The sequence below is a fragment of the Ruminococcoides sp. genome (assembly GCF_057037865.1).
Genome location: NZ_DBLZMS010000002.1, coordinates 57,672 through 288,357 on the forward strand (window position 1 = coordinate 57,672; position 230,686 = coordinate 288,357).

The 230,686-nt window shown below is 42.7% G+C and carries 212 protein-coding genes, 1 tRNA gene and 1 other annotated feature (1 of these 214 running past the window's edge); of the genes, 68 read left to right on the forward strand and 145 right to left on the reverse strand.

Translation table 11 applies throughout. From position 1 onward, the window contains the following. Window positions 1–184 precede the first annotated feature (184 nt). Complete coding sequence (locus tag AC2HW8_RS02015) at window positions 185–1,147, forward strand: cohesin domain-containing protein (RefSeq protein ID WP_021883480.1); 963 nt, start codon at window positions 185–187, stop codon at window positions 1,145–1,147. Window positions 1,148–1,388: 241 nt separating this feature from the next. On the opposite strand, the gene rplQ is transcribed toward AC2HW8_RS02015, so the two are convergent. The 32 genes from rplQ to rpsJ form a co-directional block, all read right to left on the reverse strand. After that, window positions 1,389–1,730 (reverse strand): 50S ribosomal protein L17, encoded by a 342-nt coding sequence (gene rplQ, locus AC2HW8_RS02020; protein ID WP_015523213.1) that lies wholly within the window; start codon window positions 1,728–1,730, stop codon window positions 1,389–1,391. 72 nt (window positions 1,731–1,802) lie between these two features. Then, window positions 1,803–2,756, reverse strand: a complete 954-nt coding sequence (locus AC2HW8_RS02025) for a DNA-directed RNA polymerase subunit alpha (protein ID WP_015523212.1) — start codon at window positions 2,754–2,756, stop codon at window positions 1,803–1,805. Window positions 2,757–2,830: 74 nt separating this feature from the next. Further along, window positions 2,831–3,433, reverse strand: coding sequence for a 30S ribosomal protein S4 (gene rpsD / locus AC2HW8_RS02030; protein WP_015523211.1), 603 nt, complete (start codon window positions 3,431–3,433; stop codon window positions 2,831–2,833). 26 nt (window positions 3,434–3,459) lie between these two features. After that, window positions 3,460–3,861: a 30S ribosomal protein S11 gene (rpsK, locus tag AC2HW8_RS02035; protein WP_015523210.1), complete on the reverse strand. Its 402-nt coding sequence runs from the start codon at window positions 3,859–3,861 to the stop codon at window positions 3,460–3,462. Between the two features lie 15 nt (window positions 3,862–3,876). Further along, complete coding sequence (gene rpsM / locus AC2HW8_RS02040) at window positions 3,877–4,245, reverse strand: 30S ribosomal protein S13 (protein ID WP_015523209.1); 369 nt, start codon at window positions 4,243–4,245, stop codon at window positions 3,877–3,879. 54 nt (window positions 4,246–4,299) lie between these two features. Beyond that, the gene (gene rpmJ, locus AC2HW8_RS02045; RefSeq protein WP_015523208.1) at window positions 4,300–4,413 is read right to left on the reverse strand and encodes a 50S ribosomal protein L36; all 114 of its coding nucleotides are present in this window, start codon (window positions 4,411–4,413) and stop codon (window positions 4,300–4,302) included. Window positions 4,414–4,454: 41 nt separating this feature from the next. Further along, entirely contained in the window at window positions 4,455–4,673 is a 219-nt protein-coding gene (gene infA / locus AC2HW8_RS02050) for a translation initiation factor IF-1 (protein WP_015523207.1), read from the reverse strand. Window positions 4,674–4,677: 4 nt separating this feature from the next. Beyond that, window positions 4,678–4,923, reverse strand: coding sequence for a KOW domain-containing RNA-binding protein (locus AC2HW8_RS02055; RefSeq protein WP_015523206.1), 246 nt, complete (start codon window positions 4,921–4,923; stop codon window positions 4,678–4,680). 10 nt (window positions 4,924–4,933) lie between these two features. Next, complete coding sequence (map, locus tag AC2HW8_RS02060; RefSeq protein ID WP_015523205.1) at window positions 4,934–5,686, reverse strand: type I methionyl aminopeptidase; 753 nt, start codon at window positions 5,684–5,686, stop codon at window positions 4,934–4,936. Between the two features lie 3 nt (window positions 5,687–5,689). Then, complete coding sequence (locus AC2HW8_RS02065) at window positions 5,690–6,322, reverse strand: adenylate kinase (protein ID WP_015523204.1); 633 nt, start codon at window positions 6,320–6,322, stop codon at window positions 5,690–5,692. Between the two features lie 23 nt (window positions 6,323–6,345). Next, window positions 6,346–7,656, reverse strand: a complete 1,311-nt coding sequence (gene secY, locus AC2HW8_RS02070; protein ID WP_021883483.1) for a preprotein translocase subunit SecY — start codon at window positions 7,654–7,656, stop codon at window positions 6,346–6,348. Beyond that, window positions 7,657–8,100 carry a 50S ribosomal protein L15 gene (gene rplO / locus AC2HW8_RS02075; protein WP_015523203.1) on the reverse strand — a complete coding sequence of 148 codons (444 nt, stop codon included), beginning with the start codon at window positions 8,098–8,100 and terminating at the stop codon, window positions 7,657–7,659. It abuts the gene before it with no gap. A gap of 18 nt (window positions 8,101–8,118) precedes the next feature. Further along, entirely contained in the window at window positions 8,119–8,289 is a 171-nt protein-coding gene (rpmD, locus tag AC2HW8_RS02080) for a 50S ribosomal protein L30 (protein WP_015523202.1), read from the reverse strand. A 17-nt stretch (window positions 8,290–8,306) separates the two neighbouring features. Beyond that, window positions 8,307–8,804, reverse strand: coding sequence for a 30S ribosomal protein S5 (gene rpsE / locus AC2HW8_RS02085; RefSeq protein WP_021883485.1), 498 nt, complete (start codon window positions 8,802–8,804; stop codon window positions 8,307–8,309). 17 nt (window positions 8,805–8,821) lie between these two features. Further along, window positions 8,822–9,181 carry a 50S ribosomal protein L18 gene (rplR, locus tag AC2HW8_RS02090; protein WP_015523201.1) on the reverse strand — a complete coding sequence of 120 codons (360 nt, stop codon included), beginning with the start codon at window positions 9,179–9,181 and terminating at the stop codon, window positions 8,822–8,824. An 18-nt stretch (window positions 9,182–9,199) separates the two neighbouring features. After that, window positions 9,200–9,742, reverse strand: a complete 543-nt coding sequence (rplF, locus tag AC2HW8_RS02095; RefSeq protein ID WP_015523200.1) for a 50S ribosomal protein L6 — start codon at window positions 9,740–9,742, stop codon at window positions 9,200–9,202. A gap of 15 nt (window positions 9,743–9,757) precedes the next feature. After that, window positions 9,758–10,156 (reverse strand): 30S ribosomal protein S8, encoded by a 399-nt coding sequence (gene rpsH / locus AC2HW8_RS02100; RefSeq protein WP_015523199.1) that lies wholly within the window; start codon window positions 10,154–10,156, stop codon window positions 9,758–9,760. A gap of 19 nt (window positions 10,157–10,175) precedes the next feature. Then, entirely contained in the window at window positions 10,176–10,361 is a 186-nt protein-coding gene (locus AC2HW8_RS02105; RefSeq protein ID WP_021883486.1) for a type Z 30S ribosomal protein S14, read from the reverse strand. Between the two features lie 12 nt (window positions 10,362–10,373). Next, complete coding sequence (rplE, locus tag AC2HW8_RS02110) at window positions 10,374–10,913, reverse strand: 50S ribosomal protein L5 (protein ID WP_015523198.1); 540 nt, start codon at window positions 10,911–10,913, stop codon at window positions 10,374–10,376. Window positions 10,914–10,927: 14 nt separating this feature from the next. After that, complete coding sequence (rplX, locus tag AC2HW8_RS02115) at window positions 10,928–11,245, reverse strand: 50S ribosomal protein L24 (protein ID WP_015523197.1); 318 nt, start codon at window positions 11,243–11,245, stop codon at window positions 10,928–10,930. A gap of 14 nt (window positions 11,246–11,259) precedes the next feature. Continuing rightward, a complete protein-coding gene (gene rplN / locus AC2HW8_RS02120; protein ID WP_021883487.1) occupies window positions 11,260–11,628 on the reverse strand; it encodes a 50S ribosomal protein L14 in 369 nt (122 codons plus the stop codon). A gap of 39 nt (window positions 11,629–11,667) precedes the next feature. Continuing rightward, window positions 11,668–11,925 carry a 30S ribosomal protein S17 gene (rpsQ, locus tag AC2HW8_RS02125; RefSeq protein ID WP_021883488.1) on the reverse strand — a complete coding sequence of 86 codons (258 nt, stop codon included), beginning with the start codon at window positions 11,923–11,925 and terminating at the stop codon, window positions 11,668–11,670. A 17-nt stretch (window positions 11,926–11,942) separates the two neighbouring features. Further along, a complete protein-coding gene (rpmC, locus tag AC2HW8_RS02130) occupies window positions 11,943–12,146 on the reverse strand; it encodes a 50S ribosomal protein L29 (protein ID WP_015523196.1) in 204 nt (67 codons plus the stop codon). After that, the gene (gene rplP / locus AC2HW8_RS02135) at window positions 12,146–12,565 is read right to left on the reverse strand and encodes a 50S ribosomal protein L16 (protein WP_015523195.1); all 420 of its coding nucleotides are present in this window, start codon (window positions 12,563–12,565) and stop codon (window positions 12,146–12,148) included. Before rplP ends, rpmC begins: the two co-directional genes overlap by 1 nt. Then, a complete protein-coding gene (gene rpsC / locus AC2HW8_RS02140) occupies window positions 12,565–13,236 on the reverse strand; it encodes a 30S ribosomal protein S3 (protein ID WP_015523194.1) in 672 nt (223 codons plus the stop codon). The genes rplP and rpsC overlap by 1 nt, the downstream gene beginning before the upstream one ends. Window positions 13,237–13,250: 14 nt before the next feature. Continuing rightward, entirely contained in the window at window positions 13,251–13,592 is a 342-nt protein-coding gene (gene rplV, locus AC2HW8_RS02145; RefSeq protein WP_015523193.1) for a 50S ribosomal protein L22, read from the reverse strand. A 20-nt stretch (window positions 13,593–13,612) separates the two neighbouring features. Next, a complete protein-coding gene (rpsS, locus tag AC2HW8_RS02150) occupies window positions 13,613–13,885 on the reverse strand; it encodes a 30S ribosomal protein S19 (RefSeq protein ID WP_015523192.1) in 273 nt (90 codons plus the stop codon). A gap of 19 nt (window positions 13,886–13,904) precedes the next feature. Beyond that, window positions 13,905–14,738 carry a 50S ribosomal protein L2 gene (gene rplB, locus AC2HW8_RS02155; RefSeq protein WP_015523191.1) on the reverse strand — a complete coding sequence of 278 codons (834 nt, stop codon included), beginning with the start codon at window positions 14,736–14,738 and terminating at the stop codon, window positions 13,905–13,907. A gap of 102 nt (window positions 14,739–14,840) precedes the next feature. Next, window positions 14,841–15,134 carry a 50S ribosomal protein L23 gene (gene rplW / locus AC2HW8_RS02160; RefSeq protein WP_015523190.1) on the reverse strand — a complete coding sequence of 98 codons (294 nt, stop codon included), beginning with the start codon at window positions 15,132–15,134 and terminating at the stop codon, window positions 14,841–14,843. Continuing rightward, on the reverse strand, window positions 15,131–15,754 hold the full coding sequence (rplD, locus tag AC2HW8_RS02165) for a 50S ribosomal protein L4 (RefSeq protein ID WP_015523189.1): 624 nt from the start codon (window positions 15,752–15,754) through the stop codon (window positions 15,131–15,133). The genes rplW and rplD overlap by 4 nt, the downstream gene beginning before the upstream one ends. Before the next feature lie 16 nt (window positions 15,755–15,770). Beyond that, entirely contained in the window at window positions 15,771–16,403 is a 633-nt protein-coding gene (gene rplC / locus AC2HW8_RS02170; protein ID WP_015523188.1) for a 50S ribosomal protein L3, read from the reverse strand. Window positions 16,404–16,476: 73 nt separating this feature from the next. Next, on the reverse strand, window positions 16,477–16,788 hold the full coding sequence (gene rpsJ, locus AC2HW8_RS02175) for a 30S ribosomal protein S10 (protein WP_015523187.1): 312 nt from the start codon (window positions 16,786–16,788) through the stop codon (window positions 16,477–16,479). A 510-nt stretch (window positions 16,789–17,298) separates the two neighbouring features. Here rpsJ and AC2HW8_RS02180 point away from each other — a divergent pair. Next, the gene (locus AC2HW8_RS02180; protein WP_015523186.1) at window positions 17,299–17,814 is read left to right on the forward strand and encodes a cob(I)yrinic acid a,c-diamide adenosyltransferase; all 516 of its coding nucleotides are present in this window, start codon (window positions 17,299–17,301) and stop codon (window positions 17,812–17,814) included. Window positions 17,815–18,043: 229 nt separating this feature from the next. Here AC2HW8_RS02180 and AC2HW8_RS02185 read toward each other — a convergent pair whose 3' ends face one another. From AC2HW8_RS02185 to AC2HW8_RS02225, 9 genes are all read right to left on the reverse strand, one after another. Continuing rightward, on the reverse strand, window positions 18,044–19,201 hold the full coding sequence (locus AC2HW8_RS02185) for a DHHW family protein (RefSeq protein WP_484327088.1): 1,158 nt from the start codon (window positions 19,199–19,201) through the stop codon (window positions 18,044–18,046). Between the two features lie 39 nt (window positions 19,202–19,240). Then, on the reverse strand, window positions 19,241–20,635 hold the full coding sequence (locus tag AC2HW8_RS02190) for an MBOAT family O-acyltransferase (protein ID WP_303806648.1): 1,395 nt from the start codon (window positions 20,633–20,635) through the stop codon (window positions 19,241–19,243). A 326-nt stretch (window positions 20,636–20,961) separates the two neighbouring features. After that, a complete protein-coding gene (locus AC2HW8_RS02195; RefSeq protein WP_484327089.1) occupies window positions 20,962–21,951 on the reverse strand; it encodes a M23 family metallopeptidase in 990 nt (329 codons plus the stop codon). Between the two features lie 311 nt (window positions 21,952–22,262). After that, a complete protein-coding gene (locus tag AC2HW8_RS02200; protein WP_046431414.1) occupies window positions 22,263–22,484 on the reverse strand; it encodes an RDAC family protein in 222 nt (73 codons plus the stop codon). Window positions 22,485–22,496: 12 nt separating this feature from the next. Further along, window positions 22,497–23,690 (reverse strand): trans-sulfuration enzyme family protein, encoded by a 1,194-nt coding sequence (locus AC2HW8_RS02205; RefSeq protein ID WP_293642731.1) that lies wholly within the window; start codon window positions 23,688–23,690, stop codon window positions 22,497–22,499. Between the two features lie 366 nt (window positions 23,691–24,056). Then, a complete protein-coding gene (locus AC2HW8_RS02210) occupies window positions 24,057–24,470 on the reverse strand; it encodes a hypothetical protein (RefSeq protein ID WP_015523180.1) in 414 nt (137 codons plus the stop codon). Between the two features lie 11 nt (window positions 24,471–24,481). Then, complete coding sequence (srtB, locus tag AC2HW8_RS02215; RefSeq protein ID WP_324506381.1) at window positions 24,482–26,467, reverse strand: class B sortase; 1,986 nt, start codon at window positions 26,465–26,467, stop codon at window positions 24,482–24,484. Continuing rightward, window positions 26,457–27,638 carry a tRNA uracil 4-sulfurtransferase ThiI gene (thiI, locus tag AC2HW8_RS02220; protein WP_484320217.1) on the reverse strand — a complete coding sequence of 394 codons (1,182 nt, stop codon included), beginning with the start codon at window positions 27,636–27,638 and terminating at the stop codon, window positions 26,457–26,459. The genes srtB and thiI overlap by 11 nt, the downstream gene beginning before the upstream one ends. Window positions 27,639–27,677: 39 nt before the next feature. Next, window positions 27,678–28,805, reverse strand: a complete 1,128-nt coding sequence (locus AC2HW8_RS02225) for a cysteine desulfurase family protein (protein ID WP_118101697.1) — start codon at window positions 28,803–28,805, stop codon at window positions 27,678–27,680. A 149-nt stretch (window positions 28,806–28,954) separates the two neighbouring features. Between AC2HW8_RS02225 and spoVAC the strand changes: the two genes are divergently transcribed. Then, window positions 28,955–29,410 (forward strand): stage V sporulation protein AC, encoded by a 456-nt coding sequence (gene spoVAC, locus AC2HW8_RS02230; protein ID WP_176790006.1) that lies wholly within the window; start codon window positions 28,955–28,957, stop codon window positions 29,408–29,410. A 67-nt stretch (window positions 29,411–29,477) separates the two neighbouring features. Here spoVAC and AC2HW8_RS02235 read toward each other — a convergent pair whose 3' ends face one another. The 9 genes from AC2HW8_RS02235 to AC2HW8_RS02275 form a co-directional block, all read right to left on the reverse strand. Next, entirely contained in the window at window positions 29,478–30,242 is a 765-nt protein-coding gene (locus AC2HW8_RS02235) for a zinc ribbon domain-containing protein (RefSeq protein ID WP_296177141.1), read from the reverse strand. Window positions 30,243–31,043: 801 nt separating this feature from the next. Further along, window positions 31,044–32,246 (reverse strand): elongation factor Tu, encoded by a 1,203-nt coding sequence (gene tuf, locus AC2HW8_RS02240; RefSeq protein WP_015523175.1) that lies wholly within the window; start codon window positions 32,244–32,246, stop codon window positions 31,044–31,046. A gap of 115 nt (window positions 32,247–32,361) precedes the next feature. Then, window positions 32,362–34,461 carry an elongation factor G gene (gene fusA, locus AC2HW8_RS02245; protein ID WP_015523174.1) on the reverse strand — a complete coding sequence of 700 codons (2,100 nt, stop codon included), beginning with the start codon at window positions 34,459–34,461 and terminating at the stop codon, window positions 32,362–32,364. Window positions 34,462–34,492: 31 nt separating this feature from the next. Continuing rightward, the gene (gene rpsG, locus AC2HW8_RS02250) at window positions 34,493–34,963 is read right to left on the reverse strand and encodes a 30S ribosomal protein S7 (protein ID WP_021882688.1); all 471 of its coding nucleotides are present in this window, start codon (window positions 34,961–34,963) and stop codon (window positions 34,493–34,495) included. 157 nt (window positions 34,964–35,120) lie between these two features. Further along, window positions 35,121–35,540 carry a 30S ribosomal protein S12 gene (gene rpsL / locus AC2HW8_RS02255; protein WP_015523173.1) on the reverse strand — a complete coding sequence of 140 codons (420 nt, stop codon included), beginning with the start codon at window positions 35,538–35,540 and terminating at the stop codon, window positions 35,121–35,123. Between the two features lie 838 nt (window positions 35,541–36,378). After that, a complete protein-coding gene (locus AC2HW8_RS02260) occupies window positions 36,379–38,034 on the reverse strand; it encodes an alpha-amylase family glycosyl hydrolase (protein WP_484327090.1) in 1,656 nt (551 codons plus the stop codon). Window positions 38,035–38,104: 70 nt separating this feature from the next. Further along, a complete protein-coding gene (locus AC2HW8_RS02265; RefSeq protein ID WP_046431438.1) occupies window positions 38,105–38,968 on the reverse strand; it encodes a sugar ABC transporter permease in 864 nt (287 codons plus the stop codon). Further along, window positions 38,965–40,464, reverse strand: coding sequence for a carbohydrate ABC transporter permease (locus AC2HW8_RS02270; RefSeq protein ID WP_021882692.1), 1,500 nt, complete (start codon window positions 40,462–40,464; stop codon window positions 38,965–38,967). Before AC2HW8_RS02270 ends, AC2HW8_RS02265 begins: the two co-directional genes overlap by 4 nt. A gap of 250 nt (window positions 40,465–40,714) precedes the next feature. Next, complete coding sequence (locus tag AC2HW8_RS02275; protein WP_021882693.1) at window positions 40,715–42,052, reverse strand: extracellular solute-binding protein; 1,338 nt, start codon at window positions 42,050–42,052, stop codon at window positions 40,715–40,717. A 524-nt stretch (window positions 42,053–42,576) separates the two neighbouring features. On the opposite strand from AC2HW8_RS02275, the gene AC2HW8_RS02280 reads away from it, so the two are divergent. Beyond that, window positions 42,577–44,043 carry a UDP-N-acetylmuramoyl-L-alanyl-D-glutamate--2,6-diaminopimelate ligase gene (locus AC2HW8_RS02280; RefSeq protein ID WP_484327154.1) on the forward strand — a complete coding sequence of 489 codons (1,467 nt, stop codon included), beginning with the start codon at window positions 42,577–42,579 and terminating at the stop codon, window positions 44,041–44,043. Between the two features lie 77 nt (window positions 44,044–44,120). On the opposite strand, the gene ymfI is transcribed toward AC2HW8_RS02280, so the two are convergent. From ymfI to AC2HW8_RS02305, 5 genes are all read right to left on the reverse strand, one after another. Continuing rightward, window positions 44,121–44,858: an elongation factor P 5-aminopentanone reductase gene (gene ymfI / locus AC2HW8_RS02285; protein ID WP_484327155.1), complete on the reverse strand. Its 738-nt coding sequence runs from the start codon at window positions 44,856–44,858 to the stop codon at window positions 44,121–44,123. Window positions 44,859–45,031: 173 nt separating this feature from the next. Beyond that, window positions 45,032–46,723 (reverse strand): glutamine--tRNA ligase/YqeY domain fusion protein, encoded by a 1,692-nt coding sequence (locus tag AC2HW8_RS02290; protein ID WP_303931895.1) that lies wholly within the window; start codon window positions 46,721–46,723, stop codon window positions 45,032–45,034. A gap of 25 nt (window positions 46,724–46,748) precedes the next feature. Then, window positions 46,749–48,203 (reverse strand): glutamate--tRNA ligase, encoded by a 1,455-nt coding sequence (gene gltX / locus AC2HW8_RS02295; protein WP_101070526.1) that lies wholly within the window; start codon window positions 48,201–48,203, stop codon window positions 46,749–46,751. 286 nt (window positions 48,204–48,489) lie between these two features. After that, window positions 48,490–49,839 (reverse strand): serpin family protein, encoded by a 1,350-nt coding sequence (locus AC2HW8_RS02300; protein WP_303786068.1) that lies wholly within the window; start codon window positions 49,837–49,839, stop codon window positions 48,490–48,492. Next, the gene (locus AC2HW8_RS02305; protein WP_117951268.1) at window positions 49,836–50,978 is read right to left on the reverse strand and encodes an MGDG synthase family glycosyltransferase; all 1,143 of its coding nucleotides are present in this window, start codon (window positions 50,976–50,978) and stop codon (window positions 49,836–49,838) included. The genes AC2HW8_RS02300 and AC2HW8_RS02305 overlap by 4 nt, the downstream gene beginning before the upstream one ends. 450 nt (window positions 50,979–51,428) lie before the next feature. Between AC2HW8_RS02305 and AC2HW8_RS02310 the strand changes: the two genes are divergently transcribed. The 3 genes from AC2HW8_RS02310 to AC2HW8_RS02320 all read left to right on the forward strand — a co-directional run bounded on the left by AC2HW8_RS02310 (window position 51,429) and on the right by AC2HW8_RS02320 (window position 54,922). Then, window positions 51,429–53,147, forward strand: coding sequence for a VanW family protein (locus AC2HW8_RS02310; protein WP_303667145.1), 1,719 nt, complete (start codon window positions 51,429–51,431; stop codon window positions 53,145–53,147). Between the two features lie 73 nt (window positions 53,148–53,220). Then, window positions 53,221–54,231 (forward strand): stage V sporulation protein AD, encoded by a 1,011-nt coding sequence (locus AC2HW8_RS02315; protein WP_295240286.1) that lies wholly within the window; start codon window positions 53,221–53,223, stop codon window positions 54,229–54,231. Between the two features lie 142 nt (window positions 54,232–54,373). Next, the gene (locus AC2HW8_RS02320; RefSeq protein ID WP_021882702.1) at window positions 54,374–54,922 is read left to right on the forward strand and encodes a phosphatase PAP2 family protein; all 549 of its coding nucleotides are present in this window, start codon (window positions 54,374–54,376) and stop codon (window positions 54,920–54,922) included. 128 nt (window positions 54,923–55,050) lie between these two features. On the opposite strand, the gene AC2HW8_RS02325 is transcribed toward AC2HW8_RS02320, so the two are convergent. Next, on the reverse strand, window positions 55,051–55,392 hold the full coding sequence (locus AC2HW8_RS02325; protein WP_015523159.1) for a DNA-processing protein DprA: 342 nt from the start codon (window positions 55,390–55,392) through the stop codon (window positions 55,051–55,053). Between the two features lie 107 nt (window positions 55,393–55,499). Between AC2HW8_RS02325 and AC2HW8_RS02330 the strand changes: the two genes are divergently transcribed. Next, the gene (locus AC2HW8_RS02330) at window positions 55,500–55,688 is read left to right on the forward strand and encodes a hypothetical protein (protein WP_117965923.1); all 189 of its coding nucleotides are present in this window, start codon (window positions 55,500–55,502) and stop codon (window positions 55,686–55,688) included. A 375-nt stretch (window positions 55,689–56,063) separates the two neighbouring features. On the opposite strand, the gene AC2HW8_RS02335 is transcribed toward AC2HW8_RS02330, so the two are convergent. From AC2HW8_RS02335 to AC2HW8_RS02360, 6 genes are all read right to left on the reverse strand, one after another. Then, window positions 56,064–57,320: a serine hydroxymethyltransferase gene (locus AC2HW8_RS02335; protein WP_484327091.1), complete on the reverse strand. Its 1,257-nt coding sequence runs from the start codon at window positions 57,318–57,320 to the stop codon at window positions 56,064–56,066. 58 nt (window positions 57,321–57,378) lie between these two features. Next, a complete protein-coding gene (gene dusB, locus AC2HW8_RS02340) occupies window positions 57,379–58,353 on the reverse strand; it encodes a tRNA dihydrouridine synthase DusB (protein ID WP_484327092.1) in 975 nt (324 codons plus the stop codon). 21 nt (window positions 58,354–58,374) lie between these two features. Further along, on the reverse strand, window positions 58,375–58,893 hold the full coding sequence (locus AC2HW8_RS02345) for a hypothetical protein (RefSeq protein WP_484327093.1): 519 nt from the start codon (window positions 58,891–58,893) through the stop codon (window positions 58,375–58,377). Window positions 58,894–59,068: 175 nt separating this feature from the next. Next, window positions 59,069–59,470 (reverse strand): MmcQ/YjbR family DNA-binding protein, encoded by a 402-nt coding sequence (locus tag AC2HW8_RS02350; protein ID WP_484327094.1) that lies wholly within the window; start codon window positions 59,468–59,470, stop codon window positions 59,069–59,071. A gap of 263 nt (window positions 59,471–59,733) precedes the next feature. Then, window positions 59,734–60,810 (reverse strand): 6-phosphofructokinase, encoded by a 1,077-nt coding sequence (locus AC2HW8_RS02355; protein WP_117885741.1) that lies wholly within the window; start codon window positions 60,808–60,810, stop codon window positions 59,734–59,736. After that, a complete protein-coding gene (locus AC2HW8_RS02360; RefSeq protein WP_117965913.1) occupies window positions 60,807–62,987 on the reverse strand; it encodes an RNA degradosome polyphosphate kinase in 2,181 nt (726 codons plus the stop codon). The genes AC2HW8_RS02355 and AC2HW8_RS02360 overlap by 4 nt, the downstream gene beginning before the upstream one ends. A gap of 325 nt (window positions 62,988–63,312) precedes the next feature. Between AC2HW8_RS02360 and AC2HW8_RS02365 the strand changes: the two genes are divergently transcribed. The 3 genes from AC2HW8_RS02365 to AC2HW8_RS02375 all read left to right on the forward strand — a co-directional run bounded on the left by AC2HW8_RS02365 (window position 63,313) and on the right by AC2HW8_RS02375 (window position 67,877). Next, window positions 63,313–64,668 carry a sodium-dependent transporter gene (locus AC2HW8_RS02365; RefSeq protein ID WP_101029701.1) on the forward strand — a complete coding sequence of 452 codons (1,356 nt, stop codon included), beginning with the start codon at window positions 63,313–63,315 and terminating at the stop codon, window positions 64,666–64,668. Between the two features lie 195 nt (window positions 64,669–64,863). After that, window positions 64,864–66,810, forward strand: coding sequence for a methionine--tRNA ligase (gene metG, locus AC2HW8_RS02370; protein WP_117965910.1), 1,947 nt, complete (start codon window positions 64,864–64,866; stop codon window positions 66,808–66,810). Between the two features lie 293 nt (window positions 66,811–67,103). Next, on the forward strand, window positions 67,104–67,877 hold the full coding sequence (locus tag AC2HW8_RS02375; protein WP_101029699.1) for a TatD family hydrolase: 774 nt from the start codon (window positions 67,104–67,106) through the stop codon (window positions 67,875–67,877). Between the two features lie 204 nt (window positions 67,878–68,081). On the opposite strand, the gene AC2HW8_RS02380 is transcribed toward AC2HW8_RS02375, so the two are convergent. The 3 genes from AC2HW8_RS02380 to AC2HW8_RS02390 are packed head-to-tail and all read right to left on the reverse strand — an operon-like array spanning window position 68,082 to window position 70,245. Beyond that, on the reverse strand, window positions 68,082–68,924 hold the full coding sequence (locus AC2HW8_RS02380) for a hypothetical protein (protein WP_484327095.1): 843 nt from the start codon (window positions 68,922–68,924) through the stop codon (window positions 68,082–68,084). After that, window positions 68,924–69,649 (reverse strand): class D sortase, encoded by a 726-nt coding sequence (locus AC2HW8_RS02385; protein WP_101070541.1) that lies wholly within the window; start codon window positions 69,647–69,649, stop codon window positions 68,924–68,926. The genes AC2HW8_RS02380 and AC2HW8_RS02385 overlap by 1 nt, the downstream gene beginning before the upstream one ends. A gap of 5 nt (window positions 69,650–69,654) precedes the next feature. Then, window positions 69,655–70,245 carry a hypothetical protein gene (locus AC2HW8_RS02390; protein ID WP_021882984.1) on the reverse strand — a complete coding sequence of 197 codons (591 nt, stop codon included), beginning with the start codon at window positions 70,243–70,245 and terminating at the stop codon, window positions 69,655–69,657. A gap of 816 nt (window positions 70,246–71,061) precedes the next feature. Between AC2HW8_RS02390 and AC2HW8_RS02395 the strand changes: the two genes are divergently transcribed. Genes AC2HW8_RS02395 through AC2HW8_RS02485 form a run of 19 tightly spaced genes read left to right on the forward strand, consistent with a single transcriptional unit; the run spans window position 71,062 to window position 89,551 of the window. Further along, window positions 71,062–71,784: a YveK family protein gene (locus tag AC2HW8_RS02395; RefSeq protein WP_304021347.1), complete on the forward strand. Its 723-nt coding sequence runs from the start codon at window positions 71,062–71,064 to the stop codon at window positions 71,782–71,784. Window positions 71,785–71,806: 22 nt separating this feature from the next. Continuing rightward, a complete protein-coding gene (locus AC2HW8_RS02400; RefSeq protein ID WP_101070543.1) occupies window positions 71,807–72,520 on the forward strand; it encodes a CpsD/CapB family tyrosine-protein kinase in 714 nt (237 codons plus the stop codon). 58 nt (window positions 72,521–72,578) lie between these two features. Next, a complete protein-coding gene (locus AC2HW8_RS02405; RefSeq protein ID WP_304007029.1) occupies window positions 72,579–73,067 on the forward strand; it encodes a sugar transferase in 489 nt (162 codons plus the stop codon). 12 nt (window positions 73,068–73,079) lie between these two features. After that, window positions 73,080–73,859 (forward strand): glucose-1-phosphate cytidylyltransferase, encoded by a 780-nt coding sequence (gene rfbF / locus AC2HW8_RS02410; RefSeq protein WP_484327096.1) that lies wholly within the window; start codon window positions 73,080–73,082, stop codon window positions 73,857–73,859. Further along, on the forward strand, window positions 73,856–74,902 hold the full coding sequence (rfbG, locus tag AC2HW8_RS02415; RefSeq protein ID WP_295239623.1) for a CDP-glucose 4,6-dehydratase: 1,047 nt from the start codon (window positions 73,856–73,858) through the stop codon (window positions 74,900–74,902). The genes rfbF and rfbG overlap by 4 nt, the downstream gene beginning before the upstream one ends. A gap of 31 nt (window positions 74,903–74,933) precedes the next feature. After that, window positions 74,934–75,854, forward strand: a complete 921-nt coding sequence (locus tag AC2HW8_RS02420) for an NAD-dependent epimerase/dehydratase family protein (protein WP_295239624.1) — start codon at window positions 74,934–74,936, stop codon at window positions 75,852–75,854. A gap of 24 nt (window positions 75,855–75,878) precedes the next feature. Next, window positions 75,879–76,451: a dTDP-4-dehydrorhamnose 3,5-epimerase gene (gene rfbC / locus AC2HW8_RS02425; protein WP_117885725.1), complete on the forward strand. Its 573-nt coding sequence runs from the start codon at window positions 75,879–75,881 to the stop codon at window positions 76,449–76,451. A 29-nt stretch (window positions 76,452–76,480) separates the two neighbouring features. Beyond that, on the forward strand, window positions 76,481–77,470 hold the full coding sequence (locus tag AC2HW8_RS02430) for a glycosyltransferase family 8 protein (protein ID WP_303786093.1): 990 nt from the start codon (window positions 76,481–76,483) through the stop codon (window positions 77,468–77,470). 13 nt (window positions 77,471–77,483) lie between these two features. Beyond that, window positions 77,484–78,617, forward strand: a complete 1,134-nt coding sequence (locus AC2HW8_RS02435) for a glycosyltransferase family 1 protein (protein WP_117969509.1) — start codon at window positions 77,484–77,486, stop codon at window positions 78,615–78,617. A 29-nt stretch (window positions 78,618–78,646) separates the two neighbouring features. Beyond that, window positions 78,647–79,534 (forward strand): glycosyltransferase family 2 protein, encoded by an 888-nt coding sequence (locus tag AC2HW8_RS02440; protein WP_296665882.1) that lies wholly within the window; start codon window positions 78,647–78,649, stop codon window positions 79,532–79,534. Window positions 79,535–79,546: 12 nt separating this feature from the next. Further along, a complete protein-coding gene (locus tag AC2HW8_RS02445; protein WP_117951286.1) occupies window positions 79,547–80,818 on the forward strand; it encodes an O-antigen ligase family protein in 1,272 nt (423 codons plus the stop codon). 18 nt (window positions 80,819–80,836) lie between these two features. After that, window positions 80,837–81,661 carry a polysaccharide pyruvyl transferase family protein gene (locus AC2HW8_RS02450; RefSeq protein ID WP_484327097.1) on the forward strand — a complete coding sequence of 275 codons (825 nt, stop codon included), beginning with the start codon at window positions 80,837–80,839 and terminating at the stop codon, window positions 81,659–81,661. Window positions 81,662–81,684: 23 nt separating this feature from the next. Next, window positions 81,685–83,229 (forward strand): MATE family efflux transporter, encoded by a 1,545-nt coding sequence (locus AC2HW8_RS02455; protein ID WP_484327098.1) that lies wholly within the window; start codon window positions 81,685–81,687, stop codon window positions 83,227–83,229. Between the two features lie 23 nt (window positions 83,230–83,252). Then, window positions 83,253–84,167 (forward strand): glycosyltransferase family 2 protein, encoded by a 915-nt coding sequence (locus tag AC2HW8_RS02460; protein ID WP_484327099.1) that lies wholly within the window; start codon window positions 83,253–83,255, stop codon window positions 84,165–84,167. After that, window positions 84,167–85,246 carry a polysaccharide pyruvyl transferase family protein gene (locus AC2HW8_RS02465; RefSeq protein WP_482605706.1) on the forward strand — a complete coding sequence of 360 codons (1,080 nt, stop codon included), beginning with the start codon at window positions 84,167–84,169 and terminating at the stop codon, window positions 85,244–85,246. The genes AC2HW8_RS02460 and AC2HW8_RS02465 overlap by 1 nt, the downstream gene beginning before the upstream one ends. 1 nt (window position 85,247) lies before the next feature. Then, window positions 85,248–85,406: a hypothetical protein gene (locus AC2HW8_RS02470; RefSeq protein ID WP_482605704.1), complete on the forward strand. Its 159-nt coding sequence runs from the start codon at window positions 85,248–85,250 to the stop codon at window positions 85,404–85,406. Window positions 85,407–85,421: 15 nt separating this feature from the next. Then, a complete protein-coding gene (gene menD / locus AC2HW8_RS02475; RefSeq protein WP_303693587.1) occupies window positions 85,422–87,185 on the forward strand; it encodes a 2-succinyl-5-enolpyruvyl-6-hydroxy-3-cyclohexene-1-carboxylate synthase in 1,764 nt (587 codons plus the stop codon). A gap of 14 nt (window positions 87,186–87,199) precedes the next feature. Beyond that, window positions 87,200–88,384, forward strand: coding sequence for a nucleotide sugar dehydrogenase (locus AC2HW8_RS02480; protein ID WP_303670885.1), 1,185 nt, complete (start codon window positions 87,200–87,202; stop codon window positions 88,382–88,384). A gap of 15 nt (window positions 88,385–88,399) precedes the next feature. Next, complete coding sequence (locus AC2HW8_RS02485; RefSeq protein ID WP_303786102.1) at window positions 88,400–89,551, forward strand: hypothetical protein; 1,152 nt, start codon at window positions 88,400–88,402, stop codon at window positions 89,549–89,551. A 310-nt stretch (window positions 89,552–89,861) separates the two neighbouring features. Here the strand turns inward: AC2HW8_RS02485 and AC2HW8_RS02490 are convergent, their stop codons facing one another. The 6 genes from AC2HW8_RS02490 to AC2HW8_RS02515 all read right to left on the reverse strand — a co-directional run bounded on the left by AC2HW8_RS02490 (window position 89,862) and on the right by AC2HW8_RS02515 (window position 96,810). Beyond that, window positions 89,862–90,080: a hypothetical protein gene (locus AC2HW8_RS02490; RefSeq protein WP_015523125.1), complete on the reverse strand. Its 219-nt coding sequence runs from the start codon at window positions 90,078–90,080 to the stop codon at window positions 89,862–89,864. A gap of 132 nt (window positions 90,081–90,212) precedes the next feature. After that, the gene (locus AC2HW8_RS02495; RefSeq protein ID WP_484327100.1) at window positions 90,213–92,066 is read right to left on the reverse strand and encodes a bifunctional metallophosphatase/5'-nucleotidase; all 1,854 of its coding nucleotides are present in this window, start codon (window positions 92,064–92,066) and stop codon (window positions 90,213–90,215) included. Window positions 92,067–92,415: 349 nt separating this feature from the next. Then, window positions 92,416–93,171 carry a pyruvate formate-lyase-activating protein gene (gene pflA, locus AC2HW8_RS02500; RefSeq protein WP_117951293.1) on the reverse strand — a complete coding sequence of 252 codons (756 nt, stop codon included), beginning with the start codon at window positions 93,169–93,171 and terminating at the stop codon, window positions 92,416–92,418. Then, a complete protein-coding gene (gene pflB, locus AC2HW8_RS02505) occupies window positions 93,171–95,408 on the reverse strand; it encodes a formate C-acetyltransferase (RefSeq protein ID WP_015523122.1) in 2,238 nt (745 codons plus the stop codon). The genes pflA and pflB overlap by 1 nt, the downstream gene beginning before the upstream one ends. A gap of 266 nt (window positions 95,409–95,674) precedes the next feature. Further along, window positions 95,675–96,166, reverse strand: coding sequence for an HD domain-containing protein (locus AC2HW8_RS02510; protein ID WP_046431236.1), 492 nt, complete (start codon window positions 96,164–96,166; stop codon window positions 95,675–95,677). Between the two features lie 119 nt (window positions 96,167–96,285). Next, complete coding sequence (locus tag AC2HW8_RS02515) at window positions 96,286–96,810, reverse strand: DUF5662 family protein (RefSeq protein ID WP_015523120.1); 525 nt, start codon at window positions 96,808–96,810, stop codon at window positions 96,286–96,288. A gap of 176 nt (window positions 96,811–96,986) precedes the next feature. Here AC2HW8_RS02515 and AC2HW8_RS02520 point away from each other — a divergent pair, with 176 nt between their 5' ends. Beyond that, entirely contained in the window at window positions 96,987–98,174 is a 1,188-nt protein-coding gene (locus AC2HW8_RS02520; protein ID WP_484327101.1) for a L,D-transpeptidase family protein, read from the forward strand. A 585-nt stretch (window positions 98,175–98,759) separates the two neighbouring features. On the opposite strand, the gene nifJ is transcribed toward AC2HW8_RS02520, so the two are convergent. The 7 genes from nifJ to mgtE all read right to left on the reverse strand — a co-directional run bounded on the left by nifJ (window position 98,760) and on the right by mgtE (window position 109,449). After that, the gene (gene nifJ / locus AC2HW8_RS02525; RefSeq protein WP_215639217.1) at window positions 98,760–102,320 is read right to left on the reverse strand and encodes a pyruvate:ferredoxin (flavodoxin) oxidoreductase; all 3,561 of its coding nucleotides are present in this window, start codon (window positions 102,318–102,320) and stop codon (window positions 98,760–98,762) included. Between the two features lie 383 nt (window positions 102,321–102,703). Continuing rightward, a complete protein-coding gene (locus tag AC2HW8_RS02530; protein ID WP_484327102.1) occupies window positions 102,704–102,937 on the reverse strand; it encodes an MATE family efflux transporter in 234 nt (77 codons plus the stop codon). Between the two features lie 33 nt (window positions 102,938–102,970). Continuing rightward, window positions 102,971–103,387, reverse strand: a complete 417-nt coding sequence (locus tag AC2HW8_RS02535; RefSeq protein ID WP_015523118.1) for an MJ0042-type zinc finger domain-containing protein — start codon at window positions 103,385–103,387, stop codon at window positions 102,971–102,973. A 109-nt stretch (window positions 103,388–103,496) separates the two neighbouring features. Further along, window positions 103,497–105,911 (reverse strand): homocysteine S-methyltransferase family protein, encoded by a 2,415-nt coding sequence (locus tag AC2HW8_RS02540; RefSeq protein ID WP_117950104.1) that lies wholly within the window; start codon window positions 105,909–105,911, stop codon window positions 103,497–103,499. Further along, window positions 105,889–106,533: a vitamin B12 dependent-methionine synthase activation domain-containing protein gene (locus tag AC2HW8_RS02545; RefSeq protein WP_046431225.1), complete on the reverse strand. Its 645-nt coding sequence runs from the start codon at window positions 106,531–106,533 to the stop codon at window positions 105,889–105,891. Before AC2HW8_RS02545 ends, AC2HW8_RS02540 begins: the two co-directional genes overlap by 23 nt. Next, window positions 106,530–107,390, reverse strand: coding sequence for a methylenetetrahydrofolate reductase [NAD(P)H] (gene metF / locus AC2HW8_RS02550; RefSeq protein WP_021883786.1), 861 nt, complete (start codon window positions 107,388–107,390; stop codon window positions 106,530–106,532). The genes AC2HW8_RS02545 and metF overlap by 4 nt, the downstream gene beginning before the upstream one ends. Window positions 107,391–108,081: 691 nt before the next feature. Then, the gene (mgtE, locus tag AC2HW8_RS02555) at window positions 108,082–109,449 is read right to left on the reverse strand and encodes a magnesium transporter (protein WP_015523115.1); all 1,368 of its coding nucleotides are present in this window, start codon (window positions 109,447–109,449) and stop codon (window positions 108,082–108,084) included. A 423-nt stretch (window positions 109,450–109,872) separates the two neighbouring features. On the opposite strand from mgtE, the gene AC2HW8_RS02560 reads away from it, so the two are divergent. After that, window positions 109,873–110,514: a hypothetical protein gene (locus AC2HW8_RS02560; RefSeq protein ID WP_484327103.1), complete on the forward strand. Its 642-nt coding sequence runs from the start codon at window positions 109,873–109,875 to the stop codon at window positions 110,512–110,514. 300 nt (window positions 110,515–110,814) lie between these two features. Here AC2HW8_RS02560 and AC2HW8_RS02565 read toward each other — a convergent pair whose 3' ends face one another. The 12 genes from AC2HW8_RS02565 to fba form a co-directional block, all read right to left on the reverse strand. Beyond that, a complete protein-coding gene (locus AC2HW8_RS02565; protein ID WP_484327104.1) occupies window positions 110,815–111,723 on the reverse strand; it encodes a dockerin type I repeat-containing protein in 909 nt (302 codons plus the stop codon). Between the two features lie 22 nt (window positions 111,724–111,745). Continuing rightward, window positions 111,746–112,657 carry a dockerin type I repeat-containing protein gene (locus AC2HW8_RS02570; protein WP_484327105.1) on the reverse strand — a complete coding sequence of 304 codons (912 nt, stop codon included), beginning with the start codon at window positions 112,655–112,657 and terminating at the stop codon, window positions 111,746–111,748. Between the two features lie 238 nt (window positions 112,658–112,895). Beyond that, window positions 112,896–113,684 (reverse strand): sortase, encoded by a 789-nt coding sequence (locus AC2HW8_RS02575; protein ID WP_484327106.1) that lies wholly within the window; start codon window positions 113,682–113,684, stop codon window positions 112,896–112,898. Then, entirely contained in the window at window positions 113,677–114,621 is a 945-nt protein-coding gene (locus tag AC2HW8_RS02580) for a class C sortase (protein WP_484327107.1), read from the reverse strand. Before AC2HW8_RS02580 ends, AC2HW8_RS02575 begins: the two co-directional genes overlap by 8 nt. A 411-nt stretch (window positions 114,622–115,032) precedes the next feature. Continuing rightward, window positions 115,033–116,508 carry a SpaH/EbpB family LPXTG-anchored major pilin gene (locus tag AC2HW8_RS02585; RefSeq protein ID WP_484327108.1) on the reverse strand — a complete coding sequence of 492 codons (1,476 nt, stop codon included), beginning with the start codon at window positions 116,506–116,508 and terminating at the stop codon, window positions 115,033–115,035. A gap of 187 nt (window positions 116,509–116,695) precedes the next feature. Then, window positions 116,696–121,159: a DUF7601 domain-containing protein gene (locus AC2HW8_RS02590; RefSeq protein WP_484327109.1), complete on the reverse strand. Its 4,464-nt coding sequence runs from the start codon at window positions 121,157–121,159 to the stop codon at window positions 116,696–116,698. 653 nt (window positions 121,160–121,812) lie between these two features. Continuing rightward, complete coding sequence (secA, locus tag AC2HW8_RS02595) at window positions 121,813–124,680, reverse strand: preprotein translocase subunit SecA (RefSeq protein WP_021883794.1); 2,868 nt, start codon at window positions 124,678–124,680, stop codon at window positions 121,813–121,815. A gap of 67 nt (window positions 124,681–124,747) precedes the next feature. Further along, window positions 124,748–126,145, reverse strand: coding sequence for a penicillin-binding transpeptidase domain-containing protein (locus tag AC2HW8_RS02600; protein ID WP_117882628.1), 1,398 nt, complete (start codon window positions 126,143–126,145; stop codon window positions 124,748–124,750). A gap of 168 nt (window positions 126,146–126,313) precedes the next feature. Beyond that, window positions 126,314–127,993, reverse strand: a complete 1,680-nt coding sequence (locus AC2HW8_RS02605) for an FtsW/RodA/SpoVE family cell cycle protein (protein ID WP_484327110.1) — start codon at window positions 127,991–127,993, stop codon at window positions 126,314–126,316. 758 nt (window positions 127,994–128,751) lie between these two features. Then, a complete protein-coding gene (locus tag AC2HW8_RS02610; RefSeq protein WP_101029100.1) occupies window positions 128,752–129,162 on the reverse strand; it encodes a DUF1284 domain-containing protein in 411 nt (136 codons plus the stop codon). After that, entirely contained in the window at window positions 129,140–129,688 is a 549-nt protein-coding gene (locus tag AC2HW8_RS02615) for a biotin transporter BioY (RefSeq protein WP_337806225.1), read from the reverse strand. Before AC2HW8_RS02615 ends, AC2HW8_RS02610 begins: the two co-directional genes overlap by 23 nt. A gap of 270 nt (window positions 129,689–129,958) precedes the next feature. Next, window positions 129,959–130,825 carry a class II fructose-1,6-bisphosphate aldolase gene (gene fba, locus AC2HW8_RS02620; protein ID WP_101029101.1) on the reverse strand — a complete coding sequence of 289 codons (867 nt, stop codon included), beginning with the start codon at window positions 130,823–130,825 and terminating at the stop codon, window positions 129,959–129,961. 434 nt (window positions 130,826–131,259) lie between these two features. On the opposite strand from fba, the gene AC2HW8_RS02625 reads away from it, so the two are divergent. Then, window positions 131,260–132,999 carry a S1C family serine protease gene (locus AC2HW8_RS02625; protein ID WP_484327111.1) on the forward strand — a complete coding sequence of 580 codons (1,740 nt, stop codon included), beginning with the start codon at window positions 131,260–131,262 and terminating at the stop codon, window positions 132,997–132,999. Between the two features lie 204 nt (window positions 133,000–133,203). On the opposite strand, the gene AC2HW8_RS02630 is transcribed toward AC2HW8_RS02625, so the two are convergent. The 4 genes from AC2HW8_RS02630 to AC2HW8_RS02645 all read right to left on the reverse strand — a co-directional run bounded on the left by AC2HW8_RS02630 (window position 133,204) and on the right by AC2HW8_RS02645 (window position 139,282). Further along, complete coding sequence (locus AC2HW8_RS02630; RefSeq protein WP_021883801.1) at window positions 133,204–134,001, reverse strand: DUF2238 domain-containing protein; 798 nt, start codon at window positions 133,999–134,001, stop codon at window positions 133,204–133,206. A 143-nt stretch (window positions 134,002–134,144) separates the two neighbouring features. Continuing rightward, complete coding sequence (locus tag AC2HW8_RS02635; protein WP_015523104.1) at window positions 134,145–135,470, reverse strand: 2-hydroxyacyl-CoA dehydratase; 1,326 nt, start codon at window positions 135,468–135,470, stop codon at window positions 134,145–134,147. Window positions 135,471–135,487: 17 nt separating this feature from the next. Further along, the gene (locus tag AC2HW8_RS02640) at window positions 135,488–138,391 is read right to left on the reverse strand and encodes an acyl-CoA dehydratase activase (protein ID WP_117951611.1); all 2,904 of its coding nucleotides are present in this window, start codon (window positions 138,389–138,391) and stop codon (window positions 135,488–135,490) included. A gap of 285 nt (window positions 138,392–138,676) precedes the next feature. After that, complete coding sequence (locus AC2HW8_RS02645) at window positions 138,677–139,282, reverse strand: hypothetical protein (protein ID WP_015523103.1); 606 nt, start codon at window positions 139,280–139,282, stop codon at window positions 138,677–138,679. 192 nt (window positions 139,283–139,474) lie between these two features. Between AC2HW8_RS02645 and AC2HW8_RS02650 the strand changes: the two genes are divergently transcribed. Further along, window positions 139,475–140,173: a CpXC domain-containing protein gene (locus AC2HW8_RS02650; protein ID WP_015523102.1), complete on the forward strand. Its 699-nt coding sequence runs from the start codon at window positions 139,475–139,477 to the stop codon at window positions 140,171–140,173. A gap of 285 nt (window positions 140,174–140,458) precedes the next feature. On the opposite strand, the gene AC2HW8_RS02655 is transcribed toward AC2HW8_RS02650, so the two are convergent. From AC2HW8_RS02655 to AC2HW8_RS02680, 6 genes are all read right to left on the reverse strand, one after another. Beyond that, window positions 140,459–141,463 (reverse strand): GGGtGRT protein, encoded by a 1,005-nt coding sequence (locus AC2HW8_RS02655; RefSeq protein ID WP_015523101.1) that lies wholly within the window; start codon window positions 141,461–141,463, stop codon window positions 140,459–140,461. Window positions 141,464–141,484: 21 nt separating this feature from the next. Continuing rightward, window positions 141,485–142,177: an iron-sulfur cluster assembly scaffold protein gene (locus tag AC2HW8_RS02660; protein ID WP_015523100.1), complete on the reverse strand. Its 693-nt coding sequence runs from the start codon at window positions 142,175–142,177 to the stop codon at window positions 141,485–141,487. A gap of 213 nt (window positions 142,178–142,390) precedes the next feature. Continuing rightward, window positions 142,391–142,585: a helix-turn-helix transcriptional regulator gene (locus AC2HW8_RS02665; RefSeq protein ID WP_015523099.1), complete on the reverse strand. Its 195-nt coding sequence runs from the start codon at window positions 142,583–142,585 to the stop codon at window positions 142,391–142,393. Then, entirely contained in the window at window positions 142,582–143,103 is a 522-nt protein-coding gene (locus AC2HW8_RS02670) for a hypothetical protein (protein WP_117965836.1), read from the reverse strand. Before AC2HW8_RS02670 ends, AC2HW8_RS02665 begins: the two co-directional genes overlap by 4 nt. Window positions 143,104–143,398: 295 nt before the next feature. Beyond that, window positions 143,399–143,596, reverse strand: coding sequence for a hypothetical protein (locus AC2HW8_RS02675; RefSeq protein ID WP_021883806.1), 198 nt, complete (start codon window positions 143,594–143,596; stop codon window positions 143,399–143,401). A gap of 718 nt (window positions 143,597–144,314) precedes the next feature. Then, window positions 144,315–144,390, reverse strand: a tRNA-Thr gene (locus AC2HW8_RS02680). Between the two features lie 446 nt (window positions 144,391–144,836). Here AC2HW8_RS02680 and AC2HW8_RS02685 point away from each other — a divergent pair. The 13 genes from AC2HW8_RS02685 to AC2HW8_RS02745 all read left to right on the forward strand — a co-directional run bounded on the left by AC2HW8_RS02685 (window position 144,837) and on the right by AC2HW8_RS02745 (window position 162,288). Beyond that, window positions 144,837–145,316, forward strand: a complete 480-nt coding sequence (locus AC2HW8_RS02685) for a ribosome maturation factor RimP (RefSeq protein ID WP_015523094.1) — start codon at window positions 144,837–144,839, stop codon at window positions 145,314–145,316. A gap of 85 nt (window positions 145,317–145,401) precedes the next feature. After that, the gene (gene nusA, locus AC2HW8_RS02690) at window positions 145,402–146,562 is read left to right on the forward strand and encodes a transcription termination factor NusA (protein ID WP_015523093.1); all 1,161 of its coding nucleotides are present in this window, start codon (window positions 145,402–145,404) and stop codon (window positions 146,560–146,562) included. Between the two features lie 24 nt (window positions 146,563–146,586). Continuing rightward, complete coding sequence (gene rnpM / locus AC2HW8_RS02695; protein WP_021883811.1) at window positions 146,587–146,895, forward strand: RNase P modulator RnpM; 309 nt, start codon at window positions 146,587–146,589, stop codon at window positions 146,893–146,895. Between the two features lie 15 nt (window positions 146,896–146,910). Next, window positions 146,911–147,243: a L7Ae/L30e/S12e/Gadd45 family ribosomal protein gene (locus tag AC2HW8_RS02700; RefSeq protein ID WP_015523091.1), complete on the forward strand. Its 333-nt coding sequence runs from the start codon at window positions 146,911–146,913 to the stop codon at window positions 147,241–147,243. Beyond that, window positions 147,230–149,593: a translation initiation factor IF-2 gene (infB, locus tag AC2HW8_RS02705; RefSeq protein WP_101070817.1), complete on the forward strand. Its 2,364-nt coding sequence runs from the start codon at window positions 147,230–147,232 to the stop codon at window positions 149,591–149,593. Before AC2HW8_RS02700 ends, infB begins: the two co-directional genes overlap by 14 nt. Before the next feature lie 259 nt (window positions 149,594–149,852). Continuing rightward, the gene (rbfA, locus tag AC2HW8_RS02710; protein ID WP_015523089.1) at window positions 149,853–150,230 is read left to right on the forward strand and encodes a 30S ribosome-binding factor RbfA; all 378 of its coding nucleotides are present in this window, start codon (window positions 149,853–149,855) and stop codon (window positions 150,228–150,230) included. Next, complete coding sequence (locus AC2HW8_RS02715) at window positions 150,214–151,155, forward strand: DHH family phosphoesterase (RefSeq protein WP_336300323.1); 942 nt, start codon at window positions 150,214–150,216, stop codon at window positions 151,153–151,155. The genes rbfA and AC2HW8_RS02715 overlap by 17 nt, the downstream gene beginning before the upstream one ends. Then, entirely contained in the window at window positions 151,152–152,066 is a 915-nt protein-coding gene (truB, locus tag AC2HW8_RS02720; RefSeq protein WP_304005247.1) for a tRNA pseudouridine(55) synthase TruB, read from the forward strand. The genes AC2HW8_RS02715 and truB overlap by 4 nt, the downstream gene beginning before the upstream one ends. Window positions 152,067–152,532: 466 nt before the next feature. Then, window positions 152,533–153,204 carry an ABC transporter ATP-binding protein gene (locus tag AC2HW8_RS02725; RefSeq protein WP_484327112.1) on the forward strand — a complete coding sequence of 224 codons (672 nt, stop codon included), beginning with the start codon at window positions 152,533–152,535 and terminating at the stop codon, window positions 153,202–153,204. A 4-nt stretch (window positions 153,205–153,208) separates the two neighbouring features. Next, complete coding sequence (locus AC2HW8_RS02730; protein WP_484327113.1) at window positions 153,209–155,863, forward strand: ABC transporter permease; 2,655 nt, start codon at window positions 153,209–153,211, stop codon at window positions 155,861–155,863. Between the two features lie 170 nt (window positions 155,864–156,033). After that, window positions 156,034–156,681 carry a response regulator transcription factor gene (locus tag AC2HW8_RS02735; RefSeq protein ID WP_101070823.1) on the forward strand — a complete coding sequence of 216 codons (648 nt, stop codon included), beginning with the start codon at window positions 156,034–156,036 and terminating at the stop codon, window positions 156,679–156,681. Continuing rightward, window positions 156,681–157,895, forward strand: coding sequence for a sensor histidine kinase (locus AC2HW8_RS02740; RefSeq protein WP_484327114.1), 1,215 nt, complete (start codon window positions 156,681–156,683; stop codon window positions 157,893–157,895). The genes AC2HW8_RS02735 and AC2HW8_RS02740 overlap by 1 nt, the downstream gene beginning before the upstream one ends. A gap of 304 nt (window positions 157,896–158,199) precedes the next feature. Continuing rightward, a complete protein-coding gene (locus AC2HW8_RS02745; protein WP_484327115.1) occupies window positions 158,200–162,288 on the forward strand; it encodes an alpha-amylase family glycosyl hydrolase in 4,089 nt (1,362 codons plus the stop codon). Window positions 162,289–162,450: 162 nt separating this feature from the next. Here AC2HW8_RS02745 and AC2HW8_RS02750 read toward each other — a convergent pair whose 3' ends face one another. Together AC2HW8_RS02750 and AC2HW8_RS02755 are read right to left on the reverse strand one after the other, a co-directional pair. Then, window positions 162,451–162,960 carry a flavin reductase family protein gene (locus tag AC2HW8_RS02750; protein ID WP_015523082.1) on the reverse strand — a complete coding sequence of 170 codons (510 nt, stop codon included), beginning with the start codon at window positions 162,958–162,960 and terminating at the stop codon, window positions 162,451–162,453. 50 nt (window positions 162,961–163,010) lie between these two features. Then, window positions 163,011–163,376 (reverse strand): type II toxin-antitoxin system HicB family antitoxin, encoded by a 366-nt coding sequence (locus AC2HW8_RS02755; protein WP_484327116.1) that lies wholly within the window; start codon window positions 163,374–163,376, stop codon window positions 163,011–163,013. A 450-nt stretch (window positions 163,377–163,826) separates the two neighbouring features. On the opposite strand from AC2HW8_RS02755, the gene AC2HW8_RS02760 reads away from it, so the two are divergent. From AC2HW8_RS02760 to AC2HW8_RS02800, 9 genes are all read left to right on the forward strand, one after another. Next, window positions 163,827–165,050: an argininosuccinate synthase gene (locus AC2HW8_RS02760; RefSeq protein ID WP_015523080.1), complete on the forward strand. Its 1,224-nt coding sequence runs from the start codon at window positions 163,827–163,829 to the stop codon at window positions 165,048–165,050. Window positions 165,051–165,390: 340 nt separating this feature from the next. Continuing rightward, window positions 165,391–166,767, forward strand: coding sequence for an argininosuccinate lyase (argH, locus tag AC2HW8_RS02765; RefSeq protein WP_015523079.1), 1,377 nt, complete (start codon window positions 165,391–165,393; stop codon window positions 166,765–166,767). Window positions 166,768–167,478: 711 nt separating this feature from the next. After that, window positions 167,479–168,516, forward strand: a complete 1,038-nt coding sequence (argC, locus tag AC2HW8_RS02770) for an N-acetyl-gamma-glutamyl-phosphate reductase (RefSeq protein WP_021883823.1) — start codon at window positions 167,479–167,481, stop codon at window positions 168,514–168,516. Window positions 168,517–168,528: 12 nt separating this feature from the next. Continuing rightward, window positions 168,529–169,755 (forward strand): bifunctional ornithine acetyltransferase/N-acetylglutamate synthase, encoded by a 1,227-nt coding sequence (gene argJ / locus AC2HW8_RS02775; protein WP_484327117.1) that lies wholly within the window; start codon window positions 168,529–168,531, stop codon window positions 169,753–169,755. 52 nt (window positions 169,756–169,807) lie between these two features. Then, entirely contained in the window at window positions 169,808–170,659 is an 852-nt protein-coding gene (gene argB, locus AC2HW8_RS02780; RefSeq protein WP_015523076.1) for an acetylglutamate kinase, read from the forward strand. Window positions 170,660–170,845: 186 nt separating this feature from the next. Further along, complete coding sequence (locus AC2HW8_RS02785) at window positions 170,846–171,268, forward strand: GNAT family N-acetyltransferase (RefSeq protein ID WP_015523075.1); 423 nt, start codon at window positions 170,846–170,848, stop codon at window positions 171,266–171,268. Window positions 171,269–171,283: 15 nt separating this feature from the next. Then, window positions 171,284–172,456, forward strand: coding sequence for an aspartate aminotransferase family protein (locus tag AC2HW8_RS02790; protein WP_242956371.1), 1,173 nt, complete (start codon window positions 171,284–171,286; stop codon window positions 172,454–172,456). Continuing rightward, entirely contained in the window at window positions 172,456–173,385 is a 930-nt protein-coding gene (gene argF, locus AC2HW8_RS02795) for an ornithine carbamoyltransferase (RefSeq protein WP_021883827.1), read from the forward strand. The genes AC2HW8_RS02790 and argF overlap by 1 nt, the downstream gene beginning before the upstream one ends. Window positions 173,386–173,589: 204 nt before the next feature. Beyond that, window positions 173,590–174,294, forward strand: a complete 705-nt coding sequence (locus AC2HW8_RS02800; protein WP_181979546.1) for a YoaK family protein — start codon at window positions 173,590–173,592, stop codon at window positions 174,292–174,294. Window positions 174,295–174,362: 68 nt separating this feature from the next. Here the strand turns inward: AC2HW8_RS02800 and AC2HW8_RS02805 are convergent, their stop codons facing one another. From AC2HW8_RS02805 to AC2HW8_RS02820, 4 genes are read right to left on the reverse strand one after another with little or no spacing between them, the layout of a single operon-like run. Further along, entirely contained in the window at window positions 174,363–175,121 is a 759-nt protein-coding gene (locus tag AC2HW8_RS02805; RefSeq protein WP_294036706.1) for a heparan-alpha-glucosaminide N-acetyltransferase domain-containing protein, read from the reverse strand. 3 nt (window positions 175,122–175,124) lie between these two features. Then, window positions 175,125–175,871: an ABC transporter permease gene (locus tag AC2HW8_RS02810; protein ID WP_303998546.1), complete on the reverse strand. Its 747-nt coding sequence runs from the start codon at window positions 175,869–175,871 to the stop codon at window positions 175,125–175,127. Then, window positions 175,871–176,599 carry an ABC transporter ATP-binding protein gene (locus AC2HW8_RS02815; protein WP_484327118.1) on the reverse strand — a complete coding sequence of 243 codons (729 nt, stop codon included), beginning with the start codon at window positions 176,597–176,599 and terminating at the stop codon, window positions 175,871–175,873. Before AC2HW8_RS02815 ends, AC2HW8_RS02810 begins: the two co-directional genes overlap by 1 nt. Before the next feature lie 42 nt (window positions 176,600–176,641). Then, window positions 176,642–177,061 (reverse strand): helix-turn-helix domain-containing protein, encoded by a 420-nt coding sequence (locus AC2HW8_RS02820; protein WP_303693207.1) that lies wholly within the window; start codon window positions 177,059–177,061, stop codon window positions 176,642–176,644. 253 nt (window positions 177,062–177,314) lie between these two features. Here AC2HW8_RS02820 and AC2HW8_RS02825 point away from each other — a divergent pair, with 253 nt between their 5' ends. From AC2HW8_RS02825 to AC2HW8_RS02840, 4 genes are all read left to right on the forward strand, one after another. After that, the gene (locus AC2HW8_RS02825) at window positions 177,315–177,902 is read left to right on the forward strand and encodes a hypothetical protein (protein WP_484327119.1); all 588 of its coding nucleotides are present in this window, start codon (window positions 177,315–177,317) and stop codon (window positions 177,900–177,902) included. Between the two features lie 212 nt (window positions 177,903–178,114). After that, window positions 178,115–178,945 (forward strand): hypothetical protein, encoded by an 831-nt coding sequence (locus AC2HW8_RS02830; RefSeq protein ID WP_484327120.1) that lies wholly within the window; start codon window positions 178,115–178,117, stop codon window positions 178,943–178,945. A gap of 47 nt (window positions 178,946–178,992) precedes the next feature. Next, complete coding sequence (locus AC2HW8_RS02835) at window positions 178,993–179,817, forward strand: P-loop NTPase (protein ID WP_484327121.1); 825 nt, start codon at window positions 178,993–178,995, stop codon at window positions 179,815–179,817. 4 nt (window positions 179,818–179,821) lie between these two features. Next, window positions 179,822–180,157: a leucine-rich repeat protein gene (locus tag AC2HW8_RS02840; RefSeq protein WP_303693204.1), complete on the forward strand. Its 336-nt coding sequence runs from the start codon at window positions 179,822–179,824 to the stop codon at window positions 180,155–180,157. Window positions 180,158–180,461: 304 nt separating this feature from the next. On the opposite strand, the gene prmA is transcribed toward AC2HW8_RS02840, so the two are convergent. The 5 genes from prmA to hrcA all read right to left on the reverse strand — a co-directional run bounded on the left by prmA (window position 180,462) and on the right by hrcA (window position 186,409). After that, on the reverse strand, window positions 180,462–181,397 hold the full coding sequence (gene prmA / locus AC2HW8_RS02845; protein WP_484327122.1) for a 50S ribosomal protein L11 methyltransferase: 936 nt from the start codon (window positions 181,395–181,397) through the stop codon (window positions 180,462–180,464). Window positions 181,398–181,600: 203 nt separating this feature from the next. Then, window positions 181,601–182,743 carry a molecular chaperone DnaJ gene (gene dnaJ / locus AC2HW8_RS02850; protein WP_484327123.1) on the reverse strand — a complete coding sequence of 381 codons (1,143 nt, stop codon included), beginning with the start codon at window positions 182,741–182,743 and terminating at the stop codon, window positions 181,601–181,603. 122 nt (window positions 182,744–182,865) lie between these two features. Then, the gene (gene dnaK, locus AC2HW8_RS02855; protein ID WP_021883839.1) at window positions 182,866–184,722 is read right to left on the reverse strand and encodes a molecular chaperone DnaK; all 1,857 of its coding nucleotides are present in this window, start codon (window positions 184,720–184,722) and stop codon (window positions 182,866–182,868) included. Window positions 184,723–184,793: 71 nt separating this feature from the next. Then, window positions 184,794–185,351, reverse strand: coding sequence for a nucleotide exchange factor GrpE (locus tag AC2HW8_RS02860; protein WP_015523063.1), 558 nt, complete (start codon window positions 185,349–185,351; stop codon window positions 184,794–184,796). 29 nt (window positions 185,352–185,380) lie between these two features. Continuing rightward, the gene (gene hrcA, locus AC2HW8_RS02865; RefSeq protein WP_015523062.1) at window positions 185,381–186,409 is read right to left on the reverse strand and encodes a heat-inducible transcriptional repressor HrcA; all 1,029 of its coding nucleotides are present in this window, start codon (window positions 186,407–186,409) and stop codon (window positions 185,381–185,383) included. Between the two features lie 215 nt (window positions 186,410–186,624). Between hrcA and AC2HW8_RS02870 the strand changes: the two genes are divergently transcribed. After that, window positions 186,625–186,900 carry a hypothetical protein gene (locus AC2HW8_RS02870; protein WP_021883841.1) on the forward strand — a complete coding sequence of 92 codons (276 nt, stop codon included), beginning with the start codon at window positions 186,625–186,627 and terminating at the stop codon, window positions 186,898–186,900. A 300-nt stretch (window positions 186,901–187,200) separates the two neighbouring features. On the opposite strand, the gene fic is transcribed toward AC2HW8_RS02870, so the two are convergent. Then, the gene (gene fic / locus AC2HW8_RS02875) at window positions 187,201–187,803 is read right to left on the reverse strand and encodes a protein adenylyltransferase Fic (protein ID WP_021883842.1); all 603 of its coding nucleotides are present in this window, start codon (window positions 187,801–187,803) and stop codon (window positions 187,201–187,203) included. Window positions 187,804–188,441: 638 nt separating this feature from the next. Here fic and lexA point away from each other — a divergent pair. The 3 genes from lexA to AC2HW8_RS02890 are packed head-to-tail and all read left to right on the forward strand — an operon-like array spanning window position 188,442 to window position 189,734. After that, complete coding sequence (lexA, locus tag AC2HW8_RS02880; protein ID WP_046431117.1) at window positions 188,442–189,032, forward strand: transcriptional repressor LexA; 591 nt, start codon at window positions 188,442–188,444, stop codon at window positions 189,030–189,032. 11 nt (window positions 189,033–189,043) lie between these two features. Beyond that, window positions 189,044–189,445: an NUDIX hydrolase gene (locus AC2HW8_RS02885; RefSeq protein ID WP_101070844.1), complete on the forward strand. Its 402-nt coding sequence runs from the start codon at window positions 189,044–189,046 to the stop codon at window positions 189,443–189,445. 52 nt (window positions 189,446–189,497) lie between these two features. After that, window positions 189,498–189,734: a hypothetical protein gene (locus AC2HW8_RS02890; RefSeq protein ID WP_015523058.1), complete on the forward strand. Its 237-nt coding sequence runs from the start codon at window positions 189,498–189,500 to the stop codon at window positions 189,732–189,734. A gap of 119 nt (window positions 189,735–189,853) precedes the next feature. Here AC2HW8_RS02890 and AC2HW8_RS02895 read toward each other — a convergent pair whose 3' ends face one another. Next, window positions 189,854–190,405 (reverse strand): Fe-S-containing hydro-lyase, encoded by a 552-nt coding sequence (locus AC2HW8_RS02895; protein WP_295228446.1) that lies wholly within the window; start codon window positions 190,403–190,405, stop codon window positions 189,854–189,856. A 12-nt stretch (window positions 190,406–190,417) separates the two neighbouring features. Then, entirely contained in the window at window positions 190,418–191,263 is an 846-nt protein-coding gene (locus AC2HW8_RS02900; RefSeq protein ID WP_415946420.1) for a fumarate hydratase, read from the reverse strand. Between the two features lie 445 nt (window positions 191,264–191,708). Here AC2HW8_RS02900 and AC2HW8_RS02905 point away from each other — a divergent pair, with 445 nt between their 5' ends. Both AC2HW8_RS02905 and AC2HW8_RS02910 read left to right on the forward strand, forming a co-directional pair. Then, a complete protein-coding gene (locus AC2HW8_RS02905) occupies window positions 191,709–192,392 on the forward strand; it encodes a response regulator transcription factor (protein ID WP_015523055.1) in 684 nt (227 codons plus the stop codon). Then, the gene (locus tag AC2HW8_RS02910) at window positions 192,379–193,950 is read left to right on the forward strand and encodes a sensor histidine kinase (protein WP_117882540.1); all 1,572 of its coding nucleotides are present in this window, start codon (window positions 192,379–192,381) and stop codon (window positions 193,948–193,950) included. Before AC2HW8_RS02905 ends, AC2HW8_RS02910 begins: the two co-directional genes overlap by 14 nt. 41 nt (window positions 193,951–193,991) lie before the next feature. Here AC2HW8_RS02910 and fliB read toward each other — a convergent pair whose 3' ends face one another. From fliB to AC2HW8_RS02975, 13 genes are all read right to left on the reverse strand, one after another. Then, on the reverse strand, window positions 193,992–195,023 hold the full coding sequence (fliB, locus tag AC2HW8_RS02915) for a flagellin lysine-N-methylase (RefSeq protein WP_484327124.1): 1,032 nt from the start codon (window positions 195,021–195,023) through the stop codon (window positions 193,992–193,994). Window positions 195,024–195,025: 2 nt separating this feature from the next. Then, window positions 195,026–195,337, reverse strand: coding sequence for a hypothetical protein (locus AC2HW8_RS02920; RefSeq protein WP_484327125.1), 312 nt, complete (start codon window positions 195,335–195,337; stop codon window positions 195,026–195,028). A 60-nt stretch (window positions 195,338–195,397) separates the two neighbouring features. Beyond that, window positions 195,398–195,553 (reverse strand): hypothetical protein, encoded by a 156-nt coding sequence (locus AC2HW8_RS02925; RefSeq protein ID WP_015523052.1) that lies wholly within the window; start codon window positions 195,551–195,553, stop codon window positions 195,398–195,400. A 152-nt stretch (window positions 195,554–195,705) separates the two neighbouring features. Continuing rightward, window positions 195,706–195,966 (reverse strand): 30S ribosomal protein S20, encoded by a 261-nt coding sequence (rpsT, locus tag AC2HW8_RS02930; protein ID WP_015523051.1) that lies wholly within the window; start codon window positions 195,964–195,966, stop codon window positions 195,706–195,708. Window positions 195,967–196,172: 206 nt separating this feature from the next. Next, entirely contained in the window at window positions 196,173–196,898 is a 726-nt protein-coding gene (locus tag AC2HW8_RS02935; RefSeq protein WP_484327126.1) for an NAD-dependent protein deacylase, read from the reverse strand. After that, window positions 196,895–197,665, reverse strand: coding sequence for a tryptophan synthase subunit alpha (gene trpA, locus AC2HW8_RS02940; RefSeq protein WP_484327127.1), 771 nt, complete (start codon window positions 197,663–197,665; stop codon window positions 196,895–196,897). Before trpA ends, AC2HW8_RS02935 begins: the two co-directional genes overlap by 4 nt. Continuing rightward, a complete protein-coding gene (trpB, locus tag AC2HW8_RS02945; RefSeq protein ID WP_484327128.1) occupies window positions 197,658–198,842 on the reverse strand; it encodes a tryptophan synthase subunit beta in 1,185 nt (394 codons plus the stop codon). Before trpB ends, trpA begins: the two co-directional genes overlap by 8 nt. Window positions 198,843–198,907: 65 nt before the next feature. Beyond that, on the reverse strand, window positions 198,908–199,690 hold the full coding sequence (gene trpC, locus AC2HW8_RS02950; protein ID WP_015523048.1) for an indole-3-glycerol phosphate synthase TrpC: 783 nt from the start codon (window positions 199,688–199,690) through the stop codon (window positions 198,908–198,910). Window positions 199,691–199,700: 10 nt separating this feature from the next. After that, window positions 199,701–200,711: an anthranilate phosphoribosyltransferase gene (trpD, locus tag AC2HW8_RS02955; protein WP_101070852.1), complete on the reverse strand. Its 1,011-nt coding sequence runs from the start codon at window positions 200,709–200,711 to the stop codon at window positions 199,701–199,703. A 21-nt stretch (window positions 200,712–200,732) separates the two neighbouring features. After that, complete coding sequence (locus tag AC2HW8_RS02960) at window positions 200,733–201,305, reverse strand: anthranilate synthase component II (protein ID WP_484327129.1); 573 nt, start codon at window positions 201,303–201,305, stop codon at window positions 200,733–200,735. Next, on the reverse strand, window positions 201,302–202,762 hold the full coding sequence (trpE, locus tag AC2HW8_RS02965) for an anthranilate synthase component I (protein ID WP_117522393.1): 1,461 nt from the start codon (window positions 202,760–202,762) through the stop codon (window positions 201,302–201,304). The genes AC2HW8_RS02960 and trpE overlap by 4 nt, the downstream gene beginning before the upstream one ends. 60 nt (window positions 202,763–202,822) lie before the next feature. Beyond that, window positions 202,823–203,072: a binding site (T-box leader), on the reverse strand. 59 nt (window positions 203,073–203,131) lie between these two features. Next, window positions 203,132–204,484: a UDP-N-acetylmuramoyl-tripeptide--D-alanyl-D-alanine ligase gene (locus AC2HW8_RS02970; protein WP_484327130.1), complete on the reverse strand. Its 1,353-nt coding sequence runs from the start codon at window positions 204,482–204,484 to the stop codon at window positions 203,132–203,134. Between the two features lie 12 nt (window positions 204,485–204,496). Next, entirely contained in the window at window positions 204,497–205,564 is a 1,068-nt protein-coding gene (locus AC2HW8_RS02975) for a D-alanine--D-alanine ligase family protein (RefSeq protein WP_046431080.1), read from the reverse strand. A 459-nt stretch (window positions 205,565–206,023) separates the two neighbouring features. Here AC2HW8_RS02975 and AC2HW8_RS02980 point away from each other — a divergent pair, with 459 nt between their 5' ends. Beyond that, window positions 206,024–207,670, forward strand: coding sequence for an AMP-binding protein (locus AC2HW8_RS02980; RefSeq protein ID WP_484327131.1), 1,647 nt, complete (start codon window positions 206,024–206,026; stop codon window positions 207,668–207,670). 704 nt (window positions 207,671–208,374) lie between these two features. On the opposite strand, the gene hydF is transcribed toward AC2HW8_RS02980, so the two are convergent. The 18 genes from hydF to AC2HW8_RS03070 form a co-directional block, all read right to left on the reverse strand. Further along, entirely contained in the window at window positions 208,375–209,550 is a 1,176-nt protein-coding gene (gene hydF, locus AC2HW8_RS02985; protein ID WP_484327132.1) for a [FeFe] hydrogenase H-cluster maturation GTPase HydF, read from the reverse strand. A gap of 11 nt (window positions 209,551–209,561) precedes the next feature. After that, window positions 209,562–210,989, reverse strand: a complete 1,428-nt coding sequence (gene hydG / locus AC2HW8_RS02990) for a [FeFe] hydrogenase H-cluster radical SAM maturase HydG (protein WP_046431074.1) — start codon at window positions 210,987–210,989, stop codon at window positions 209,562–209,564. A 16-nt stretch (window positions 210,990–211,005) separates the two neighbouring features. Beyond that, window positions 211,006–212,055 (reverse strand): [FeFe] hydrogenase H-cluster radical SAM maturase HydE, encoded by a 1,050-nt coding sequence (gene hydE / locus AC2HW8_RS02995; RefSeq protein ID WP_484327133.1) that lies wholly within the window; start codon window positions 212,053–212,055, stop codon window positions 211,006–211,008. Window positions 212,056–212,144: 89 nt separating this feature from the next. Continuing rightward, window positions 212,145–212,963, reverse strand: coding sequence for a TPM domain-containing protein (locus AC2HW8_RS03000; RefSeq protein WP_117885480.1), 819 nt, complete (start codon window positions 212,961–212,963; stop codon window positions 212,145–212,147). Further along, a complete protein-coding gene (locus AC2HW8_RS03005; RefSeq protein WP_117885477.1) occupies window positions 212,960–214,084 on the reverse strand; it encodes a TFIIB-type zinc ribbon-containing protein in 1,125 nt (374 codons plus the stop codon). Before AC2HW8_RS03005 ends, AC2HW8_RS03000 begins: the two co-directional genes overlap by 4 nt. 77 nt (window positions 214,085–214,161) lie before the next feature. After that, entirely contained in the window at window positions 214,162–215,403 is a 1,242-nt protein-coding gene (locus tag AC2HW8_RS03010) for an SPFH domain-containing protein (RefSeq protein WP_021883867.1), read from the reverse strand. Between the two features lie 217 nt (window positions 215,404–215,620). After that, window positions 215,621–216,406, reverse strand: coding sequence for a zinc ribbon domain-containing protein (locus tag AC2HW8_RS03015; protein ID WP_484327134.1), 786 nt, complete (start codon window positions 216,404–216,406; stop codon window positions 215,621–215,623). A gap of 16 nt (window positions 216,407–216,422) precedes the next feature. Further along, a complete protein-coding gene (gene aspS / locus AC2HW8_RS03020; RefSeq protein WP_046431057.1) occupies window positions 216,423–218,201 on the reverse strand; it encodes an aspartate--tRNA ligase in 1,779 nt (592 codons plus the stop codon). A gap of 69 nt (window positions 218,202–218,270) precedes the next feature. Next, the gene (gene hisS, locus AC2HW8_RS03025) at window positions 218,271–219,563 is read right to left on the reverse strand and encodes a histidine--tRNA ligase (RefSeq protein ID WP_117837980.1); all 1,293 of its coding nucleotides are present in this window, start codon (window positions 219,561–219,563) and stop codon (window positions 218,271–218,273) included. Window positions 219,564–219,679: 116 nt separating this feature from the next. After that, the gene (gene mgsA, locus AC2HW8_RS03030; RefSeq protein ID WP_015523032.1) at window positions 219,680–220,075 is read right to left on the reverse strand and encodes a methylglyoxal synthase; all 396 of its coding nucleotides are present in this window, start codon (window positions 220,073–220,075) and stop codon (window positions 219,680–219,682) included. Window positions 220,076–220,147: 72 nt separating this feature from the next. Continuing rightward, window positions 220,148–220,888, reverse strand: a complete 741-nt coding sequence (locus AC2HW8_RS03035) for a septum site-determining protein MinD (protein ID WP_015523031.1) — start codon at window positions 220,886–220,888, stop codon at window positions 220,148–220,150. A 284-nt stretch (window positions 220,889–221,172) separates the two neighbouring features. Further along, window positions 221,173–223,194 carry a peptidoglycan D,D-transpeptidase FtsI family protein gene (locus tag AC2HW8_RS03040; RefSeq protein ID WP_484327135.1) on the reverse strand — a complete coding sequence of 674 codons (2,022 nt, stop codon included), beginning with the start codon at window positions 223,192–223,194 and terminating at the stop codon, window positions 221,173–221,175. A gap of 23 nt (window positions 223,195–223,217) precedes the next feature. Further along, window positions 223,218–223,721 (reverse strand): hypothetical protein, encoded by a 504-nt coding sequence (locus AC2HW8_RS03045; RefSeq protein WP_482594197.1) that lies wholly within the window; start codon window positions 223,719–223,721, stop codon window positions 223,218–223,220. After that, window positions 223,718–224,539 carry a rod shape-determining protein MreC gene (gene mreC, locus AC2HW8_RS03050; protein WP_015523028.1) on the reverse strand — a complete coding sequence of 274 codons (822 nt, stop codon included), beginning with the start codon at window positions 224,537–224,539 and terminating at the stop codon, window positions 223,718–223,720. Before mreC ends, AC2HW8_RS03045 begins: the two co-directional genes overlap by 4 nt. A gap of 74 nt (window positions 224,540–224,613) precedes the next feature. After that, a complete protein-coding gene (locus tag AC2HW8_RS03055) occupies window positions 224,614–225,624 on the reverse strand; it encodes a rod shape-determining protein (protein ID WP_015523027.1) in 1,011 nt (336 codons plus the stop codon). A 110-nt stretch (window positions 225,625–225,734) separates the two neighbouring features. Next, window positions 225,735–226,175, reverse strand: a complete 441-nt coding sequence (dut, locus tag AC2HW8_RS03060) for a dUTP diphosphatase (protein WP_015523026.1) — start codon at window positions 226,173–226,175, stop codon at window positions 225,735–225,737. 169 nt (window positions 226,176–226,344) lie between these two features. Beyond that, the gene (locus AC2HW8_RS03065) at window positions 226,345–228,408 is read right to left on the reverse strand and encodes a peptidase U32 family protein (protein WP_484327136.1); all 2,064 of its coding nucleotides are present in this window, start codon (window positions 228,406–228,408) and stop codon (window positions 226,345–226,347) included. Then, entirely contained in the window at window positions 228,405–229,049 is a 645-nt protein-coding gene (locus AC2HW8_RS03070; RefSeq protein WP_482605584.1) for a cell division protein ZapA, read from the reverse strand. Before AC2HW8_RS03070 ends, AC2HW8_RS03065 begins: the two co-directional genes overlap by 4 nt. A 298-nt stretch (window positions 229,050–229,347) precedes the next feature. Here AC2HW8_RS03070 and AC2HW8_RS03075 point away from each other — a divergent pair, with 298 nt between their 5' ends. Next, on the forward strand, window positions 229,348–230,686 hold the 5' portion of the coding sequence (locus tag AC2HW8_RS03075; RefSeq protein ID WP_484327137.1) for a glycoside hydrolase family 13 protein. 551 nt of this gene lie beyond the right edge of the window; the window shows 1,339 of its 1,890 coding nt (coding positions 1–1,339); the start codon lies at window positions 229,348–229,350; its stop codon lies off the right edge, out of view.

The following is a 230,686-nucleotide window of genomic DNA, read 5'->3' on the forward strand; positions in this document are numbered from 1 at the left end:
TTGTTAATCACATCAGTCAAAATTATTGTACCATTTGCATAAAATTAATACAAGTAATTTTTCAATATATAACGGTACAATTTTGCGAAATTTCTTTATTTTCGTTGATTAATTTGATATAATATTATGGTAAAGATACGGTAACACTTACCGAAATTTTAAATCATATTAAGGAAGTGGCATAATGCGTAATTACGGCAAAAAGAAAAACTATTGTCTTATTGCGGCACTTGCATCACTTGTAGCTTTTTCAACTATGGCTGCAAGCGTTATGAGTGGTTGCGGAGAAAATTCGGATGAACAGAAAGCAACAAAGATTGTTCACGAAACACGCATAGATACTCAGATTGAAACAAAAATTGAAACATACACCGAGGTTGTAACAGATGCTCAGGGCAACACTGAATATGTTGAAGAAACAAAAGCTGTGCCTGTAAACAACAACGCCGGCGGCAACAGCAAGTCAGGCGATTCAGGCAATAACTCCGAGAACTCAGGCGGCAGTTCTTTCGGCAAAAATTCAAACAGTCAGCAGAGTTCCGTTATTGAAAAGAGTGAAACGAGCAAAACTACTAACAACAGTTCTTCAAAAACAGACTCAGGCAAAACTAATAACAACAGTAATAAGAATAATAACAACAGCAATAAAAATAACAACAGCAACAAAAATAATAACAGTTCATCTTCAAAGTCGGATTCATCAAAATCTGATGACAGCAACAGCAAGTCACTTAAAATCGGCGGCAAAACATTCAATGTCGGTGACACAATTGTATGCACATACAATCTGACAACACCGGCAGTTCTCGAAAACTATCAGGCAACAATCAAATATGATTCATCAAAGCTTACCTGCAAAAGTGCAAAAATGTCTGTACCCGCTAAATACGGAGCTATGCTCAACATAAAGATTGCCGGAGAGATTTCTTTAAGCGGCGTCAACATCGGTGACGGTTATGACTACACAAACGGCGGTGCGTTTATGACCGTAGTATATGAAGTTAAAGGCGGCGGCTCAACATCACCAAGTTATCACTGGGAAGTTGCCTGCAGAGCAAGCGACAGTAAGAACCTTATCGACAAAAAGGGTAAGCCTGCGAGCGGTTTTAAGCTCAGCTCATCTTATAAAGATTCGGTTGCCAACTAAAAATTGAATTGCTTTTAAAACTGTAAAATGAGGCTGTGAAGAAATGAAGTTTAAGACTTCGTTCTTCACAGCCTGTCTTGTTTTGTACAAAAGCACGGCGCACCCCCGCTTCCTGTTCGTGAATACAGTGGCTCTATAATAAAAGTCGGGGTAGCAAAAGAGCCTGCATTTTGAAACAAACGCAAAAACTCCCGACTAAAAAGTCGGGAGTTAAATTGAACTTGTATTAACTTAAAAAGAATTAAACGAGCTCGATAATTGCCATTTCAGCGGCGTCACCACGACGGGGACCGATTTTAGTAACTCTTGTATAGCCACCGTTTCTATCGCTGTATTTTGGAGCAATTTCCTTAAAGAGCTTGCTTGTAACATCTTCCTTAGTAACAAAAGCCAAAACAAGGCGTCTGTTGTGAAGAGTATCTTCTTTAGCTGTAGTAATCATCTTCTCTGCCATAGCCTGAACTTCCTTGGCACGAGTAAGAGTTGTTTCAATTTTGCCGTTTTCCAAAAGGAAAGTAACCATAGCACGAAGCATTGCAGTTCTCTGTGCAGTAGTTCTTCCTAATTTTCTTGTACCTGGCATTTCTTTCACTCCTTTACCGTTGAGTTTGTTGGTAAGAATTTGACAGAATAGCCTGTCAAAGACTTTGGGAAGTTATTCGTCTTCCTTCTGAAGACTAAAACCGAGAGAATTGAGCTTCTGTACAACTTCCTCGAGAGATTTTCTACCGAGGTTACGCACTTTCATCATATCCTCTTCGGACTTGTTGATCAAATCCTCTACCGTGTTAATGCCTGCACGCTTGAGGCAGTTGAAAGAACGAACTGAAAGATCAAGATCTTCAATTGTCATTTCAAGAATCTTTTCCTTACCCTTGTCATCCTTCTCAACCATAACTTCAGCACTTGAAGCTTTGTCTGAAAGATTAACAAAAAGGTTAAGGTGTTCGGTAAGAACCTTTGCTGCAAGAGAAACAGCCTCCTGAGCATTGATAACTCCGTTTGTCCAAACATCTAAAGTGAGCTTGTCATAGTCAGTAATCTGACCTACACGAGTGTTATCAACTGTATAGTTTACCTTTAACACGGGAGTATAAATTGAATCAATCGGCAAAACGCCAATAACATTGTTGCCGCTTAACTGCTTGTTGCGCTCTGAAGGAATATATCCTCTGCCCTTGTCAACTGTGATTTCCATATTGAGCTTAGCACCCTCACCGAGTGTAGCAATATGGAGTTCAGGGTTGAGAATTTCAACCTCATCATCACATTTGATGTCGGCAGCCTTTACCTCACAGGGACCCTCGGCTGCAATTTCTATAACCTTGGGACTTGTTTCATGGAGCTTTGCAACAAGACTTTTCATATTAAGAACAATTTCCGTAACGTCTTCCTTTACGCCGGGAATAGTTGAAAATTCGTGAAGAACGCCGTCAATCTTGATTGATGTAACAGCACAGCCTTCAAGAGAGGAAAGCAGCACACGGCGCAAACTGTTGCCGAGTGTGTTGCCAAAACCACGCTCGAGCGGTTCAACAACAAACTTGCCGTACTTTCCATCCTCGGTTAATTCCTCGGTTTCAATTCTTGGCTTTTCAATTTCTATCATTCGCGAATCCTCCTAAACATTATGCGACTGCAAAAGCAGCCCATCTGTGTGTAATCTGCCTGTGAAATATAAGATTACTTGGAGTACAACTCAACGATGAGGTGTTCTTCAACAGGAAAGTCGATGTCTTCTCTCTGGGGAGCTGCAACAACCTTGCCACCGAGAAGGTTTTCGTTCTTCTCAAGCCACTTTGGTGTTACAATTGAAGATGTTTCGCCCTCTGCGATTGCCTTGAATCTTGCAGTTGAACGGCTCTTCTCCTTAACTTCGATTACATCGCCAACCTTAACAAGGTATGAAGGAATGTTTACCTTCTTACCGTTTACGGTAAAGTGGCTGTGACTAACAAGCTGTCTTGCTTCTCTTCTTGTAGCTGCAAGACCGAGTCTGAAGATAACGTTGTCAAGTCTTCTTTCAATAAGTGTAAGCAATACAGCACCTGTCTTACCCTCAGCTTTTTCAGCTTTTTCGTAGTAAGCTCTGAACTGCTTCTCCATGATGCCGTAGATAAATTTTACCTTCTGCTTCTCAGTGAGCTGCATGCTGTATTCGCTCTTTTTTCTTCTCATCTTACCGCCGGGATTTCTGTTGGAAGTCTTCTTGGAATAACCCATAACTGCGGGTGAAATGCCAAGAGCTCTGCAACGCTTAGCGATAGGCTGCATATTTTTAGCCATAGTAGAATTTTCCTCCTTTTAAAATACTATACACGTCTTCTCTTTGGAGGACGGCATCCGTTGTGCGGGATTGGAGTAACATCCTTAATCATTGTTACCTCAAGACCTGCAGTCTGCAATGCACGGATTGCAGCTTCACGACCCTGACCGGGACCCTTTACATATACTTCAACATACTTCATGCCGTGTTCCATTGCTGCCTTTGCAGCTGTTTCGGCTGCTGACTGAGCGGCAAACGGAGTTGACTTCTTTGAACCTCTGAAACCGAGCTCGCCTGCGCTTGCCCATGAAACAGCGTTGCCCTGTGTATCGGAAATAGTAACAATTGTGTTGTTAAATGTAGACTGGATATGCGCTGCGCCTTTTTCAATGTGCTTGCGTTCACGGCGACGGCGGATAACCTTCTTACCACCCTTTGGTGCTGCCATAGTCCTTTGCCCTCCTTACTTCTTCTTATTAGCCATGGTTTTACGGGGACCCTTACGAGTACGAGCGTTAGTCTTTGAACGCTGACCTCTTACAGGAAGTCCTTTTCTGTGGCGAACGCCACGGTAACAACCAATATCAATAAGTCTTTTAATATCATAAGCGATGTCACGGCGAAGGTCACCTTCAACGCGGCAGTGATGCTCGATGTATTCTCTGAGCTTTGCAATATCTTCTTCTGTCAAATCTCTGACACGAGTGTCCGGATTAACACCTGTTGCAGCAATAATGTCGTCTGCAGTCTTACGGCCGATACCGTAGATATAGGTCAAACCAATCTCAACTCTTTTATCTCTCGGTAAGTCAACACCTGCTATACGAGCCATATAGTTGCACCTCCATATAAATTCTAAAATATAGTTTTGTTTTCGTTAGGTAAATTAACCCTGGCGCTGCTTATGCTTGGGGTTTTCGCAAATAACTAAAATCTTACCTTTTCTTTTGATTACTTTGCACTTGTCGCACATTTTCTTTACTGAAGGTCTGACTTTCATGTATAATCATTCCTTTCTAAAAAGTCGTGTTTTTACCCGAATTATTTAGTTCTCCAGGTAATTCTGCCTCTTGTCAGGTCATAGGGGGACATTTCCACCTTTACCTTATCACCCGGCAATATGCGAATGAAGTTCATTCTCAGTTTGCCTGAAATAACAGCTAATATCACGTGACCGTTCGGCAACTCTACCTTAAACTGTGCGTTCGGTAAAGCTTCCTTAACAATACCTTCAATTTCGATTACATCCTGTTTTGACATATTGTCAACCCTCGCTCTTTCTAAAATTGTTCAAAATTTTTCTTATCTGCGGATTGGTCTTGATTGAACCCTCTATCACGGTTCCTGTAGGAGAAATATGAATAAGCTTTTTCTTTTTAGGCTTCTCAACCTTTCTTCGCTTTCCGTCTGCAATGTAAGCAAAAACGGAATCGCAGTCGAGAACAACAAAAAAGCCGTTCTTTTCCCTTCCTGCCACAGCCTTTACGATACTGCCTTTTACTGTGTTCATAAAATCACCTTTAATCGCACAAAGTCATAATTTTAGGTCCGTCAGGAGTTATTGCAACAGTATGTTCAAAATGAGCTGAAAGCTTTCCGTCAGCAGTGACGGTAGTCCATTTGTCATCAAGAACACGCACATTGCACCTGCCCTGGTTCACCATGGGTTCAATGGCAATAGTCATACCCGGAATAAGCCGCACTCCTCTGTGAGCAGTGCCGTAATTGGGTACGCTTGGGTCTTCGTGCAGTTTCGCACCTACGCCGTGGCCGACAAAATCTCGTACCACCGAGTAACTGCGAGCTTCGACATACTTCTGAACAGCGTTGCCTATGTCACCGACACGGTTGAAGGCAAGAGCCTGTTTAATTCCCTCATACAGACTCTCTTTTGTGGCGTCAAGCAAAGCCTGTGCGTCTGCACTGATTTTGCCACAGGGAAATGTAAAGGCGTTGTCGCCGTGAAATCCCCCGTAGAAAGCGCCAACATCCACGCTTACTATGTCGCCCTCTTTTAAAACGAGTTCTTTACTGGGTATGCCATGGATAACCACATTGTTAACGGAAATGCACGCACTCGCAGGAAAGCCGCCGTAACCGAGAAACGAGGGAACTGCTCCCTGTTTCTCGATGTATGAGCGGACAATGTTATCTATTTCATAAGTAGTAACGCCGGGCTTTACAGCCTCTCCCGCAACACGCAATGCCTCGGCAGAAATTCTGCAGGCATCTTTCATTTTTGAAAGTTCCCGTGCTGTCTTAACTACAACCATGAATTAAGCCTCAATACCTTCAAGGATAGCCTTTGTAGTAGCTTCTACATCGTCCTGTCCTTTTACAGTAACAAGCTTACCCTGCTTCTCATAGTAAGAAACGAGGGGCTCGGTCTCTTTGTGATATGTTTCGAGACGAGCAAGCACGGTATCGGGGTGGTCGTCCTTGCGCTGAACAAGGGTGCCGCCGCAATCGTCACAAACACCTTCCTTTTTGGGCTTTAAAGTCACAATGTGGAAAGGTCTGCCACAATTTTCGCAAACACGGCGTCCGGACATACGGTTGATGATTTTTTCATCAGAAATGTCGATGTTGATGACATGCTGAATCTCAACACCCATATTATCCAGAGCCTCAGCCTGAGGAATAGTTCTTGGAAAGCCGTCAAGAATGAAACCCTTCTTGCAGTCATCGGCAGAAAGTCTTTCCTTTACAATACCGATTACTACTTCGTCGGGAACAAGCTTGCCTTCATCCATAAAGGATTTAGCCTTCAAGCCCATCTCAGTGCCGTTTTTCAGCGCTTCACGGATCATGTTTCCGGTTGAAATTGTGGGAATACCAAAGTGTTCACAAAGTACAGCAGCCTGTGTGCCTTTACCTGCACCCGGAGCACCTAACATGATAATGTTCATCTATTATACTCCTTTTTTCTCAATTAGTCAAGAAAACCTTTGTAATGACGCATCATCATTTGTGACTCGAGCTGTTTAACAGTTTCAAGAGCTACACCAACTACGATGATGATTGATGTACCGCCGATTGACATCTGTCCCATTCCGGAAGCAGCGCCGTAGATAAGCGGAATCATAGCGATAACAGCAAGGAACATTGCACCGATTAAAGTGATTCTTGACAAAATCTTTCTGATATAATCAGCTGTCGGAGCACCCGGACGAATACCGGGAACTGTGCCGTTGTTAGCTTTAAGATTGTTAGCCATTTCAACAGGGTTGTACTGAATTGATGTATAGAAATAAGCGAACATTATGATGAACAAGAAATAAAGTACCATGTACAGCCAGCCTGTGGTGCTGAATGCTGCAAAGAATGCACCCCAGAAACCTTCTCCTGCAGGAATCTTGAGGAAGAGGTTGATTGTACTTGGAATTGAAAGAATTGAGCTTGCAAAGATGATTGGAAGAACGCCGCCGAGAGCAACCTTGATAGGAAGGTGGCTTGACTGACCGCCGTACATCTTTCTGCCCACAACACGCTTAGCATACTGAATCGGGATTCTTCTTTCGCTGTCCTGCATGAATGTGATAATCCATACGACAGCAACAAAGAGAACTACCCAGAGAGGTACGAGGAAGAAGAACTGTGTGCTGCCGTTAACAGCAAGGTTCCAGTACTGACCGAGTGTGTTGATAATCTGTGGGAACTGAGCAACGATACCTGCAAAAAGGAGAATGGAAATACCGTTTCCGATGCCGTGGCTGTTGATCTGCTCACCGAGCCACATCATAACCGCCGTACCTGCGGTAAAAACAAGGATGATTACGATAGCAGAGAACCAAAGTTCAAAACCGCTGTTGTAAAGTGTTACCTTGCTGTTGAGAAGGTAGAAGTAATATGCAGTACCCTGAATAATACCGAGACCGACTGTTACATAACGAGTGATAGCACTGATTTTGCGTCTGCCGGCTTCGCCTTCTCTTGCCAATCTCTCCAGAGGAGGAATAGCAACGCAGAGGAGCTGGATGATGATTGAGCTGTTGATATAAGGGGTGATACCCATTGCAAACAATGTTGCGTTGGAGAATGCACCGCCTGAGAGTGTATTCATATAAGAAAGCATTGTGTTAGACCAGTCATCCGGGTTCATAACACTTCTGAGAGCCGCAGTATCCAGGAACGGAACCTGAATAACCGAGCCGATTCTGAATACAACAATGATTAAGAGAGTAAATAAAATTTTCTTTCTTAAATCGGGGAGTGACCAAGCATTTTTGATGGTTTTAAACACTTAGATCACCTCTGCCTTTCCGCCCGCAGCCTCAATTGCAGCTTTAGCTGATTCGGAAAAAGCAGAAACCTTTACTGTAAGTTTTTTGTCAAGCTTACCGTTGCCAAGAATTTTAACAGCATCAAAGCCGTTCTTAACAACGCCCGCATTAACAAGAGCCTCAATATCTACTGTCGCACCGTCTTCAAACTTTCTGTTCAAAGTGCTGAGGTTTACTGCTGCTACAGCTTTTGCAAAAATGTTGTTGAAACCTCTTTTAGGGATACGACGCTGTAAAGGCATCTGACCGCCCTCAAATCCGGGACGGATGCTGCCGCCTGAACGAGCCTTCTGGCCCTTATGACCTTTACCGGAAGTTTTGCCCCAGCCCGAGCCGTGACCTCTGCCGATTCTCTTTGAGTCCTTCTTAGAACCCTCAACAGGAGAAAGTTCATGTAACTTCATTAGTTCGCACCTCCTTGCTTATGCTTCACTAACCTCTACGAGGTGGATGATTTTTGCTACCTTACCCTTAGTCTGAGCGTTATCGGGCTGAGTTGTAACATCACCGATTTTCTTAAGACCGAGAGCGTGGGCGGTTGCAATCTGATCCTTCTTAGAGCCGATAAGACTCTTTACTAACTTAATTGTCATAATTTACAACCTCCCTATTAAAGAATTTCTTTAACGGATTTACCGCGGATTGCAGCAACTTCTTCAGCATTTCTTAATGCGCCAAGACCTGCAAGAGTAGCTCTAACTACATTACAGGGATTGTTGGAACGAAGAGCCTTTGTTCTGATGTCCTTGATACCTACTGCTTCAACAACGGCACGAACAGGACCGCCGGCAATAACACCGGTACCGGGAGCTGCGGGCTTCATAAGAACTCTGCCTGCACCGAACTCACCGATTACTTCGTGAGGGATTGTTGTACCTCTGAGTGAAACCTTCATGAGGTTCTTCTTAGCATCCTCAATACCCTTGCGGATAGCGTCGGGTACTTCGCCTGCTTTACCGATACCGAAACCAACTGTTCCGTTACCGTCGCCTACAACTACGAGAGCTGCAAACTTGAAAATACGACCGCCTTTAACTGTTTTAGAAACACGGTTAATAGTAACTACTCTTTCTTTTAATTCGCCTGTTACTTCTACTGTTTTAGCCAAAGTTATTCCTCCAATCCTTAGAAATTGAGGCCGCCCTCACGGGCGCCTTCGGCCAATTCCTTAACACGGCCGTGATATATGTTACCGCCTCTGTCGAATACAACATCAACGATATTCTTTTCTTTTGCACGCTCAGCAACGAGCTTGCCAACAGCCTTAGCTGCCTCTTTGTTTCCGCCATTGCCTGTGATTTCCTTATCAAGGCTTGAAGCCTGAGCAAGTGTAACACCGGCTACATCGTCAATAATCTGAGCATAGATGTTGCTTGTGGAGCGGAATACGCAAAGACGAGGACAAGAAGCTGTACCGCTGATCTTGCTGCGGACTCTCTTATGGCGTTTTGCGCGTGCCTTTTTTGTATCTGGTCTGCTTACCATTAATTATTCACTCCTTAATTATTTGCCCTTACCGGCCTTGCCTTCCTTGCGGCGGATAACTTCATCAGCGTACTTAATACCCTTGCCCTTATATGGCTCCGGAGGACGCTTTTCTCTTACTTCGGCAGCAAACTGACCAACCTTTTGCTTGTCAATGCCGGAGATGATGATTTTGTTAGGATCGGGAACTTCAATCTTGATGTCCTCTGTATCCTCAACGATAACCTGGTGTGAATAACCAAGGTTCATAACGCACTTGTTACCCTGCTTCTGAACACGGTAACCAACGCCGTTTACTTCGAGAGTCTTTGAATAACCCTCTGTAACACCGATAACCATATTATGGATAAGTGTTCTTGTAAGGCCGTGAAGTGAACGGTTTTCCTTTGCGTCGTTAGGACGTGTAACCTCGATTACATCGCCCTTGATTTCAACAGTCATAGCAGGATTAAACTTGAAATCAAGTGTACCCTTAGGACCTTTAACTGTGATAACGCCGTTGTCAACTGAAGCTGTAACGCCGGCGGGAATATTTATAGGTTTTCTTCCAATTCGAGACATTTATCGCACCTCCTCTTACCAAATGTAAGCGAGAACCTCGCCGCCGATGTGCTGCTTTCTTGCCTCACGATCTGTCATAACACCCTTTGAGGTTGAAATGATAGCGATACCAAGACCCTTCATTACCTTTGGCATATCTTCTGCATTACTGTAAATTCTGAGACCGGGCTTTGATACACGGCGGAGACCTGTGATAACAGGAGTCTTGCCGTCTGTATACTTGAGTGTTACCTTAATAACGCCCTGCTTGCCGTCTTCAATAACTGTGAAATTCTTTACATAACCTTCGTCAACAAGAATCTGACAAATTGACTTCTTGAGGTTTGAAGCGGGAATTTCAACAGAATCATGCTTTGCTGAATTTGCGTTACGGATTCTTGTAAGTAAATCAGCAATTGTATCTGTAATCTGCATTATGCTTTACCTCCCTTGCTTACCAGCTTGCTTTCTTTACACCCGGAATTTCGCCCTTGTAAGCGAGTTCACGGAAGCAAATACGACAAATGCCATACTTACGGAGGTAGGCGTGTGGTCTACCACAGATGTTACATCTTGTGTACTCTCTTGTAGAGAATTTCTGCTTTCTCTGCTGCTTTACTTTCATTGAAGTTTTAGCCACAACAATCCCTCCTTACTTTGAAAACGGTGCGCCCATAAGCTTTAAAAGCTCGCGAGCTTCTTCGTCTGTTGTTGCAGTGGTTACGAAACAAATGTCCATACCACGAACCTTGTCGATCTTGTCATAGTCAATCTCGGGAAAGATGAGCTGTTCTTTGAGGCCCATGTTGTAGTTACCACGACCGTCAAATGAATCAGGGTTGATACCTCTGAAGTCACGAACACGGGGAAGTGCTACATTGAAGAATCTGTCGAGGAATTCATACATTCTCTCGCCTCTTAATGTAACCTTACAGCCGATTGCCATACCTTCTCTGAGTTTGAAGTTAGCAACTGACTTTCTTGCCTTACAGATAAGAGGCTTCTGACCTGTAATAGCAGAAAGGTCTGTGCAGATAGCATCAATTACTTTTGAGTTATCTTTTGCTTCGCCTGCGCCTACATTGATAACGATTTTATCAAGCTTAGGAATCTGCATTGTGCTCTTGTAGGAGAACTTTGACATAAGAGCAGGTGCAACTTCTTTTGAATAATATTCTTTAAGTCTTGCCATATCTTATTTCCTCCTTAAAGTGCTTCGCCGCATTTAGCGCAAACTCTGCCCTTAGAGCCGTCCTCATAGAACTTATGAGCAACTCTTGTAGGCTTTTTGCATCTTGGGCAAACAATCTGAACCTTAGATGCATACATAGCACCCTCAGCCTTAATGATACCGCCCTGCTCGCCCATCTTCTTGGGCTTAACATGCTTTGAAACCATGTTTACCTTTTCTACGATAACTTTGCCTTCTTTAGGGCTTACAGCCATAACCTGACCTGTCTTGCCCTTGTCCTTACCGCTTAATACGATAACGGTGTCGCCTGTTTTAACATGAACTTTACTCATTGTGACACCTCCAATTAAAGTACTTCGGGAGCGAGAGAAAGAATCTTCATATAATCCTTATCACGAAGCTCTCTTGCTACCGGTCCGAAGATACGAGTACCCTTCGGGTTCTTATCTTCCTTAATAATAACAGCTGCATTTTCATCGAAACGGATATAAGTACCGTCTTCTCTTCTGACGCCCTTTGCAGAACGAACAACTACAGCCTTTACAACGTCGCCTTTTTTAACAACACCGCCGGGTGCTGCCTTTTTAACCGAGGCTACGATTACATCGCCAATGTTGGCATATCTCCTTCTGGTACCGCCGAGTACACGAATGCACATAAGTTCCTTTGCGCCGGTGTTGTCGGCAACCTTGAGGATAGTTTGCTGCTGAATCACAGTGTAATTCCTCCTTTACTCAAAGCCGCTAAAATAAACTTATTTAGCTTTCTCAATAATCTCGACGAGTCTCCATCTTTTGTCTTTAGAAAGAGGACGGGTCTCCATAATCTTTACACGGTCGCCAATGCCACACTCGTTGTTTTCGTCATGTGCCTTGAAACGAACTGTACGCTTAACAATTTTGTTGTAAAGCTTGTGCTTTACGCTGTCTTCAACTGCAACGACAATTGTCTTGTCCATCTTGTCGCTTACAACTTTTCCGACAACAGTTTTTCTCATATTTCTTTCACTCACTGTTAAGTCCTCCTCTCTTAAGCTTCAGCGCCGTTAAGTTCCATCTGACGAAGAACTGTTGAAATTCTTGCGATGTCCTTTTTAACAGCACCGATTCTGGATGAGTTTTCGAGCTGATTAACAGCAAGCTGGAAACGAAGATTGAATAATTCTTCTTTGAGTTCAGTGAGCTTTGTCTGAAGCTCTTCTACTGACATATCTCTGAGTTCTGATGCTTTCATTACTGCTCACCCTCCTCTTTCTTAACAAACTTGCACTTGATCGGAAGCTTATTTGCAGCAAGGCGAAGAGCCTCTCTTGCAGTAGCTTCATCTACGCCGCCGAGTTCAAACATAACTCTGCCGGGCTTTACTACGGCTACCCAGTACTCGGGTGAACCTTTACCTGAACCCATTCGTGTTTCAGCAGGCTTTGCTGTAACAGGCTTATCAGGGAAAATTTTGATCCATACTTTACCGAATCTTTTGCAGTAACGAGTCATAGCGACACGGGCAGCCTCAATCTGGTTTGAGGTGATCCATGCAGGCTCTGTAGCCTGAAGACCGAAATCGCCGTAAGTAACCTTGTTACCACGAAGAGCCTTACCTGTCATACGACCTCTGTGAACTCTTCTGTATTTTACTCTCTTAGGTAATAACATTACTTTCTGCCTCCTTCTCTGCGGGGCTTTCTTGACTTAACTTCGTTAAGAACCTCGCCCTTGTATAGCCAAACCTTAACGCCTACTTTACCGTAGGTTGTGTTAGCTTCTGCAAAGCCGTAGTCGATGTCGGCACGAAGTGTCTGAAGCGGAATAGTACCTTCGTGGTACTGCTCTGAACGAGCAATTTCAGCACCGCCAAGACGGCCTGAACACATGATCTTAATACCCTTAGCGCCACGACGCATTGCGTTGCCGATTGACATCTTCATTGCACGGCGGAAAGAGATTCTCTTTTCAAGCTGCTGAGCGATGCTTTCTGCAACGAGCTGTGCATCAAGCTCAGGAGCCTTAACTTCTACGATATTGATTGCAACGGGCTTGCCGAGCATCTTTTCGCACTGTGCTCTGAGCTTTTCAATCTCAGAACCACCCTTACCGATTACAAGACCGGGCTTAGCGCAGTGAATGCTGATTTTAACCTTTTTGCCGTCACGCTCAATTTCAATCTTTGAGATACCGAAGTTGTAAAGCTGAGCCTTCAGAGTCTTACGGAGGTTATAGTCCTCAACGAGTGTAGCACCGAAGTCCTTCTTGTTTGCAAACCAACGGGAATCCCAATCTTTAATAACGCCGACACGGAGACCGTGCGGATTAACTTTCTGACCCATAATCTAACCTCCCCTTAGTCGTCTTCTCTTTCCTTGAGTACGAGGGAAATGTGAGAAGTTCTCTTGTTGATTCTGAACGCTCTGCCCTGTGCTCTCGGACGAATTCTTTTAAGGATGGGGCCTGCTGTTGCATTGCACTGAGCAATGTAAAGCTTGGATACATCCATGTCATGGTTGTTCTCAGCATTTGCCATAGCTGAATTGAGCAGCTTTAAAAGCGGCTCGCAAGCGGCCTTGGGAGTGTGCTTGAGAACAGCTTCCGCATACTTAACGTCTTTGCCTCTTACGAGGTCAAGAACTACATTAACCTTGCGGGGTGAAATACGAACAAATTTTGCATTTGCCTTTGCTTCCATCTGCAATACTCTCCTTCCGCTTATTTGCTTGTCTTTGATCCTGCGTGACCTTTGAATGTTCTTGTCGGAGCAAACTCACCGAGCTTGTGACCAACCATATCTTCGGTTACATATACAGGAACATGTTTTCTGCCGTCATGAACGGCAAATGTGTGACCAACGAATTCAGGGAAAATTGTTGAACTTCTTGACCAAGTCTTGAGAATTCTCTTTTCGCCTGCTTCGTTCATTTCGATAACCCTTTTGAGCAGTACAGGCTGAACATAAGGGCCCTTTTTAGTACTTCTACTCATGTTTTAGCTCCTTTCCGCCTTACTTACCGTTTCTTCTTCTTACGATAAGCTTGTCGCTGCTCTTGTTGTTCTTACGAGTCTTGTAGCCGAGTGCGGGCTTACCCCATGGGGTTACAGGGCCCGGACGACCAACAGGTGACTTACCCTCACCACCGCCGTGCGGATGGTCGTTAGGGTTCATTACAGAACCACGAACAGTAGGACGCCAACCCATGTTTCTCTTACGACCTGCTTTACCGATCTTAACATTTTCGTGATCGGTGTTACCTACCTGACCGATTGTAGCCATGCAGTTTTCAGGAACGTTTCTGAGCTCGCCTGAAGGAAGTCTTAAAAGTGCAAGACCGTTTTCCTTAGCCATGAGCTGAGCCATGTTGCCGGCTGAACGAGCGAGCTGAGCGCCTCTGCCGGGATAAAGCTCTACATTGTGGATAAATGTACCAACAGGGATTGCTGTAAGCGGAAGTGCGTTACCGGGCTTAATATCAGCGTTTGCACCTGCTGTTACCTTGTCGCCTACCTTAAGTCCTTCCGGAGCAATAATGTAAGCCTTTTCGCCGTCTGTGTACTCTACAAGAGCAATGAATGCAGAACGGTTTGGATCGTACTCTAATGTTTTAACTGTACCTTCAACATCAAATTTCTGACGCTTGAAGTCAATAATACGGTACTTTTTGCGGTTGCCGCCGCCTCTGTGACGAACGGTGATTCTGCCGTAGCTGTTACGACCTGCCTTTTTATTTAAAGGAGCAAGCAAGCTTTTTTCCGGCTCAACCTTTGAAAGACCCGAATAATCTGTAACCGACATATTTCTTCTTGAGTTAATGGTCGGCTTATATACTTTAATGGCCATTTGGTTTCACTCTCCTCATGATGGCTTTGCGGGAATATGGCATTTCCCATACATTCTGCCTGAATAATGTTTTTCAGACTCAATACTGAACCTGAGTCAGTATTACATCATGCCTTCAAAAAATTCGATAGGCTTGCTGTCTTCGGTAAGTTTTACGATTGCTTTCTTCCAGCTCTTTGAGTAGCCGCCGTTGTTTCTGCCCTGACGACGGAATTTGCCTCTCATGCTTACTGTGTTTACCTTTGCAACCTTAACGCCGAAAACTTCTTCACAAGCTTTTGCAATTTCAATCTTGTTTGCTGACTTAGCAACTTCAAAGGTATAAATTTTGTTAACTGCGCCGAGCATACTCTTTTCGGTAATAACAGGGCGGATTACAATATCATGAGCTATCATGCATATACCTCCTCAATCTTGCTTACCGCATCCTTAACGATGATAAGCTTGTCAGCATTCAAAATGTCATATACATTAAGAGTGTTTACCTGAGCTGTTTTAACACCGGGGATGTTGTTAGCTGATTTAATAACCTTGCTGTCAACCTCAGGAAGAACAATGAGAGCCTTCTTTTCAGCTCCGATTGCGCTGAGCATTGCAACAATCTTCTTTGTCTTGTACTCGTCCATGCTGATTGAATCAACAACGATGAGCTCGTTCTCCATAACCTTTGAAGAGAAAGCTGACTTCATAGCAAGTCTTCTTACCTTCTTGTTTACGGAAAATCTGTAATCTCTTGGCTTCGGAGCGAATACAACGCCGCCGTGTGTCCACTGCGGAGCTCTTGTTGAACCCTGTCTTGCACGGCCTGTACCCTTCTGTCTCCACGGCTTTTTACCGCCGCCTGAAACCTCTGATCTTGTAAGAGCGGACTGTGTGCCCTGACGCTGTGCTGCGAGGTAGTTAACTACCATCTGATGCATAACAGCTGCATTTGGTTCGATACCGAATACGGACTCGGCAAGCTCGATTGTACCGACATTCTTGCCTTCCATATCTACTACTGCTAAATTTGGCATTTATAATCCCCCTTCCTTAAGCCTTTACGGAATCTTTGATTACAACGATTCCCTTGTTAGGACCCGGAATAGCACCCTTAACAGCGATGAGGTTGTTTTCTGCGTCAACCTTAACAACTGTGAGGTTCTGAACCGTTACCTGTTCTGCGCCGAGGTGACCTGCCATTCTCTTACCCTTCCAAACTCTTGAAGGTGATGAGCAGGCACCGATTGAACCGCCGTGGCGTACGCAAGGACCTGTACCGTGTGATTCCTTAAGACGGTGGAAGTTCCATCTCTTAATAACACCTGCTGTACCCTTACCTTTGCTCTTGCCTGTTACGTCAATCTTGTCGCCGGGGGTGAATACGTCTGCTTTAACGAGATCACCGATGCTGTAAGCGTCTGTGTCTGTAAAGCGGAACTCTTTAAGAGTTTTCTTTGGTGCTACACCGGCCTTATCAAAGAAGCCCTTCATTGGCTTGTTTACCTTGTGAGGTTTAACATCGCCGTAGCCGAGCTGTACCGAAGCGTAGCCGTCGTTTTCAACTGTTTTCTTGGCTGTTACCACGCAAGGGCCTGCCTCAACAACAGTTACGGGAATCATGATTCCCTTTTCATCGAAAATCTGTGTCATACCGATTTTCTTACCGATGATTGCTTTCTGCATAAATTGTATCCTCCTTATAGGTTATTGGTTGGTTTCCCAACATGACCCTGTCTGCTTGTAGGTTGGTATCCGATTATAACTTAATCTCGATATCAACGCCGGCAGGGAGCTCTAAGCTCATAAGAGCCTCGACTGTCTTGTTTGACGGTCTTAAGATGTCGATAAGACGCTTGTGAGTTCTGATTTCAAACTGCTCACGGCTGTCCTTGTACTTATGAACAGCACGGAGAATTGTTACAACCTGCTTCTCAGTCGGGAGCGGAACGGGACCTGAAACTCTTGCGCCTGTGCGCTTAGCTGTTGCCACGATTCTCTCTGCAGACTGATCAACGAGCTGATGATCATAACCCTTTAATCTTATTCTAATCTTTTCCTTGACTGCCATTATCGTCGCCTCCTTAAAAATGTTAGTTGGCGGGCGTTGCTTTTCAAAACTTTTTGAAACTCTGCCGGGTGTTTCCTCACCCCGCATTAAAAAACCCGTTTAACTATTCAGTTAACCGGGAAGTTCTGAAAGCGTTTGAGCGCAGTTATGGCAAAGCAACCCCATTGCCACTCAATCGCTCTGTGTTTCAATTTAATCGCCCGGTTTAAAATCGGACATACTCCACGGAAAAACCGGCTTAATGCCGCAACCTCCCGCTTCATCGCATATCTTGTGCAGTCACACAAACATTATTATAAACGAAATACCGCATTATTTCAACCTTTTCGGCAAAATAAGCGGTATAGAAGTTTTTGAAATATTTTTAATTAATTTTGTTTAATTTGTACATACTCCCGTTTGCCGATTTTATGTTATAATTAGGCAGACGAAAATGTCTTTTCTATACTATTGTATATAAGGGACTCCATTTTGTCAATTGTGCAGTTTTATGAAAAGGAATGACAGACAATGAAACATTTGTATTTTGGTGACGGTAAGGGCAAAACCACAGCCGCTGTAGGAATTGCCGTCAGGGCGGCGGGCAGTAACCTCAAGGTGCTGTTTGTGCAATTTTTAAAAACGGAATTTTCGGGGGAACGCCATGTTCTCAGTCACACCGAGAATGTGACTCTCACGCTCTGCCCCGCCGACCTCAAGTTCACATTTCAGATGAACGAAAAGGAAAAGGCTCAGGCGGCAAAAATTTTCAAGGGTATTTTTGACCACAGTGTCACACTTGCCCTGACCGAAAAGTACGACATGGTTGTATTTGACGAGATTATTGACGCAATCAATGCTGAAATGCTCACCGAATCCGAGGTTGTTGAGTTCATCACCAACGCTCCCTCAAGCATGGAAATCATTATGACAGGTCATAACCCGTCACAAAAAATGATTGACCTTTGCGATTATGTGACCGAGTTCAAAAAAATCAAACATCCCTACGATCGAGGCATCACCGGCAGAATCGGTGTTGAATTTTAATTTTAAGTTTGTGTAGATAGTTTAATTTACAAAAACATAAAACGCTCGAGCGTAGCGCTTATAAAATCGTATCCGACACCACCCGATTTATGGGTGGTTATTTTTTTGCATTGTTTTATGGAGAATGTAGGATATAACGGATTAAAGAATTACAGAGAAACGGCTGTCACTTGACGAAAGTCAATTCATCAGCAACAGCCGTTTTTAATTCAATTGAATATTAAAGAATTTACTTGAGCCATACGATATCCGTATCGGTTGCAAGGTTGTCAATTCCGTAAAGCACAACAACCTGTTCGGGGTTGTAGGTTGTCACAAGGTCTGACACGCTTTCCTTATAATAACGCAGGTCAACCAGAACCACCTTGCTGTAGTTTTCTGCAAGGAACGGTGCAAGACTGTGCGAAAAGCTGTCCTTGATGAGAAGAATTGTGCCGTTCTTTGCATTGGTGTTTGTAATCTCCGTGAGAGCGTGATTGCCGTCAATAAACACGGGGTACTTGTCGTCCTCTTTGAGATGGTCGGTAAAGTACATTGAACCCGAAGTTTTAATATTTGCACCCTCAGTAATTTTTACGGAGATATTCCTGTCGGAATTTTTAGGGTTATTCCAAATTTCGATATTATCGGGCGGAGTGAGCCAAAAACCGCTTGAAGAATATGTTGTGCCGTAAAAGTCGGGGTAGCTGTCTTTTTTCAGGGTTGAATCATCAATCGGAGTAATGCCGAGTGCCTTGCAAAGCTCTTGGTAGCCCGTGTAAGCACCCTTTGTTGTCCAATGGTGGTCGGTTTTGTAGTAAAGCTGACTGCCGTTTTTGTATTCGCTCTTAAAGCGTTCACGCAAATCGACAAATCCGATTTTATCCTTTGAAAGCGTTGAAGAAATCTTGCTTATATCCTCATCATCGTTGTATTTATCGTGGAATGTCGGAAGCACATCATCAACAATATATCCTGTTGACGGAACAAGCATAACCGTTGTCGGAGTGTCAATTGATTTTGCAAAATCCGCAACCGCACCGATATTCTTATCGAGGTTGTTTTCAGTCGAAACAGGCTTGTTGATAAGGTAGCCGTTTTTGCAGCTATACACACCGCTTGCACCGTTGTTACCCTCTGCAAGGGCGGTGTATGCGTTAAGACCTACCCATGTGTTTCTCTGCGGAAACCTGTCGGCAAAGAATGTTTCAAACTCACTGCCGAAATCACCCGAAAGCAATTTTTCGGCTGTAACCTCCGGAAACTTCTGCAAGTATCTTTTTTCGGAAGAGCTGTAGTCGGGTTTCGGAGAAAAGATAAACCACAAAGCCATTCCGTATATGAAAATCAGAAATACAACCGCAGGAATGTATTTTCCGATTTTATTTCTGTTATCAGCAAAACGCATATATATTCACCTGACTTTTTCTAATTGTTCACAGCCGTTTTAAAATCTGAAATAAAGGAACGGGTTGTAGCTCTGATTAACAAGGCTTGCCGTGCTGACAGCAAGAACACCCATACAGTAGAGTGTTTCGGGAATCCACATAAAGCGTCTGTGTTCAAAGCGTGTGTAAAGCATTGTTGCAAGCGGAGTTGACGCAACAGCCGCAATAATAAGCATTGGCAGGTTGCTCATAATAAGATTGAACGCCTGATCGCCGCAAATTCCGTTGCCGAAATTGAAAAGGTCAACCATAAACTCACCGAGCTGTCCGACATCCGTGAAGTAGAAAAGTCCCCAACCGATGATTATGATAAACAGAGTGTAAATGTGCTGAACAAATGACGGCAGTCTGTCGAGAAATTTTTTGAGTACGAATTTTTCAAGAATAAGAAGAAGTCCGTAGTAAAGTCCCCAAAGTACAAAGTTGTATGCCGCACCGTGCCAAAGTCCTGTAAGTCCCCACACGATAAGAAGGTTGAGAATCTGCCTTTTAACGCCCTTTCTGTTACCGCCGAGAGGAATATAAACATATTCTTTGAACCATGTCGAAAGGGAAATATGCCATCTTCTCCAAAAGTCTGTAATCGACTTTGCGATGTAGGGATAGTTAAAGTTTTTAAGAAACTCGAATCCCATCATATTGCCAAGACCGCAAGCCATATCGGAGTAACCTGAGAAATCAAAGTAAATCTGGAATGTATAGGCTATCATACCCACCCATGTTCCGACAACGCCGTTTTCATCGGTTGTTGCAAAAATGTTTGTTGTGAGCGTTCCCATGGTGTTTGCGATAATTACCTTTTTTGCAAGACCGACCATAAAGAGCTTTACACCCTTTGTGAACATTTCAAGCGTTTCACGGCGGTTTACAAGCTGTTCGGCAACATCACGGTAACGGACAATCGGACCTGCAATAAGCTGCGGAAAAAGTGCAACATAAGTACCGAAGTTGATAAAGTTTTTCGACACTGGCGCATCGTCACGGTAAACATCAATAACATAGCTCATTGTCTGGAATGTGTAGAAGCTGATGCCGATCGGCAGGCTGATTTGAAGCTCCGGAATATTGAGAAACGGCAGCATATTGAGCGTTTCGGTTATCATTCCCGTATATTTAAACACCGCAAGAATACCTATATCAAGCACACAGGTAAGAATCAGAAACAGCTTTTTCTTTTTGGCGTCGGCTCTGTATTTGTCAACAAGCCAACCGCCTATATAGTTGAAGAAGATGTTGAACACCATAAGCAGAACAAGCCTAGGTTCGCCCCAACCGTAGAATATAAGGTTTACGATAAAGAGAAAAATATTACGTCCCTGTCTTGGCACAAGATAATAGGCAAGCAAGGTAATCGGCAGATACGCAAACATAAATACAAGGCTCGAAAATACCACTCGTTTTATCCTCCTGCAAATTTAAATTCATAAATTTTTTCAAATACCGTCCTACATATTTTAACTTATTGCTATTTTTCAGTCAACGTACAAATTATATGATTTTTTGCCTGTAAAGAATAAAAGTAATGTTTATGATTTTGTGCTTTTGACAGAATAAATTGTTCTGTTCGGTATTGTTGACATTTCGTGACAAATTTCGACTTAGAGACAAAACACAGACTGCCGTATGACAGTCTGTGTTTTGGAGTAAAGTCATTTGATATTATAAAAATTGCATTGGTCACTTTGTTAAGAATCAGTATTGCCAACAATTGCCAAAGCGTCTATCCTGTTGCACCTGTTTGCAAATCATTATTAACCAAAAACTTGTATTTCCTTGTAAATTCCTTTGTTTCGTTATTACGCACGACTTCGCTCTGATTTTGCTCAACAACGCTTGTTATAGCACCCACATCAATCCATATTTCGTTATTGCTTTCTTTTTGACTCTCATCAAACACAAGCTCAAGTCCGAGATGCAAATGACTTTCGGTTATTCCGTTTGTATTTTCGGTATCGCTGTAACCCGTTCTTCCCACATAACCGATTACATCGCCTGCACAAACCTTGTCGCCCTCTTTTAAGTTTTCTGCAAACGGACGGTTCTGCCTTAGGTGTGCATAGTACCAATAGCGTTTTTTGTCGGCAGAACGGATTCCGATTCGCCAACCGCCGTACCTGTTCCAACCCATAATTTCAACCGTTCCCGACTCAACCACCACGACAGGTGTGCCGACAGCCGCCATAAGATCATGACCGAGGTGCGGTCTTGTGTAGCCGTAGGTTCTGACCGCACCGAAATCATCATAGCAGGAATACGGAAAAGATTTGGCAATCGGTGAAAACCAGCACAAGCCGTAGTCTTTTTCAGTGCCTTTTGAAGTTTCTTTTTCGTAATCACCGACAATTCCCGAAAGTGCCGCACCGTATGCCTGAGAGTAATAGTTGAAATATTTCATATCCTTTGTCAGGTTTTCAACGGTTTCGCCGTTTTTGATTTTGTCGGCAAAATCTGTCATATCGCCATATTTGTACTTTGTAAAATCACCGCCGTATTTCGCACCGAGATACGCAAGCATTGTTATGCAGTCGGTATGCCTGTCGTCATCGTGAGTTTGTATGTCGAGGTCAACGGCATTTTGCAAAGCGTCTTTCGTAACATTAAATTCAACATATTTTATGTAGTTTTTTTGCGTGTCCTTTCCGCCCGTAAACACGACAGCCGACAATGCCGCAAGCATTACGCAAAAAAACACACAGAGCAGTTTTTTCATATCAATCACCGATAATGTATATGAAAAACGGCATACAGTTATTCATTGCGGCTTTGCCGTAAAATGAAAAAAACAGCGGTGTAACTCGCTGTTTCTTCCATATTTTAATTAAAGAGAGAGGAAAAATATATCAAATGAAAATCTTGTAAGCTGTTTAACATGGGTTATCACCACTTATTCTGTCACGCTCGGGCAAGACTTGTTATAAATCAAGCCGTTCTTATGTTGTGACTATATTATATCACGGCAATCGTGACAGAATAATGACAAACAAGAGAATTTTTTGAAAATCTTTTAAAAAAATCTTCTGATTACGCTTTATCTACTGTAAATGTCAATTTATTGTCGGCAATATTGATTTTACCGCCGATATTTGCAAAATAAGAGGTTAAAAATTGATATACTTCGTCCTTCTCTGCTTCATCAAACGAAAAATACTGTCCTCCGCAGGCATCGTGAAAATGTAGATACACTCCGAATTTTTCGTCAAGAATCCTCTTGAATTCAAGCACCTGTGAATATGAAAAATTCATAATAAGCTCTCCTTAAAGCAGGTTTTCTTTTTCAAAAGCCTGTCTTAAATCTTCGATGATATCTTCGGCATCCTCAATACCAACGCTGAAACGGAAAAATCCGTTGTGGAATTCTTCGGGATAAAGATACTGTCTTTCATCGTTTTCACCGAGAAATACGATAAGGCTTTCATCGTGACCGAGTGATACAGCCGATGTGATTACTTTAAGATGTGTAACAAAACGGTTGTAGGTATCGTGGTCGGCTTTAAGTCCAAACGAAAGCACTCCGCCGAACCCGTTTTTCATCTGCTTAACTGCAACATCGTGATTCGGGTGATCCTCAAGTCCCGGATATGCAACAAAGCTTACACCTTTAACCATTTTCAGATAACGGGCAACCTTGATGGCATTTTCGTTGTGCTGTTTCATACGCAACGGAAGTGTTACCGAGCCTCTCATAATCAGCCATGCATTGAACGGGCTGATTGTTGCGCCGAGGTTAATCTGCGACTGCGCACGGATAATGTCGAGGTATTCTTGTTTGCCGATGATTGCACCTCCCATTGCATCACCGTGACCGTTGATGTACTTTGTAAGGCTTTCAACGGTAAAGTCTGCACCGAGTTCAATCGGTCTTTGGTTGAACGGAGAAGCAAATGTGTTGTCAACCGACAAAAGTGCGCCGTTTGCATGGGCAAGCTCTGCAATCTTTTCAATGTCGGAAATTGAAAGAGTAGGATTGCCCGGTGTTTCAATGTGAATGAGCTTTGTGTTCGGACGGATTGCCGCCTTAACTTTTTCAATGTCGGTTGTGTCAACAATTGTTGTTTCAACACCGAATTTGTCTTTGAGAAGTTCATTCAGAAGTCTGTAAACCGCAATATATGTTACGCTTGAAAATACAACATGGTCACCGCTTTTGAGCAATGCAAAGAAAAGTCCCGACAGAGCCGCAACACCGCTTGCAAGAACAACGCAGTCCTCTCCGCCCTCAAGGGACGCAAGCTTTTCCTGAAGATACTGCTGATTTGAACCGCCGTTGCGTGTGTAGAGGTTTTTGCCTGCACTGCTCCAGTTGAGGTCACTCGGATCATATGGGAGTTCATAGCTGTTTGCCATTGTGATAGGTCTTTTGATTGCTCCTGTTTCGCTGTCAACATCATTGCCCGTGTGAACAGCCCTGGTCTGAAATCCGAATTCATCACCAAAATTTCTTTTTGCCATAACTGTACTTCCTTTCTTAGCATGATTTTTATGTGCTTGATTATGTATGTGTTTTATTTCTACTATTCCTATGTATTTAGTATGTTTTAATTATAGCACCATTTTTTGCATTGTCAAGATTAATTTTATAAATGGCGAACACGGTTTGCGACCGCCGCCTATGGCGGATAAAGGGAGCATAGCGCTGTCTGAAATATAGTCGCAAGGCTGCCCCTACTGATTCCATATAAAACAAAAATTGCATCAGAACCTTATTCGGGCATCTGATGCAATCTTTTTATCTAACTATCTTCTCGAATTGACAGCGGTGGCACACCGCCGACTGTAATTTTACATTTTCAATTTTCAACTTTCAATTCGCAATGCTCATTGCATTACCGAGTTTGCCATAATATATTTTCTGAGCGGTCCCTGCATAATGGATTCAATCTGCTCGGGTTCATCGGGCAGAAGAATAAGAATCTGATTTGCGGCTCTGACAACATATCCGTCATCGCCGTTTTCATTTTTCAGCTTTTTGCAGTCATTAACAGGGGTTTCACACAAAGCACGGGAAATTATGCTTTTTATTCCCTTTTCATCGTCAAATCCGAGTCCGCCGACAACGAAAACCGCATTCAGTTTTTTGAAAGCGTCTGTAAGTTCATTTCCGAGTTGTTCGGAATCGGTTGCAAAGCAGGTTTTGACGAGTTCAAGGTCAAGCTCGGAAAAGGATTTTTGCAAAGCTCTTTCGCAAAACGAAGTTTTGCGAGCAGCGAAAAATACAAGCCTGCAATTCATTTTCCGTCCTCCTACTGTGCGTTTGCGTATTCGGGTTTCAGCGTTGCCTTGAATTTTGGTGCAATGCTCAAATTAGCCGTTACCTTTGTATAGTCATAGGTGGTGTCCCAGCCCTCAAAGGTGTAGGTATAATACTCATCACTCGGTTTTTTCGGTACGGTCTTAGGCACAACCGCCGACTTGCCGTACTCAACCTTTTGCGTTGACAAAGCTGAACCGTCGTAGTTAAGGAAGGTTACATTGCAATAAACCTTTGCCTTTGTTGTAGGCTGTGGCTTTTGTGTTACAACCTGACCTTTTGTATCTGTTGCGGTTGTAGCCTCGGTTTTCTTGGTTACCTTTTGGTTCTTAAAGCTGTAATCGCCGTCATACCAGGTAATCTGACCTTTCTTGTAAGCTGTGTCAAAGTCTGTGACGGTAGGTCTTGTACCGCCGTAGGATGAGTAATAAACCTGCGGCCATACTGCATTCTTATTAAGCGATGCCTTTGAAACATCAACCTTTGTTGACTCGCCCGCTCTTACCTTTCTTGCAACAATAACCGTTCTGAAGTTTGTGAACTCATACGAACAGGTTGAAAGTGTTACAAGCTCATCGTCCTCGTTTACATCAACAGGACAATTAAAGAGTGAACGAACACGGACATTGTAAACATAGTTCATAAAATCCTTGTCATTTTCAAAGTCGCTTATCATGTAGTTGAAGAAATCGCCGTGTGCGGTAAGAGTGTTTGTCTTGAACACGGAGATAATCTTATAAGTACCTTTGCCCTTTGGAGTGTCAAAACGGAAGGTCGGAACTTCTTTATAGAAATCGAGATCCCCCGTTGTTCCGCCGAACTTCATAAGATCACCGAACATTGAACCGTCCTGAATGTGGTGAGAGTGAAGAACAAGGTTCTTGCCGTCTGTACCCTTTGTTGAACGGTAGTCAACAAATACGCTGCCGAAGCCGTCCCACTCATTCTTGTAGTTGTGGTTAAGGTAATACTGTTGCGGTGTGCTGTCTGCCTTATGCCAAAGAACGGGGTAGTCAATGTGGGTATCCTTCATCTGAATCCAACCGACAATTTCATCGTTGATTTTCAGAAGTTTATCCCAATTGATTGTGTCATCCTTTTTCTTTTTGGGTGTTGTTTCACCGTCATCAACGCTGTGAGCAATTCGCTGAATTTCTCCGTTAAGCTCGGCATTTCTCAGGCTGAGGTAAATCATATTGTAGAACAACAGCGAAAGCGCCGTAAGAAACACGAGAAACGAAACAATTACAACGCATTTTCTTGTAACTTCCTTTGAACCGTCACCACGCATAGGAATGAAGTTGTTGACAAAGCCTGTCTTTGCCGGAACAAATTCCCTGTCGCTGAAACCGTTAGGATAGTCAATTGCGGAATTTTCAAAGTTTGACTTTGCTCTTATGCAGGCAAGACAAACCATATCTTCGGGATTTTCACCGGCAAGAGCCGACTTTGGAAGAACGGCAACCTGAATACCACGGTACATAAAGCAGTAGCCACGATAGCCGTTGCCCATATCTTTAAGACTGAAAATTCTTGACTTTTTACGGAACATTCTGTACTTGTCCTCGAGCTGTTCCATCTCTTCCTTGTCTGCCTTACGCTTTTTGGCATCGAGAAAATCAAGATTTCTCTTTCGCCAATAGTCCTTCGGCACAGGAGTATTCTCATACTTCTCGGATGCCGCAACAACCTCGGCAAACTTTTTGCGGAACGATGTGCTGTCCTTTGTTGTAAGAGCCTCTGCAATCACAACCTGATCAGGCGCTTTTTTGCTTTTCGCAAGCTCGTTAAGTGCAGAAATTATTTTAGAATATGAAGGTGAAACGCTTTTTACTTTGGTTACGGAAAAGCCGTTTTGTTCAAGCTTTTTTGCAATTTCACCGCTTGTTTGAGAAAGGTCAGCGGAATTTTTGCCCGTTAAGGAAAAAATCTCAACATCCATATCAATTCCCCTTTCAATCGTTTGATTATTCATCATCAGCCGAAATTCTTGTAACTTTTAGGTTCTGAAGAGCCTCCTCAACAAGAGGTCCGAAGTTCGGCTTTTCCTGAGCCTCTTTTACATATTTGAGAACAGGTCTTGTACGGGGATGCTTTGGTGTGAACACGGTACAGCAGTCCTCATACGGCTCAATTGATATATCATAGGTATCAATCTTGTAGGCAATGTCAATAATCTCCTGCTTATCCATACCTATGAGCGGTCTGAACACGAGCATATCGGTCGCCTCATCTGTACACGAAAGCGCACCGATTGTCTGGCTTGCAACCTGACCGAGGCTTTCGCCTGTGATGAGTGCCTGACATTCGTACTTTTCGGCAATCTTTTCTGAAATCTGCATCATCAGGCGTCGCATAATGATTGTGAAAAGTTCCTCGGGACATTCATCCTTGATTTTCTCCTGCAGCTTTGTAAACGGCACAGTGTACATAACCATATCGCCTGCATATCTGCTGACTCTGCGGAGAAGTCTGACAACCTTGTCTTCGGCTCTGGGGCTTGTGTAAGGCGGACTTGCAAAGTGAATTGCAGTAAGTCTGATACCTCTTTTTGCCATCATATAAGCGGCAACGGGAGAATCAAGACCTCCGCTGATGAGAATTGCGGCTCTTCCGCCTGTGCCGACCGGAATACCGCCTGCTCCTCTTACCGGCTCACCGTGAACATAAGCGCCGAAGTCACGGATTTCAACATTTACAACAAGGTCGGGGTTGTGAACATCAACTTTGAGATGCGGAAACTTTGAAAGGATTTCACCGCCGACCTCTCTGCAAATTTCGGGAGATTTAAGCGGAAACTTCTTGTCGCTTCTCTTTGCCTCAACCTTGAAGGTTTTTATATTTTTAAGCTGATTTTCAAGATATTTCAGAGCGGTTTCAAGAACGGATTCGATTGTTTTTTCACAAACAGCAGCTCTTGAAAAAGCGATAATTCCGAACGCCCTTGAAACGATTTCGCAAGCCTTTTCAAGATCTGCGTCATCATCAAGCGGTTTTACATAAATTGTGGACTGTGCGGATGTAATCTCAAAATGGCCTGCACTCTTTAATGCGTGTTTGAGGTTCTTTTTGAGGACATCTTCAAATGAACGGCGGTTAAGTCCCTTAAGAACAATTTCGCCGTCTTTCAAAAGTAAAATTTCCTTCATAAAATGTATTCCTTTGTTTTAATATGTATTCATACGATTTTATTTGTGAGCAAGGGTTTTCAGTCCCTTTTCAATACCGTAACAAAGTGCGTCGATATCTGCCTCTGTGTTAAATTTTGAAAAGCTGATTCTCAGTGCACTGTCGGCTCTGTCACGACCGATATTCATTGACTCAAGCACATAACTCGGTTTGCCCTTTGCACAGGCACTTCCCGAGGACACATAGACCTCAAGATTTTCAAGAAAATGGAGCATGGTTTCGCTCCTGACCTTTCCTGCCGAGATATTCAGCACATACGGAAGTGCGTTTTCGGGGGAGTTGAGGCTCACACCGTCAATTTTTAATAGCTTATCCTTTGCGTAGCTGTTAAGCTTTGAAACATAATCGTAATTTTTATCTATGTTAAATTCACCGCAGGCAACACCCATTGCGGCAATCAACGGAATTGCCTCTGTGCCGGGGCGAAGTTTTTTCTCCTGTTCACCGCCGTAGTGAAGCGGAACAAGCCGTACACCCTTTTTCACAAAAATCGCACCCACACCCTTCGGGGCATGGATTTTATGACCGCTCACGCTGATTAAATCCGCATGAAGCCTTGACGCAGAAAGCGAGATTTTGCCGAACGCCTGAACGGCATCCGTGTGGCAGATTACATCGCTGTTCTTCGCCTTTACGGCAGAAAAAATATCCGTAACATTCATAATTGCGCCCGTTTCATTATTGACGCACATTACAGACACAAGAATTGTGTTTTCGTCAACATTTTCAAGCACATCTTCCTTGTGAATTGTGCCGTCCTTACGGGGCATAATGTAGACAACATCAAAGCCGTTATCCTCAAGTTTTTTTGCGGATTCCATAATACTGCTGTGTTCAACGGCAGACACAACAATCCGCTTTCCTCTGCGTTTTTTAGCCTCGGCAACACCGAAAATTGCAAGGTTATTCGCCTCTGTACCGCCGCTTGTAAAATAGATTTCGTCGGCAGTTGCACCAAGCTTTCTTGCAACCTCTTTTCGAGCCTTTACAAGCTCCTGCTCTGCATACATTCCACGCAAATGGAGTGACGAAGGATTGCCGTAATTTTCGGTCATTATCTCAAACGCTTTTTCTGCCGCCTTTTGCGACACCTTCGTAGTTGCGCTGTTATCGAGATAATGCTCCATTACTTTACCCTCATTTCGTTTTACATAGCTGTACATATTAATAAGTATACTACAACAGTCAAAAAAAATAAAGTGATAATTCAAACATAATTGAAATTTATACGGCAAAAATATATGTAAATTAATTAACGGTGCAAAGGTGGCATTTTATGATTTCAAAAAAAGAATATAGCACGATTGTGAAAAATAATTCACCGAAAAGTAAATGTTTTGTGAACGGAACTAAGGCATTTTTCATCGGCGGTTTCATCTGCCTTATAGGGCAAGTTTTGACCGACAGCTATTCAATGCTTGACCTCAGCAAAGATGATGCAAAAACGCTGACATCGGTAACGCTGATTTTCATAGGAATTTTGCTGACAGCAATCGGTGTTTACGATAAAATCGCCAAGCATGGCGGTGCGGGTACGCTTGTGCCGATTACAGGTTTTGCAAATGCTGTTTCATCGCCTGCAATCGAGTTTAAATCCGAGGGATATGTTGCCGGACTCGGCGCAAAGCTGTTCATCATTGCAGGACCTGTCATAGTTTACGGTGTTACCGCATCTGTTGTTTTCGGTGCTGTTTTATGGGTACTGCATATGTTCGGGATTACCTTATTCTGACTTTTCAATAATTACAACTGCAAAAAGAGGTGTCGCAAACGCTGACACCTCTTTGTCTGTTATGTTGTTATCTTTTCTTGTACAAAACAAGCTCCGGATTTTTAAGATTTTCCTCATAAGTTGAAATCAGGATGAAATCGGTATTTGCAACAATGCCGAAATATCTGTCACCGCCGAACTCACATTCAAGCTGATTGCCGAGATATGTTGCGTTGTCATCCAAAAACTTAACCGTGTTGCCGTTCGGAAGTCTGTATTCCAAATTAACAAATTTTCCGACAAGCGCATTCAGCTTTGTAAGCTTTGGCATACCGTCAACATTTAAGGCATTTATCTCATCAATCAGAACATTTTTAAATTCCTCAAAAGCCTTGTTTCCGCCGAGTTCCTTATATCTTTTCCAATAGTCGAGCTTCGGGAGTGTTCTCAACAGATACTCACGCACCTCTTTTTCGGAATGTTCCTCGTTTGCCATATTTTTGACGCAGACATCAATCAAATCATCCATATCGCTGTACATATAATTTCCGTCGGCATAACACCACTTGCAATAATCTTCATTCATAAAGCCGTCTTTCTCTCTGCTGATAATCTCATCTTCCAACGGCATACCGCAACATTGACAAATGAGTTCTCTCGGAGAACCGAGCAAGGTATTGATTGACACATTATAAAGCTTTGAGAGAAGTTTTAATGTTTCCGTATTCGGAACTGTGTCGCCGTTTTCCCAACGAGAAACAGCCTGTCTTGTTACAAACAGTTTTTCAGCCAACTCATCCTGAGAAAAGCCCGATTTTGTTCTTAATTTCAGTAAAATTTCTTTTGTATCCATAGCCGTCACCTCTTGCGTATATTATAATGCAGAGCGTGATTTTTCACAAGCAACTTGCTGTTGCACGGCGAGCCGGCGAACCGCCGTACTCAATTCGTGTAGATAGTTTGATATATAAACAGCTATATTTCCCGAGCGTAACATTGCTATAGTTTTTCCCACCCGACAATGGCGAGCCGCCGTTCCCAATTCGTGAAGTAGGGGTGCTCATTGGGCGCCCGCCTTGATGAATGAGGTTGTTTTATAAAAATATTTTGATGTGATGGATGTTATGTGTAAACTGTAGCGGCGAACCGTGTTCGCCATTTGTTTTGGTTGTACAACCAAAACAAGCAAACCAATTTTGCAAATATTTACAAACATAAATTTCATATAACAAATGATTTGTATTAAGTCGAACCGATTTTGCAATCGGTTCGATTGGCGATCGCTGATCGCCACTACAGGTGAACAATGACTTTGTGACATTTATATGTTTTACATTCATCATAATGTATGTACTATTACCTGCGGGAGAACACGGTTCTTCCCTACAAAATAGCAACAACTTACATTTTACCTAATTCGGGCATTGGAATTGTTACTTTATCAAACTAACTACTCGAATTGGGGACGGCGGCCCGCCGTGCGGGCGTCCGATGAACGCCCCTACGAGATTGTGCCATTATAGAATTTGTTTTAACATATAATTTGTGATATTACCTGCATAAGGATGATATCTGCCCCTACAAAAAACACAAAAAGAGCCGATACAAATGTATCGGCTCTGAATGTTAGAAAATAAACGATAATCGGTTAAAATTATTCGTTAATAGCGATAACTGCGCCTGAACCTACTGTTCTGCCGCCTTCACGAATAGCGAAACGAAGACCAACTTCGATAGCGATAGGAGTGATAAGTTCAACGTCCATTTCAACGTTATCACCAGGCATGCACATCTCTACGCCCTCTGGGAGTGAGATTGTACCTGTTACGTCAGTTGTTCTGAAATAGAACTGTGGACGATAGTTGTTGAAGAATGGAGTATGACGGCCACCTTCGTCCTTAGTAAGAACGTAAACCTGGCCACGGAACTTTGTGTGTGGGTGAATTGTACCTGGCTTAGCAAGTACCTGACCTCTCTGGATTTCAGTTCTCTGAACACCACGGAGAAGAACACCTACGTTGTCGCCTGCTTCAGCGAAGTCAAGGGTCTTTCTGAACATTTCAAGACCTGTAACAACAACTTTTCTCTTTTCGTCTGTAAGACCAACGATTTCAACTTCTTCACCAGTCTTAATCTGACCTCTTTCAACTCTACCGGTTGCAACAGTACCACGACCTGTGATTGTGAATACGTCCTCAACAGGCATAAGGAATGGCTGGTCAGCCTTACGGTCAGGAGTTGGAATATACTCGTCAACAGCGTCCATAAGCTCGTGGATGCACTTGTACTCAGGAGCGTTAGGATCCTTAGATGTGCTTGTAAGAGCAAGGTAAGCTGAACCCTTGATGATTGGTGTATCATCGCCCGGGAACTCATACTCGTTGAGGAGGTCACGGATCTCCATCTCTACGAGCTCGAGAAGCTCAGGATCGTCAACCTGGTCAGTCTTGTTCATGAATACTACGATGTAAGGTACACCTACCTGACGAGAAAGAAGGATGTGCTCTCTTGTCTGTGGCATAGGACCGTCAGCAGCTGATACAACGAGGATAGCGCCGTCCATCTGAGCAGCACCTGTGATCATGTTCTTTACATAGTCAGCATGGCCTGGGCAGTCAACGTGTGCATAGTGACGCTTGTCTGTTTCATACTCAACGTGAGCTGTGTTAATTGTGATACCACGCTCTCTCTCTTCAGGAGCCTTATCGATGTTAGCGTAATCAACGAAATCAGCATCGCCTTCGAGGTTGAGAACCTTTGTGATAGCAGCAGTAAGTGTTGTTTTACCATGGTCAACGTGGCCGATTGTACCAATGTTAACATGGGGCTTATTTCTTTCAAATTTTTCTCTTGCCATTGGAAATTTCCTCCTTATTGTTGTAAAAAGAATTTACAATAGATTTAATCATATTGTATCAATTTTTTCTAAAAAAATCAATACATTTTTGAAAAAAGTGCTTTAAAAGGTATGATTAGTCCTTTTTAGCTCTTTCACTCATAATCTTTTCAGCAATGTTCTTCGGAACCTCTGCATATGTGTCAGGCTCCATAACATACTGACCACGACCCTGAGTCTTGGAACGCATATCTGTTGCGTAACCAAACATCTCTGAAAGCGGAACATGAGCGATAACTCTCTGAACGCCGTTGTCAGCTTCCATGCTCTGGATCATACCACGACGAGAGTTAAGGTCGCCGATTACATCACCGAGGTATTCCTCAGGAGTGATAACAGTAACCTTCATGATCGGTTCGAGAAGTACAGGATCTGCCTTCTTCATAGCGTTCTTGAATGCCATTGAACCGGCAATCTTAAATGCCATTTCTGATGAGTCGACTTCATGATAAGAACCATCATAAAGCTCAACCTTAACATCAACTACATTGTAGCCTGCAACAACACCGCTGAGCATTGCGCCCTGAATACCCTGGTCAACAGCCGGAATGTATTCCTTTGGAATAGCACCGCCGACAATGTTGTTAACGAACTCATAGCCCTTGTCCTTGTTAGGATAGATATTGATCTTAACGTGACCGTACTGACCCTTACCACCTGACTGACGAGCATACTTTTCGTCAACAGAAGCTTCCTTGCGGATAGTTTCCTTGTATGCAACCTGTGGAGCACCGATGTTTGCTTCTACCTTAAATTCACGGAGAAGACGGTCAACAATGATTTCGAGGTGGAGTTCACCCATACCTGCGATGATTGTCTGACCTGTTTCTTCGTCTGTATAAGCCTTGAAAGTAGGATCTTCTTCTGCAAGCTTTGCAAGAGCGATACCCATCTTTTCCTGACCTGCTTTTGTCTTCGGCTCAATAGCAACACGAATTACAGGATCAGGGAATTCCATAGACTCAAGGATAACAGGAGCCTTCTCATCACAGAGAGTATCACCTGTTGTTGTATTTTTAAGACCAACGGCAGCAGCGATGTCACCTGCATATACGCAATCGATATCTTTTCTGTCGTTAGCGTGCATCTGCAAGATACGACCGAGACGCTCGTTGGTGTCCTTAACTGAGTTGTAAACAGTTGTGCCGGCAGAAACTGTACCGGAGTAAACTCTGAAGAAGCAGAGCTTACCAACAAACGGGTCAGTAGCAATCTTGAATGCGAGAGCTGCAAATGGCTCTTTATCTGATGACGGTCTTTCAACCTCATCGCCTGTTTCAGGGTCAACACCCTTGATAGCAGGTACATCTGTCGGAGCAGGCATATAATCAACGATAGCATCAAGGAGCATCTGAACACCCTTGTTACGGTAAGAAGAACCGCAGGTTACAGGTACCATTGTGTTGTCAATAGTAGCCTTTCTGATTGTGCTCTTGATTTCGTCGATTGTAAGCTCTTCGCCGCCGAAGTATTTCTCCATAAGATCCTCATCGAGTTCAGCAACTGATTCGATAAGTTTCTCATGATACTCGTTAGCGAGATCCTGCATCTCTTCCGGAATTTCCTCTTCACTGTAGTCTGTGCCGTCTTCGTTGTGATAGATTTCGGCTTTCATAGTAACGAGGTCAACGATGCCTCTGAAATCACTCTCAGCACCGATCGGAAGCTGAATCGGAACAGCATTACATTTAAGTCTGTCCTTCATCATCTGAACAACATGGTAGAAGTTAGCGCCCATGATGTCCATCTTGTTTACATAAACCATTCTCGGAACGCCGTAGTTATCAGCCTGGCGCCATACTGTTTCAGACTGAGGCTCAACGCCGCCTTTTGCGCAGAGGACTGTTACAGAACCGTCAAGAACACGAAGTGAACGCTCAACTTCAACAGTGAAGTCAACGTGACCGGGGGTGTCGATGATGTTGATTCTGTGCTTGTCATACTGATGCTTGCTGCCGAACCAGAATGCAGTTGTAGCAGCAGAGGTGATTGTGATACCACGCTCTTTTTCCTGAACCATCCAGTCCATTGTGGAAGCACCGTCGTGTGTCTCACCGATTTTATGGTTTACGCCGGTATAATACAGGATACGCTCAGTTGTTGTGGTTTTACCGGCATCAATGTGAGCCATGATACCGATGTTTCTTGTTTTTTCAAGTGAAACCTGTCTTGGCATAAAATCCTCCTAATAAACGCTGATGATAAAATTACCATCTGTAATGAGCGAAAGCCTTGTTAGCTTCAGCCATCTTATGAGTGTCTTCACGCTTCTTGAAAGCACCGCCGGCACTGTTTGTGGCATCAAGGATTTCTCCTGCAAGTCTTTCCTTCATTGTCTTTTCGCTGCGAGCTCTTGAATAAGTAGAAATCCAGCGGAGACCGAGTGTCTGGCGTCTTTCAGGACGAACCTCCATAGGTACCTGATAAGTAGCACCGCCGACACGACGAGCCTTTACTTCGAGAACGGGCATTACATTTTCCATAGCCTGTTCAAAAACCTCAAGCGGGTTGTTACCTGTCTTTTCAGCAATAATATCGAATGCACCGTAAACAATTTTCTGAGCAACGCCCTTTTTACCGTCGTACATAATGTTGTTGATAAGACGAGTTACGAGTTTTGAATTATAAAGCGGATCCGGTAATACGTCACGCTTCGCAATAGAACCTCTTCTTGGCACTTTGCTTCCCTCCTTCACAATAATTGAGATATCATAGGTACTCGAAAGCGACAAACTCCCGTATGCCAACAAGACATTCTACCATAATATATATAGTAAAATTCCTGCCGCATAGCAGAACTTAAATAATTTAAGTCAAGAGAGTTTTGTCAATTCCTTATTTACCCTTCTTCGGACGCTTAGCACCGTACTTTGAACGGCTCTGCATACGGCCCGAAACGCCCTGAGCATCGAGTGTACCACGAACGATGTGGTAACGAACACCAGGCAAGTCCTTAACACGGCCACCACGGATAAGAACAACGCTGTGTTCCTGAAGGTTGTGACCTACGCCGGGAATATAGGAACTGACTTCAATACCGTTAGAAAGTCTTACTCTGGCAATCTTTCTGAGCGCTGAGTTAGGCTTTTTAGGTGTAGCGGTCTTTACTGCAGTACAAACACCTCTCTTCTGTGGGGAGCTCTGATCAATAGCAACACGCTTTTTTGAGTTCCAACCCTTTAAGAGAGCAGGTGCCTTTGCCTTCTTCTCGGAAACCTGTCTGCCCTTGCGTACCAACTGGTTAAATGTAGGCATTATTTGTCCTCCTTTCAAAAAATATAAGAATTGATAAAACTGCTTTGCTTTTGCAAAGCCATGTGAAACATCAATAATATCCCCAAAAACGGGCGCAATTACAGAATGTCCCACGATTAAACATTATAAACTATCCGCTCACTTTTTGTCAAGCATTTTTTTGTAAAATTTAAGCGGGCTTATGCTTGATAAATATTATACATTCCCACGAATATGTTTTGATATTATGAAAGCTGTATATTAATCACAGCGACTAGCAAAAAATTGTCTGCACGAATTGACAACGGCGGCACACCGTAATGAAAAAGAGGCTGTAAAGAATGAAGTTTAAGACTTCGTTCTTCACAGCCTCCGTTTTCATTTTTATTTAGGAGAGAGGAAAATATATCAAATAAAAAAACTTATACACTGTTTAATCGGGACGACGTTTGCCGTTCCCTTATGTTGTAACTTTATTATACCACACCAATATTGACAACTGTGTGACGAAAACAAGAATTTTTTCGGAATTTTCAATTTTTATCATTTGTAGTAATAAACAATGTATTTGAGAATTTATAAAATTTGTTTTTAAATGTAATTTCTGCCGTTACTCACGGAAGAACGAGGTTTTCCCCTACAAAACAGCAGTCATTTTGCGACATTTATAAAATTACATCTGTCAAACATTTTGTGATATTACTTGTAGGGCTGTGAAATAACAGCCTTACAAAAACAAGAAGGCACATAACCGTCATTGTTTTCGGTTATGTGCCTTTTGTGGTTTATATATCCTTATACAAATGTTGCAAAGCTTCTGTGATACCGCTACAAAATAACTGTCTTCACGAACGAAAAATCATTCAGCCGACTTAATGATTACCGTTGACTGTGGCGGTACAGAGATTTTACCGTCTTTAAGCTCGGTATGCTTTGAGCTGCTTTCGGGGATAAGGTCTGCACGGAGAGTTGCATTCTTAATCATATCGTCTGTAATTGTAAGCTCCTTGGCATCATTCTTGCTGAAGTTGTGAATAATGAGGAGCTTTGAATCCTCATACTCAACATAGTAAGCGCCGACTGCCTTATCATCAAAGCCCTGTGTGCCTACAATTCTGCCCCTTGCAATTTCGGGGTTCTGATTTTTGATTGTGATAATTCTACGATAGTAGTTGAGGAGAGAATCCTTGTCGGCAAGCTGCTGTTTTACACCGCCGCCGGTAGGCACCTCTGGCTCATCTCCGATACCGTTTACATAAATATCGGGAAGGTTGTCGCTGTCAAAAACCATCTGTGTTCTGTATGCCGCATCGTTTGTGGTATTTGGAGCCTTAACACCGATTTCCTCTCCGTAATAGATGAACGGATTACCCGGCGCAAGCATATAAACTGCGGCTGCAAGTTTCTGAGAAGAAAGTCCCTGAGATTCAAGTGCGTTTCCGCTACGAACCTGATCGTGGTTTGAAAGGAACATTGCATTGATAGCATTGGGATTTGACTCTGTCATTTTGTTGTCGTAGTTCATAATTTTTTTGACAGTAGCCATACCGCCCTGCGAAATGATGTTGCTGATAATTGTGCCTGTTGAGGTTGAAAACTTAAATGCAAACTGGCTGTCGATGCCGGATTTGTAAAGCTCCTGAATATCGGAATCATCGCTCCAGTTCTCGCCAACCATATAGACATCTTTCTTAATGCCCTTGCAGGTGTCGTAGAACCACTTAAGAAATTCTGTTCCGTCGGTTTCCTTATTTGTAAAGTATTTGCAAGCGTCAAGTCTGAAACCGTCAACTCCTCGGTCAAGCCAGAATTTCGCAATTTTTGTAAATTCTTCTCTCGTCTTTTTAGAATTGAGATTCCATTCGGGCATCTCCTGAGAAAAGTTCGCCTCACAGGCATAACCGTTTCCAAGACTGATAGTCTGAGTATCGCTGTCAAAATATGAGGATTTGTGAATTTCAAAATATTCGGCATTGCCGTCAAGCTTATTATCGGCAACCTCTTCAACAGCCTTTGTAAAGAGCGGATTTTTTGAAGATGCGTGATTCAAAACAAGGTCAAGAATTACATTTATGCCACGCTTGTGACATTCTTCAATAAGCTTGTCAAAATCGTCGAGCGTACCGAAGTCGGGATCAATATTGTAATAATCTTCAACATCATACTTATGATATGACTTTGACGGCATAATCGGAGTAAGCCAGATTGCGTCAACACCGAGGTCGTCACCTGAATTCGGATCGCCGTCATTAAGGTAGTCAAGCTGTGAGATGATTCCCTGAAGGTCGCCTGTTTCGTCACCGTTTGAATCGCAGAAAGAGTTTACGAAAATTTCGTAGTAGTTTCTGTATTTATCGGTTGATGCAGTTGCCTTAACGCCTTCAATCGGGTCGGCAACTTTTGCAGTATTTCCGTCGGATGAATCTGATTTTGATGATGAAGAATCAGAGCAGCCTGTAAGCACACAGCCAGCAAGCATTGCACCGGCAAGAAGAATGGAAAGAATTTTTTTCATAGTATCCTCCGTAAATTTAAAATGGGCGGCAGCCTGTGACTGCCGCCCGTGAGAGCTTTTGTATATTGGATTAACCCTTTACGCCGCCGGCTGTTACACCTTCAACATAATACTTCTGCATCTTGAGGAAGAGAAGTGTAATCGGAACAGCAACAACAACAGAACCTGCAAGGAACTGCTTGTAGTATGTGTTCTTAAAGTCCTGATCAATCATTAGCTGAAGACCGATAGCAACAGTATAGTTGTCACGAGCATCACCCATGATAATCTTAGCAAGAATGAAGTCTGTCCACGGTCCGATGAATGAAGTAAGAACCGTGTAAACAACAATCGGCTTTGACATAGGAAGAATAATCTTCCAGAAAATCTGGTTCTTGGTAGCACCGTCAATGGTTGCCGCCTCGTCAAGTGCTCTTGGAATTGTATCGAAGAAGCCCTTTGAAATCTGGAAACCAAGACCGGCACCGCAGCTGTAGCAGATTACAAGAGCAACGAGAGTCTGAGTAAGACCCATTGCCTTGAGAAGGTAGTAAATAGCAATCATTGTCATGAAGCCGGGGAACATACCGAGAATCATACCAACATTCATAAACTTTTTACGAGCCTTAAATCTGAGTCGGCTGAATGCGTAACTAACCATAAGAACCGAAATTGTAGAAATTACGCAGCTAAAACAAGCAACTACGAATGTGTTAAGGAACCATCTCGGGAAGTTAAGGCTTGCAGTACCGCCTGAGCCTGTGAACAAATCAATGTAGTTCTGTAATGTCCATTCCTGCGGGATAATTGTACTTCCGTAAATTTCAGCACCACCACGGAATGAATGCATTAAAAGATAGATGAACGGAGAAATCCAAACGAAACCCATTACAATAAGGAACAGGTAAACAAAAGCGTTCGCAATGTGTCTTCTTAATTTGTAACTTTTTATCATGAGAACGCCTCCTCATCCTTCATTGATTTTGAGTTATTATACACAATGAGTGAGAGCGTTGCGCAAATAACAAATACCAAAATACCTATCGCGGCGGCAAGTCCGTAGTCCTGAGAGTTCATGGTCAGCTTAAAGAGCCATGTAACAAGGATATCGGTTTGACCGGCCTGATAAAATTTTTCGGTCGTCGGATTACCGTTTGACAACAGGTAAATAACATTAAAGTTATTGATGTTGCCGACAAACTGGGTAATGAGCTGAGGAGTTGTAACAAAGAGCATATACGGAAGTGTGATAGCCGTAAATGTCTTGACAGGACCTGCACCGTCAATTCTTGCAGATTCGTAGAGATCCTCAGGAATATTCATAAGAATACCCGACATAGAGAGGATGGTGTACGGAATACCTACCCAACAGTTAATGATGATAACTACCCAACGAGCCAGCGTCGCGTCCTGATTCAGCCACTGAATTTCAACATGACTGTTTGTAATGTTTGAAAGCAGGATGTTTATAGCACCGTTTGACTGGAGCATCTGGTTCATGAGAAGAAGTGATACGAACTGAGGAACAGCAATTGTAATAACGAAAAGTGTTCTCCAGAGTGATTTAAACTTGATACCCTTCTTGTTGATCATAAGAGCGAAGATCAAACCAAGGATATAGTTTGAGAATGTAGCTGCAACAGCCCAGATAAGAGTCCATTCTGTGAGCTTAATAAATGTATAGCCCTTCTTAGCACCTTCAACGAGGTTGAAGAGTGAGCCGAAGTTGTCAAAACCAATCCATGTGAACAGTGTTCCCGGAGGCATATGCTGTTTATCATAGTTGGTAAATGCAATCAAAATCATAAATATGAGCGGCAGAACATTGAAGATACCGATCATAAGTACAGGGAATGACATAAGTGTGATATGATACTTACCGTCAAGGAACTGCTTCATATCATATTTGAATGAAGTCGGTTTCTGACCGTTAGCCTTCATAATCTGATGTCTGTACGCATCTTTGATGTTTACTATGTAAATAGCGAAAACCACTACTGTGATTACGAGTGTCAATACCGAGTAAAGCAGAATAAGCATTGAGTTATCGCCGGGTACCTGCTTTGGTATGATACCGTTGATATATTCAGTTCTCTGAGCCTGAATACCGAGTGTCGGGAACATTTTGAGATATCCCCAACCGAAAAATGCCATATAAAGGATATAGAGAACTTCAACAGCGAAGAAAAGAATACCCTTGTAATATTTACCTTTGCTAAGATCACCTACACCGAAAATAAGGTAGGAAAGTTTTGTAGCCCAGTCGCCTTTTACGAAGGTCTTGCCGTAGTTGGCAAAGCCCTTGCCGATGCCTACGAAGAACTTAACTATTGCCTTGCCGAGTGCTGTAAAAAAATGGGCAACGGCATGAGGAATGTTACAGAAAAACTTCTTTGTGTTGTAGGCAAATCTCTGGAAAGGATTGAGCTGTTTGTATTCAACATATGTCATTAGGCGCTCTCCTTAATAATTTGCAAATCTCTCTAATACACCAAACTAATAATGTCTTTTACGCTATCTTATAACAGTTGCCGTTCGTAATAAAACATTATTAGTCAGGCGAATACACAAATTGATAACGCAAGCGGACAGTCCGCATTTTTTCTTTTTTTACGGGACACTCCGTTTTCGGAGTGTCCCGCAGCTAATTAATCGATTAAATTAAATCAATTTAACTTACTTAATTTAACTTACTTAACGATTAGCCCTCATCCCTAACGTTAGAAATTGTTTCGTTAAGAAGCTTCTTCATAGCAGCTGCATCTGAAGGATCGCATGTGTCAGCGATGATCTTGTTGCCAAGGTTAGCCATAGGATCCCAGAATGTATTAGCAATATTAACCTGTATACAAGCATTCTTAGCCTGCTCACCGATAGCCTTGAGAACAGGAGAATCTGTTACAGCTTTGCTTTCCTGAACCTTCTTGTTTGAAGGTCCCCAACCGAGCTTCTCAGTTCTCTGGAGCTGGCACTCTTCACCTGCAAGATAGTGAGCAAGAATCTGAGCTGTTGCCGGGAACTTAGAAGAACCGTTTACACCGATGTACTTATAACCGAAAATTGAGATAAGCTGCTTGTCTGTGCCGTTGACATTGATTGTAGGAAGCTTTGCAGCACCGAAGTTGTCACCGAGAGCCTTCTGGTTAGAAGCTGTATCCCATGAACCGTCGATACCTGCGCCACACTTACCGCCTGCAAAACCTGAAGCGATGTTAGCAACGTCAAGCGATTGGAATGTACCTCTGTAATCCTTGATGAGCTTTGCAAAAGCCTGAAGTGTTTTAACAGCTTCATCTTCGTCATATTTAACAAACTTCTGTGTAATACCGTCTTTTTCAAGACCGTCAATTTTAACACCTGCAGTGAAAGCGAAAGTACAAGCATAGTAACCGTCACCGGCATTCATAATGAACTTCTTGCCTGCCTTCTTACAAGCATCAAGAATGCCCTCAAGTGTCTGAGCCTGCTCGTCGGAAACTACTGACTTATCATAAACGAGATAGTAACCGTTATCGTTTGTTTCAGGATAAGCGTAGAGGGTACCATTAAGTGTACCTGCTTTTACAGTTCCCTCATCATTAGCCTCTGTTACGGCATCCTTAAATGCAACCTGAGAAATAACGCCTGCGTCAACGAGCTTGTTGAGCTGGTCACTCGGGAAGCTGAATACATCTGCAGCTGTTGTAGCATCGTTAAGCATATTTGTAGCGGCATCTTTTTCGCCCTGTGCTACAACTGAGATTTCCTTGAACTTTCTGTTAGGATAAGCCTTTTTGAAAGCCTCAACCTGCTCTTTAACAAGGCTTACAGCAGCATCAGGAGCCCATACCTTAAGAGTTACAGGCTTGCTGTCTGTACCTTCATCGCCGAAGTAGCTGTCGTCAACAATTGAGCCTTCAATCTTAGCAGCACCGTCCGAAGAACCGTTGTCTGTTTTTGAACCATTGTCTGTTTTCGATGATGCGTCTCCGCCGCCGCAGCCAACAAGTGCAGTAGCAGTCATCATACCTGCCAATAAAATGGCGAGAATCTTTTTCATTGGAAAAATCCCTCTTTCTGAATATTTTCGTAGTGTCCTTTCGGATTACATACTTTCTTTGAGGATATAACGCACAAAGTACATCATATCCGCTATATAATCATATCAAAAAATCGCCTGAATTTCAACTCCCTTTGTACTTTTTATCTATGTTGTTAAAAATCAAAATTATTTTTGTGCAATATGATATCTTTTTTATTGAAATTTTACTTATTGCACAAATTACATTGACTTGAATTGTTTGTTTTGCTAAGATGCCATTTGTACAAGTTACACAATCACACCCGATGGTTATGTGACATAACACCCAAATTATATTCTTTATTCATAAAATAAGCTTGAATTTCGGCAAATTTTCCTGATTTTAGTAAAAAATGACCAATCACAAAACAAAGTCATTTATTTCAAACATCACACATTAATTTTTTAACATACAGTTGTAATAAGTGCTGACAATTGTTATAATTATAAAGACAGCGAAAATAAGCAAGCCGACTTTATGTCGGGGAACGGAGATATATATGATGAAACTGAAAGACCTTCTTATAAATTTTGAATACACGGTTCAGGGCAATCTTGATACTGAAATTTCGGATATTATCTATGATTCACGAAAGGTTGAAAAAGGCACGGCCTTTGTGTGCCTTAAAGGTTACACCTCCGACGGGCACAGGTACGCAAAGTCAGCCGTTGAAAAAGGTGCGTCGGCACTCGTTATCAGCGACAGCCTCGACTTTGAAGTGCCGAGTGATGTTGCCGTTGTAAAGGTTGATGACACAAGATACGCTCTTTCGCTTATGAGCATTGAATTTTTCGGACATCCCGAGGATGAGCTCTACACGGTTGCAATCACAGGCACAAAGGGCAAAACCACAACAACAGCAATGGTTGCGGAAATTTTTGAACACGCAGGAATCAAGACAGGCACAATCGGAACACTCGGTGTTGTTTACGGCGGAGAAACCCACAAAACCGACAACACAACTCCCGAATCATACATTATTCAGAAATCGATGCGTGATATGATTAACGCCGGCTGCAAGGTTATGGTAATTGAGGCATCGTCAATCGGACTTAAACACAGCCGTCTTGCAGGCATGACTTTTGATGTCGGCATCTTTACAAACTTTTCGGACGACCACATCGGCGGTGTTGAACACAAAGACCTTGCGGAATATCTCTACTGCAAGAGTCTGCTTTTCAGACAATGCAAATTTGCCGCTGCAAATATTGACGATCCCGCATGGAAGGATATCACAAAGGATTTCAAGGGTTCTGTTCTCACCTACGGTTTTGCCGACAATGCGGACTTGAAGGGCAAAAATGCTCATCTTCTCTCCGAAAACGGATTTGTCGGTGTTCACTTTGAAACAGAGGGAATCAAAAATCTTTCTGTTGATGTTGACATTCCGGGCAAATTCAATGCATACAACGCACTTGCGGCAATTTCGGCAGTTTCATTCTTTGACGAAATTGAAGATCAGATGATTATTGACGCTCTCAAGGTTGCCAAGGTCAAGGGCAGAGTTGAGCGTGTGCCTGTTCCCTACAACTACACACTCATCATCGACTACGCACACAACGCACTTTCAATGGAAAATGTACTTGAAACACTTCGTCAGTACAATCCGCACAGACTTATTACAATGTTCGGTGCAGGCGGCAACCGTCCTAAGGTTCGCCGTTATGAAATGGGCGAAACCTCGGGCAGACTTTCAGACCTTTCGGTTGTAACGGAAGACAACTCAAGATTTGAAGATGTTATGGACATCATTGAGGACATCAAGACAGGTCTTGCAAAAACCGACGGCAAGTATGTTGTCGTGCCGAACCGCAGAGATGCAATTAAATATTGCATGGACAATGCCGAGGACGGAGATATTATCGTACTTGCAGGCAAAGGTCATGAGGATTATCAGGAAATCAAGGGTGTTAAGTACCATATGGACGAGAGAGAAATCATTGCCGATATTCTCAACGGCAAAAGCTAAATCCTTAAACATATAAATACAGTAAAAAATCACGGTCGGAAATCAAATTCCGACCGTTTTTTCATACTCTTATTAAGTTAAATAATCATTCCGCCGTTTACACCGACAATCTGTCCCGTGATGAACCTTGCCCTGTCACTGCAGAGAAACACCGCTGTTTCGGCAATATCATCAGGCATACCGAGCATATTAAGCGGAGTTTCCTCTTTAAGCTCCTGTACGGTCTGCTCATCAAAGCCTTTCATCATATCGGTCATAATCACACCCGGACAAATACAGTTGACACGCACTCCCGACAGACCGACCTCCTTGGCAAGACCTTTGGTAAGTCCGATTACACCCGCCTTTGACGCACTGTAATGCACCTCACATGACGCACCGACCTGTCCCCACATTGAGCTGATATTGAGAATAACACCGCTGTGGTTTTTAATCATATATCTTTTGAGTGCCTGTTGCGAGCAGTAGAAAACACCGTCAAGATTAACCCCAGTCATTTTCTTCCATTCATCGGGAGTTATGTCGGTAAACAGCTTTTGCTGTGCAATTCCCGCATTGTTGACAAGCACATCGAGGTTACCGAATCGGCTGTCGATTTCGTCAAACATTTTGCAAACGCTTTCATAATCGGAAACATCTGCCTGAACAGCAAAGGTATTTATGCCGTATTCATTTGTAAGCTTTTCGGCAAGGCTTTCGGCTTTTTCGGAATTTTTTGAGTAATGCAACGCAACATCGCAACCGCATTTTGCAAAAGCGACAGCAGTCTGCGAACCGATTCCGCCCGATGCACCTGTTACAAGTATTTTTTTCATCATATTAACACCCGGTAGGGGGCGGTTATCATCCGCCCGTTCGTGTGTATTGCACACGATTGAACACATTGTGTTCAAATTTAAACATATTATTGATTACATCAAAGCATATTTAATGAACACAAATTCCTATTAAAGTGGGCGGTCAAAGAAAAGACCGCCCTTTGTTTATTTTACTTCTTAAAACTGTCTTTAAGGCTTACGCTGCGGTTGAATACAAGGTGTTCGGGTGAGCTGTCCTTGTTGTCAATGCAGAAATAGCCGTGGCGCATAAACTGATAGCTCTTCGGAGCCGTTGCACCTGCAATATTCTTTTCAGCCTTACAGCCTGTGAGAACTTCAAGTGAATTTTCGTTAAGATAATCGAGGAAGTTTCTGTCGCCTGTATCGGGGTCCGGAACAGTAAAGAGGTTATCGTAAAGTCTTACTTCCGCATCAAGGCAGTTGTTAGCGTCAACCCAATGGATTGTGCCCCTTACCTTTCTGCCGTCGGGAGTATTTCCGCCCTTTGTTTCGGGATCATACTCTGCATAAACCTCAACAACATTGCCGTTTTCATCCTTTTTGCAGCCTGTGCATTTTACGATGTATGCAGACTTGATTCTTACCTCGTTGCCGGGATAAAGGCGCTGATACTTCTTTACGGGTTCTTCCATAAAGTCGGTTTCTTCAATGTAAAGCTCACGGCTGAAAGTAACCTTTCTTGTGCCGTCCTCGGGACGGTTCGGGTTGTTCTCAACCTCAAATTCTTCGCTCTGTCCCTCAGGATAGTTTGTAATAACAAGCTTAACAGGCTTTAAAACGCACATTGTACGCTCTGCCGTTTCGTTAAGGTCATCACGCAGACAATGCTCAAGAAAGCCGTATTCAACAATTGAATTAACCTTTGAAACACCAATCTGCTCAATGAACGAACGAATTGACTTTGGTGTGTAACCCCTTCTGCGAAGTCCGCAGAGTGTAGGCATTCTCGGATCGTCCCAACCGCTTACATAGTTCTTTTCAACAAGTTCACGGAGCTTTCTCTTTGACATTACCGTGTTGTTAATTCCGAGTCTTGCGAATTCAATCTGTCTTGGCTTGCACGGAACGGAAATATTGTTAATTACCCAATCATAAAGCGGACGGTGAGCCTCAAATTCAAGTGAACAAAGGCTGTGCGTAATACCCTCAAGAGCATCCTCAATCGGATGAGCAAAGTCATACATAGGATAAATGCACCACTTGTCGCCTGTTCTGTGATGCTTGAGTCTGTTAATTCTGTAGATAACAGGATCACGCATATTAAAGTTACCCGACGCAAGGTCAATCTTTGCACGGAGAGTCATTTTGCCGTCCTCAAATTCGCCGTTTTTCATTCTTTCAAACAAATCAAGGCTTTCTTCTATAGGACGGTCACGATACGGACTCTTTGCAGGTGTCTGTGTGTCGCCTCTGTATTCTCTCACCTTATCGGGAGTAAGCTCGCAAACATATGCAAGTCCCTTTTTGATAAGCTCAACGGCAAATTCATACATCTGATCAAAATACTGTGATGCATAGAAAAATCTGTCGTCCCAATCATAACCAAGCCACTTGATGTCCTCTTTGATAGCGTCAATATATTCTACATCTTCCTTTGTAGGGTTGGTATCATCCATACGAAGATTGCAGATTCCGCCGAAATGCTCGGCAGTACCAAAGTCAATGCAAAGAGCCTTTGCATGACCTATGTGAAGATAGCCGTTCGGTTCGGGAGGAAAACGGGTGTGAACCTTTTTACCCTCAAATTTTCCGCCCTCGGCAGTATCCTCTTTTATAAAATCCCAGATGAAGTTGCCCTGAACGGCAGCTTCACCCTCAACATTCTTTATTTCTTCAGCCATTTGCCGTGTACCTCCGTCAGTAGAATTATGCGCCGAGCTTTTCAAGACCGATTTCAAGTCTTTTGAGCGACTCTTCTCTTCCGAGAATGTCAAGAATTTCAACAGCACCGCCCGGAGTTACTGTTTTGCCTGCTGCGGCAATTCTTACAGGCCACATAACTGTGCCGTTTTTAAGCTCTTTTTCAACCGCCATATTGATGAGGCAATCGTGAATTGAAGTGTTGTCCCATGTCGGCAGAGCCTTTAATCTTTCGTAAGCCTCACGCAATACAACGGGAGCGTTTTCAAGATTAGTCTTGCTCTTCTTATTTACGAAAAGCTCCTTGTCATATTCGGGAAGTTCTGCAAAGAAACCGAGCATTTCGGGAATATCCGTAAGCTTTGTAGTTCTTTTCTGAAGAATTTCGGCAAACTTCTCAAAAGGCATTTCTCTGTCACCGAAAACCTTCTTATAGTATGGCATACAAACATCCGTAAATTCTTCGGGAGTCATAGCCTTTAAATACTCACCGTTGAACCATGAAAGCTTGTCATAGTCAAAAATTGACGGTGACTTGCTGATACCGCTTACATCAAACTCTTTTTCAAGTTCTGCAAGGGTAAAGATTTCCTGATTATCCTTTGGACACCAGCCGAGAAGTGCAATATAGTTGATGATTGCCTGTGGGAGGTAGCCCTCGTTAATAAGGTCATAGAAGCCTGTTGCGCCGTGACGCTTTGAAAGCTTTGAAACATTGCCGTCGGCATCCTTGCCCATAATGAGCGGAAGGTGGATATATGTCGGAATTTCCCATCCGAATGCTTCATAAAGAAGATTATATTTCGGTGTGGAGCTTAAATATTCACAACCACGGACAACATGAGTAATGCCCATTGTGTGGTCGTCAATTACATTTGCAAAGTTGTATGTCGGGTAGCCGTCAGTCTTGATAAGAATCTGATCCTGAAGTTCGCTGTTGTCAACGGTAATTTCACCGAAAACTGCGTCTGTAAATGTTGTACTGCCCTCAATCGGCATTTTCTGGCGAATTACATAAGGTGTACCCTCGGCAAGAAGTCTGTCGATTTCTTCCTGCGGAAGATTACGGCAATGTCTGTCATAACCACCGCCAACGCTGTCCTGTAACTTTTCAAGTCTTTCCTTTGTGCAGAAACAACGGTAAGCCTTTCCCTCTTTTATAAGCTGTTCGGCATAAGGAAGATACATATCCTTTCTTTCGGACTGAACATAAGGACCGAAATCGCCGCCGATATCGGGACCTTCATCGTGTTTAAGTCCCGCAAGTTTCATTGTATCATATATAACATCAACCGCACCCTCAACAAGGCGTTCACGGTCGGTGTCTTCAATTCTGAGAACAAATTTGCCGTTTTGTGATTTTGCAACGAGGTACTCATAAAGAGCAGTACGCAGATTGCCGACATGCATAAAACCTGTCGGGCTTGGTGCATATCGTGTACGGACAGTTTTTTCAGCCATAATAATATCCCTCCGAAATTTATGTTTAGGTGTGTCGGTCAGCGCATATTTCGCCCGCAACACCGTTGTTACATATATACGATTTATTATATCATACCGTTTCTGCGTTTTCAAGTCCGATGAACGCACCTACGAAGAATCCGAAAATTTCATATAATAAAAATTGCATCAGAACCTTTCTCGGGCATCTGATGCAATTCATTTATCTAACTATCTTCTCGAACAGACAGCGGTGGCACACCGCCGACCATAACTTTTAACTATTCACTTTTCACTGCTGACGAAATCAGCCTGCATATGTTCCCATATACAGCGGAATGTCACTTTCGTTGTCGAGGATAACAAACATAAACGGACGATTAAATTCTACCGTCACATCGGTTTTTGAAAGTTCTTTTGTTCTTTTTTCAAGCTCTGCCTTGTCGCCGTTTGACTGTGTTCCGCCGATACCGCCTGCGTTAATTGAAAGCGACGGAGCGATGTCATACATTGCGCTGAACGCAATATCATCTGAACGGCTCAGATTCTTGTATCTTGAACGGTCAGCCGTGAATGATGAATTGATTCCGCTTTTTTCAACAATCTGCGTTATATTTTCTGCAGACTCATCTCCGCTGACTGAAAATTCAGGAATTTTTGCCTTGGCTGTTTTGGTCACATCAACGCTGTCAAGCAATGTTGTGTATTCAAGGCTCGTAAAATCGGTTGCGTAATCATCAAGCGAAACACCTTCGTTCGGCATAATAACCATCATTTTGAGAGGTGTTTGCGAGAAATATTTCATAACGGCAGTCGCCTTGTTTGTCTTCATATATGTTTCGTTTGAGGTCATATATGTAACTTCTTTTTCACCGTCAGCCGACTTAAATTTAGCCTTTTCAATGTCGGTCTGTGCATAAGGATTAAGCCATCTGTCACAGATATCTGTCGCAGAAAGTGAAATCACACTCTGCTTTGTGTCAAGATTTTCAAAAACAGAACCGTTGTTTGTAAAATCGGCATATTTTTTGTCAAGCTTTTTCAAGGCGTCGCTGTCCGAAAAATTAAAACGCAGAACATCGGTGTCATAATAGTCCTTTGTTGTCTGCAAAAAGCCCGTCATAATGTCGGCATTGTCATTTGAAATCAGCGAGTTGCAAAGCTTTACAAAGCTTTTGTCGCTGTTCTTTTCGGAATCTTTTTCCGAGCTTTGCGAGCTTTCGGGCGATTTGTCCGAAGATGCAACCGATTGAATACGGCTTGCAAAATATGACGCACATTGGTTCATATTTTCAAGCGTCACACCGCTGCAAAGTGCATTGGTGATTTCTTCCTGAGTATCGCCCGACGCACCGTTAGCCATAGCCTCAAGATTAAGAACTGCATTTGCTGGACAAAATACATACGAACCGCTTTTGTGACGGTTTCTGAAAAGCCTGAGTTCAAAATCGGTTATTTTTGCGGAATAGGTATCATATGATGACGGGGCGGTTTTTGCACCGTCGGCATAATTGAATGTATCATCGGTTTTGTCGGAGCGTGTGTATTTCAGCGAAAGGTTTTCGCTGTCCGAAAATTCATCGGGATTTGAACACGCAGTAAGCACCGTGCCTGCCATAAGAATACACAATGCAACAGAGAGTGCTTTTTTCATCATTTGTCATTTCCTCCTTTGGAATCGTTACAAAGCTTTTGCGCCAGTCTGAATATTTTTTCTGCCGAATCGGGGCGGTGCAACTCTCTGCACTTTTCCTTCATCTCATCAAGTTTTTCTTTGTCTTTAACAAGGTTTACGATATCATCTGCACCTGTCTTTTTTCGGAGCATAATTGCCGCACCCTTGTTGAGTAAAAATTCCGCATTGTCCCGTTCCTGACCCGGAAATGCGCTGTAGATTGCCATGGGAAGCGAACAGGCAAGGCTTTCGGTAACGGTAAGTCCGCCCGGCTTTGTAACAATAAGGTCTGAGATGTGCATATAATCCTCAACATTTTTTACAAAGTACAAAAGCTTTGTGTTGTCCTGCATACCCGTTTCTTCAATTACCTTTTCAAGGTTTGCAAAAAGCTTGATGTTTCTGCCGGTGATAACAATAAATTGCATTTCGGGAGCTTGCTCCACAAGAGCTTTGTAGAAGCTCAGCACGCTTGTAACACCGAAAGAACCTGCCATAAGCAGAATTGTAGGCTTGTTAGGATCAAGCCCTTCACGCTCACAAATCGCCTTTTTGTCAAAAGCCTCTGTAAAACGGTCAAAAATCGGTATGCCGAGCGGATATATTATGCTCTTGTCAACACCGTATTCATCAATAAGCTTTGTCGCCATATCAGGCTCTGCAAGCACATATGCGTCAACATACGGAACAATATATGTTCTGTGTGCGTCATAGTCAGTTATAAGGCTGATTGCCTTAACATCAATCTTGTGCTGACGGCGAAGCTTTGAAACCATTGTTGTAACAAACGGATGACACATAATAATTGCGTCGGGCTTGTATTCATTGATTGTGTCAAGCAGCTTTGCCGACATCATTGTGTTGGACTGCATAACAGCCTTGTACATAAGGGTTCTTCTGTCGGTAATCTTATAGAATTTGCCGTAAACCTTTGGAATTTTCGTTGCCATAAAATGATAGCCGTCACAAACGGTTTTATCATATACCCTGCCGATTGTCTTCATGGCGTCAATAACCTTGACCTTCGTGTCGGGACTGACTGCTTTTATTTTTGCCTCAATAGCCGCAGCGGCTCTCTTGTGCCCTCCGCCTGTTGATGCTGTGAAGATGATTATTTTCATATCAGTTCTCCGTAATTCAAAATAACCGAAAACGGTTTTGCACACAGGGGTGCTTTTACTATTATACTTTTAATCTGCAAGTATTTCAATAGATTATTTTTGCATTTCATCTGAATTTTAAATAAAAATAATTAAATTTTCGTTTGTGTTTTTTAATCGGGGCAACTGTTCCGGGCTTTTAAGGCGATAAAAATTCACACTCGGAATATGAGTCGGAAATATAGCTAAAATCTTTTGGTAAAAAGGACTTAAATTTCTATAAAAATAATTTCTAAATTTTGTGTTTTCACACTTTATTTTTTTGAAATTATATTGTAAAATAAAAACTGTACTGTAATATATTTCAGTATAGGGTAATTAAAGAAAGTAATAAAAGCGTTTCCCTTTTTGAAAATCAAATGCAGTAGGTTTTCAAAGGGCAATTATTGGGTATATATGAGGTGAATTTTTTTGAACAGGAATTTTATGGACGATATTCTTGTTGTTGATGAAGATCTTGTTGACATCAACTGCGACGGCAACAGACAGTCTGATAACAAGAAAGGAAAACATTCATCGGGCGGTCGTATGGCTAAAGGCGAAAAGAAAAGCAAGAAAAAGCTTGCAATCATCATTTCATCCGTTGCCGCAGTTGCAGTAGCTCTCGGTGTGGCAGGTTTCTGCATTTTCGGAGGAAACCTGTTTAACAGCGTTGAGGAGGCTATTGCCGGTGAGTTTAAGTTTCCTGACGGAACAACCGTTTCGGGTGTTTCAATTTCGGGAAAAACATACGACGAGGCAAAAAAAGCTCTTGAAGAAAAGGAAGAAAGCTTTATTAAGCCTCTTGACATTTCGGTTGATGTAAACGGAGTCATCAGTAAAGTGACCGAAAAGGATTTCAAATATACTTATGACATTGAGTCTGTACTTAATGAAATCAAAAATGAAGCAACCGATCCGTCTGTTGAAACTTCAACAAGCAAAAAGAGTTACACGATAACAGCTACCGTAATCGCAGAAAGTGTTGACGAAGCAGCAAAGAAGGTTGCAAAGAAAAATTACAAAGAGGCTGAGAACGCAAGAGTTTCAAAGTTCCACCCCTATGCCAAAAAGCGTTTTGAATATACAGAGGCGTCACAGGGACAGAAAGTAAACGAAACAGACCTTGCAAATCAGTTTAAGGGTGTGTTTGCAAGCGGTGCAAGCGAATACAGAATTATTGCCGATGTTGAAAAAACAGATGCAAAAATCACAGTTGACGATTTGAAGAAAAACATCGTTCTTCTTTCAACATATGAAACCGTTTCCACCAATACGGAAAACGGAACAGAAAATATGCGTGTTTCGCTCAAAGCCTGCAACGGTTCGGTTATTGAACCCGGTGCAACTTGGTCATTCAACAAATGCACAGGCAACTCAAACCTTGAATCTCTCGGCTACAAGCCGGCAGGTGTAATTTCAAACGGTAAGTCCGACATCGGTATCGGCGGCGGTATCTGTCAGTCAAGTTCAACAATCTACAATGCGGCTGTCAGAGCCAACATGAAAGTTGAGGAGCGTTATTGTCACAAGTGGGCATCAAGCTATGTTCCCACAGGTCTTGACGCAACAATCGACTACGGCAACCTTGACCTTAAACTTTCTAATCCGACAGATTACCAGATGTTCCTTGAGTGTAAGGTTGTTGACAACACACTTTATGTTTCATTCTGGGGTTGGAAATCGGATTCATACGACCTTATTATGACTCGTAACAAGCTCACGAATCAGGGTAGTTCAAGCTACACGGTAAAGGCTTGGAGAGTTTATTACAAGGACGGCAAGGAGATTGATTCCGAGTCACTCGGTTCATCAACTTATGATACCGAAAACGGATATGTTTTCATTGATGCCAACAATGATCCCCGTGCAAAATACGGTGATGATGTTGTAATCCCTGATGAAACAGTTCCGAAGAATGACGACAGCAGTTCAAGCTCATCAAGTTCACAGTCATCATACAGTGAACCGTCATATTCAAGCAGTTCTTCATCAAGTCATTCAAGCAACAGTTCATCATCAAGCTCATCGAGCCACAGTTCATCGAGCCACAGTTCATCAAGCCAGTCAAGTTCGGAATCAAAAACCGAGCCACAGCCAAAACCCGATCCCGAACCGACGCCTACAGAACCTGAATCAGGCGAAGAATAATTAAGCAAAACAACTTCCGATAATAATAAAAAACTCCCTTTCGCAGATAATAAAAGCGGAAGGGAGTTTTTGTATGATAAAACGAACAGGTGCATATACAATTGCTTTTGAAAGCCGGCCTGTTATTGCCGGCTGGGGGTCGGTTGTCGGAAAAAAGGAAGCCGAAGGTCCCCTTAAAAACTATTTCGACAAGATTATTTACGACAGCTATGACGGCTGTGACACCTTTGAGCAGGCGGAAAGTATGTTTCAGGGCGAAGCTCTTGAAAAAGCTCTGGAGCGTTCAAAAACACACGCAAACGAGGTTGACTGCGTTTTCGCAGGAGATTTGCTCAACCAATGCATCGGATCAAGCTTTGGACTTATGAAATTCGGAATCCCGTATCTTGGGCAGTACGGAGCGTGTTCAACAATGGCGCAAAGTCTTATTATGGCGGCATCTGCCGTTGAAAGCGGCGGGGCAAAAGTTTCCGCATGCGTCACCTCGTCACACTTTGCATCGGCGGAACGGCAGTACCGTTTTCCGCTTGAATACGGCGGAGTTCGCACTCCAACCGCACAATGGACAGTTACGGGTGCGGGAAGCTGTATTCTGAAAAGCCTAAAAAAAGGAATCTGCGTTGCAAGAGCGACAGTCGGCAGAATAGTTGACCTCGGTGTAAGCGATGCCAATAACATGGGGGCGGCAATGGCTCCGGCGGCAGCTCAGACCCTTGAATGTTATCTTGAGGATACCAAAACATCGCCCGAGGATTACGATATGATTATTACGGGTGATTTGGGCGAAGTCGGCAGTAAATCACTTTATGATTTGCTTGAGCGTAACGGAATCAATATAAGGAAACAACACAACGATTGCGGACTGATGATTTTTGAACGCTCCAATCAGGATGTTCATGCAGGCGGTTCGGGCTGCGGATGCGCCGCATCGGTTCTTTGTTCAAAAATTATGGACGATTTTCAAAACGGACTTGTTCAAAACATCCTGTTTATGGCAACGGGTGCGCTCATGAGTCCGACATCAAGCGGACAGGGGGCAAATATCCCGTCAATTGCACATTTGGTGAATCTGAAAATTAAGTAAAATTTTTGCAAAATATCTGTTCAAATGAATTTTAATGTGTTATAATGAACCTGTATGAGTAATGATAGAATGCTCAATCAGCCTGTTTTGCAAGCATATTTTGCGACAGACAGGATAAATATTACGAACAGGAGTTGTGTTTATGTTTGGCAGAATTCAAAACATTGACAACAGAGTACTTGATAACATATCCCGAATTCATAAGCCGGCACTAAACAAAATAATGATTACTGCATCTCGTGCAGGCAATGCAGGTATTGTATGGTGGGCAATCTGCCTGCCGTTTCTTATAAACTCCAACTGGAGGGCAACAGGTGCAAACTTTGTGTTCGGACTTGCGTGGGCTCACCTTATGGGAGAGATTATTATCAAGCATATAGTAAAGCGTGTGCGACCTTGCCACACCCTTGATGATGACGAACAGCTTATTGACAGACCGAGATTCTACTCGTTTCCGTCAGGTCACACGACGGCATCGTTTGCAATGGTCGGGGTTGCTCTTATGCGTTGCAAAGTCATAACCTTTATGCCGATTCTTATGCTTGCAATGTTGATTGCGTTTTCAAGAATTTATCTGCGTGTTCACTACCTTACGGATGTTATTGCCGGTATGATTTTAGGCTTAACCTGCGGAATCTGCTCTGTCCTTATTTTCAATACCGTAGTTCCGATGTGGTTTCCTATGGTATAACTTTTGAAAAAAATAATATGATAAATGAATTGCATCGGTCGCCCGAACAAGGCTCCGATGCATTTTTGTTTGTACGCATAACTTTTGAGTGACGAAAACACTATGTAATATGTGGCAATAACATTATGTTATAAACATCCTTTGCTAATCAACACTCTTATCGGTTTATTTATTTTTCTGCAATTATCTATAACAAATTTAGTACCCCTGCTTTTTCCGTCCCAGAAAGCCAAAACAAAATCTGCATTGTCAATGATTTCAAGATTGCGTTTCAGCGGAGCATATCTTCCATGTATTTTATATTCAGGAAGAAATTCCGTGTATCTGATATTGTTTTTTACCGCAAATTCCTTTGCACATCTGTCAATTCCATTTGCACCTCCCGAAATGATTTCTGTTGTATCTTTCGGAATATATTTTTCAAGGTTTCTGACTGTAAGCGTCCTTGAACCGATAACCGCAATTTTCATTAACAAAGCACTCCCTTTTTATGAACCCATTATGGGTTCACTTTTACATTATAGCACAATAAGGACTTATAATAAACCCATAATAGGTTCATTTGAGGTGCAATTTTATGACGGGAAAGCCAAAACATTTGTCACTACGCATTGATGAAGATTTGTTGCGTAAATTTGAGTATGTCGCAAAGTATGATGACAGGTCAATGAATTGGTATCTTCTTCATCTGATTAAAAATGAAATTGCGGATTTTGAAGAAAAACACGGTGAAATCCCCACCGCCTCCGACAGTAAAACAGAATAATCAAAATTAATTTAAGGTCGAAAAAGCAATTTTTCGGTCTTTTTGTTTGCCTACATATTTTTTGATGTAATGAATGTTATGCTTTAATTTGGTATGCACACGAACGGGAGAACAAGGTTCTCCCCTGCATTTAAACACAACTTCTATATATAAAAAACAGTCGGGCGACAATGATTTGCATTTTGCAAACTGTCTGCCCGACCGCAATTTTTAATTTTCCATTTTCAACTTTCAATTTAAAAAAACTTCCGCTCGGGCATAATATATTTTAATATTACAAACTGTAACAGCAAAGCAGTCGGTTGGCAATATACCAACCGACTGACTTTTTAATTATTCATTTTTACTTTTTTCTGAGTAATTTATTACTCACGATTACTCATAAAGCGGATATTTTTTGCAGATTTCTTCAACACCTGCTCTAACCTTTTCCTTGCTGTTCTCATAGTCGTTAAGAACGAGGGTGATGTACTCGGCAATCTTGTCCATATCTTCCTCGTTAAGACCTCTTGTAGTAACAGCGGCAGTACCGATTCTTACACCGCTTGTTACGAACGGTGAACGGGGTTCGCCCGGAATTGTGTTTTTATTCACTGTGATGTAGCAATCGTCAAGACGAGCCTCAAGCTCCTTGCCGGTTACATCTGTATCACGGAGATCCATAAGAAGAACATGGTTGTCCGTACCGCCTGAAACAAGCTTGTTGCCTCTTTTGAGAAGTCCGTCTGCAAGAGCTTTACAGTTAGAAACAATCTTTTTGCCGTACTCCTTGAACTCAGGCTTTAATGCCTCGCCGAAGCAAACAGCCTTTGCGGCAATAACATGCATAAGAGGACCGCCCTGTGTACCGGGGAAGATAGCCTTGTCAATCTGCTTTGCAAATTCTTCACGGCAGAGGATAAGACCGCCACGAGGACCACGGAGAGTTTTGTGTGTTGTTGTTGTAACAAACTCACAATACGGAACAGGGTTCGGATGAACGCCTGCGGCAACAAGACCTGCGATGTGAGCCATATCAACCATAAGATATGCGCCTACTGCGTCGGCAATCTCACGGAGCTTTGCAAAATCAACGATTCTTGGGTATGCAGACGCACCTGCAACAATCATCTTAGGCTTGCATTCCTTTGCAATTTCAAGAACCTTATCATAATCAATTCTGTGCGTTTCGGGATCAACACCGTATGGAACAAAATTGAAGTATTTACCTGAAATATTAACAGGTGAACCGTGTGTAAGGTGACCGCCTTCGTTAAGGTTCATACCCATTACCGTATCACCGGGATTAAGCATTGCAAAATATACCGCTGTGTTAGCCTGAGCGCCTGAGTGAGGCTGAACATTTGCGTGTTCGGCACCGAAAAGCTCACACGCACGCTGACGGGCAATTTCTTCAACTACATCAACGCACTGACAACCGCCGTAGTATCTCTTTCCCGGATAACCCTCGGCATATTTGTTTGTGAGCAAGCTGCCCATTGCAGCCATAACTGCCGGAGAAACGATGTTTTCACTTGCGATAAGTTCAAGGTTTCTGCGCTGTCTTTTAAGCTCGTCTGTCATTGCGTTACCGATTGCGGGATCGTACTCGTTGAGGTAATCAAGAGTAGCGATATTTGTTTTTTCACTCATTGTTATATTCCCCTTATATTTTTATTTTAGGATACTGTGTATCCTTTTTGAATTTATGTCATTGCAACGAAAGGGCTTTTTGCCTTAATTCGTACAAATCATCAAGCGTTTTAATTTTTCCTGCCTCATTTCTCAAGGCTGCCGCACCCTTCATGCCTTTGAAATAGCCGACTACAAGTTTTCTTGCCTGAAGCATTGCCATATGCTCGCCCTTATATTCAACCATTTTGCCGATATGTTCAATCATTACACCGAGCCTTTCTTCAAGGTCGGGAGTGTGAATTTTAACATTCGGGTTTTCAAGGTATGCGTTAATCTGCGAGAAAATCCACGGATTTCCGAGCGTTGCCCTACCGATCATAACAAGGTCACAGCCCGTGATGTCCATAACCTCCTTTGCCCTTTCGGCACTGTCAATGTCTCCGTTTGCAATTACGGGAACGCTGACGGATTCTCTTACAGCCCTTATAATACCGTAATCAACGGGAGGCTTGTAATATTGCTGTCTTGTTCTGCCGTGAACGGTGATTGCCGCCGCCCCTGCCGATTCGCAGATTTTTGCAACTTCAACGGCATTTACGCTGTCATCATCCCAACCCTTGCGGATTTTTACGGTTACGGGTATGTCGGTAACGGCTGTCACAGCCTTGACGATTTCTCCGCAAAGCCGAGGATTTTTCATCAATGCACTTCCGCTGCCGTTTGAGCTTATCTTCGGAGCAGGGCATCCCATATTGATATCAATAATATCAGGTTTGTTTTCAAGTGCGTGCTTTGCGGCATCAGCCATACATTTCGGATCATCACCGAAAATCTGAATTCCGCAAGGACGCTCCAAGTCTGAAATTTCCATCAGTTCTTCGCTCTTTTTACTGTTGAAAGAAAGCGCCTTTGAGCTGACCATTTCGCTTACGCAGTATGCCGCACCGAATCTTACGCAAAGCTCACGGTAAGCCCTGTCGCTTACCCCCGCCATGGGTGCGAGAACTGTGTGGGATTTCAGCGGAACACCGCCGATGTTAAGATTATCCATATTTTTACACATTTAATGCTGTTACCTTATTCTTTTTCTTGCACCGACTTTTGTGCTGATCATTACAACCGCAATTGCAACTACTCCAAGACCTACGCAAATCCACGAAACGATTCCCGCCGTGTAGCTTGTGGAATACTTTTTTTCGCTGACTGTTTTTGCGATTGTCGGAGCCTGAAATTCCGTTGAATCGGTCGCCTGAGTTTCAACATACTGATTCTGATACTGCGTTTCTTCCTGTTTCTGAGCTTCCGTTTCGGGCTGAACATACTCAGTTGTGTGTTCTTCCGTTTCGGGCTCAACATACTCGGTCGTAGGCGCTTCGGTGTAAACAGGCTCGGTATAAACCGGCTCTGTGTATTGCGGTTCGGTTTCAACGGGAACATACTCCGTCACTACGGGATCGGGCTGGGGATCGGGAGTTTGCGGATCGTCCGCTCCTACCGCAAAGGCGGTTATTGAACAAACCGACAATGCAAGAACCGCAAGTACGGTCGGAAGTATTCTTTTTCTAAAAATTTTCTTAAAATCTGACTTCATATTTAATACCCCGTTCATTCTGCGTGGCACATATTTTCATATACATACTACGATTATAGCAAAAGCAGGCGTTCATTGCAAGATTTCAGACAACTTTTCTGCACACAATTAATGCCCAAACAACAAAAAATCGGAAAACCGATTGTAAAACCGATTTTCCGACTTGATTATTATGTCAAATTTTTGAGTGTTTTTTAGCCTTTGGCATAACAAGACTGTAGCTTTCGTCAATCAGCGGAAAGATTTCTTCCTTGCTCACAGAGCCGTCAAGCAGAATACTTATCCACTTGTCCTTGTTCATATGATAGGCTGGTAGAAATCCGTTTTCCATTCTCAGCGAGCCGACAAGAATCGGATCGCACTTGACATTCATCACATCGACAAAGCCATCGCCGTCAAGCCCTAAAATCTGCCTTTTGACACGCATAATTATTGCGTACCATTTGCCCGACATCATATTCCGCAGAACCGCATTATCGGGACTGTTCTCCCACGGATATTCGGGTTCTGTTCCGTATGTGCTAAGGGCATAGTTTAAAATTACATCTCTGTTAATGGAATTATCATTGTATGCCATTAAGCCTTAACTCCTGCTTTTTTCTTAACGAGTGAAATATATTCCTGCATTGTGATTTCGTTACGCAGTAATTTTTGACACCATTCTTTGCTTTTGCTGTCAATGGTATAGCCTTCCATTTCAACTGATGCGGCAGCATTTTCTCATTTTCTATTATCTGTTCAATCGGCTTATTACCGTTCACAGTAACACTCCCTTTCGTGAAAGCTGAACTTCATATCATTTTATCATAACAAAGGCATATGTCAACCAAAAGGTGAAAATTACTCGCCAAAGCTGATGCCCATTTTTCTTGCTGTTTCAACAACCTCGCTGTCTTTCGGAACGCTCTTGAGCTTGCCTGCGATGTCCTCAAGCGGAACGGCAACTACCTTATTATTTACAAGGGCAACCATTTTGCCGTAGTCTTTATTGATAATAAGCTCTGCGGCTTTAACGCCGAAACGAGTTGAAATCACACGGTCATAGGCATCGGGACTGCCGCCTCTCTGGAAGTGACCCGGTACTGTAACCCTTGTTTCCTGACCTGTTGCCTCCTCAATATCATGGGCAATCTGATAGGAAATTGACGGATATTTCATCTCTGCAACAGCAGCTTTTCTCTGCTTTTTAGGCAAAGCTGCAATTTCTTTTGAAATTGCACCCTCGGCAACTGCAAGAATTGAAAAGTTCTTACCGCCTGCGGTTCTTGACTTGATTGTCTTTATAACCGAGTTGATGTCGTACGGAATTTCGGGGATAAGGATAATATCCGCACCGCCTGCAATACCTGCATAAAGTGTGAGCCAGCCAACCTTATGTCCCATAACCTCAATAATGAAAACTCTGCCGTGAGATGTTGCGGTTGAGTGGATACAGTCGATTACATTTGTTGCAATATCAACGGCACTCTGAAAACCGAATGTCTTGTCTGTACCCCAAAGGTCGTTGTCAATTGTCTTAGGAAGCGAAACCACATTGAGTCCCTCTTCACGAAGAAGATTTGCGGTTTTTTGAGTTCCGTTGCCGCCGAGTACAACAAGACAGTCAAGACCAAGCTTTTTGTAGTTCTTCTTCATAGCCTCAACCTTGTCAACGCTGTTCTCGTCAACAACACGCATAAGCTTGAACGGCTGTCTTGATGTGCCGAGAATCGTACCGCCCATTGTGAGAATACCCGAAAAATTCTCGGGTTTCATCTTTCTTGTTTCGCCGTAGATAAGACCTCTGTAGCCGTCAATAATGCCGATGATTTCAACATCATTGCCAAGCTGATTATAAAGTGTTTTTGCAACGGCACGGATTGTTGCGTTAAGTCCCTGACAATCACCGCCGCTTGTTAAAATGCCTACTCTTTTCATTGTTCGGAGTCCTCCTTTTTCACTTCAACGGGTACAATCGGAGTTCCGACGGTGCTCGCATATGTCTTCTTCATTGCCTGCTTTTGAGCCTTTAACGCAAGCTTTGAAAAGAATTTCTGACAATTTGTTTTGTGTTTTCCACGCTTGTCAACAGACTTATATACACCTGTTGAAAGCTGTTGGCGTGCATTTACGGTATCCTTAAATGAAACCGTGATAACCTCCTGCACACGCTTTTTGATATCCTCGTCCTCAACAGGGAACACAAGCTCAACTCGTCTGTCGAGGTTTCTCGGCATCCAGTCGGCACTTCCCATATAATAAAGCGGATTTGAATTGTTTTCAAATATGAATATTCGGCTATGCTCCAAAAGCTGACCGACAATTGAAATTACTCTGATGTTTTCGCTGAATCCATGAACCCCCGGAACAAGACAGCAGATACCTCTTACTATGAGGTCAATTTTTACGCCTGCGTTTGACGCATCGTACAAAAGGCTGATGATTTCAGGATCAACAAGCGAGTTCACCTTTGCGGTAATTTTGGCAGGAAGTCCGAGCTTTGCGTTCTCGGTTTCCTGAATAATCATAGCCTCAAAGAACGGACGCATTCCGTGAGGTGCAACGATAAATTTGTTGTATTCAGGCGGAGTTGAGTAACCTGTCAATACATTAAAAAGTGATGATGCGTCAACACCGTATTCTTCACGACAGGTGAACATACCGATATCGGTATAGAATCTCGCCGTACTGTCGTTATAGTTACCCGTACCCATATGCAAATATCTTCTGATTCCGTCCTTGTCTTTTCTTACTACAAGACAGATTTTGCAGTGGGTTTTAAGTCCTGTAAGACCGTAAATTACATGACAGCCCGCCTTTTCAAGCTTTGTTGCCCACTGAATGTTGTTTTCCTCGTCAAATCTCGCCTTGAGTTCAACAAGAACAGTTACCTGCTTGCCGTTTTCAGCCGCCTTGATAAGAGCCGCAACAATCGGTGAATTTCCGCTGACACGGTACAAGGTTTGCTTGATGGCAAGAACATTCGGATCGGTTGCCGCCTTTTTGACAAAATCAACCACAACATCAAAGCTTTCATAAGGATGATGCACAAGTCTGTCCTTTTCACGGATAGCCTCAAAAATATCGTCATAACCGCAGAATTCCGCAGGCGGATTTACGGGAACGATAGGTTCAAAGCACATATCCTCACAGCCCTTAATGTGGGCAAATTTTGAAAGGAATGTAAGGTCAAGAGGACCTCTCTGAAAGTAGATTTCACGCTCCGTAACATCGAGAGCGTCAACAAGAAATTCACGAATTTCTCGGTTGCATTTCTTGCCGAATTCAAGACGAACAGGTTCTCCTCTCTTACGCTTTCTGATTGACTTTTTAATTTCAGCCATAAGATCCTCGGTATCCTCGTCAATGTCAAGGTCGGAATCTCGGGTGATTCTGAAAGGATCGTACTGCTTAATGTTGTAAAGCTCAAAAAGCTCACCGAGGTGCATTGCGATTATTTTTTCAAGCAGAATAAACGCTCTGCCCTCGTGAGTCGGAAGCTCAAGAAATCTCGGAAGAATTGACGGAACCTGAACCAATGCGAAAAATTCTTCATTCTCGGCATTTGTAAGGCGAACAGCAATGTTAAGACTTTTGTTTGCAAGCATCGGAAACGGACGGCTTGTATCAACAGCCATAGGCGTCAATACGGGGAAAACTACTTTTTTAAAGTATTCCTCAACAAACGCTTTCTGGTCGCCGTCAAGCTCGTCAGCCTCTTTGAACACAATGCCTGCCGAACGAAGTGACGGAATTATTGAACGGTTGTAACAGCTGTACTGCTTTTTGGCAAACTCGTGAATTTTTTCAACAAGTCCGTCCATAACCTCTGTAGGAGTCATGCCCGATGCGTCACGGCTTGTTCTGCCGTGATGAATTTGGTCAAGCACACCTGCAACACGAACCATAAAAAATTCGTCAAGGTTCGATGCCGTAATTGAAAGGAAGTTGCATCTTTCCATAATTGGATTGGTCTTTTTGAACGCCTCTTCAAGCACTCTTGCATTAAAGTCAACCCAGCTTAATTCTCTGTTAGTATAAGGCATCTTTTGCCATTTTGACATAAGCTTTGCTTTTTCGGATGTTTTTTTATTGTTGTTTTTTGAATTTGACATATAATTCACCACCATAAAAACTGATATATAACCCAATTTAATATATCTGATTAAGTATAAAATACGAAACGGATTATTTCAAGCGAATTGCACTAAATTTTACCTTTGACAACGCATTCTTTACATATATTTTACAATAACACAAATAAAATTGATTTGCAATAGATTTGACAAAATTCGCAAAGATAAAACCAAAATTTTCTTTTTGCAAAATATTCAAAAAATTTCAAAAAATATTGTTTTAATCTCTGTATTATGTTATACTTGCGTTGATTGTTTATTTACAGATTTTAAAAAATTCTAAAGAAAATGAGAGGTAATTATCATGAGTAAAAAAAGGGGAAGCTTTTCCGGCGGACTCGGATTTGTATTTGCCGCTGCGGGAAGTGCAGTAGGCTTGGGAAATCTCTGGAGATTTCCGTATTATGCAGCTAAGTACGGCGGCGGAACATTTATCTTTATCTACATAATTCTTGCGCTTACATTCGGCTTTTCACTTTTGACTGCCGAAATCGCAATCGGCAGAAAAACAAAGCTAAGTCCGATTCTCGCCTACAAAAAGCTATGTAGCAAATTCTCGTTTTTAGGCTACCTTGCAACGCTTGTTCCTATAATCATTATTCCGTACTACTGCGTTATCGGCGGTTGGGTTACAAAATATATGTGCGTTTATGCACAGGGACTTGTTGCCCCTGCGGCACAGGACAACTTTTTCTCGGACTTTATTTCCGACCCGTTGTCACCCATTGTGTTTTTCTTAATATTTATGCTGTTGAGTGCAGTGGTAATTATGCTCGGAGTAAACAAAGGCATTGAGCGACTGAGCAAATTTTTGATGCCTGTTCTGCTTGTTCTGACAGTCGGAATTTCAATCTACACACTCACGCTCCCAAACGCAATGGAGGGTGTTTCGTACTACCTCATTCCCGATTTCAGCAAGCTGTCAATTTGGACATTTGCGGCGGCACTCGGTCAGCTGTTCTTCTCAATGAGCATTGCAATGGGAATTATGGTAACCTACGGTTCATACACAAAAGATGAGGTAAACCTCACAAAGTCGGTTAACCAAATTGAGATTTTCGACACAGCCGTTGCACTTCTCGCAGGTCTTATGGTAGTTCCTGCGGTTTATGTATTCAGCGGTGAAGAAGGTCTTGGTGCAAGCGGTCCCGGACTTATGTTCATCACACTTCCAAAGGTATTCAACGAAATGCCTGCCGGCGTAATCATCGGATTTTTGTTCTTTATTCTTGTATTCTTTGCAGCTATCACAAGTTCAATCTCCGTAATGGAAGCAATTGTTTCTTCGCTTATGGACAAGTTCAAGCTTACACGAATCAAGTCCTGTCTTATCGTTATCGGCATCTGCCTTATTATGGGTATTCCGTCGTCACTCGGCAACGGTATATGGTCAAATGTTAAGATTCTCGGAATGGACTTCCTTACATTCTTTGACTTCTTGAGCAACAGCATTATTATGCCGATTGTCGCACTTTGTACTTGTATTCTCATCGGCTGGGTTATCAAGCCAAAGACTATTGCAGACGAAGTCACAAGGAACGGCGAGCGTTTCAGCAGAAGGGCTTTGTTTGATGTTATGATTAAATATATAGCTCCAATCTGCCTTGTGTTCATCTTAATTTCCTACACACTTGCGCAGTTCGGCATTATTTCACTTTAACCCGACACTTTAACACGATTATTTATGAATTCAAACAGTAATATCACCGAAATGAATCATAAGTAATTGTCTTTAAATGAAACATACAACAATTAACTATTCTCCGTTTATCCCATGAACTCTTGAAATTATATGCAATAATTGGTATAATTACAGTTATAGCTCATTTGCTGAATTTTAGGGAGGACAAATACTATGTGTCAGAAAAAACCATTTTACATTACAACGCCTATTTATTATCCGTCAGGCAATCCCCACATCGGTCATTGCTACACCACCGTTGCGTGCGATTCTATCGCCCGTTACAGACGAATGCAGGGATACGATGTTATGTTCCTTACGGGTACGGATGAACACGGTCTTAAAATTGAACAGAAGGCTGCCGAAAAGGGTGTTACTCCCAAAGAGTATGTTGACGAAATTGTAAAAACCTTTAAAGGCTTATGGAAATTTATGAACATAAGCTATGACAGATATATCCGCACAACAGACGATTACCACATTGAAACAGTTCAGAAGATTTTCAAGGAGCTGTATGACAAGGGCTACATCTACAAGGGCGAATACAAGGGCAAATACTGCACCCCCTGCGAAAGCTTCTGGACAGAAAGCCAGCTTATTGACGGCAAATGCCCCGAATGCGGACGAGAGGTTACAGAGGCAAAGGAGGAGGCATACTTCTTTAAGATGTCACCTTTTGCCGACAGAATTGAAAAGCTCCTCACGGAAACAGACTATTTACAGCCAAAGACAAGAGCGGTTGAGCTTGTAAACAACTTTATCAAGCCGGGACTTGAAGACCTTTGCGTATCGAGAACAAGCTTCAAATGGGGCATTCCGGTTACATTTGACGAAAAGCATATTGTTTATGTTTGGATTGACGCACTTTCAAACTATATCTCCGCTCTCGGCTACAAGAATGAAAAATTTGACGAATTTGACAAATACTGGCCTGCCGATGTTCATATGGTAGCAAAGGACATCATGCGTTTTCACGCTATCATCTGGCCTGCAATGCTTATGGCTCTTGACCTTCCGCTTCCAAAGCATCTTGCCGTTCACGGCTGGATTACTTTCAACGGACAGAAGATGTCAAAGTCACTCGGCAATGTTGTTGATCCGTTTGTACTCGGCGAGCGTTACGGCGCTGACGCAATCCGTTACCACATTATGCGTGAAATGGCTCTCGGTGCAGACAGCTCATTCTCAAACGAAATTATGATTAACCGTATCAATTCCGACCTTGCAAACGGTCTTGGCAACCTTGTTTCAAGAACAGTTGCAATGGTTCAGAAATATTTCGGCGGCACACTTCCCACAGAGCGTGAGAGCGGCGAATTTGACGATGACCTTATCGAAACCGCAACATCGCTCCGTGCAAAGGTTGACGATTTCATGGACAAGACTCAGCTCCAGAACGCACTAGCCGAAATCTTCAAGCTTGTTTCCCGTGCAAATAAATACATTGACGAAACCGCTCCGTGGGTTATTGCCAAGGACGAAACAAAGAAAGCAAGACTCGCAACGGTTCTCTACAACCTTCTTGAGGCAATCCGTATTGCCTGCACCCTTCTCTCGGCATTTATGCCAACAACAATGCCAAAGGCTCTTGAGCAGATCGGTGCTTGTGAAAAATGTGCCGGCTACGAAAACTGCGACAAGTTCGGTGTTCTTCCTGCTGATGTCACGGTTCACAAGGGAGATGCACTCTTCCCACGAATTGATGTTGAAAAGGAAATTGAAGAACTCAACAGCATTATCAAGAACAACGAGGGTGAAAGTGAAGAAACAAAGGCACTCCGTGAAGAGCTTGAGGGTGTTGCACAGATTGGCATTGATGACTTTGCCAAGGTTGACCTCCGTGTGTGCAAGGTTAAGACCTGCGAACCCGTTAAAAAGAGCAAAAAGCTTTTACAGTTCACAATTTTTGACGGTGTAAAGGACAGAACCGTTGTCAGCGGTATTGCAAACTACTACAAGCCCGAGGAGCTTATCGGCAAGAAGATTATTCTTGTTCAGAACCTCAAGCCTGCAAAGCTTTGCGGTGTTGAAAGCTGCGGTATGATTCTTTCTGCAGTTCACGGCGATGATTTAAAGGTTGTTTTTGTTGACAATATGCCTGTCGGCTCAAAAATCTGTTGATTTATGTTCGTGTAGACAGTTTGATAAATTAAAAGCTATCTATGCCCGAGCGAAAGTTTTTTAAAATTGAAAGTTGAAAATGGAAAATTGAAAATTGCGGTCGGGTAGACAGTTTGCAATATAAAAACATATTATGCCCGAGCGTAGCATAGTTCGTGTGCGTTGCACACGATTGCACGCAATGCGTGCAAAATTGAATACACATATGTTATATCAAAACATATGTGTATGAACATATAAATTCATCAATGTGGGCGGTCAATGACCGCCCATACTTTTAGGGAGATACACCGATGTCACTTTACAACAACATTTTCGATGCACACGCACATTATGACGACAAATGGTTTGACGATGACCGTTTTGAACTTTTGGAAAACATTCACACAAAGGGTGTGTGCGGAATTGTCAACAATGCGGTTGACCTTGAAACGGCAAAAACCTGCATTGAATATGCCGAAAAATATGATTTTATGTATGCCGCAGTCGGATTTCATCCAGAAAATCTCGAAAATATTCCGGACAATTATCTTGAACAGCTTGCACAGCTTTCAAAACATAAAAAGGTTGTCGCAATCGGCGAAACAGGGCTTGATTATCATTGGGACATTCCGAAAGACTTGCAAAAGCGTGTTTTTGAGGAACAGATCAGGCTTTCTCTTGACCTTGAAATGCCGCTTATAGTTCACGATCGTGAGGCTCACGGTGATGTGTACGATCTTCTGAGAAAATACAAACCAAATGCGCTGGTTCATTGCTTTTCGGGCAGTGTTGAGCTTATGCGTGAAGCGGTTCGCATGGGAATGTACATCAGCCTCGGCGGTGTTGTTACATTCAAAAATGCCCGTCACAGCCTTGAGGTTGCCTCGGAAATTCCGCTTGACAGGCTTCTGCTTGAAACCGATGCTCCGTATATGGCGCCCGTGCCGTTCCGTGGCAAGCGTTGCGACAGCTCTATGATTGTCTATGCCGCTGAAAAAATCGCATCTCTGCGTAATATAAGCATTTCCGAACTTCTGCAAATCACCTGCGACAACGCAAAACGATTTTACAATATTGATGATTAATTCATAAAAAAACACGGTCGGAATCCCCGTTTGGAAATCCGACCGTGTTTTTTTTTCATTATTTTAGTAGTGGCGAACACGGTTCGCCACTACTAACAGACAACAACTTTCATATAAAAAACGGTCGGGAAGACAGTGTTTTGCATTTGCAAACTATCTTCTCGACCGTAATTTTACATTTTCAATTTTCAACTTTCAATTTCATCAGTCTTCACTTGCGTGTCTGCGCATACTCTTGTGCAGGAAGAAAAGTCCGATCGAAGCTATAAAAAAGATTACAGAACAGATTGCAAGGGCGATAAGAATATTGTTCATACTCTGAACAAAAAGGTTGTAGAACGCCCTTGAATCAATATTAATCTTGCTCATATAGCCTGTTGAAAGCAACACCGCCGGAATTATACCAACCGTAAGGAATGCCGCAGATGTTGAATAACAGATATACCTTACCGCTCTGTGCTTCCAACGATTTGTAAAGATGATGATTACGCATAGAATTGCGACAAGGACTGCAAGACCGCCGATAATCAACGGCATCATATTTTTCAATGCAATGAGATAAACAGAAAGTGTGGCAAAAAGCGGTATTCTGAGCGCCGCCGCATAAATGTTAGCAGCCTGATTGATGAGATATTCTCTGCTCCCATCGTTTGCAACCTTGAGATTATTCTTACTTATGTAGCTGTCAAGCTCGCTGTTGAATTTCTGCTTAAACGCTGTTGTGTCAATCTTAGCCTCCTCGCCTGCATAAAAGCTGTTGAGATAGGCCTGTGTATTATCGTGAATTGTCACTTCGTCAACAACATTTTCAAAAAATTTTTCATCAAGTCCCGACGCATAACCGAGGTTAACAAGGCTCTCTTTGATTTCGTCACGCTTGTCAACAAAATAGTTGCTCGCATTCATATTATCCATAATATACGATGGGTTGAGGATTGTTGACTGAAGAACTATTGCAAACGAAAACAAAAACAGTACAAACGAGAGAACGAACGAAATTATTCCGTAAATAATATGTCTTACTTTATGTCTTACTTTAGAATTCATCAGTTCGCCTCCTTATCAATCGGAGTACCCGACACTAACTTTGCATACACAAAATATCTCTGTGTTGTAAGACCGAGTGCATCAAACGGATAGCAGGTGTACATTATGAGATTTTCATAATCCGCCGAAAGGTCATATGCGGTTCTGTCAGTCGCTTTTTTGACAGCCGTGTCGGTGATTTCATAGATGTAATTACCGTAGCTTGTCTTGATTTCAACCTTCTGACCGACTTCTGCGTTTTTAAGACCGTTGAAATAAGTGTTGTTATGACCTGCAACAAGGATTGTTCCGCCGTAACCGGGGACAAAACTTCCGGCATAAATGCCAACACCGTTTCTGAGTGCAACATCATTGTCACCGAAAAAAAGATTTGCGTCAACATTGCAGTCATTGATTATAAGCTCACCGAACAGATTTCCGTAGTTAGGGTACTGAACGGAGTCGTTTTTAACATAAGTTTTTTCCTGACCGTTTGAATCCTTTTTTGTAACGGTAGGAACGGTTGAGTTTTCTGACACGGGCACAAAAATATTATCGTACTCTGTTGAATAATCCTTTTCATTATCTGAGAAGAACATACCTACTGCCGAAATCACAGGTGAAAAGGACGGAACAAAAGCAAGATACAGCACAAGATATGTTATCAAACAAAAGATAATGGGAAGAATTATAAAACTCTTCCCATTCTTTGATTTATGACCGTGTCTGATTTTTTTATCAGACATTAGAATCAAGCTCTTTCTTTTTTAGATTTTGCAAGGTAGAAAGCACCGCCTGCTACCATTACAAATGCAACAGCAGAAACAGCGATAATGCCGCTGAAGTCAGCCTCTGCGCCTGTTGTCTTGATAACACTGTTATCCTGAACACTGCCTGCCTTTGTAAGTGTAGGAACAGCTGAGAATGCAACCTTGCCGTCTTTGCCGTAAATTGTAAGCTTCTTTGAAGATGTGTCATATGACATTGTCATGTCAAGCACACCGACAACTTCCTTACCGTAAGAAAGAAGTGTCTGCTTCTGAGCAAATGTGAGATCTGCAATATTAGATGCACCTGAGTTCTCAAGGAAGCTCTCGCCCTTCTTGAGAATAGCAACGATCTGAGATGACTCATCTGCTGTCATATCGATTGTGTTAAAGTAGTTTTCAGCCTGGTTTACAAACTCGCTCGGAATAACCATCTCTGAACCGTTCATCTTAACAGATGTCTTGAGTTCGTTGAGGACAGCCTGTTCGCTGTCATTGATTCCTGCTGCAAAAGCAGTGAAAGCAGTTGCTGCAACAAGGATGAACGCTACTAACATTGCTGATAACTTTTTCATAGTTCATACCACCTTGTATTTTATTTTGTTTTCATCAGCAAGAAGCTTCACGGATTCATTGGCATAATACGCATCTGCAAGCCGAAAACTGCAGGGAGCACAATGGAAAACTTCACCATTTAACTTCTTTGTACAGTATTATACACCACATTTCGCATTTTGTAAAGCATTTTATTATAAAAATTTGTTATATTCGGAAAAATTACAATCCTTTTGTCAAATCAGGCATTTTCATTGTGCATTATGCCGTTTTAAATCAATTTTGCGCTGCATCGTTTTCTTCTAATCTTGTATTTTAATTCATTTGTACATTTGCCTTTTGCATAAAAACACGCCTGCCGATTTATAAATTCCTTCTTTTGCAAATATTCGTGTACAGACCTTATCCGCTTGCCCCACACCTTTTTCTGTAATTGTTTTCTTATTATGACATATTGTGACATACTAATATATAAGTAGAAAATTTGTCGGTTATTCCCCATGTTTTTGTTTATTTTTTTGCAAATTTTACCTGAGCTTTATTTCAGCTCGTTATTTATGTATTTTTCGGCTAACTGCAACAAAATAATCATATATTTTATGTATGTTTTGTACACATGAAAAATCAGAGTAATTGCATATTTTGCAAAAAAGACATATTTTTCCTTTATTAAGCCTTTGTTCATATTGATTTTTTTACTGATTTGAAATATAATAGAAGTGTCATGTTTAAAAGTATTTTGTGCTTTTGTGCCGTTTTTCGCCTACAGCACTTTCGTGTCGACTGTGGCATTATCTTGCCATATGCGTACAAAAGCCGAGAAGAGGAGTAATTTAATGGAGATAACATTCAAGGACATAACGAGAATTATCAAGAAAAATATTGTGTTTATTGCGGTGCTGTCGCTTTTATGTGCGGCTGCGTCATATTTTATAACAACATTTTTTGTTCCGAAAACATATACTTCAACCGTAAAGCTTTATGTTGAAACCAACTACAAAAGCCAGTCGGCTTATGACGACTATCAGAGTATCAACTACGCAAAGAATCTTGTTCTCACCTATATCGAGTTGCTCGATTCAAATTCTTTCTACAATTCCGTTTCAAAGGAACTCAAAGAAAAATACACGGCGTCACAGCTTAAATCAATGATTAAGTTTGAAAGCATTGAAGATACCGAGGTTTTTAAGGTGCTTGTAAATTCGGGCAGTCCGTCCGAATCAAAAAACATAGGCAACGCAATTGCAAAAATTGCACCAGATACAATTGCCAATGTAAAGGACAATGCAAAGCTTAAAATTGTTGACAAGGCTACAACACCGAAAGCTCCTACATCCCCGAATGTTTCGAGAAATGTTATGATAGCTTTCGCCGCAGGTATTATTATTTCACTCATCATTTCATTCGTCCGTGACATCCTTGATGTTAAAATCAAGTATAATGATGAAATGACAACCGTTCTTGACCTTCCGTTGCTTGCCGCTATTCCCGACTTTGAATATTTTTCAAATCAGAAGGCAGCCGAAAAGAAGTACGGTGACTACGAATCGGGTTATTAATTGTTAAAGGAGTGAAACTGCAATGAAAAAGACTAAAATCGACCGTTCAATCGATACCGAGGCACTTGGCTTTCAGGTTCGTGAATCATACAAAACAGCAAGAACAAACATCGCATACTCAATTTTCAAAAAGGGTTGTAAAAAGGTAGCCTTTACTTCTTCAACAAAAGGTGAGGGCAAAACCGTAACTTCAATCAATGTTGCATCTGCTCTTGCTCAGCAGGTTGGCACAAAGGTTATCGTTGTTGAATGTGACCTTCGCCGTCCGAGAGTTAACACAGCTTTAAAAATCACACCTACTCCCGGTCTTACAAACTACCTCAACGAGGAATGTTCACTTGAGGATATTGTAAAGGATACAAAAATCGAGAATCTCAAGGCAATTACATACGGCGCTATTCCGCCGAACCCGTCAGAGCTTCTTGCGAGTGAATCCATGTTTGATCTTATCAAAACTCTTGAAAAAAATTACGACTACATTATTTTCGATACACCGCCAATCGGCGTTGTTATTGACGCCCTGCCTATTATGAAGGCGTCTGACGGTGTTGTTATTATTGCAAGAAATAACTCAACAACATATCCCGAGCTTTCAAGAACAGTTGAAGTTATCAAAAGAACCAATGCAAAAATTCTCGGTGTTATTCTTAACCGTGTAAAGCCTCACGAAACCCGTAAGGGCAAGAGCTATTACTCAAGATACGGCGGATATTACAAGGCATCAGCAAATGACTGATGCCAAACCGCCTTTGCAAACATAAATTAACAGGCTCGTCCTGCCCACGGAGGGCAAAATGGAATCCGTAAAAAGCATAAACAAAAGTGCGTCATCAAGCGGACATACAACTGAACAAAAGCCCGTTTATGATTTTTTTAAACGGATTTTTGACATCATATGCTCGTCCGAGCAGAAAGCTGAGTACGAAAGAAATTTCAAGCTTGAAGACGATCCCGGAGTCACAAAGGTCGGCAAATTTATGAGAAGAACAAGCCTTGACGAGCTGCCTCAGCTTTTCAATATTTTAAAAGGCGACATCTCTATTGTAGGACTAAGACCCGTTATGGAGGTTGAAACTGAAATTTACGGCAACTACCGTGACATGCTTTTGAGCGTAAAGCCGGGACTTACGGGTTTCCGGGCGGCAAACGGCAGAAGCTGTACCTCATATGCATGCAGAAGAGCAATGGAGATTTGCTATATCAAAAACCGCTCTGTCTGCTTTGACCTGAAAATTATTCTCAAAACTATCACCTCTGTTTTCAAGGGTGAGGGTGCTGTTTAAGGAGGCAGAGTTTTGAAAGCAGTTATACTCGCAGGAGGATACGGAACAAGAATTTCCGAGGAATCCCAGTTCAAACCTAAACCAATGATTGAAATCGGCGGAATGCCTATTTTGTGGCACATTATGAAGCTGTACACCCACTACGGTGTGAATGAGTTCATCATATGTGCAGGTTACAAACAGCATGTAATCAAGGAATGGTTTGCCGACTATTTTCTTCATACATCAGACATCACCTTTGATTTTACTCAGGATGATAAGATTATCGTCCATAACAAAAGAGCCGAAAAATTGAAGGTTACTGTTGTTGACACAGGTCTTGACACGATGACAGGCGGCAGGCTTAAAAGGATTAGCAATTTTATCGGAGATGAACCGTTTTTTATGACCTATGGCGACGGTGTTTCCGATGTTAACATAAACGCTCTGCTCAATTTCCACAAAAAGCATGGCAAGCTTGCAACTATGTCAGCCGTAAAACCCGAAAGCAGATTCGGTGTGCTTGATTTGACCGAAAACAATGAAGTCAGAGCTTTTCGTGAAAAAAGCGATATTGACTCAGGCTGGATTAACGCAGGCTTTATGGTGCTTGAACCGAAGGTTTTGGACTATATAAAAGATGATACGGTTATGTTTGAGCGTGAGCCGATGGAACAGCTTGCAAGAGAAGGTCAGCTTATGTGCTGCAAGCATAACGGATTTTGGCAGTGTATGGACACATTGCGTGACAAAGAGCGTCTGGAAAAGCTTTGGAACGACTGTACTGCTCCTTGGAAAGTGTGGTCGGAATGATGCTTGATTTTTATAAGGGTAAAAAAGTGTTCATTACGGGACACACAGGATTCAAGGGCAGTTGGCTCTGCAAACTGCTTGCAAATGCCGGTGCGGATGTAACGGGTTATTCGCTTAATCCGCCAACCTCACCGTCACTTTTTGAGATTGCAAATATCGAGAGCGATGTAAAGTCGGTTATCGGGGATATCCGTGATTTTGATTCGCTTAAAAAGGCATTTGATGAGGCACAGCCTGAGATTGTACTTCATCTTGCGGCTCAGCCGATTGTGCGTGACAGCTACAAAATGCCTGCATATACATATGAAACAAATGTTATGGGAACGGTCAACATTCTTGAGTGTGTACGGCAGTCAAGCTGTGTGAAATCGTTTCTCAATGTTACAACCGACAAGGTTTATGAAAACAGGGAATGGCAATGGGGATATCGTGAAAACGAACCGCTTGACGGGTTTGATCCATATTCAAACAGCAAAAGCTGCTCGGAGCTTGTAACTCACAGCTACAAAAATTCTTTCTTTGCCGACGGAAGAACAGCAATTTCCACAGCGAGAGCAGGCAATGTTATCGGCGGCGGAGATTTTGCAAACGACAGAATTATTCCCGACTGCGTGAGAGCCTTGGAAAAGGGCGAGGATATTATCGTCCGCAATCCGCATTCCACAAGACCGTATCAGCATGTTCTCGAACCGCTTTATACATATCTTATGATTGCAAAAGCCCAGTACGGGGACATTAAGTTTGCCGACTGTTATAATGTAGGTCCTGACGAGTGCGACTGCATAACAACAGGCGAACTTGTTGACTTGTTCGTAAAATATGCCGGCAATATAAACCGGATTGACAAAAGTGAAAAGAATGCAGTCCACGAGGCTAATTTTCTCAAGCTTGACTGCTCAAAACTCAAGACTGTTTTTGGCTGGAAACCTCATTGGCATGTTGATGATGCAGTTAAAAAAACGGTCGAATGGTCATGCTGTTATATGGAAAACGGCAATGTAAGAGACTGTATGGATAGGCAGATTGAAGAATTTCTGAAATAATCATACGGCAAATATAAAAAGAGGTTTACTTATGAAAAAGGCAATTGTAACAGGCTCAAACGGTTTTATCGGCTCAAATGTCTGCAAAAGACTTTGTGCCGACGGTATAAAGGTGTTTGCCGTTGTTAAGGATGAAAACGAAAACATTGATAACATAAAGAGTCTCAGCGGCATTGAAATTGTGTATTGCGAGCTTGATGAGATTGAAACCTTGGCTGACATGATTTCCGACAGAGATATTGATGTTTTCTACCACTTTGCATGGGTAGGCTCGGCAGGATCGCTCAGATGCGATGAAAATGTTCAGCTGCAAAACGCCCTGTGGACCGCTCGTGCTCTAAGAACAGCCGACAAAATGCAGTGCAAAAAGTTTGTAAATGCCGGTTCTATTATGGAAAAAGAAACCTACACCGCTGTTTACACTCAGGAAAGCAAGCCCGGACTTCCGTACATTTACGGTGCAGGCAAGCTGATTGCAAGAGCAATTTGCAAGCCGATTGCAAACAGCCTTTCAATTGACCTCTGTTGGGCAGTTATCACAAACGCATACGGCGTCGGTGAGCTTTCGCCCCGTTTTGTAAATTCTACAATCCGCAAAATCATTGCAAATGAGCCGTTGCAGTTCACCGCCGCAACACAGAACTATGACTTCATCTATATTGACGATGTTGCAAGAGCATTTGAGGCAATCGGAGAATACGGTAAACCTAACAAGGAATATACAATCGGCAGCGGAAACGCAAGACCTCTTAAAGAATTTATTCTTGAAATGCAACAGACGCTCGCCCCCAACGCAAAGCCGATTTTCGGCGATGTACCTTTTACGGGAATAAATATGCCGCTTGAGGCATTTGATACAGCCGATATTGAAACAGACTGTTATTTCAAGCCCTCGGTTTCTTTTGCCGAAGGTGTTTCAAAAACAATGGAATGGCTTAAATCACTCAATTAGTTTTTTAAAGTAAGGTGTATTTTAATGATACAGAAATTTGAATTTTGCAATACGGACTTTGAGGGTGCATACCTCATCAAACCGTTCTGTGCAACCGATATCAGAGGTGCATTTATAAAGGACTACTCAAAGGAAGTTTTTGAGGCTAACGGCCTTGAACACAATCTTGCCGAGGTTTTCTACACGGTTTCTCACAAGGGTGTAATTCGTGCGCTTCATTTTCAGAGAGTTCACGAACAGGCAAAGCTGGTACGGTGCATTAAGGGCAAGGTTTTTGATGTTATCGTTGACCTCCGTCCCGAATCACCTACATTCAAAAAATGGCAGGGATTCTACCTTTCCGAAGAAAATATGAACGAGCTCTATGTTCCCGAACATTTTGCACACGGCTATCTTGTGCTTGAACCGTCTGTTGTTTCATACAAATGCGGTGAAAAATTCTACGGCGAATATGATGACGGCATTATGTACAACGATCCGGATTTGGGAGTTGAATGGCCATTTGATGAAATCGGCGGTATTGAAAATCTTATTATTGCCGACAAAGATAAAAATCTTCAATCGTTCAAGAAATATGAGGAAATGTATCTTAAATAAGTTTTAGTATATAAGCCCCGGAGGGTAAAATGAATGTAGTTTATTCAAGCTCGGACAGCTACTCGATGGTTGCGGGTATATCAATGTATTCCCTGCTCGAAAACAACCAATCTGTTGACGAACTAAATATTTTCCTGATTGAAAACGGTATGTCGCAGGAAAACAAAGACAAATTCACAACAATGTGTCAAAAATTTAACCGTCAGATTACTTTTATTCCCATTTCCGATATTGAAAAGCTGACAAACTCATCAATCAACATCGGAAGATGGAATATTAGCACATTTGCAAGACTTTTTTATTCAAGTATGTTGCCCGAATGGGTTGACAAGGTTATCCACATTGACTGCGACACAATGATAATGTCCTCTCTTGAGCCGTTATGGAACATTGATATGAAAGACAAGATTGTTGCAGGTGCATATGAATGTATCGGTGACAGCTATAAAACGGAAGTCGGAATGAAACCCGACGACATATATATAAGCGCAGGCAATATTATGCTAAATCTTGCGGAAATCCGCAGAAGAAATCTTGAAGAAAATTTCAAGAAGTTTATACAGAATCACCGTCATCTCTCCTTTGTTGACCAGCCTGTACTGAATGCCTGCACTACAAACGAGGACAAGCTTCTTATTCCGCTCAACTACAACGCCTACTCAATTGTTTTTTATCTCAATTATAAAAATGCGAAAAAAGCCAAGAGAGTCAGCCGGTATTATACGGAATCGCAGGTGCTTGATGCAGTTTCCAACCCCTGTATTGTTCATTTTACGACCTGTTTTATGGACGGAACAAGGCCGTGGATTGAAAACAACAATCATCCTATGATAAAACAGTATCTTGATTACAAGCAAAAGAGTGAATGGGCAGACACACCGCTGTGGAAAGACAACCGCAGTGCCGTCAAGAAGTTAGGCGGCAAGATGTTCAATATTCTGCCACAGGGCTTTGTTGCGGGTTCAATCGGAATTGTTCATGACAAAATACTTCCTGCACTGCATAAAATCAAGAAATGATACGGAGGTCAGTATGGAACCGATAAGAGTTTTGCACAACATCGTGCTGATGGATGCGGGCGGAATTGAAACCCTCGTAATGAATTTATACAGACATATTGATAAGGAACAGATTTTATTTGATTTTCTCGTTCACAGACCGCAGGAGGGTTATTACGAAAAGGAAATCAGAGAATACGGCGGAAAAGTTTACAGAACCCGTCCGTTTAATCCCCTGCATATGAGAGAATACAAAAAGGAATGTATGAATATTCTCACAAGTCATCCGGAGTACAAAGTTTTTCATGTTCATCAGGAACTGGGACTCTGGACGCTTGATTATGCTCATCAGGCAGGAATTCCGACAAGAATTGCACATGCTCACAATGCGAAAACTGTCGTAAATCTGAAATATTTCTTCTTTCTTTACGAAAAAATGTTCATCAAAAAACATTGCACGGATATGTTTATGTGCTCAAAGCCTGCCGGAGAATGGCTGTTCGGAAAACAGGCTGTTCAGGACGGAAAAGTAAAATATATCAACAACAGCATTGAAACAGACAGATTCAAATATAACGAACAGACACGCAGAGATATGCGTGAAAAGCTCGGCGTCGGCGACAAAATCGTCATCGGTCATGTAGGCCGTTTTGCACAGCCGAAAAACCATACATTTATTCTTGATGTCTTTAACGAGATTCACAGGATGAATAAGAACACGGTTCTTGTTCTCTGCGGTGAAGGAAAGCTTGAGGACGATATAAAAGCTAAAACAAAGGCACTCGGTCTTGAAAATGATGTGATTTTTACGGGCATTATGGACACAAGCGTATTGTATCAAGCGCTTGACCTTTTCCTTTTTCCGTCATTATGGGAAGGCTTGCCGCTTACGGGCATTGAAGCCCAGACTTCGGGCTTGCCGATTGTTATGAGCGATGTTATTGCCGATGAAACTGTTGTTACGGACAATGTAACACGACTTTCGCTTTCAAACTCTGCCGATGTATGGGCAAAAACCTGCCTTGATGTGCTTGACGCATACGAAAGAAAGGACTGTCAGAAACAGGTTACAGACGCCGGATTCGATGTATGCAACACGGCAAAGCTTCTTCAGGACTTCTACATTGACCGCACACTCAGAGCAAGACACGCACAAAAAAATTTATAATTACAGCAAAACATTTTAAGGTGGTATAAATGCAACAGCTCGTTTCCGTTATCATTCCTACATATAAGGGTGCCGACAAGATCAACTCTGCCGTTGACAGCGTTCTTAACCAGACATACAAAAACATTGAGGTAATCGTTGTTGACGATAACGGCGAAAATGAACCGGAACAGTTGCTTACTGCCGAAAAAATGAAAAAATACGAAACATTTGAAAATGTAAAATATCTTGTACACAAAAAGAATATTAACGGTTCTGCCGCCAGAAACACGGGAATCAGAGCGTCAAAGGGATTTTATTTGGGCTTTCTTGATGATGACGATGTATTTCTTCCGGACAAAACGCAGAAACAGGTTGACTGCTTTGAAAAGCTTCCCGAAGATTACGCAATGATTTACGGCTCGTTTCTGGAGCATATGACCGAGAACACCGACCGTATTGTAAAAGCGGATAATGCCGACAATTTTCTTTACCGCTTTTTGTGCAACGAAATAATTGCCTGTTCAAGTACAATTATGATTAAAAGAAGTGTGCTTGACTATGTAAAGGAATGGGACGAATCATTTAAGCGTCATCAGGATCTTGAATTTTTTGCCCGTGTTGCCTGCGGCTGCAGGGTTGCCTGCATAAGTGATGTCTGCATTGAAAAGTTCAAGCTTGACCGCAATATGCCGAAGGGCGAGCTTTATGAACAATACAGACTTCATTATCTTAATAAAATGAAGCCGATTATTGAACAATTCACCGAGAAAGAACAAAAAAGATTGTACAACATTCATTATACGGAAATCGGCAAGGCGTATTTAAAACAAAAGCAGTTGAAAAAGGCTATGCATTGGGCGTTCAAAACTTCCAATCCGGCAAAGGCTCTGTTTTTGTTTGTTAAAGACGGAATGACTTTTATTCTACGAAAATAACCGAGGTAATTTATGGAAAACACGCTTCAAAACTCAAAAGACCGGCTTTTCATAAAACTTAACAGCTTTGTTGTAGCCATGATGATTTCAGCACAGACCATCACGGGTACAATCGTTCGTATTCCGGCTTTTAAAGATTTTCATAACAATTTCATAATTTTGGTAATTGCACTTACAATAATCATTGCGGAAATAATTTACTACAAGAAAGTGACTATAGAACTTCCTGTTATGTTCTTTCTCTCTTTTGTAACCTTGTGGTATCTTTATTCCCTCATTTTTCACGGAAATAACTGCGATCTGAATGTGATTCAATTCATATTTTACGCAATAATACCGATTTATGTCATAGGCAAAAAGCTTGACGGGGAACTTGTGATGCGGTATATTCTCTATCTTTCCCTTATAACCCTGCCGGTTATAAATTTGTTTTTTGTTCTCCAGTATGTAAAATACAATCAGGCATATATGGGTAATATCTACGCAATTTTATCACCTGTTATCGTTGCCATGATACATTTTAAGCTGTACAGAAAGCAGTCGAACCTTCTCATAAAACTTACATATATATACAACCTCTACATAATGGCTAAGATTGTTTTGTTTGCAAACAGAGGCGCTGTTCTCTGTCTTGCCTGCTGTGCCATTGTGCTTGTCATAAACGCATACGATGACGACAAACGCAAAAAATTGTCTGCGATTAAGCTGTCGCTCATTATTGTCTTCTCTGTAATCGGAATTTTGATAATTATATTTGCACTTCCCCTGTTGCATTCGCTGGCAGACTTGTGCAACAGTATTTTAAACAGCGTTCCGAGCTTCATTTCAAAAATGATTAAATATCTTGAACTCGGTGATGTATCTGACGGACGAACCGCAATTGATGCATTTACATTGCCCGCAATTGCGAACAATCCTATTTTCGGCTACGGCATTGAAACCTTCTCAAAGGTTTCGGGTGAGCTGGCAAACCGTTCATGGCCGTATCCGCACCAGTACATCTACCAATACCTCTTTGAAGGCGGAATTGTATTCGGACTTATTCCGGTATATTCAAGCCTTTCGCTGACGGCAAAGGTTGTATGCACAAGAATCAAAGATAAGTCGGAATTTGCGTTGTGCTGTACGCTTGTGTGCGTAACACTTCCAAAACTTCTGATTTCCACCGAACCATGGGCAACAACATCGATATGGATGCTTATTACTTATTCGCTGATATACATATGCAAGACAAATCCGATATTTATATCTCTTAATCAGAGCTTCTGCTCACGGCGCAAATAATACAACGGAGAAAATACAATGGTATATAAGATAATGTATCCCCCGATTCCGAATATGGGAGATCTTCTTAATAAAGATATGCTTGAAGAACTGTTTAACATCAAGGTTGTAAGAAAAGACCTTAAAAGCTGTAACCTGATTGCAATCGGTTCTGCACTTGACCACATAATGTACTCAACATATCCGAGGATCAGAGCAAAGCAGAAAATTGAGCATTTTATAAATGATAATGTCCACATATGGAGTACGGGCTTTATCCGAGGCAATGCCGAGCTTGATTTGGGGCTGATATTCAGACATATACATATACACGCTCTGAGGGGCAGACTTTCATTGCAGAGAATGGAAAATATTCTCGGCAAAAAGCTTGATGTGCCGACAGGTGACGGAGGACTTCTTGCCGAAAGGTGGCTTGGATTTTATCCCGAAAAAAAGTATCGTGTCGGAATTATCCCGCACTTTAAGGAACAGGATCACCCTGTTGTGAAAAAACTTCTTGATAACTACGATAATTCAACGCTTATTGACCTGAAGGAAAACCCAAAAAAGGTTGTCGAAAAAATAGGCGAGTGCGAATACATTATTTCAAGCAGCCTTCACGGTATGATTGTTGCTGACAGTTTCCACATTCCAAATATGCACATAACCCTTACGAACAATATGTTCGGTGACGGAAACAAGTACAATGATTACCTCTCTGCCTTTGACATTACACACACACCCTTTGATTGTTCAAACGGTGATATGCCTACAATCAGCGAGGTGAAAAATAATTACAGAATCGATCCGGATATTGTTGAACTGAAGAAAGAACAGCTCTTCAATGCTTTTCCAAAATTTTAATCAGTTAAAACTAAGGTCATATTATGAAAAAATTATCAACAAGTAAACAAATGGCAATAAATATGGTTGCCGCCATAGTGTCTTTTTTGATAGGAACAGGAATTAACTTTGTTCTTGCACCCTATCTTGTAAAGGAACTCGGTTCTGAAACCTACGGATTTATCGGACTTGCAAACAACTTTGTCCAGTATGCCACCATTGTAACATCTGCTCTCAACTCAATGTCGGGCAGATTTATTTCAATTGAATACAGCAAAGGAAACATTGACAAGGCATCAAGATATTTCAGCTCGGTTCTGGTTGCCGACCTGATTATTGCCGGCGTTTTACTTTTGGTTTCGTCAATTATTACATTCAACATTGAATTTATACTGAATGTTCCCGAAAATCTTGTTGACAGCGTAAAGATATTGTTTGCGCTCACTTTTGCAACATTTATAATCAGCGTTATCACGGCAATATTTACTACTGCGGCATTTGTAAAAAACAAGCTGTATATCAATTCCCTCCGTGATATTGCGTCAAACACGCTCAAGCTTTTGCTTGTAGTAATTTTGTTCTCGTTTTTTCCCGCAAAAGTATATTTTCTCGCTATGGCATCACTTGCAAGCGGAATTTTTCTTTTGCTTACCAATATCAAAGTCAAGAAAAAAATTCTGCCGGAAGTAAAGATGAACTTCAACCTTTTCAGTTTCAAGCTGGTAAAAGTTCTGATTTCCGCAGGAATTTGGTCGTCAATCGGTTATCTCAGCACAGCTCTGAACAGAGGTCTTGACCTGTTAATCTGTAACCTGACTCTCGGAGCGGGACTCATGGGACTTTTATCGATTGCAAACACCGTTCCGCACTGCATTGATAACTTTATTACAACCATTGCAAATATCTTCACTCCCAGATTTACAATCCTTTATGCAAAGGGCAACACGGACTTACTTGTTGAAGAAACAAAGTTTTCGTCAAAGATTATGAGTTTTCTCATGACTGCACCTCTTGCGGGATTTATTGCGTTTGGCAACAAGTTCTATACATTGTGGCAGCCGACCAAATCTCCGGACGAAATTACCATAATTCAGATTTTGTCGGTGCTTGTATGTATTTCATACCTGTTTACCTGTCACACAAGAACTCTTTCTAGCCTTTTCACCGTATGCAACAAGCTCAAGGCCTCCGTTCTTATCTCGCTTGTATGCGGTGTTCTTACGGTTATTATCGTTTTACTGCTCATACACTTTACACCGCTCGGCGTTTATGCTATTGCAGGCGTCAGCTCTGTTTTTATCGGTCTTAAAGCGATAGTATTTGTTCCGTTGTACGCCGCACATATTTTGAAAATAAAGCTTACAACATATTACAAGTCTATTTTCAGAGGATGGTTCTGCTTTGCTGTTGTTATCACCATGTTCATCTTTATCAACAGCTTTGTACACGCAAACAGCTGGATGTCATTCCTTCTTCTCTGTGCAGCAAGCGGACTGGCAGGATATGCCGTTTCCGTTCCGCTCATTTTCTCAAGAAAAGAACTAGTTCTTATCAAGGATAAAATTAAGAAGAAGTTTAAGAAAAGCTAAATTATTATCATTTTGAGGTTGCAATGACTGAATATACTTTTTCCGTTTTTACACCGTCATATAACAGGGCAAAAACTCTGCCCAGATTATATGAGGCGCTGAAAAGACAGACATACAGAAATTTTGAATGGATAATTGTTGATGACGGTTCAGCCGACAACACAAAAGAAACGGTTGAGAAATTCATCAGCGACAAGCCCGACTTTAACATAACCTATAAATATCAGACCAACAAAGGAAAACACATTGCAACAAATGTTGCGGCACAGATTGCAAAGGGTGAATTCTTTATAACGATTGACTCCGATGACAGCGTAAAAGACGATGCCCTTGAAACATTTATAAACGAATGGAACAAAATTCCCGATGAAGACAAGTCAAAATACAAGGGAATTTCGTGCCGCACCTGTAACGAAAGCGGCAAAACAAACGGTTGTCCTCTGCCGTCAGAACGATTTGACTGTTCCGACCTTGACCTGAGATTGAAGTATAAAATTGACGGTGAGATGTGGGGAATGACAAAACTTGAAATAATCAGAGCCAACCCATATCCGTGTGTTTCGGGACTTCATTTTTATCCCGAAAATATCTATTGGGACAATATCGGAAGAAAGTATATAACCCGTTTTATTGACACACCGTTGCGATATTACATAAACGATCAGGAAAATTCTTTGACGGGTAACGCTTACTCGGCTCACAGGGAAACTATTTTCGTAAGACTCCACTTTATAAACGAATGTTGGGATTACGCAAAGAGCAATCCTAAGTTCTTTATCAAACAATTTGTGGGACTTTCCCGTGACGGCTTACTCAACGGCAAAAGATTTTCCGAAATAAAAAAGATGCCCGACACATTTTCAAAGAGGGCTCTTGCGGTCATATTTTATCCCATGGGATATTTTTTGTACAAAAAACAATCAGGGGGAAGCAGATAATGAAAAAGGTAGGCATTGTAACATTTCACCGTGCATTGAACTACGGCGCTGTGCTTCAGAGCTATGCGTTGCAAAAAACCGTTTCCTCGCTCGGTGCAGAGTGTGAAATTGTTGACTATATCTGTCCGAAAATCACAGCCGACTACAAACCCTTTCGCATTTATAAAAACGACCTTCTGAAATCCTTTGCAAAAAGCTGTGTCATGGTAAGGAGAAGAGCAAAACGCAGAGACGCTTTTAAGTCGTTTTTCAATAACTATCTTGTAAAGAGTAAAAAGTCGTATACTCCGCAGAATATCGGGGAGCTTAAAAACGATTATGACTTGTTCATTTCGGGAAGCGATCAGGTGTGGAGTCCGAGATGCGTCGGTTTTGATCCCGCTTATTTTCTGACATTTGCCGATGACAAACAGAAGTATTCATATGCGGCAAGCTTTGCCGTTCCGACATTGCCCGATGAATTTATTGATGAATATAAAAAAAGGCTGAACGGTTTTCAGAAGTTCTCAGTTCGTGAACCGAGCGGAGAAAAGCTTGTAAAAGAACTCACGGGCAGAACCGCCGAAACTCATCTTGATCCTACCCTGCTGATTTCGGCAGACGAATGGAAAAAGATTGCCGTTTCAAAAATCGACAAACCGTATATCCTCATTTTTACGGCTAATCCGGCAGTTTCGCTTGTGGATTTTGCCCTTAAACTGTCAAAAGAAAAGAACCTTCCCGTTTACTGCATAAACGATGCACCTCACCCTGTAAGTCACGGTATAAATTATATTGTTGCACCTACTGTTGAGGAATTTGTCGGCTGTTTCAAAAATGCCGAATATGTTGTTACAAACTCGTTTCACGGAACAGCGTTTTCTGTTATTTTCAACAAGAATCTTTTTGTTGAATTCAAGAACAAAAGCGGAAGAAACATCCGCTCCGAAGGCCTTTTGAAAAGTCTTGGAATCGACCGTGAAATTGTTGACGGAAACTGCCGAGAAACCGAAATAAACTGGTACGATGTGAACAAAAAAATCAAGAACCAGACAATAATATCTTTGGATTATCTTAAATCCTTTGTCAGCGGTGGTTAAAATGAGTCTTAAAAATACACTAAAAAAAGTCAGACAGGGCATAATCAAAACATTTAAAGCAAAAAATGTTGTTCCCGTGTATGTGCAGAAGGAGAACAACAATATTCTTAACGGCAAAATCGCTCTGATTACAGGCGGTTCCGGAATTATTAAAAACTAAAGCGGAGGAAAGCGTATGTATTCTACAATAAAAAGCATTCAGTTGCTCACTGCACTTCTGAAAAAATATAATATCAACAAATTGGTGCTTTCTCCCGGAGGCAGTGATATTCCTATAATTCATTCACTTGAAAATGACGATTTTTTTGAGTGTCATTCGGTCGTTGACGAGAGAAGTGCCGTGTATTACGGCATCGGACTTGCACAACAGACAAAATCCCCCGTTGCCTGTATCTGTACCTCGGGTACGGCTGTAAGCAACTATCTTCCGGGTATGACAGAGGCATTTTATCAGGATGTTCCGATTGTCGCAATTACCGCTGACAAAGACCCGTACAGATTAAATCAGCTTATGCTGCAGAAAACCCAGCAGGTCAATATTTTTGAATCGGTTACAAAAAAATCCGTTAATCTTCCCGTTGTGCGTGGCGGAAATGACAGATGGTACTGCGAAAGACTTATTAACGAGGCTCTTTCGGAGCTTGACCATCACGGAACAGGACCTGTGCATATCAATATTCCGATTGTTGAAAACTCGGCTGTATATGATTGTGAAAATCTTCCTCAGGTTAGGAAAATCAACAGAATTTCTCCCGATATGCCCTCCGAGAAGTGGCGTGAATATGCAGAAAGGCTTTCAAAATATAAGAAAATTCTTGTCATTGCCGGTCAGAACAACTGTTTCTCGGAAGATGACAGAGCGTGCGTTGAGAAGTTCTTTGAGAAATACAATTGCCTTATATCGGTTGAGCATATGTCAAACCTCAAGTGCAAGGGCTGCCTTATGACCTATCCTTTGTCAGAATGCTCAATGCAGGGAATGTTCGGCGAGTTATGCCCCGATCTTATTATTTCGTTCGGCAACAATATTGCTTCATATAAACTCAAGCCTATGATTAAGGCTCACAAGGAAAAATTTGTTCACTGGCAAATTGATACTGCGGGAAGAATCAGAGATTTTTCCGACAAGCTGACAGATATATTTGAATGTACACCGCAGTATTTCTTTAACTGCTTTGCAGAGAACGCACCGCAGGATTCAAAAAATGATATGACATACTACAATATGTGGAATGACGATATCAAAATGCTTGATTATTCAAGCAGTCTTCCGTTCTCAAATATGTATGTTGCCAAAAAGCTTGCTGAAATTATTCCCGACCGTTCTGTTCTGCACCTTGCAATTCTCAGCAGTACAAGAACTATGCAGTTCTTCGATTTGAAACCGAATGTCAAGGTTTACAGCAATATCGGCGCTCTGGGTATTGACGGCTGTATGTCTTCGTTCTTCGGACAGGCATCGGCAACAGACGAGCTTGCCTTTTGCGTTGTGGGCGACCTCAGTTTCTTCTATGATATGAACTCCGCAGGCATCAGAGGAATCAAGAACAATGCGAGAATTATTCTTCTCAACAACGGCGGTGGTTCAGAATTTCACTTCTTTATGGGCAAGGAAAAGATTCCTACAATCAATCAGTACATCTGCGCCGAACATCACAAGGGCGCAAAGGGCTGGATTGAATCACTCGGATATGACTATTACAGCGCAACAACCAAGGAAGAAGTTGACAACATTATTCCTACACTTGCAGAAGAATCCGACCGACCGATTTTTGTTGAGATTTTCACCGATATGGAAGAGGACGCAAAGCTTATTAACAGGCTTTTTCATGACAACAGAATGAAATTTGGCGGAATGAAGCTCAAGATGATGGAAAAAGCAAAGTCAATTCTCAGTCCGTCACAGATTCAAAAGGCAAAAAAATTATTAAAAAAGTAATCAGGTGAAACCAAATGAAAATAGCAATTGCCGGGACAGGCTATGTAGGTCTTTCAAACGCTGTACTTCTTTCGCAGAAACACGAGGTAACCGCTGTTGATGTCGTTGAAAGCAAGGTAAGGTTAATCAATGAAAAGAAATCTCCGATTGCCGACAGGGAAATCGAAGAATATCTTGCTGACAAAAAATTAAATTTGGTTGCAACCGTTGATGCAAAATCTGCGTACAAAAACGCTGATTTTGTAATTATCTCTACTCCTACCAATTACGATGACGAAAGACACTTTTTTGATACATCGTCCGTTGAGGCTGTAATTGAGCTTGTAATTGAATGCAACCCAAATGCGGTTATAGTTATCAAATCCACTATACCGGTTGGATACACAAAAAGTGTTATTGAAAAATACAAATACACAAAAATTCTTTTCAGTCCCGAATTTTTGCGTGAGGGCAAGGCTCTCTATGATAACCTCTACCCGTCAAGAATCATTGTCGGTGTTGATATGGAAAATGAAGAACTGAAAAAATCTGCCGAGACTTTTGCAACGGCACTTGCAGACTGTGCAATTAAGGAAAACATAGACACTCTCTTTATGGACTACACAGAGGCAGAGGCGGTCAAGCTTTTTGCAAATACATACCTTGCAATGCGTGTCAGCTTTTTCAACGAGCTTGACACATATGCCGAAATGAAGAACCTTAACACTAAAAGTATCATTGACGGTGTGTGTCTTGATCCGAGAATCGGAAATCACTACAACAATCCGTCCTTTGGCTACGGCGGTTACTGTCTGCCAAAGGACACAAAACAGCTCAAGGCCAATTTTTCGGATGTTCCGAATGACATTATCAGCGCTGTTGTAACATCTAACAAGACAAGAAAAGAATTTATTACATCACAGATAATGAATAAAAATCCAAAAGCTGTCGGAATTTACCGCCTTACAATGAAGTCAAATTCCGATAACTTCAGACAAAGCTCAATTCAGAGCGTTATGGAGCTTTTGAAAAATAACGGTATCGAGTTAATCATCTACGAACCGACACTTAAAGTCGATTTATTCGAGGGCTTTGGCGTTGAAAACGACTTTGAAAAGTTCGTCACAAAATCGGATGTAATCGTTGCAAACAGATACAGCTCCGTTCTTGACTGTGTAAAAGAAAAGGTTTACACAAGAGATTTGTTTTTCAGAGATTAATTTGAGGGTAAAAGTATGGAAACATTGATTATCGGCAAACCGAAAATTGAAAAACTTGCTAATCGTGCCAGACTCTGTTCAAAAATCAGCGAAAACGGAAAGCCTTCCTACATTCTCTGGTTTGATGTTGATGCAAAGTATGCTGACTATCTGACCGAAAGTGCCGACGCATTCGTTGTTGCGCTGTTGCCGTATGCAATGAACAACAGTCTAAATATTTCGGCAGAAGCAAAGATGTCGAAGCAACTGTGTTTTCAGCTTAATGAAATTTTCATTCCCGTTCTTACAAAAAATTCAAAATTATTCAACAAAATTTCGATATCTGCAAAAGAGCTTACACAGGAAAACTACTGCTGCAAAAATGCGTCGGCAACAGGATTTTCGAGAGGTGTGGATTCATTTGACACAATTTGCAGTCTTTCCGAAAACAGAACGGAAAAGCTGAGTCATCTTACCTTTTTCAATGTCGGCTCCCACAGGAGTACGGCTAATTACACACCCGAACAATCTGCCGAGCTGTACGAAAATCGTCTTGAAATTGCAAAAAAATCCGCAAAAATCTTTGATATGCCGTTGATTGACATTAATTCAAATCTCGGTGAACATCTTACCCTGCCGTATGTAAAGGTTCATCATTATTGCAGCTTTTCGGCGGTCTTATGTATGCAGAAATTTTTCAAAAACTATTACTATGCGTCGGGATACCCGATAAGCAGTTTTTCGATAAAACAATGCGACACCGGCTCGGCACACTATGAGGCATTTACGGCAAGTATGCTGAGTACCGAAAGTACCGATTTTTACATTACAGGGCTTGAAAAGACTAGGCTTGAAAAGGTTGACTTCATTTCAAAATTTCCGATTACATATGATAACCTCAATGTGTGTTACTACGGTGAGAACAACTGCGGTCACTGTGAAAAGTGCGTCAGAACGCAATTTGAGCTTATGGCACTCGGAAAACTTGAACTGTATAAGAATGTTTTTGATATTCCGAAATTTTACAGAGACAAGAACAAATATATGGACTATGTTCTCAAACATCAGAACAAGGACTATTATACAGAAATTCTCAGTCTTATGAAAAAGAAGGGTTTCAAGCTTACGCCAATTCAAAAAATTAAAAAGGCTGTCTATGCCGTTTATCTTAAATTCAGAGGGAATTAAGGCTTACGGTTGCTTTAACCGACAAGCCATTGAGGAGGTATAGCAGATATCAGATGATGTCTGCGTTTTTATAATGCCTCACGGCTGTGGGTTTGGCGGTTACTTCGCACAAAACAAAAATGCATCAGAGCTTTTCGGGCAACTGATGCATTTTCTTTTTTAAACTGTTTTCTTGAATAGACTGCGGTGGCACACCGCCGACATCATTTTCTGTTTTCAACTTTCAATTCTTAATTGAAAGCACCGCTCTGGTATTTAACTTTTGCGTATGCAAATACTGCTACCCGAATTGGGTGCAACAACTTGTTGCTTATTCTTCCTCAGCAAGCTCATCGGCTGTAACTTCTGCCTGCGGTTCTTCCTTTGCAGCCTCCTCAGGCTCTTTTTCGGAAACAATATCGTCAATTTCCTCAATAAGCTTCTGTTCTGCGCATCTGTGCTTTTTTAAAGCGAGAAATGCTGCTGTGGCAGCCGCAAGTGCAGAGATTGCACCGATGATTGTGTAGAATAATTTTTTGTTTTTATCCATTCCGGCACCTCTTTCAGTATTAATATAAATCAGCGGAAAAACCGTATTTTTCTACTTATCGCTATTTTATACCATTTTTACAAATTTTTCAATAGGCAACTGATAATCTTTGCACAAATGGCTGTCAATGTGTCATATTCTCTTTTTACGCTCTGCAAGGGCAAAAAGTACTCCGCCCGAAATTACAACAAGCATCATAACAGCCGTTGCTGTCACTCCTGTCTGAACACTGCCGTTTTTATCAGGCTGTGAAGGAGTGCTGTCCGATGTTGCGGCACCGCCTGTTGCCGAAGTCGGATTTGCAGAGGTTGTACCGACAGTTGCAGGCTCACCCGTTGGAGCAGTCTGAACAGTCTGTTCCTGAGTAGCAGTCGTTTCTTCCGACGGTGACGATTTTTCAACAAGATTTGCATTTGCGGCAGCCTTTTCAAAATCGCCCTTGCCGATATAATCACGCAGAATTTGTTCGCAGGTGGTATATTCTTTCACGGTCGTGAGCGACGCAACATCGCCGTAATCGGAACTGTCAAACGCATAGTTATTTGAAACCACTCTGTAAGTTTTTAAAGTGTCAATTGACTTTCCTCCGATTTTTACATCTGACACTCTGCCGCCGTACGGCTTTGAATAGTCATATACCGCACTTAAACCGCTGAACTGCATTACAGAACCGCTGTTATCCGGCCAGCTGTATTGATACGGGTCTTCCCCGTCCTTTATCGCCTGCTTTTGAAGGTCATAAACCGCATTGTTTTTCTTCATAAGGTCAACTGAAAATTCAAGAATATCAATAATCTGCTGACCTGTAAGCTCCTTTTCAACAAGCACATTGCCGTAGGGTGAAATTGAAATCAAATCGGAATATGTCACATTACCCTTTGGAATACCCGAACGGATTCCGCCTGCATTCTCCATTGCAACATCAGCACCCGTAAAGTCAAGATAAGCGGCTGTTACGATTCTGCCTATCTCCTGCTCGCTTGTTCTCAGCTCTTCCCAGCTGTAAGCGTACTCCCTACTGCTCTCGCCGATTACTTCGCTGAGTACGCTCTGTTCACGCTTTTCAATTGCAGAAATATCGGACGCAATCTTTTCATCGGACATCCCCTGAGTATCGGCAGACGAATATGTTTTTTCGACTGCATCGGTAACGCCCTTTTCATTGGAATATGTCAGAGTAAGCACACCTACATTTTTGAAAAAGCAGTTTGCCTCAACAAGCTTTACGCTCTTGCCGTCACTGTCAGTACAGTATTTGTCAATGAGAATGTGCTGATGACCTGCGATTACCGCATCAATGCCCGATGTTTCGGCAATGAATTTTTCGGGGTTTGCATTATGAGTCAGCGCAAGTATAATATCACAATTCTCGTCATCTCTGAGAAAATTCGCATACGCTGTCGCTGTTTCGGCTGAATTTTCAAAGCGAACATTTTCAACATTCTTTGCCGATGTTGATGTGTAAAAATCTTCGTCAATAACGCCGAAAACTCCGACTCTTACCTTTGTGCCGTCATCAGCAGTAACATTCTTTATATAAAAGTTGTTGTCAAAATATCTGTTGCCGTTTGTGTCTGCCACATTTGAGGCAAGTATGGTAAAAGAGCTTTCTCTGTCAAGCTCTCTCAGCCTGTCGGCACTGTAAGACCAATCGTGATTGCCGGGCGTCATTGCGTCATAACCTACAGCGTCCATAAGCTCGGCAATGCTTTTTCCCTCTTCAACGGTGGCAAATGACTGTCCGTGAAAGGTGTCGCCTGCATCAAGTATCAAATCGGCATTTTCCTTGTCCGCAATGGTCTTGACTGCATCAAAACCGATTTGACCGCCCGATGTGGACTTGTAGTAGCCGTGAATATCGTTTGTGTGAACTATATGAATTTCCGTTGATTTTTCTTCGGCAGATACAGCACACACCGAAATGCCCGAAAGCATTATGGCGCTAAGCAAAACACAACCAAATTTTTTTATGTTTTCTGATTTCATTACTTTACTCCTTTCAAATTAAAAATATGTAGTAATTGTTTGTAAAATCAATGCTTTGTTGGGTGAATTGTACCATATTCTGCGCAATTTTTCAATAGTTGTATATTGGATACGGCGGCAAGGTGTTTTATTATTGCAAAATTCTGCTTTATCTGCTATTATTTTAAGATGTTGATAACCCAAAAGTTACGCTGAGATTTCTCAACAAGGACAGCTCAAAAATCTTTGAATACACCTTTGATTCATCAATTTTGCTGAAGAAAAAACAACAAAAGCATAATAACAAATAAAAATCAAAACAAAAACGGCAGTACCAAAAAAATCGGTACTGCCGTTGTTATATAAGAAATTAATCTCTTGTTTTTTCGCCGTTAAGAATCATTTCCGCATTCTTAACACGCTCTTTTGTCGGGGGCTCAATGCCCTCGAGAGGATAGTCATAACCGAGAGCCTTCCACTTGTACACACCGAGTGTGTGATACGGAAGCACCTCTACACGCTCAACATTCTTGAGCGAACGGATAAAGTCGGCAAGTCTGAAAAGATACTCGTCCTTATCATTTCTTTCAGGCACAAGAACATGTCTTATCCATACGGGCTTGCCCATATCGGAAAGCTGTCTTGCCATTTCAAGAATATTGGTGTTTGGCTGTCCTGTAAGGATTTTGTGCTGTTCGTTGTCGATATGCTTTATATCAAGCAACAGCAAATCCGTATATTCCATTAGCTCTTTCCACTTTGAATAGAACGGCTCTTTGGTTGTAAACGGGTTGGCGCTTGTGTCAATACAGGTATTAACGCCCTGCTTTTTAGCCTTCTTGAACAAATCAAGCAAAAAGTCAATCTGTAAAAGCGGCTCACCTCCGCTTACTGTGATACCGCCCTTATTTTTCCAATAGGGGCGGTATGCAAGCGCTTTATTAAGCAACTCGTCGGCGGTGTATTCCACGGTGTTTTCATCGTGTTTCCAGGTGTCGGGATTGTGACAGAACTGGCAACGCATTGCGCAACCGCTCAGAAAAATCACAAATCTCACGCCCGGACCGTCAACAGAGCCAAAAGTTTCTATTGAGTGTACAAAGCCTTTAACAGCGTTGTCCGACATTACATTCTGTCGTGGCAGGTTCTGGCAATAACATCCAGCTGCTGCTCTCTTGTAAGGTCGATGAACTTAACAGCATAACCCGATACACGGATTGTGAAGTTAGCGTACTCTTCCTTCTCAGGATGCTCCATAGCGTCAATGAGTTTTTCTGTACCAAATACATTTACATTGAGGTGGTGTGCGCCCTGATCAAAGTAGCCGTCCATAACATTTACGAGGTTGTCAACACGCTCGTCATCGTTGTGTCCGAGAGCACCCGGGTTGATTGTCTGAGTATTTGAAATACCGTCAAGAGCGTACTCGTAAGGAAGCTTAGCAACAGAGTTAAGTGAAGCAAGAAGGCCGTTCTGCTCTGCACCGTAGCTTGGGTTAGCACCCGGTGAAAGCGGCTCGCCGGCTTTTCTGCCGTCAGGAAGTGAACCTGTAGCCTTACCGTAAACAACATTTGATGTGATTGTAAGGATAGAAGTTGTAGGCTCTGAATCTCTGTATGTGTGGCAATACTTGAGCTTAGCCATGAATGTCTTGAGAAGATCAACGGCAATCTTATCTGCTCTCTCATCATTGTTACCGTATCTTGGGAAGTCACCCTCTGTTTCAAAGTCAACAGCAATGCCGTCCTCGTCACGGATAACCTTAACCTTAGCGTACTTAATAGCGCTGAGTGAGTCAACAACATGTGAGAAGCCTGCAATACCTGTTGCAAATGTTCTTCTTACATCTGTATCGATAAGAGCCATTTCTGCTGCCTCATAGTAGTACTTATCGTGCATGTAGTGAATCATGTTAAGTGTGCCTACATAGAGGTGAGCAAGCCAATCCATCATTGTGTCATACTTCTTGATAACTTCGTCATAATCAAGGTACTCTGATGTGATAGGTGTATATTCAGGACCAACCTGCATCTTTGTCTTTTCATCAATACCGCCGTTGATAGCGTAGAGAAGGCACTTAGCAAGGTTAGCTCTTGCACCGAAGAACTGGATTTCCTTACCTGTCTGTGTTGCGGATACGCAGCAGCAGATTGAGTAATCATCGCCCCATACAGGACGCATTACATCATCGTTCTCGTACTGAATTGAGCTTGTTGTAACTGAAATATGAGCAGCATACTTCTTGAAGTTCTCCGGAAGTCTTGAAGAATAAAGAACTGTGAGGTTTGGCTCAGGTGAAGGTCCCATATTCTCAAGTGTGTGGAGGAAACGGTAGTCGTTCTTTGTAACCATTGAACGGCCGTCAATGCCAAGACCTGCAACTTCGAGTGTAGCCCATACAGGGTCGCCCGAGAAGAGCTGGTTGTAAGACTCAATTCTTGCAAACTTAACCATACGGCACTTCATAACAAAGTGGTCAACAAGTTCCTGAGCCTGTGATTCTGTAAGTGTACCGTTCTCAAGGTCACGCTCGATGTAGATGTCGAGGAATGTTGATACACGACCAACGCTCATTGCAGCGCCGTTCTGAGTCTTGATAGCAGCAAGATAACCAAAGTAGAGCCACTGAACTGCCTCTGCAGCGTTCTTAGCAGGCTGTGAAATATCAAAGCCGTAAGAAAGTGCCATTTCCTTCATATCGTTAAGAGCACGAATCTGATCGGCGATTTCTTCACGAAGCTGGAAGTCGCCTCTTCTCATACCCTGACGGTTTGTTTCTGCAAAGTCCTCTTTCTTGCCTTCGATAAGACGGTCAATACCGTAAAGAGCAACTCTTCTGTAGTCACCAACGATTCTGCCTCTGCCGTATGTATCGGGAAGACCTGTAAGAATCTTGTTGTGACGAGCAAGCTTCATCTCAGGAGTGTAGATATCGAATACACCCTGGTTGTGAGTCTTGTGATATTTTGTAAAGATTTCGTGGAGTTTAGGGCTTGGAGTGTAGCCATACATCTGGCATGACTGCTCAGCCATTTTGATACCGCCGTAAGGCATAAATGCACGCTTGAGAGGCTTGTCTGTCTGAAGACCTACAACCTTTTCAAGGTCTTTATCAAGATATGCAGCGCCGTAAGCTGTGATGCCGCTTACAACCTCAGTTTCCATATCAAGAACGCCGCCCTTGGCTCTTTCTTCCTTCTGGAGTTCCTTGAGCTCGCCCCAGAGCTTGTCTGTAGCTTCTGTAGGACCTTCAAGGAAAGACTGGTCGCCGTCATAAGGTGTGTAGTTTTTCTGAATGAAGTCTCTGACATCAATGTCGGACTCCCATTTGCCACCTGCAAAATTTGTCCATTCTTCTCTCATTACTGTAAAACCTCCGATAATGATAATTAATACTGAATTTTGTATATGACACAAAAAAATGCCGACTCAATTCCAAGCAGACGCCCGGTAAGGTCAGCTCCTTGAAAAAATCGTCATACATCCTTGTATTCTGTCATTTATTCACTTTTATAATCATATAACCAACACCATTAAAATAACACTTTTTAAGGGCGTTGTCAAGCATTTTGAGATACTTTTTACACCACTTTTTCACACTCAAAACGCTATGGTAAATGAGTACAATTTTAGGGTGTGAGGAACATTATTTTCAGCAGATTTTTTCCTGTATTTGTGCGGAATATTTTGTCATATGCCTGCTCTGCTGCACTGCGGCTTGAATCATCCTCATAAAGGTTCACAAGGAAGTCAGCCTCTACCAAAATTCGGTACGGCAAAGTATCAATATTTCCATAGGTGTGATGGTGTCCCACAAGGTAACAAACTTTGTCAATAAATGTTTTTTCGTAGCCGAGAGCAGCAAGCAACTTTTCAGCCTCGTGAGGACCTTCAAGTTCCTGATACTTTCCTGCAGACGAATTGTACTTTTCTTCGCTCACCTTTATGCCGATGTCGTGAACAATTGCGGAGATTTCAAGGAGCTCCTGATCGTCGGGCAAAAGATTTTCACTTTCACCGATTGTCTTTGCGAATGAATAAACCTTGAGAAAATGGTGAATTCTTTTCTTGTCACTTCCAAAATATTCAATCATAGCAGTTATAACTTTGTCGGTTTTCATATTATCACTCCTTACGGCGAGCCGCCGTACCCTATTCGTGTAGACAGTTTTTTTGTTTGTGCAATTCTGTAGGGGTAGCCTTGCGACTATATTTCAGACGGGAGGATTCGCACAAACAATCACTTTTTCATACTTCTTATATATGCAAAAGTCTTTTCTTCACCCTCATCTCTCAGCATAACCAATAATTTTTCAAGCAAGGCCTCGGTGTTGGGGTGCATACGGTGTTTGCCTCTGATTCTGCAAAAATATGTAAACGGAGCGCCGTCCGTGTAATTTTTGCCGTTGTAGATTTTGCTTGCGGCAACTCGGTCACAGAACATTTCGATAACATATTTTACAGGCATTTCAACATTTTCAATCTGCTTTGTCTTTGGGTTGTAATCGTTCCAGTATTCGTAATGGTGACGGTTTCTGCCCTTGTGATGCAGCCACGCCTGTGAATAGCCGTACAGCTCTCTTTCCTTTTCATTGGGACTTCTCGTGCCCTGAAAATACTTTGCACCCGGAATAAATTCTGTAGGCGAATACTTTGACAAATCGTGTATTAATCCCTGTCTGAGAATTCCTGCCCTTGCACAGTTGGCAATTACCTTGTGCCTGTGACGGGTTATTGTTCTGAAATGTTTAATCGGATGTGCCATAATTATCACCATAAATTGTTAGTTTGGAAAATACAAAACATTCTCCGACTGACATTTTACCACATTTCTCGCCGATTTAAAATAGCACTTGCAAGATTGTCGAAAAAAAGTTATAATATACAAAGGTTAAAATTTTGTAACCATTTAATGTTAAATTCTATAAGGATAGGTAATCTATGAAAAAGAAAATTTTCATTCTTTTACTTTGTGTTGTCCTCATTGCAACCTGCATATTATGCGGTGTGACGGGAATTTTCGGAAATGATTCTCAAAATTCTCCAAAACCGCAGACGCCCGATACGGCAGTAACCGAAAATACGACATTTCCGAGCAAGGTTGATTCGCTCACATTAAAAGTCGGCGAATCAAAGCTTATTGAACTGTCATCCGAAAAAGCAAAATCCGTTACCAAATGGACAAGCTCGGACAGTAAAATTGTTACCGTTGATGACGGCGGAAGGGTTGACGCTCTCAAAGAGGGTACGGCTCTGATTTCTGCCATTTCAAAAGATAAATCAAAGTCGGAATTTCAGGTTACGGTGGCAAAATCAACCACGAAAAAACAGCAAAGCTACTCAACCTGTATAACGGCAAATCTTGACAAGCTTGAAAGCAATAAGCGTAACACGGCAAAAAACCTGTACGCAATCAAGGTCAACCGCACGGCAAACTGCGTGACGGTTTACACATATGACGAAAAGGGCAAGTACACAATCCCCGTAAGGGCGATGATTTGCTCCACAGGTCTTGACAATTCGACAATCACGGGTGACTACACAATCGGAATCAAATCTGAATGGCTTTCCCTTGTGGGCGATGTTTTTGGAAGATACATCAGCGGAATTTCGGGCGATTATCTTTTCCACTCCGTTCCCTACTACTCAATGAGCGAAGAAGATTTGGAGCTTGAGGAGTTCAACAAGCTTGGCGAACAGGCATCACAAGGATGCGTAAGACTTGCGGTTTCGGATGCAAAGTGGGTTTATGACAACTGCCCCACAGGCACGAATGTAAGCATATATGACGATGCAGAAAATGCAGGCCCTCTCGGAAAACCGGATGCAATCAAAATCACCGATTTTACCAACAAATGGGATCCGACAGACAGCAATAAAAAATGCCCGTATGCCAAAGCAACACCAATAATCAGCGGTGCAAACGATTACACGATCAAAAGCGGCGGCGAATTTTACGCCCTTGCAGGAGTAACAGCCGTTGACACCTGCGGCAACGACATAACATCAAATATCGAAGTTTTCGGCAATGTAGTAACCACCCGAAAAGGCAAGTACAAGGTAACATATTCAGTCACCGATGTGCTGAAAAGAACCAATTCCGTCACGATTACGGTTACGGTTGCGTGATTGTTAAATTGAAAGTTGAAAATTGAAAATGTAAAATAAAAATGCGGTTGGCAATGTGCCACCGCATTTTTTATGTTCGTGCAGACAGTTTTCACAAACAGTAGCGGCGGTCAGTGACCGCCATTTGATTTGGTTGCAAAACCAAATCAACCATACAGCAACATACATATTTTGACCAAGTATAAAATTCCAATTATTTTTGCAATGTATGTTTTAGGGGGAACCGTGTTCGCCCGTTCGTATGCAACGCATACGATTGCACGCAATGCGTGCAAGGTTCAATACACAATTATAATCACATCAAAACATATGTGATTAAACAAAATATTTCATCAAGGCGGGCGGCCGATGACCGCCCCTACGGGTTTACATTTATAAATTATTATTTAAACGGAAAAATACTGACGTTGCCTGTGGTCGAACCGATTTTGCAATCGGTTCGATTGGCGTTCACTGTACGCCGCTACAATTTTCCACTTTCCATTTTCAATTTTCAATTAAAAAAATCCCGAACACGGCAAATGCCATATTCGGGAGAATTTTTTATTTATTCACATATTCACTTTTTACAAGCTTTAGCCAAAATTATTCGGCATCGGGAAGGCTTGCAAGCTTTTCAAGGTGAGCATACTTATCAGCAGCAACCTTTTCAGCCTTTTCAAAGAGTTTTTCTGCTCTTTCGGGGAATGAACGAGTGAGTGAGTTATAACGAACTTCGCCCATGATGAAGTCACGATATGATGCAGAAGGAGCTTTACCGTCAAGCATGAACGGATTCTTTCCTTCGTCTGCAAGACGAGGATCGTAACGGAAGATGTTCCAGTAGCCTGCCTCAACAGCCTTTTTCTCCTCAAGCTGAGCAATGCCCATGCCACCCTTGATACCGTGGTTGATACACGGAGCGTAGCAGATTACGAGTGACGGACCGTTGTAGCTTTCAGCCTCAACCATAGCCTTGAGAACCTGATTGTTGTCAGCACCCATAGCGCACTGTGCAACATAAACATAGCCGTAGCTCATTGCAATAGCGGCGAGGTCTTTCTTCTTAACAGCCTTACCTGCGGCGGCAAACTGTGCAACCGAACCTACAGGAGTAGCCTTTGAAGCCTGACCGCCTGTGTTAGAATAAACCTCAGTATCGAATACGAGGATATTAACATTTTCGCCTGATGCGATTACATGGTCAAGACCGCCGAAACCAATATCGTAAGCCCAACCATCACCGCCGAAGATCCACATTGACTTCTTAGCAAGTTCGTCCTTGTCAACGAGTGTTTTCTTAACAAGTTCGCCAACCTTTGCATCCTCTGTGTTCTTTTCGAGTTCAGCGATAAGAGCGTCTGTTGCAGGACGGCTTGAAGTTGAATCTGTTACTGTGTCGAGATAGTTCTGACAAGCTGTCTTAAGGTCAGCGCTGTCTGTATCCTTCTGAATACCCTCAACATACTCGATAAGTCTGTTGCGGATAGCCTTCTGACCGAGAGCCATACCAAGACCAAACTCTGCGTTATCTTCAAAGAGTGAGTTCTGCCAAGCAGGACCGTAACCCTTCTTATTCTTTGTATAAGGTGTTGCAGGAGCAGACGCACCCCAAATTGATGAACAGCCTGTTGCGTTAGCGATAAACATTCTGTCACCGAAAAGCTGTGTAACAAGCTTTGCATACGGTGTTTCACCGCAGCCTGCGCAAGCGCCTGAGAATTCAAGCAACGGCTGTTTGAACTGACTGCCCTTAACTGTAGTGAACTTGAACTTCTCGTGAACTTCAGGCTTATCTTCAAGTGTGAGAGCGTAGTCAAATACTGCCTGCTTAGGACGCTGTGAGTCGATTGACTGCATTGTGAGAGCCTTAGCGCCCTTCTTACCCGGACAAACCTGAGCACAAGCGCCGCAACCTGTACAGTCAAGTGTTGAAACTGTCATTACAAAGTTGAGGTCCTTAAGTCCCATCATCGGGAGGCTCTTTGTACCCTCGGGAGCTTTTGCAAGCTCATCGGCTGTCATGGCAACAGGACGGATTACAGCGTGAGGACATACTATTGCACATCTGTTACACTGAATACAGTTTTCAGGATTCCATTCGGGAACATCAACTGCGATACCTCTCTTTTCATAAGCGGCAGAACCGTTAGGAGCAGTACCGTCAACATGATCCATAAATGTTGAAACAGGGAGCTTGTTACCCTTATATGCATTTACAGGCTTGAGGATTTCGTTTACATACTCAACGAGAGCGCCGTTACCCTCTGCCTTGTCGGCAGCTGAATTATCAACAGCGTTAGCCCAATCAGCAGGAATTTCAACCTTTTTGAGGTCTTCCATACCACGGTCGATAGCGGCGTAGTTCATATCTACGATAGCCTGACCTTTCTTCATGTATGACTTCTTAGCGGCAGCCTTCATAAGCTCCTTAGCCTTGTCGGCAGGAATGATATCTGCAATCTTGAAGAATGCTGACTGAAGAACTGTGTTGATACGACCGCCGAGACCGATTTCCTTACCAATCTTGATACCGTCAATTGTGTAGAAGTTGATGTGTCTTTCAGCGAGAATCTTCTTCATCTTACCCGGGAGACGCTCGGAAAGCTCTTCTGTATCCCATGGGCAGTTAAGAAGGAATGAACCGCCTTCTTTAAGGTCATCAACAATATCGTACTTGTCAACATAAGACGGATTGTGACAGGCAACAAAGTCTGCCTTTGAAATGTAGTATGTTGACTTAATGGGAGTTTTACCGAAACGAAGGTGAGAAACCGTAAGACCGCCTGACTTCTTTGAGTCATATGCAAAGTAGCCCTGAGCGTACATATCGGTGTTATCGCCGATAATCTTGATTGAGTTCTTGTTAGCACCGACAGTACCGTCAGCACCAAGGCCCCAGAACTTACAGCTGTGTGTACCCTTCGGAGTTGTATCGGGATTTTCAACGATCGGAAGTGAGAGATTTGTAACATCATCAACAATGCCGATTGTAAATCTTCTCTTAGGTGTTTCGCTTTCAGCGTTTCTGTAAACAGCAATGATGTCACCGGGTGTTGTATCCTTTGAGCCAAGACCGTATCTGCCTGTGTAAACCTTTACACCTGCAAAGTCCGAACCGTTGATAGCGGCGAGAACATCAAGATAAAGAGGTTCGCCGATTGAACCGGGTTCCTTTGTTCTGTCAAGAACAGAGATTGTCTTAACAGTCTTAGGAAGCTCTCTGAGCATATAGTCGGCAACGAAAGGTCTGTAAAGGTGAACTTTAAGAAGACCGACCTTTTCGCCTGCGGCATTGAGGTAATCAACAACTTCTTCTGTACAGTCACAAACAGAACCCATAGCAACGATAACATGCTCTGCATCCTCTGCACCGTAGTAGTTGAACGGCTTGTAGTCAGTGCCGATTTTAGCATTAACCTTGTCCATGTACTTAACAACAACTTCGGGAACTGCGTCATAATACTTGTTACAAGCTTCTCTTGCCTGGAAGAAGATATCGTCGTTCTGAGCAGTACCTCTTGTTACAGGATGCTCAGGGTTAAGAGCACGACGACGGAAAGCCTCAACTGCATCCCAGTTAAGCATATCGGCGAGGTCTGCGTAATCCCACTCCTCAATCTTCTGAATTTCGTGAGAAGTTCTGAAACCGTCAAAGAAATGAAGGAAAGGAACTCTGCCTTCAATAGCTGCAAGGTGAGCAACAGCGGCAAGATCCATACATTCCTGAGGATTGTTTGAACAAAGCATAGCATAACCTGTCTGACGGCAAGCGTAGATATCTGAGTGGTCACCAAAAATAGAAAGTGCGTGGCTTGTGAGCGCACGGGCTGATACATGAATAACGCCCGGAAGGAGCTCGCCTGCCATCTTGTACATATTCGGAATCATAAGGAGCAGGCCCTGTGATGCTGTGTAAGTTGTGGTCAAAGCACCTGCTGCGAGTGAGCCGTGAACAGCACCTGATGCGCCGCCCTCCGACTGCATTTCCGTTACCTGAACCTGTCTGCCGAAAAGGTTCTTGGCACCCTGTGCCGAGAACTTGTCGGTAAGGTCAGCCATTACGGAAGAAGGTGTAATAGGATAGATAGCCGCAACATCGGTAAACGCATAAGAAACATGAGCTACTGCGCTGTTACCATCCATAGTTTTCATTTTTCTTGCCAATGGAATCGTCCTCCTTTTTAATCAAAGCGGCAAAGGAAATGATGCCGCATAAATTTTCGATACCCGTTAATTACGCACCGTAAATCAACAAGCGGTACGGATACTTTGTATCATCTTAAATTTTATCACTTAAACACCGATTTGTAAAGTGTTTTACACAAGAAATTCAAAGCAGGATATATATTTTTGTTTCGTTTTTTACAAAAAAGTTTTTTATATTTACTTGTTCCTGTCAAAATACTTTGTTGTTGATTTTTTAAAAATCAATAACAAAGGTTTTGATTATTTGTACAAACGGTTGCAATACTACGCTCGGGCATAATTTGTTTTTTGACATTCACAAACTGTCTGCACGAATTGGGAACGGCGGCCCGCCGTAATTTTCAATTTATAAATGCTTTATCGCTTCGCTTAAATCCGTACACAAAAAATCTATCATATGACGAGCCGACCGCCGCAAGGGCATTGTCGCCCACATATTTTCCGACCATCCATGTATCGGCAAGGTTGTAAAACTGCTGAAACACACTGCCGAGCATAAGCGGTACTGCAAAAGACCACAGGCCGCCTGTTATACTGCCTGTGGTCAAATCTCTGTTTTTATTTAGTTTTATCACAAAATCATTTCGTTGCAACCGCAGATTCTGCGGTCATATTTTTTTGTTAAATTCACTTCCGCATTTTGGACAGCGAACAGTATGATTGCCTTTTTTGTTGCGAACACGAAGCTGCGCCTTGCACACGGGACACTTGATATAACGGTAGTCCTTGCGGTCACGAATTTTCTTGAAGGTCAGTTTGAACCAACCTGTTACCGCATTGTAAATCGGAAGAAATTTTCTGTTTTCGGCACTTCTTGCAACAATGTTGCGTGAGAACATACGAAAACAGATAAGCACGATAATCAAGAGCATTATTCCGTCAATGATGTATCTTGCAACACGGTTCCACACAAAAATATTCACGAACCACAGTATAAGCAACAGCACCCAGAGTGCATTGTTGAGCTTATCCGTGCCGTATCTGCCCTGCATAAAATTGGCGAATCTGTTAAATAATCCACGCATAAAGTTCATCCTTTCCGCAAAAAGCGGTAATTACAAAAATCATCCTTCCACCATTTTATCACAGGCAGGGCGTACATTCAATAAACATTTGACGATATATGTCACTAAATCAGCCGAGAACGAGCTTTGCCGTGTCAACGCTTTCTTTTGCGTCACGGCAGTAGTAGTCAGCGCCGATTTTCATAGCGTAGTCCTTTGTAAGAACCGCACCGCCGACAAATATTGTGCATTTGCTTGAGCCGTCGGGATTCTGAAGTTCCTTACATTCTCTTACAAGCCTTATTGTGTCTTCCATGCTCTTGAGGGTTGTTGTCATAAGAGCCGAAAGTCCTATCATTGTAATATTCTGTTCAACGGCAGTATCAACAATAAGCTGAGGATCAACATCACGACCGAGGTCAACAACTGTGTAGCCGTAGTTATCGAGAAGAACCTTTACAATGTTCTTGCCGATATCGTGAATGTCGCCCTTTACGGTTGCCACGATAATTTTGCCCTTGCTTACGGGAGTTCCGCTTGTCTTTGTAAGGTGCTTTTTAATTACATCAAAGCACTCCTGAGCTGTGTTTGCGCTTTGGATAAGCTGTGGAAGGAAGATTTTATTCTTTTCAAAATCTTCACCCACTCTGTCAAGTGCAGGGATGAGCATTTCGTTTACAACCTGCATTGCATCGGTTGTTTCAAGAAGCTTTGCGGTTGCGGCTGCACCTTCGTTTTTAAGTCCGTTATAAACAGCCGCAAAAATATCAACATTGCTGTCTGCCTTTTTAACGGGAGCGGCAGGAACAGCATCGTTATATGCGTTGATAAATTCAAGCGAGTTCTTGTCAATGCCGTTAAGCACACGGAATGCTCTTACAGCGCCTGTCATCGACTCAACATTTGGGTTGATAATCGGCAAATCAAGTCCCTGTTCCATAGCCATTGTAAGGAAAGTTCTGTTGACAAGCTCACGGTTCGGAAGTCCGAAAGAAATGTTTGAAACGCCAAGACAGGTTTTACAACCGAGTTCCGTTTTTACTCTGTGCAAGGCCTCAAGAGTCTGACGGCAAGCCGCCTGTTCTGCGGAAACCGTAAGAGTAAGACAGTCGATATATACATCTTTTCTGTCAATGCCGACAGCCTCGGCTCTTTCAACAATTCGTTTTGCAATCTCAAATCTGCCCTCGGCGGTTTTCGGGATACCGTTTTCGTCAAGTGCAAGTCCGACAACAGACGCACCGTACTTTTTGACAAGAGGAAGAACCGTTGCAAGGCTCTGTTCCTCACCGTTTACGGAGTTCAGAATCGGTTTGCCGTTGTAGTAGCGGAGTCCAGCCTCAATAACCTCGGGCTTTGTGGAGTCAATCTGGAGCGGAACATCACACACACTCTGAATAGCCTTAAGAACACGCACCATCATCTTTTTTTCGTCAATTTCGGGATGACCTACATTGACATCAAGAATTTCCGCACCGCCCTGAACCTGACTGAGAGCCTGAGTGAGGATATAGTCAATATTATTTTCAACAAGCGCCTGCTTGAACAGCTTTTTACCTGTGGGGTTAATTCTTTCGCCGATAATTCTCGGACCATTGATTTCGACAACCGTCGTTGAACTGCAAACGGTTGTGTCAACGCTCTTTGTCTGAGGCTGATATTCTTTGTCGGCAACCTCTGACTTAATTTTTGCAATATAATCGGGATTCGTTCCGCAGCATCCGCCGATAACCTTAACACCGTATTTGAGGAGTGAACAAACGCACTCGGCAAATTTGTCGGGCATAATGTTGTACTCGTTGCTGTTAGGATCGGGCAAACCTGCGTTAGCCTTGATTACAAGGGGAAGATTTGTGTATTTCGACATCTCGGAAACAACGGGTTCAAGCTCATCCGGACCGAGTGAACAGTTTACACCGAGAGCGTCAACACCGAGTCCCGTAAGAGTGACAGCCGCACAGGCAGGGGATACACCCGTAAATGTTCGTCCGTTTCTCTCAAAGGTCATTGTTGTGAGGATAGGCTTGTCGCAGTTTTCCTTTGCGGCAAGGACTGCGGCTTTAAGCTCGTAAAGGTCGGTCATTGTTTCAAAAACTATGACATCGGCATCTTTACCGGCAAGAATCTGCTGTTTGTAATACTCATAAGCCTCGTCAAATTTCATTGAACCGGCAGGTTCAAGCAACTGACCTATCGGACCGATATCAAGGGCAACGAGGGCGTCTGTACCCTCAACGGCTTTTCTTGCAATCTTAACACCGGCGCCGATGATTTCTTCAACGCTGTAACCGCTGTCCTGAAGCTTGTAGGCATTTGCACCGAAGGTGTTTGCGTACACAATGTCAGATCCGGCATCAATATACCTCCTGTGAAAGCTCTCGATAAGCTCGGGGTGAGTAATGTTCAGCACCTCAGGCACATGGTCGTACTTTACACCGCTTTTCTGAATGAGAGTTCCTGTTGCACCGTCAAGCAGAATAAAATTCTTTTGGTTGAGATATTCACTAAAGTTTGAAAAATTCTTAAACACCACAATGTTCCCCATTTCTTCTGAAGCGACATTTGCCTTTCATACTGCAAATTGCACACCCTCGTTTTCTTCGTTCAATCGGATTGTCTGAAATTCCGAGAATCGCCGTAACCGACTTTGACGGCACAAGCAGACAGCTGTCGCCTGTTGTAAGACCTATTTTTCTCGGAGCGTCAAGTATTCTCAGATACTCCTTCTGCATCTCAATAGGATAGTCCCCATAGCCGGGGCTGAAACGGAAGGTCATATACTTTCCGCTGTATTTTTCGGCAAGGATTTCGTCAACCTTTTGACACACCTGTTCAACGGCAACGCTTGCAAAGCTGTCAAGCACAACCGCCCTTGCCATATCGGAAATCTGACTTATACGGATAAGCTTGTCAATTTCCGAACCGATTGTCGCACACATCATAACGGCTGTGTGGCAGCCCTCAAGGTGCTTTTTTATATCATTGCCGAGTAAAATATCGTCAAACGGAGCTTTGCGTTCAACATAGAGAAATCTCGGCTCTGCTGTTTTCAGTATTTCTTTTTCGCATTCATCCATCAGCACATCCATGCGGTAATTAAGGCTGATTCCTGCACCGCCGAGGTAGCGTATAGCCTCTTTGCGGTTTAATCTGTCAAGCGTTATCATAAAAGACTTGACACCGCCTCCGTAATTTTTCTTGCAACATACGGGTTGTTCATTGTGTAGAGGTGGATGCCGTCAACACCGTGTGCGATAAGGTCAACAATCTGGTCAACCGCATATGCAATGCCTGCGTCACGCAAAGCCTCGGGCCTTGTATCATACTTCTGCATAATCTTTGCAAATTTTGCAGGAAGGCTTGCACCGCACATTGAAACCATTCTTTCAATCTGACTTTTGCTTGTTACAGGCATAATACCTGCCTCAATCGGAACATTCACGCCTGCAATCTTCGCTCTTTCAAGAAAGCGATAGTAAACGGAGTTGTCAAAGAAAAGCTGTGAAATAAGGTGGCTTGCACCCGACTCAACCTTTTTGCGAAGGTTGTGAATGTCCTCAACCTCATCGGTTGCCTCGCTGTGAACCTCGGGATAACAAGCGCCGGCAATGTCAAAATCACCCTGTGACGCAATGTATCTGCACAAATCGCTCGCATAAGTGAAATCCTTCTGCGGTTCAACACCTTCAACCCTGTCACCACGTAGTGCAAGAATATTCTCAATGCCGTTCTCTTTAAAAAGCGCAAGGTTGCGGTCAATATCAGCCTTTGTGCTGTTAATGCAGGTGAGGTGTGCCACGGATTCAACTCCGAAATCTCTCTTGATTTTTGTTGCGATTTCGCAGGTACGGCTCTTTGAACCGCTGCCGCCTGCGCTGTATGTTACGCTGATGAAGTCAGGCTTTAAAGACGAAATTTCTTCAAGCTTGCCGTAAACCGATTCAATCGGAGAGGTCTTTTTAGGCGGAAATACTTCAAAAGAAAAAACTGTTTTTCCGCTGTTAAATAAATTGCTTATTTTCATATATAAACACCTCGGTAATGGTTTTGTTAAACTTGATTAATTATAGCATAAATAATTTTTGCATACAATACTGTTTTGGTGGGTTTTGTCGTTTAAGACTATCATTTTTTGGGAGATTTGGATATAAATGAAAGTTATGACAAGGAGTTTTGTTATATGTAGCACGGTGTAGGGGCGTTCATTGGACGCCCGCAAGTAACGACACAATTTTTTTGATAAAAATAAACCATATAAATGAGATACAATTACCTAAATGATGTAGGGGAGAACCGTGTTCTCCCGTTAGCAATGGTACAAATTTGATGTCAAATCACATTATATAAAAATCACAAAGTTACTGATATTTTGTAGCGGAGAACCTCGTTCGCCAATCGTTTTGGTTATACAACCAAAACGAACACACAATTTTTGTAGTATGAAATGATATGGTAGCTGACAATAGTCTGCATTAAGTCGAACCGATTTTACAATCGTTTCGATTGGCGAACACGGTTCGCCGCTACAGACTATACACCGTTTTCATCAAATCAAAAATTTATGTTCTTACAAATTATTTCATCAAGACGGGCGTCCAATGAACGCCCCTACTGATTAAACAAAAACGGTCGGGAAACAATGATTTGCATTTTGCAAACTGTCTTCCCGACCTCAATTTTCAATTTTCCATTTTCAACTTTCAATTTTAAAAAAATCACAGATGCAAAATCAACTTTGCAACGCCGAAATAGATAAGCAATGAAAGCGAGTCGCAGACTGTTGAAATGAGCGGATTCGCCATAACGGCAGGGTCAAAGCCGACCTTGCTTGCCAAAAGAGGCAGACTGCTGCCGACAAGCTTTGCCATAATAATTGTGCCGACAAGCGTAAGCGAAATTACAAGGGCAATCATAAATGCGTTTTCCTGACCGTTGAGATCAAACAAAAGCAGTTTTACAAAGTTTGCCGCCGCAAGGGTAATACCGCAAAGAATTGACACCCTGAATTCTTTCCACAGCACAAGGAAAATGCTCCTGAAATGAATTTCACCGAGCGACAACGCACGGATTACGGAAACCGACGCCTGAGAACCTGCGTTACCGCCCGAACCCGTAATCATCGGGATAAACGATGAGAGAATCAAAACATTTGCAAGCACAGCCTCAAATGATGAGATAATCGCACTTGTAAAGGTTGCCGAAAGCATGAGTATAAGCAGCCACGGCGCTCTCTTTTTGTACAGACCGAAAACGCTTGTTTTCATATACGGTTTGTCAGACGGCAATACGGCTGCCATCTTTTCGATATCCTCGGTAGCCTCTTCCTGAATAACATCAATAGCATCGTCAATTGTTACGATACCGACAAGTCGGTTTTCGTTATCAACAACAGGAAGAGCAAGGAAGTTATAGTTTGAGAACATCTGGGCAACCTGCTCCTGATCGGCAAGAGTAGTTACCGAGATAACATTTTCCTCCATAATCGACTTTACAAGCTCGTCATCTTCGGCAAGCAAAAGGTCTTTTACGGTGGTAATACCGATAAGCTTGTTGTTGGCATCGGTTACATAGCAGGTGTAGATTGTTTCCTTGTCAACACCTGTTCTTCTGATTCTTTTAATAGCCATTTCAGCCGTCATATCGGGACGAAGCACAATAAACTCGGTTGTCATAATCGAGCCTGCGCTGTCCTCGGGATATTTCAAAAGCTCGTTAATCTGCTTTCTCATATCCTTGTCGGCCTGTCTTAAAATACGCTTTACAACATTGGCAGGCATTTCCTCAATAAGGTCAACGGCGTCATCGACAAATAACTCATCGACAACCTCTTTCAGTTCGCTGTCGCTGAAGCCGTGGATAAGGAATTCCTGAGTTTCGTCATCCATTTCGACAAAGGTTTCCGCCGCAAGCTCCTTTGGCAGAATACGAAACAGAATCGGCATTTTTTCATCCTGTAGATTTTCAAAAACCGCCGCAATGTCAAACGGTTTCATCGTAATCAAAATGTCACGCAAAGTGCTGAACTTTTTGTCATCAAGCAACACTTTGATAGTTTCGGTAAGGGTTACGTTAACCTGTTCCATCATCTTTTCCTCCTTTTTAATTCAATTGGAAGTAAAGACGGTGTCACCCTGAGTATTAAATTAAATCAATTCAAATTAAAATAAAAATACAAAGCAAAATCAATAAAACAAAATGAACGCACAAGCGCACATTCTGTTGCAACTTCGCCCGGGTACAGCGCCTTTATTACCGTCTGCGTCCATTAAGTTTTCACCTCATTCGCATTTAAATTCGGGCAAAAGCCCGTACATATTTATTTTATTCTTTTTTATGTCCGATGTCAACGGATTTATCCGCTAAAAATCCACTTTGCAAACATTTTACATTATCCTCTGTAACAGCTTGGTAACTCGGTATAATATTTCTTGCTTTTTGAAGTGTATCAATGTATAATGAATATGCATGATTTAAAATAAAATTTCAAAGATTGGAGATTAACCGTTATGACAGATATGGTTAAAAAATATGTTCCCTATGCGGTAATAATTTTGCTTGTTTATATGCTGTTGCCGCTTGTGTTTATTCCGGGCGCAATGCAAAAGTTTTCACCCGTTGCATATGACTTTGTGTTCCCGATTACAGCAATCGGCTGTTCGGCACACTACTGCTCAAAACACGGACTTGACTTTCTCTTTGCACTCATTGCGCCGATTATTTATCTTCCGAGTATGCTCATCTACAACGGCGGATTTTCTTCAAGCACACTTTCAACAAACCTTATTCTCCTCGTAGTTTATCTTGTTGCCGGAATTTTCGGACTTTTCCTCGGCGACCTTGCTTTCGGTGACAAGCGCCGTCAGAAAGAAAAGGCAGAACAGGAAGAAGCAGAGGAAATGCTCCTTGAGGCAAAGCGCCGTGAAAAGGAAGAGCTTGAGAACATGACTTCATCAAGCAAAAAGTCCGAAAGAAAAGCACCTTACAGACAGGAACGCAAGCCTGCACGCAAACCGTCACCTGCACCGCAGAAAGCCGAAACAGCAGATGACGACGATTTTGATTATGACAAGTACCTTTCCGGTATTGACAAAAAGCAAGATCCGAACGAAAGCGAAATTGACGATATCTTAAACGAATTTAGACACTAACGGCGAGCCGCCGTTCCCAGTTCGTGCAGATAGTATTTATAAGGGCGAAAATAAAATACCCTAGCAGAACTCTATAACTAAAAATGTAAAATTAAAGTCGGGAAGACAATTTGCGAAATGCAAAGCATTGTCTTCCCGACTGTTTTTGTTTAATCAGCAGGGGCGTTCATTGGACGCCCGCCAAGTAATGACAGAAAATTTATGATAAAAATAAACTGTATAAATGAGATACAGAATTGCAGTTACTTTGTAACATTTATATCATTTAAATTACAATATTATTTGTACCATTATTTTTGTTTAAATCAACCCAACGATATACTTCTGAATCAAGGTTGCGTCAACAACACTGATTTCGCCGTCATGGTTTACATCGCTGTTAAAAAGCTGAGTCTTGCCGAATTCTACAATACCTACAACATATTTCTGAACAGATGTTGCATCTCCAACCGTAATGTTTCCGTCTGGATATACATCACCGCAAGTCAGGCAGTTCAATTTGCCACCAATCGTTGTTTTACACTCTGCGCCGTTTTTAAGTCTGCAATATTTATAAGCCATAAGGCCCGTATCCTCGCCAAGCTGTCTTGAAATATAAAACTCCGCATAGCCGTTCTTATCGGGGACAAAAAATGTTACCGCACCTCCGCTGACAAAATATGCGCCCGAGGTTGCATAGCAAGGTTTGCCGCTGCTGTCTGTACCGAAATCCTCATATGTAAAGTCAAAATTCTTGTATGTGCCATCGCTGAGTTTTCCGGTCATTGTGCCATCATCATTAAAGACATCAGGAAAATAGTCGGAGAGTTTAATCCTCATCTTAACATATTCTCCGCCTGTTGAATCATAATTGAATTTCATACCCGTATTACCAAAATAACGATTATTCGCTGTTATCATATGGCGAGTAAATTCCTGATTTTTCGGGAGATTTACAAACTTCGGTGCATCAATACAGTCCTTAAACATCACGCTGTACTTTTGATAATCCGTTGATATGAACATTGCCCCGAAATTCTTTGCCGTATTTTCGGTATATCCCGTTGTTGACACAAAAAGCTGATTGTTTGAGATTTTCTGCGTTGTACCTGTAACTTCAAAGTCCTTGCGATCTTCATACTCGCTTACCGCACCTGTCATAAGAACCGAACCGACGGTAAGCACACCGCACATTGCGATTGCAGTTATTTTTTTAATTATATTTTTCATTGTTTACACCTATTTATGTTGTTTAGCTATCCAAACCGACAATATGTTTCTGAATCAAGGTTGCATCAACAACACTGATTTCGCCGTCATGGTTTACATCGCTGTTAAAAAGCTGAAGCTTGTCAAAGTCCTCAATACCTACAACATATTTTTGAACAAGCGTTGCATCAGTAACAGAAATGTATCCGCTTAAATCCGTATCACCGCAAGTTAAACCGACCAGAGTATCTCCGATTCTTCCGTAATCGCAATGAGCTCCGTCTTTAAGTCTGCAATAGCGGTATGACATTACTTTTGTATCTACACCAAGCTGTCTTGAAACATATATTTCAGCATAGCCGTCCTTATCGGGAGCAAAGGAGGTTACCGTACCTCCGCTTGTTGCATATACACCGGATTCCGCATAGCAATTAACACCGTTGCTGTCAGTTCCGAAATCTTCGTATGTAAAATCAAAATCCTTGTAAGAACCGTCTCTAAGCTCAGCAGTCATTGTTCCGTTTTCATTGAACAGACGGGAAAAATCGGAAAGCTTAATTTTCACCTTGACATATTCACCGCCTGTTTTGTCAAACTGATAGAATGTCTGAACATTACCGAAATAACCGTGCCCCTGCGTCATCATATATTTTACAAATTTTTCGCCCTTTGGAAGATTTACAAATTTCGGTGCATTGATACAATCCTTAAACCATATATCGTAATCCTTTTCTTCGGTTGTTTGGAACTTTGCACCGAAATTTTTATCGGTATTTTCAGTGTATCCCGTTGTTGTCACAAAAAGCTGATTGTTTGAGATTTTCTGCGTTGTACCTGTAACTTCAAAGTCCTTGTGATTTTCATCCTCGCTTACCGCACCTGTCATAAGAACCGAACCGACAGTAAGCATACCGCACATTGCGATTGCAGTTATTTTTTTAATTATATTTTTCATTGTTATCCTCCGTATTTGTAATTTTATCCGCAAATTTGTTCATACTTGTCTAAGTTTATCAATCTATTTTTCTTATGTCAATAATTTTAAAATAAATTCGGCATTTACGGCAATATATGCGTATTTTTCCCGATATTAATTATTACAAAATAACAGACAAAATATTCGGGAATTTCTGTTTTTAACAATTGGTCTTTAAACAAAAAACAGACTGTACCGTAATACAGTCTGCTGTAAATTATGACGCACGCTCACAGATTACATAGTAACGGTCAAAACCGCCGTTGCCGTCACTTATGCAGGTAAACATCGTGAGCAAATCTCTGTCCTTCTGCAAATAGCAGTCGCCTGATTCGCTCGGCTTATTGACTTTGGTTTCAACGACCTTGTAATTGAGTGTATCCCAATAATTTGTGATTGAAACCCTGTCACCGATTTTGAGGTTGCGGAGATTGTCAAAAAAAATTCGACCGATGTATCCCGTGTGACCTGCAAGGACTGCGTTTGTATTCTTACCGCCGATCGGCAATGAGGTTGCACTCATATGTGCCGCACCGTAGCTCATATTTGAGCTGTTCGCACCAAGGTAAATCGGCAGACGCATATTTATTGTTTCGGCGGTAACATAGCCGTAAATGCCGTCCGTTATGCCGTAATCCTCAAGATTGACGGCAGCCTGTGAATAGGTATCGTTGCGGAGCATTTCATACTGGTTTGTTTCAAGTTTTTTGTTGTAGGCAACGCTGTCATTGAAAAGTCTGTCGAGGTCAGCCTTGAAAACAACGGGCTGTTTGGAGGTACGATTGCCTTCCCTGTCAATTTTGTAACCATCTTCGTCAACCTTGCCGTCCTTGACCGCCTGTTCAAAAGAGCCGTCCTCAGCTTCTTCAACACGGGTGTCAAAGCCGTCAGCCTCACCGTTTGAAATCTGTGTTCCGATAAAATTTGATATAGGGGGGAATGCGACAAGACCTATTCCGACAACGAGCATTGCTATTGCCACACCCGTAAGTATTTTTTTAATCATCGGAATCACCGCCCAAATCATTCTGATTTTCGTCAGCCGAGTCATCTCTCAGCCGTTTTGCACCGTTTGACTTCTTCTTTTTACGCTTGAGCAGAAATACAACCACAAACACAACAAGTGCAACAAAGCCGACAATTATGCCGATTGCGACTGCATAAGGGATTTTGTAACCGAGAAAAAATATGTAACCGTTATCAAATTTTGCAAGCGACTCGCCCGTTTCAATATACTTTGTATCGTCATAATCGACACGCTTGCCACGCACGAGAAGTCTGTGAGTATTAACGCCGTATGGGGTACAGGTGAGGAGCGTTACAAGGTCTTCGCCGTCAACAATCCGCAAGGAATTGATTTCCGAGGGAAGAACAACTTCGATTTGATCAACCTCATATTTCAGCGTTCTGTCGAGGATATGAACATAAAACTCATCGCCGACTTTCATATCGGTGAGGTAATCAAAAAATGTTTCGCCCGGATAACCCGAATGGGCAGAAATTACTGAATGTGTGCTTGCACCGCCGACAGGCAGGGAAGTATTTTGAAGATGTCCTGCACCTTTGGAAAGAACCTCTTCGCTTGTGCCGTGATAAATCGGCAGATAAACATTGATTTTCGGCACATCAATATAGCCGATAAGACCGTTATCATCAACATTGAGAGTTTTCTCATAATTTGCGCCGATTTTCTGAAAAGCCTTTTCGTCGAACGGGTCGGTAATTATCATATTATTTGAAAGGCTGTTATTGTACTTAGCAGCCTCTTCAAACATTTTTTGAGTTTTCTCACTCGGCATCTGAGCAACCCTGTTGGTGTACTCCTTAACCATGCTTCGACTGACATAGTTATTAATTGCGGAGCTGACAAGCGGATAGCTCATTATGCCGATTCCCGCAACAAATATTAAAACTATTAGTAAAATTGACAGCTTTCGTTTCATAAAATTTTCCTTTTCTGCGTGTTTTTGTTCCGTTGTTATTATACTATATTTTACTATTTATCGCAACTGCGTGCCGCAGTCCCAGTTCGTGAAGATAGTTTGTGCAATGCCAAAACATATTCCGCCCGAGCGAAAAATTTAGTTAAATGTAAAATTGAAAATGAAAAATGGAAAATTAATGTCGGGAAGACAGTTTGTAATGTAAAAAACATATTATGCCCGACTGTAAAAATGTAATGGTTCTCCCCTACAGACAATACACAATTTTCATCACATCAAAACATATTATATAAACATAAATATTCATCCGCTTCTACAGCTCTTCTGTAAATAGAACGGGGATGCGTTGCCGCATCCCCTGAAAATTACATATATCATATCACAGATTTTAAGATAAAGATATTCGATTAATTATTTAGCTGCTTTCTTTCTCTTAAGAACAAAGAGAAGAACGCCTGCACAAGCGATAAGTGCTGCACCGCCAACATAGAACATCATTGTACCCATACCACCTGTCTTAGGAACAGTTACAGGGTAGTTAGCAACAGCAACATTGTCACCGTCTGCAATGTTACCTACAAATGTATACTCCTTGCTCTTGTCAATGCTTACTGTAAATACTGAGCTGTTGAGGTTGTAGCCTGTAGGAGCTGCTATCTCTTTTGCATAGTATGTCTGTGTAGCATCAAACTTGAATGTTGTTGTTGTGCCTTCGAGAACAAATATAGCCTCACCGTTAGCGCCTGTCTTAGCAACTACTTTCTTGCCGTCAACTGTAAGAGGTGTTTTAGCTTCTGCGTCTGTGAATATCTGGAATTCAGCGTCAGCAAGCTTCTGAGTTGTGTCATTGCCGTTAACCTTAACAACCTTCATGCCGTATGTAAATACATCAGGTGAAGTTTTACCAGGTTCAAAGTTTGTATCAGAATCGTTACCATAAACAAGACCGTCTGTGTTGCTGATAGCTGTGTTGAGCTTAGCCTTTTCGTTTAAATCAGCTGTGTATGTAACAACAACTGTTTTGGCATCATAGAAATCCTTTGATTCAAGTGTAGCAGATTCGAATACAACTGCGAATGTAGCAGTTGCCTCACCGGTCTTGCCTATGTAAGTATAGTTCTTTTTAATAGAGTAATCTGTACCCAAAGTAAGAGCATCAACTGCGCCGTCGTACTTAACTACAACTGAATTCTCGTTGAATGTAAGACCTTCATCCATTGTATCAACGATTGCATACTTTTTTAGCTGGTTGTCGATTGAACCTGCTGTTGAAGCTGTAAGTGTGTAGGTTACAGTCTTATTGTTGTCGCCTACATATGTCTTGTCAGCTTTCTTGTCAACTGATACTGAGCTTGTTGAAACCTTTTCAGCAAGGTTGTACGCTGTCTGGTCAACAGAAACATACTCTGTGCCGTTGAAGTAAGGAAGTGCTGCGAGTGAGCTCTGAACACCAGTTACCTTAGCGGGCTTAGAAGTACAATATACATAGTAAAGACCTGGGGCTGTTACTGTTGCAGTAGCCTCTGTAACTGTTGAAGAAAAGCTGATTGTTGTAGCAGCTGTACCGAATGCAGCTTTGTCTGTCTTGTAGAGGTTATCACAAGCCGTGATGATTTGCTGTGACTTTGCATCTGAGTATGTGCCATTTACAGCATCCTCAAGTGCTGTGTCGTCGATAGTACTTGTGTACTTACCTGTTGTAAGGTTGAGGTCTGCAATCTTGAAGAAGCTGAATGTGTAATTACCGACTTTGTCAGTGTCAGTTGCATCAACTGCAAGTTTGTACTTAGCTGAATAGCTCTCTACTGCACTTGCTGAGAATGGAATCATGAGAGCGATCATCATTACTGCAAGAACAGCTGCAAAGATTTTCTTTGTAGTTTTCATTTTTACTTTCTCCTTTGTGTTTGATTTAATATATGTAATTATATTCTAACCGAATGGTTAAACGGGTTGGGGTGGCTGCATGGCAGACACCGGCTAACAACGGTGTCCGTAGCAGTCAAAGAGGTTTTCTATGAAAGAAACATATGATTAAAAAATCACCTGTTCTAACAATTCAAATCATATCGGGTTACTTTCTGCGTCCTGCTCTGCGTTTTTTACGAACTTTTCCGTAATAGATTGCGTAGCCCGTGAACATTGTCACCGCAAGACCTGCAACCGACAAACCGAGAACAACATAGCCGTTCATACCGTCACCGCTTGCCTGTGGCATTGTGATTGCACCGTCAACATAATTATATGTAACATTGTACTCACCCTCAACAGGAAGTGTGAAGTAGGAAAGTGTGTAGTTCGGGGTGTAACCATCTGACGGTTTGTACTCAAACAGACAGTATGTTTGAGATGTTGAAGTACCTGTTATATAATTGTCGGAACTTTTGTTCCATACAACTTTACCGTTTGTTTTTGTAAACTCGCCCTGACCGTCCTTGAAGATTGTCAGTTTGTCAAACACAGCCTGACCGTTGCTGTCTGTCTTTTTAGAAGCCATATGAGTTTTCATTGAGGCATCATTAATGATTGTATTGATATCATCTGCAGTAAAGATATCCTCACCGGACACCTTCATCACCGCAAATTCCGTATCACTTACATTACCGCCTGTCTGATTCTTCTTGTTTACTGTTGCGCTTCCGTGTGTTGTTTCATTTGCAAACAGGGCTTCATTTTCTTTAACAGAAGTAGAATCGTTGAAGTAACCTGCAAGCTCAGCATCGGTTTTGCCTTCAATATCTGAGTTCTTAACCTTAATATACTTAGGCGGCGTTACTTCACCGCTTTCAAGCAATTCAATCTCGGCAAGCCAGGTGTTTGTATCCATTTTATAATCGGATGCATTTTCACCCTCGGCAAGAGCCTCGGTAATCTTAAATCTGTAAACACCCGCAGTGACTAATTTGAGGTTTTTGAATTCAACCTTACCGCTTGCGTCAGGTGTTTTCAAATTCGTGGAAATTGTTTTTGCGCTGTTTGTCTTGATAGGTTTGCCGTCGGCATCCTGTTTTGCTGTATCCATTGATTCAAGACCTGTCAATGTATAAACGAACTTGCTGCCGCTGTAAGCCTGACCGTCAAGAGTTTTATTTACCGAAATGGCAATGTTTGTAGGATTAACCTTATTGATAAAGTTAAGCGCATTTCCTGCTTTGGCGAGAGTACCGACAAATGTACCGTTGAAGTTCTGATCGCCTACTTTATAGGGAACATAACCTATAACATTTTTCTCTGTAATCTTATAGGTTGCACCTACAGGAATATTGAGAAGCTTAATGCTTTCGCCCTTTTTGATTGTAAACGAACCGTCCAAGGGTGTACGGTAAGCTGTGCTTGAATAATCTCTTGCGCCCTTTTCTTTGAGCTTATACTCAAGAGGATAGGTCTTGTAATCATAGGTTGAACCCTTGCCGTCAAAGTCGAGAGCAATCGCAAATGTAAACTGCTGATTTGTATCGTAATCGGTTGTACCGTCTTCACCAACAACATCCTTTGAAATTTCAAGAGGTGCTGTCACTATACTGTTGGTATAGTTGAGCTGGAGCTGTGCATAAGCACTGTCATCCTTGTCATCTACAAGCTTGAATTCCGAGTTCGTAGCTGAACCGCTCTTGATTATTGAACCGACTCTGTTGTTAACGAGTTCCCAGTTCGTTGTGTATTTAAGATTACTGCTGTCTGTTGACTCGTTAACCTTCATATCGTTGCCGGTCTTGAATGAGTTGTCAAAGTCAGCCATATAATTATCTTTAAGTGTGAAACCGCTGTTTGAAAGAGTTTCACTGCTTATGTTTTCGTCTGATTTTGTAAGCTTGTAGCTTTTACCGGAGGTATCTTTATCGTTCTCTTTGATTGTATAATCAAAAGTTTCATTAGCTTTGAGGTCATCTGAAATTTCAGAAACAACATCGCCTGTATCAAGTGCCTTTGTAACCTTGAGGTCATTGTTGGCAGGTGTCATTGTGAAGTTTACTGAGAAGTTAGACTCAGCCTCACCACGCTCCATATAGAATACCACCATATGGTATGTCTTGTTAGGATCAAGCTGAACACCATTGTTGATTGTCTTTGTAACTTTGCCAAGGTTTGTAGGATGTGACAAAGCGTCTCCGGTATACGGAGTGCCGTCACCGTTCCACATTTTACCGTAAAGATCTGAAAGCTTAAGGTTTGCTTTAAGCGTGCCGCCGGTACCCATATTCTTCCACTTACAGAAGTTAACTTCTGTATTGCTGCCAAGTAGATCCTTTTTGAATTTGTAAAAACCGTCTGATATTTCATAAGGATCTACATAATATCCATCTGCATTATATACACCAACCTTTGTATCCTGCCAAACATTCAAACAGAAGCTAGCATAATCACCTGTCTTAACCCAAAACTCACCACTCGGAACTGTAAGTTTTGTCGACGATGATGAAGGTGAGTAGTCGGCAAATACATCGTTAGCTGTTGCTTGCATTGTACTAAAGTCAATTGAACCTTTTGCCTCTTTATGGTCACCGCCGAGGTCGAGAGCAAGTTCTGCGTTAGCACCTGTTGAATCTTCACCGATATAAACCCAAAGGTCATCGTCACCGCTGAAGTTAAAGGTTGCAGGTTTGTTGTCTGCAAGCATACCATCTTTCGGAACTCTGAAGTCTATATCAAGTCTGATACCGAAACCATAGTCAAGGTTATCGTTAGTACCCTTGCCCGTTGATGTATTCTGAGTATTGTTGAATGGGAAAACACCATAACCGTTTTCTGTACCGCCGAATTTTCCCAAATCATCATGTACACCAAATTGTTCGCCCGCACCGTAGTTAATTTTTGTAGGTGTAAGGCCGTCCCATGTGAAGTAGATGTTATCGGTTGCATCTTTTGAAGTGAATTCATAAGTAGTAACACCATCAGGGGCAGTAGTTGTACGGAACGGGAAAGATGACTTATAAACATTGGCAACTCTTTTATCATTATATTTAGCGGTTGAAAGTGCCTCAGCATCAAAGTAAGGAGCCTTGACACCATTTGCAACCTGAAGATTGCCCTTACTGTCAAGCCTGTTGTACATAAGACCCTGTAAGGACTGGTTATAATTACCGTCGCCCCATGCCATACCGTTGGAGTTGTTTACTGCATAGTAATAGTTATCTTTATAATCGTTGATGTTTGTAAGTCCTGCTACGTGGTCCGTAAATTCTTTGTAGTGTTCCCCACCCTTATACATATTACCGAAGTAGAGAGGATACTTCCAGTCCGATTGATGATCTAAAGCAATGTCGCTTATGTACTTGTTGAAGTTATCAAACTGATACCAATAGTCATACATATTGTCGTTACCCTGACACTGAAGATACCCTTTCTCCTGCTCCATATCAGACCAGTAGTCAAAGTATGTTGCGTCAACGCCTACGATGTTAGGATTATCTGAGAATGAATTTTCAACGACAGCACCATAGTTTACATTGTCTATTTCCGAGAATTTTGTCCAGCCTTCGCCTCTGGCTGTCTTAACATATGTAGCCGTGTTCTTGCTGTAGCCCGAACCATCATATCCCGAACCTGTCGGATATGAAGTTGCGGAAGATGCACCGTTGAGGTTATGTTCGTTCGGATGGAATCTTAAAAGCGCACCCGCCGGAATTTCACCTTTGAACACCACAGAACCGCTTACCTTGGTGTCTATGGTGTCTTTTGTAAGCTCAACTGTTCCTTCATAGGCATCGTTGTAGTCAAAAGTTGCATAAACCTTTGTAAGCGACTTCCAGTCATCGTTTGAAACATAAACTGTTTTATATGTTGCCTTTGACTGTTTGTCGGGAGCTTCAACAGAAAGGTATTTACTTTCTTTGAACGAGCCGTCAGTTGTAAGATAAAATTCTGTGTCACCCGAAGCACCAGAAATGTCGATGGTCTTGATGAACGGGTTAGTCCACTGACTTTTTGAAGCGTCATAAAGAGCATTATCTTTACTGTATGAGTCGTTAATACCGAGGTCGCTTGTTTGTGTTTCGCCCTTGTTGCTGAAGATTACATTTTTATGGGATGACTTAACATCTACATAGTAGTAATCGCTGCCTGAAGATGTCTTAGTCATTGCAACACCCGGCCACTCTGCGTTGGAGTCAGTATCGTTTACCCAAGAATATGCATAAGCCTCATTATAGGTATTATTGCTGTTATTAAGATAGATACGGCGGGAACCGTTTGCAACAGTCTTTTCGGGAAGAGTAAAATTAACCCCGGAAGAAAGCTCAATTTTTGTTGCACCGGATGGTGCAATGGTTTTAAAAACTCCCGACGAAGGATCTTTGCTTACTTTTTCTGTTTTAAGAACCGTGCCGTCATCCTGAGCAAAACGACATGTAACAGAAGAAAAACCATTCCATTCCTTATTCTTGTTCAGGTTAATGTAAATCTTCTGATCCAAAGATGTTGCCGCAAACACATTAAGCGACATACCCGACACGGCACATATCGAAAGCATGAGGGTAAGTGCAAGCACAAGAGAAAAGCTTTTCTTTGCGGTTATGCAAAGCTTTTTACTTAATTTCATAATTTTTTCTTCTCCTTCATTGCCGATTACTTTGTTTTGGCAGTCAAAGTACAATTAAACAGAACTGCATAGGACAGTCCAACATATCTGCCAACTAATTATGAAACGCAATTTTTTGAATTTGTTCTTCTTTTTTACTTGTATACAATTATATAATATTTTATTGCATATTTGTAGAGGCAATATAGCTAAACTTTGGGTAATGTTTTTGGTTATTTTGCATATCTGCAAGCACGATTTAATATTTTTGACCATAATGTGATTTTATTGCTTATTTATCGCCATTTTTTGTGTTTAAGATAAATTATACCCATTGTACAACCTTAACAGGCAGTTAAAAAGTCAATTTCGGCACTAAATTTGTTGATTTTTAATTCTTTTTTCAAAAATATCAAAAATTTTATGCAGGTTTACTCCAAGCTGTGCGTGCGGAAATATGTATTATTTTGCGATTGCTGCTTTTAAAATGCCCTAAAACCAGCATTTTGCAGAATTTTTCAGATATATTTTTATAATCAATATCTATATCTCATCAAATTAATCACCGAATACCTTGAAAATTCGGCACAAATAAAGGGCAGAGTATTGCTCTCTGCCCCTCAAAATGTAATTCACTTAAATCGCAATTATACAAACCGCTTTATGCAAACATATTAAAGATCTCTGCCGCAGCACTTCTTGTACTTTTTACCGCTGCCGCACGGACAGGGATCGTTTCTGCCGATTTTCTTGCCCTTACGGATAGTCTTGTTGACAGAATCCGTACCGTCTGCAGAAGTTTCTGTAGGCTGAGCAACCTGCTCACGGTGAAGCGCCTGCTTTACGGCGTCCGACTGTTCAACAGCTTCTTCATCATCGGATGCAGACTTTGCCGCTGCGGCAGCCCTCTGAGCTGCTCTCTTTGCCGCTGCAATTGCATCCTGTCTTTTCTGAATCTCATAAACACGCTTTGGCATAATGAGCATCATCTTGACAGTATCCTCACGAATGCTTTCAATCATCTCATCAAACATATCGAAGCCTTCAACTCTGTACTCAACAACAGGATCGTGCTGACCATATGAACGAAGTCTAATACCGCTCTTGAGCTGATCCATATTATCGATGTGATCCATCCAATGTGTATCAACATTCTTGAGGAGGTAAACACGCTCCATCTCACGGATTGTTTCCTCGGGAAGAAGTTCTTCGTTTTCCTTGTAGATTTCAAGAGCATCGTCAACGAGCATCTTCTGAATCTCTTCGGGTTCCATATTTTCAAGATCCTCAAGACTGAAATCGTACTTAGAATCATCTCTGATAAGCCAGCCTGCATAGTAATCCTTAAGACTCTGGAAGTTCCAATGCTCTGCAGGACCTTCGGGGAGGTACTGCTTGATTGAAGTTGCGATTGTATCCTCAACCATTTTGAGGATTGTTTCGTGGAGATCCTCACCGTTAAGAACCTGATCACGCTGACCGTAGATGATTTCACGCTGTTTGTTCATAACATCGTCGTACTGGAGGACATCCTTACGAATGCCGAAGTTACGAAGCTCAACCTTTTCCTGTGAGCCCTCGATAATACTTGTGAGCATTTTATTCTCAATAGGCATATCTTCGGCAACATTCATACGCTCCATCATCATTTTCATTCTGTCACCGCCGAACAGACGCATAAGATCATCCTCGGTTGAGAGGAAGAAACGGCTGACACCCGGATCGCCCTGACGGCCTGCACGACCACGGAGCTGGTTATCAATACGGCGTGACTCGTGTCTTTCCGTACCCATAATGTAAAGACCTCCGGCCTCTCTTACCTTTTCAGCCTCGCCCTTAATCTCTTCCTTATACTTGTCATTCAGTTCTCTGAATGTATTTCTTGCATTGATGATTTCTTCATCATCGGTTTCCGCATAACCTGTAGCTTCTTCAATAAGCTCCTCTGTAAAGCCCTGCTTACGCATTGCGGCTTTTGCCATATACTCTGCGTTACCGCCGAGGATGATATCGGTACCACGACCTGCCATGTTGGTTGCGATTGTTACCGCACCGAGTTTACCTGCCTGAGCAACAATTTCAGCCTCTTTTTCATGCTGTTTTGCATTGAGGACATTGTGCTTGATGCCTCTCTTTTTGAGCATTTTTGAAAGAAGCTCCGACTTCTCAATTGAAATTGTACCGACAAGGACAGGCTGTCCCTTTTCGTGAGCCTCAACAATTGCGTCAATAACAGCGTGGAACTTGCCGTTTTCTGTCTTATAAACCGAATCGGGGAGGTCTTTTCTTAAAACAGGCTTGTTTGTAGGAATTTCAACAACATCAAGCTTGTAGATTTCCTGGAATTCTTCCGACTCTGTCTGAGCAGTACCTGTCATACCCGAAAGCTTTTTGTAAAGACGGAAGTAGTTCTGGAATGTGATTGTAGCAAGAGTCTTGCTTTCGCTCTGAACCTTTACGCCCTCTTTAGCCTCAATAGCCTGATGAAGACCTTCGTTAAAACGACGGCCGTACATAAGACGACCTGTAAATTCGTCAACGATGATAACTTCGCCGTCCTTGACAACATAGTCAACATCAAGCTTCATAACGCCGTTAGCCTTGATAGCCTGATTTACATGGTGCTGAATTGTAAGGTTATCGGGATCGGTAAGGTTTTCAATACCGAAAAATTCTTCGGCTTTCTTAACACCGCTCTGTGTGAGGGTTGCTGTTTTCTGCTTTTCATCAACAACATAATCAATGTCGTTTTCCTTGTAATATTCCTCCATATCCTCTTTTGCGTCAAGTTCTGCAAAACGCTGAACTTTAAGAGTTTTTGCAAAAGCGTCAGCCTTTGCGTAAAGGTCTGTTGACTTGTCGCCCTTACCCGAAATAATAAGAGGAGTTCTCGCCTCATCGATAAGGATTGAGTCAACCTCATCGACAATCGCAAATGCGTGTGGACGCTGAACCTTGTTTTCCTTGTAAACTACCATGTTGTCACGGAGGTAGTCAAAACCGAGTTCGTTGTTTGTTCCGTATGTAATGTCTGCGGCATAAGCCTTTTTTCTGCCCTCGTTATCGAGATCGTGGCAGATAAGACCGACCGAAAGACCGAGGTATCTGTAAAGCTTGCCCATCCACTCTGAGTCACGGCGGGCAAGGTAATCGTTGACTGTTACAATGTGAACACCTTCGCCTGTAAGAGCGTTGAGGTATGCAGGGAGGGTAGCAACCAAGGTTTTACCTTCACCGGTTTTCATCTCGGCGATTCTGCCCTGGTGAAGAACGATACCGCCGATAATCTGAACGGGGAAGTGCTTCATACCAAGCACTCTCCAGCCTGCCTCACGACAGGTTGCAAATGCTTCGGGGAGAATATCGTCTGTTGTTTCGCCGTTGGCAAGTCTTTCTTTAAGAATTGTTGTCTGGTTCTTGAGTTCACTTTCGCTCATAGCCGCATATTTATCTTCGAGTGCAAGCACCTTGTCACAGATTGGTTGCACACGCTTAACTTCACGCTTGCTGTAGTTGCCGAACATAGCCTTTAAAAAATTCATCAGGGTTCTTCCTTTCAATGTACCGAAAAAATCGGTCAAACTGTATTTTCAATAATATAATTTTAATTTACTGCACCGCAGACGCTCCAAGGCTCTTTGCAGCCTGAATCATTGCGGCCTCAACCACGGGACCGGCATATTGGAAACCGAAACCCGAATCCTGTACAACACAGGCAAAGGCGAGAGGGCAGTCCTCATCTTTTGAGTAGCCGACCATCCAGCCGTTAGGGTTCTTATCATCGCCGACTTCACCCGTACCTGTTTTGGCACAGACTGTAAGTCCGCCGAAAAGGTTGTCGCCGTAGTAATCCGAAACGGTGTATCTCATAACATCATCAAGCTTTGCCGCCGTATCGGATGAAAAAAGCTCCTGTCCGCTGCTCTTGTAGTTTATGCCGAGTGCGGAGAGTATGGACTCATCTTTGATAAGGGTAGGGTTTGTAGCCTTACCGCCGTTTGCGATTGCACCGCAGATAATTGCCATCTGCATCGGGTTTACCTTGTCATTATACTGACCTACGCCCGACCAGCCAAGCTGGTTTTCATTGGCATCGCTGACATCATATGAACCTTTTGCGGTTTTAATTCCGTCAACATCAAAGGAGCTGTTAATGCCGATTTTCTCGGCAGTTTTTGTCATTGTGTCACTTCCGAGTTCAACGGCAAGCTTTGCAAAAACAATATTGCAGGAATGTGCCATTGCCTCTTTATATGTCAGCGTTCCGTGAGTTTCCGTACAGGTAACTTCACTTCCGCCTATGTTCTCACTTCCGTTACAAACCCAAGTGCGGTCATAAAGGTCGGGAATATTCTCGATTGCCGCCGCAGATGTAACGATTTTGAAGATTGAACCCGGAGTAAAGGTTGACGAAAGCACATTATCAAGATAAACGCCCTCGTATTCGCTTTCGTTGTCCTCGGTAATTTCGGGAGGAGCCTGAGGATCGTAAGCCATGGTGCTTATGGAACAGATAACCTCGCCTGTTTTGTAGTTATATATTACACATGCACCTTTTTTGTTATAAGCTGCAAGAACATCATAAGCCGCCGCACAGGTTGCGGAATCGACTGTCAGCTTTATATCGTGAGAGGCACGCAATGATTCCGGCATATTAAGTCCGAAAACAAGGTTATAGCCTATCAGCTGAGAACGATACATACTTTGAACAGCCGTTGAAATGTTAAGGCTGTCATCACCGACAACATGAAGCAGAGATTTTCTTACGCTCTCGCTTTCGTTATAAACTCTTTTACCGTCAACCGTCTGTGCAAGAGCCGTGCCGTTGCGGTCATAAATTGCTCCTGCCTGTGCAAGGCCGCCGTCACCTGCTATATGCGCATTATATGCCTGATCAACCCAATCGTCTGCCCCTGTTACAAGCTCAAAGGCAAGATAGCCGAGTCCGCCGATAAACGCAAGCGCAACTATATATATAAGTGTACTTCTGCGAAGTATTTTTTTCAAACCTTACACCACCCTGTGTATCAAGTGAACAATCGAAAAATTAAAGAAAATGCGGCTTTGCTTGCAAAGCACTATGAATACGGTCGGGAGATAGAGCATTTTATTTTGCTGTTTTTCCTCTCGACAACAATTTCCCATTTTCAATTTTTCATTTTCAATTTACTAAACTTATCTTTTTACCGAATAAGTTCTCTCGTCTGCGGCTTTGATGAATGCAACAAGTCCCCAACAAGACATAATACTTGAACCGCCGGCAGACACAAACGGAAATGTTACGCCTGTAAGCGGAAGAACATCGGTTGCACCGAAAACATTGAGAGAAAGCTGAACGACAAAAAGTCCTGCCGCACAGCACGCTGAAATTGAATAAAAGGTACTTCTGCTTCGGGTTGTAATTGCCCTTGCATAAATAAACATTGCACCTACTGCCACGGCAAGTGTGAACGCAACGATAACTCCCATTTCTTCCGAAACAAGTCCGAAAACAAGGTCACTTTCGGATGCGGCAACCTGCTTTAAAAAACCATTGCCGATACCTACGCCGAAAAGTCCGCCGCTTGCCATATATGTGAGAACTCTTGCCTGCTGATAACCGAGATTGTCCTGAGTATGTTCCCACACATGACGCCAGCCCGAAAAACGGTCGGCAACATACGGTTTAAACTTGAGGACAAAGGTTACGCCGAAAATTGCGGCGGCAACAGCAAGAATAATCGTCTTGAAATCGCCCGAGCGCATAAACGCTGTGAGCAAAAATGTTACAAAGAAGATGAGCGCAGTACCAAAGTCACCCATAAGAGCCAAAAGTCCGACGCATACTGCCGAGAAGATAATGTACTCAAGCAGGTTCTTCTTTGTCATCAACACATCAAGTGAACTTGCGCCGATAAAGATGAAAATAATCTTTGCAAGCTCTGACGGCTGAAATGAAAACGAGCCGATATAAATCCAGTTGGCGGCGCCGTTTGTAATCTTACCGAATACAATTGTTACGCCCAAAAGACCGACCGCACAAATCATTGCCGGAAGTCTGAGTTTATTTACCTTATCGGGATCTTCAATCAGCTTGATGATTACGCAGAAGATAATCATACCTATTGCGGCAGCAATAAGCTGAACATAAGCCGAGCGTTCCGACTGTCTGATAAGCATCATTACGCCTATGCCCGTCAAAAACAGGGCAAGCGATTCAAGCTCGAAATTTACTCTGCGGATTACAAAATAGGAGATAAAGAAGAATCCCCATTCAACAGCCGCAAGAGCGCCGAACAGCACGAGCGGAGCCATTGTATTTGTGCCGTCATTCCAGAACATTGCCTGAACGCACATAAAGAAGTGAAAAAATGTAATAAGAAGCATAAGCTTCCACGATTTCATTGCAGGCTTATCGCTGACCTTTGAGAAAAACCAGCTCGACTGCAACGGCTGTTGGAACTCCTCGCCTCTTTTTACTATAAGGCTTGTACCGCCTATTGTTATTGTATCGTCAATAAGCACCTTTGCTCTGCCTCTTGTTCTTTTGCCGTTGAGCATTGTGCCGCTCTTTGAGTCGGTATCGCTTACATACCAACCGTCTTTACGGCGAAGGAGTACGCAATGATTTCTTGAAACCGTCGGGTCATCAACGGTTACATCACTGCTTTTACTTCTGCCGATTGAATTTTCCCAAAAAAGCACGGGGAGTATCTCGCCCGTTGCAGGGTTCAAAAGTGAAATCAAAGGAGTTTCGGGACGGCGGCGACGGCGCATTGCGGCAAAGCACTGGTACACAATTATTATTGCATAAACAGGCATAAGAAAACGCAGTGCAACAACACCCATATCGAAAATTATCGAAAGATCCGGCACTTTTTTCAACTCCTTCACAAATCATCTGTCCTAAAAATAAGCATACTTAAAGTTATACAGTTTAAATAATAATCCAATTTCCTCCAAAAGTCAATAGCCGAGTGCCTCGGCACCCCATTCGTGAAGATAGTTTGTACAATAAAAAACTTACGATACCCGAGCGTTACTATCTAATTATAAGTGAAGTAACTTTGTAGCCGAGTGCCTCGGCAGTCAATTTGTGAAGATAGTTTGTACAATAGAAAACTAAAAATGCCCGAGCGTAAAATTGTTATTGTCTGTACCAACCTGTAAGGGCATTCATCGGACGCCCGCAGGTAACGGCAGAATTTTCATAACAGATTAAATTTTATAAATGCCGCAAAACAATTGTTATATTGTAGGGACGAACCGTGTTCGTCCGTCCGTGTGCATTGCACACGGTTTGCACGCAATGCGTGCAAATTCGATACACAACATTTATCACATCAAAACATATGCGACTAAACAAAATGTTTCATCAAGGCGGGCGTCCAATGAACGCCCCTACGAGTTTGTGCTTTTTATACAATTTTATTAAACTCCTTGATTTATTAACTTCAATAATTTATAATAACTTTGACAGAGGATTTGTTAATCCATCTGTTGAGTGTTTCGCCACTTATTTAAAGGGCGAGTGTTTTTTATCGTTGAGCGTTTCGCCGCTTGTAAAAGTGCGAGTATTAACAAAAGACCTCACGAAATTCGTGAGGTCTTTTATCATAATATATCTATGAGGATTAATGAAGACTTTTCATTTTATCGGCTTTATCACGGCATATATGCGACCATTTGCAGTCACCGCACACCTGCGAAAGCCTGTCTTTTAAAATTATATTTTCTCTTGCAATTCTCGAAAGCTCTTTCCAATCGGCAGTATCGCCGATTTTCATTCCGAGTAAATCAAGACATCTTTTGTCATAGCATGACGCCTTGCCCGTAACATCGCAGCTGCCGTTGTCACGGTTCGGACACGATGAACAAATTTCGTCACAACCGCCCGTAAGCGTAAGGTTTGCGTTGTTATTTTCAAGAACCGACACTATTTTTGCCATTCCGCAGACAAATTCATCGCTGTAACCCTTGCCTTCAAAAAACTGCACACAAAGGCTGTGGTGCGGTCTGAACTTAAAGCTTAATGATTTTGTCAAGACGATTCACCAAAACTGTTGCAACAACAATCTTTGCAGCATCTGCAAGAAGGAACGGAACAACGCAGGTGAGAAGTGCGGCAACAAAGTCTGTATGCATTGCAATCATAAACCAGATTGTACCGAAAAGGTAGCATACTGCAAGGCCTGCAACCATTGAAACCGCAAGCACCCAAAGCTTTCTGCCGAGAAAATCAGTCATAAGTCCAACAATAAGTGCCGTAAAGAGGAAACCAATGATATAACCGCCTGTCGGACCGCCGAGAACGCCGATTCCGCCTGAGAATCCTGCAAACACGGGAACACCGATTGCACCGAGGAGAACATAAACCGCAACGCTGATGAGTCCTCTTTTCCAACCGAGCATAGCCGCAGCCATAAAGATGCCGAGAGTTTGAAGTGTGAACGGAACTGTCATCGGAATCTGAATCTGTGCGCACACTGTGATGATTGCGACGAACATCGCCATATACACAAGGCTTAATACATTACTTTTTGATTTACTGTTTGTTTTTGCTTCTGTCATAAAATTACCTCTCCTTTGCAAAACCGCTTCTTTTGTTTTGCAGATTGTCAACCAAATTATTTTATCGGTTGACAATTATTATAGTACCGATTATCGCATTTGTCAACCCGATTTATGTTTTAAAGTAACAATTACAATCCGTTTTGATGTAACAATTGGCTTTACAACCGTCTTATAATACAACTGAGTTAACCAAACAGAACATAAAAACAGGGACAGCGTTTTGCTGTCCCTGAAATTTTTGTAAAGATTAAGTTTGCGTGCTTACAATTAAGCCTTGTTAACCGAACCGAAGAGTTCCATCTTTTCCTTAACAGTAGCCTTGATAGCCTCTGCGCCGGGAGCGAGGAGCTTTCTTGGATCGAAGCCCTTGCCTTCGAGATCCTTGCCCTCTTCAATGTACTTTCTTGTAGCTGCTGCAAATGCGAGCTGGCACTCTGTGTTAACATTGATCTTTGAAACGCCGAGTGAGATAGCCTTCTTGATCATGTCGGCAGGGATACCTGTACCGCCGTGGAGAACGAGCGGCATCTCGCCTGTAAGCTGCTGGATAGCGTCAAGAGTTTCAAAGCTGAGGCCCTTCCAGTTTGCAGGATACTTACCGTGAATGTTACCGATACCTGCTGCGAGCATTGTTACACCGAGGTCTGCAACCATTTTGCATTCCTTAGGATCTGCGCATTCGCCCATGCCGATTACGCCGTCTTCCTCGCCGCCGATTGCACCAACCTCAGCCTCAAGTGAAAGACCGAGCTTGTTACAAGTTGCAACGAGTTCCTTTGTTTTTTCAATGTTTTCTTCGATCGGATAGTGTGAACCGTCGAACATGATTGAGCTGAAACCGGCTTCGATGCACTTCTTAGCGCCTTCGTATGAACCGTGGTCAAGGTGGAGAGCAACAGGAACTGTGATGTTGAGTTCCTCGAGCATACCGTTTACCATACCAACGACTGTTTTGTAGCCGCACATATATTTACCGGCACCCTCAGATACACCGAGGATAACAGGTGAGTTGAGTTCCTGTGCTGTTAAAAGAATTGATTTTGTCCATTCAAGGTTGTTGATGTTGAACTGACCTACTGCATAGTGGCCTGCCTTTGCTTTTGTAAGCATTTCTTTAGCGTTTACTAATGGCATTTTAATCTTCCTTTTTTAAAAAATTTCAGCAGACAAGCGTCCCCACCTGCCGATTTAAGTTTATTATACAATATATTTTTGAAAATATAAAGACCTAAAAAGAAGATTTAGTGAAAATTTTAACAATTAGTCGAAAAATTCTTCATTTTGTCCTGTTTTAGTCAATTATCACTAAACTTTCAAAATACACTCACACTTCCGTAACACAACAAGGTTGATTTTGATTTTGTGAAAAGGTATAATATAAATGTAAATTACAATACTTGATTTTGGTCAAGCGTTGTATGATAATATTTTTTGTAAACTATCCCGTAGGGGTAGTCTTGCGACCGCAAGTAATGACAGATATTTTATTGCAAAAAATTTTGTTTCATTACTTAAAGACAAACGCAGTTTGTACCCCACGGTAACAAATAAATGTAGGAGTAACTTTTATGGACAATTTTGACAACAACAATATGGGTGGGTTTGAACCGCAAAAGCCGTTCACCGAAAAGCCCGTACAAAACAATAATATGAACACGGAACAGACAATTCCCGTTTCCGAACCCGAAACACAGGAAGAACAGGCTCAGAATGTTCAGCCGCAGAACGGCAACACACCTTACGGTGATTATATTTTCGGCAACAACAATCAAAATACGGCAAACAATGCAAATCCGACTGAAAATGTTCCGCCGTATCAGCAGAATCAAAATCCGAATCCGAACACCTACGCTCAGCCGTGGCAGTACGGTTACGGTCAGTATCCCTACAGCGGACAGAATCCGCAGTATAATCAGAACAATCAGCAGTACGGACAGTATCAGAACAATACAGGATACAATCAGAATGTACCGCCGTATCAGCAGAATATGTACGGACAGCCTCCCTACGGCAACAACGGTACATACAATCAGCAATACAATCCGCAGATGTTCGCACAGTACCCCCAAAAGAAAACAAAGGGCGGAATAATTGCGTTGATTATCGTTCTCTGTTCACTTCTTACAATCGGTTTTATCGGCATGATGGTGTACGGATTTTCGGTTGACATAAAAGAAGATTTGAACAGCGACCGAAGTGATTCGGGCAATTCGTTCAGACTTCCGAATAAAGACAGCACAACACCGTTTGAAACCCTTCCTAACACCTCATCACAGGGTAAAACTCACGATGAGTCGGACTACAGTGACAAGGTGAACAAGGATTACTCGGGTATGAAGCTTGAAAGCAATCCAAAAGACGCAAAAACAAACAACAGCTACACAGCCGCAAAAGCGTCAGAAAAGGTTTCCGACTCGGTAGTCGGCATTCTCTGTTACTCGGACGATGTACCCGATCAGGCTGACACAACAACCGCATCTTCACAGGGAAGCGGAATTATCTTCTCACAGGACGGCTATGTTATCACAAACGCTCATGTAATCGGTAACAGCAAAACAGCCTATGCGATCAGAGTGGTAACATCTGACGGCAAGGTATACAAGGCAGGTGTTGTAGGTTACGATTCAAGAACCGATATTGCAGTTCTCAAAATGGACGATGCAAAGGGACTTACTCCTGCAACATTCGGTGATTCGTCACAGCTTGAGGTTGGTCAGGATATTATCGTAGTCGGCAACCCCGGCGGTCTTGACTATCAGAACACAACAACCAAGGGCGTTATTTCGGCGCTTGACAGAAAACTTTCAACATCAAGCCTTACAAAGTACATTCAGACCGATGCCGCAATCAATCCCGGCAACTCGGGCGGTCCGCTTGTAAACTACTATGGTCAGGTTGTCGGAATTACAACTTCAAAGATTGTTTCCGAAACTTACGAAGGTATGGGCTTTGCAATTCCGTCACAGACAGTAAAAAGCATTGTTGACACACTTGTAAAGAACGGCTATGTTGAAGGCAGAGTAAAAATCGGCATTTCGGGCATTGCAGTAACCTCCGATCAGGCATCAAATTACAACATTCCGCAGGGCATTTATGTTCAGAGTATCGTATCGGGCGGCCCGTGTGACGGCACAAGCCTTAAAGAAGGCGATATCATCACAGAGGTTGACGGCGAAACAATTACAAGCTTTGCAGATGTTTATGCGATTCTTGAAACCCACAAACCGGGGGACAAAATCAAGGTTAAATATTACAGCTCATCATCGGGCGATGGTGAGGTTGAAATCACACTTCAGGAAGATAAGTAATTTTAATATAAGAATATCACCAAAAGCAAGAGGGCAGTCACGGCAATGTGACTGCCCTCTTGCTAATTGAAAATTAAAAGTAAAAAATTGCAGGGGTGAACCGTGTTCGCCCGTTCGTGTGCGATGCACACGATTGAACGCATAGCGTTCAAATATCATATGCAACTCATTTATATAATTTGATTTTACATAAACATTGCGTCATTATTTTTTAACGGGGATAAAATTCCGCAAAAATCCTGCACTTCTTCCTTTCAGGTAAAACCAACCTATGGTGTCAAAAACTACCGCTCCTACAAAATTAACAAGCAAATCTTTCATTGTATCGATCAGACCGATGTCAAGGTAACCGTTAATACCGAGATTTTCACCGTTCACAACGGTTGATGTTATATCTCTGATGTGCATTATCACATTCGGCTTGCCCGAAATCAAACCCGAATGTATTGCCGTGATTACGGTGTCCTTTTGCATATCCTTTTCAAAAAGCATATCCGCACCAAACTCAAAAAACTCCCACACAACACCGACTGTCATTGAAAAGCAGAACGAAAACAGGCACACGAACATGGGCGAGAGGCTCAATTTCACCCGTTCGCTTCTGTTCAAAATATCGGTCAGTCCAAAACCAACGCCTGCACAGATAAAGCCGTTCACAGTATGGAGCAATGAATCCCATATCGGAATCTTTTCGTAGAACGCACCGAGCTCACCCATAACATTTGCCGCAAACACGAACAGCACAACAATCGTTTCAAGCACACTCGGCAACGCTACCGACAGCTTTCGGTCGATGAACAACGGAAGCATCAACAGTCCGAGCGTTAACACGCAGGTCATGACATTCTCCCATTTTCCGTTTAAAATGCCGGCAGTCAAAAGTGACACAAGTATGAGCCTTATAATGATGTAAACGCCTGCCTTAACCTTGTGCTGTCGCATTTCACGCACATTCAGCCACCGTGCAAGCCTTTGAAAAAATCCTTTAAGTCGTTTTTTCATAATATCCCCCGATTTTTACACTTATTTTTTCCTTAAAAACGAGATAAACCCCTGTAAAATTGTATTAGCTTTTTCTGCCTGATATTACCGCAAAATAAAAAAGCCACCGCCATCTGCGATGACTCATAAGCATTGATATTAAATTACTTTTTCTCTGACTTCTCTGACGATTCGGCTTTTTCGCCATTTTTTTCAGCCTCAAGCTTTTTCTTGAGTTCCTCTTTGCCGACAGCAAGCATCAGCTTGATACGGTTCTCCTGATTTACCTTCGGCGCACCCGGATCATAGTCGATGGTAACGATATTGGCATTCGGTCTGATTTCTTTAATCTTTCTGATTGCGCCCTTACCGTTGATATGATTTGGCAGACAACCGAAAGGCTGTGTGCATACGATATTCTCATAACCTGTATCAGCAAGCTCAATCATCTCGGCTGTCAGCAACCAACCCTCGCCCATCTTACTGCCGTATCCGATAACACCGTTTACAAGCTCCTTTGTGTGAGCATATCTGTGAGGCGGAACAAAGCCGTACTTTTCAGCGGCATCAACCATAAGTCCCTCAAGCTTTGTGAGGTAGTTAAGAAGCATCGAACAGAATTTGTATTTAACTCTGCTTCCTCCGAACATCTTGTAGTCCTCAATACGGTTATCAACCTTAAATGATGCAAAACCCATAAGACCAGGTACGCAAACCTCGCAATCCTGATCTGCAAGAAAGTCCTCAAGACCGTTGTTAGCCATTTTGGAGTATTTTACATAGATTTCGCCGACAATACCGACTTTAACCTTCGGCACTTTGTTAAGCTCTATTTTTGTAAATGACTTTGTAATTCGGTCAAGAGTTTCGTCAATTTCTTCAAGAGTGTAGCCCTTGCCCTGTATGAGCATATCGGAAATCTTATCCGTCCACTCATCAACAAGCGCCATACTTTCGCCCTTGTTCACTTCATAAGGCTTTGTCTGGTTTGAAAGCAGCATTAACTGGTCGCCGTACACAAGACCGCCGACAAATCTGCGGATAAGCGGAAGTGTGAGCGAAAAGCCGCTGTTGTGCTCCATACCGAACGAAAGTGAAATTACGGGAACGAACTCAAAGCCTGCCTTTTTGAGAGCCTTTCTCAAAAGGAAAATGTAGTTTGACGCACGACATCCGCCGCCTGTCTGAGTAATCATCAGGGCAACCTTGTGAACATCATACTTTCCGCTTTGCAGAGCATTGATGAACTGACCTATAACCAGCAAAGCCGGATAACAGGTATCGTTGTGAACATATTTAAGACCTGTCTGCGCAATCTCCGGACCCGTTGTGTCGAGCAAATCAGACTTATAGCCGTAGTAGTTGAACACCTTTTCAAGTATTTTAAAATGAATAGGCGCCATATTGGGCATAAGAATTGTGTATTCCTTTTTCATCTGCTTTGTAAACAGCAAACGACCTGTTTTTTTGTCATACTTCAACTCTGCCATAACAGAATTTCCTTTCATCAATCGTTTTCAAGCGCAGCAAGCAAACTGCGGATTCGGATTTTAACTGCTCCGAGGTTTGTAATTTCATCTATCTTAATCTGAGTGTAAATCTTATTTTTGCTTTCAAGAATTTCTCTTACCTCATCGGTTGTAATCGCATCAACACCGCAGCCGAAGGATACAAGCTGAACAAGCTCCATGTCCTTTCTTGTTGTAACATATTTTGCCGCCGCATAAAGTCTTGCGTGGTATGTCCACTGGTTAAGAACATGAGTCCGGAAATGTTCAACTCTCGGAGAAATAACATCTTCGCTGACGATTGCAACATCAAAGCCTGAGATAAGTCTGTCGATTCCGTGGTTAATTTCGGGATCAATATGATATGGTCTGCCTGCAAGAACAAAAATCTTTTTGCCCTCTTTTTCAGCCTTGGCAATAATCTCGCTGCCCTTGTCGATAACCTTTTTTCTGTAATTTTCCTGTTCCTGATATGCAAGCTTAGCCGCATTTCTTACCTCGTTAAGAGTGAGGTCGGGGAAGTGGAACGAAAGTCTTTCATAGGCTTTCTTCGGAAAATCGTTCGGGCGGTGAATACCAAAGTATTCCTTTATGAAGTGAACCTTGCGTATATCCTTCATATTATTTTTGATAACCTCGGGATAATAAGCAACAACAGGACAGTTGTAATGGTTATCTCCGAGATGCTCGTCAAAATTATAGGAAAGACAGGGGTAGAAAATTGTTTCTGCACCCATATCAATAAGAGTCTGAATGTGACCGTGAACAAGCTTTGCAGGGAAGCAAACGGTATCGCTCGGAATTGTCTGCTGACCTCTCTGATAAAGCTTTCTTGTTGAATACGGTGAGTGGAACACCTCAAATTTAAGTTCTGTAAAAAATCTGTACCAGAACGGATAAAGCTCATACATATTGAGCGCCATAGGGATTCCAAGCTTACCTCTTATGCCTTCAACAGGCTTGTAGGAATCAATGAGATTCAGCTTATAGGCATACATATTCATATCGTTTGCAGGAGCTTTCTTTGTGATCGGTCTTTCACAACGGTTTCCCGCAATAAACTTTCTGCCCTTGCCGAATGAATTTATTGTAAGACGGCAGTTGTTGTTGCACATACCGCAGTTTGCAACCTTGATTTCGTGAACGAATTCATCAAGTCCCTTTTTGTCGGTAATTGTACTCTTGCCAACGCCCTTTGACTTTTTCTTTGCGTAAAGAGCCGCACCATAAGCACCCATAAGTCCTGCAATGTTAGGACGGACAACTTCAACGCCCATTTCCTGTTCAAATGCACGCAAAACAGCGTCGTTTAGGAAAGTACCTCCCTGAACTACAACACGCTTGCCGAGTTCGTCGGGGCTTGACGCACGAATAACCTTGTAAAGGGCGTTCTTTACAACGCTGAGTGAAAGACCTGCCGAGATATCTTCAATTGTTGCGCCGTCTTTCTGAGCCTGCTTAACACTTGAATTCATAAATACGGTACAGCGTGAGCCGAGGTCAACGGGACGCTTTGCAAAAAGTCCGAGCTTTGCAAAGTCGGCAATCTCATATCCGAGAGCGTTTGCAAAAGTCTGCAAAAAGCTTCCGCAACCCGATGAACAAGCCTCGTTAAGGAAGATGTTGTCAATTGCACCGTTATGTATCTTAAAGCATTTGATATCCTGTCCGCCGATATCGATGATAAATTCAACATCGGGCATAAAGTATTTTGCGGCGGTAAAGTGGGCGATTGTTTCAACAATGCCGTAATCAACCGCAAATGCGTTCTTTACAATGTCCTCACCGTAACCTGTTACGGCAGAAGAAACAACATTTATTTCGGGATTTATTTCGTAAACCTCGTCAAGGAATTGCTTCATAATCTCAACGGGGTTTCCCTTTGATGGCAGATATTTTGAATAGAGCAGCTCGCCGTCATCATTGAGGACAACACCCTTTACGGTTGTTGAACCTGCGTCCATTCCTATATAAGCCTTGCCTGTGTAGCCCTTTAGCTCCTTCTGCTTAACATCAGCCTTTGCATGACGGTCGCAGAATTTTCTGTACTCCTCTTCGTTTTTAAAGAGGGGCTGATTGAACGCAAAGTTACCGCTGCCACGGTAGTTCTTTACCTTTTCGATAACCTCGTCAAAATCAATAGTCTTTTCGGCACACAAAGCCGCACCGCAGGCAACATAATAAAGTGAATTTTCGGGGCAGATGCCCTTTGTTCCGAGCGTGCGGTCAAAGCAGTTTCGCAGTTCGCTCATAAATGTAAGAGGTCCGCCGAGATATACAATCTGACCTTCAATTTCTCTGCCCTGTGCAAGACCTGCAACAGTCTGGCTTACAACCGCATTGAAAATACTCTCTGCGATGTCGCTCTTCCTCGCACCCTGATTAAGGAGCGGCTGAATATCGGTCTTTGCAAACACACCGCATCTTGATGCGATTGTGTATGTCTTTTCGTGCTGTTTTGCAAGCTCGTCCATATCCTCAAGCTTAACATTCAGAAGTGTTGCCATCTGGTCAATAAACGCACCCGTGCCGCCGGCGCAGGTACCGTTCATTCTTACCTCAAGTCCGTTTGTGAGGAACAATATCTTTGCATCCTCACCGCCGAGTTCAATTATAACGTCTGTACCCGGAATAAAAGTATTGGCGGCAACTCTTGTTGCGTAAACCTCCTGAATAAAATCAACGCCGACAGACTCGGCAACACCCATTCCGGCAGAACCCGAAAGAGCCACCGAGGCATTTTCAACGCCGTCAATCCTTGTCCGTACAAGTGCAAGAATTTCTGCAATCTTTTCCGTAATTCGGGAATAATGCCTTTCATATGTGCTGTATATTAATTTGTTTTCGTCGTCAAGCACAACACATTTTATTGTTGTTGAGCCAATATCCAATCCTAATTTCAACTTGTGCCTCCGAAATCAATACATAGTAATCTCATTGTGCATATCTAATTAATTATAGTATTTTTTGCCCAGAAAATAATTCTAATTCGGAATATTTTCATCTTTGATGAATTTTACCATTTTTATCACAAAAATTCAATACACATAAAGGGCATAATGTATAATCTACTGCATATAATTTGCCCTCAAAAGCAAAGCGGAGCATTGTTCCGACTTTAATATATCTTAAAAATGCAGAAAAACCTGCCGAAATCGGCAGGTCTTTAGCTTTAAGTATTTAAATTATCAGAAAAGTTCACCGTGAGGAGCTTCACCGTCATCTGCCTCGTCTGAATCTGCGGACTCGGAGAATCCTTCTTCACGCTTTGCCTCAAGCTCTGCCTTGAGGTCGCAGATGTTTGTAAGATGCTCGGGTTCTGCCTTTTCTTCGGTAACAGCCTCGGGCTGTTTTTCAACAGGCTTTTCCTCTTTAAAAGGAGATGACTTGTAGTCGCCCTCATTTGAGCAAGCTACTGTAATATCAACAATATCATCCTCTTTAACCTCTGGAGCAACCTCGGGATTGCCGTAGAAAATATCGTTTGAGCTGTTGACAATCTTTCTGTAACACTCTCTTGCTTTTGCAATTTTGGCCTTTGAAGTATCAATAACCTTCAAAAGCTTTTCGCACTCGGCGTCATTAATTTCAGTGCCTTTCTTTCTGCTGTCGTACATAACCTTTCCGAGAGCAATATATGCTCTGTTCATAAGCTCGCTTTCGCTTTTCATAACAAGTCTTAATCTGTTGAGCTTTGCGTTTGTTCTGTTCTTTTCTACTATTGTCTGAGCTACCGATGAAATTGTATCAACGGCTGTATTTACTGTTCCTTTTACACTGTCAAGTATCGTCATAGTAAATTTCTCCTTTAAAACCGCTTTGGCACAAACACTCTGACACATTCTGCCGTGGCGAATAATATTAAACTTATTTCTATTATTATGACAGATTTTTTTGATAAAATCAACATTTTTTTAAAATTTACTTGTTAAAATCACGGTCAATTGCTATAATTAGTTTCATAGAGTGTTAAAGAGGTGGTTTGGATGCCTGAAAAGAAAATTACCAAGGCAATCGTCTGCCCAATGTGCGGTGAAATGAGCAAGGCTGATGTTTACACCAGCATCAACCCGTCCGTAACAAAGGGTGTGCGCAGAAGAGCGCTTGACGGTGAGCTTTTTGCGTGGAAATGTCCGTCATGCGGATACTCCGCAAGGCTCACATATCCGATTCTCTACAATGATATGAAGAATCGTTTTATGGTGTATTTCATTCCCAAAATTGATCATTTTCAGCTCTGCGACAATGAGCTTGAAGAAAAATACAGCAATCTCCGCAACATAAGCAAACGAATTGTTCCAACCTTCAATTCGTTCAAGGAGAAAATTTTTATCTTTGAGTCGGGACTTGACGATATGTCGGTTGAGCTTACAAAGCTTGCAATCAGCCAAACGGTTTCAAAAAAGCTTAACGGTGCGGAAATTCATGACGGATACCTTTCAATGTACGATCGTGAACGCAACACAATGGGATTTACATATTTTACAGGTGAAAAGCATACGCCGTATGTTCAGACAGCAAGACTTGAAATTTATGTTAAATCGAAGAAAATTGTCGATTCGCTTGCATATAAGGACAAAAAGTTAAAGGGCTTTCTTAAAATTGACCGTGAATGGGCAGAAAACATTCTCTACCGCTACAAGCGCATGAAGCATATTGAAAAGCTTAACAAGCTGAAAGAGTAAGCTGTTACTGTAGTCAGTCGATTCTTTTGGTTTAAAAAAGAATCTGCAAATAAGTAACATATACACTGTAAAGAATATCCGTAAACATAAACTCGTTAAAGCAAAAATGCATAAAAATTTCCGCCGTACCGATTAGAGCGGCGGAATCATTCAGCTTAATATTTTTTGTATTTGCAATTCCAACTTGTTAAAATGCCGATACAATCGGGGATTTTCGTTGCACAAAAAAATCAGGGATCGACTCAAAGAGCCGACCCCTTTTTAATTTATTGAAAAGATTGGTAATTACTTGTTAACAGCTTCATAAACTGCAACTGCGCAAGCAACTGTAGCACCAACCATCGGGTTGTTACCCATACCGATAAGGCCCATCATTTCAACATGAGCAGGAACAGAAGATGAACCTGCGAACTGAGCGTCACCGTGCATTCTGCCCATTGAGTCTGTAAGACCGTATGATGCAGGACCTGCACCCATGTTATCAGGGTGAAGTGTACGGCCTGTACCGCCGCCTGATGCAACCGAGAAATACTTAACGCCGTTCTCATTTGCCCACTTCTTGTATGTACCTGCAACGAGGTGCTGGAAACGAGTCGGGTTAGTAGAGTTACCTGTGATAGATACACCTACATTTTCATGCTGCATGATTGCAACACCTTCACGAACATCGTCAGCGCCGTAGCAGCGAACTGCAGCTCTTTCACCGTCTGAGAAAGCTCTCTCTTCAACGATTTTAAGCTCTGATGTGAAATAGTCAAACTGAGTCTTTACATATGTAAAGCCGTTGATTCTTGAAATAATGTAAGCAGCGTCCTTGCCAAGACCGTTAAGGATAACACGGAGCGGCTCTTTTCTTGCTTTGTTAGCGTTACGAGCGATACCGATAGCACCCTCTGCTGCTGCAAAGCTTTCGTGACCTGCGAGGAATGCAAAGCACTTTGTTTCATCTCTGAGGAGCATTGCGCCGAGGTTACCGTGACCACGGCCAACATTTCTCTGCTCAGCTACTGAGCCGGGAATACAGAAAGCCTCAAGACCGATACCGATAGCTTCTGCTGCCTCTGAAGCAGTCTTTGCGCCCTTCTTAACTGCAACTGCACAACCGAGTGTGTAAGCCCAGCCTGCGTTTTCAAATGCGATCGGCTGAACGCCCTTTACGATGTCGTAGGGGTCAAAACCGAGATCGTTACAAATTTTTCTTGCCTCTTCAAGATTTGCAATACCGTATTCGGCAAGGCACTTCTCAATTTTAGGCATTCTTCTTTCCATACCTTCAAATGTTACTGCCATTATGGTGTCCTCCTTACCGAATTATTCTTCACGAGGGTCAATGTACTTAGCTGCGCCGTCAAAACGACCGTACTGACCGATGTTGTTCTTGTATGCTTCGTTTGGCTCAACGCCGTGACGAATGTCCTCGAGCATTTTGCCGAGCTTTACGAACTGATAGCCGATAACTTCATCGTTCTCGTCAAGTGCTGTCTTGAGAACATAGCCTTCAGCCATTTCCATGTAACGAACGCCCTTAGCGTTTGTGCTGTACATTGTACCAACCTGGCTGCGAAGACCCTTACCGAGATCCTCCATACCTGCGCCGATCGGAAGACCGCCCTCTGAGAAAGCTGTCTGGCTTCTGCCGTAAACGAGCTGCTCAAAGATGTTCTTCATAGCTGTGTTGATAGCGTCACAAACGAGGTCTGTGTTAAGGCACTCAAGGAGTGTTTTGTTAGGAAGAATTTCTGCTGCCATAGCTGCAGAGTGAGTCATACCCGAACAACCGATTGTTTCAACAAGAGCCTCTTCAACGATACCGTCTTTAACATTAAGTGTAAGCTTGCAGGCACCCTGCTGAGGAGCACACCAGCCAATGCCGTGTGAAAGACCTGAAATGTCTTTAATGTCATAAGATTTTACCCATTTGCCCTCTTCGGGAATAGGTGCAGGACCGTGCTTAGGTCCCTTTGCTACAGTGCACATATTTTCAACTTCTTTTGAATAAATCATGTGTACTTCTCCTTTCAATAAATTGTATGAGTCCGAAATCCTCAAACACCTATATTATACGGCTTAACCCGACATTTTTCAAGCATTTTTCGTTAATTTTTACAATTCCCCCACATTGTAATATTTCCCGTAGCAATTTTCCGTTTGATTTTGAAACGGTAAAAATAAAAACGGCAACCGTGAAACAAATCACCGATTGCCGTTAAAGTTTGCTTATTCTTCCCAAAACAATTCGTCAAGGGTTTTGTCAAGCGCTTTACATATTGCTATGCAAAGGTTAATTGTGGGATTGTAGTCGCCCTTTTCAATTGCGCTTATTGTCTGTCTTGACACCTTTACAAGTTCCGCAAGCTGTTGCTGTGACAAATCCTTTGCGGCACGGGCGCTTTTTAATCTTAAATTCTTCATTCTTCAACTGCCTTTTTGTCAATTATTGTTTTGATGACAACCATCACAAAAATACTTATTGCCCAAATCATTACAATGATAGGAATAATGTCAAGATTTGCTATTCCGTTTGTAACAAAGGTTTTTTTGCCGAAAGCAATTCCCAAATATTCTGCTCCCGCAATAAATGCCAAAACGCCTAAAAGACTCTTTCTGCCTTTATTTGATGTAAAATATGCGTCATTGAAAATGCTTATTCCAACGAATACGGCAGTTGAAAGAAACAGTCCTATAAACATTTGAACGCTGAGTTCAGCCCAATTAATCTCCAAAACATTAACTAAAGCGCAGACAATTATGTACCCGATAAGCACAAAAAATGCCGATTTATAAGCCTTGCCCCGTGCAAGAACCTGTCGTTCATCGTATTCTGTGTAAGTGTTCTTTTTCCTTTTAATGTTTGCGATAATGAGCGTTACGATAACTACGGCAATAAAACCGCAACAAAAACCAAGCACCCAATAGTATTTTTCTCCCATAATAACATCTCCCAAATAAATCAGCCAATTTGCAGATTTATTCGTCCAACCGATAATCCGCAAATAATATTAAAAAATTTTATGTGTTTAGATGTGAATACTTAAAAAATCCACAATGCGTACAAAAAGCTTTCTGTACCATTATAGTACATTAAAAGTTACTTATTGTCAAGTATATTTTACATAATTTCAAAAATACTTTCATTTGGCTGTTTTGAAAAATTAAATCCGTTAAGAAACCTGTCAACTAAAACAAAACAAGACAAGCCCATATTTCAGAGCTTGCCTTGTGGAATTACTCACCGTCACGCTGCATTGTTTCATTAATAGCACGATTAACAAAGCCGTTCACGCTTTCGCCGTTCTTTTCTGCGTGGGCTTTGATAATATCCTTTCGACCTTTCGGCACAGCAACATTGATACGGTCATATGCTTTAGCGTTATATCGGTTGTTTGCCTCAATTCTTGCCCTACTGTTCTTATTTTCTGCCATTTCTTCACCGCCTAAAATCTATTGACATCAAATTATTGTTGTTGTATAATATAGGTGAAAAGGAACGGCTTTAGCTGTTTCGCATTTGCGTATTTTTTTATTAAAAACCGCTCTGTATTGCGACTACAGGGCGGTTATTTCTTTATATTCTTAATGACTTCACTAAAAGCCACGAAAACAATTGCGAGAACAAACAAGTATGTAATCTCTGCCATTGGAATACACCCCCTTTCGCAAGGGAGTCGAAACAGCCGCCACCGTTCCTTTACAAATATTATTATAGCATACCTCTTTACACTTAACAAGTACCAATATGTACAAATTATACGCTTAAACATTGTAGTATAATATAGTCACAGGATAAGGAAAGGGGAAAGCGATAATCAGTATGACCGCAACGCAATTGCAGTATATGCAAGATAGATTGTACAAGAATAATATTAATCAGTTTGGATTTGGCAACGGTATTGTTTTCTAAACAACAATAAAAAGGTATCGGTCTTTTTAACCAATACCTTTTTATGGAGCTGATAACTATTCTGTGCATTGCGAGAGTACATACCTCGCTTGTTGCTTGCGGTGCAAATCCTGAACGCTCATCAACGCTACGCCATAAAAACGCTTTACTAAAGCGTTTTCTAAACGGGCTTTCGAATCCCTTATCTTAATCTGAAACAACAATAAAAAGGTATCAGTCTTTTTAACCAATACCCTTTTATGGAGCTGATAACGGGATTCGAACCCGTGACCTCGTCCTTACCAAGGACGCACTCTGCCTACTGAGCTATATCAGCATATTTAATTGTAAGGTTGCAACCTTTATAATGTTAATCTCGCAAAATTTCGGACATTAACAGCCAAATCATTGATATAAAAAACAGTAAAAATCCAACAATAACAAAGCCAAAATTAATTTTACTTTTTTTACACGGTCGCAAAACCACGGTGATTATATCACAAAAACATCGTGATGTAAAGTGTCCACGAAGTATAATAACACATTTGCACGGTGATTTCAAATGTTTTTTTAAACTTTTTTGTAAAAAATACGAAAAGATTTGAAAAACACTTGATTATAAGCCGTTTTGGTGCTATAATTTTCTTGTAAATAATGAAAGCTAAAGGAGTGGGCAACAAACCCGCTCCTTATTTATTAGTTTTCACTTTGTTCCTCGGTGCGGTTTATCTGTCTGCAATATTTCGCACAGAGTATTTTTGCAGACAGGAAGGCAGTGAATTTATGGCAAAAAGCAAAGGCGGTGTAACCGTATCAAAAGTATGGGAGCTTTGTCAGCCGATTGTTGAAGGTTTCGGACTTTCACTTTGGGATGTGCGTTATGTCAAGGAAGGTGCAGACCGTTTCCTGCGTGTTTACATTGACAAGCCCGAAGGCATTGACATTAACGATTGCGAAAATGTTTCCCGTGCAATCAACGGCCCTCTTGATGAGCTTGATCCGATTGAGGAGGCGTACTGTCTTGAGGTCTGCTCCCCCGGAATTGAGCGTGAGCTTATCCGTGACGAACATTTTATGCAGTTCATCGGCGCGGATATTATGGTTAAGATGCTCCGCCCCATTGACGGCATAGGCAGAGAATTTAAAGGGGTTTTAAAGGATTATTCCGACGGTAAGGTCACAATTGAGGATCACAGCGGTGAGAATGAAATCACAATCAGCAAAAAGGACGCCGCATGGATTAAGCTTGACGATTTTGATTAAAAATTGCAGTTTGAACACTACGGATACACATAACAGCATAACAATTTGTATATAACCGAAAAATAAGAAAAGGATGATTTGGAAAATGACTAACAAAGATTTATTTGAGGCATTGAGAACATTTGAAAAGGAAAAGGGCATTCCTATGGACTATATGCTTCAAAACATTGAAAAGGCAATTTCCGTTGCCTGCAAGAACTACTACGGCGGTAATGAAAATGTTGTATTCAAGGTTGATCCGGAAAAGAACAGCTTTGACGCAAAGCTTGTAAAAACAGTAGTTGACGAGGTTTTTGATCCTAACTTTGAGGTTACTGTTGAGGAGGCTCAGCAGATTAACAAGAGAAAGAAATTTATTGTCGGCGATGAGATTGAAGTTCCGATTGATCCCAAGCACCTCGGTTGGACATCTGTTTCTTCTGCAAGAAATGTTATCCGTCAGGGCATTCGTCAGGGCGAAAAAGGTCAGACTCTTATCGAGTTTCAGAGCAAGCTCGGTGAAATTGTTACTGCAACCGTTGAAAGAATTGATCCTAAGTCGGGAGTTGCAACAATCAAAATTGGCAAGAGTGAAGCTACTCTGCCAAAGAGCGAACAGCTCGGTCATGACGACCTTAAAGAAGGCGACCACATTAAGGTTTATATTGCAGATGTCAAAGACAACGAAAGAGGCCCTCACGCAATCATTTCAAGAACACACCCCGGTCTTGTAAAGCGTTTGTTTGAACAGGAAGTTCCCGAAATCTATGACGGCGTTGTTGAAATAAAGTCAATCTCCCGTGAGGCAGGCAGTCGTACAAAAATGGCTGTTTACAGCTCAAATCCCGATGTTGACGCAATCGGTTCATGTATCGGTAACAAGGGCGCTCGTGTAAACAAGATTGTTGAAGAACTCGGCGGTGAAAAAATCGACATCGTGCTTTACAGCGATGATCCCGAAAAGTACATTTCGGCGGCTCTCTCTCCTGCAAGCGTTTGCAAGGTTGAAATTACAGATGAAGAAACAAAGAGCTGCCGTGCAACCGTTCCCGACGGTCAGCTTTCACTTGCTATCGGCAACAAAGGACAGAATGCCCGTCTTGCCGCAAGACTTACAGGCTGGAGAATTGACATCCGTCCCGAAAGCGGTTTCTACGGCGAAGATGAGGACGATGAACCAAAGACAGAAGAAAAGTCCGAAGATGTTCTCGACCTTGACGAAAGCACAGAAGGCGAAACAGTTGTTTCGGATGAAACAGAGGAATAATCAGATTAAACAGAGAGGGATTTTATGAAGCAAAGAAAAATGCCGTTGCGTAAATGTACGGGTTGCGGAGAGATGAAAGAAAAGCGTGAGCTTATCCGTGTTGTCAAAGCACCCGACACCAAAGATGAAAACGGTGAAATCATTGCAAAAGGCGAAATTTCGCTTGACCTCACAGGTCGCAAGGCAGGCAGAGGCGCATATGTGTGCAGAAATCTTGCCTGCTTTGAAAAGGCTCGCAAGGCACGCCGCTTTGAACGCTCGTTAAGCTGTAAAATCCCTGATGAAGTATATGAGCAGATGCAAAGTGAACTTGCCGCAGCAGACAGCGAGTAGGCGAAAGGATTTTTTATGAACGACAGAATTTTGTCGCTGCTTGGCATTTGCAAGAGGGCAGGCAAGCTGATTACAGGTGCCGACACGACGATTGACTCAATACGAAAAAGCAAGGCAAAGCTTGTTATTTTTGCAAATGATTTTTCAAAGAGCAGTAAGAAAAGCGTGCAGACAGCCGCTGATGAATGCAATGTGAAAACATTGACAATGAACCGAAGCAAAGAGGAAATCGGATTTGCTCTCGGAAAAATCTGCGGAGTTATGACAACCGAAGACAAAGGCTTTGCAGATAAGCTTGAACAGCTTATTGAAAACGAATCGGGAGGAGAATTGTATGATAAAATATAAGGTAAAGGACGCAGCAGCAGATCTCGGAGTTTCAAACAAGGAAATTATTGAGATTCTCGAAAAACATTGCGGTGTTACAAAGAAAACAATGACAACACTCGAGGAAAGCGAACTCGATGTGATTTTTGATGTAATCACAAAGAAGAACAAGGTTGAAAACTTTGACGAATACTTTGCGGCACGCAACAACAAGCTTGACAACGAAAGCAAGCCACAGCAGGAAGAAAAGCCCGCAAAGCAGAATGCAAAGGCTGACAATCAGAAGAAAAAGACCGATAAAAACGACAAAAAACCTAACAACAAGGATGCAAAGCCTGCATCAAAACAGGAAAAGGTTGAAGTTACTCAGGAAAAGAGCGTTGAGGAGTCTGCTCCCCGCAAGCGCAGAGTAATTGACACCCGTGCAACAAATGTTGATGTTGAGCGTTACAACCAGAAGTATGATGACCTTGCAAGCGACAGCTCAAAGGGCAGAAGCACAGACAACATTGTTAAAAAGCAGAAATTCACAAACCGTACCCAGCGTCAAAAAGGCAGACGACAGAAGCGTGAAACAGAACAGGAGCGTCTGAACCGTATTGCTCTTGAGCGTAAGCAGAAACCGATTACAGTTCAGATTCCTGATGAAATCGTAGTTTCGGAGCTTGCTCTCAGACTTAAGGCTACCGTTGCCGAGGTTGTTAAAAAGGCATTCCTTATGGGTACAATGGTAACAGCAACAGATACAATCGACTTTGACACGGCGTCACTTATCGCCATGGAATTCCACGCAAAGGTTGAAAAGGAAGTTGTTGTTACAATCGAAGAACAGATTATTGATGACAGCGAGGACGATGAGGCAAATCTCGTTGAGAGAGCTCCGGTTGTTGTTGTTATGGGTCATGTTGACCACGGTAAAACCTCAATCCTCGACGCTATCCGTCACGCAAATGTAACAGCAGGCGAGGCCGGCGGTATCACACAGCATATCGGTGCTTACAGAGTTATGGTAAACGGCAAGCCTGTTACATTCCTCGACACACCCGGACATGAGGCATTCACAACAATGCGTGCAAGAGGTGCTCAGGTTACTGATATCGCAATCCTCGTTGTAGCCGCCGATGACGGTATCATGCCGCAGACAGTTGAGGCTATCCACCATGCAAAAGCCGCAGGCGTATCTGTTATTGTTGCCATCAACAAAATGGATAAGGTCGGCGCAAATCCCGAAAATGTTAAACAGCAGCTCACAGAGTATGAGCTTATTCCGGAGGAGTGGGGCGGCGATACACCGTGTATCCCTGTTTCCGCAAAGACAAAGGAAGGTCTTGACGATCTTCTTGAAATGGTTACTCTTGTTGCAGAGATGAAAGAACTCAAGGCTAACCCCGACAGAGCCGCAAAGGGTACTGTTATCGAGGCAAGACTTGACAAGGGCAGAGGTCCTATCGCAACCGTACTCGTTCAGAACGGTACACTTCACAAGGGCGATACAATCATCGCAGGCACTTGCGTCGGTCGTGTAAGAGTTATGACAAACGATAAGGGCGAAAGGGTTACCGAGGCAGGTCCTTCTGTTCCTGTTGAAATCACAGGTCTTGACGAAGTTCCGGTTGGCGGCGATATCTTTGACGCAGTTTCCGATGAGCGTCTCGCAAGAACGCTTGTTGACCAGAGGAAGGCCGCTAAGAAGGAAGAAATCTTCAACGCACAGACTAAGGTTACTCTTGACAATCTCTTTGACCAGATGAAACTCGGTGAAATCAAGGAACTTCAGATTATCGTTAAAGCCGATGTACAGGGTTCTGCCGAGGCTGTTAAGCAGTCACTTGAAAAGCTTTCAAATGACGAGGTAAGAGTAAATGTAATTCACAGCGCAGTAGGTGCAATCAACGAGTCCGATGTAATGCTTGCAGAGGCATCTAACGCAATTATCGTAGGATTCAATGTTCGTCCCGATGCGGTTGCCGCAGAAAATGCAGAGCGTTCGGGTGTAGATATGCGTCTTTACAGCATTATCTACGATTGTATCAACGAAATCGAATCTGCTATGAAGGGTATGCTTGCTCCTAAGACAAGAGAAGTTGTTCTCGGTATGGCTGAGTGCCGTAATGTTATCAAGATTAAGTCAGTCGGCACAATCGCAGGTTCATATGTTAAGAGCGGTAAGATTCAGCGTGGCGCAAGTGTAAGAGTTATCCGTGACGGTATCGTTATTGCAGATGACGCAATTGCATCTCTCCAGAGATTCAAGGACGCTGTCAAGGAAGTTAGCGAAGGCTACGAATGCGGTATCGGTCTTGAAAGATTCAACGACCTCAAAGAGGGCGATATGTTCGAGGTTTATACAATCGAAGAATACAGGGACTAAAGTTTGTATGTTAAACCAAATTTTATAAACGGCACAATATTTTTATGTAGCGGCGTTCAGTGAACGCCAATCGCACCGATTGCAAAATCGGTACGACAAATTGACGGTGAATTTCTGTACTATATGTGAATGAATCAACAACATAAATCATTAGGTAAGTCGTTTCGAGGTTACCCTCGAAACGATTGGCGAACCGTGTTCGCCGCTACAGATTATACACGAATTTTCATAATTCATTAAATTATAAGGATGTGATAGCATGGGAAGCCATAGAATTGAAAGAACAACAGAGGACATCAAAAGAGAGCTTACTGCTATTTTCAGAGAATTAAAAGACCCACGGGTTCAGCAGGCGTTTATCTCTATCGTAAGAGTTGAGGTTACAAACGACCTTTCATACTGCACGGTACAAATCAGCGCAATTGAAGGTCTTGACAGAGCCAAAGAGGCTGTCAAGGGCTTAAAGTCTGCATCGGGTTTTATCAGACGAGAGCTTGGACACAGACTTCATCTTCGCCATGTTCCCGAACTCATTTTCCACGCAACAGACAGCATAGAATACAGCGCAAACATCAGCCGTATTCTCAACAGCCTTGACATTAAGGAAGACGAGGAAGAAAATGATGAATCTGTATGAGGTTGCCCGTTTTCTTGAGGCACACGATAATTATGATATTCTGACTCACGCTTATCCTGACGGTGACACCCTCGGCAGCGGATTTGCACTCTGCCTTGCGCTTCGCCAAATCGGCAAAAAAGCAAGAGTTATCACAACAGGTGTTCCGTCAAAATTTACCTATCTTCAGAAAAACATAGAGGAAGAAGATTTTACAACCGAAACGGTTGTCAGCGTTGATGTTGCGGCTGACAGCCTTCTCGGTTCAAATATGGGCAAATATATCGGCAAGGTTGATTTGTGCATTGACCACCACGGTTCAAACACATTTACCGCAAAGGAAAAATTTGTTGACAAATATGCGGCGGCAAACTGCGAAATTCTCTACAAGCTGTTCCTCAGAATGCACATCAACTTTACAAAGGACATTGCAGACTGCCTCTACACAGGCATTTCAACCGACACCGGCTGTTTCAGATATACAAACACAACCGCCGAAACCATGCGTGTTGCCGCAAGTCTTATGGACTTTGGCTGTAACACCGCATACATAAACAAGGCAATGTTTGAAACAAAGTCGAAAAACAAAATTCGGCTTGAAAGAGCCGTTTATGACTCAATGACCTATTGTGCAGACGGCAGGTGCGCAATAATTTACACAACGCTCGATATGCTCAAAAAGCTCAACACGGGTGATGACGAAATGGAGGGACTTGCCTCTATTCCCCGTCAGATTGAGGGTGTTCTCATCGGAATTACAATGCGTGAAAAAGAGGGCGGATTCTTCAAGATTTCCGTTCGTACAAACAATAATATCAATGCCTCGGATTTCTGTTCGCAGTTCGGAGGCGGCGGTCATCCTGCGGCGGCAGGCTGCTCAATTGAGGGCGACCTTGAAACCGTAAAGACAACGCTTGAAAAAGCTGCGGAGAAGTTTTTATCATGAGCAATCTTAACGGTGTACTGCTGATTGACAAGCCGAAGGAATTCACCTCTTTTGATGTTATTGCCGTTGTTCGCAGACTGACAGGACAGAAAAAGCTCGGTCACACGGGAACACTTGATCCGAACGCAACGGGCGTTCTGCCTGTTTTGCTCGGAACTGCAACGAAAACGCAGGATTTGATTCTCAATCATGACAAGTCATACACGGCAGAATTTCAGCTTGGCAAAACCACCGACACCCTCGACATCTGGGGTACGGTGACGGGAGAATGCGAATCTTCGGTTACAGAGGAGCAGCTTCGCAGAGTAATTCCCAATTTCACGGGCGAAATTGAGCAGATTCCGCCGATGTACTCTGCCGTGCAAAAGAACGGTCAAAGGCTTTATGACCTTGCAAGACAAGGAATCGAGGTTGAGCGTGAGAGCCGAAAGGTTACTGTCTATTCTCTTTCGCTTGCAAATTTTGACGAAAAAGCACAGACAGGCACGCTTGAAATTTCCTGTTCAAAGGGTACTTATGTACGCACGATAATTGATGACATAGGCAGGGTTCTCGGTGTCGGTGCGGTTATGACGGCACTTTGCAGAACCTCGGCTTGCGGATTTTCGCTTGACGAGTGCATAACGCTTGACGAGCTGAAAAGCATTTGCGAAAACGGAAATGTTGAAGAAAAACTGCGTTCCGTTGAGAGCCTGTTTATGAGTTTGGGCTATCTTGCCGTGTCGTCTGCACAGGCAAAACGATTTGCAAACGGCGGTGCGTTAAGTGCCGACAGAACATATCTTGCCAAGTCGGGGTACGAAAACGGTCAGCTTTTCAGAATGAAAAACCATGATGGTGATTTTTTAGGCATAGGCATTGCCGACAAGCCGAATAATCTCATCAAAATATATTTTCAAAACTGCAGGTAGCGTGTCGCTACGCCCAATTCGTGAAGACAGTTTGCGATAGTTCAAGCATTATCGCCCGAGCGTTACTTTTAAATTGAAAGTTGAAAATTGAAAATGAAAAATTGCGGTCGGCGGTAAGCCACCGCACTCAATTCGAGAAGATAGTCAGATAAAGAAATTGCATTGATGCCGGATACAGCATTGATGCATTTTTTGTTTATATGAAAGTTATTGCACTACTTTCATCATATCAAAACATATGTGTATAAACATAACATTCCATCAAAGCGGGCGTCCGATGAACTCCCCTACAGATGAACAGAAAAATTGATAGTTAATCATTTCGTGTTTGCACACGATACGATTGGCGAACACGGTTCGCCGCTACATTATTTTGTGCAATAAAACAATTTGTCTGCAGGATTCACTTTACAGTCATTTTGCGTCACTATAATATGGGTGTAAAATGAATTTGGAGGTATATTTTATGGAAATTCTGAAAGTTGAAAATCTTACAAAAACCTACGGAAGCGGTGAAAACCTTGTCCATGCGGTTGACGATGTTTCGTTCTCGGTCGAAAAGGGCGAATTTGTTGCCATTGTCGGTGCAAGCGGCAGCGGCAAGTCAACTCTTCTTCACCTTATCGGCGGTGTTGACCGTCCCACAAGCGGAAAAATTTTTGTTGACGGCAACGATATAAGCAAAATGAACGATGACAAGCTTGCCGTATTCCGCCGCAGACAGGTGGGGATTGTCTATCAGTTCTACAATCTTATCCCGATTCTGACTGTTGAAGAAAACATCACGCTCCCCTGTGACCTTGACGGCAGAGGTGTTGACAGAGAACGACTTGAGATGATTCTTGATTCGTTCGGACTGCGTGCAAGAAGAAAACACCTTCCAAACCAGCTTTCGGGCGGTCAGCAACAAAGAACATCTATTGCCAGAGCGCTCATTAACAATCCGTCTCTTGTGCTTGCCGATGAACCGACAGGCAACCTTGATTCAAAGTCAAGCGAAGAGGTTATGAGTATGCTCAAAATGTGCAATCAGAGTTACGGACAGACTGTTATAATGATTACGCACAACCTCGACATTGCAAAACAGGCTGACAGAATCATAACAATCAGCGACGGCAAGCTTGTTGAGGAGGTTTGATTTTATGAAACTTCTCAACAAGCTTACGCTTAAAAATCTGCGACTTAACAAGGTGCGTACTGCCGTTACAATCATTGGCATTATGCTCTCGGCGGCACTCATCACGGTTGTTTCGGGAATGGCACTCAGCGGCCGACAGACTATGATTGACGGTCAGACGGAATGGTCGGGCAATTATGATGTTGCACTTGATATTATCGACACCGCAAAAATTGATAAAATCCGACAGAACCGTAATGTTGAAAATGCTTTTTATAAGGAAAGACTGGGATTTTCCAAGGCAACAGTTGCCGATAATGCCGAATACGGATATGCCGTTACCGCAATCAGCGAAAATGCATTTGACGGTTGCTTTAAGTTAAAACTTGAAAAAGGCAGTTTCCCGACAAATTCAAACGAAGCTGTTGTTACAGGTGCATTTAAAAACACTGACGGAAAAGATGTAAAAGTCGGTGATAAAATTACGCTTGAACTCGGAGTGCTTAAAGGTACAGACGGAAAGGTTCTTGGAGAAAGCGAGTTGCTTGACCTGTCGCCAAAGAGATTCAAAGAATCTAAAATAACCGATAAAAAGCAAAAGACATATACAATAACAGGAATTATCGAAAATCCGAACACAAGAGAGCTGAACAATCCTTCCTCCTGTTTCGAAATATATACCGTGTCTGATGAAAAAGCACCTGTCGAGGCAATCAGAACAAAGCATATGAATAAGCTGTATATCGCCTATACTCCTCAGAGCGAAGGCAATTATCTTCAAAATACAGCGGATATTTTAGGCTTTAAAGCTGATGATATGAATAATGTAAGCAGCGATGAAATTTCACCCGAAGATCAGCAGACCTCGGGAGTGAACGGATACAGCTTTAACACGACACTTCTCGCTATGAAAGGCTACGGCGGAAGTGAAGGTACAAATGTAATGATTTTCAGCCTTGCCGTTATTATCATTATTATAGTAATGCTTGCAAGCGTGTTTGTAATTCGCAACAGCTTTGCAATTTCAATTACAGAGAAAACGAGTATGTACGGTATGCTTGCGTCGGTCGGTGCAACCAAAAGACAAATCCGCAGGAATGTGCTTTTTGAGGGATTCATTCTCGGTTTAATCGGTATTCCTCTCGGAATACTTCTCGGACTCGGTGTAAACGCAATTCTTATTGCAATACTCAACAGCGTTCTCGGTGATGTGCTGAGCGGTGCATCATTTGTATTTGTAACCCCTACAATTCCGATTATCTGCGCAATTGTTCTTTCGGCTGTTACTATATTCTGCTCATCATTCTTCATTGCACTTCGTGCGTCAAGAATTCCGCCCCTTGTTGCAATCAGAGGCAACAAGGATATCAAGGTAAAGAATAACAAACCGTACCGCACATCCAAGCTTACCAAAAAGCTTTTCGGTGTAGGCGGTGAAATCGCCTCAAAGAGCCTTAAACGCAGTAGGAAAAAGTACCGCACAACTGTTATTTCAATTGTAGTCAGCGTTGCAATGTTCATTGCAGTTTCGGCATTTATGGACTACGGAATGACATTTACAGACCATTACTACGGCAATGCCGATTACAGCTATATGGTTGTCGGAATTGATTCAAAGCAGGCTCAGACAATTGAAAAAATGCCCGAAATCGAAAATTATCTGACAGTCGGTTTGCAGTACGGTTATGTGTCGGCAGATGTGCCTGTTAATGAATGTGGCAAGAACTTCCTTTATGATGAACCTGACGGTACAAAGTCATTTGGTGCAGAGTTTCTTGAATTTGAACACGATACCTTTGTTCAGATTTGCAGGGAATTGGAACTTGACTACAACAAGGTCAAGGGCGGTGTACTTGTGTATTCTCAGGTAACCCCCGATAACAGTGAGAGTGGCAACTCTTCCAAGCCAATGAAACTGTTCGGCAAAACCGCTCCGACAAAGTTTACCGTTCACGGAAATGATGATGAAGGAAACGCCTTGATAACAGGCAAATTAAAGGTTTCGTCAGTGTTTGATAAAATTCCAAAGTCGGCTGATTCTGTAATCGGCGAAGGAACAATTTTCGGTCAGGGATTGATAATCGGCGAACAGGGTGTAATCTCCCCTCAGCTTGGTGAACACGGATGCGGTATTACCCTCTATGCCAATACATCAGACCACACTTCGCTTACAAATCGTATTGAGTCTATGTCGGGTACAGGTGACTCGGAAAGCTATATTTCTATTTTTGACTATGAAGAAATTGTAAGACAGTTTAATGCCGTTATGCTGATTGTCGGAATATTCGTTTACGGCTTCATCGGTGTTATCTCGCTTATCGGACTTACAAACATTTTCAACACAATCTCAACCAATATGCAGTTGAGGAGCAAGGAATTTGCATCGCTTAAATCTATCGGTATGACAAAGAAAGAATTTAACCGTATGATTCGCCTTGAAAGCCTTATGTACGGCATAAAATCTTTGATTATCGGTATTCCTCTCGGTGTTCTCGGTGTATTTGCAATCTTCTCGGCATTTTCAAGAGGCAATGTTCCAATGAGCTTTGTATTCCCGTGGAAAGCTATATTGATTAGTATTGCGGCTGTATTTATTGTGGTATGGCTGATTATGAAATACTCAATTTCAAAGGTTAATAAACAAAATATTATTGAAACAATCAGAAATGACAATATCTGAGCATCATATTCTGCCAGCAGACTGTATTTTGTTGAAATTTGTTGACAATAGTTTTACACTCTGTTATAATGTAGTTGTAACAACAGATACCACAATATTTTGTATGTTTTCATTGCTGACGGGCGGATTATTGATTTAATCCGCCCGAATTTCATTTTGGAGGACTTGTTGTGAAAATTCTTCTTATTGAGGACAACCGTGCAATTTCAAAAGGACTTGTTTACACTCTTGAACAAAACGGCTTTGAGGTTGCGTTGTGTGAAAATGCCGAATCAACCCTTAACTCTCTCGGCGGTGACTTTGACCTTTTTATTGTTGATGTGTCGCTTCCCGACGGCAACGGTTTTGAACTTTGTGACGAGATAAAAAGAGTGTGCGAAACTCCCGTGATTTTTCTCACCGCACTTGACGATGAGGACAGCATTGTAAAAGGCTTTGACCTCGGAGCGGAGGACTACATAACAAAACCGTTCTCAAGCCGTGAGCTTCTTGCAAGAATTAAACGAATTACCAAGAAGCTCGACAAAACTATGGCTATGAATTTTGGCGACATCAGCATTGACTTTGACAAAAAACAGGTTTGCAAAAACGGCAATCCCGTTGTGCTTACGGCGCTTGAGTACCGCCTGTTTGCAATGCTTGCCAAAAACAGCGGCAAGGTGCTGACCCGTGAACAGATTCTTGAACGCATATGGGATTTGTCGGGGAATTATGTTGAGGACAACACGCTGACCGTGTACATAAAAAGACTTCGCAAAAAACTTGATACAAATATGATTAAAACCGTAAAGGGCCTTGGTTACAGGCTGGAGGTATAATGAAAAACACATCAAAATTTCTTGCGGTAATGCTTGCGATAACGGGGCTTTTCTGTTGTGCTGTTGCAGTAGGCGTCGGTGCAGGCTTTAACGCTGTTCGTGAAAGCACAGATAAAAAGATAATTGCCGTTGCGGAAAAAGTTAAGGAAAATTATCCCGACATTTCGGAAAAGGAGCTTGCTCAAATTTTAAACAGCGACACTGCCGGCATAAAAGGCGACTTTGCAAAGTACGGAATAAAATCCGACAGCGGCTGGGTTGACATTCAGAGCGGAAGTTATGCAACGATTACAATTGTGATTGCAACCGCAGGTGTTTGTGTGTTCGGAATTTTGCTCTGCATTGTGTTCATAAGATACTGCAAAAAGCAAAAGCGACAGCGACTTGAAATTGTAAAGTGTCTTGAAAAAATAAACAACCGAGAGTACGACCTCGACCTTGACGGCTCAACCGACGACGATATGTCACTGTTAAAGCAGGAGATTCAAAAAACAACGGTAATGCTTCGTGAGTATGCCGACAATTCAATGCGAGAGAAAGAAATCCTCAAAAATTCGCTTGCCGACATTTCACATCAGCTTAAAACACCGCTGACTTCAATTTTGATTACAACCGAAAATATCCTTGATGACGATGATATGCCCGTTGAAATCAGACGGGATTTTGTTATGGATATAGCGCATAATGCCCATTCGATAAATTTCCTTGTAAAAAGTCTGCTCACGCTCTCAATGCTTGATTCAGGAACTGTTGAATTGAAGTTCGGAGATGTGTCGGTTGAAAAAATAATTGACGAGTGCATTTCACGCACAGAGGTTCTTGCCGATATCCGTGATGTGAGAATTGAAAAAACCGTCAAAAATGATTTTAAGCTTAATTGCGATTTTCGCTGGATTTGCGAAGCGGTTTCAAACATTGTAAAAAACTGTATTGAGCATACCGACGGCGGTTATGTCAGAATTTCTGCCGAAAGGAACAGTATGTATTCGGAAATCATCATAAGCGACAACGGCTGCGGAATCAGCCCGAAGGATTTGCCCCACATTTTTGAGAGGTTCTATAAAGCACGAAATTCATCCCCGTCAAGCGTCGGCATAGGTCTGTCGCTTGCAAAATCAATTGTTGAAAAAACAGGCGGATATATTACCGCAGATTCCAAACTCGGCGTCGGCTCAACCTTTAAACTCAGATTTTTGAATGTAAGACTCAGATAAGATAAAAATTAAAAAGCGAAAATTGCGGTCGGGAATAAAGTTTTGTTAAGTACAAATCTTATTATTTCCGACCGTATTTATGTAATTTTCGGCAGGGGGGCAATTGAAACTGTCTTTATAAATAAAAACAGAAGAGCGACAAGGGTAATTTTGCATAAAATTCCAGTGTAAAGATTGTGTAACTTGCTATTTTTACAAAATAAAAGGATTATGTGTAGTTTTTGTGAGAGTTTTGTGATAAAATCAAATTGTCTAGGGATGTTTGACCCTACGTTTTAAAAGCTTTGAAAGGAGTAATCAAACAATGAAAAAAAGAAGTATGAAGAGAGCGCTCAGTGCCGTTTTGACACTTTGTATGGCTCTCCCCGGTGCTTCCGTAGCATTTGGTTCGGCAAGTGCTGCAACAGTTTCCGATGACAGCAGCACATCTGCATCATCAACTGCCGCAGGTTCACTTGTTGAAGATGACGGCTTTACATGGGATAATGCCAATGTGTATTTCCTGCTTACCGACCGTTTTAAGAACGGAAACACCGCAAATGACCATTCATACGGCAGAACACTTGACAAGGACGGCAAACCGCTTGACGGCTGGGATACAAACCCCGGTACATTCCACGGCGGCGACTTTGCAGGTGTTACTCAGTCAATTGAAGAGGGCTATTTTGACAACCTCGGTGTAAACGCAATTTGGATCTCAGCTCCGTATGAGCAGACCCACGGCTATTGTGATTCAGGTAAGGGCTTTGCTCACTACTCATATCACGGCTACTATGTTCTTGACTATACCGAAACCGATGCAAACTTCGGTACAAAAGAGGAGTTCAAAACTCTCGTTGACACAGCGCATGAGCACGGTATCAGAGTTATCATGGATATCGTAATGAACCACACAGGCTACAACACCGTTGCAGATATGGAGCAGTTCGGCTTCGGTACTCTCCTTGACGGTGCGTTAGACTTCAAATACAAGCTCACAGATGTAGGTGAAGTAAACGACCACATTGACTATAAAACATCAGAAGAAGACTGGGGCAAATGGTGGAGCAATGACTGGATCCGCAGCGGTCTTCCCGGATATACAGAGGGTGCCGGCGGTGATCTTACAATGTCACTCAGCGGACTTCCCGACTTCAGAACAGAGCAGACAAAGGATGTTACAATTCCTCCGATCCTCAAAACAAAGTGGACTCAGGAAGGTACATATGCTCAGAAGGTCGCAAAATACGGTGAATCAAACACAGTAACAGGCTACCTTTCAACCTGGCTTTCAGAGTGGGTTAGGGAGTACGGTGTTGACGGTTTCCGTTGCGATACTGCAAAGCATGTTGATAAGGCTTCTTGGAACCAGCTCAAGCAGGCTTGTGTTTCTGCTCTCAGAGAGTGGAGATCCAACAACAAGGGCAAAGCAGGTGCTGACTGGAAAGAAGATTTCTGGATGACAGGCGAGCATTGGGATCACGGTGTAGGCTACGACACATACTATTCCGAGGGCGGCTTCGACTCAATGATTAACTTCGCAGTTACAGGCGGCGGTGCTCTTGCAAGCGGTAGTGTTGCAAACACATATCAGGGCTATGCAGACAAGATCAACACAAAGGAAGGCTTTAACGTTCTTTCATTTATGTCATCACACGATGAAACACTTACCCGTGGCGATGAGAACACAATGCTTTACAATGCGGCTGCATTCCTCCTTCTCCCGGGCGGAGTTCAGATTTTCTACGGTGACGAAACCAACCGTCCTCTCTATCCCGGCGTTGCATTTGACGGTTACGGCGGATCGGGTCATGCACTCAGAAGTGATATGAACTGGAACGACATGGACAAAACTCTTCTTGCTCAGTGGCAGAAGGTTGGTCAGTTCCGTAACAAACATGTATCCATCGGTGCCGGCTCAAATGTTAAGCTCTCAGCTACAAGCGGTGTTGCTTTCGGCCGTACATACGATAAGAACGGCGTAACAGATCAGGCAGCTGCAGTAATCGGCTGTAACAAAAATTCAAGCGTAACTGTTGATGTTTCAACTCTTTGGGAAGACGGCAGTTATATAATCAATACTTATGACAACTCATCTTCAGTTGTTACTGACGGTAAGGTAACATTCAACAGCGGTGTAAACGGCACAATCCTTATGGAAAATGCTGACGGTCAGCCGCTCGTATCAATCACAGGCGAGCCGAAGTTCTACGGCACAGAGCAGGTTACTGTTTCTCTTAAGGAATGCGACAGCGCAAAGGTTTCTGTTGACGGCGGTAACAAGTTTGTTGTTAAGGACGGCGACACATTCACAATCGGTCAGACAGCTTACAAGAACGATACAATCGAAGTAACTGTTGAAGCTACAAACGACAAGGCAACCTCAGAGGCTAAATTCACATTCCTCAAGCTCGGCGAAAATGACGAAAGACCTACAACCAGCCCGACACAGAGCACAACTGTTCCCGGTCCGACAGCAAGTCAGACATCAAAGCTTACAATCAAGAGCACAGCAGGCGCTCCGAATGTTTACGCTTGGACAGGTGCAAGCACAGCACTCAACGGTGCATGGCCGGGTCAAAAGGCAGCAGCCGTTTCAGGTCAGGCAAACACATATGAACTCACACTTCCTGTTTCAGCCGACAAGTCATTCAGCGTTGTTCTCAACAACGGCAGCGGCTCACAGTCAGGCGATATCACAGGTCTTTATGACGGTGCTGTTCTCGAAATTCAGAACGGCAACTACACATCGGTTAAGACAGTAACTAAGGGCAACCAGCAGGGAGGCGGCGGCGAGCCAGAGCCTGCAGAGGGTTCTGTTTCCGTAACAATCAAGCCTTACAGCCCATCTGCAAGCTACAAAATCTATGCTTGGAATGATACACAGAAGCTCACAGGCGCATGGCCGGGCGTTGCTCTTACAGAAAAAGATTCTGACGGCAACTATGTTGTTAAGTTCGATAATGTTGACGAAGTAAGCATTATTCTCAGCAGCGGTTCAGGTCAGACAGCAGATATCACAGGCGTTAGAGACGGCGCTACAATCGAAATTACAAACGAAGGTTGTACAACATACAAGCTTACATCAAAGCCAATCGTTGTTTCACCTTATGAATCACTCAAGAAAGAAGCAAGAAAGATTCTTGCTATGACAGCATCAGACTACACAGCAGAGAGCTGGGCAAATGCTCAGAAGGTTCTCAAGTCAGCCGAGGCTATGATTAAAGCAGGCGAAGACGCTACAACAGCTGAAGATATGAATGCTATGATTGCAGACCTCAAGTCAGCTCAGAAGGCACTTGTACTTGCTCCTGCAACACTCACATATGCAGTTGCAGGCAAGAGCGTTGTATCAGGTGTTACAGCCAGCGCTGCAAAGGTAACTGTTACAGTTGACGGTAAAACATATACTGCTACTGCAGACGATGTTACAGGCGCATTCACAGTTGCAACATCAGCTCTCAAGAAAACAAGCACAATCAAGGTTGACGCAACAAGAAACGGTGTAAACGGCACATATTCATATGCTATGAAGAACGGCGACATCGAGAGCGGCATTGTTCCGACAAGTCCGATCCCACCGACACAGCCGACAACTTCAGCTCAGCCGACTACAGCTACACAGCCAACTACAGCTACTCAGCCGACTGCACCTACACAGCCGACTGCACCTACACAGCCTACAACAGCTACAGAGCCGACTACTGCTCCTGCACAGAAGCTCACAGTAAACGCTACTTCAAATTACTTTGGTTCTGCATCAAAGACAGTAAGCACTGACGGCAAGAAGGTAACTGTTCTCTACAAGCTCAACTCAAACATGGGCGTTGTTGACGGACAGTGGGCTGTTAAGTATGATTCAAGCAAGCTCAAATTCAACATGGCTGATAACAAGGCAGACGGCAAGCAGACAATCATGCCTTCACAGTCAAACCTTATTCACAATGCTTACAGCAATGTAATTAAGGGTATATTTACTAACCCACAGGTACCTACTCAGTACAACGGAGATACATTTATCTCACTCACATTTGAGGTTATCGGTTCAGGTACTGCAAGCGTATATCTTGACACACAGTACCTTACATTAGGTTATGTAAAGGGCAACAAGCTTAATCAGGCATCTGTTGTAAATAACAGCAAGGTTTGCGATGTAACAGGCATTGCAGGCTTTGAAAAAGTATCAGTAAACGCATCAACGGTATTTGTCGGCGATGTAACCCTTGGTGATGTTAACATGGACGGCGATATCACAGTTTTTGATGCAACCGAAGTTCAGAAGTATGTTGTTCAGCTCGTTGCATTCACAAACGACCAGTTTACTGCTGCCGATGTTGACCATGACAGCACAATCACAGTTAAGGATGCTACTACTATTCAGAAGTTTGTTGTAAAACTCATCAGCAACTTTTAATAAGTTTTAAAGCAATTGACATATCGTTCCGTTTAGTCGATATAGTAAGGAATGTCCCTCACAAAATGTGAGGGACATTTTTTGTACAGTTTTTTAAATAGAAAATGGCAGACAACCGTGTGATTGTCTGCCATTTTGTCATGATGAATTTAAAATTACCGATTATACTTTTACAAGAACCTTTGTAATTTCGCTGATGTACATTTTATGGAAGTCGTTGTCATACCACTTGTCAACGCTTTCACGGTCGGTAATGCTTTCGGCATTAAGACTTTGTGCGTACATTTTTTTGCATTCAAGAACAAGCTTTGCCTCTTCAAAATATACAGAGCCGTTTTCCGTAAACGCAGGAGTAAGACCTGTTTCCTTTACCTTGTCATAATCCTTACCGCTCTTTGAACCGCAGAATTTGAGGGCATCTCTGTACTTTTCATCAAAAAAGCTCATTGTATAGCGGTCGCCGTTCTCCATAAACGCAAATGTATATCTCTGCGGACGAATAAAGGTGAATACAACGGGCTTACCCCACATAATGCCTACACCGCCCCAGCTTATCGTCATTGTGTTGAATTTTTCCCTGTCGCCTGCCGTAACAAGCGCCCAATCATCACCGATAAGCTTAAACGGACTTTCAACAATTTCTTTCGGATTTATCTCTTTAAAAGCTGACATATAGATCTTCCTTTCAACAATTGTGTTTTATATAATATGCTTTCAAAATTCTATTTTGAATAGACTGCATCATTTTTTGCCAGAAGATAGACACAGTATTGATTCATACTTATGCCCTCTTTCTTTGAATGTTCGGAAAGTGAGCGGTGCAGACTTTTCGGGATTCTCAGCTTGAATTGTCCCGAATATTCTTCAAGGCTGTCGGGTTCGTGAATTACAACTCCGCTTTCAAAGGCGGCTTCAAACCAGGCTTTTTTAGCGTTCTCTGCATTTGCAACAGCCGATTCAATCGTATCACCGCAGGCTATGCAACCCGGAAGCTCGGGAAATGATACAACAAAACCGCCCTCGTTCCTGTCCTCGACAATTTCCATACGATATGACATTGCAAGATAATCGTTAAGTGTTTTCATCATCTTTCGCCTCACTTTCAACAATTTGTCTTAATGCCTGTTTTCGTATTTCCAAATAATATTATATATGGTATCACATACGGTGTCAACAGGTTTTTGAAGTGATTTCAGCGGTTTTCACAAAATAAAAAATATGCAAAATGGGTGTATATGTATGTATGAATATGCATAAATGGATGAATAAAATGAATATTCATTTTTTGTGCATATATGCATTTTTCAGAAATTCAGGGGGGAATGTGACATATCAACCGCCAAAAACACTGATAATACAGCGAAAACAAAGCAGATTTCGGTCAATTTGTACCCAAAAATGCAAATTTGAAAAAACATTGAATATTTATTCAAAAAACACTTGATTTTTTGAAAACAGAGTGTATAATGTAAGAGTAATAAAAATTAAGTAAAGGAAACACCGACATAAAGTGTTTCCAAATTCCGGAGGAATCAAAAATGGCTGACAATAAGATTAAAAAGGTAGTTCTTGCATATTCAGGCGGTCTTGATACTTCAATCATCATTCCGTGGCTTAAAGAAAACTACGACAACTGCGAAGTTATCGCTGTTTCGGGTGATGTTGGTCAGGGTACAGAGCTTGACGGTCTTGAAGAAAAGGCTATCAAAACAGGCGCATCAAAACTTTACATTGAAGACCTCAACAAGGAATTTGTTGACGAATATATCATTCCCACAGTAAAAGCAGGTGCTGTTTACGAGGGCAAGTACCTCCTCGGCACATCTTTTGCCCGTCCTATCATTGCAAAAAGACTCGTTGAAATTGCAAAGGCCGAAGGTGCTGACGCAATTTGTCACGGCTGTACAGGCAAGGGTAACGATCAGGTTCGTTTTGAACTTGCTATCAAGGCTTACGCTCCCGATATGAAGATTATTGCTCCTTGGAGAACATGGGAATTCAAGAGCCGTGAAGATGAGATTGAATATGCTGAAAAGCACAATATTCCGCTCAAGATTAACCGTGAAACAAACTACTCAAAGGATAAGAATCTCTGGCACTTGAGCCACGAAGGTCTTGACCTTGAGAATCCTGCAAATGAGCCGATGTACAATAAGGAAGGCTTCCTTGAACTCGGTGTTTCACCTGAGCAGGCTCCCGATAAGGCAGAATATGTAACTCTTACATTTGAAAAGGGTGTTCCCACAAAGCTTAACGGCGAGGCTATCGACAGCGTTGAACTCATTAAGGAACTCAACAAAATCGGCGGCAGAAACGGCGTCGGTATCACAGATATCGTTGAGAACCGTCTTGTTGGTATGAAGGCTCGCGGCGTTTATGAAACTCCGGGCGGTACAATCCTCTATGCTGCTCATGCAAAGCTTGAGGAAATCTGCCTTGACAAGGACACACTCCACTACAAGCAGAATGTTGCAAATGCTTTTGCAGAGCTCGTTTATGACGGCAAGTGGTACACACCTCTCCGTGAGGCTCTCTCAGCTTTCGTTGACAGCACTCAGGAGTATGTAACAGGTGATGTAAAACTTAAACTCTATAAGGGCAACATCATTGATGCAGGCGTAACAAGCCCGTATTCACTCTATGACGAGGAAATTGCTACTTTTGACGAAGATCAGGTTTATGACCAGAACGACAGTGCAGGCTTCATCAACCTCTTTGGTCTTCCAATCAAGGTTCGTGCAAAGAAAGGCCTTATCAAATAATTGAATTTTTGATTTGCATACATAATCGGGGGCAGGGAATTTCTCTGCCCCGATAAGTGTTTATTACACCTTTTTATTTTTATGCGATTTCATGCGTTTAATCCCTATATTTTGGTGCAAAGAAAGCCGTTTCTCAATTGTAGCGGCGTTCAGCGAACGCCAATCGTTTTGGTCGTAAAACCAAAACGAACAGATGTGAATATATAATTGCATAACAATAAGCAGATGAATTGAATTAAGTCGAAACGATTGTACAATCGTTTCGATTGGCAATCAGTGATTGCCGCTACTGTATGGCAGTCGATTTGCCCATACAATCTATATGTAAGGAGAAATAATAATGCAGCTTTGGAAAGGACGCTTCAAAAAGGAGCTTTCAAAAACCACTAACGATTTTAACAGCTCGATTTCATTCGACAGCAGAATGTATAAAGAAGACATCGAGGGCAGCATTGCCCACGCAACAATGCTTGGCAGATGCGGCATTATTAAAGAAGAAGAGGCAAACGATATCGTAAAAGGTCTTAAAGGCATTCTTGCTGATATCGAAAACGGTACTCTGCACATTGATATGGAGGCTGAGGACATTCACACCTTTATCGAGGGTGAGCTTACCAAAAGAATCGGCGACAACGGCAAAAGGCTTCACACCTCAAGAAGCCGTAACGATCAGGTTGCAGTTGACATCAAGCTTTACCTCAAGAAAGAGGTTGTCAATGTAAAAAATCTCGTTGTAGGTCTTATTAAGGTTATTGCCGACAAGGCTGAAAAGTACAGCGAAACCGTTATGCCCGGTTACACTCACCTCCAGAGAGCACAGCCGATTACCTTTGGACATCATCTCCTTGCTTACGGTGAAATGCTTTTGAGAGATGTTTCAAGACTTGAAGACTGCCTTAAAAGAATGGACGAAATGCCACTCGGTTCATGTGCGCTTGCAGGCACAACATATCCGATTGACAGAACAATCACAGCCGAACTCCTAGGCTTTGACAGAATTACAAACAACTCTCTTGACGGTGTTTCCGACAGAGATTACTGCATCGAATTTGCATCGGTGCTTTCGATAATAATGGTTCACCTCTCAAGATTTTCAGAGGAAATCATTATGTGGTGTAGTTGGGAATTTAAATTCATTGAACTTGATGACGCTTTTTCAACAGGATCATCAATTATGCCGCAGAAAAAGAACCCCGATATTGCAGAGCTTGTTCGTGGTAAGAGCGGCAGAGTTTTCGGTGACAATATGACGCTCCTCACAATTATGAAGGGTACTGCACTTGCATACAACAAGGATATGCAGGAGGACAAGGAGGCTATCTTTGACGCACTCGACACGGTTAAAATGTGCCTCACAGCCTTTACTCCCATGCTCGACACAATGCGTGTCATTCCCGAAAATATGAGAAAAGCCGCAGCCGGCGGTTTCATCAACGCAACAGACTGTGCCGACTGGCTCACAAAGAACGGTGTTCCGTTCAGAGATGCTTACAAGGCAACAGGCGAACTCGTTGCAAGATGTATTGAACTCGGTACAGACCTCGAAAATCTTCCAATGGACGAATACAAAAAGGTTTGCGATGTGTTCAACGATGATGTTTACAGTGCAATTTCACTTGAACGCTGTACAAACGAGCGTACAGTATTCGGCGGTCCTGCATCGGCAAATGTAAAGGCTCAGGCTAAGCGTGTTGCAGAAATCGCAGAAAAACTGTAAAAAATAAAATAACACTCCGAATTAACGGAATGTTTCAAATAATTTAATAAATAAACAAACTCAATGCCGATAAACCCGATTTTCGGGTTTGTTGGGGTTGTAGGGAAGTTAAGGCGGTTGACACTCCCAAATGAATGGGGGTGATATGTATGACTGAAACGGTATTACTCGTAATTTTACTCGTAGCACTTGCAGAAGTCACTAAGGAACCACTGAATAAATCACATTAGAATATTGTTTGCACATCTTGCTGGCATATTTCTCGCCATATTGTTCAAAAAATCCTCGTAATGCGACAGCATTACTGTGGTTTGTTTGCTCAATCTGACAAGAAATCTGACGGTGCAATATGCACAAACGATTTAATCAGTGATTCCTTAAAACATAAAAAAATAACCGCCCGACGCTCTACTTTCGGACGGTTATTACACCAGACAAAGTAGGTCAACCGCTTTAAACGGTTTTCCCTGTAGCCTTATTATATAGTATATGCAAATAAAAGTCAATATGAATTGACAGAGATATAAAGTACGGCGAGCCGCCGTTTCCGGTTCGTGTAGAAAGTTTGCAGTATTAAAAGCATATTCTGCCCGAGCGTAATATTGAAATTGTGTGTGCAAATCCGTGGTATTGAGAAAACTTTATGTTTTGTCAGAATGTTTTTAAGCAACAGGAACAATATATAAATTTACAATAGATTAGGTGATAGCAATGAAAATAAAAGCAGGTATTGTCGGTGCAACCGGCTATGCAGGTGCAGAGCTTGTAAGACTTCTTACCGCTCATCCCGAGGCTGAAATTTCGGCAATCAGCTCTGTTTCCTTTGAGGGTGACAAGCTGAGCGATGTTTATCCGTCTTATACATTTTTGAACGATATGGTTTGTGAAAATCAAGACGCCGTTGTTGAAAAGAGCGATGTTATCTTTGCCGCTCTTCCACACGGTCTTTCACAGGAGCTTGCCGCAAAGTGCATTGATGCAGGCAAGGCATTCATCGACCTCGGCGCTGACTTCCGCCTTGAAAGCGAAGAAGAATACACCGAATGGTACGGCGGAACTTTTCTTGACAAAAAACTTCACGAACAGGCAGTTTACGGACTTCCTGAATTTTTCAGAGATAAAATCAAGGGCAAAAAGCTTGTTGCGAATCCGGGTTGTTACACAACCTGTTCACCGCTCGCAATTGCTCCTGCAATTGTAAACGGACTTGTCAGCACAAAGGGCATCATTTGCGACTGCAAAAGCGGTGTTACGGGTGCCGGCAGAAAGCCAAATCAGGGCAACCACTATCCCGAACTTAACGAAGGATTCCATGCCTATAAGGTTGCAAGCCACCGCCACACTCCCGAAATTGAGCAGACTCTTTCAAAGCTTTCGGGCGAAAAGGTTATTATTACCTTTGTTCCGCACCTTCTCCCCGTAAACCGTGGCATTCTTGCAACTGTTTATGCCGACATCAAAGACGGTGTAACCTTTGAACAAATCAGAAAGGCTTATGAGGACTTTTACAAGGACGAATTTTTTGTAAGACTTCTTGATGACGGCAAATGTGCCGACATTCACAATATCAAATATTCTAACTTCTGTGATGTTTCAATTCACCACGATAAGAGAGCAAACAAGCTCGTTGCCTGTGCCGCAATCGACAACATGGTCAAGGGTGCCGCAGGTCAGGCTATTCAGAATATGAACATCATCTTCGGACTTGACGAAAAAACAGGTTTGGTAATTGTTCCGCCTGCATTTTAAGGGTGAATATCTATGGAAATCAAGTATATTGAAAACGGCTCGGTCACTTCCGCAAAGGGCTTTACAGCCAACGGAATTTGTGCCGGAGTCAAAGCATCTAACACAACTAAAAAAGACCTTGCGCTCATTTACTGCGACAAGGTTTGCAACAGTGCGGCTATCTTTACAAAGAACCTTGTAAAGTCCGACACTATATATGTTACTAAAAAACACCTTGAAAACGGTACGGCTCAGGCTGTTGTCGTAAATTCAGGCAATGCAAATGCCTGTAACCCTGACGGCTATGAAAAGGCTGAGAAAATGTGCAGTCTTGCCGCAGACGCTCTCGGTGTTGACAAAAACGATGTAATCATTGCATCAACAGGTGTCATCGGTCAGCCTCTCCCGATTGAACCCATTGCAAGCGGAATTGAAAAGCTCAAAGGCACGCTTTCAAAGGACGGCGGAATCTCTGCCGCAGAGGCAATTATGACAACCGACACCGTGAAAAAGCAGTGGGCTGTCGAAACGGTTCTTGACGGTAAAAAGGTTACAATCGGCGGTATTGCTAAGGGCAGCGGTATGATTCATATTAACATGGGTACAACTCTTTCCTTTGTAACAACCGATGCGGCAATTTCTTCCGAAATGCTCAAATCCGCACTTATCGAAGCCGCTGATGTCAGCTATAATATGGTAAGCGTTGACGGCGATACCTCAACAAACGATACCCTTGCAATTATGGCATCTGGTTATGCAGGCAACAAGGAAATCACAGAAAAGAACGATGATTACAAAACCTTTACAGCCGTTCTTACCGATGCATTCAAAAAGGTTGCAAAGAAGCTTGCAAAAGACGGCGAAGGTGCAACAAAGCTCCTTATCTGCAAGGTTGACGGTGCAAAAGACGATAAGAGCGCAAAGATTATTTCAAAGAGCATCATCTGTTCAAGTCTTGTAAAGGCGGCAATGTTCGGGGCTGACGCAAACTGCGGAAGGATCCTCTGCGCAATCGGCTACAGCGGTGCCGAAACAGATGTTAAAAAAATTGATGTTTCATATAAATCCGCAAAGGGTGAAATCCTTGTTTGCAAGGACGGCAACGGTCTTGTGTTTGATGAGGACAAGGCTAAGGAGATTTTGCTTGAGGACGAAATTGAAATTCTCGTGAAATTAGGTGACGGCAATGCATCTGCCGAGGCTTACGGTTGCGACCTTACCTATGATTATGTAAAAATCAACGGTGACTACCGCACATAATATGCGATTTGATTGTGTGAGCGGAAATCAACTACATAAAGGATTGAAGAAAATGGATGTTTCAAAGAGAGCCAAGGTACTTATACAGGCAATGCCCTATATCAAGAAATATTCGGGCGAAACAATTGTTGTAAAATACGGCGGAAACGCTATGATAAACGAAGAACTTAAAGCGGCAGTTATGAGCGACCTCGTTCTTATGCAGCTTGTCGGAGTCAATGTTGTGCTTGTTCACGGCGGCGGACCCGAAATCAATGCAATGCTCAAAGCCGTTGGCAAGGAAAGCAAGTTTATCAACGGTATGAGAGTGACCGACAAGGAAACTATCGACATTGTTCAGATGGTGCTTGCAGGCAAGGTCAACAAGAGCCTTGTTCAGCTCCTCGGCAGTCACGGCGGTAAGGCTATGGGACTTTGCGGTCTTGACGGCAGAATGCTCATGGCTGAAAAGCTTGTTACAGGCGCAGACCTCGGCTATGTGGGCGAGATTAAGGAGGTTAACCCCGAACCGCTCAACAACGCTCTTGCAAGCGGTTATATTCCGATTGTTTCAACCGTTGCAGGCGGTTATGACGGCAATGTATACAATATTAACGCAGACATTGCGGCATCGCAGATTGCCGCTAAAATCGGCGCAAAAAAGCTCATTCTTATGACAGATATCAGAGGACTTCTCCGTGATGTTCACGATGAGGATTCACTCATCCCAGTTGTCAATGTCAGCGAAGTTCCTATGCTCAAGCGTGACGGCATCATCAGCGGCGGTATGATTCCCAAGATTGATTGCTGTGTTGAGGCAGTCCGCAGCGGTGTAAACCGTGCCCATATCATTGACGGCAGAATCGAACATTCAATCCTGCTCGAGCTTTTCAGCGACGAAGGCATCGGTACAATGTTTTATTGATTAGCATTGCTGTTTTGCTGATTTGTAAAAACAGTAGAGGCGGTCATTGGTCGCTCGCTAAATAAAACTTTCTGTTTAACTTAAAATTTTTATTTGATAAAAGCAGTGTATTGTTTGTAGGGGAGAACCGCGTTCGCCCGCGGGAGCACACGGTTCGCCCCTACAGATTAGATTTTGGAGGGTGCAATGATTATACGAGAAATGACAATTGACGACTATGACGAGGTCTATGAGATGTGGCAGATTACCACAAAGCGTGCGCTCTCTAAGGCTGATGAAAGAGATCAGATGGAGCGTTATCTCAAGCACAACGCCGGTATGAGTCAGGTTGCCGTGGTTGACGGAAAAATTGTCGGAACCGTGCTTGCAGGTCATGACGGCAGACGGGGATTTATCCACCATATGGCTGTTCTGCCCGAATTCAGGCGAAAGAAAATCGGTCACGCTCTTGCACAGACCGCTATCCAAAAAATCCGTGAACAAGGCATCGACAAAACTCACATTTTCTGTTATCAAAACAACGAAACAGGTCAAAGCTTCTGGCGTGATTTCGGCTTTGAAAAGCGTGAGGATGTTTTTGTTTACTCCTTCAGCAACGATAAAATATGAAAGGGTGTGGCTAACTTGACTACAAAAGAGAAAGATTTAAAATATATTATGCACACATACGGTCGCTACGATGTTGCTCTCAAAAGTGCAAAAGGCGTTACCGCATATGACGAAAACGGCAAAAAGTACATTGATGTTTCATCGGGTATCGGTGTAAACAGCCTTGGCTATTGCAATGACGGTTGGGTTGAGGCTGTTTCAAAGCAGGCAGGCACAATTCAGCATATGTCAAACTATTTTTACTGTTCACAGGCAAGTGACCTTGCCGAAAAGCTTTGCACACTTACAGGTCTTTCAAAGGTCTGCTTTGGCAACAGCGGTGCAGAGGCTAACGAATGCGCAATCAAAATTGCCCGTAAGTACAGCTTTGATAAGTACGGCGAGGGCAGAAATGAAATCGTAACGCTTAACAATTCCTTTCACGGCAGAACTGTTACAACTCTTGCCGCAACAGGTCAGGATGTTTTTCATAACTATTTCTTCCCGTTTACAGAGGGCTTTAAGTATGCAGACGCAGACGATATGGACGCTCTGAAAGCAGTTGTTTCAGACAAAACCTGCGCAGTAATGCTTGAACTCATTCAGGGCGAGGGCGGTGTAAATATCCTCGATCCCGAATATGTAAAAGAACTTGTTAAGTATTGCAACGACAACGATATTCTCGTTATTGTCGATGAGGTTCAGACAGGCGTAGGCAGAACAGGCAAGCTGTTTGCTCATCAGAATTACGGTATCCTCCCCGACCTTATGACGGTTGCAAAGGGGCTCGGCGGCGGACTTCCTATCGGTGTTTGTATGTGCGGTGAAAAGCTCAAGGATGTTATGTCACCGTCAACTCACGGCACAACATTCGGCGCAAACCCTGTTGTTTGTGCAGGTGCAAACTATGTTCTTGACACAGTTGCAAATGACGAATTTCTTGCCGAGGTTGAGAAAAAAGGTCAGTATTTTGAGGACAAGCTCACAAAAATTGACGGCGTAAAGAGCGTTCGCAGAATGGGACTTATGATTGGTATTGAGCTTGAAAAGGGCGATGCACACGACATTGCAATCAAATGCGTTGAAAACGGCTTGCTTATTATCACGGCAAAAGATTTGCTCCGTATGCTCCCACCGCTTGTTATTGATTACAATGAAATTGACGAGGCGATTAATATACTCGAAAAAACAATAAAGGAGAACAACTAATGAAACACTTACTTAAACTTGAGGATTGGTCAACAGAAGAAATTATCAACACACTTAACCTTGCTGATCAGCTTAAATATGAGCAGAAACACGGCATTGAGCATAAAATTCTCAAGGGCAAGTCTCTTGGTATGATTTTTGAAAAGTCAAGCACCCGTACCCGTGTTTCATTTGAGGTTGGTATGACGCAGCTCGGCGGTTATCCGCTTTTCCTCTCATCAAATGACCTTCAGATTGGCAGAGGCGAGCCTGTTGAGGACACAGCCCGTGTTCTTTCCCGTTTTCTTGACGGTATTATGATTCGTACCTTTGAGCAGAAAGAAGTTGAGGCTCTTGCAGAGTACGGTTCAATCCCGATTATCAACGGTCTTACAGACTATTGTCATCCATGTCAGGTTCTCGCAGACCTTATGACAATTCGTGAATTCAAGGGCAAGCTTGAAGGACTCAAGATGTGCTTTATCGGTGACGGCAACAACATGATGAACTCGCTCATCGTCGGCGCACTCAGCACAGGCATGAGCTTCTCTGCCGCCTGTCCAAAGGATTATATGCCGCCTAAGCATATTATCGAGTTCGGTGAAAAGTACGGTAACGGCAAGTTTGAAATCGTAACAGATCCGCTTGAGGCCGCTAAGAATGCCGATGTTGTTTATACAGATGTATGGGCATCAATGGGACAGGAAGAAGAAAAGAAAATCCGTGAGGCAGCATTCGCAGGCTATCAGGTTAACAAGGAGCTTATGGCTGTTACAAACAAGGATTGTATGGTTCTCCATTGTCTCCCTGCACACCGTGGCGAAGAGATTACTGCAGATGTATTTGAAGAACACGCAAATGAAATCTTTGAGGAAGCAGAAAACCGTCTTCACGCTCAGAAGGCTGTTCTTGTTGAATGTATGGCAGATGAAATGCCTGAAAAAGTTTGATGACAGTTTGATTCTTTAAAACTTCATAAAAAGCAAAAAAGTCACATTGTACAACAGCAAGACAGCTGTTTTGTGCAATGTGACTTAATTTTTATTGCAAAACGGAGTATAATTCCATTGGGGGATAATAGCAAAATCAGAATTGCAGGTGTATAATTATGTTAAGCAATTACACGTTTTATGGCGAAAAAGGAAGTCTTTAAAATGACAAGAGAACAAAAACAGCATATTCTGCATTTTGCAGTCAGCTCTCTGGGCGGATTTATGGGCGGATATGCAATTTACAATCACTGTGATGTGTTCGGTAACGCACAGACAGCAAATATGATTCACCTTGTCAGCAAAATTTTTACGGGTGATTTTGAGGGCGTTGTGTTTATTGTCATCGCTCTCCTTACATATATTCTCGGCAATGTTTTCTTTGTAATTGCCGACCGTTTTATTAAGCTTGAAACCAAAACCGTCAGCCTTATTGCAAGTGCGGTTGCACTTCTGATTATCGCAATTTTTCCGAATATTTCAAACAACTACCTTGCAATTCTGCCGATTCTGTTCGTAACTCCTGTTTTGTGGAATTCATTCAGAACAGCCGGAAGTTATGTTACATCTCCGATTTTCTCGACAAATAACCTCCGTGTTGCAACGGTTTCAACATTCACGGGTATTATTGACAAGGACAAGGATATGAAGAAAAAGGCTAAATTCTATTGGCTTACGCTTGCAAGCTATCATATAGGTGTTGTCCTTGCCTGCGTTCCGAGCGTTTTTATCGGTGTGAACAGCATCTGGTTCGGCTTTGTAAGCATTGCCCTTTCAACAGCTTCATATATGTGGCTCTGCGGTGTGTTTGACAGAGAAGAATCCTTTGCAGCATCCGAAGGCTTAGCAGCACAATCGGAAATAATTTAAAATGAAAAATAATGTCGGCGGTACACCTCCGACATTATTTTTTTGTTTATAACTTTCAATCGGCAAAGTCACATTATCAACATCAAAACCCCCATAATAACAGGCTGGTGGGCAAGATAAATCCACAGGCTGTATTTGCCGATTTTGTCAAAAAGCGGAATTTTGAATTCAAAATATTTTGCAAGATTTTTTTGTGCTATGAAATTCCAAAGATAAAAGCCTGCCGTAAAGAGGAAAATCCACGGAATAATCGGGAAATAGTCTGCCGACACAAAGTCGGACGAGGGGAATCCCAGAAATGCAAGGTACTTACACGAATAGAGAAAATCGGGCAATTTTACGATATCCAGCCCGAAAAATCCGACACAGCCTTTTTGCAAATCATACGAAACCGCATACAACAAAAGTGAAATCAACGCTCCCGACAGGGGGCTTATTTTTTTGAGGTTATCCGAAAGAACGGAAACAATCATCATTGAACAGCCTATCAGATTCAGTACACCGAACCATACCGCCTGATTCGGTTCGGCTATCACTGTAACGCAGGTAACGGCAAAGCCCGCAAGATTTAAAAGAACACCTCTTTTTATGCCGTTCCCCGAAAAGTTAAGGCACATTCCCGAAAGCAGTATGAACATTACGCAGATACTGCGTTCCCAGACCGCTGTCATGGGATAAAAGTACCAGCTTGTGTTAAGTCCGTACATCATAAAAATATCGTAGCATAAGTGAAACGCAACCATGCTGACGGTTGAAATTCCACGCAGAGAGTCGAGAAGATAATATCTTTTGTTTTCTTTTAACAAGGCTTTACCGTTTGGATTCATCAATTATTTATTCCTTTTCATCATAACGGAAAAGACGACCACAGCCAGAACAAGCAACACAACCGCATATCCGCAGACGGAGATAAGTTCGGGCATAATGTCCGAATAGTTGCCCGAAATTGCATCTCTTGCGGCGTTTACGGCATGGGCAAAAGGAAGTGCGTTTGCAAGGTTTTTGAACCAACCGCCGACCATTGCAGTATCGAACCAAATGTTTGAAAACCATGCCGAAAGGTTTGTGAGCAATGCACCGCAGATTCCGCCGACAGCCTTTTCATTCAGAAGTGTGCCAAGCAGAAGTCCGAGCGAGATAAACACAATTGCAATCGGAATGTTTACCGCAAGCATAAGCAAAATGTTCACGCTGACCTCAAGTCCGAGGAAGAACGCAACAACAACACATACGGCACTCTGCAAAATTGCCATTGGCAAAAGCGGAAGTGTGTAGCCGATAATAAACTCGTGTGCTTTGAGCGGAGATGTGAACAATCTCATCATAAAGCTTGTTGTTCTGTCCTTTGCAATGAGCATTGACGAGAACAGCGAAATAAAGCTCATTCCGAAAACCGTAATACCGGGCGTCAGCTTGTCGATGTTGAACATTGTCATCTGAGCCTGTTCGGGGATTGCCGAATTTATTGCCGACAACAAAAGAAGAAGTACAACGGGAAATCCGAGTCCGAAACAGAATGTCAGCGGATCACGGAGAATTTCCTTTGTATTTCGTGAAGCAAACGCAGTCAATCTCATTACAACGCACCTCCGTTTGTCAGCTTTACAAAAGCCGACTCAAAATCTTTTTCGCCCGAAATGGCAATAAGCTCATCGGAAGTACCCTCAGACACAAATTTGCCGTGAGCCATAATACCGATTCTGTCGCAGAGTGCAACAGCCTCTTCAAGATAGTGCGTTGTGAGAATAACGGTAATTTTACCCTTGAGCTTTTCAATCTCAACCCAAAGGCTGTGTCTTGCAATTACGTCAAGTCCGAGCGTGGGTTCGTCAAGAAAAAGTATTTTCGGTTCTGAGATAAGTGCCATTGCAATGCTCAATCTTCTCACCTCACCGCCCGACAGCCTTTTAGCCTTGCGGTTTTCAAATTCCCGCATGGAAAAGCGTTCGATAAGCTCGCTTGCTTTGGCTTTTGCAACTTTCTTTGAAAAGTCGTAAACCTCTGCCATGAGTTCAAGATTTTCTCTTGCGGTAAGGTTCATTGCCGCCGCACTTTCCTGCGGTGAAATTCCGATAATCTGCTTTACCGCTGCTCTGTCGGTTTTTATGCTGTGACCGAGAAGCTCTGCCTCACCCGATGTCGGCATAATAAGCGTTGTGAGCATTTTCATTGTTGTTGTTTTTCCTGCACCGTTGACTCCGAGCAAACCGTACATTTCGCCCTCGTTGATTTTAAGGTCAAGGTTTGATACAGCCGTTTTTTCCTTATATTTTTTTGTAAGTTTTTCTGTTTTTATTGCGTACATATTTTCTCCTCAATTCAGGATAAAAGGGATTCAAGTCAAATTTTACTTCATTAACTTATCAAAGGGATTTTTTATTTTTGCAAGTGCCATACCTTTTTTCTCGTCACCGAGAACCAGAAGTCTGTCGCCTGCCTCAATTCCGAACACCTTTCTGGCGTGTTTAGGGAGTGTAATCTGTCCTCTTTCGCTGACCTTAACAATGCCGAAAATGTACTTTCCGTCACCGTCGGGAGTGAGTCCGTCAGATTCTTCCTCGTAAAAAGGACACACAAGAAGCATTTCTACCGTAGTTTCAAAAATCTGCGCCATCGTCACGCATTTTTCGACATCGGGAAGAGATTCCTCGTTTTCCCACTTTGCAACAGACTGTCTTGACACCTCAAGCTTCTCCGCAAGATCCTCCTGTGAATATCCGTACTTTTTCCGAAGATACTTCAAATTCATACCAATCATACTTTTCATACCTCCTGAGTTAAGTATATTTCATATGTAACGCAATTTCTACCAACCTGATTTTACACTTTATGTAAAAATCAGTTGCATAATCCCTTTATGATTTATGATAAACTCCCTTACAGATTTTGTCAAACAAAAGGCGGTTGCGTTTTTTACGCTTTATTTACCTTATTCTAATGTACATATCATTGTTTGTTCACAAAACTGTCACATTTCAATGTTAAACTTAAACCAATATCGTATGTACGGAGGACATATTATGAAAAAACCTACTAAAAGAGATACAATCAATCTGTTTTTCTCTGCATTTCTGATCATCGCATTTATCGTTTGCGCACACTTCTTCTCACAGTACGCATCAGCCCTTTCACAGCCACTCGGTTCAATCATTCCGATTCTTGTGTATGCTGTGTTCGGTCTTTTGATGTTCTATGCAACCCGTGTCGGTGACGGCAAGGCGGTAAAGCGTTTTTCGCTCGTTACACTTATTGTAATGGTGCTCCCGTCACTCTACATAATCGTTGCTTCCATTGCTCCGGGACTTCCGCTTTATGATGTATTTTCAAATGCAAACGGCTCGGGATTAAGCGTTATTGTAACGCTTGCAAGTATCGCACTCGGTTACGGAATTCCTTACTCATTCCTCAGCGGTTTTGAAGTTGCCGATGATGAGGCTGTTGAAGAAGAAACAGGCAACCCTGTTCAGGGAGGCATTGAGGCTGATCTTGCAGATGACGAAAACGCAGAAGATACTGCATTTGAAGAATCCGAAGAGGTTGAAACAGAGGAACTTTCCGAGGATGAAGGCGAATCAACAGACGAAACCGATAACGGTGAAGACGCTTGATTCACTGCTGATTTTTCTTAAATCGACGAGTACCTGCACGGCTTGTGCGGGTACTTTTTGTATATGGCAAAAATTATGCTTTTAAACTTAACAGTCCTAATATTCAGTTGACAAATTGTCACGGCTGATTTATTATTTTGGTACGGGGTGTACAGAATAAATGCACCGTATTTTTCTGTTTCAAAATTTTTCTTTCAAAGGAGAATTACATAATGGACGATAACAATAAATATAATAGAAACAAGGATTATGAGCCTGACAACTTTGATGACGAGGTTGCGTTTCCTGCAAGAAGAAACAACGCCCCCGAAAGATCTTCCGATATTCAGGAGGATTACGGCGATAACTTTGACAATGATGTAAAATTTGTCGGCGATTATGACGAAGACGCCGTTCAGATGCCGGAAATCGACTTTGAGGACGATATGGAAACTCCCGTAAAAATGCCGTCGGAAAGAGATGACCGCACACAGACTCCCGACTATGGCGACAATTTTGATTCTCAGACAGGGGAGCAGGTGTCAAAGGCTACAAAGGATTTTCAGTATGACCTTTCATCTGACGATATTGGTAACTACTACACAAAATCAACGATACATCCAAAGCGTAAAAAGGTTGTTAAAAAGAAAAAGAGAACGAGCCGTAATGTGGCGGTTATCTTAACAATTGCGGCGGTAATCTGCCTTATTGTTGCCGTTGTTTTTGCATTTACACAATGCAGTTCACAGAAAAAAAAAGATAACAAGGCTTCCACAGCACCGTCAACGGAACAGGTGACAACGGTACAGCCTACAACGGAATACGGCGATGACAACTATGTTCCCGTTTACACGGAAGAACCGACATATGAACCGCAGACTGAATATCAGCCTGAAACAGAAGCGCCTGTTCAAACTGAACCGCAGACAGAGTATCAGCCTGAAACAGAGCCGCAGCAGAGCAGTGATATCAGTGTTACCGAATCGTCACAGACTTCGGATGACACTCAGCCGACACAGTCATACGAGAGCGGCGGCGATGAACCGTATGTTGAAGAAAACTGATTGTTTTCTTTTGATAAAATGAATTTATGAAATTGGAGATGTTTTAAATGGGTTGCACCCACGATTGTTCAAGCTGTTCTTCGGATTGCAAAAGCAAGGAACAGAATTTGCACGAAGAACTTAATAAATACAGCAGTGTAAAAAAGGTAATCGGCGTTGTGTCGGGTAAGGGCGGAGTAGGCAAAAGCCTTGTAACCTCAATGCTCGCAGTAACATTTAACCGACTCGGTAAAAGCACGGCTATTCTTGACGCAGATATCACAGGTCCGTCAATTCCAAAGGCATTCGGAGTACATGAGAGATGCAGAGGCAACGATGAGGGAATTTTCCCCGTTGTTACCGAAACGGGAATCAAGATGATTTCCACAAACCTTCTTCTTGAACATGAAACCGATCCCGTGGTGTGGCGTTCGCCGGTTATCACAGGCACGGTAAAGCAGTTTTGGAAAGATGTAATCTGGGAAAATGTTGACTATATGTTTGTTGATATGCCTCCCGGAACAGGCGATGTTCCGCTTACGGTATTTCAGAGCCTGCCGATTGACGGCATTGTTATTGTTGCGTCACCGCAGGAGCTGGTTTCAATGATAGTTCAAAAGGCCGTTAAAATGGCAAGGATGATGAATGTGCCGATTTTAGGTCTTGTTGAAAATATGAGCTGGTTCATGTGTCCCGATTGCGGAAAGAAACACAGCATCTTCGGCGACAGCCGCATTGAGGAAGTTGCAAAGGAATATGACACACAGGTGCTTGCAAAGCTTCCGATTGATCCCGAACTTGCAAAATGTGTTGACGAGGGAAAGATTGAATTTTTTGAAGGAAACTATCTTGACGAAGCGGCAGAAATAATCGAAAAAGAACTTAGCAAATAAGTGTTTGCAATATTTTGCTTTTAAGGTTAAAGTGGTTATCCCGAAAACCGTTAAGGTTGTGGATTCGTTTGCATTCAGCTTCAATGACAATATATACGAGCTTGAAATTGCCGACGGTGTAAAGGTTCTTGAAAGCGATGCGTTCACATCTATGACGAACCTTAAAAGTGTTACGGTTCCCGATTCCGTAAAGGAAATGGAGAATTGCGGTCTTGGTATGGATGTTGATGACAATTATGACAATGTTCCGCTCAAGGGCTTTAAAATGTATTGCAAAAAAGGTTCAGTCGCCGAAGCATATGCAAAAGAAAACAATTTGTCATATGAGATAATCAAGTAAAGAGTTAATGTAAATTAAAAACAGCTTTCCGAACTCAAAATCGGAAAGCTGTTTTGTTTTTGTAAATATTTGTACAAACAATCACTATGCTACGCTCGGGCATAATAATTTTTTCTATATCATACTATCTTCACGAATTGGGAACGGCGGCACGCCACTACAAATAAACAATAACTGCCATATAAAGAAAACGGTCGGGAAACAATGATTTGCATTTTGCAAACTGTCTTCCCGACCACAATTTTTAATTTTCAATTTAAAAGTAACGCTCGGGCATAATAATTTTTTCTATATCATACTATCTTCACGAACGGGGAACAGCGGCACGCCGTGCGGCAAAACAAGCCCATCCGTTGTCAAGATGTTCTTCGATGATGTCAAAATACTGACTTACGGATGCCTTGACTTCCTCGGCACGAGTGTCAATGATACCGCTCATAATGTAAACGGCATCGTCCTTCATAAAGTCCTTAATGCCTTTTGAGAGAAACATAATCGCATCGGCAACAATATTGGCAAGAACAATGTCATACTTGCCCTCAACCTTGTCGGTAAAGCTGCCGCAGATAGCTGTAAAGCGGTCAGCAACGCCGTTAATTTCTGCGTTTTCAGCCGCAGTTCTCACCGCAGTTTCGTCAATGTCAACACCGACGGCACGGTCTGCACCCAAAAGCAATGTTGCAATACCGAGAATACCGCTGCCGCAACCCACATCAAGAACAGAATCGCCCTCTTTAAGGTACTTTTCGCACATTTCAAGGCAAAGCCTTGTGGTTTCATGACCGCCCGTGCCGAACGCAAGGCCCGGATCAATATTGAGAACTTTGCGGTTGCCTGCATCGTAATCATCTCGCCAGCTCGGACGGATAAGAAGTTTTTCACCGACTTCAATCGGGTTGAAATATTTCTTCCAGTTGTTTCTCCAATCCTCTTCAAGGCAGTCAAGAAGTTCAATTGAATGCTTTATACCCTCCGCATTGTAGCGTTCCGAAAGGAATGCAACCGCCTCTGACGGCGAAACATCGGGTTCAAGATAAATGTGAACAAAAGCCTTGTTTCTGTCCTTTGCAAGCAAATCCTCGTCAATAAGGTCAATATGGGCAATGTTCTCAACCTCTTGCTCAAGGTTTGTGTAATCTTCAATATAGATGCCGTAGGGAACTACGACATTTGCAATATCACTTGCTCTGTCAATATCCTTTGCGTCAACGGATATTTTTATTTCTGTCCAGGATTCCATTTTAACCTCTGATTCACGGGCATTTTATGCCGATATTTTTGTTTATAATGTAGTGGCGGATAAATTGTTCAGACAATCACAATTGCACGCTCGGGCATAATATGTTTTTTGCACAACAAATTATCTGCTCGAATTGGGAACGGCGGCACGCCGTATAAAAGATTTGTGGGGACAAATGCCCCACAAATCTTATTTATTCTGTGTTACTCGTTGAACATCTTCTTGATTTTATCAAAGAAGTTTCTGCGTTTTGCGTAGTTCTTGTCACCTGTTGCGCCGTCAAGCTGTTTGATAAGCTCTTTCTGCTTGCCGTTAAGATTCTTCGGAACTTCAACGGTAACTCTTACATACTGATCGCCTCTGCCTCTGCCGCCGAGTCGCTGAATACCCTTGCCCTTAAGTCTGAAAACATCACCCGGCTGTGTACCCTCACGAACCGTGTAGGAAACCTTGCCGTCAAGAGTAGGAACGACAACATCTGCTCCGAGAGCCGCCTGTGTAAAGGTTATCGGAACTTCGCACCACACATCGTCACCTCTGCGTTCAAAAACAGGGTGCGGACGAACATTTACATAAACATGAAGGTCGCCTGCAGGACCGCCGTTTGTACCTGAGTTACCTCTGCCGCTTACATTAAGAATCTGCTGATCCTTGATACCTGCCGGAATCGTTACATCAACGGTCTTGTTCTTGCGCTGTTTGCCCGAACCGCCGCACTTTTTACAAGGATTGTCAACAATCTTGCCTCTGCCGTGACAGGCATCACAGGTACGCTGAGTCTGGACAACACCGAAAGGTGTTCTCTGGTTGATTGTTACCCTGCCAGAACCGCCGCATGACGAACAGGTCTTGGGGCTTGTGCCGGGCTGAGCGCCTGTTCCGTGACAGTCGTCACAGGTTGTTACGCATGAATAGTTGATTGTCTGCTTGCAGCCCTTTGCCGCCTCTTCAAATGAAATGTAAACTGTAGTTTCAATATCACTGCCACGCATAGGAGCGTTTGCATTGTTGGAGCGTCTGCCGCCGAATCCGCCGAAAAAGCTTGAGAAGATATCGTCAATATCAATACCCTGACCGAACGGACTTCCTGCTCCGCCTGCACCTGCACCGTAGTTGGGATCGACTCCTGCGTGACCGAACTGGTCGTAACGAGCCTTTTTATCGGAGTCGGAAAGAACTTCATAAGCCTCGTTTACTTCCTTGAATTTTTCCTCGCATTCTTTATCGCCGGGATGCAAATCCGGGTGATATTTTTTGGCACAGGCTCTGTATGCCTTTTTTATTTCATCGTCGCTTGCACCCTTTTGAATGCCAAGCACCTCGTAGTAGTCTCTTTTGTCTGCCATATTACTCTCACCTTTGTCAAAATACCGAAATCACGCAATATTGCAAGCCGGTTATCGTCTTATACAGCCAAAAGGAGCCGCCATATAACAGCTCCTTTGACTATATGTTATTCTAACATAAATTACTTGTTATCGTCAACATCGGTGAAATCAGCGTCATATACATTAGGATCTCCGCCGTTGTTGCCTGTAGGATTACCGCCGTTTGGCTGAGCACCGTTCATATCGGGAGCACCGCCCTGCGGAGCAGCCTGCTGATAAAGCTTAGCGGCAGCATCGTTAAGAGTCTTCTGGAGGTCTTCCTTAGCTGTGCCGATGAGTGCGGCATCGTCCTTTGAGATAGCCTCTTTAAGAGCTGCAACCTTTGTGTTGATTGCGTTCTTGTCATTCTCGGGAATCTTGTCACCGCTTTCGCTGACGAGCTTTTCTGCCTGATAAACAATGTTTTCAGCCTCGTTCTTAGCGTCAACTGCCTCACGGCGCTTTTTGTCCTCTGCGGCAAACTGTTCAGCTTCCTTAACAGCCTTGTCGATATCTTCCTTGCTCATTGAAGTTGAGTTACTGATTGTAATCTTCTGCTCTTTGCCTGTACCGAGGTCTTTTGCAGATACATTAACGATACCGTTGGCATCAATATCAAATGTTACTTCAATCTGCGGAATACCACGCATTGCAGGAGCAATGCCTGTGAGAGCGAAAAGACCGAGCTGCTTGTTATCACGGGCAAATTCACGCTCACCCTGAAGAACATTGATTTCAACCTGTGTCTGATTATCAGCGGCAGTTGAGAAAATCTGGCTCTTCTTTGTTGGGATTGTTGTGTTTCTGTCGATAATCTTTGTCATAACACCGCCCATTGTTTCAACACCGAGTGAAAGCGGAGTTACATCGAGGAGGAGAAGTCCTTCAACTTCACCGCCGAGTACGCCTGCCTGAATAGCGGCACCGATAGCAACACATTCATCAGGGTTGATGCCCTTGAACGGCTCTTTGCCGATGAGCTTCTTAACAGCGTCCTGAACAGCAGGGATTCTGGAAGAACCGCCAACCATAAGAACCTTATCAATCTGACCGATCTGAAGACCTGAATCCTGAAGAGCCGATCTTACAGGACCCATTGTAGCTTCTACGAGGTCTGATGTGAGTTCGTCAAACTTTGCTCTTGTAAGAGTAAGGTCAAGGTGCTTAGGACCTGTCTGGTCTGCTGTGATAAACGGGAGGTTGATGTTAGAAGTTGTAACACCTGAAAGTTCAATCTTTGACTTCTCGGCAGCCTCTTTTAATCTCTGCATTGCAACCTTATCCTGTGAAAGGTCAATGCCTGTTTCTGTCTTGAATGATGCAACCATCCAGTCGATGATTCTCTTATCAAAGTCATCACCGCCGAGACGGTTGTTACCTGCTGTTGCAAGTACTTCCTGAACACCGTCGCCCATTTCGATGATAGATACATCGAATGTACCGCCGCCGAGGTCATATACCATAACCTTCTGGTCTTTTTCCTTATCTACACCGTATGAAAGAGCGGCTGCTGTAGGCTCGTTGATGATTCTCTTAACATCAAGACCTGCAATCTTACCGGCATCCTTTGTAGCCTGACGCTGTGCGTCTGTGAAGTATGCAGGAACTGTGATAACTGCCTGTGTAACTGTTTCGCCGAGGTAAGCCTCTGCATCTGACTTGAGCTTCTGAAGAATCATTGCTGAAATCTCCTGCGGAGTGTAGCTCTTGCCGTCAATTGTTACCTTGTGAGCAGTACCCATTTCTCTCTTGATTGATGCAACTGTTCTGTCAGGGTTTGTGATAGCCTGACGCTTGGCAACCTGACCGACCATTCTTTCACCGTCTTTTGAAAAAGCAACAACAGACGGAGTTGTTCTTGCGCCTTCTGCGTTAGCGATAACTACAGGCTCGCCGCCTTCGATAACTGCTACGCATGAGTTTGTTGTACCTAAATCTATACCTATTGTCTTAGCCATGATAAATTCCTCCAATTGAATTTTTAATTGTTTTTGTTTGTGTGTTTTCTGCTGAATATTTATATATGAAATCAGTCACAGTTGGCAACCTGTACCATTGCGTGACGGATAATTTTGTCACCGATTTTGTAACCCGTCTGATAAACGGCTGCGATTGTGTCGGCACCGAGGTTTTCGTCCTCAATCTTTGAAACCGCATTGTGCAAGTTCGGATCGAATGCATCGCCTGCTTTGCCGTAGGACTCAATCTTTAGCTTTTCAAAGCTCTTTGCAAGCTGATTTGAAATAAGCTCAATACCCTTGATGATATCGGGATCGGCATCTTTCAGATTTGCAAGAGCAAGCGTTACGCTGTCTGCAACGGGAAGAAGCTCGATACAAGCCTTTGAAGTTGCATCGTCATAGATTGAAAGCTTTTCGTTTGCCGTTCTTTTACGGTAATTGTCGTACTCGGCGGCAAGACGCATATACTTATCCTTCTGTGCCGAAAGCTCATCTTCAAGAGCCTTGATTTTATCCGCATTTTCATCCTTTGCAGGCTCTTCGGTATTTTCAGTCTCGGTTTCTTCTGCGACTGTTTCTTCGGAAACCTTTTTTTCTTCGGTTTTCTCGGATTTTTTCTTAGTCATCTTTATCCTCCTTCAAGGATTTTTATTTATCATATTTCTATCAGCTCATCAATGAGAGTGCTAACGCTTTCGGACACACATTCAAGAATTGAAATTGCTCTTGCGTAGTCCGTTCTCACGGGTGCTATCACCGCAAGCACACCTGACGGATTGCCGTCAAGTCGGTATCGTGTGGAGATTACCGCACTCCCTGCAAGCTCTGTTCTGCTGTTTTCGCCGCCTATGCTGACGGAGGTGTCAAGCGGAAGATTTTCAAGCATTTCCGCAAGGTCGTGTCTGTTGTTCAAAAACTCCATAACATTTCGTGCGTTAAGAAAATTGACATCGGACATAAACAATGGCTTTGTCACACCGCTGAGATAAACGCTGACTTCCTTTGCCGTTTCACAAGCCTCCATAATTGCCACAAGCACTCCCGGGGTAAACATTGAAAGTTCACCGAGCCTTGCCGCCGCTGTCTGTATGAACGGTCGGTTGACCGATGAAAGCTTCATTCCCGAAAAGATTTCGTTAAATGCCTTGTCAAACACGGTCAAAAGTTCGGGATTCAAAAGGAAATCGCAGCGGAACAGCTTTGTTTTTATGATTCCGTTTGAGGCAATCACAACAGCCATTGCCGTGTGCGAACCCGTCTGAACAAATCTTATTCTGTGGATTCTGCTTTCCTCACCCGAAGGTGTTGTTGTTACCGCCGTGCAGCCTGTCAGCCTTGAAATAACACCGCTTGCCTCTTTGAGGATGCTCTCGGGGGAATCTGCACTTTTGTAAAGCTCGGATTCAACATATTCCCGTCCGCCTTGGGTTACGGGGGTAATTTTCATCAGATTGTCGATGTAGTATCTGTAGCCCTGCAGCGTTGGAATTCGTCCTGCCGAGGTGTGCGGCTGAACCAAGTAGCCTTTATTTGTAAGGTCTGCTAGGTCATTTCGCACCGTTGCCGATGAAACCTCAAGTCCCGTTTCGTTAATCAACGCTTTTGAACCAATCGGCTCGCCTGTGTTGATATAGCTTTCGATTACTGCCGATAATATTTTCTTTTTTCTTTCAGCCAGCTCCATACCGTTCACCTCATTTCGTGTCGGTTTTTGCTGTTTTAGCACTCTCAATAGGTGAGTGCTAATTGCTATACTCATAATATAATACCAAAGTCAGTAAAAGTCAAGCGTTTTTGAAAAAATTTTTCGTTTTCAGAAAATCTTCACATAACACGGTTTGACATTGTGCCGAGGATACTCTATAATCTACTTATCAGTAATGTTTAAGGGTGAATTTTATGGGCGAATTTCTTCAGAATATGTATGTATGGCTTTGGGCGGCTCTTGCAATATTAATGATTATCGTAGGAATCAAATATCGCCACGAACATCAGGGCTTGCTTGCAGTTTTAATGGCTGTGTTTTTTATCTTCATGACCGTATGGTACGGACTGCGAACCTTTGCAGGCTACCCAATGTTTGAGGGTATGCTTAATATCATCTTCCGTTGCATCCTCGGCGGTTTCCTCGTTGCACTTGGTTTGATATATTGGTTTATAAGAAAAAGAAAATAACTATATATGTATAAAAAACAAATCGGACAGCAGAAATAAAATCTGCTGTCCATTATTTTTATGTTCATATTTTTTTCGTTCGTGTAGATAGTTTGCAATGTTTAAAAACCAATTATGCCCGAGCGTGGCATTGTTATTGTCTGCACAATTCAATGTAGCGGCGAACACGGTTCGCCGCTACAATCAAACATTTACTCCCATATCATATAAACTAAAAAAGTCGGGCAACAATGTTTTGCATTTTGCAAACTTGCTACCCGACCATAATTTTCCATTTTAGATTTTCAACTTTCAATTTTACTAAAGTTCGTCCGCTTTAAACGCTGTGTAGCCCTCATAATAATAGCTGTGGTCAATGCCTTTCATGTACATCTCACGGCTGTCAATTTCATCGGTCAATGCGTTTTTCAAAACATATTTTATCTCGATGTCCCGTATGGGACTGCGCTCCATTGCAAGCAGATAATCTTCCTTGTCAACCTTGCTCCAGTCGATAACCTTGCCGATTTCAGTTTTCAACATATGGTCAAGCCAGATTCGTGTACTGCGACCGTTGCCCTCTCTGAATGGGTGCGCAATGTTCATTTCGACATACTTTTCTATAATCTCATCAAAATTGCTCTGCGGCATTTCATCAATGTTTTTCAAAGCTGATTCAATGTACATCAAAGGTGCAAATCTGAAATTGCCCTTTGCAATGTTTACGGTTCTCAACTTTCCCGCAAAATCGTAGATTTCATCAAAAAGGTACTTGTGGATTGTCTGTAATGTTGAAAACTTTCCGCTTTCAAGGTTGTCAAGAATGTGATTTTCAAAAAGCATTGCCGCCTTTTTCTTACTGATTCGCTCCTCTTCACGAGCAAGCTCCGCAGAAGAAGTCAATCCGAGTTTGTTCTCAAGCATACAAGCACCTCACTTTACTATATATATTGTATCATAGTGCAGATGATAATTCAATTTTTTAGTTTATGTTTATTTTCGTTCGTGTTTATTTTAGTTCGTGTAGATAGTTTGCAATATTTAAAAAACTATTATGCCCGAGCGTGGCATTGCAATTGTTCGGTTCGTGTTTATTTTCGTTCGTGCAGATAGTTTGCAATATTAAAAACTATTATGCCCGAGCGTGACTTTGTAATTGTTCACCGCTGCAGTGTTGCAATTAATTTGTCCTTAAAACGACGAAAGCACCGGGCTTGCGGCGACCCGGTGCTTTCTTATGTTCTTTAAAAAATGAGGGGTACAATTACGAGTCTTTGTTCAGACTCGCATTGAGGAGGGTAGAACAATTATACTCTGACGGATGCGGTTCCGTCTTTCTGAGTACGCTTATATTAAACAATGCAAATATGAAAACTGTGTGAACCCTTTTTGAAATCGGAATGAAAAGCATCTGTTTTTTCTGTTAATCAATCAAAACTCAAATAATTTCTTTATTTATTCGACAAAATAAAAAATTTTTCAAAAATATAAAACAAATGTTTGATTTTTCTGAAAATATATGGTACAATCATACTGTAATTACAAACAAGGGGCGTTGCGATATGAAACCTTTAAGCAAAAGCCAACAGAAAATTTTCGATTATCTAAAGGAATGTGCAGGCGAGGGCAGAGTTCCGTCAGTTCGTGAAATCTGCGAAGAAACGGGACTGAGTTCAACATCAACCGTTCACCACCACCTCAAGGCACTTGAAGAAAAAGGTCTTATTTCACGAGAACACGGCGTGAACCGTTGTATTCAGATTAACGGCATGGAGAAAAGCACCGATGTTCCCGTTTTGGGCAGAGTTGCGGCAGGTTATCCGATTCTTGCCGTTGAGAATATTGAATGTTATGTGCCTGTTCCCGACAGCTTAAAAAGGGGCAGAGAGCTTTTTGCTCTGCGTGTTCAGGGCGAAAGTATGATTAACGCAGGCATTTTCCCTGACGATATTTTAATTGTTCACCGTACACCTGTTGCGGAGAACGGCGAAATCGTTGTTGCTCTTGTCGGTGACGAGGCGACCGTAAAGCGTTTTTACAAAGAAAACGGTCACTTCAGACTTCAGCCTGAAAACGATAATTTTGAACCGATTATAGTTGACGAAGTCGCTTTGCTCGGCAAGGTGATCTCGCTTGTAAGATATTTTGATTAAAAGGATTAGCTATGAAAGTTAAATTTTTCGACCTCAACGCAGACAAGCCGTTGAAATACGCCGTAATTTGTGCGAGATACAACGGAAAATGGGTTTTCTGCAAGCACAAAGAGCGTGATACATATGAAATTCCTGGCGGTCATCGTGAGGACGGCGAAGATATTGAAGCAACCGCAAAGCGTGAACTTTGGGAAGAAACGGGTGCAAAAGATTTCGACATCTATCCCGTGTGCATCTATTCATTCACGGATTACGGAATGCTCTATTTTGCGGAAATTCGCAGTTTTGAAAAACTGCCGCCACTTGAAATTGAAAAGATTAATCTTTTTGACGATATACCAAAAAATTTGACATACCCTGCAATTCAGCCGTACCTTTTTGAAAGAGTACAGGAGTTTTTAGGAACGAAGTAACCAAGTACTGTTTGCAATCCGCAACAAAAATATATTGAGAGGAAGTGATAAAATGCGTGACTATGTGATTTACGATATGTACACAGATGACAGAATGTTTCGTTACGAGGTCTATAAACACCCGAACGGAATGTATGAAGTGTGTGTTCAGTCGCGAGAGGCGGAAGATTTTGCCGTGAATGAGCAGTACCTCTACTGCGACATTCCCGAAGAAGTCACACATTTTACCGACACCCTCGAAAGAGCTATAGAAATCGGCGATTGCAAGCTGTGCAAAGTAAGCGCTTAATTAACAGCCGTCTGTCTTTGCAGAAACAGTTTAATAAAATTCACGGTCGGATGACAGTTTGCCAAATGCAAGCATTGTCGCCCGACCGTTTTTATTTATATAAAATTTTATATTGCCGATTATTTCACCCTGTATTTTGGCGGTTCGGTTTCGTAGACATTGTTGCCGTTGCTGTCGATTGCAACTATGCACGGAAAATCTTCAACCTCATATCTGCGAACAGCCTCTGTGCCTAAATCTTCGTAGCAAAGAATCTCCTCGCTCTTGATGCTCTTGGCGATAAGTGCCGCCGCACCGCCGATTGCGACAAGATACACGCCCTTGTTGCGAACAATCGCATCGACAACTTCTTTATTTCTTGCGCCTTTGCCTATCATTCCTTTGAGTCCGAGGTCAAGCAGTGACGGAGCGTACTTGTCCATACGATAGCTTGATGTCGGACCTGCAGGACCTACTGCATAACCGGGCTTTGCAGGAGCAGGACCAACATAATAGATAAGCTCGCCTTTGATGTCAACGGGAAGTTTTTCGCCCTTCTGAATCAATTCATAAAGTCTTTTGTGTGCGGCATCTCTGCCTGTGATGATTGAACCCGAGAGCAGAACGCTGTCGCCTGCTTTAAGATTTTTGATATCTTCGTCCGTAATCGGAAGTGTAATTTTCTTTTCCACAGCTTTTCCTCCTCAGATCGTTGCACTTGCGTGTCTTGCGGCATGGCAACAGATGTTGACCGCAACAGGCATTCCTGCAATGTGTGTGGGTGAAGTTTCGATATTCACGCCGATTGCGGTTGTATTACCGCCAAGTCCTGCAGGACCGAAGCCCATTTTATTGATTTCGGCAAGGAGCTCGTCCTCAAGCTGCGCATAGCGTTCATCTTCATTTTTGGAATCAATCGGACGGAAGGTTGCTTTTTTTGCAAGCTGGGCGGCTCTTTCAAAAGTACCGCCGATTCCGACACCGACAACCATAGGAGGGCAGGGATTTGGACCTGCCTGAAAAACAGTATCAAGAATAAACTGCTTAACGCCCTCAATGCCCTTTGACGGGGTGAGCATTTTTATCTGCGACATATTTTCACTGCCGAAACCCTTGCCGCCGGCGGTAATTTTAATCTGATTTCCGCTGACAATTTTTGTGTGGATAATTGCAGGAGTGTTATCCTTTGTATTGATTCTGTCGAAAACAGGATCATTTACTACACTCTTGCGAAGGTAGCCGTCAATATAGGCTCTGCGAACGCCCTCGTTGACAGCCTCATCAAAACTGCCGTCCTCAATAACAACCCTGTCACCGTATTCAACAAAAAGGACAGCCATACCCGTATCCTGACAAAGCGGAACTTCTTCACGAGCCGCAATTTTATCGTTTTCGATAATCTGTGAAAGTACACTTTTGCCTACAGGCGAGCTTTCGTTATCCCTTGCGGTTTCAAGGGCGCACATAATGTCTTTGCCGATAAAATAGTTGCAGTCGGTAAACAGCTTTTTAACCGTATCGCATACCGTCTGCGCCTTGATTTTTCTTATTTCCATATCCGAACTCCTTAATATGAATTTAGCGCCAAATTTTAACACTATACATTATAATTTATTTTCAACGGTATTTCAATAAGAAATGAAATGTGGTATAATCAGTTTGTTATAACATTTATGAATGTCACAATCGAATCGGTAGCGGCAATCAGTGATTGCCACTTGTTTTGGTTGCAAAACCAAAACAAATGAGCAACAATTGCGTTCTTGTACCGCAGTAGATAATAAATTAAAATAAAATGTTTATACTGTCGAACCGATTTTACAATCGGTTCGATTGGCGAACACTGTTCGCCGCTACAAATGAACATAAAACATTCATTTCACCAACAAAATTGAAAATTAACATAATTTTATCACATTCGGATGATAGAGTAACAGTTGGAATACACTGCGTCTTAACCGACGCTTATAATTTTAATAAAAGGGGCGTACAAAAATGAGCAGGATACTTGTTGTTGACGATGAGGCAAGAATCAGACAGATTATCAGAAAATATGCCGAATTTGAGGGCTTTGAGGTTGAAGAAGCCGTTGACGGTATGCAGGCAATTGAAATTTGCCGTAAAGAGGACTTTGACCTTATTATAATGGATGTTATGATGCCTGAGCTTGACGGCTTTTCCGCTTGCAGGGAAATCAGAAAATTCAAGAAAACACCTATCATTATGCTTTCGGCAAGAGGCGAGGAGTACGATAAAATTCACGGCTTTGAGCTTGGCAGTGACGACTATGTTGTTAAGCCGTTCTCGCCAAAGGAGCTTATGATGCGTGTTAATGCCGTAATCAAACGTTCACAAGGCGCTCAGAACGAAGAGAATGTGAAGAAGGATGTATTTACATACGAAGGTCTTTCGGTTGATTTCTCAGCCAGAATCGTTACAATTGACGGCAAAAGAATTGAGATGACACCAAAGGAATACGAACTCTTTTTCTATATGGTAAAGAACAAAGGACTTGCACTCACCCGTGAAAAGCTTATAAGCGAGGTCTGGGGCTACGACTTCTTCGGTGACGAAAGAACGCTTGACACACACATTAAGCTTCTCAGAAAGAGCCTTGGCGAATACAGCAGATGCATTGTAACGCTTCGAGGGGTGGGTTACCGTTTTGAAACAATCTAACAAACGATTTGACCGCCATTATCTGCCGTTGAATTTTAAGCTGTTATGCTATTTTCTTCTGTTCGGATTTGCAATTGTGATCGTGTTGTGGGTGTTCCAGACCTTTTTTCTTGAATCGTTCTACACGGCAACAAAATCTTCACAGGTTGAAAAGAACGCACAGGTGATTTCAAAGTCGATTGAAGAAAACAAAAACGCTCTCGGAACAATTGAAAATGTTGCAAGCTACAATTCACTTTCGGTATATGTTTACGATTCAACTTCTCTTTTCACATTGAAGTATTGTTGCGAATATGACAACCCCGTTTCAAACCTGAATTTTCAGTATCACGATGTCTATTCATACTACAAGCTGGCAGAGGAAAATGACGGACATTATATGTTCATCACAAGCAACTACAAAGAGGACAGCATTAAAGGCAAGTTTGAGCGACAGTTTTTTAATGAATATTCTTCATCCGACACAGCCGAGAGGAATACTGTTCGGTATGCTTCCGCTCCCGATAAAAATGTTCAAAATATGGTCTACACCGACATTATCAATCTGCAGGACGGCAGCGAATGCTTTTTGATTGTAACATCGTCAATCACACCGCTGACTAACACGGTTGAAATCGTCCGTGACCAGCTTGCAATCGTTTCGGTTGTGTTTGTGCTTCTTGCCGTTATAATTTCGCTTTACGCAAGCTACAGAATTGCGAAACCGATTTCTAAGACAAACACGGCGGCAAAGGAGCTTGCAAAGAAAAACTATGATGTTGACTTTAACGCAAGAGGATATCTTGAGGTTGAGGAACTCAACGAAACGCTGAACTACGCAAAAACGGAGCTTGCTGCAACCGAAAAATTACAAAAAGAACTTATTGCTAACATCTCGCACGATTTGAGAACACCGCTGACAATGATTACGGGCTACGGCGAGGTTATGCGTGACCTGCCCGGTGAAAACACTCCCGAAAATATTCAGATTATTATTGACGAGGCAACAAGACTTTCAACACTTGTCAACGATTTGCTTGACCTCTCAAAGATTCAATCGGGTTCAATTCAACCCGAAAAATCGGAGTTCTGTCTTACCGACAGCATCAAGAATATTTTCACAAGGTACGCAAAGCTCAAGGAACAGGACGGATACAACATTCTGTTTGAGAGTGACGAAGATGTTTACATTTTTGCCGATGAACTGAAAATTTCACAGGTAATCTATAATCTTGTGAACAATGCAGTCAATTATGTCGGTGAAGACAAAACTGTTATTGTAACGCAAAAGGTAAACGGCAAAAAGGTTCTCATTGAGGTAACGGATCACGGTGACGGCATTCCTCCCGAAAAGCTTGAATACATCTGGGATCGTTACTACAAGGTTGACAAGGAGCATAAGCGTGGCGTTATCGGCACGGGACTCGGCTTGTCAATAGTCAAGGGTATTCTTGACAGCCACAAAGCAAGGTACGGCGTTCGCAGTACACTCGGCAAAGGCAGTACATTCTGGTTTGAACTCGACATTGTTTCCGTGAAAAAACGAAACAAAAAGAATTCTGACGAAAATAAAGAATAAACAACAAATCCCGAACACGGTAAAATGTGTTCGGGATTTATTTATAAAATACCTATTAAATTGTCGGTTGAAAAAAGTGGATTGAAGATAAATTCATCTTCGAGGAGTTCGCCGTTTTCATAGGAATGTTCAACCTCTTTTGAATATCCCTGCAGAATTTTCGCAATTTCGGTTTGAGTCGGATTGTTGGGCCTTTCGAGTTCATAAGCGGTCACTATGTATGCACAGACCATTCGCTTGATTGTGGATATGACATTAAAACTGTCGATTGCGGAAAGGTAATATCTGCGGACATAGTAGTCAAGATAGGCGGTAAGCGGTTTGTCAAAACGGCTTGACAGCGTATTATTTTTTGCAAAATCGGCGGTTGCTTCAAGCTCACATAACCAATCCTTACTCATGATATCAAGGCTTTTGTGCAAATCAAAAATGAATGACGCATCTCCGCAGCTTTGCTTTTTATATTCATCTGTCGGCATAGCCGTGATATCAAAAATTTCATCGTCAAGCATATTCTGCACTCGCTCATTGAAGGCAAGAAGTCTGCACAATCTTTCGGACAAGGACAGTTTGCAGTCTGAGAGAATTTCAAAAGTGCGTTTTCTTGCAGAGAGCAGAAAATTCATCTCGGTTGTGCTGTAATCGGTCTGTGAGTCCTGCGGAATATCGGTTGCAAAGCCTGTGTCAAAATCCGATTCAAGCATAAGCCTTGCCGCCTCGGGACAGGCAAACGAGAGCGTATGTTCACAAAAAGCGGTGTAGTCCTGAGTGATTCTCGGAAATTCCTTACAGGTGTGACAAAGGTGATTTTCGCCGAGGTTAATGTAAATGTCGCACAGCATATCGCTGTTCCAGAACGGGCATTTTTCACCTTGCCTGATGAAAATTCTGTCGCCGTCCTCGTCAATTGTCATAAGCGACCTGAGCCTGTCGCCAAACTCGCCTTTGACTGTATTATAAAAATCAAAGCTTGTATCATCGACAACAACATCCCAGTCCCTGCAACAGCTGTCGGGACAGAGGTTCGCAATGCATCTGAATTTTTCACAGTATTTCGGGAAGTAGTGTTTCATAGTCATGTCCATTTCAATGTAAGAATAAATTGCTCGTAGGCATCGTCCCAGCCGTCAATTGCGTTCACTCCGCCGCCGTTCACACTGCGAAGCTTGGTGTCGCTTTCGTCAAGTCCGAGTGCAAAAAGTTCGCCTGCACTGATTTTGTATCCGTGCGACCGGCAGAGGGAACAAAAGTTATCAATCGGATTTTCGCTCTGTTCGGTTTTCAGAAGTTTTTCTTTGAGTTCTGCGTTGCTTTTGGCGTCACAGAGAAGTCGGTCAAGTTCTTCCCGTATCATAAAATCACCACAAAAAATATAATGAAGCTTCATAAAAACGGACCGCCCAAAAAATGAACGGTCCGCATTCGGCTTTTAAGATTTACTCAATAATTACTCAATTGAGCTGTCGAGGTATTCCATGAGCTCCTCGTCATCTTTTTTCTGCTTATCCTTAACGATAAAGAACGCTGTGAGAGCAGCAGAAAGAGCTGCAACTGCAGAGATGATACCGATAATTAAAGCCCATCTGCACTTATGATTTTTCATATTCTGTCGCCTCCAAATTTTGTATGCTTGTATGGCAGTAGTATCTGCCGTATCTTTATTTATATTCTAACAGTTTTTACAAAAATGTCAACAGAACAAAATAAAAAAGCAGAGAATATTCTCTGCTTTTAAGCCTGTAAGATTTATTGCACTTATGCTGATGCGTTAAGTCTTTTAGCAAGTGATGATTTGCTTCTTGCTGCAGTGTTCTTGTGAAGAATACCCTTAGCTGCTGCCTGGTCAATTTTCTTAATAGCAAGACGAACTGCCTCTGTTTTGTTGTCAGCGTTAGTGTCAACTGCGTAATAAGCCTTCTTTACAGCTGTTCTGAGAGCAGATTTTGTAGCCTTGTTACGAGCAGTCTTTGTAGCAATAACTTTAACACGCTTTTTAGCAGATTTGATGTTTGGCATTGTCCCACCTCCTTAAAGTATCGGTCATATAGGAATTATGATAGCACAAGAATGTGCAAAAATCAAGTCTTTTTACAAAAAAAGTTGGATTTTATGCGGATTTTATCGGTTTTCTCTGTTCCGCAACAACATCTTGTGTATTGATTTTTTCATTTATCTATATGCTGTAACAGAAAAATAACAGAAATTTTCCCGCCGCATAAATTTTATATGTTTACGGTAATTTTGTCAAGCAATTCTCCCACTTTTTCATGGAACACAAGATTTGCGTTCTTGTCCATTGGGGTGGGATCACGGTTGATAAGCACAAGATTATCGCCGCCGAAATAACGGATAAACCCGGCCGCCGGATAGACAGTGAGGCTTGTGCCGGCAATAATCAGCGTGTCAGCCTTTGAAATTGCATTGACCGCGCCCGTAACCGTGCTGTCGTCAAGTCCCTCTTCATAAAGCACAACATCGGGTTTTATGATACCTCCGCAAGTGCATTTGGGAATATCGGCAGAGTTCTTGATAAACTCTGCATCATAGAACTTGCCGCACTTTGTGCAGTAGTTGCGAAGAACACTTCCGTGCAGCTCATAAACACGCTTACTGCCTGCCGCCTGATGAAGTCCGTCAATGTTCTGGGTGACAACAGCCAAAAGCTTTCCTGCCTTTTCAAGCTCTGCAAGCTTATAGTGCGCCTTGTTCGGCTTTTTGTCAAGGCAGAGCATTTTGTCACGATAAAAGCGGAAAAACTCGCTTGTTTTGTGAACAAAAAATGTGTGGCTGAGAATCTGCTCGGGCGGATAATCGTACTTTTGATTGTACAGACCGTCAACACTTCGGAAGTCGGGAATTCCGCTTTCTGTCGAAACTCCCGCACCGCCGAAAAATACTATTCTTTTGCTTTTGTCAATTACGCTTTGAAGTTCTTCGAGTGTACTCACGAAATCGCTTCCTTCATACTTTTAACATAGTCGCAAACAGGCTTAACGCTGTCTTTGCCGTACTTTGCAATAATTTTCACGATTGCAGAACCAACGATAACACCGTCTGCACTTTCGCTCATTTTCTTTGCCTGCTCCGGAGTTGAAATGCCGAAACCGATTGCACACGGAATATCCTTTACAGACTTAACAAGTCTTACCATTTCGCCTACATCGGTTGTGATTTCACTTCTTACGCCTGTAACGCCCATTGATGAAACGCAGTAAACAAAGCCCTCTGCCTCTTTTGCAATCATCTTGATTCTCTCGTGAGATGTAGGAGCGATGAGAGAAATTACATCAATGCCGTATTTTTCGCTGTAATCGGTAAGCTCGTGCTTTTCTTCATACGGTGTGTCGGGAACGATAATTGCGGAGATTCCGCACTCCTGACACTTTGCCATAAACCTTTCCGTACCGTATACGAAAATCGGATTCATATAGGTCATAACGGCAAGAACGGCGTCAATCTGCGGACGGATACGCTTTACCATATCAAAGATTTTATCTGTTGTTGTGCCTGCCGAAAGAGAACGGAGGTCAGCCTCCTGAATTACAACACCCTCGGCAATCGGGTCTGAAAACGGAATACCGATTTCGATGATATCGGCACCGTTTTTGCTCATTTCAATAAGAAGCTTTTCTGTTGTTTCAAGATCGGGATCACCCGCTGTTACAAACGGGATGAACGCCTTGCCGTTTTGGAATGCAGATTTAATATCAGTCATGGAGATCCTCCCCTCTGTATCTTGCGATAGCTGCAACATCCTTGTCGCCTCTACCCGAAAGGTTGACTACGATAATCTTGTCTTTGTCCATTGTCGGGGCAATTTTTATACAATGTGCAACTGCGTGTGCGCTTTCAATTGCAGGGATGATACCCTCTGTTCTCGAAAGATATTCAAATGCGTTTACAGCCTCTTCGTCTGTAACGGGAACATAGCTTGCTCTGCCCATGTCGGCAAGGTTTGCGTGTTCGGGACCGATACCGGGATAGTCAAGACCTGCCGAAATTGAATATACGGGAGCAATCTGACCGTATTCGTTCTGACAGAAGTACGACTTCATGCCGTGGAAGATGCCGAGTGTACCTGTTGCGATTGTAGCGGCAGTTTTTGGAGTATCTATGCCGAGGCCTGCTGCCTCACAGCCGATAAGCTTTACATTTTCATCCTTGATAAACTCATAGAAAGCGCCCATTGCGTTGCTTCCGCCGCCTACGCAAGCCATAACAACATCGGGAAGTCTGCCTTCCTTTTCAAGTATCTGTGACTTGATTTCCTTGCCGATTACGCTTTGAAAATCACGGACAACAGTCGGGAACGGGTGCGGTCCCATTACCGAGCCGAGAACATAGTGTGTGTCGGAAACTCTGTTTGTCCATTCACGCATTGCCTCGTTTACGGCATCTTTAAGAGTCATTGTGCCTGTTTCAACGGCATTGACCTTTGCACCGAGAAGCTTCATTCTGTAAACATTGAGAGCCTGACGGATTGTGTCCTCTTTACCCATAAAGATTTCACATTCAAGTCCTAAAAGTGCGGCTACGGTTGCCGTTGCAACACCGTGCTGACCTGCGCCTGTTTCGGCAATAACTCTTGTTTTGCCCATTCTCTTTGCAAGAAGGCACTGACCGAGGCAGTTGTTGAGCTTGTGTGAACCTGTGTGGTTCAAGTCCTCACGCTTAAGATAAATCTTTGCACCGCCGAGGTCTTTTGTCATTTTTTCGGCATAATAGAGAAGTGACGGTCTGCCTGCGTATTCACGCATAAGTGTGTCGAGTTCTGCAACAAACTCGGGATCGTCCTTGTACCTGTTGTATGCCTCTTCAAATTCATTAATTGCATTCATCAGCGTTTCGGGAACGAACTGTCCGCCGTGAATACCGAATTTTCCTTTTGTCATCTTAATTCCCCTTAATTACTTTTATATCATTGGTGTGCTTTGCACACGGCTTATAAATCAATTTTTTATTTTCTGCCCGACAATTCGTCAAGTGCGGCTTTTTTGTCGGGATTTCTCATAAGGGTTTCACCTATGAGAACTGCGTTTACTCCTGCGTTTTCAAGCACCTTGATGTCGTCCCGTGTTTTGATTCCGCTTTCGGCAACAAAAATAATGTTGTCTGGAACAAGCTTACGGAGCTTTGTGCAGTTATTTATATCCACCGTGAAGTCACGAAGATTTCGGTTGTTTACACCGATAACTCTTGCTCCTGCGGCAATTGCGGAATACACCTCATCGGCTGTGTGAGCCTCAACAAGTGCCGAAAGTCCGAGAGAGTCGCAAAGCTTAATCCATCTTCTGATTGTGTCCGTGTCAAGAAGTGAGCAGATAAGCAGTACGGCTGACGCACCGATTGTCTTTGCCTCATAAATCTGATATTCACAAACTGTGAAATCTTTTCTCAAAAGCGGAATACTTACATTCTTTGAAATCTCTTCAAGAAAAGCATTTTCGCCCTTGAACCACTTCGGTTCTGTCAGAACGGAAATTGCACTTGCGCCTGCATTTTCATAATCCTTGGCAATCTGAACATAGGGAAAATCCTCTGCGATAATTCCCTTTGACGGGGACGCTTTTTTGACCTCGCATATAAATGAAATATCCTTGCCCGCAAGCGCCTTTTCAAACGGAAATTCATTGTCTGTTTCCATTGAAAGTGCTTTTTGCTTTATCACTTCAAGCGGAACTTGCTTTTCGATTTCTTCATATCTTACTCTGTTTGCATCTGCAATTGTTTCAAGTATCATTGTGTCACCTTTATTCGTTGGAAGCCTTTGCAAATTCTTCAATCTTTGCATAAGCCTTGCCGCTGTCGATAATTTCGTTTGCAAGTTTTATGCCGTCCTGAATTGAATCTGCCTTGCCGCCTGTGCAAAGTCCGAGTGCGGCATTGAGAACAACGATATCACGCTTTGCGTCCTTAATTTCACCGCTGAGAATTTCTTTTGTGATTTCAGCATTTTCTTTGCCGTCACCGCCTGCAAGATCCTCGGGTGCACAAAGTTTAAGACCGTAATCTTCGGGATTGAGAATGAATGTGTTGAACCTGCCGTTGTCAATCTCACACACCTTTGTTGTTGTTGTGAGAGTAACCTCGTCCATGCCGTCCATGCCGTAGAAAACATAGCCTTTCTTAACACCGAGGTTTGAAAAAACCTGTGCAATCGGCTCAACAAGAGCCTCAGAATACACACCCGTTACCTGAAGGTCTGCGCCTGCAGGGTTTGTGAGAGGTCCGAGAACATTGAAAATGTTCCTGATTCCGATTTCCTTACGGACAGGACCTACATACTTCATTGATGAATGGTAGCCCTGTGCAAACATAAAGCAGATGCCTGCCTTGTTAAGAACCTCTTCGCTCTTTTCGGGAGTGATGTTGATGTTGATTCCGAGCTGTTCAAGACAGTCTGCCGAACCGCTTTTGCTTGACATTGAACGGTTGCCGTGCTTTGCAACGGGGATTCCTGCGGCGGCAATTATAAATGCCGCTGTTGTTGAAATATTGAATGTGCCTGTACCGTCGCCGCCTGTGCCGACGATATCGAGTACATCACGGTTAGGCTTGATGTGGAGTGCTTTTTCTCTCATAACCTGTGCGCTTGCGGTAATTTCGTCAATTGTTTCACCCTTGATTCTCAAGGCTGTGAGATATGCCGCCATCTGCGACTGCGTTGCTGTGCCTGAGAACATTTCGTCCATAACCTGTGCCGCCTCATCAAAAGTGAGGTCATTGCCTGCAACCAACTTTTTTATTGCCTCTTTAATCATAAAACTTCAATCCTTTCCGTGTTATTTGCAAAGTGTAATAAAATTCTTTATCATTTCCATACCGTATGAGGTGAGAATTGATTCGGGATGAAACTGCAATCCGTAAAGCTCAAAATCCTTGTGCTTAACTCCCATAACCTCGCCGTCACGGTCTTCGGCGATTACCTCGAGTGTGTCGGGAACCGTATCTCTTTTCGCAATCAACGAATGATACCTTGCACCCTCAACAACCTTTGGAAGTCCGTTAAAAATTTTCTTGCTTGTGTCAACAATGATATCGCTCTTTTTGCCGTGCATAAGCTTTATTGCGTGGGCGATTGTTGCACCGTAAACCTCGCATATTGCCTGATGACCGAGGCAGATACCGAGAATCGGAAACTGTCCTGCAAGCTCCTTTATAACCTCCTCACATATTCCGGCATCTTTCGGATAGCCGGGGCCGGGCGAAAGGATGATGTGGGAAGGAGCAAGCTTTTTGATTTCGTCAACTGTTATTTCATCGTTTCTTACAACCTTGATATCGGGATTTACGCTGCCGCAGAACTGTACAAGATTGTAGGTAAAGCTGTCGTAGTTATCAATAAAAAGTATCATAAAGCATTTACCTCCCCTGCATTTTTAACTGCATTCATAACAGCAAGAGCCTTGTTGTAGGTTTCCTCGTATTCGCTTTCGGGAACGCTGTCGGCTACAATGCCTGCGCCTGCCTGAACATAAACCTTGTCATTTTTCTTGACCGCCATTCTGATAGCGATACAGGTGTCGAGGTTGCCGTTGAAATCAACATATCCGAGTGCTCCGCCGTATACACCTCGGGGAGTTCTTTCAAGCTCTTCAATGATTTCACAGGCTCTGATTTTCGGGGCACCCGAAAGTGTGCCGGCAGGGAGGAGGGATTCGATTGCATCAAAAGCGTCAAGTCCGTCCTTGAGCTTGCCCTCAACCTCACTGCAAATGTGCATTATCTTTGAATAGCGGAGAACCTCCTGATATTTTGTAACCTTAACCGAATTAAATTCGGAGATTTTTCCGATGTCGTTTCGTCCGAGGTCAACGAGCATATTATGCTCTGCAAGCTCCTTCTCATCGTGAATAAGCTCGTCTGCAAGGGCATTGTCCTCTGTATCTGTTTTACCTCTCGGACGAGAACCTGCAATCGGGAATGTGTTAAGCACTCCGTTCTGTAGCTTTACAAGTGTTTCGGGAGAGGTGCTTATAATCTCGTCACCGTCAATTGACATATAAACCATATAAGGTGACGGGTTTGTACTTCTCAGCACTCTGTATGCATTGATGAGGGAATTTTTGTAATCCGCCTCAAATCTTCTTGAAACAACACATTGGAAGATGTCGCCGTCAAAGATGTACTCCTTGGTTTTCTCAACCATTTTGCAGAATTCTTCTTTTGAATATGTGCTTGTAAATTCAACATTCCCGTCACTCTCAAGCTTTGGAAGGGGTTCGGGAGATGTGATTGTCGAAATTATCTCTGCAATATCCTTTTTGGCAAGTTCATACTGCGCCTTGGTGTCGTTTGTTTTCATATTAACAATGATAATGAGTTTTTCTTTAAGATGATCGTAGGCTATAATCTTGTCGAAAAGCATCATATCAAAATCGTTTGTATCTCCTCTTTTGAGCTTTAAAACAGGCTCTGCAACAGAAATCATTGCGTAACCGAAATAGCCGACAAGACCGCCTGTGAACGGTGGAATGTCTTTAAAATGCGGAGTTTTGTAATCGGCAAGATACTCACGGAGAGCGTCATACGGCTTTGCTGTTTTAACAACTCTTGCACCCTCGCCCGTAACAGTGAGAGTTCCGTTTTTGTACGAAAGCCTTGCCTTGGGGTTGAATCCGATGAATGAATATCTTGCCCACTTTTCACCGCCCTCGATACTTTCAAGAAGAAAGAATTTGTCGGATTTTCCTGCAATTTTTCTGAGCAGGTTAATCGGGGTAAATGCGTCAGCGTAGATTTCCTTGTAAATCGGAATAACGCTGTAATTGTCCTTGAGGTTCAGCACCTCATCGTAAGACGGTTTAATCATCGTACACCAACCTTTCTTTGGTAAAAGTTTTAAACATAAACAAAAAAGACCTTTGTCCCCACAAGGGACAAAAGTCTTGAAAAATCAACTTCTGCGGTACCACCCAAATTGACGATAAACGCCCGCTTTAACAGCATACTAACATATGCCTCTCACTTTAACGGTTGAGCTCCGTCGGAAACTACTTGCCAAAAGGCTTTCGGCCCGCCCTCACAAGTCCATTCGGCAAGTCCTCTGCTGTCAGCTTACACCAACCGCTGACTCTCTGAAAGCTTTGGAAAAACCTACTATTCTTGCTCACAGGTTTTTTTCTTTATAAGACAATTATATGACTGTATTTTTGATTTGTCAACATTTTTTTGCGGTAAATCAAAAATTCTGTTTGAGAAACTCAACAATGTTTTCAAACTGCATTGAATGTGATGCCTTAACAAGCACAACATCTCCGCTTTTAATTGTTTTAAGAATTTCGGGTTTTGCATCTTCGATTGTGTCAAACGCTTTGCCGTCTGCACCTTTTGCAAGCTCCTTTGCAAGCTCGCCTACGGTTATAACCGTACCGATGCCCTTTGATTTTGCATAAACACCCGTGTCAAAGTGAAGTTTCAATTCCTCACTTCCTAGCTCCTTCATATCGCCGAGGATTGCAACCTTTCTGCCGTCAAGGTTGCAAAGTGTGTCAAGAGATGCTCTGACGGATGTCGGATTTGCATTGTAGCAATCGTCAATGATTTTGATTTTGCCTGTATTGATAACATTGGCACGACTGCCTACTGTTTTGTACGAGGCGACACCGTTTGCAATTTCTTCATCGGTAAGTCCGAGAAGCTTGCCTGCGGCAGCAGCCGCAAGAGCATTTGTTACCATATATGTGCCGATTGCAGGAATTTCAACATCAATATTATTATTGTCAAAACAGAGTGTTGCAAGAACCTTGCCGTCACCGCTGTTTTTTATATTCTTTGCGTAAAAATCGTTCTTTGCGTCAAGTCCGAAGAAAACAGGCTTTTTGCCGTTTACGGTCTTAACGGTTGAAAGCTTATCATCATCGCCGTTGAGAATGAAATCTGCATTTTCACGGGCATTTTTGAACATTTCTGTTTTAGCCTTGAGAACACCGTCACGGTCACCGAGATTTTCAAGATGACATTCGCCGATGATTGTAAGCACGCAGATTGTGGGCTGAACCATTTCGGAAAGTCTTGTCATTTCACCGAAATCGGAAATACCCATTTCGATAACAGCCGCCTCGGTATCCTCGGGCATTGAAAGAAGCGTTAGCGGAACACCGAGCTCGTTATTGAGATTGCCTTGTGTTTTGTGGGTCTTGAACTTCTGTGAAAGAACGGCATAGAGCATTTCTTTTGTAGAGGTTTTTCCGACGCTGCCCGAAATTCCGATAACGGGAATGTCGAATTTTTCTCTGTATGCCCTGCCGATTTTCTTAACGGCATCAAGTGTTGAGGGAACGACAATGCAAGGCTTTGTCGCATTTTCGGGAGCTTTCTCGCACAATGCACACACAGCACCCTGCGCAAAGCATTTTTCGATAAAATCGTGACCGTCAACACGCTCGCCCTTTATGGCAAGAAACAGACTTCCGTTCTTCACCTGTCGGCTGTCACGCTCAACAGAGGTTATTTTTGTGTTTTTAAGCGATTCGTCGCCGACATATTCGCCGTTGCAAGCCTTTGCGATTTCGGCAAGAGTAAAGTCTTTCATACTAACCTCTTATTAAAAATCAGATTTTTCTTTGGGATATTTTGCAAGTGAAATTTCAATAATCTTTTCGCACAAATCGGGATAGCTTATACCCTCAACAGCCGCCTCCTGAGGAAGAAGGCTTGTGGGAGTCATGCCGGGGAGAGTGTTTGCCTCGAGGCAGTATGTAAAACCGCCCTTGTCAAGAAGGAAGTCGATTCGTGCATAGCTTTCAAGGTGAAGTGCCTCGTATGCCTCTGTTGCGGCATCACGGAGCTTTTTGTCGGTTTCTTCGTCAATGTCTGCCGGACAGGTTTCAACTGTTGCGCCTGCCTGATATTTTGCGGCATAATCGTACATTCCCGACTTAGGAGCAATCTCAATCGGCGGAAGTGCCTTGCCGCCGATAAGACCGACGGAAAATTCTCTGCCTGTTACGAACTGCTCAACAACAATTTCGTCCTCATATTTGAGAGCCTCTTTAACAGCCTTTTTATACTGATCTGCATTCTCAACCTTTGAAACGCCTACGCTTGAACCGCCCGAGCATGGCTTAACGATGCACGGGAACATATTCCATGCAAGAGCGTCCTTTTCGTTCTTGTAAAGTTCACCTGACGGAGTGTTGATATTCTTCTGCATAAACACGCTCTTTGTAAGACCTTTGTTCATTGCAAGCGCAGAACCGAGATATCCCGAACCTGTGTACTTGATTCCGAACAAATCAAGCGTTGCCTGTAACTGACCGTTTTCACCCTCACCGCCGTGAAGTGCAAGGAAGGTGATGTCTGCCTCGGCGCAGATTTCAATTACATTTCTGCCGATATAGCGTGATGTTTTGTCAAGGCGATTTTCCTTTGCCTCTTTGATATTTGTGATTGTATTTTCAACATCGTCACCGATTGAATTTCCGTCGGTAAAGCTGTAGTTCTGCTTGAAAAGTGCGTCAATGTCACAGATGTTTTCCTCATAGCCCATAAATACATCAAGCAAAACAACCTCGTGTCCCTTGCTTCTGAGAGCCTCGGCAACAAGTGTGCCTGATGAAATTGAAACTTCACGCTCTGTGCTCAGTCCGCCTGCAAGAACAACTATTCTCATATATATTTCTCCCTCTGAAATGTTTTGTTTCTATTTTTATTTCTTTATTCTCTTTAACTCTGTCAGTCTGTTACCTTTTTGAAACAAGACTGTAACCTATATTATAATATTTTATTTATCCGATTGCAAGCAAAAAAGCAAATTTGTAGAACAGGGTATCATCACACCGTTCTGCCGTTCAAAAACTGTATAATATTCAGATTTACGGCTTTCAACTCCTTGAAACGATATGTGAATAAATGTGTTGAAAATGTTAATAATTTGCTCCTGTTATTCACAATATGCCGATATGCGGATAGTGTTATGCAAATTTGGATAGCTACATTCCGTGGATGAATAATTATAAATTTTAGTCCGTGTTTTTTCATAATGGGCGGTATTGTATATAAAAGGGTTTGTGTTATACAATATTAATTGAAAAGACAAACCAAAAAAACGACTTAAATAAGGATGTAAAAAATGCAGTTATACAAAAATTTCTGTAAAGAAACTACCGACGAAAACGGAAAACTGACAGGCTTTGAACTTGTGTTTCCCGAAAACTATAATTTTGGCTATGATGTCGTTGACAAAATGGCAGAACTTGTGCCGAATGACACGGCAGTTGTGTGGACAAATCCCGAAAAAGAGGAAAAGATTTTCACATACTCCGACATCAGCAAACTGAGTAACAAGGCTGCAAATGTTTTCAGAAATCACGACATTAAAAAAGGTGACAAGGTTCTTGTTATCCTGAAACGAAACTACGAATACTGGTATGTTGCCCCTGCACTCCACAAGCTTGGTGCGGTTATTATTCCCGCAACAAATCTTCTGACTCAAAGCGACATTTCGTATCGTGTTAACACGGCAGGGATAAAGGCAGCTGTCTGCACTCCCGATGAAACTACCGCCGAAGATATGCTTGCGGTTGCATCTCAGCCGAACACGCTTGAAACCGTTTTTGTTCCGAGAAAGCAAATTTTCGGTGCGGTTGATTTTACCGAAGAAGTTGAAAACGCTCCCGATACCCTTGAAAGAGTTGAAACAAAAGCAGAAGAACCTATGGTAATTTACTTCACCTCAGGCACAACAGGCTATCCTAAGGCTGTTGAACACAATCATATCTACACACTCGGACACATTATCACGGCAAAATACTGGCAATGTGTAAAAGACGGCGGACTTCACCTCACCGTTGCCGAAACAGGCTGGGCAAAAGCGTCATGGGGCAAAATCTACGGTCAATGGCTCTGCGGTTCAGCCGTTATGGTCTATGACTTTGACAAATTCTCTCCGGGCAAGCTGTTGCGTATAATGGAAAAGTACAAGGTTACAACCTTCTGCGCACCGCCGACAGTTTACAGATACTTCATTAAAAGGGGTATGAACAAGTACGACCTTTCTGCACTTTCTCACCTTACGACAGCAGGCGAGGCACTCAACAATGAAGTTTTTGAAGAGGTGTTTAAGCAGACGGGAATTGAACTTTGCGAGGGCTTCGGTCAAACCGAGTCGGTTCTTATGCTTGCAAATCTCAAAGGGGACAAGGCGATTGCAGGCTCAATGGGCAAGCCTACTCCGCTTTATGATGTACGAATTGTTGACGATGAATGCAACGAGGTTAAGCAGGGTGAAGTAGGCGAAGTTGTTGTATTCCCCCCAAAGGACAGAAAACAGCACGGAATTTTCATCACATACTATAACAACGAAAATCTTTATGAAAAGGTGTGGCGACACGGTGTATATCACACGGGCGACACGGCATATAAAGACGAGAACGGATATTTCTGGTATGTCGGCAGAGCCGATGACCTTATCAAAACAAGAGGCTTCAGAGTAGGTCCGTTTGAAGTTGAAAATGTTCTTATGCAATATCCGAATGTGCTTGAATGTGCGGTTATAGGTGTTCCGGACAAAGACAGAGGTCAGGCAATTAAGGCGATTGTCAAGATGACAGACGGCGCACCGCATGATAAGGAGCTTGAAAACAAAATCAAAACCTTCTGCAACAAGCGTATGGCAAGCTACAAGTGGATTCAGCACCTTGAAATTGTCGATGAATTTCCAAAAACAATCAGCGGAAAAATCAAGAGAACAGATTTAAGAGAAAATCACAAAGCATAAAAGCAAGGCAATCTTACGGTAAAGTAGGATTGCCTTTATTAGAATAATATTGCAAATTTACAGATGCTATGTAATATACAATCAGCACTTGAACATAAACAATGTATGTGTTCACCATAAAGAAATAACCGCCCTGTGTTGCAGCACAAGACGGTTGTTGAAAAACAATTAAACTGTACTAGCGAAACAGCTCAAGCCGTTTCCCTACTTATATATTAACATCAATTTTTAATTATGTCAATCTGTTTCGGTGTGTGTTTGCATGCCGATTTTATTTTACAAAACACAAACTTCCGTCTTGAAAACAAACAATATATTTGTTAAAATAACTCTGTAAGGAAATGGCGGCGGCTGTCCAGTCTGAAATATAGTCGTATTTCGTTGTGCATAAATGCACTTCCTTATACTCGTTATTTCAGACAGCGCTATGCTCCCTTTTTCCGCCACTGGCGGCGGTCGCAAGACTACCCTTATGAAAGGGGGTGTTTGCGTGGAATACATAATCTGTTTTACTTTGTTAGTAACTATTATAGTTTTATGCATAAAGAAATAACCGCCCTGTACTGCCATACAAGACGGTTATAAAAAATAATTAGTTTTGAATAGCGAAACAGCTCAAGCCGTTTCCTTACTTATATATTAACATCAATTTTTTAATATGTCAATCTGTTTCGGTGTGTATTTTTACATACCGAATTTTTATTTTATTCATCAAACATTTCAATTGAACGGTCGAGAATTCCACGCATATAGGCTATGGCGATTCCGTAGTTTGTGAACGGAACTCCGCTTTCAATCGAACGGTTCATTCGGCTGATTATCTCTCTTGAATTGAGCATACACGCACCGCAATGGATTGCAAGTGAAAATTCCGACAAATTATTTGGGAAGTCTTTGCCTGAGCTTGTCACGATTTCAAAATTTTTACCCGTGTAATTTTTCAGCAATCGGGGAAGTTTTACCGTGCCGATGTCATCGCATTGCCTGTGATGAGTGCAACCCTCGCTGATGAGAATTTTGTCACCGTCATTAAGCGACTCAATTTCCCTTGCACCGTTTACGGCAGTTTTCAGAAACCCCTTGTACCTCGCCATAAGAATTGAAAACGAGGTCAGTTTGATATCGTTCGGCACAATCTCTGAAACAGGCTTAAATACCTGACTGTCGGTTATGACGAGCTTTGGTTTTGTACCGAGATTTTTCAGAGTATCGGCAAGTTCGCTTTCACGCACACAAACGGGGATTGCTCCGCTGTCGAGCAAATCACGGATAACCTGCTGCTGCGGAAGAATTATTCTGCCCTTGGGGGCGGCGGAGTCAATCGGGATTACAAGCACAACAAAGTCATTTTTATTAACAAGGTCACCGCAAAGCCTTTTATCGGATTTTTGTGCGTTTACAACTTTTGCGATTTTATCCTTTAAAAGTTCGATATTCGTGTTGTTTTTTGCACTTACAAAGATTTTACCGTCAGTTGTATTGTCAAGCAAATCGCATTTGTTGAACACAATAAGATACGGAATTTTCTTTTCCTCAAAAAGCGATACAAGTTCGTTTTCAACCGAAGTCATTCCGATTGTTCCGTCAACCACAAGCACGGCAATGTCAACACGGTTCAGCACGGCTTTTGTGCGTTCAACACGCATTGTGCCGAGAGTTCCTCCGTCATCAAAGCCTGCCGTGTCGATTATCACAACAGGACCGAGCGGAAGAAGCTCCATTGTCTTTTCCACAGGATCGGTTGTTGTGCCTTTTTTGTCCGATACAAGCGACATATTTTGATTTGTTACCGCATTCACAACGCTTGATTTTCCTGCATTTCGTCTGCCGAAAAATCCGATGTGTAGTCGTTCCGACGACGGTGTATCATTCATTCCCATTACGCCCTCCGTCAAAATCTGAAATCTCTTTTATTGTTGTTTCTTATGTCAAAAATATGTTCTTTTGCAATGGTGCGGACTTTTTCGTTGGGGATTTTTTCGAGTTCCTGTTCAATGAGTTTTTGACCGACATTCCTTGTATCATCGCTTGCATAATCAACAAGATATTCTTCAAGCGTCATAAGGGCGTTGGGGTGGCAACAGTTCTGAATCTGACCGCTCTTGCAAAGCGACATAAAGCGGTCTCCCGTTCTGCCCTCACGGTAACAGGCGGTGCAGAATGACGGAATATAGCCGAGGTTCATAAGCCACCTTACAACCTCATCAAGACTGCGGTTGTCGGAAACATCAAACTGAGCCGAATTTTCTTCTTCCGATTCGGGTTCGTCATATCCTCCTACGCTTGTGCGTGAGCCTCCGCTGATCTGAGAAATGCCGAGTTCAAGCACCTTTTTGCGAACGCTTTCGCTCTCTCGGGTTGAAATAATCATACCCGTATAGGGAACTGCAATTCTGATAATTGCGACTATTTTGGCAAAGGTTTCATCGTCAATTCCGTTGTCAAAATCATCGGGATTTATATCATCTGCCGCCTTGATTCGGGGAACGCTGATTGTGTGCGGACCGACGCCGTGAACAGCCTCAAGATGTTCTGCGTGCATAAGAAGTCCTGCAAGTTCATAGCGGTAGAGCTCAAGCCCGAAAAGCACACCGATTCCCACATCATCAATACCGCCCTGCATGGCTCTGTCCATTGCCTCTGTGTGGTAATTGTAGTTGTGCTTGGGACCTGTTGGGTGGAGCTGTTCATAACTCTCTTTATTGTAGGTTTCCTGAAAAAGAATGTATGTGCCGATTCCGGCTTCCTTGAGCTTTTTATAATTTTCAACGGTTGTTGCGGCAATGTTCACATTAACCCGTCTGATTGCACCGTTCTTGTGATTGACCGAATAAATGGTCTTTATGCAGTCGAGAATGTACTCAATCGGGTTGTTTACGGGATCTTCGCCTGCCTCAATTGCAAGACGCTTGTGTCCCATATCCTGAAGTGCGATAACTTCTTTTCTGACCTCATCCTGTGTGAGTTTTTTACGGCAGATGTGCTTGTTCTTTGCATGATACGGGCAATAGACACAGCCGTTTACGCAGTAGTTTGAAAGATAGAGAGGGGCGAACATAACAATTCTGTCACCGTAAAAATCCTTCTTAATCTGACGGGCAAGGTTGTAGATTTCTTTGATTCTCTCTTTATCTTCACAAGCTAAAAGAACGCTTGCCTCACGGTGATTGATACCCTTTTTGAGCCTTGCCTTTTCGATTATTTTATCGACAAGTTCAAGGTTATTTTTATTTTCATCGGCAAATTTCAGGGAATCAAGAATCTCCCCGTCATTGATAAACTCCTCCGCTTTCAGCGAATTTTTATCGTATTTATTCATAATATTTCCTTTCGGATTAAATATCCGCTTTGTAATCTCCTCGGTCGGTCACGATTTCAAAGCCGATTTTTTTCATTCTGTCTGCAAGACAGCCGATACACTGCGCCACTTCGTCTCCCGTACAGATTTTGTTGTCGTAGAGCGAGTAATCCTTTCTGTGCTTAACAGGGGAAAGGTTGGGCATTACAACATTTGCACCGTGAAGAATGCCCTTTTCCCGACCAAGCGGATCAACCGTACCTAAGGCGGTTGTTGCCGGCAAAAGAATGTTCGGCTTTAAAAGCCTTATTATTGAAAGCAACATAAGCACAAGGCTTACATCACCATGATTTTCATTTTTAAATTTTGTGTCTTTGTGCGGTACAAACGGACCTATTCCGCACATTTCGGGACTTAATTTTTCAATAAATTTTAAATCCTTGACAAGCATTTCGGGAGTTTGGAACGGTGAACCGACCATAAATCCTGCGCCTGTCTGATAACCTATTCTCTTTAAATTATACAGGCATTGCATTCGGTTTTCAAGTGACATTTCGGGCGGATGCAACATGGAATAGTGTTTTTTGTCGGCTGTTTCGTGACGGAGAAGATATCTGTCTGCGCCGCTGTCAAAAAGTCTTTGATAGCTTTCATACGACCTTTCGCCAAGCGATAGCGTTACGGCACAATCGGGAAATCTATTTTTTATTTCCGACACAACACCGCACATTACATCATCTGTAAAAAATCCGTCCTCACCGCCCTGCAACACAAATGTGCGGAATCCGAGTTCGTGTCCGTTTTGGCAACATGAGAGAATTTCATCCTTTGAAAGTCGGTAACGCACGGCATTGCCGTTTGAACGGCGAAGTCCGCAGTAAAAGCAATCATTTTTGCATATACTCGAAAATTCAATCAAACCACGGATATAGATTTTGTTGCCAAAAATTCTGTCGGCAGTATCTCTTGCACATTTGCGAAGATATTCAAAATCTTTTTCGTCGTAAGTTGTAATCAGCTGTAAAAGTTCGCTTTCACAGGCTGTGTGCATGGTATTCAGTTTTTGAATAATTTCAATATTCCTCATAATTTTTTCACATTAAAAGAGGACGGCATTTCTGCCGCCCCCAAACAGAGAATACAGCATTCTCCGCAAAATTCAAATAGTTTTCAGCATTAAAAGCTTCTGCTTCCGCCGCCCGATGAACCGCCGCCACCGGAGGAGCTGCTTGATGAACCGCCCGAGCTGTCGGAATCACTCCGGATTCTTGTGACGGAAACATGCTTTGTCAGGAAGATATCCTTCTTGTCGGTAAGCATAGTCTTGCTGTTTTTCTTGAGGTCATAAGTTCCTGCTTTGCCGTTGTGCTTGTAACGGTTTTTCACTACAATAACAACAATAACGGCAACAATGATTGAACCGCCCGCAATGACAATGCCGTAATGCTTTACGACATAGAGGAATTTGTTATCCTCTTTTTCCTGCAAATCAATATTTTCGTTTGACTCGTCATCGTCAATACCCTCGTTATAGTAGTGGTCAACATAATAGAGGAATTGTTCGGCAGCACTGTAATAGTTGCCTTGCTTCATATCACGCTGAACATCATCAAGAAGAGTATTAACACGGCCATCGCCGAAATAATACATTGCATCGCCTTTTGTTCTGAAGTCGATTGCTCTGCCCTTCATATCAATCGTGAGTATAACGCCCGCCGTAGTTTTGCCGTATTTGTCGGCATAATAACGGTTTGCAAACGGTTTGATATTGTCCTCGGTTTTGCCCTCGTTGTTAGTATAGATAACCGCAACCCAGCCGGTTTTTTGAGCAAAAGCGTCAAGTTCCGCCTGAAGCTGTGTTTCTTCCTCCGAGGTAAACAGTTCGGCGTCATCACGGAGTTCTGTTTGTCCCGCCGCAAAAACAAAGAGCGGAGTGCAGAAAACCATAATCATTGCCGCAAGCATTGCGGAAAGTCTTTTTGTAACATTCATCATAAGAACAACAGACCTCCCAACAAGCCGAGTGCCATAAGCGCTGCGGCAATAATTGCAGCGAAAGCAAGAAGCTTTCCTGCGGAGGTAGGAAGCTCACCGTAGGTTTTGCCAGTCTGACCGTTAACTGCAAACGGCAGAATTTTACCCCTGTATTTATAGGTTACAACCCAAACGGGCAAGAGGGTATAGTTCCAATTTTCAAGGTCGATTTTATCGTTGTAGTTCTGAATCTGAACGGCACTGTATCCGCTTGCCGTGTCTTTCATAAGCTGTTGACAGTATCCGTTGATTCTTGTTTGAACTGCCTGTGCAACCTCATTTTGCTCAATGTCACGCTTTTCTGCCTGAAAACCCGAAAGATAGGACATTGCAAACGGGTGAGCCTCGCCCAAATCGTAAGGGTGTACGCATTGGAGCATATCTCTGTCCTGACCTTTTAACGCTCTTTCAAAAACATTATTTACAATCAGATTGCCTGCTCTGTGGAGCTCAAAAACCTTTGTTTCCGTGTAACGGTCATCTCCGACAGTCCACGAACGAACCTTTTCGCCCTTTGCAATCATCTGTGCGCTACGCTGTTCGTCAACATACCAATACGGAAAATACACACCCGTGAGTTTGTCAAAATGCTTTTCGCTGACAAAATTCTTCGGCAAAAACCATTTCCTTTTGCACATTTCAAGAAACTTGTCAATTGCCTTCTGCTTTGAAAGCTTGAACGGAATCACACGGTCGGGTTTAAATTCACCCGAAAGTCTGCCGCCGAGAACAACAGGATTCTGACAATAGAAGCAGGTTGTTGCCGCAGTTGACGCTGTTGTAACAACCTGAGCACCGCAGCTTGGGCAGTTGTAGATAACAGCCTCTTCCTCAGTTTTGTTTTCTGCCTGTGCGCTGTCATTGCTCTGCGCCTGCTTGGCGGCATTCTCTTTAGCCTTTTCCTGTTCCTTTTTCTCCTGCTTTTCTGCGCTGTTCTCTTTTTGCTCCTTCTTGGCAAAAAAATCCTGAACATACTTTTCCGTAAAATCGGACATACAGTATTCACAACTGAACATCTGCTTATCGGGATTGAATTTCAGCGGAGCGGCGCAGTTCGGACAGGTGTAGTTTACAGTTGCCATAACTTACCCCTTATAATTAAATTCTGAAACATCCCCCTCCGTTTGAGAAGAGGGATTGTTTGTACTTAAAATTCAGATTATTCTGCCTTTGTACCGCATTCGGGACAGAACTTTGCATTTGCAGAAAGCTCATATCCGCAGTTTGTGCAGAAACGCTTTTTGGGAGCCTCGGGCTTCTTTGAACCGCACTCCGAGCAGAACTTGCCTGTGTTTACCGCACCGCATGAGCAAGTCCATGAGCCTGCGGCTGCACCGCCTGCCTGCGGAGCGGGAGTCTGCTGCGGCTGAGCCTGTTGCTGTGGCTGAGTCGGCTGCTGCTGACGGTACTGCGGATTCTGCTGATAACCGCCCATGATATTTCCGCCGGCATTCATACCTATGCCCATGCCCATAAAGCCTGCCATTGCACCGTTTGCATTTGAGCCGGCATCTTTAAGGCCCTCTGAAATATTGGCTGCAACATAGCCCTGCTGAACTGCTGCGTCCGAGAGCATTGCGCCCTTGTTGCGCATATTGATGAGCTCCTGACTGTCCTCTGTGTAGGAAACATCCATACCAACGGCAAAGACTTCCATACCACGAGCCTGTGTCCATTCCTCATCAAGCGTCTGTGCCATATACTGACCGATAAGACGCTGTTTTGACTTGATAAAGCTGATTCTCTCACCGTCGGCGGAATACTGGTTGATTGCAGAACCGAGAGCGCCGACGAACTCCTCGTTATACTGTGCTCTTACATCTGCGAAATCAACAGACTTGTTTTCCGTAACAGCCTCTCTCGGAATAACCTCCTGATAGAACTTGAACGGCTCAACAACCTTGATTGAATATGTACCGTGAGCACGGAGCATAAGCTCTGAATTGTAAAAATTGTCAAAGTAGTTTACTGGAGTTGATGTTCCGAAAGGAATACCCTTGATTTCCTGAAGATTTATATAGAAAACTCTCTGAGCCTGTGAGGGGATTCCGCCGTACTTAATACGGTTAAATGTTTCCTTGATCGAATCACCGAACTGACCGCAGAAAAGTGACGGCATTGAGCTGTTATTTACCTTAAAATAACCCGGCTCTGCAGTAAAGTCAACAATCTTACCGCCGTCAATAAGAATCATCATCTGGTTATCGTAAACATGAATTACAGAACCGTTTGATACGATGTTTTCAGAACCCTTTTTGTTCTGACTTTTGCCGTTCTGCGAAACAAGCTGACCGGGACAGATGAGGGTGTTGTCGCCCATAGGGGACGGTTCAATGACCTCGAGCCATGAATCTGCGAGTCCGCCTCCGACTGCATTTATCGCTGCTTTAATAATACCCATAATTTAACTCCTTAATTTTTGTAGCTTATAGCTGATTTTTCAGATATTGCTGTTACACTAATAATAATATGTTTGAAGAAAAATTTCAATACTATTATTAAAAAACAGGCTGAATGGCATATGTTTTTTTATTGTTCCAATGTTTTGCCATCATAAATAATGCAAAAAGACGGTCGGGAAGAGGGCATTTGGCTCTGACAACCCGACCGTCAAACTTTCAGAATTTTCTCTGTTGAAGTGTCTGTTCGTTTACGGAATTAAACCTCCACGAACGAATGTTAATTTCTTTTATTGCAGTTCCGCAGAACTGACAAAATTTTTCTCCCAGCGTTTTTACGGGAGCGCCGCAGTTGGGGCAATTCACTCCGAGAGCGGTTGCTCTGTTATGAAGCCGGTCAGCGTCCTGAACATACATCAACTCAACCTCATAGATTGTCTGCATTCTGTTCTCTCTGCTGCCAAAGGTCACCTCATTGTTCATATCGGTAACATACGAAAAGTAACCGACAGATGCCTCAAAAAGTATCGTTACCGTTGCACCGTTTTTTATATAGCGGGCAATCTGAACATCGTAAATATTGACATCCTCATAGTGCTGTGTATTTGCAACAGATGAAAGCTGGTCGATAATTCCCTGAACATAGTTTGTAAAATTCGGAGTGACCTCCTCCGCAATAACGCCGAGCCTTTTTGACTCAACCGCCGAAAAGTAGTTTCGCAAAAGTGAACGGGTTTTGTTCATATACTGCTCAACATCAAGCTCGGGAAAATCCTTTTTTATCATTGGCATATAAACCGAGGTCATTCCGTGAAGCGAACGGGGAGTTTCACGCATTTGCTCCTGATCCTCTTTCACGCCCTGAATGCCCTCAATAAGGGAGCTTGTACCGAACAATGTTCTTGAAAGATGTCTTATCTTACTGACAATTACCGTAACTATAATTGCTATTGCAAGTACGACTATCGACACAGAGATGATTGTTGCAATTGTATCCGGACTCATATAATTGTACCCTTAATCAATCTTCCTTGTTGACAACCTTGATTCCGAGAACCTCAAGGCTTTCATCGTCAACCTCTGCCGGACACGCAGACATAAGCTCGCTTGCATTCTGAACCTTCGGGAATGCTGTTACATCACGGAGGCTGTCAGCCTTGCACATCAGCATTGTAACACGGTCAAGACCGATACCCATACCACCGTGTGGCGGTGCGCCGTATTTGTAGGCTTCAACAAGGAATCCGAACTTTGCTTCGATTTCTTCATCGGTGAGCTTCAAAGCCTTGAACATCTTCTGCTGGAGTTCATAGTCTGTGATACGCATTGAACCGCTTGAAAGCTCAACACCGTTGAGTGTGAGGTCATAGGCCTTTGCAATAACCTTTGACGGATCTGTGTCAAGGTACTGTAGGCACTCTTCCTTAGGCATTGTAAACGGGTGATGCATTGCAAGCCATTCACCGCTTTCCTCATCATATTCAAAGAACGGGAAGTCAACAATCCAGAGGAACTTGAATACATCGGGGATAATGTCAAGACGCTTTGCAACAACAAGACGAAGTGCGCCGAGTGTTGAAAGAACCGTGCTGTTCTTGTCGGCAACGATGAGGATAACATCGCCCTTTTCCGCACCGAGTCTTTCGTAGATTGCAGAAAGCTCTTCTTCGCTCATAAACTTTTTGAATGATGCGTTAGGCTCGTCAACCCATCTTACATATGCAAGACCCTTTGCGCCGATGCCCTTTGCATATTCTGTGAGCTTGTCAATTTCTTTTCTTGTGTAGACCGACGACGCATTCTTGGCTACAATTGCTCTTACAGAACCGCCGTTCTCAATTGCACTTGTAAATACGCTGAAACCGCAGTCCTTAACAAGGTCCGAAATGTCCTGAATCTTCATGTCAAAACGGATATCTGGCTTGTCCGAACCGTAGCTTTCCATAGCCTCTTTGTAGGTCATTCTCTGGAAGTGCTCCTCAAGGTCAATGTTTAAAACCTCTTTGAAAAGCTTTTTGAAGAAGCCCTCGTTGATTTCGAGGATTTCATCAACATCAACAAATGAAAGCTCCATATCAATCTGTGTAAATTCAGGCTGACGGTCTGCACGAAGATCCTCGTCACGGAAGCATCTTGCAAGCTGAATGTAACGGTCAAAGCCCGCAAGCATAAGGAGCTGTTTGTAAATCTGCGGTGACTGAGGGAGAGCATAAAACTTGCCGTTGTGGATTCTTGACGGAACAAGGTAATCTCTTGCGCCCTCGGGAGTTGACTTGATCATCATAGGAGTTTCAATTTCAACAAAGCCGTTGTCGTGGAAATAATCTCTTGCAACCTTTGCAATCTTACTTCTCATCATAAGATTGTTGAGAAGAGGACGGCGGCGAAGGTCAAGATAACGATATTTAAGTCTTAACTCCTCGTTTGTGTTTGTATCGTCAACAATTTCAAAAGGCGGCGTCTGTGCCTTTGAAAGCACACGCATATCGCTTACAACAACCTCGATATCGCCTGTGGGAATTTCGCTGTTCTTTGAACTTCTTTCGCAAACAACACCCTTTGCGGCAAGAACAAATTCACTTCTGCATGAAAATGCCTTATCAAAAATTTCTTTGTCTGTTTTGTCATTGAATGCAAGCTGAACAATGCCTGTGCGGTCACGCAAGTCAATGAAAATGAGCTGACCGAGGTCACGGCAACGCTGTACCCAACCGCAGACAGTTACCTCTCTGCCGACATCACCGATACGCAAATCTCCGCAATAATCGGTACGCTTCATTCCTGTCATAAATTCTGCCATTGTATATGCTCCTTTATATGAATCGGTCGGCATTTTTAATGTGCCTGACCGACCGAAAATTTTCTTTTATTACTTATTTTTCTGTTCGTCCGAAAGCTGAATTTCGATGAACTTCTCCATGAAATGCCCGTCAAGAGTAACCTCGGCTGTTTCGCCTGTTTCCATATTCTTGACCTTGGCTGTGTTCTGCTCGATTTCGTTGTCGCCCAAAACGATTGAATATCTTGCGTCAATCTTGTCGGCATACTTCATCTGAGCACGAAGTCCTCTGCCGATAACATCGGTTTCGGCAATCATTCCGCAGCTGCGAACCTGTTTGATAAGCTCAAAAGCCTTAACCTTTGCGGCATCGCCCATTGTCGCAATGTAGAGCATACACTCGTCATTGTCGGGAATCTCAATGCCCTGCTTATCCATTACCATGAGAAGTCTTTCCATACCCATTGCAAAACCGAGGGAGGGAAGGTGCTTACCGCCGAGCTCCTCGATAAGACCGTCATAACGACCGCCGCCGCAAACAGTACCCTGAGCACCGATACAATCGGTTACAAACTCAAATACTGTCTTTGTATAGTAATCAAGACCTCTTACAATTGTGGGATCAACCGTGTATTCAATGCCTGCGGCATCAAGATATTTCTGAACTGCGTCAAAGTGGTTTCTGCACTCGTCACAAAGATAGTCTGTAATCTTAGGTGCGTCCTTTGCAATCTCGGAACAGATAGGACTTTTGCAGTCGAGAATTCTCATCGGGTTTTTGTCAAGACGGGAAAGACAGGTGTCACACAGCTTGTCCTTATAACCCTCAAAATATGATTTCAAAGCCTTGTGATATTCCGCACGACAGGTCGGACAGCCGATAGAATTAATCTGAAGATGAACGCTGTCAATCTGAAGTCTGTTGATTACGGAGCTTACAAGGCTGATAAGCTCTGCATCGGCAACAGGATCCTGTGTGCCGTACTCCTCAATACCGAACTGGTGGAACTCACGAAGTCTGCCTGCCTGTGGCTTTTCATATCGGTAGCATGAAACAAAGTAGCTTGCCTTAATCGGAAGTCCTTCGTTTTCAAGAGCGTGTTCAAGAACGGCTCTTGCCGCACCGGCTGTACCCTCGGGGCGAAGTGTTACGCTTTCACCGCCCTTTGTGTCGAATGTGTACATTTCTTTCTGAACAACATCGGTTGTCTGACCAACGCCACGGGCAAAAAGCTCTGTGTGTTCAAACACGGGAGTTCTGATTTCTCTGAAGCCGTAGGAGCGAGCCTCCTCACGCATAATCTTTTCAACAAACTGCCATTTGTAGCTTTCCTTCGGAAGAACATCTTCCGTACCCTTGATTTTCTTGGTTATAAGTGCCATTTTTCCCTCCGAAAATTACAATCTTTTATAGAAAAGGGAAACGAAAAAATCTCCCTAAAAAACACAACAATCGGGCAGTATTACACCACCCGATATGTAAAGCGAAAATAATTAAATTATTTGAGAATATTTCTCCAGTCAAGGTCGCCTCTTTCAAGACCGTGGATAAGCACCTCGGCAGTTGCAATGTTTGTTGCAACCGGAATGTTGTGCATATCGCAAAGACGGAGCATATTCATATCGTTAGGCTCGTTCGGCTTTGGATTGAGCGGATCTCTGAAAAAGAGAAGCATATCAATCTCATTGCACGCAATTCTTGCCGCAATCTGCTGACTTCCACCCTGAGAGCCTGCAAGGAATTTCTGAATTGTAAGACCTGTTGCCTCTGACACCATTTTGCCTGTTGTGCCGGTGGCGCAAAGGTTGTTGCGGCTGAGAACACCGCAGTAAGCAATGCAGAACTGCACCATCAGTTCCTTTTTTTCATCATGAGCTATAAGGGCTATATTCATATATATTTCCTCCAGACATTTATTTCATATCAAATTAGTTTCAAAACTTTAACTCAAAATACCCCGCACAAACTACCCTTTGAAAGCAAGGGGAATATGTTTTCCCTCAAGCCTCTGTGCAAGACAGTCAAAAACGGACGCCGCCGCACTCCAGTTAAGTCCGGCAACACCTCGCTGAACAATCACCGAAATACGGATGTCAAACGGCACAAGCGCAATAAGCTGTGTCTGTGTTGCGTCAATAACGCTGTCGAGGTCTTCATAAAAACCGAGCTGTGTAAAAAGCTTTCGGTCAAAGCGGTTGATAACAAGTCGGATATTTGTTTTTCCCATTGACTCAAGCTTTCTCCTCACCTTAACCGCACCACGCACACCCGTCGGCTCTGCATTGGTAACAATCAAGGCTCTGTCGGCAGGAGCCGCCGCAGTTTCAAAGCCCGAACCGATTCCGGCAGGGGAGTCGATAAGGACAAAATCAAAGCTGTCCTTTACTGAGTTGACAAGTTGAGTAAACACCGAGGGACTTAGTTCGTTTTCGGTGTCAAAGGGAGCCGCCATAAGGTAGAGGTTCTCATTGTTTTTGCTTTTGTAAACAGCCTCACCGAATGTACAGTTGCCGCATACGGCATCCGACGCATCAAAAATTATGTCCTGCTCCATATCGAGCATAATGTCAAGACCACGCATTCCGCAATCACAATCAATAAGCAAGACTCTTTTGCCCTGCTTTACAAGAGCAACGGAAAGACAAATGCAGACGGTTGATTTACCCGTTCCGCCTTTTCCCGACGCTACAACTATAACATTATCCATAATAAATTCTACCTCTGCTATATTCTATCACAAAATCCGTTAAAGAGCAAGAAACGAACATTATTTTTATCAGCCAAAATTTTTGTTGATATTTTAGTGATAGTTAATAAAATTATTCTTCATTTTTAACGGTTTGCACAATAATTTCATTGATTTTTAATGCTAAAAGCAAAAAATAAGTTTTTTATGTTTGGTCGTTCAGCCATTATACGGTCGGGATTTTTGTTTTATCTTTTAACATATCGTATTCTCGACCATAATTTTCAATTTTCCATTTTCAATTTTCAATTAAAATATGCGTCCAGCAAATCCTTTGCAACCTGCATTGAATATCTGCCCTTTGCACCGTGTTCGATTACAACGGCAATTGCGACCTCGGGCTTTTCATACGGAGCATAGCAAATGAATGTTGTATGGTCTGAGCCCGAGTTTTCAGCCGTACCTGTTTTGGCGGCAACCTTAACTTTATAATCACCGAACATATAATTTGCCGTGCCGTTTTCGTTCTGAGTAACGCCGAGCATCGCCTTGCGAACAATATCAAGATTCTTCTTTGAAATTCCGCAATCACCGTAGCTTTCAACATCTGTCGATTTTACGGTTTTCGTCCGCTCATAATTTGTAACTTTATCAACAATGTGTGTTTTGAGCCTCTCACCGTTGTTGGCGATTGTCGCAACATAGGTTGCAAGCTGAACGGGAGTAAATGCGTTGTCGGACTGACCGATTGCGGCTGAAACCGTGTTGCCGACCTGCCAGCTTGTGCTGTCTCTGCCTGCAAGAGTTCCCTTTGATTCCTCAATTTCAACACCCGTGTATTCGCCGAGACCGAACTTCTGCGCATACAGATACATCGGTTCAATTCCGAGCCTTCTGCCCGTGTCGGCAAAAAAGTAGTTGCACGATTGTTCAATTGCGCCCGTAACATCAAGACTGCCGTGATAGTGCATACACCTTACCACATTGGTAGGGTAAAAATCATAGTCCTGTTTGCAGTAGATTTTCGTTTTATCGGTTATGATTTTCTCCTCAAGAGCCGCACCCGCAACACACGGCTTAAACACCGAACCGCAGGCGAATGTTCCGACTGTTGCACGGTTGTACATCGGAGAATTTTTGTTTTCGGAAAGTTTGACATAGTACGAGCCGTATTCGCTGTACCTGTTCAAATCGTATGTAGGATAGCTTGCCGCCGCAAGTACCGAAAAATCCTTGACCGACAACATTACAACTGCACCTGTTTCACAGTCCTCACCGTTATTTTTCTGTCCCGATTCCTTGCCCGCCTGTTTTGCCGCTTTGACATTTTCTTCAAGCGATTTTACAGCGGTTTTCTGCAATTTTGAATCAATTGTAAGGTAGACCGTGTTACCCGGTTTTGCACTCTCGGTTTCAATGCTTTCAACAAGAGTTCCGTCAGCATTTCGCTGAATAACCCTTGTTCCGCCCTTGCCTTTGAGGTCATCTTCACAGGCAAGTTCAATTCCGAATTTGCCTATCTTATCATCATAGGAATAGCTCTTGCCTTGTTTTTTCAGCTCATTGTATTCATCTTCCGACAACGAACCGAGTGCGCCGAGGATGTGCGGTGCAAGGTCCGGGTCCGAAGCACCTCGTGTGAGATAGGTCTGAATTTCAACACCGCTCACACCCTGAGTATTTTCGCTGACGGCATTCACGGCACTTCGGCTGATATTTTTGGCAAAAACATAAGGGTTTGAATTTGAATACTTTTCAAGTTCCATATTGTAATGAATTGAAACGAGCGTTGTTTTTTGACTTATACTTAACCTGTCGGAAATTTTGTAGCGTTTTAAAAGTGCGTCAAAGCAATCACCGGCACTTGTGTTCCTGTCCATATCAAGAAAATCCGATGACAGAAGTTTTTCCGCATCTTCTTCACGGCTTGTTTTATAAACGCAACTGCCGTCCGAGCCGACCGAAATCGGCAATGAATCTGTTCTTGCATCTCCCGTTTTTGTGAGAATATCAGCAAGTTCAAGTAAAATTCCGTCAAGCCTGTCCTCCTCAATATAAAGCTTATTGAGGACTATTTTATACTTTGTGGTGTTTACAACAAAACCTACACCGTTGCGGTCAACGATTTCGCCCCTTGTTGCGTCGGTTTTTTCGGTATATCCCGTTGATTTTGCGGCAAGACTCTTGTAGCTTTTTCCCTGTACAAGCTGCCAATCGACAAGCCTGATTGCAAAGCCTGCAAAAATTGCGGCTGTTATTATTATGCAGACTGTTGTTCTGCTCTTTTTACTTTTTTTGCCGTTTTTTCTGCTTTTGCCGAATCCCATACCGAACCTCCCTTTCACAAAGATTAAAGATTTTTGTTTAAAAATGCCGTGAGAAAATACAGCGGAATTGTCAAGGCGAATGTGTAAAGTATTCTTGAAATGTAGTGCCGTACAAACAACACGCAACCGCTGTCAAGCCCTGCAATCAAGACGAACAGCAAATAATAAATCAACATTACCGTCATCACCGCCGCAAATGAAAACACGATAACGGTAACAAATGACGGTACAAAATATTTGCTGAATACAAAGTTTTCCGCATAGCAGACAATCGTAAGTGCAAAGGCAAAATAGCCGATACTGCCGTCAAATGAAATATCCGTCAGCACACCGCACAACGCACCGAAAATTACCGACGGCAAAGTGTTTTCAAAAGAAGCAATGCAGAGTGCAAGTGAAATCAACATAAGCGGTCTGCCGCCGAAAATTTCGGGAATTATAAAACCCGAACCCTGAAAAACATACAGAATTATTAACAGCAGGGAATAGCCGAAAAATCGAAAAAAAGTTCTTGAAGCTCTCATCATTTTTTAACCTCGCCCTTGCCGTCAAAATCGGTAATAATTGCGGCAGAGGTCACGGTGCGGATGTCCTCATACGGCTCAACAACAGCATAACGGGTTGTGTCATAGGAATTGAACTTCAGTTCTTTAACCTTGCCGATTATGAGATTTTTCGGATAAACTCCGCCTGTTCCCGAGGTTACAACAATGTCGCCTACTTTGATTTTGTTGTTCTCTGCAATCTTTGTCAGACAGGTGAGATTATCGTCACAATATTCAGCGTTTCCGCTTATGATTCCGTTGTCGGAAGTCTTTTTGTCAATTGCAGACGCTTTGGTGTCGGGTGAAAGAATTGTTCTTACCCGACAGGTCGTGAGTTCAACATCACTCACCCAGCCGATAAGACCGTTTTCCGTGATTACGGGATCATTTTTTTCCACATTGTCTGTTGAACCCTTGTCAAGAGTGAACGAGTAGAAATCATCGTTTGCATCCCTTCTCAACACACCTGCCGGAAGAATGTCGTATGACGGATTTTCCTTTTTAAGCTCATAATATTTCCACAGCTTTGCATTTTCTTCCTTGGCGTCAAGGTAGTCAACAAGCTGTTCACGGAGTTCGGCATTTTCCTTTTTAAGCTGTTCGTTTTCTTTTTCAAGTTCTTCCTTTGACTTGTCGGAAGACGCCGCACCTGCGGTCAGCGTTGAAAGTCCTTTTGTAACCGTGTTTACCGCACCCGAAAAAATGTTACTGCCGTTATGAGAGAAAACACTCATCACAGTTAGTATGACGAGTGTAATTATCAAAATTTTTGAGTTTTTATTATGTAAAAATTTTCTCATATCTCATATTTACATTACAAATACGGTCGGGCGGTGTTTTTTCAATCTGCCCGACCTTACTTTGTCGATTTTTATTATCTGTCGTGCTTGTACTGAACACCGAGCGGTTTGCCGAGTCTTTTTCCTGCACCGTCAACAACACAGTCAAGCGGTCTTTCGGCAATGTGAACAGGCATACCCGTCTGTTGCATAACAAGCATATCAAGTCCCTTGAGTAACGCACCGCCGCCCGTGAGCATAATACCGTGGTCGATTATGTCGGCAGAAAGCTCAGGCGGAGTTTTTTCAAGAGTGGTTCTGATTGCCTCAACAATTGTTGCAAGCGGATCGGCAAGAGCCTCTCTGACCTCGGCTGAGGAAATTGTAATATCCTTTGGAAGTCCGTCAACAAGGTTTCTGCCCTTGACAACAAGGTTTTTTTCTTCCTCACCCGGATATGCGGAGCCGATTTTCATTTTGATATCTTCGGCAGTTCTTTCACCGATGAGAAGATTATATTTTCTTTTGACATATGTTGAAATCGCCTCGTCAAACTTATCTCCGGCAACTCTTACGGAACAGGCTGTAACAATGTCACCGAGAGAAATTACGGCAACCTCGCTTGTGCCTCCGCCGATGTCAACAACCATACTTCCGCACGGTTCGTCAACGGGCATACCTGCGCCGATTGCGGCAGCCATCGGTTCTTCGATAAGAACAACAGGAGGCTTTGCACCTGCCTGATATGCGGCGTCCTCAACAGCCTTTCTCTCAACCTCGGTAACACCCGAAGGCATACAGATTATAACTCTCGGCTTGCTGAAAATTCCTGGTTTAACCGCCTTTTTGATAAAGTGCTGAAGCATTTTGGCGGTTATTTTAAAATCGGCAATAACACCGTCCTTGAGCGGACGAACCGCAACTATGGAACCGGGAGTTCTGCCAATCATTTCTTTTGCCTGTGAGCCGACTGCAAGAACCTCGTCGGTACGCATATCAACTGCGACAACGCTCGGTTCACGCAAAATTATTCCCTTTCCTTTAAGACAAACAAGAGTGTTTGCAGTTCCAAGGTCAATTCCTATATCCTTTGAAAACGAAAACATCCCACAGCCTCCTTTTACGCTGTAATACCCAAATGTATTTTACTCAGGCAGTATACTTTTATCATATATCTTTTTACAAATAAGGGCAATGATAAATTGTCGAAAATCTTTTATTTTTTACCCGTTGAGCCAAAACCGCCCTCGCCGCGCTCTGTGTTGCCAAGCTCCGTAACCTCTTCAACATCACACGGAACAACAGGAGCGATGACCATCTGACAGATTCTTTCAAACGGCTCAATCTCATAAGGCTTGTCCGAAACATTGCAAAGACCTGCGCAGATTTCTCCACGGTAGTCGCTGTCAACAACACCCACACCGTTTGAAAGGCAGATGCCGTGCTTGATTCCCAGACCGCTTCTTGCATAGAGAAATGCGGCAACGCTGTTGTCGGGAAGTTCAATTGCTATACCTGTCGGAACAAGCACAAGCTGACCCGGATTGATTGTGATTTTTTCGTCAATGCAAGCATATAAATCCATACCGGCAGAACCGTTTGTGGCTCTTTTCGGGATTTTTGCATTGTCTTTTACCTTTTTTATTTTAACAGTCATAGTTTACCATCCTTCATTTCCTGCAAAAATTTGCAGGAATTATTCATTACTGTTTTTATTTTTCTCTAAAAAAATTATTTATTGCAAAAATGTAATTATAAATCTCTGTTAAACGGAAAAATCACTTTTTCCACAAAACAATAATGATTATTTTAACATTTTCAACAATCTAATTAACACCTCGGCGGTACAGTCCATATGTTAATTTATCTTTCAACATCGGATAAAGGCTTGATTCGTTAAGACTTTCCACGGTTTCCACATAGTTTTCAACACTAAATCTTAAAATGTTGAAAGATGTTAAAAGTGTTAAATTTTGTTTATCAGGAACGAAAAGCAAGTCACAATTCAGAACCTCGGTACAGTTTCCGTCGCATTTCAGTAAAAATTGTTTACCGAGTCGGTCTTTCATTTTTGAATGATTTTTGCAAGTTTTGCAGTCTATACCTGCACCCTTGACAGGGCAACTCCTGCAAATCATAAGAGGAAGGTAGCCGTAGCTGATAATTCCCCTCGGGATGTTGCCTCCGAGTGCGTTAATTCGCTTAAAATCGAGTTCAAAACTGAGTTCTGCGTCCTTGATTCCGTATTCCTCCGCCCACAAAAGGTCGAGAGTATTTACAAAATTCATTCCGAAACCCGAATGAAGTGTGAAACCGAGATTTTTGGCAATGTATAATGCTCCAAGATTGTTGCACAACACATCGGATATGCCGATTTCTTTCATCTCGGAAAGCTTTTTTGCAATCGTATCTTCCCGTCCGAACATTCCTCTCGGAATTTCAACACCGATGCTAAAGCCCTCGTTTTTGAGCCTTACAAGCTCCCTTTTGTCGGCAAAAAGCGGAACAAAAACAAGCTCGCATTTTTTAAAAGCATTGGAAAGCTTAGTCTGAGGCACTCTTGCACGAGTGGATTTTTCCACAGGCGGTGTGAATTTTGGAAAAGTTATTTCGTAATCACGGTTGATTTTGTAGTTATGAACAACACTTCTCGCCGTATCGAGTTCGTCAAGAACATCTCTGCGCAAGGAATTGATAATTGAAAGCGGAATAGAAATGTCATCATCAATATTTATGTTCACATCGGTGGGATTATATGCCGTTGAGCCTGTTTTTTCAAGCTGTTTTCTGCACTTTTCCGCATCAATCGGTCTGTTGATTGCTTTTTCGGTTACGGTATCCGCAATCTTCTTGACGGTGTGAACTCCGTCAGAAACGACTAAAACGGGATTTTCGCCGAGTTTTGCCGTAAAATCAAAAGTTATTTCAACATTTCCGATTTCGTCCTTGTAGGAAGAACGGATTGCCGAAAACAGCTTTTCATCGGCAGAAACAACATCCGATTTTGTTCTTGTGCCGAACATATGACTTCCCGTTTTGCCGATGTAATAAGCGTCTGTAAAGCCTGTTCGTGAAAAAACCCCTCTGAGCATCTTCTGAGTTTTGTCGCTGATAAAGCCGAAATCACGCTGTTCAACACACGCTCTTACTGCGGCTGAAACATACTCGGGGCGTTTCATTCTGCCCTCAATTTTAGCCGAGGCAACCCCCATATTTTGAAGTTCTCCGAGGTAATTTACAATACTGTTGTCTTTAAGACTTAAAGCATGACCGCCCTTTTGATTGTTTACGGAAAACGGCAGTCGGCACGGCTGGGCACAGGAACCACGGTTTCCGCTCCTTGCGCCTATCATTGCGCTGAGGTAGCATTGTCCCGAAACGCACATACACAACGCGCCGTGAACAAAAACTTCGAGTTCAACCGGAATTTCACAGCATTTTTCAATTTCTTTTTTGCTCATTTCACGGGCAAGAACAACACGCTTGAAACCCATTTCATAAAGTGCCTTTACACCTGATGCGGTGTGAATGCTCATCTGGGTTGACGCATGAAGTGCAAGGTCGGGAACAAGCCTGTGTGCAAGCCTTGCTACACCCATATTCTGAACAATGAGTGCGTCAACATCAGCCTCTGCGGCTGAAATTATGGCTTTTTTCAGCTTTTCAAGCTCGTCATCGAACACAATCGTATTGATTGTGACATACACCTTTACACCGTGAATGTGACAGTATGCCGTTGCTTTCTTTAGTTCTTCATCATCAAAATTTTTGGCAGATGAACGGGCGGAAAATGCCTTTTCGCCAAGATACACTGCGTCTGCTCCGCTCCTTACGGCGGCAATTACACTGTCAAAGCTTCCCGCCGGAGCAAGTATTTCTATCTTTTTCATTTCTTATCTTCATCAAACAGAGAGAACTGCGTCATTGGAACATAACCGAGAAGTTTTTCATTACGCAATTCCTGTTCTGTTTTTTTAGCCTCGTTTGACAGAACATTCACGGGTATATCATCTGACTGCTCTGTCATATTATTTTTTGCATCTGAAGTCTTTTTTTCCTTTGAAACTGAATTTTTTTCAGGCTCTGATTTTTCCGATTTGGCTTTTTCTTTGCCTTTTTCAACACTTTCGAGCTTTTCTTTAAGCTGTGAAACCTCGTGTCCGAGAACAGCAAGTCTTTTTTCAAGCTCTTTATTATTATTTATAAGTCGAGTGTTATCGTTCATGGCCTCCGTAAGCTTTTCTCTGTATTCCTTGCAAAGCCTGTTAAGATCATTTGTCTGCTGAATAATTTTGTCGGCTTTTTCAACATAATCTTTGTTCTTTTTAAGAGCCTTGTTGCGGTCATCACAGAAGTTAAGTGCCGCAAGAACCGCACAATCACGGGTATCAAGCTGCTTTGTGCTTTGGGCGGCCTTTCTTATGTGAGAAAGCACCTCGTTTGCTACCTTTTGAACATACTTTTCATCATCTGTTGTGATAAGTGAATAACTTCTTCCCTCAATCTGAACGCTTACTCTCTTTTTCTCCATAGGAAATGCATCTCCCTTTTATAGCTTTTTCGTCCTCATTTGACTTCTTTGCATACATAATCATTTTACATTATAATATAAAATCGGAAATAATAAAAGAGCAAAGAGAATATTGTTTAAATATTTTTTCATTCGTAGACAAATTTGGCGATTTTATGCTGTTTACAACTTATATTGGTTGAAATATTTATTCTCTTATGATAAAATAATCTTTGCGTCATTTTGGCGGATTTGTCCTAATTTCCGATTAACAGGGCATAACCGCCAAAACAAAATTGACATTTCGGAATATATTATTATGGGAAGTGATTATATGCCCGTACCGTTTGATTCACGAAAAATTTACTATCGTTCACCGTTTGGTGCGGTTGAACAGGGTACCGAGATTCATTTCAGAATTCTTTTGCCTAAGGCGGAGCATACACAAAAAGCACAGTTGTGTGTAAAATATGATTATGACTGCAACTGGGAATTTACCGAGCTTATCTGGTGCGGTAAATTTGACGAGGATACCGAAATTTGGGAGTGCGATTTTACTCCGAAAAAAATCGGACTTTATTGGTATAACTTTAAGCTTACTGGCATTGATAAAACAAGATATGTTATTCCGTCCGATCCGTATAAGGTCAGCACCATTGAAGACTATATGGGCAGAAGCTGGCAGATTACCTGCTACAAAAAAGGCTTTAAAACTCCCGGCTGGCTTGTCGGCGGAATTATGTATCAGATTTTTCCCGACCGTTTTTATTTCAGCGGTGAAGAAAAGAATATAAAGCGTACCAACTTCAAACGCAACAAGGATTGGTATGCTCTCCCCGAATGGAAACCCGATGAAAACGGAATGATTAAGAACAATGATTTCTTTATGGGCGACCTCAAGGGAATTACAATGAAGCTTGATTACCTTGAAAGCCTCGGTGTAAGCTGTATTTACCTTAATCCTATCAGCGAGGCATACTCAAACCACCGCTATGATACGGGCGACTACTCAAAGGTTGATCCGATTCTCGGAACGGAGGAAGATTTTAAGCACCTTTGCGCAGAGGCTAAAAAGAGGGGAATACACATCATAAATGACGGTGTGTTCTCTCATACGGGAAGTGACAGCGTTTACTTCAACCGTTACGGCAGATACGGCAAGGGCGGTGCGTATAATGACAAAAACTCACCGTATTTCAGTTGGTACAAATTCAACGAATGGCCGAACAATTACCAAAGCTGGTGGGGCTTTGATACTCTGCCCGAGGTTATTGAGGAAACTCCGTCATTCAACGAATATATCAACGGCAAAGACGGCATTGTCAGAAAATGGATGAAATGCGGTAACTCGGGTTGGCGACTTGATGTTGCAGATGAACTTCCCGATGTGTTCATTGAAAATCTACGCAAAGCAGTTAAGGACGAAAATCCGAACGCCTTTCTTGTAGGTGAAGTGTGGGAGGATGCAAGCAATAAGGAAAGCTACGGTGCAAGAAGAAAGTTCTTGCTCGGCGAACAGTTTGACTCCGTTATGAACTATGTGTTCAGGGATGCAATTCTCAACTTCTGCAAAGGTCAGCACGGCAAATACACAATGGATCTGATTATGAGCGTAATCGAAAATTATCCCCGTCCTGTTCTCAGAGTGCTGATGAATT

Coding starts and splice junctions, on each gene's coding strand:
- AC2HW8_RS02015 (WP_021883480.1), top strand. CDS start 185: ATGCGTAATTACGGCAAAAAGAAAAACTATTGTCTTATTGCGGCACTT.
- rplQ (WP_015523213.1), bottom strand. CDS start 1,730: ATGCCAGGTACAAGAAAATTAGGAAGAACTACTGCACAGAGAACTGCA.
- AC2HW8_RS02025 (WP_015523212.1), bottom strand. CDS start 2,756: ATGATAGAAATTGAAAAGCCAAGAATTGAAACCGAGGAATTAACCGAG.
- rpsD (WP_015523211.1), bottom strand. CDS start 3,433: ATGGCTAAAAATATGCAGCCTATCGCTAAGCGTTGCAGAGCTCTTGGC.
- rpsK (WP_015523210.1), bottom strand. CDS start 3,861: ATGGCAGCACCAAAGGGTGGTAAGAAGGTTATCCGCCGTCGCCGTGAA.
- rpsM (WP_015523209.1), bottom strand. CDS start 4,245: ATGGCTCGTATAGCAGGTGTTGACTTACCGAGAGATAAAAGAGTTGAG.
- rpmJ (WP_015523208.1), bottom strand. CDS start 4,413: ATGAAAGTCAGACCTTCAGTAAAGAAAATGTGCGACAAGTGCAAAGTA.
- infA (WP_015523207.1), bottom strand. CDS start 4,673: ATGTCAAAACAGGATGTAATCGAAATTGAAGGTATTGTTAAGGAAGCT.
- AC2HW8_RS02055 (WP_015523206.1), bottom strand. CDS start 4,923: ATGAACACAGTAAAAGGCAGTATCGTAAAGGCTGTGGCAGGAAGGGAA.
- map (WP_015523205.1), bottom strand. CDS start 5,686: ATGGTTGTAGTTAAGACAGCACGGGAACTTTCAAAAATGAAAGATGCC.
- AC2HW8_RS02065 (WP_015523204.1), bottom strand. CDS start 6,322: ATGAACATTATCATGTTAGGTGCTCCGGGTGCAGGTAAAGGCACACAG.
- rplO (WP_015523203.1), bottom strand. CDS start 8,100: ATGAAGTTACATGAACTTTCTCCTGTTGAGGGTTCTAAGAAGGACTCA.
- rpmD (WP_015523202.1), bottom strand. CDS start 8,289: ATGACAATTAAGTTAGTAAAGAGTCTTATCGGCTCTAAGAAGGATCAG.
- rplR (WP_015523201.1), bottom strand. CDS start 9,181: ATGGTAAGCAGACCAGATACAAAAAAGGCACGCGCAAAACGCCATAAG.
- rplF (WP_015523200.1), bottom strand. CDS start 9,742: ATGTCTCGAATTGGAAGAAAACCTATAAATATTCCCGCCGGCGTTACA.
- rpsH (WP_015523199.1), bottom strand. CDS start 10,156: ATGCAGATTACAGATACAATTGCTGATTTACTTACAAGAATCCGTAAC.
- rplE (WP_015523198.1), bottom strand. CDS start 10,913: ATGGCAAGACTTAAAGAATATTATTCAAAAGAAGTTGCACCTGCTCTT.
- rplX (WP_015523197.1), bottom strand. CDS start 11,245: ATGAGTAAAGTTCATGTTAAAACAGGCGACACCGTTATCGTATTAAGC.
- rpmC (WP_015523196.1), bottom strand. CDS start 12,146: ATGAAAGCATCAGAACTCAGAGATATGTCAGTAGAAGAGCTTCAGACA.
- rplP (WP_015523195.1), bottom strand. CDS start 12,565: ATGTTATTACCTAAGAGAGTAAAATACAGAAGAGTTCACAGAGGTCGT.
- rpsC (WP_015523194.1), bottom strand. CDS start 13,236: ATGGGTCAGAAAGTTAATCCGCACGGTCTCCGTGTCGGCGTTATTAAA.
- rplV (WP_015523193.1), bottom strand. CDS start 13,592: ATGGAAGCAAAGGCAAATGCAAAATTTGTTCGTATTTCACCCCGCAAG.
- rpsS (WP_015523192.1), bottom strand. CDS start 13,885: ATGAGTAGAAGTACTAAAAAGGGCCCTTATGTTCAGCCTGTACTGCTC.
- rplB (WP_015523191.1), bottom strand. CDS start 14,738: ATGGCCATTAAAGTATATAAGCCGACCATTAACTCAAGAAGAAATATG.
- rplW (WP_015523190.1), bottom strand. CDS start 15,134: ATGATAGCTCATGATATTGTAATCCGCCCTGTTATTACCGAAAAGAGT.
- rplD (WP_015523189.1), bottom strand. CDS start 15,754: ATGCCAAATTTAGCAGTAGTAGATATGGAAGGCAAGAATGTCGGTACA.
- rplC (WP_015523188.1), bottom strand. CDS start 16,403: ATGCAGAAAGCAATCATCGGTAAGAAAATCGGTATGACACAGATTTTC.
- rpsJ (WP_015523187.1), bottom strand. CDS start 16,788: ATGGCAGTCAAGGAAAAGATTAGAATAAGATTAAAGGGTTATGATCAT.
- AC2HW8_RS02180 (WP_015523186.1), top strand. CDS start 17,299: ATGAAACATTTGTATTTTGGTGACGGTAAGGGCAAAACCACAGCCGCT.
- AC2HW8_RS02185 (WP_484327088.1), bottom strand. CDS start 19,201: ATGCGTTTTGCTGATAACAGAAATAAAATCGGAAAATACATTCCTGCG.
- AC2HW8_RS02195 (WP_484327089.1), bottom strand. CDS start 21,951: ATGAAAAAACTGCTCTGTGTGTTTTTTTGCGTAATGCTTGCGGCATTG.
- AC2HW8_RS02200 (WP_046431414.1), bottom strand. CDS start 22,484: ATGAATTTTTCATATTCACAGGTGCTTGAATTCAAGAGGATTCTTGAC.
- AC2HW8_RS02205 (WP_293642731.1), bottom strand. CDS start 23,690: ATGGCAAAAAGAAATTTTGGTGATGAATTCGGATTTCAGACCAGGGCT.
- AC2HW8_RS02210 (WP_015523180.1), bottom strand. CDS start 24,470: ATGAATTGCAGGCTTGTATTTTTCGCTGCTCGCAAAACTTCGTTTTGC.
- srtB (WP_324506381.1), bottom strand. CDS start 26,467: ATGATGAATAATCAAACGATTGAAAGGGGAATTGATATGGATGTTGAG.
- thiI (WP_484320217.1), bottom strand. CDS start 27,638: ATGAAGGAAATTTTACTTTTGAAAGACGGCGAAATTGTTCTTAAGGGA.
- AC2HW8_RS02225 (WP_118101697.1), bottom strand. CDS start 28,805: ATGGAGCATTATCTCGATAACAGCGCAACTACGAAGGTGTCGCAAAAG.
- spoVAC (WP_176790006.1), top strand. CDS start 28,955: ATGATTTCAAAAAAAGAATATAGCACGATTGTGAAAAATAATTCACCG.
- AC2HW8_RS02235 (WP_296177141.1), bottom strand. CDS start 30,242: ATGGATACAAAAGAAATTTTACTGAAATTAAGAACAAAATCGGGCTTT.
- tuf (WP_015523175.1), bottom strand. CDS start 32,246: ATGGCAAGAGAAAAATTTGAAAGAAATAAGCCCCATGTTAACATTGGT.
- fusA (WP_015523174.1), bottom strand. CDS start 34,461: ATGCCAAGACAGGTTTCACTTGAAAAAACAAGAAACATCGGTATCATG.
- rpsL (WP_015523173.1), bottom strand. CDS start 35,540: ATGCCTACATTTAACCAGTTGGTACGCAAGGGCAGACAGGTTTCCGAG.
- AC2HW8_RS02260 (WP_484327090.1), bottom strand. CDS start 38,034: ATGAAAAAAATTCTTTCCATTCTTCTTGCCGGTGCAATGCTTGCTGGC.
- AC2HW8_RS02265 (WP_046431438.1), bottom strand. CDS start 38,968: ATGATAAAAAGTTACAAATTAAGAAGACACATTGCGAACGCTTTTGTT.
- AC2HW8_RS02270 (WP_021882692.1), bottom strand. CDS start 40,464: ATGACATATGTTGAATACAAACAGCTCAATCCTTTCCAGAGATTTGCC.
- AC2HW8_RS02275 (WP_021882693.1), bottom strand. CDS start 42,052: ATGAAAAAGATTCTCGCCATTTTATTGGCAGGTATGATGACTGCTACT.
- AC2HW8_RS02280 (WP_484327154.1), top strand. CDS start 42,577: ATGAAACTGAAAGACCTTCTTATAAATTTTGAATACACGGTTCAGGGC.
- ymfI (WP_484327155.1), bottom strand. CDS start 44,858: ATGAAAAAAATACTTGTAACAGGTGCATCGGGCGGAATCGGTTCGCAG.
- AC2HW8_RS02290 (WP_303931895.1), bottom strand. CDS start 46,723: ATGGCTGAAGAAATAAAGAATGTTGAGGGTGAAGCTGCCGTTCAGGGC.
- gltX (WP_101070526.1), bottom strand. CDS start 48,203: ATGGCTGAAAAAACTGTCCGTACACGATATGCACCAAGCCCGACAGGT.
- AC2HW8_RS02300 (WP_303786068.1), bottom strand. CDS start 49,839: ATGATGAAAAAAGCACTCTCTGTTGCATTGTGTATTCTTATGGCAGGC.
- AC2HW8_RS02305 (WP_117951268.1), bottom strand. CDS start 50,978: ATGAAAATAATCATCTTCACAGCATCAACAGGCGGAGGGCACAAGAGA.
- AC2HW8_RS02315 (WP_295240286.1), top strand. CDS start 53,221: ATGATAAAACGAACAGGTGCATATACAATTGCTTTTGAAAGCCGGCCT.
- AC2HW8_RS02320 (WP_021882702.1), top strand. CDS start 54,374: ATGTTTGGCAGAATTCAAAACATTGACAACAGAGTACTTGATAACATA.
- AC2HW8_RS02325 (WP_015523159.1), bottom strand. CDS start 55,392: ATGAAAATTGCGGTTATCGGTTCAAGGACGCTTACAGTCAGAAACCTT.
- AC2HW8_RS02330 (WP_117965923.1), top strand. CDS start 55,500: ATGACGGGAAAGCCAAAACATTTGTCACTACGCATTGATGAAGATTTG.
- AC2HW8_RS02335 (WP_484327091.1), bottom strand. CDS start 57,320: ATGAGTGAAAAAACAAATATCGCTACTCTTGATTACCTCAACGAGTAC.
- dusB (WP_484327092.1), bottom strand. CDS start 58,353: ATGGATAATCTTAACATCGGCGGTGTTCCGCTGAAATCCCACACAGTT.
- AC2HW8_RS02345 (WP_484327093.1), bottom strand. CDS start 58,893: ATGAAGTCAGATTTTAAGAAAATTTTTAGAAAAAGAATACTTCCGACC.
- AC2HW8_RS02350 (WP_484327094.1), bottom strand. CDS start 59,470: ATGGCATACAATGATAATTCCATTAACAGAGATGTAATTTTAAACTAT.
- AC2HW8_RS02355 (WP_117885741.1), bottom strand. CDS start 60,810: ATGAAAAGAGTAGGCATTTTAACAAGCGGCGGTGATTGTCAGGGACTT.
- AC2HW8_RS02360 (WP_117965913.1), bottom strand. CDS start 62,987: ATGTCAAATTCAAAAAACAACAATAAAAAAACATCCGAAAAAGCAAAG.
- AC2HW8_RS02365 (WP_101029701.1), top strand. CDS start 63,313: ATGAGTAAAAAAAGGGGAAGCTTTTCCGGCGGACTCGGATTTGTATTT.
- metG (WP_117965910.1), top strand. CDS start 64,864: ATGTGTCAGAAAAAACCATTTTACATTACAACGCCTATTTATTATCCG.
- AC2HW8_RS02375 (WP_101029699.1), top strand. CDS start 67,104: ATGTCACTTTACAACAACATTTTCGATGCACACGCACATTATGACGAC.
- AC2HW8_RS02380 (WP_484327095.1), bottom strand. CDS start 68,924: ATGAATTCTAAAGTAAGACATAAAGTAAGACATATTATTTACGGAATA.
- AC2HW8_RS02385 (WP_101070541.1), bottom strand. CDS start 69,649: ATGTCTGATAAAAAAATCAGACACGGTCATAAATCAAAGAATGGGAAG.
- AC2HW8_RS02390 (WP_021882984.1), bottom strand. CDS start 70,245: ATGAAAAAGTTATCAGCAATGTTAGTAGCGTTCATCCTTGTTGCAGCA.
- AC2HW8_RS02395 (WP_304021347.1), top strand. CDS start 71,062: ATGGAGATAACATTCAAGGACATAACGAGAATTATCAAGAAAAATATT.
- AC2HW8_RS02400 (WP_101070543.1), top strand. CDS start 71,807: ATGAAAAAGACTAAAATCGACCGTTCAATCGATACCGAGGCACTTGGC.
- AC2HW8_RS02405 (WP_304007029.1), top strand. CDS start 72,579: ATGGAATCCGTAAAAAGCATAAACAAAAGTGCGTCATCAAGCGGACAT.
- rfbG (WP_295239623.1), top strand. CDS start 73,856: ATGATGCTTGATTTTTATAAGGGTAAAAAAGTGTTCATTACGGGACAC.
- AC2HW8_RS02420 (WP_295239624.1), top strand. CDS start 74,934: ATGAAAAAGGCAATTGTAACAGGCTCAAACGGTTTTATCGGCTCAAAT.
- rfbC (WP_117885725.1), top strand. CDS start 75,879: ATGATACAGAAATTTGAATTTTGCAATACGGACTTTGAGGGTGCATAC.
- AC2HW8_RS02430 (WP_303786093.1), top strand. CDS start 76,481: ATGAATGTAGTTTATTCAAGCTCGGACAGCTACTCGATGGTTGCGGGT.
- AC2HW8_RS02435 (WP_117969509.1), top strand. CDS start 77,484: ATGGAACCGATAAGAGTTTTGCACAACATCGTGCTGATGGATGCGGGC.
- AC2HW8_RS02440 (WP_296665882.1), top strand. CDS start 78,647: ATGCAACAGCTCGTTTCCGTTATCATTCCTACATATAAGGGTGCCGAC.
- AC2HW8_RS02445 (WP_117951286.1), top strand. CDS start 79,547: ATGGAAAACACGCTTCAAAACTCAAAAGACCGGCTTTTCATAAAACTT.
- AC2HW8_RS02450 (WP_484327097.1), top strand. CDS start 80,837: ATGGTATATAAGATAATGTATCCCCCGATTCCGAATATGGGAGATCTT.
- AC2HW8_RS02455 (WP_484327098.1), top strand. CDS start 81,685: ATGAAAAAATTATCAACAAGTAAACAAATGGCAATAAATATGGTTGCC.
- AC2HW8_RS02460 (WP_484327099.1), top strand. CDS start 83,253: ATGACTGAATATACTTTTTCCGTTTTTACACCGTCATATAACAGGGCA.
- AC2HW8_RS02465 (WP_482605706.1), top strand. CDS start 84,167: ATGAAAAAGGTAGGCATTGTAACATTTCACCGTGCATTGAACTACGGC.
- AC2HW8_RS02470 (WP_482605704.1), top strand. CDS start 85,248: ATGAGTCTTAAAAATACACTAAAAAAAGTCAGACAGGGCATAATCAAA.
- menD (WP_303693587.1), top strand. CDS start 85,422: ATGTATTCTACAATAAAAAGCATTCAGTTGCTCACTGCACTTCTGAAA.
- AC2HW8_RS02480 (WP_303670885.1), top strand. CDS start 87,200: ATGAAAATAGCAATTGCCGGGACAGGCTATGTAGGTCTTTCAAACGCT.
- AC2HW8_RS02485 (WP_303786102.1), top strand. CDS start 88,400: ATGGAAACATTGATTATCGGCAAACCGAAAATTGAAAAACTTGCTAAT.
- AC2HW8_RS02490 (WP_015523125.1), bottom strand. CDS start 90,080: ATGGATAAAAACAAAAAATTATTCTACACAATCATCGGTGCAATCTCT.
- AC2HW8_RS02495 (WP_484327100.1), bottom strand. CDS start 92,066: ATGAAATCAGAAAACATAAAAAAATTTGGTTGTGTTTTGCTTAGCGCC.
- pflA (WP_117951293.1), bottom strand. CDS start 93,171: ATGTCGGACAACGCTGTTAAAGGCTTTGTACACTCAATAGAAACTTTT.
- pflB (WP_015523122.1), bottom strand. CDS start 95,408: ATGAGAGAAGAATGGACAAATTTTGCAGGTGGCAAATGGGAGTCCGAC.
- AC2HW8_RS02510 (WP_046431236.1), bottom strand. CDS start 96,166: ATGAAAACCGACAAAGTTATAACTGCTATGATTGAATATTTTGGAAGT.
- AC2HW8_RS02515 (WP_015523120.1), bottom strand. CDS start 96,810: ATGGCACATCCGATTAAACATTTCAGAACAATAACCCGTCACAGGCAC.
- AC2HW8_RS02520 (WP_484327101.1), top strand. CDS start 96,987: ATGAAAAAGAAAATTTTCATTCTTTTACTTTGTGTTGTCCTCATTGCA.
- AC2HW8_RS02535 (WP_015523118.1), bottom strand. CDS start 103,387: ATGCGTGGATTATTTAACAGATTCGCCAATTTTATGCAGGGCAGATAC.
- AC2HW8_RS02540 (WP_117950104.1), bottom strand. CDS start 105,911: ATGGGGAACATTGTGGTGTTTAAGAATTTTTCAAACTTTAGTGAATAT.
- AC2HW8_RS02545 (WP_046431225.1), bottom strand. CDS start 106,533: ATGATAACGCTTGACAGATTAAACCGCAAAGAGGCTATACGCTACCTC.
- metF (WP_021883786.1), bottom strand. CDS start 107,390: ATGAAAATAAGCAATTTATTTAACAGCGGAAAAACAGTTTTTTCTTTT.
- mgtE (WP_015523115.1), bottom strand. CDS start 109,449: ATGGAACAGGTTAACGTAACCCTTACCGAAACTATCAAAGTGTTGCTT.
- AC2HW8_RS02560 (WP_484327103.1), top strand. CDS start 109,873: ATGACAGATATGGTTAAAAAATATGTTCCCTATGCGGTAATAATTTTG.
- AC2HW8_RS02565 (WP_484327104.1), bottom strand. CDS start 111,723: ATGAAAAATATAATTAAAAAAATAACTGCAATCGCAATGTGCGGTGTG.
- AC2HW8_RS02570 (WP_484327105.1), bottom strand. CDS start 112,657: ATGAAAAATATAATTAAAAAAATAACTGCAATCGCAATGTGCGGTATG.
- AC2HW8_RS02575 (WP_484327106.1), bottom strand. CDS start 113,684: ATGATTAAAAAAATACTTACGGGTGTGGCAATAGCAATGCTCGTTGTC.
- AC2HW8_RS02580 (WP_484327107.1), bottom strand. CDS start 114,621: ATGAAACGAAAGCTGTCAATTTTACTAATAGTTTTAATATTTGTTGCG.
- AC2HW8_RS02585 (WP_484327108.1), bottom strand. CDS start 116,508: ATGAAAACTACAAAGAAAATCTTTGCAGCTGTTCTTGCAGTAATGATG.
- AC2HW8_RS02590 (WP_484327109.1), bottom strand. CDS start 121,159: ATGAAATTAAGTAAAAAGCTTTGCATAACCGCAAAGAAAAGCTTTTCT.
- secA (WP_021883794.1), bottom strand. CDS start 124,680: ATGAATTTTTTAAAGGCTATGTTCGGCAACTACAGCAAGCGTGAAGTT.
- AC2HW8_RS02615 (WP_337806225.1), bottom strand. CDS start 129,688: ATGACAGAAGCAAAAACAAACAGTAAATCAAAAAGTAATGTATTAAGC.
- fba (WP_101029101.1), bottom strand. CDS start 130,825: ATGCCATTAGTAAACGCTAAAGAAATGCTTACAAAAGCAAAGGCAGGC.
- AC2HW8_RS02625 (WP_484327111.1), top strand. CDS start 131,260: ATGGACAATTTTGACAACAACAATATGGGTGGGTTTGAACCGCAAAAG.
- AC2HW8_RS02630 (WP_021883801.1), bottom strand. CDS start 134,001: ATGAAAAAACGACTTAAAGGATTTTTTCAAAGGCTTGCACGGTGGCTG.
- AC2HW8_RS02635 (WP_015523104.1), bottom strand. CDS start 135,470: ATGGCAGAGTTGAAGTATGACAAAAAAACAGGTCGTTTGCTGTTTACA.
- AC2HW8_RS02645 (WP_015523103.1), bottom strand. CDS start 139,282: ATGACGATACTTGACAGTGTAAAAGGAACAGTAAATACAGCCGTTGAT.
- AC2HW8_RS02650 (WP_015523102.1), top strand. CDS start 139,475: ATGCCTGAAAAGAAAATTACCAAGGCAATCGTCTGCCCAATGTGCGGT.
- AC2HW8_RS02655 (WP_015523101.1), bottom strand. CDS start 141,463: ATGGCAGTAACATTTGAAGGTATGGAAAGAAGAATGCCTAAAATTGAG.
- AC2HW8_RS02660 (WP_015523100.1), bottom strand. CDS start 142,177: ATGATTTATTCAAAAGAAGTTGAAAATATGTGCACTGTAGCAAAGGGA.
- AC2HW8_RS02665 (WP_015523099.1), bottom strand. CDS start 142,585: ATGAAGAATTTAAGATTAAAAAGCGCCCGTGCCGCAAAGGATTTGTCA.
- AC2HW8_RS02670 (WP_117965836.1), bottom strand. CDS start 143,103: ATGGGAGAAAAATACTATTGGGTGCTTGGTTTTTGTTGCGGTTTTATT.
- AC2HW8_RS02675 (WP_021883806.1), bottom strand. CDS start 143,596: ATGGCAGAAAATAAGAACAGTAGGGCAAGAATTGAGGCAAACAACCGA.
- AC2HW8_RS02685 (WP_015523094.1), top strand. CDS start 144,837: ATGGCAAAAAGCAAAGGCGGTGTAACCGTATCAAAAGTATGGGAGCTT.
- nusA (WP_015523093.1), top strand. CDS start 145,402: ATGACTAACAAAGATTTATTTGAGGCATTGAGAACATTTGAAAAGGAA.
- rnpM (WP_021883811.1), top strand. CDS start 146,587: ATGAAGCAAAGAAAAATGCCGTTGCGTAAATGTACGGGTTGCGGAGAG.
- AC2HW8_RS02700 (WP_015523091.1), top strand. CDS start 146,911: ATGAACGACAGAATTTTGTCGCTGCTTGGCATTTGCAAGAGGGCAGGC.
- infB (WP_101070817.1), top strand. CDS start 147,230: ATGATAAAATATAAGGTAAAGGACGCAGCAGCAGATCTCGGAGTTTCA.
- rbfA (WP_015523089.1), top strand. CDS start 149,853: ATGGGAAGCCATAGAATTGAAAGAACAACAGAGGACATCAAAAGAGAG.
- AC2HW8_RS02715 (WP_336300323.1), top strand. CDS start 150,214: ATGATGAATCTGTATGAGGTTGCCCGTTTTCTTGAGGCACACGATAAT.
- truB (WP_304005247.1), top strand. CDS start 151,152: ATGAGCAATCTTAACGGTGTACTGCTGATTGACAAGCCGAAGGAATTC.
- AC2HW8_RS02725 (WP_484327112.1), top strand. CDS start 152,533: ATGGAAATTCTGAAAGTTGAAAATCTTACAAAAACCTACGGAAGCGGT.
- AC2HW8_RS02730 (WP_484327113.1), top strand. CDS start 153,209: ATGAAACTTCTCAACAAGCTTACGCTTAAAAATCTGCGACTTAACAAG.
- AC2HW8_RS02740 (WP_484327114.1), top strand. CDS start 156,681: ATGAAAAACACATCAAAATTTCTTGCGGTAATGCTTGCGATAACGGGG.
- AC2HW8_RS02745 (WP_484327115.1), top strand. CDS start 158,200: ATGAAAAAAAGAAGTATGAAGAGAGCGCTCAGTGCCGTTTTGACACTT.
- AC2HW8_RS02750 (WP_015523082.1), bottom strand. CDS start 162,960: ATGTCAGCTTTTAAAGAGATAAATCCGAAAGAAATTGTTGAAAGTCCG.
- AC2HW8_RS02755 (WP_484327116.1), bottom strand. CDS start 163,376: ATGATGAAAACACTTAACGATTATCTTGCAATGTCATATCGTATGGAA.
- AC2HW8_RS02760 (WP_015523080.1), top strand. CDS start 163,827: ATGGCTGACAATAAGATTAAAAAGGTAGTTCTTGCATATTCAGGCGGT.
- argH (WP_015523079.1), top strand. CDS start 165,391: ATGCAGCTTTGGAAAGGACGCTTCAAAAAGGAGCTTTCAAAAACCACT.
- argC (WP_021883823.1), top strand. CDS start 167,479: ATGAAAATAAAAGCAGGTATTGTCGGTGCAACCGGCTATGCAGGTGCA.
- argJ (WP_484327117.1), top strand. CDS start 168,529: ATGGAAATCAAGTATATTGAAAACGGCTCGGTCACTTCCGCAAAGGGC.
- argB (WP_015523076.1), top strand. CDS start 169,808: ATGGATGTTTCAAAGAGAGCCAAGGTACTTATACAGGCAATGCCCTAT.
- AC2HW8_RS02785 (WP_015523075.1), top strand. CDS start 170,846: ATGATTATACGAGAAATGACAATTGACGACTATGACGAGGTCTATGAG.
- argF (WP_021883827.1), top strand. CDS start 172,456: ATGAAACACTTACTTAAACTTGAGGATTGGTCAACAGAAGAAATTATC.
- AC2HW8_RS02800 (WP_181979546.1), top strand. CDS start 173,590: ATGACAAGAGAACAAAAACAGCATATTCTGCATTTTGCAGTCAGCTCT.
- AC2HW8_RS02805 (WP_294036706.1), bottom strand. CDS start 175,121: ATGAATCCAAACGGTAAAGCCTTGTTAAAAGAAAACAAAAGATATTAT.
- AC2HW8_RS02810 (WP_303998546.1), bottom strand. CDS start 175,871: ATGAGATTGACTGCGTTTGCTTCACGAAATACAAAGGAAATTCTCCGT.
- AC2HW8_RS02815 (WP_484327118.1), bottom strand. CDS start 176,599: ATGTACGCAATAAAAACAGAAAAACTTACAAAAAAATATAAGGAAAAA.
- AC2HW8_RS02820 (WP_303693207.1), bottom strand. CDS start 177,061: ATGAAAAGTATGATTGGTATGAATTTGAAGTATCTTCGGAAAAAGTAC.
- AC2HW8_RS02825 (WP_484327119.1), top strand. CDS start 177,315: ATGAAAAAACCTACTAAAAGAGATACAATCAATCTGTTTTTCTCTGCA.
- AC2HW8_RS02830 (WP_484327120.1), top strand. CDS start 178,115: ATGGACGATAACAATAAATATAATAGAAACAAGGATTATGAGCCTGAC.
- AC2HW8_RS02835 (WP_484327121.1), top strand. CDS start 178,993: ATGGGTTGCACCCACGATTGTTCAAGCTGTTCTTCGGATTGCAAAAGC.
- prmA (WP_484327122.1), bottom strand. CDS start 181,397: ATGGAATCCTGGACAGAAATAAAAATATCCGTTGACGCAAAGGATATT.
- dnaJ (WP_484327123.1), bottom strand. CDS start 182,743: ATGGCAGACAAAAGAGACTACTACGAGGTGCTTGGCATTCAAAAGGGT.
- dnaK (WP_021883839.1), bottom strand. CDS start 184,722: ATGGCTAAGACAATAGGTATAGATTTAGGTACAACAAACTCATGCGTA.
- AC2HW8_RS02860 (WP_015523063.1), bottom strand. CDS start 185,351: ATGACTAAGAAAAAATCCGAGAAAACCGAAGAAAAAAAGGTTTCCGAA.
- hrcA (WP_015523062.1), bottom strand. CDS start 186,409: ATGGAGCTGGCTGAAAGAAAAAAGAAAATATTATCGGCAGTAATCGAA.
- AC2HW8_RS02870 (WP_021883841.1), top strand. CDS start 186,625: ATGGGCGAATTTCTTCAGAATATGTATGTATGGCTTTGGGCGGCTCTT.
- fic (WP_021883842.1), bottom strand. CDS start 187,803: ATGCTTGAGAACAAACTCGGATTGACTTCTTCTGCGGAGCTTGCTCGT.
- lexA (WP_046431117.1), top strand. CDS start 188,442: ATGAAACCTTTAAGCAAAAGCCAACAGAAAATTTTCGATTATCTAAAG.
- AC2HW8_RS02885 (WP_101070844.1), top strand. CDS start 189,044: ATGAAAGTTAAATTTTTCGACCTCAACGCAGACAAGCCGTTGAAATAC.
- AC2HW8_RS02890 (WP_015523058.1), top strand. CDS start 189,498: ATGCGTGACTATGTGATTTACGATATGTACACAGATGACAGAATGTTT.
- AC2HW8_RS02905 (WP_015523055.1), top strand. CDS start 191,709: ATGAGCAGGATACTTGTTGTTGACGATGAGGCAAGAATCAGACAGATT.
- fliB (WP_484327124.1), bottom strand. CDS start 195,023: ATGAAACACTACTTCCCGAAATACTGTGAAAAATTCAGATGCATTGCG.
- AC2HW8_RS02920 (WP_484327125.1), bottom strand. CDS start 195,337: ATGAAGCTTCATTATATTTTTTGTGGTGATTTTATGATACGGGAAGAA.
- AC2HW8_RS02925 (WP_015523052.1), bottom strand. CDS start 195,553: ATGAAAAATCATAAGTGCAGATGGGCTTTAATTATCGGTATCATCTCT.
- rpsT (WP_015523051.1), bottom strand. CDS start 195,966: ATGCCAAACATCAAATCTGCTAAAAAGCGTGTTAAAGTTATTGCTACA.
- trpA (WP_484327127.1), bottom strand. CDS start 197,665: ATGACTGATATTAAATCTGCATTCCAAAACGGCAAGGCGTTCATCCCG.
- trpB (WP_484327128.1), bottom strand. CDS start 198,842: ATGACAAAAGGAAAATTCGGTATTCACGGCGGACAGTTCGTTCCCGAA.
- trpC (WP_015523048.1), bottom strand. CDS start 199,690: ATGATACTTGAAACAATTGCAGATGCAAACAGAGTAAGATATGAAGAA.
- trpD (WP_101070852.1), bottom strand. CDS start 200,711: ATGATTAAAGAGGCAATAAAAAAGTTGGTTGCAGGCAATGACCTCACT.
- AC2HW8_RS02960 (WP_484327129.1), bottom strand. CDS start 201,305: ATGATACTTTTTATTGATAACTACGACAGCTTTACCTACAATCTTGTA.
- trpE (WP_117522393.1), bottom strand. CDS start 202,762: ATGATTAAACCGTCTTACGATGAGGTGCTGAACCTCAAGGACAATTAC.
- AC2HW8_RS02970 (WP_484327130.1), bottom strand. CDS start 204,484: ATGAAAGACTTTACTCTTGCCGAAATCGCAAAGGCTTGCAACGGCGAA.
- AC2HW8_RS02975 (WP_046431080.1), bottom strand. CDS start 205,564: ATGAGAATAGTTGTTCTTGCAGGCGGACTGAGCACAGAGCGTGAAGTT.
- AC2HW8_RS02980 (WP_484327131.1), top strand. CDS start 206,024: ATGCAGTTATACAAAAATTTCTGTAAAGAAACTACCGACGAAAACGGA.
- hydF (WP_484327132.1), bottom strand. CDS start 209,550: ATGGGAATGAATGATACACCGTCGTCGGAACGACTACACATCGGATTT.
- hydG (WP_046431074.1), bottom strand. CDS start 210,989: ATGAATAAATACGATAAAAATTCGCTGAAAGCGGAGGAGTTTATCAAT.
- hydE (WP_484327133.1), bottom strand. CDS start 212,055: ATGAGGAATATTGAAATTATTCAAAAACTGAATACCATGCACACAGCC.
- AC2HW8_RS03000 (WP_117885480.1), bottom strand. CDS start 212,963: ATGATGAATGTTACAAAAAGACTTTCCGCAATGCTTGCGGCAATGATT.
- AC2HW8_RS03005 (WP_117885477.1), bottom strand. CDS start 214,084: ATGGCAACTGTAAACTACACCTGTCCGAACTGCGCCGCTCCGCTGAAA.
- AC2HW8_RS03010 (WP_021883867.1), bottom strand. CDS start 215,403: ATGGGTATTATTAAAGCAGCGATAAATGCAGTCGGAGGCGGACTCGCA.
- AC2HW8_RS03015 (WP_484327134.1), bottom strand. CDS start 216,406: ATGAGTCCGGATACAATTGCAACAATCATCTCTGTGTCGATAGTCGTA.
- aspS (WP_046431057.1), bottom strand. CDS start 218,201: ATGGCAGAATTTATGACAGGAATGAAGCGTACCGATTATTGCGGAGAT.
- hisS (WP_117837980.1), bottom strand. CDS start 219,563: ATGGCACTTATAACCAAGAAAATCAAGGGTACGGAAGATGTTCTTCCG.
- mgsA (WP_015523032.1), bottom strand. CDS start 220,075: ATGAATATAGCCCTTATAGCTCATGATGAAAAAAAGGAACTGATGGTG.
- AC2HW8_RS03035 (WP_015523031.1), bottom strand. CDS start 220,888: ATGGATAATGTTATAGTTGTAGCGTCGGGAAAAGGCGGAACGGGTAAA.
- AC2HW8_RS03040 (WP_484327135.1), bottom strand. CDS start 223,194: ATGGGATTCGGCAAAAGCAGAAAAAACGGCAAAAAAAGTAAAAAGAGC.
- AC2HW8_RS03045 (WP_482594197.1), bottom strand. CDS start 223,721: ATGATGAGAGCTTCAAGAACTTTTTTTCGATTTTTCGGCTATTCCCTG.
- mreC (WP_015523028.1), bottom strand. CDS start 224,539: ATGAGAAAATTTTTACATAATAAAAACTCAAAAATTTTGATAATTACA.
- AC2HW8_RS03055 (WP_015523027.1), bottom strand. CDS start 225,624: ATGTTTTCGTTTTCAAAGGATATAGGAATTGACCTTGGAACTGCAAAC.
- dut (WP_015523026.1), bottom strand. CDS start 226,175: ATGACTGTTAAAATAAAAAAGGTAAAAGACAATGCAAAAATCCCGAAA.
- AC2HW8_RS03065 (WP_484327136.1), bottom strand. CDS start 228,408: ATGAAAAAGATAGAAATACTTGCTCCGGCGGGAAGCTTTGACAGTGTA.
- AC2HW8_RS03070 (WP_482605584.1), bottom strand. CDS start 229,049: ATGGAGAAAAAGAGAGTAAGCGTTCAGATTGAGGGAAGAAGTTATTCA.